General features: G+C 72.1%; 179 protein-coding genes, 4 tRNA genes and 1 riboswitch (2 of these 184 only partly in view). Of the genes, 82 read left to right on the top strand and 101 right to left on the bottom strand.

Annotation, left to right across the window (positions count from 1 at the left end; genetic code table 11):
• The 4 genes from F4562_RS28740 to F4562_RS28725 all read right to left on the bottom strand — a co-directional run.
• Positions 1-1,650, bottom strand: partial view of a ribonucleoside-diphosphate reductase subunit alpha gene (locus F4562_RS28740; protein WP_184541335.1) — the 5' portion only. 669 nt of this gene lie to the left of the window's left edge; only the first 1,650 of its 2,319 coding nucleotides appear in the window; it begins with the start codon at positions 1,648-1,650; its stop codon lies beyond the left edge, outside the window.
• Between the two features lie 115 nt (positions 1,651-1,765).
• A riboswitch (cobalamin riboswitch) is annotated at positions 1,766-1,966 on the bottom strand.
• 4 nt (positions 1,967-1,970) lie between these two features.
• Complete coding sequence (locus tag F4562_RS28735) at positions 1,971-2,993, bottom strand: tripartite tricarboxylate transporter substrate-binding protein (protein WP_184541336.1); 1,023 nt, start codon at positions 2,991-2,993, stop codon at positions 1,971-1,973.
• A gap of 131 nt (positions 2,994-3,124) precedes the next feature.
• Positions 3,125-4,945 (bottom strand): glutamine--fructose-6-phosphate transaminase (isomerizing), encoded by a 1,821-nt coding sequence (gene glmS / locus F4562_RS28730; protein WP_184541337.1) that lies wholly within the window; start codon positions 4,943-4,945, stop codon positions 3,125-3,127.
• Positions 4,946-4,967: 22 nt separating this feature from the next.
• On the bottom strand, positions 4,968-5,243 hold the full coding sequence (locus F4562_RS28725; RefSeq protein ID WP_184541338.1) for a hypothetical protein: 276 nt from the start codon (positions 5,241-5,243) through the stop codon (positions 4,968-4,970).
• 152 nt (positions 5,244-5,395) lie between these two features.
• On the opposite strand from F4562_RS28725, the gene F4562_RS28720 reads away from it, so the two are divergent.
• The 8 genes from F4562_RS28720 to F4562_RS28685 all read left to right on the top strand — a co-directional run bounded on the left by F4562_RS28720 (position 5,396) and on the right by F4562_RS28685 (position 11,831).
• The gene (locus F4562_RS28720) at positions 5,396-7,525 is read left to right on the top strand and encodes a peptidoglycan recognition protein family protein (protein ID WP_184541339.1); all 2,130 of its coding nucleotides are present in this window, start codon (positions 5,396-5,398) and stop codon (positions 7,523-7,525) included.
• Positions 7,526-7,605: 80 nt separating this feature from the next.
• Positions 7,606-7,680: transfer RNA gene (locus F4562_RS28715), tRNA-Gly, on the top strand.
• A 22-nt stretch (positions 7,681-7,702) separates the two neighbouring features.
• Positions 7,703-7,773: transfer RNA gene (locus F4562_RS28710), tRNA-Cys, on the top strand.
• Between the two features lie 72 nt (positions 7,774-7,845).
• A tRNA-Gly gene (locus tag F4562_RS28705) sits at positions 7,846-7,917 on the top strand.
• Positions 7,918-7,930: 13 nt separating this feature from the next.
• Positions 7,931-8,002, top strand: a tRNA-Val gene (locus tag F4562_RS28700).
• 325 nt (positions 8,003-8,327) lie between these two features.
• On the top strand, positions 8,328-9,395 hold the full coding sequence (locus F4562_RS28695; protein WP_184541340.1) for a hypothetical protein: 1,068 nt from the start codon (positions 8,328-8,330) through the stop codon (positions 9,393-9,395).
• Between the two features lie 140 nt (positions 9,396-9,535).
• A complete protein-coding gene (locus F4562_RS28690; RefSeq protein ID WP_184541341.1) occupies positions 9,536-11,425 on the top strand; it encodes an endonuclease/exonuclease/phosphatase family protein in 1,890 nt (629 codons plus the stop codon).
• 10 nt (positions 11,426-11,435) lie between these two features.
• Positions 11,436-11,831, top strand: coding sequence for a thiol-disulfide oxidoreductase DCC family protein (locus F4562_RS28685; protein ID WP_184541342.1), 396 nt, complete (start codon positions 11,436-11,438; stop codon positions 11,829-11,831).
• On the opposite strand, the gene F4562_RS28680 is transcribed toward F4562_RS28685, so the two are convergent.
• The 3 genes from F4562_RS28680 to F4562_RS28670 all read right to left on the bottom strand — a co-directional run bounded on the left by F4562_RS28680 (position 11,813) and on the right by F4562_RS28670 (position 20,832).
• Positions 11,813-12,757 (bottom strand): hypothetical protein, encoded by a 945-nt coding sequence (locus F4562_RS28680; RefSeq protein ID WP_184541343.1) that lies wholly within the window; start codon positions 12,755-12,757, stop codon positions 11,813-11,815. The two genes, F4562_RS28685 and F4562_RS28680, sit on opposite strands and share 19 nt — an antisense overlap.
• A 462-nt stretch (positions 12,758-13,219) precedes the next feature.
• Positions 13,220-18,865 carry a CARDB domain-containing protein gene (locus F4562_RS28675; protein ID WP_184541344.1) on the bottom strand — a complete coding sequence of 1,882 codons (5,646 nt, stop codon included), beginning with the start codon at positions 18,863-18,865 and terminating at the stop codon, positions 13,220-13,222.
• A gap of 530 nt (positions 18,866-19,395) precedes the next feature.
• Positions 19,396-20,832, bottom strand: a complete 1,437-nt coding sequence (locus tag F4562_RS28670; protein WP_184541345.1) for a glutamate-cysteine ligase family protein — start codon at positions 20,830-20,832, stop codon at positions 19,396-19,398.
• Between the two features lie 247 nt (positions 20,833-21,079).
• Here F4562_RS28670 and F4562_RS28665 point away from each other — a divergent pair, with 247 nt between their 5' ends.
• The gene (locus F4562_RS28665) at positions 21,080-21,769 is read left to right on the top strand and encodes an SDR family NAD(P)-dependent oxidoreductase (protein WP_311733979.1); all 690 of its coding nucleotides are present in this window, start codon (positions 21,080-21,082) and stop codon (positions 21,767-21,769) included.
• Positions 21,770-21,986: 217 nt separating this feature from the next.
• Here the strand turns inward: F4562_RS28665 and F4562_RS35385 are convergent, their stop codons facing one another.
• Positions 21,987-23,060 (bottom strand): class I SAM-dependent methyltransferase, encoded by a 1,074-nt coding sequence (locus F4562_RS35385; RefSeq protein ID WP_184541346.1) that lies wholly within the window; start codon positions 23,058-23,060, stop codon positions 21,987-21,989.
• Between the two features lie 238 nt (positions 23,061-23,298).
• On the opposite strand from F4562_RS35385, the gene F4562_RS28655 reads away from it, so the two are divergent.
• From F4562_RS28655 to F4562_RS28640, 4 genes are all read left to right on the top strand, one after another.
• Positions 23,299-25,194 (top strand): S9 family peptidase, encoded by a 1,896-nt coding sequence (locus F4562_RS28655; protein WP_184541347.1) that lies wholly within the window; start codon positions 23,299-23,301, stop codon positions 25,192-25,194.
• A 259-nt stretch (positions 25,195-25,453) separates the two neighbouring features.
• On the top strand, positions 25,454-26,917 hold the full coding sequence (locus F4562_RS28650) for a hypothetical protein (protein WP_184541348.1): 1,464 nt from the start codon (positions 25,454-25,456) through the stop codon (positions 26,915-26,917).
• Between the two features lie 383 nt (positions 26,918-27,300).
• A complete protein-coding gene (locus tag F4562_RS28645) occupies positions 27,301-28,737 on the top strand; it encodes a class I SAM-dependent methyltransferase (protein ID WP_184541349.1) in 1,437 nt (478 codons plus the stop codon).
• Between the two features lie 74 nt (positions 28,738-28,811).
• The gene (locus F4562_RS28640; protein ID WP_184541350.1) at positions 28,812-29,786 is read left to right on the top strand and encodes an aldo/keto reductase; all 975 of its coding nucleotides are present in this window, start codon (positions 28,812-28,814) and stop codon (positions 29,784-29,786) included.
• 214 nt (positions 29,787-30,000) lie between these two features.
• On the opposite strand, the gene F4562_RS28635 is transcribed toward F4562_RS28640, so the two are convergent.
• Genes F4562_RS28635 through F4562_RS28610 form a run of 6 tightly spaced genes read right to left on the bottom strand, consistent with a single transcriptional unit; the run spans position 30,001 to position 34,858 of the window.
• Entirely contained in the window at positions 30,001-30,747 is a 747-nt protein-coding gene (locus F4562_RS28635; RefSeq protein WP_184541351.1) for a copper homeostasis protein CutC, read from the bottom strand.
• On the bottom strand, positions 30,744-31,697 hold the full coding sequence (locus tag F4562_RS28630) for an asparaginase (RefSeq protein ID WP_184541352.1): 954 nt from the start codon (positions 31,695-31,697) through the stop codon (positions 30,744-30,746). Before F4562_RS28630 ends, F4562_RS28635 begins: the two co-directional genes overlap by 4 nt.
• On the bottom strand, positions 31,690-32,529 hold the full coding sequence (locus F4562_RS28625) for an amino acid ABC transporter permease (protein ID WP_184541353.1): 840 nt from the start codon (positions 32,527-32,529) through the stop codon (positions 31,690-31,692). Before F4562_RS28625 ends, F4562_RS28630 begins: the two co-directional genes overlap by 8 nt.
• The gene (locus tag F4562_RS28620; RefSeq protein WP_184541354.1) at positions 32,526-33,170 is read right to left on the bottom strand and encodes an amino acid ABC transporter permease; all 645 of its coding nucleotides are present in this window, start codon (positions 33,168-33,170) and stop codon (positions 32,526-32,528) included. Before F4562_RS28620 ends, F4562_RS28625 begins: the two co-directional genes overlap by 4 nt.
• Positions 33,170-34,108: a glutamate ABC transporter substrate-binding protein gene (locus tag F4562_RS28615; protein ID WP_184541355.1), complete on the bottom strand. Its 939-nt coding sequence runs from the start codon at positions 34,106-34,108 to the stop codon at positions 33,170-33,172. The genes F4562_RS28620 and F4562_RS28615 overlap by 1 nt, the downstream gene beginning before the upstream one ends.
• A gap of 21 nt (positions 34,109-34,129) precedes the next feature.
• Positions 34,130-34,858: an amino acid ABC transporter ATP-binding protein gene (locus tag F4562_RS28610; protein ID WP_184541356.1), complete on the bottom strand. Its 729-nt coding sequence runs from the start codon at positions 34,856-34,858 to the stop codon at positions 34,130-34,132.
• A 104-nt stretch (positions 34,859-34,962) separates the two neighbouring features.
• On the opposite strand from F4562_RS28610, the gene F4562_RS28605 reads away from it, so the two are divergent.
• From F4562_RS28605 to F4562_RS28595, 3 genes are all read left to right on the top strand, one after another.
• A complete protein-coding gene (locus F4562_RS28605; protein WP_221206906.1) occupies positions 34,963-36,105 on the top strand; it encodes an ROK family protein in 1,143 nt (380 codons plus the stop codon).
• Between the two features lie 239 nt (positions 36,106-36,344).
• Positions 36,345-36,938 carry a DUF4142 domain-containing protein gene (locus tag F4562_RS28600; RefSeq protein WP_184541357.1) on the top strand — a complete coding sequence of 198 codons (594 nt, stop codon included), beginning with the start codon at positions 36,345-36,347 and terminating at the stop codon, positions 36,936-36,938.
• A gap of 560 nt (positions 36,939-37,498) precedes the next feature.
• Positions 37,499-37,927, top strand: coding sequence for a hypothetical protein (locus F4562_RS28595; RefSeq protein ID WP_184541358.1), 429 nt, complete (start codon positions 37,499-37,501; stop codon positions 37,925-37,927).
• Between the two features lie 26 nt (positions 37,928-37,953).
• Here the strand turns inward: F4562_RS28595 and F4562_RS28590 are convergent, their stop codons facing one another.
• Positions 37,954-38,775 (bottom strand): alpha/beta fold hydrolase, encoded by an 822-nt coding sequence (locus F4562_RS28590; RefSeq protein WP_184541359.1) that lies wholly within the window; start codon positions 38,773-38,775, stop codon positions 37,954-37,956.
• A gap of 264 nt (positions 38,776-39,039) precedes the next feature.
• Between F4562_RS28590 and F4562_RS28585 the strand changes: the two genes are divergently transcribed.
• From F4562_RS28585 to F4562_RS28575, 3 genes are all read left to right on the top strand, one after another.
• Positions 39,040-40,527 (top strand): AAA family ATPase, encoded by a 1,488-nt coding sequence (locus F4562_RS28585; protein ID WP_184541360.1) that lies wholly within the window; start codon positions 39,040-39,042, stop codon positions 40,525-40,527.
• Positions 40,528-40,582: 55 nt separating this feature from the next.
• The gene (gene polX, locus F4562_RS28580; RefSeq protein ID WP_184541361.1) at positions 40,583-42,265 is read left to right on the top strand and encodes a DNA polymerase/3'-5' exonuclease PolX; all 1,683 of its coding nucleotides are present in this window, start codon (positions 40,583-40,585) and stop codon (positions 42,263-42,265) included.
• A gap of 76 nt (positions 42,266-42,341) precedes the next feature.
• Complete coding sequence (locus tag F4562_RS28575; RefSeq protein ID WP_184541362.1) at positions 42,342-43,505, top strand: sulfite oxidase; 1,164 nt, start codon at positions 42,342-42,344, stop codon at positions 43,503-43,505.
• A gap of 29 nt (positions 43,506-43,534) precedes the next feature.
• On the opposite strand, the gene F4562_RS28570 is transcribed toward F4562_RS28575, so the two are convergent.
• The 8 genes from F4562_RS28570 to F4562_RS28535 all read right to left on the bottom strand — a co-directional run bounded on the left by F4562_RS28570 (position 43,535) and on the right by F4562_RS28535 (position 52,195).
• On the bottom strand, positions 43,535-44,137 hold the full coding sequence (locus F4562_RS28570; protein ID WP_184541363.1) for a TetR/AcrR family transcriptional regulator: 603 nt from the start codon (positions 44,135-44,137) through the stop codon (positions 43,535-43,537).
• A gap of 147 nt (positions 44,138-44,284) precedes the next feature.
• Positions 44,285-45,895 (bottom strand): monocarboxylic acid transporter, encoded by a 1,611-nt coding sequence (locus F4562_RS28565; RefSeq protein WP_184541364.1) that lies wholly within the window; start codon positions 45,893-45,895, stop codon positions 44,285-44,287.
• Positions 45,892-46,221, bottom strand: coding sequence for a DUF485 domain-containing protein (locus F4562_RS28560; protein WP_184541365.1), 330 nt, complete (start codon positions 46,219-46,221; stop codon positions 45,892-45,894). The genes F4562_RS28565 and F4562_RS28560 overlap by 4 nt, the downstream gene beginning before the upstream one ends.
• A gap of 254 nt (positions 46,222-46,475) precedes the next feature.
• Positions 46,476-47,975: a sodium/solute symporter gene (locus F4562_RS28555; protein WP_184541366.1), complete on the bottom strand. Its 1,500-nt coding sequence runs from the start codon at positions 47,973-47,975 to the stop codon at positions 46,476-46,478.
• Between the two features lie 186 nt (positions 47,976-48,161).
• A complete protein-coding gene (locus F4562_RS28550; RefSeq protein ID WP_311733980.1) occupies positions 48,162-48,509 on the bottom strand; it encodes a hypothetical protein in 348 nt (115 codons plus the stop codon).
• A gap of 260 nt (positions 48,510-48,769) precedes the next feature.
• Positions 48,770-49,531, bottom strand: coding sequence for a LytR/AlgR family response regulator transcription factor (locus F4562_RS28545; protein ID WP_184541368.1), 762 nt, complete (start codon positions 49,529-49,531; stop codon positions 48,770-48,772).
• Positions 49,532-49,644: 113 nt separating this feature from the next.
• Complete coding sequence (locus F4562_RS28540; protein ID WP_184541369.1) at positions 49,645-50,841, bottom strand: sensor histidine kinase; 1,197 nt, start codon at positions 50,839-50,841, stop codon at positions 49,645-49,647.
• A 130-nt stretch (positions 50,842-50,971) separates the two neighbouring features.
• The gene (locus tag F4562_RS28535) at positions 50,972-52,195 is read right to left on the bottom strand and encodes a helix-turn-helix domain-containing protein (protein WP_184541370.1); all 1,224 of its coding nucleotides are present in this window, start codon (positions 52,193-52,195) and stop codon (positions 50,972-50,974) included.
• 477 nt (positions 52,196-52,672) lie between these two features.
• On the opposite strand from F4562_RS28535, the gene F4562_RS28530 reads away from it, so the two are divergent.
• Positions 52,673-52,906 (top strand): hypothetical protein, encoded by a 234-nt coding sequence (locus F4562_RS28530; protein ID WP_184541371.1) that lies wholly within the window; start codon positions 52,673-52,675, stop codon positions 52,904-52,906.
• 165 nt (positions 52,907-53,071) lie between these two features.
• Here F4562_RS28530 and F4562_RS28525 read toward each other — a convergent pair whose 3' ends face one another.
• The gene (locus F4562_RS28525) at positions 53,072-53,293 is read right to left on the bottom strand and encodes a hypothetical protein (RefSeq protein ID WP_184541372.1); all 222 of its coding nucleotides are present in this window, start codon (positions 53,291-53,293) and stop codon (positions 53,072-53,074) included.
• 172 nt (positions 53,294-53,465) lie between these two features.
• Between F4562_RS28525 and F4562_RS28520 the strand changes: the two genes are divergently transcribed.
• On the top strand, positions 53,466-53,924 hold the full coding sequence (locus F4562_RS28520; protein ID WP_184541373.1) for a hypothetical protein: 459 nt from the start codon (positions 53,466-53,468) through the stop codon (positions 53,922-53,924).
• Here the strand turns inward: F4562_RS28520 and F4562_RS28515 are convergent.
• From F4562_RS28515 to F4562_RS28495, 5 genes are all read right to left on the bottom strand, one after another.
• Positions 53,911-55,908: a hypothetical protein gene (locus F4562_RS28515; RefSeq protein ID WP_184541374.1), complete on the bottom strand. Its 1,998-nt coding sequence runs from the start codon at positions 55,906-55,908 to the stop codon at positions 53,911-53,913. The two genes, F4562_RS28520 and F4562_RS28515, sit on opposite strands and share 14 nt — an antisense overlap.
• A 130-nt stretch (positions 55,909-56,038) precedes the next feature.
• Entirely contained in the window at positions 56,039-56,467 is a 429-nt protein-coding gene (locus F4562_RS28510) for an HIT family protein (protein WP_184541375.1), read from the bottom strand.
• Between the two features lie 199 nt (positions 56,468-56,666).
• A complete protein-coding gene (locus tag F4562_RS28505) occupies positions 56,667-57,827 on the bottom strand; it encodes an acyl-CoA dehydrogenase family protein (protein WP_184541376.1) in 1,161 nt (386 codons plus the stop codon).
• Between the two features lie 256 nt (positions 57,828-58,083).
• On the bottom strand, positions 58,084-58,602 hold the full coding sequence (locus F4562_RS28500) for a MaoC family dehydratase (protein ID WP_184541377.1): 519 nt from the start codon (positions 58,600-58,602) through the stop codon (positions 58,084-58,086).
• A 53-nt stretch (positions 58,603-58,655) separates the two neighbouring features.
• On the bottom strand, positions 58,656-59,438 hold the full coding sequence (locus tag F4562_RS28495; RefSeq protein WP_221206910.1) for a FadR/GntR family transcriptional regulator: 783 nt from the start codon (positions 59,436-59,438) through the stop codon (positions 58,656-58,658).
• Between the two features lie 143 nt (positions 59,439-59,581).
• Here F4562_RS28495 and F4562_RS28490 point away from each other — a divergent pair, with 143 nt between their 5' ends.
• Positions 59,582-60,292, top strand: coding sequence for a TenA family protein (locus F4562_RS28490; RefSeq protein ID WP_184541378.1), 711 nt, complete (start codon positions 59,582-59,584; stop codon positions 60,290-60,292).
• A gap of 172 nt (positions 60,293-60,464) precedes the next feature.
• On the opposite strand, the gene F4562_RS28485 is transcribed toward F4562_RS28490, so the two are convergent.
• The 6 genes from F4562_RS28485 to F4562_RS28460 all read right to left on the bottom strand — a co-directional run bounded on the left by F4562_RS28485 (position 60,465) and on the right by F4562_RS28460 (position 65,454).
• Positions 60,465-61,493 (bottom strand): ABC transporter substrate-binding protein, encoded by a 1,029-nt coding sequence (locus F4562_RS28485; protein WP_184541379.1) that lies wholly within the window; start codon positions 61,491-61,493, stop codon positions 60,465-60,467.
• 111 nt (positions 61,494-61,604) lie between these two features.
• Positions 61,605-62,072, bottom strand: a complete 468-nt coding sequence (locus F4562_RS28480; protein ID WP_184541380.1) for a VOC family protein — start codon at positions 62,070-62,072, stop codon at positions 61,605-61,607.
• Between the two features lie 9 nt (positions 62,073-62,081).
• Positions 62,082-62,654, bottom strand: a complete 573-nt coding sequence (locus F4562_RS28475) for a hypothetical protein (RefSeq protein ID WP_184541381.1) — start codon at positions 62,652-62,654, stop codon at positions 62,082-62,084.
• 506 nt (positions 62,655-63,160) lie between these two features.
• Positions 63,161-64,063: a YihY/virulence factor BrkB family protein gene (locus F4562_RS28470; protein WP_311733981.1), complete on the bottom strand. Its 903-nt coding sequence runs from the start codon at positions 64,061-64,063 to the stop codon at positions 63,161-63,163.
• Positions 64,064-64,222: 159 nt separating this feature from the next.
• Positions 64,223-65,059, bottom strand: a complete 837-nt coding sequence (locus F4562_RS34340) for a DUF3618 domain-containing protein (protein ID WP_221206911.1) — start codon at positions 65,057-65,059, stop codon at positions 64,223-64,225.
• Positions 65,056-65,454: a phage holin family protein gene (locus F4562_RS28460; protein WP_184541383.1), complete on the bottom strand. Its 399-nt coding sequence runs from the start codon at positions 65,452-65,454 to the stop codon at positions 65,056-65,058. The genes F4562_RS34340 and F4562_RS28460 overlap by 4 nt, the downstream gene beginning before the upstream one ends.
• A 173-nt stretch (positions 65,455-65,627) precedes the next feature.
• Here F4562_RS28460 and F4562_RS28455 point away from each other — a divergent pair, with 173 nt between their 5' ends.
• Positions 65,628-66,824 (top strand): sensor histidine kinase, encoded by a 1,197-nt coding sequence (locus F4562_RS28455; RefSeq protein WP_221206913.1) that lies wholly within the window; start codon positions 65,628-65,630, stop codon positions 66,822-66,824.
• A gap of 8 nt (positions 66,825-66,832) precedes the next feature.
• Complete coding sequence (locus F4562_RS28450) at positions 66,833-67,504, top strand: response regulator (protein ID WP_184541384.1); 672 nt, start codon at positions 66,833-66,835, stop codon at positions 67,502-67,504.
• Positions 67,505-67,629: 125 nt separating this feature from the next.
• Here F4562_RS28450 and F4562_RS28445 read toward each other — a convergent pair whose 3' ends face one another.
• Positions 67,630-69,369, bottom strand: a complete 1,740-nt coding sequence (locus F4562_RS28445; RefSeq protein ID WP_184541385.1) for a cholesterol oxidase substrate-binding domain-containing protein — start codon at positions 69,367-69,369, stop codon at positions 67,630-67,632.
• 372 nt (positions 69,370-69,741) lie between these two features.
• Between F4562_RS28445 and mads6 the strand changes: the two genes are divergently transcribed.
• Positions 69,742-71,286, top strand: coding sequence for a methylation-associated defense system protein kinase MAD6 (gene mads6 / locus F4562_RS28440; RefSeq protein WP_246473589.1), 1,545 nt, complete (start codon positions 69,742-69,744; stop codon positions 71,284-71,286).
• A 162-nt stretch (positions 71,287-71,448) separates the two neighbouring features.
• On the opposite strand, the gene F4562_RS28435 is transcribed toward mads6, so the two are convergent.
• The 3 genes from F4562_RS28435 to F4562_RS28425 all read right to left on the bottom strand — a co-directional run bounded on the left by F4562_RS28435 (position 71,449) and on the right by F4562_RS28425 (position 75,487).
• Entirely contained in the window at positions 71,449-71,601 is a 153-nt protein-coding gene (locus F4562_RS28435) for a hypothetical protein (protein ID WP_184541386.1), read from the bottom strand.
• Positions 71,602-71,658: 57 nt separating this feature from the next.
• Complete coding sequence (locus tag F4562_RS28430; RefSeq protein WP_184541387.1) at positions 71,659-72,597, bottom strand: diacylglycerol/lipid kinase family protein; 939 nt, start codon at positions 72,595-72,597, stop codon at positions 71,659-71,661.
• Between the two features lie 109 nt (positions 72,598-72,706).
• Positions 72,707-75,487 carry an immune inhibitor A domain-containing protein gene (locus F4562_RS28425; RefSeq protein WP_184541388.1) on the bottom strand — a complete coding sequence of 927 codons (2,781 nt, stop codon included), beginning with the start codon at positions 75,485-75,487 and terminating at the stop codon, positions 72,707-72,709.
• Between the two features lie 322 nt (positions 75,488-75,809).
• Here F4562_RS28425 and F4562_RS34335 point away from each other — a divergent pair, with 322 nt between their 5' ends.
• The 4 genes from F4562_RS34335 (at position 75,810) to F4562_RS28405 (ending at position 82,160) form a co-directional block, all read left to right on the top strand.
• The gene (locus tag F4562_RS34335; protein WP_311733982.1) at positions 75,810-77,792 is read left to right on the top strand and encodes a serine/threonine-protein kinase; all 1,983 of its coding nucleotides are present in this window, start codon (positions 75,810-75,812) and stop codon (positions 77,790-77,792) included.
• Between the two features lie 247 nt (positions 77,793-78,039).
• Positions 78,040-79,596, top strand: coding sequence for a hypothetical protein (locus F4562_RS28415; protein ID WP_184541389.1), 1,557 nt, complete (start codon positions 78,040-78,042; stop codon positions 79,594-79,596).
• Positions 79,597-79,704: 108 nt separating this feature from the next.
• Positions 79,705-80,682, top strand: coding sequence for an RNA ligase family protein (locus F4562_RS28410; protein WP_184541390.1), 978 nt, complete (start codon positions 79,705-79,707; stop codon positions 80,680-80,682).
• A gap of 263 nt (positions 80,683-80,945) precedes the next feature.
• Complete coding sequence (locus F4562_RS28405; protein ID WP_184541391.1) at positions 80,946-82,160, top strand: PrsW family intramembrane metalloprotease; 1,215 nt, start codon at positions 80,946-80,948, stop codon at positions 82,158-82,160.
• Here F4562_RS28405 and F4562_RS28400 read toward each other — a convergent pair.
• On the bottom strand, positions 82,113-82,322 hold the full coding sequence (locus tag F4562_RS28400; RefSeq protein WP_184541392.1) for a hypothetical protein: 210 nt from the start codon (positions 82,320-82,322) through the stop codon (positions 82,113-82,115). The two genes, F4562_RS28405 and F4562_RS28400, sit on opposite strands and share 48 nt — an antisense overlap.
• Positions 82,323-82,445: 123 nt before the next feature.
• Here F4562_RS28400 and F4562_RS28395 point away from each other — a divergent pair, with 123 nt between their 5' ends.
• The 6 genes from F4562_RS28395 to F4562_RS28370 all read left to right on the top strand — a co-directional run bounded on the left by F4562_RS28395 (position 82,446) and on the right by F4562_RS28370 (position 90,409).
• Positions 82,446-84,023: an acyl-CoA carboxylase subunit beta gene (locus F4562_RS28395; RefSeq protein WP_184541782.1), complete on the top strand. Its 1,578-nt coding sequence runs from the start codon at positions 82,446-82,448 to the stop codon at positions 84,021-84,023.
• Between the two features lie 18 nt (positions 84,024-84,041).
• Entirely contained in the window at positions 84,042-86,270 is a 2,229-nt protein-coding gene (locus F4562_RS28390) for an acetyl/propionyl/methylcrotonyl-CoA carboxylase subunit alpha (protein ID WP_221206916.1), read from the top strand.
• A complete protein-coding gene (locus tag F4562_RS28385) occupies positions 86,267-87,091 on the top strand; it encodes an enoyl-CoA hydratase-related protein (RefSeq protein WP_184541393.1) in 825 nt (274 codons plus the stop codon). Before F4562_RS28390 ends, F4562_RS28385 begins: the two co-directional genes overlap by 4 nt.
• The gene (locus F4562_RS28380) at positions 87,091-88,833 is read left to right on the top strand and encodes an acyclic terpene utilization AtuA family protein (protein ID WP_221206991.1); all 1,743 of its coding nucleotides are present in this window, start codon (positions 87,091-87,093) and stop codon (positions 88,831-88,833) included. Before F4562_RS28385 ends, F4562_RS28380 begins: the two co-directional genes overlap by 1 nt.
• 102 nt (positions 88,834-88,935) lie before the next feature.
• On the top strand, positions 88,936-89,961 hold the full coding sequence (locus tag F4562_RS28375) for a phosphotransferase family protein (protein WP_184541395.1): 1,026 nt from the start codon (positions 88,936-88,938) through the stop codon (positions 89,959-89,961).
• A 181-nt stretch (positions 89,962-90,142) separates the two neighbouring features.
• Entirely contained in the window at positions 90,143-90,409 is a 267-nt protein-coding gene (locus tag F4562_RS28370; RefSeq protein ID WP_184541396.1) for a hypothetical protein, read from the top strand.
• Between the two features lie 133 nt (positions 90,410-90,542).
• On the opposite strand, the gene F4562_RS28365 is transcribed toward F4562_RS28370, so the two are convergent.
• The 4 genes from F4562_RS28365 to F4562_RS28350 all read right to left on the bottom strand — a co-directional run bounded on the left by F4562_RS28365 (position 90,543) and on the right by F4562_RS28350 (position 97,007).
• A complete protein-coding gene (locus F4562_RS28365) occupies positions 90,543-91,196 on the bottom strand; it encodes a TetR/AcrR family transcriptional regulator (protein WP_184541397.1) in 654 nt (217 codons plus the stop codon).
• A gap of 154 nt (positions 91,197-91,350) precedes the next feature.
• Positions 91,351-93,558: an ArnT family glycosyltransferase gene (locus tag F4562_RS28360; RefSeq protein WP_184541398.1), complete on the bottom strand. Its 2,208-nt coding sequence runs from the start codon at positions 93,556-93,558 to the stop codon at positions 91,351-91,353.
• Positions 93,555-94,751: a bifunctional glycosyltransferase family 2/GtrA family protein gene (locus F4562_RS28355; protein ID WP_184541399.1), complete on the bottom strand. Its 1,197-nt coding sequence runs from the start codon at positions 94,749-94,751 to the stop codon at positions 93,555-93,557. The genes F4562_RS28360 and F4562_RS28355 overlap by 4 nt, the downstream gene beginning before the upstream one ends.
• A 330-nt stretch (positions 94,752-95,081) precedes the next feature.
• A complete protein-coding gene (locus F4562_RS28350) occupies positions 95,082-97,007 on the bottom strand; it encodes an ATP-binding cassette domain-containing protein (protein WP_246474518.1) in 1,926 nt (641 codons plus the stop codon).
• A gap of 622 nt (positions 97,008-97,629) precedes the next feature.
• Here F4562_RS28350 and F4562_RS28345 point away from each other — a divergent pair.
• Both F4562_RS28345 and F4562_RS28340 read left to right on the top strand, forming a co-directional pair.
• Positions 97,630-98,367 (top strand): MerR family transcriptional regulator, encoded by a 738-nt coding sequence (locus F4562_RS28345; RefSeq protein WP_184541401.1) that lies wholly within the window; start codon positions 97,630-97,632, stop codon positions 98,365-98,367.
• Between the two features lie 197 nt (positions 98,368-98,564).
• Positions 98,565-99,068 carry a calcium-binding protein gene (locus F4562_RS28340; RefSeq protein WP_184541402.1) on the top strand — a complete coding sequence of 168 codons (504 nt, stop codon included), beginning with the start codon at positions 98,565-98,567 and terminating at the stop codon, positions 99,066-99,068.
• Positions 99,069-99,274: 206 nt separating this feature from the next.
• Here the strand turns inward: F4562_RS28340 and F4562_RS28335 are convergent, their stop codons facing one another.
• The 4 genes from F4562_RS28335 to F4562_RS28320 all read right to left on the bottom strand — a co-directional run bounded on the left by F4562_RS28335 (position 99,275) and on the right by F4562_RS28320 (position 104,049).
• On the bottom strand, positions 99,275-100,660 hold the full coding sequence (locus F4562_RS28335) for a HAMP domain-containing sensor histidine kinase (RefSeq protein ID WP_184541403.1): 1,386 nt from the start codon (positions 100,658-100,660) through the stop codon (positions 99,275-99,277).
• Positions 100,657-101,364: a response regulator transcription factor gene (locus F4562_RS28330; protein WP_184541404.1), complete on the bottom strand. Its 708-nt coding sequence runs from the start codon at positions 101,362-101,364 to the stop codon at positions 100,657-100,659. The genes F4562_RS28335 and F4562_RS28330 overlap by 4 nt, the downstream gene beginning before the upstream one ends.
• 138 nt (positions 101,365-101,502) lie before the next feature.
• The gene (locus tag F4562_RS28325; RefSeq protein WP_184541405.1) at positions 101,503-103,017 is read right to left on the bottom strand and encodes a phytoene desaturase family protein; all 1,515 of its coding nucleotides are present in this window, start codon (positions 103,015-103,017) and stop codon (positions 101,503-101,505) included.
• Between the two features lie 117 nt (positions 103,018-103,134).
• Positions 103,135-104,049 carry a LysR family transcriptional regulator gene (locus F4562_RS28320; RefSeq protein ID WP_184541406.1) on the bottom strand — a complete coding sequence of 305 codons (915 nt, stop codon included), beginning with the start codon at positions 104,047-104,049 and terminating at the stop codon, positions 103,135-103,137.
• A gap of 247 nt (positions 104,050-104,296) precedes the next feature.
• On the opposite strand from F4562_RS28320, the gene F4562_RS28315 reads away from it, so the two are divergent.
• The 4 genes from F4562_RS28315 (at position 104,297) to F4562_RS28300 (ending at position 109,212) form a co-directional block, all read left to right on the top strand.
• Positions 104,297-105,421, top strand: coding sequence for a YeiH family protein (locus tag F4562_RS28315; RefSeq protein ID WP_184541407.1), 1,125 nt, complete (start codon positions 104,297-104,299; stop codon positions 105,419-105,421).
• Positions 105,422-105,544: 123 nt separating this feature from the next.
• Positions 105,545-106,483, top strand: a complete 939-nt coding sequence (locus F4562_RS28310; RefSeq protein WP_184541408.1) for a pseudouridine-5'-phosphate glycosidase — start codon at positions 105,545-105,547, stop codon at positions 106,481-106,483.
• A gap of 7 nt (positions 106,484-106,490) precedes the next feature.
• A complete protein-coding gene (locus tag F4562_RS28305) occupies positions 106,491-107,441 on the top strand; it encodes a carbohydrate kinase family protein (protein WP_184541409.1) in 951 nt (316 codons plus the stop codon).
• Positions 107,442-107,505: 64 nt separating this feature from the next.
• Positions 107,506-109,212, top strand: a complete 1,707-nt coding sequence (locus tag F4562_RS28300; protein WP_184541410.1) for a hypothetical protein — start codon at positions 107,506-107,508, stop codon at positions 109,210-109,212.
• Between the two features lie 277 nt (positions 109,213-109,489).
• Here the strand turns inward: F4562_RS28300 and F4562_RS28295 are convergent, their stop codons facing one another.
• Entirely contained in the window at positions 109,490-109,912 is a 423-nt protein-coding gene (locus F4562_RS28295) for a DoxX family protein (protein WP_184541411.1), read from the bottom strand.
• A gap of 77 nt (positions 109,913-109,989) precedes the next feature.
• On the opposite strand from F4562_RS28295, the gene F4562_RS28290 reads away from it, so the two are divergent.
• Positions 109,990-110,514 carry a MarR family winged helix-turn-helix transcriptional regulator gene (locus F4562_RS28290; RefSeq protein WP_184541412.1) on the top strand — a complete coding sequence of 175 codons (525 nt, stop codon included), beginning with the start codon at positions 109,990-109,992 and terminating at the stop codon, positions 110,512-110,514.
• Between the two features lie 193 nt (positions 110,515-110,707).
• Here F4562_RS28290 and F4562_RS28285 read toward each other — a convergent pair whose 3' ends face one another.
• The gene (locus F4562_RS28285) at positions 110,708-112,030 is read right to left on the bottom strand and encodes a glycoside hydrolase family 6 protein (RefSeq protein ID WP_184541413.1); all 1,323 of its coding nucleotides are present in this window, start codon (positions 112,028-112,030) and stop codon (positions 110,708-110,710) included.
• A gap of 388 nt (positions 112,031-112,418) precedes the next feature.
• Here F4562_RS28285 and F4562_RS28280 point away from each other — a divergent pair, with 388 nt between their 5' ends.
• Both F4562_RS28280 and F4562_RS28275 read left to right on the top strand, forming a co-directional pair.
• Complete coding sequence (locus F4562_RS28280; protein WP_311733983.1) at positions 112,419-112,826, top strand: YkvA family protein; 408 nt, start codon at positions 112,419-112,421, stop codon at positions 112,824-112,826.
• A gap of 138 nt (positions 112,827-112,964) precedes the next feature.
• On the top strand, positions 112,965-114,101 hold the full coding sequence (locus F4562_RS28275) for a DUF5685 family protein (RefSeq protein WP_184541415.1): 1,137 nt from the start codon (positions 112,965-112,967) through the stop codon (positions 114,099-114,101).
• 275 nt (positions 114,102-114,376) lie between these two features.
• Here F4562_RS28275 and F4562_RS28270 read toward each other — a convergent pair whose 3' ends face one another.
• Genes F4562_RS28270 through F4562_RS28255 form a run of 4 tightly spaced genes read right to left on the bottom strand, consistent with a single transcriptional unit; the run spans position 114,377 to position 120,142 of the window.
• A complete protein-coding gene (locus F4562_RS28270; RefSeq protein WP_184541416.1) occupies positions 114,377-115,564 on the bottom strand; it encodes an acyl-CoA dehydrogenase family protein in 1,188 nt (395 codons plus the stop codon).
• Positions 115,565-115,566: 2 nt separating this feature from the next.
• On the bottom strand, positions 115,567-116,520 hold the full coding sequence (locus F4562_RS28265; protein WP_184541417.1) for a hydroxymethylglutaryl-CoA lyase: 954 nt from the start codon (positions 116,518-116,520) through the stop codon (positions 115,567-115,569).
• A complete protein-coding gene (locus tag F4562_RS28260) occupies positions 116,520-118,565 on the bottom strand; it encodes an acetyl/propionyl/methylcrotonyl-CoA carboxylase subunit alpha (protein WP_184541418.1) in 2,046 nt (681 codons plus the stop codon). Before F4562_RS28260 ends, F4562_RS28265 begins: the two co-directional genes overlap by 1 nt.
• 8 nt (positions 118,566-118,573) lie before the next feature.
• Positions 118,574-120,142: a carboxyl transferase domain-containing protein gene (locus F4562_RS28255; RefSeq protein WP_184541419.1), complete on the bottom strand. Its 1,569-nt coding sequence runs from the start codon at positions 120,140-120,142 to the stop codon at positions 118,574-118,576.
• Positions 120,143-120,240: 98 nt separating this feature from the next.
• Between F4562_RS28255 and F4562_RS28250 the strand changes: the two genes are divergently transcribed.
• Positions 120,241-120,831, top strand: coding sequence for an SACE_7040 family transcriptional regulator (locus F4562_RS28250; protein ID WP_311733985.1), 591 nt, complete (start codon positions 120,241-120,243; stop codon positions 120,829-120,831).
• Between the two features lie 16 nt (positions 120,832-120,847).
• Here F4562_RS28250 and F4562_RS28245 read toward each other — a convergent pair whose 3' ends face one another.
• Positions 120,848-121,696: a universal stress protein gene (locus F4562_RS28245; protein WP_184541421.1), complete on the bottom strand. Its 849-nt coding sequence runs from the start codon at positions 121,694-121,696 to the stop codon at positions 120,848-120,850.
• 1,086 nt (positions 121,697-122,782) lie between these two features.
• Here F4562_RS28245 and F4562_RS28240 point away from each other — a divergent pair.
• Positions 122,783-124,993 carry a thiamine pyrophosphate-dependent enzyme gene (locus F4562_RS28240; RefSeq protein WP_184541422.1) on the top strand — a complete coding sequence of 737 codons (2,211 nt, stop codon included), beginning with the start codon at positions 122,783-122,785 and terminating at the stop codon, positions 124,991-124,993.
• Between the two features lie 75 nt (positions 124,994-125,068).
• On the opposite strand, the gene F4562_RS28235 is transcribed toward F4562_RS28240, so the two are convergent.
• The 3 genes from F4562_RS28235 to F4562_RS28225 form a co-directional block, all read right to left on the bottom strand.
• On the bottom strand, positions 125,069-126,160 hold the full coding sequence (locus F4562_RS28235; protein WP_184541423.1) for a GNAT family N-acetyltransferase: 1,092 nt from the start codon (positions 126,158-126,160) through the stop codon (positions 125,069-125,071).
• 214 nt (positions 126,161-126,374) lie between these two features.
• Positions 126,375-127,517 carry a magnesium and cobalt transport protein CorA gene (locus tag F4562_RS28230; protein WP_184541424.1) on the bottom strand — a complete coding sequence of 381 codons (1,143 nt, stop codon included), beginning with the start codon at positions 127,515-127,517 and terminating at the stop codon, positions 126,375-126,377.
• Positions 127,518-127,530: 13 nt separating this feature from the next.
• Positions 127,531-128,007 carry a nuclear transport factor 2 family protein gene (locus F4562_RS28225; protein WP_311733986.1) on the bottom strand — a complete coding sequence of 159 codons (477 nt, stop codon included), beginning with the start codon at positions 128,005-128,007 and terminating at the stop codon, positions 127,531-127,533.
• Positions 128,008-128,297: 290 nt separating this feature from the next.
• Here F4562_RS28225 and F4562_RS28220 point away from each other — a divergent pair, with 290 nt between their 5' ends.
• On the top strand, positions 128,298-129,011 hold the full coding sequence (locus F4562_RS28220) for a M50 family metallopeptidase (protein WP_184541426.1): 714 nt from the start codon (positions 128,298-128,300) through the stop codon (positions 129,009-129,011).
• A gap of 86 nt (positions 129,012-129,097) precedes the next feature.
• Here the strand turns inward: F4562_RS28220 and F4562_RS28215 are convergent, their stop codons facing one another.
• The gene (locus tag F4562_RS28215) at positions 129,098-129,334 is read right to left on the bottom strand and encodes a hypothetical protein (RefSeq protein ID WP_221206918.1); all 237 of its coding nucleotides are present in this window, start codon (positions 129,332-129,334) and stop codon (positions 129,098-129,100) included.
• 182 nt (positions 129,335-129,516) lie between these two features.
• Here F4562_RS28215 and F4562_RS28210 point away from each other — a divergent pair, with 182 nt between their 5' ends.
• The 7 genes from F4562_RS28210 (at position 129,517) to F4562_RS28180 (ending at position 139,054) form a co-directional block, all read left to right on the top strand.
• Positions 129,517-130,266 (top strand): sensor histidine kinase, encoded by a 750-nt coding sequence (locus F4562_RS28210; RefSeq protein WP_184541428.1) that lies wholly within the window; start codon positions 129,517-129,519, stop codon positions 130,264-130,266.
• Positions 130,267-130,371: 105 nt separating this feature from the next.
• Entirely contained in the window at positions 130,372-133,092 is a 2,721-nt protein-coding gene (lanKC, locus tag F4562_RS28205) for a class III lanthionine synthetase LanKC (RefSeq protein WP_184541429.1), read from the top strand.
• Positions 133,093-133,096: 4 nt separating this feature from the next.
• Positions 133,097-133,225: a SapB/AmfS family lanthipeptide gene (locus F4562_RS28200; RefSeq protein ID WP_184541430.1), complete on the top strand. Its 129-nt coding sequence runs from the start codon at positions 133,097-133,099 to the stop codon at positions 133,223-133,225.
• A gap of 62 nt (positions 133,226-133,287) precedes the next feature.
• Positions 133,288-133,419, top strand: coding sequence for a SapB/AmfS family lanthipeptide (locus tag F4562_RS28195; RefSeq protein ID WP_184541431.1), 132 nt, complete (start codon positions 133,288-133,290; stop codon positions 133,417-133,419).
• A 72-nt stretch (positions 133,420-133,491) separates the two neighbouring features.
• Entirely contained in the window at positions 133,492-135,162 is a 1,671-nt protein-coding gene (locus tag F4562_RS28190) for an ABC transporter ATP-binding protein (protein ID WP_184541432.1), read from the top strand.
• A 191-nt stretch (positions 135,163-135,353) separates the two neighbouring features.
• Positions 135,354-137,057: an ATP-binding cassette domain-containing protein gene (locus tag F4562_RS28185; protein WP_311733987.1), complete on the top strand. Its 1,704-nt coding sequence runs from the start codon at positions 135,354-135,356 to the stop codon at positions 137,055-137,057.
• Positions 137,054-139,054: a prolyl oligopeptidase family serine peptidase gene (locus tag F4562_RS28180; RefSeq protein ID WP_184541433.1), complete on the top strand. Its 2,001-nt coding sequence runs from the start codon at positions 137,054-137,056 to the stop codon at positions 139,052-139,054. The genes F4562_RS28185 and F4562_RS28180 overlap by 4 nt, the downstream gene beginning before the upstream one ends.
• 19 nt (positions 139,055-139,073) lie before the next feature.
• Here the strand turns inward: F4562_RS28180 and F4562_RS28175 are convergent, their stop codons facing one another.
• The 4 genes from F4562_RS28175 to F4562_RS28160 form a co-directional block, all read right to left on the bottom strand.
• Entirely contained in the window at positions 139,074-139,769 is a 696-nt protein-coding gene (locus tag F4562_RS28175) for a response regulator (protein WP_312872178.1), read from the bottom strand.
• 117 nt (positions 139,770-139,886) lie between these two features.
• Complete coding sequence (locus F4562_RS28170; protein WP_184541435.1) at positions 139,887-140,270, bottom strand: hypothetical protein; 384 nt, start codon at positions 140,268-140,270, stop codon at positions 139,887-139,889.
• 107 nt (positions 140,271-140,377) lie between these two features.
• Positions 140,378-141,232, bottom strand: a complete 855-nt coding sequence (locus F4562_RS28165; protein WP_184541436.1) for a DUF5753 domain-containing protein — start codon at positions 141,230-141,232, stop codon at positions 140,378-140,380.
• A gap of 112 nt (positions 141,233-141,344) precedes the next feature.
• Positions 141,345-142,121, bottom strand: a complete 777-nt coding sequence (locus tag F4562_RS28160) for a sporulation protein (protein WP_221206920.1) — start codon at positions 142,119-142,121, stop codon at positions 141,345-141,347.
• A 271-nt stretch (positions 142,122-142,392) separates the two neighbouring features.
• Here F4562_RS28160 and F4562_RS28155 point away from each other — a divergent pair, with 271 nt between their 5' ends.
• The 3 genes from F4562_RS28155 (at position 142,393) to F4562_RS28145 (ending at position 148,160) form a co-directional block, all read left to right on the top strand.
• Positions 142,393-143,610, top strand: coding sequence for a hypothetical protein (locus tag F4562_RS28155; protein WP_184541438.1), 1,218 nt, complete (start codon positions 142,393-142,395; stop codon positions 143,608-143,610).
• Complete coding sequence (locus F4562_RS35380; protein WP_184541439.1) at positions 143,600-144,826, top strand: hypothetical protein; 1,227 nt, start codon at positions 143,600-143,602, stop codon at positions 144,824-144,826. The genes F4562_RS28155 and F4562_RS35380 overlap by 11 nt, the downstream gene beginning before the upstream one ends.
• A 133-nt stretch (positions 144,827-144,959) precedes the next feature.
• Positions 144,960-148,160 (top strand): coiled-coil domain-containing protein, encoded by a 3,201-nt coding sequence (locus F4562_RS28145; protein ID WP_246473588.1) that lies wholly within the window; start codon positions 144,960-144,962, stop codon positions 148,158-148,160.
• Positions 148,161-148,223: 63 nt separating this feature from the next.
• Here the strand turns inward: F4562_RS28145 and F4562_RS28140 are convergent, their stop codons facing one another.
• From F4562_RS28140 to F4562_RS28120, 5 genes are read right to left on the bottom strand one after another with little or no spacing between them, the layout of a single operon-like run.
• Positions 148,224-149,723 carry an Ig domain-containing protein gene (locus F4562_RS28140; RefSeq protein WP_184541440.1) on the bottom strand — a complete coding sequence of 500 codons (1,500 nt, stop codon included), beginning with the start codon at positions 149,721-149,723 and terminating at the stop codon, positions 148,224-148,226.
• Between the two features lie 54 nt (positions 149,724-149,777).
• Complete coding sequence (locus F4562_RS28135; RefSeq protein WP_184541441.1) at positions 149,778-150,692, bottom strand: carbohydrate ABC transporter permease; 915 nt, start codon at positions 150,690-150,692, stop codon at positions 149,778-149,780.
• Positions 150,689-151,588: a carbohydrate ABC transporter permease gene (locus tag F4562_RS28130; RefSeq protein ID WP_184541442.1), complete on the bottom strand. Its 900-nt coding sequence runs from the start codon at positions 151,586-151,588 to the stop codon at positions 150,689-150,691. Before F4562_RS28130 ends, F4562_RS28135 begins: the two co-directional genes overlap by 4 nt.
• Before the next feature lies 1 nt (position 151,589).
• A complete protein-coding gene (locus tag F4562_RS28125; RefSeq protein WP_184541443.1) occupies positions 151,590-152,960 on the bottom strand; it encodes an ABC transporter substrate-binding protein in 1,371 nt (456 codons plus the stop codon).
• Positions 152,961-152,970: 10 nt separating this feature from the next.
• The gene (locus F4562_RS28120; RefSeq protein ID WP_184541444.1) at positions 152,971-154,845 is read right to left on the bottom strand and encodes a glycoside hydrolase family 127 protein; all 1,875 of its coding nucleotides are present in this window, start codon (positions 154,843-154,845) and stop codon (positions 152,971-152,973) included.
• 127 nt (positions 154,846-154,972) lie between these two features.
• Here F4562_RS28120 and F4562_RS28115 point away from each other — a divergent pair, with 127 nt between their 5' ends.
• Positions 154,973-156,001, top strand: coding sequence for a LacI family DNA-binding transcriptional regulator (locus F4562_RS28115; RefSeq protein ID WP_246473587.1), 1,029 nt, complete (start codon positions 154,973-154,975; stop codon positions 155,999-156,001).
• A 125-nt stretch (positions 156,002-156,126) separates the two neighbouring features.
• On the opposite strand, the gene F4562_RS28110 is transcribed toward F4562_RS28115, so the two are convergent.
• The 4 genes from F4562_RS28110 to F4562_RS28095 form a co-directional block, all read right to left on the bottom strand.
• Positions 156,127-160,269, bottom strand: coding sequence for an AAA family ATPase (locus tag F4562_RS28110; protein WP_184541445.1), 4,143 nt, complete (start codon positions 160,267-160,269; stop codon positions 156,127-156,129).
• A complete protein-coding gene (locus tag F4562_RS28105; protein ID WP_184541446.1) occupies positions 160,270-161,397 on the bottom strand; it encodes an exonuclease SbcCD subunit D in 1,128 nt (375 codons plus the stop codon). It abuts the gene before it with no gap.
• 99 nt (positions 161,398-161,496) lie between these two features.
• Positions 161,497-162,435 carry an alpha/beta hydrolase gene (locus tag F4562_RS28100; protein ID WP_184541447.1) on the bottom strand — a complete coding sequence of 313 codons (939 nt, stop codon included), beginning with the start codon at positions 162,433-162,435 and terminating at the stop codon, positions 161,497-161,499.
• Between the two features lie 5 nt (positions 162,436-162,440).
• Positions 162,441-163,322: a crotonase/enoyl-CoA hydratase family protein gene (locus F4562_RS28095; RefSeq protein ID WP_184541448.1), complete on the bottom strand. Its 882-nt coding sequence runs from the start codon at positions 163,320-163,322 to the stop codon at positions 162,441-162,443.
• A 280-nt stretch (positions 163,323-163,602) separates the two neighbouring features.
• Here F4562_RS28095 and F4562_RS28090 point away from each other — a divergent pair, with 280 nt between their 5' ends.
• Together F4562_RS28090 and F4562_RS28085 are read left to right on the top strand one after the other, a co-directional pair.
• The gene (locus F4562_RS28090; RefSeq protein ID WP_311733988.1) at positions 163,603-165,111 is read left to right on the top strand and encodes an LCP family protein; all 1,509 of its coding nucleotides are present in this window, start codon (positions 163,603-163,605) and stop codon (positions 165,109-165,111) included.
• A gap of 906 nt (positions 165,112-166,017) precedes the next feature.
• Positions 166,018-167,496: a WS/DGAT/MGAT family O-acyltransferase gene (locus F4562_RS28085; RefSeq protein WP_184541450.1), complete on the top strand. Its 1,479-nt coding sequence runs from the start codon at positions 166,018-166,020 to the stop codon at positions 167,494-167,496.
• Between the two features lie 253 nt (positions 167,497-167,749).
• On the opposite strand, the gene F4562_RS28080 is transcribed toward F4562_RS28085, so the two are convergent.
• The 7 genes from F4562_RS28080 to F4562_RS28050 all read right to left on the bottom strand — a co-directional run bounded on the left by F4562_RS28080 (position 167,750) and on the right by F4562_RS28050 (position 178,627).
• Positions 167,750-168,763, bottom strand: coding sequence for an enolase C-terminal domain-like protein (locus F4562_RS28080; RefSeq protein WP_184541451.1), 1,014 nt, complete (start codon positions 168,761-168,763; stop codon positions 167,750-167,752).
• A gap of 99 nt (positions 168,764-168,862) precedes the next feature.
• The gene (locus F4562_RS28075; RefSeq protein WP_246473586.1) at positions 168,863-170,245 is read right to left on the bottom strand and encodes an MFS transporter; all 1,383 of its coding nucleotides are present in this window, start codon (positions 170,243-170,245) and stop codon (positions 168,863-168,865) included.
• A 421-nt stretch (positions 170,246-170,666) separates the two neighbouring features.
• On the bottom strand, positions 170,667-171,821 hold the full coding sequence (locus tag F4562_RS28070) for a VWA domain-containing protein (protein ID WP_184541453.1): 1,155 nt from the start codon (positions 171,819-171,821) through the stop codon (positions 170,667-170,669).
• On the bottom strand, positions 171,814-174,543 hold the full coding sequence (locus F4562_RS28065; RefSeq protein WP_184541454.1) for a DUF5682 family protein: 2,730 nt from the start codon (positions 174,541-174,543) through the stop codon (positions 171,814-171,816). The genes F4562_RS28070 and F4562_RS28065 overlap by 8 nt, the downstream gene beginning before the upstream one ends.
• A 240-nt stretch (positions 174,544-174,783) precedes the next feature.
• Positions 174,784-175,851 carry an ATP-binding protein gene (locus F4562_RS28060; RefSeq protein WP_184541455.1) on the bottom strand — a complete coding sequence of 356 codons (1,068 nt, stop codon included), beginning with the start codon at positions 175,849-175,851 and terminating at the stop codon, positions 174,784-174,786.
• Positions 175,848-177,272 carry a DUF5691 domain-containing protein gene (locus F4562_RS28055; RefSeq protein ID WP_184541456.1) on the bottom strand — a complete coding sequence of 475 codons (1,425 nt, stop codon included), beginning with the start codon at positions 177,270-177,272 and terminating at the stop codon, positions 175,848-175,850. Before F4562_RS28055 ends, F4562_RS28060 begins: the two co-directional genes overlap by 4 nt.
• Positions 177,269-178,627: an SWIM zinc finger family protein gene (locus tag F4562_RS28050; protein ID WP_311733989.1), complete on the bottom strand. Its 1,359-nt coding sequence runs from the start codon at positions 178,625-178,627 to the stop codon at positions 177,269-177,271. Before F4562_RS28050 ends, F4562_RS28055 begins: the two co-directional genes overlap by 4 nt.
• Before the next feature lie 132 nt (positions 178,628-178,759).
• Between F4562_RS28050 and F4562_RS28045 the strand changes: the two genes are divergently transcribed.
• Both F4562_RS28045 and F4562_RS28040 read left to right on the top strand, forming a co-directional pair.
• Entirely contained in the window at positions 178,760-179,191 is a 432-nt protein-coding gene (locus F4562_RS28045; RefSeq protein ID WP_184541458.1) for a cupin domain-containing protein, read from the top strand.
• A 190-nt stretch (positions 179,192-179,381) separates the two neighbouring features.
• Positions 179,382-180,920, top strand: coding sequence for an aldehyde dehydrogenase family protein (locus F4562_RS28040; protein ID WP_184541459.1), 1,539 nt, complete (start codon positions 179,382-179,384; stop codon positions 180,918-180,920).
• A 104-nt stretch (positions 180,921-181,024) separates the two neighbouring features.
• Here F4562_RS28040 and F4562_RS28035 read toward each other — a convergent pair whose 3' ends face one another.
• From F4562_RS28035 to F4562_RS27995, 10 genes are all read right to left on the bottom strand, one after another.
• On the bottom strand, positions 181,025-182,161 hold the full coding sequence (locus tag F4562_RS28035) for a cytochrome P450 family protein (RefSeq protein WP_311733990.1): 1,137 nt from the start codon (positions 182,159-182,161) through the stop codon (positions 181,025-181,027).
• Positions 182,143-183,549, bottom strand: a complete 1,407-nt coding sequence (locus tag F4562_RS35375) for a cytochrome P450 (RefSeq protein ID WP_311733991.1) — start codon at positions 183,547-183,549, stop codon at positions 182,143-182,145. Before F4562_RS35375 ends, F4562_RS28035 begins: the two co-directional genes overlap by 19 nt.
• On the bottom strand, positions 183,546-184,157 hold the full coding sequence (locus tag F4562_RS28030) for a GTP-binding protein (protein WP_184541461.1): 612 nt from the start codon (positions 184,155-184,157) through the stop codon (positions 183,546-183,548). Before F4562_RS28030 ends, F4562_RS35375 begins: the two co-directional genes overlap by 4 nt.
• Positions 184,135-184,494, bottom strand: coding sequence for a DUF742 domain-containing protein (locus F4562_RS28025; protein ID WP_184541462.1), 360 nt, complete (start codon positions 184,492-184,494; stop codon positions 184,135-184,137). Before F4562_RS28025 ends, F4562_RS28030 begins: the two co-directional genes overlap by 23 nt.
• On the bottom strand, positions 184,491-184,889 hold the full coding sequence (locus F4562_RS28020; protein WP_184541463.1) for a roadblock/LC7 domain-containing protein: 399 nt from the start codon (positions 184,887-184,889) through the stop codon (positions 184,491-184,493). Before F4562_RS28020 ends, F4562_RS28025 begins: the two co-directional genes overlap by 4 nt.
• The gene (locus tag F4562_RS28015) at positions 184,882-186,147 is read right to left on the bottom strand and encodes an ATP-binding protein (protein WP_184541464.1); all 1,266 of its coding nucleotides are present in this window, start codon (positions 186,145-186,147) and stop codon (positions 184,882-184,884) included. The genes F4562_RS28020 and F4562_RS28015 overlap by 8 nt, the downstream gene beginning before the upstream one ends.
• Before the next feature lie 866 nt (positions 186,148-187,013).
• Positions 187,014-188,414 carry a glycoside hydrolase family 5 protein gene (locus F4562_RS28010; RefSeq protein WP_184541465.1) on the bottom strand — a complete coding sequence of 467 codons (1,401 nt, stop codon included), beginning with the start codon at positions 188,412-188,414 and terminating at the stop codon, positions 187,014-187,016.
• Between the two features lie 57 nt (positions 188,415-188,471).
• On the bottom strand, positions 188,472-189,305 hold the full coding sequence (locus F4562_RS28005; RefSeq protein ID WP_184541466.1) for a carbohydrate ABC transporter permease: 834 nt from the start codon (positions 189,303-189,305) through the stop codon (positions 188,472-188,474).
• The gene (locus F4562_RS28000; protein ID WP_311733992.1) at positions 189,302-190,321 is read right to left on the bottom strand and encodes a carbohydrate ABC transporter permease; all 1,020 of its coding nucleotides are present in this window, start codon (positions 190,319-190,321) and stop codon (positions 189,302-189,304) included. The genes F4562_RS28005 and F4562_RS28000 overlap by 4 nt, the downstream gene beginning before the upstream one ends.
• Positions 190,322-190,380: 59 nt before the next feature.
• A complete protein-coding gene (locus F4562_RS27995) occupies positions 190,381-191,676 on the bottom strand; it encodes an extracellular solute-binding protein (protein ID WP_184541467.1) in 1,296 nt (431 codons plus the stop codon).
• Positions 191,677-191,850: 174 nt separating this feature from the next.
• On the opposite strand from F4562_RS27995, the gene F4562_RS27990 reads away from it, so the two are divergent.
• Positions 191,851-192,864, top strand: coding sequence for a LacI family DNA-binding transcriptional regulator (locus F4562_RS27990; protein WP_184541468.1), 1,014 nt, complete (start codon positions 191,851-191,853; stop codon positions 192,862-192,864).
• A gap of 184 nt (positions 192,865-193,048) precedes the next feature.
• Positions 193,049-193,858, top strand: coding sequence for a class I SAM-dependent methyltransferase (locus F4562_RS27985; RefSeq protein WP_184541469.1), 810 nt, complete (start codon positions 193,049-193,051; stop codon positions 193,856-193,858).
• 151 nt (positions 193,859-194,009) lie between these two features.
• On the opposite strand, the gene F4562_RS27980 is transcribed toward F4562_RS27985, so the two are convergent.
• Positions 194,010-195,836: a M14 family metallopeptidase gene (locus F4562_RS27980; protein ID WP_184541470.1), complete on the bottom strand. Its 1,827-nt coding sequence runs from the start codon at positions 195,834-195,836 to the stop codon at positions 194,010-194,012.
• Between the two features lie 219 nt (positions 195,837-196,055).
• Between F4562_RS27980 and F4562_RS27975 the strand changes: the two genes are divergently transcribed.
• Positions 196,056-196,760 carry a dienelactone hydrolase family protein gene (locus F4562_RS27975; protein WP_184541471.1) on the top strand — a complete coding sequence of 235 codons (705 nt, stop codon included), beginning with the start codon at positions 196,056-196,058 and terminating at the stop codon, positions 196,758-196,760.
• A 141-nt stretch (positions 196,761-196,901) separates the two neighbouring features.
• Here F4562_RS27975 and F4562_RS27970 read toward each other — a convergent pair whose 3' ends face one another.
• Positions 196,902-197,240: an ATP-binding protein gene (locus F4562_RS27970; protein WP_184541472.1), complete on the bottom strand. Its 339-nt coding sequence runs from the start codon at positions 197,238-197,240 to the stop codon at positions 196,902-196,904.
• Between the two features lie 216 nt (positions 197,241-197,456).
• Here F4562_RS27970 and F4562_RS27965 point away from each other — a divergent pair, with 216 nt between their 5' ends.
• The 12 genes from F4562_RS27965 (at position 197,457) to F4562_RS27910 (ending at position 205,486) form a co-directional block, all read left to right on the top strand.
• Positions 197,457-198,323 (top strand): helix-turn-helix domain-containing protein, encoded by an 867-nt coding sequence (locus F4562_RS27965; protein ID WP_184541473.1) that lies wholly within the window; start codon positions 197,457-197,459, stop codon positions 198,321-198,323.
• A 28-nt stretch (positions 198,324-198,351) separates the two neighbouring features.
• The gene (locus F4562_RS27960; protein ID WP_184541474.1) at positions 198,352-198,579 is read left to right on the top strand and encodes a DUF397 domain-containing protein; all 228 of its coding nucleotides are present in this window, start codon (positions 198,352-198,354) and stop codon (positions 198,577-198,579) included.
• Between the two features lie 810 nt (positions 198,580-199,389).
• Positions 199,390-200,112, top strand: a complete 723-nt coding sequence (locus tag F4562_RS27955; RefSeq protein WP_184541475.1) for a hypothetical protein — start codon at positions 199,390-199,392, stop codon at positions 200,110-200,112.
• A 5-nt stretch (positions 200,113-200,117) separates the two neighbouring features.
• Positions 200,118-201,386, top strand: a complete 1,269-nt coding sequence (locus F4562_RS27950; protein ID WP_184541476.1) for an SRPBCC family protein — start codon at positions 200,118-200,120, stop codon at positions 201,384-201,386.
• A gap of 40 nt (positions 201,387-201,426) precedes the next feature.
• A complete protein-coding gene (gene gvpJ / locus F4562_RS27945; protein WP_184541477.1) occupies positions 201,427-201,867 on the top strand; it encodes a gas vesicle protein GvpJ in 441 nt (146 codons plus the stop codon).
• A gap of 1 nt (position 201,868) precedes the next feature.
• On the top strand, positions 201,869-202,690 hold the full coding sequence (locus F4562_RS27940) for a GvpL/GvpF family gas vesicle protein (RefSeq protein ID WP_184541478.1): 822 nt from the start codon (positions 201,869-201,871) through the stop codon (positions 202,688-202,690).
• Positions 202,687-202,908, top strand: a complete 222-nt coding sequence (locus F4562_RS27935; protein WP_184541479.1) for a gas vesicle protein GvpG — start codon at positions 202,687-202,689, stop codon at positions 202,906-202,908. The genes F4562_RS27940 and F4562_RS27935 overlap by 4 nt, the downstream gene beginning before the upstream one ends.
• Before the next feature lie 49 nt (positions 202,909-202,957).
• Entirely contained in the window at positions 202,958-203,416 is a 459-nt protein-coding gene (gvpO, locus tag F4562_RS27930; RefSeq protein ID WP_184541480.1) for a gas vesicle protein GvpO, read from the top strand.
• 10 nt (positions 203,417-203,426) lie between these two features.
• The gene (locus F4562_RS36490) at positions 203,427-203,978 is read left to right on the top strand and encodes a gas vesicle protein (protein ID WP_246473584.1); all 552 of its coding nucleotides are present in this window, start codon (positions 203,427-203,429) and stop codon (positions 203,976-203,978) included.
• Positions 203,971-204,756, top strand: coding sequence for a GvpL/GvpF family gas vesicle protein (locus tag F4562_RS27920; RefSeq protein ID WP_184541482.1), 786 nt, complete (start codon positions 203,971-203,973; stop codon positions 204,754-204,756). Before F4562_RS36490 ends, F4562_RS27920 begins: the two co-directional genes overlap by 8 nt.
• Positions 204,753-205,058, top strand: coding sequence for a gas vesicle protein (locus F4562_RS35370; protein WP_246473583.1), 306 nt, complete (start codon positions 204,753-204,755; stop codon positions 205,056-205,058). The genes F4562_RS27920 and F4562_RS35370 overlap by 4 nt, the downstream gene beginning before the upstream one ends.
• 74 nt (positions 205,059-205,132) lie before the next feature.
• Positions 205,133-205,486, top strand: a complete 354-nt coding sequence (locus F4562_RS27910) for a gas vesicle protein K (RefSeq protein ID WP_184541483.1) — start codon at positions 205,133-205,135, stop codon at positions 205,484-205,486.
• Between the two features lie 109 nt (positions 205,487-205,595).
• On the opposite strand, the gene F4562_RS27905 is transcribed toward F4562_RS27910, so the two are convergent.
• From F4562_RS27905 to F4562_RS27895, 3 genes are all read right to left on the bottom strand, one after another.
• Positions 205,596-208,379: a glycoside hydrolase family 3 N-terminal domain-containing protein gene (locus F4562_RS27905; protein WP_221206926.1), complete on the bottom strand. Its 2,784-nt coding sequence runs from the start codon at positions 208,377-208,379 to the stop codon at positions 205,596-205,598.
• 345 nt (positions 208,380-208,724) lie between these two features.
• Positions 208,725-210,269 carry an MFS transporter gene (locus F4562_RS27900; protein WP_184541484.1) on the bottom strand — a complete coding sequence of 515 codons (1,545 nt, stop codon included), beginning with the start codon at positions 210,267-210,269 and terminating at the stop codon, positions 208,725-208,727.
• 190 nt (positions 210,270-210,459) lie between these two features.
• Entirely contained in the window at positions 210,460-213,855 is a 3,396-nt protein-coding gene (locus F4562_RS27895) for an AfsR/SARP family transcriptional regulator (RefSeq protein ID WP_184541485.1), read from the bottom strand.
• A 344-nt stretch (positions 213,856-214,199) separates the two neighbouring features.
• Here F4562_RS27895 and F4562_RS27890 point away from each other — a divergent pair, with 344 nt between their 5' ends.
• Complete coding sequence (locus F4562_RS27890; RefSeq protein WP_184541486.1) at positions 214,200-214,583, top strand: carboxymuconolactone decarboxylase family protein; 384 nt, start codon at positions 214,200-214,202, stop codon at positions 214,581-214,583.
• Positions 214,584-214,749: 166 nt separating this feature from the next.
• Here F4562_RS27890 and F4562_RS27885 read toward each other — a convergent pair whose 3' ends face one another.
• A complete protein-coding gene (locus F4562_RS27885) occupies positions 214,750-216,009 on the bottom strand; it encodes a nucleotide sugar dehydrogenase (RefSeq protein WP_184541487.1) in 1,260 nt (419 codons plus the stop codon).
• 634 nt (positions 216,010-216,643) lie between these two features.
• Here F4562_RS27885 and F4562_RS27880 point away from each other — a divergent pair.
• Positions 216,644-218,764 carry a DUF4082 domain-containing protein gene (locus F4562_RS27880; RefSeq protein ID WP_184541488.1) on the top strand — a complete coding sequence of 707 codons (2,121 nt, stop codon included), beginning with the start codon at positions 216,644-216,646 and terminating at the stop codon, positions 218,762-218,764.
• A gap of 146 nt (positions 218,765-218,910) precedes the next feature.
• Here F4562_RS27880 and rfbB read toward each other — a convergent pair whose 3' ends face one another.
• From rfbB to F4562_RS27865, 3 genes are all read right to left on the bottom strand, one after another.
• Complete coding sequence (gene rfbB / locus F4562_RS27875; protein WP_184541489.1) at positions 218,911-219,888, bottom strand: dTDP-glucose 4,6-dehydratase; 978 nt, start codon at positions 219,886-219,888, stop codon at positions 218,911-218,913.
• Positions 219,885-220,952 carry a glucose-1-phosphate thymidylyltransferase gene (locus tag F4562_RS35365; RefSeq protein ID WP_184541490.1) on the bottom strand — a complete coding sequence of 356 codons (1,068 nt, stop codon included), beginning with the start codon at positions 220,950-220,952 and terminating at the stop codon, positions 219,885-219,887. Before F4562_RS35365 ends, rfbB begins: the two co-directional genes overlap by 4 nt.
• Before the next feature lie 222 nt (positions 220,953-221,174).
• Positions 221,175-221,738, bottom strand: a complete 564-nt coding sequence (locus F4562_RS27865; RefSeq protein ID WP_184541491.1) for a GtrA family protein — start codon at positions 221,736-221,738, stop codon at positions 221,175-221,177.
• Between F4562_RS27865 and F4562_RS27860 the strand changes: the two genes are divergently transcribed.
• The gene (locus F4562_RS27860; RefSeq protein WP_184541492.1) at positions 221,719-222,747 is read left to right on the top strand and encodes a glycosyltransferase family 2 protein; all 1,029 of its coding nucleotides are present in this window, start codon (positions 221,719-221,721) and stop codon (positions 222,745-222,747) included. The two genes, F4562_RS27865 and F4562_RS27860, sit on opposite strands and share 20 nt — an antisense overlap.
• On the opposite strand, the gene F4562_RS27855 is transcribed toward F4562_RS27860, so the two are convergent.
• The 3 genes from F4562_RS27855 to F4562_RS27845 form a co-directional block, all read right to left on the bottom strand.
• Positions 222,671-223,489: a GNAT family N-acetyltransferase gene (locus F4562_RS27855; protein WP_184541493.1), complete on the bottom strand. Its 819-nt coding sequence runs from the start codon at positions 223,487-223,489 to the stop codon at positions 222,671-222,673. The two genes, F4562_RS27860 and F4562_RS27855, sit on opposite strands and share 77 nt — an antisense overlap.
• A 49-nt stretch (positions 223,490-223,538) precedes the next feature.
• Positions 223,539-224,693 (bottom strand): dTDP-4-amino-4,6-dideoxygalactose transaminase, encoded by a 1,155-nt coding sequence (gene rffA / locus F4562_RS27850; protein ID WP_221206930.1) that lies wholly within the window; start codon positions 224,691-224,693, stop codon positions 223,539-223,541.
• A gap of 174 nt (positions 224,694-224,867) precedes the next feature.
• On the bottom strand, positions 224,868-227,354 hold the full coding sequence (locus F4562_RS27845; protein ID WP_184541494.1) for a hypothetical protein: 2,487 nt from the start codon (positions 227,352-227,354) through the stop codon (positions 224,868-224,870).
• 371 nt (positions 227,355-227,725) lie between these two features.
• On the opposite strand from F4562_RS27845, the gene F4562_RS36485 reads away from it, so the two are divergent.
• Together F4562_RS36485 and F4562_RS27835 are read left to right on the top strand one after the other, a co-directional pair.
• Positions 227,726-230,614 (top strand): DUF4082 domain-containing protein, encoded by a 2,889-nt coding sequence (locus tag F4562_RS36485; protein ID WP_184541495.1) that lies wholly within the window; start codon positions 227,726-227,728, stop codon positions 230,612-230,614.
• Positions 230,615-230,670: 56 nt separating this feature from the next.
• A protein-coding gene (locus tag F4562_RS27835) for a class I SAM-dependent methyltransferase (RefSeq protein WP_184541496.1) crosses the window boundary here: on the top strand, positions 230,671-230,686 show its start. The gene runs 806 nt beyond the window's last position; only the first 16 of its 822 coding nucleotides appear in the window; its start codon is at positions 230,671-230,673; the stop codon falls past the right edge of the window.

Here is a 230,686-nt window from a genome sequence, read left to right as displayed (position 1 = left end):
CCCGGCGGCGGCCCTGGTGTCGTCGTAGGAGGGGTGGCGGCCCCGCTCGACGGCCAGGTCCGCGGAGGTGGCGTACGCGGCGAGCGCGATCTCCTCGGAGATCCGGGTGGACAGCGCCATCGCCTCGAGGGCGTCGAACGGCAGGCGCAGCGCGAACAGCACGTCGGCCAGGCCCATCACGCCGAGCCCGATCGGACGCCAGCGCCGGTTGGCCGCCTCGGCCTCGGAGGTCGGGTAGAAGCCCAGGTCGATGGTGCGATCCAGGAAGCGCACCGCGGTGCGGACGGTGGCGCGCAGCCGCGTCCAGTCGAGGTCGCCGCCGGAGGCGTCCAGGTGGGCGGCGAGGTTGACCGAGCCCAGGTTGCAGACGGCGGTCTCCGCGTCGCTGGTGACCTCCAGGATCTCGGTGCAGAGGTTCGACAGGTGGATGACGTTCCCGGGACGCGCGGTCTGGTTGGAGGTCCGGTTCGCGGCGTCCTTGAAAGTCATCCAGCCGTTGCCGGTCTGGGCGAGGGTGCGCATCATCCGGCCGTACAAGGTGCGGGCCGGGATCCGCCTGACGAACCGTCCCTCGGCCTCGGCGGCGCGGTACGCCTCGTCGAAGGCGGCGCCGTACAGGTCGACCAGGTGCGGGACGTCCTTGGGGTCGAACAGCGACCAGGTGCCGTCGGCCTCGACCCGGCGCATGAACTCGTCCGGGATCCAGTTCGCCAGGTTCAGGTTGTGCGTGCGGCGCGCGTCCTCGCCGGTGTTGTCGCGCAGCTCCAGGAACTCCTCGATGTCGGCGTGCCACGTCTCCAGGTAGACGCAGGCCGCACCCTTGCGGCGGCCGCCCTGGTTGACCGCGGCGACGCTGGCGTCGAGCGTGCGCAGCCACGGCACGATGCCGTTGGAGTGGCCGTTGGTGCCCCGGATCAGCGACCCCCGGGAGCGGACCCGGCTCCAGGAGATGCCGATGCCCCCGGCGTACTTCGACAGGCGGGCGACCTGACCGTAGCGCTCGTAGACGGCCTCCAGCTCGTCGCGCGGGGAGTCGAGCAGGAAGCAGGACGACAGCTGGGGCCGGCGCGCGCCGGAGTTGAACAGGGTGGGCGAGCTGGGCAGGTAGGACAGCGTCGCCATGAGCCGGTAGAGCTCGGCGGCCTCGGAGACCGTCTCCGAGAGGCCGCAGGCGACCCGCAGGAAGAAGTGCTGCGGGCGTTCCAGGACCCTGCGGGTCTCCGGGTGGCGCAGCAGGTAGCGGTCGTAGACCGTGCGCAGCCCGAAGTACTCGAACCGGTCGTCGGCCCCGGTGTCGACCAGCGCGTCCAGCGCCGCGGCGTTGACGGCCACGAACTCCGCCAGCCGGTCGGCGACCAGTCCGGCCGCGTGGGTGGCGGCGACGGAGTCGGAGAAGCTCAAGACGCCGTGCCCGGCGGCCTCGTCGGCGATCAGCCCGGCCAGCAACCCGGCGGCGACCCTGGAGTTCTCCGGGTCGGTGATGACCCGGGCCGCGGCCTCGTCGATGGCCAGTCTGCGGTCGGCCTCCGACGCCCCACCGGTCCCACCGGTCCGCGTGCCCCGGATTCCCGTCCCGGCGTCCCGCCCGGCGGCGTCCTGCCCGCCCGTTCCGGCGGTCTCCCCTGCGGCGTCGACCACGGTGTGCGTCACGTCCTGCCCCTCGCTCGTTCGAATTCCCCGTGCGGCTCCCGGAGGACGGGCACGCGGATACGAGCGATTCCGGGCACGCCGGACCGCCTCGTCCGCGGGCCCTCCCACGAGGCCCTGGACACTTACGTCACCGGCAGGTCTTCGGACTCACGGGCACCGTGCACACGCCTACCGGCCGTCGCTTCCCGGGCATGACGCACCCAGTGCTCAATGACGGCTTTCGTTCCCGTTCACCGCTGCGGGGCAGCCCCGGAATCTCACCGGGTTCCCTCTCTCGTCGCCCCTCCCGGGGCGAACCAGCAACGAGCAGGATCCTACATCTAGTGGCGTCGGACGCAACTACCCCAACAAGTTGTGTCGGAAGACTTCAACAGTCCGAGGTCATGCAGCACCTCGCGGGTGCGCGCCGTCTCGGTGGACAACCACTGGCGGAAGTCGTCGCCGCTGAGATAGACCCGGCTCCAGCCGTTGGCCGCGCACCGGGCCCGCCAGTCGGGGGCCGCGTCGATCCTGTCACACAGGGCGACCGCCGCGTCCAGGTCCGCCTCCGCCATGCGCGCCGGGCCGAGCAGGCCGCACCAGTCGCTGTACTCCAGCCGGACGTCCAGCTCCATGAGCGTCGGCGCGTCGATCCCGTCGACGCGCTCCCCCGAGGAGACCACCAGGGGACGCAGCCGGCCGGCGGCGATCCCGGACCGGAACGACCGGGCCGGCCCCAGGAGCGCGGCCACCCGGCCGAGGTGAAGCGCCTCGGCGGCGTCCGCCGCGGTGAGGTACCCGGCGTAGTCGAGCAGCCGGGCGTCGGCCCCCAGGCACTTGCCGATCATGCCGTAGAGCACGTGGTCCGAGCCGCCCTCCAGCCGGCCGCCGACCGCCAGCCCCGCCGGGTCCCGGCGGACGCCGGCGGCGAAGTCGTCGAAGGAACGCAGCCGGGAGCCGTCCGGGACGACCAGGGCGGCCCAGTCGCCCACGAGGCGGGCGAGCGGGGTGGTGGCGCCGACCAGGGGGGCGGTGCCGGCGATCTCCGCACCCGCCACCAGTGACATCCCGGCGACGAGCACCCTGCCCTCGCCCGTGAAGGGGCCGCCGGGGGAACCCAGCCGGTCCAGGACGGCGGAGCCCGCCCCGGCCGGGTGGTCGACGATCTCGACGGCCCTGGCCAGGCGGCACCGGGTCAGGACCCCGGCCAGGGTGCGCGGCATCGCCTCCCAGCCCTGCCCGCGGACGGCGGGCGCGACGACGGACAGCCGGTCGACCGCCGTGCCGGCCGGACCGCCGGCCGGGCCGCAGCCCGCGGCGGCCACCACCCCGGTGACCAGCGCCAGAAACCCCCTGCGGCGCATGAGCGCCCCTCCCCCCCGGCACCCCGTACATCTCGGGCTACCCGCGTGTCACCTCATGTCACACGCCCGGGGCCGTTATCGCCGAGCCCTTACCGAGGGGGCCGCACCGAGGAGATGCGGAGTGGGTGGATCTACTCCACCGTGACGCTCTTGGCCAGGTTGCGGGGCTTGTCGACGTCCCGGCCCAGCGCCACGGCCGCGTGGTAGGCGAAGAGCTGGAGCGGGATCGTCAGCAGGATCGGGTCCAGCTCGATCTCGTTGCGCGGCACCACGACGCAGTCGTCGGCCAGCTTGGGGTCGGCGGCGCGGTGCCCGACCATGAGCACCCGCCCGCCCCGGGCACGGATCTCGCCCAGCGTGGTGAGGTTCTTGTCGAGCAGCTCGTCGTCGGGGACGATCGCCACCGTGGGCATCCCCGGGCCGATCAGCGCCAGCGGCCCGTGCTTGAGCTCGCTGGCCGGGTACGCCTCGGCGTGGACGTAGGAGATCTCCTTGAGCTTCTGCGCGCCTTCTCGGGCCACCGGGTAGCCCCGGACCCGGCCGACGAACATCATGCTCGGCACCTCGGCGTACTTCTCCGCCAGCTCCTTGATCTGCGGCTCCAGCGCGAGGATCTCCTTGATCTGGTCGGGCAGCCTGCGCAGGCCCTCGCAGATGCGGCGGCCGTCGGCCGGCGAGAGGTCGCGCACCCGGCCCAGGTGCAGCGCGAGCAGGGCGAAGGCCACGGCGGTCGAGGTGAACGCCTTCGTGCTCGCCACCGAGACCTCGGGCCCGGCGTGCAGGTAGACGCCGCCGTCGCACTCGCGGGCGATGGCGCTGCCCACGGTGTTGACGATGCCGAGCACCCGGCCGCCCTTGCGCTTGAGCTCCTGGACCGCGGCGAGGGTGTCGTAGGTCTCCCCCGACTGGCTGATGGCCACGTAGAGGGTGTCGGCCTCCACGACCGGGCCGCGGTAGCGGAACTCGCTGGCCGGCTCCGCGTCGGCCGGGATGCGCGCCAGCTCTTCGATGAGCTGGGCGCCGATCTGCCCCGAGTAGTACGCGGAGCCGCAGCCGATGATCTTCACCCGGCGGAACGAGCGGGTCTCCCGCGCGTCCATGTTGAGCCCGCCGAGGTGGGCGATGTGGAAGCGGTCGTCCAGGCGCCCGCGGAGCGTCCTGGCCAGCGTCTCGGGCTGCTCGGAGATCTCCTTGAGCAGGTAGTGCTCGTAGCCGCCGGTGTCGTAGTGACCGGCCTCCCAGTCGACGGTCAGCGGCTCCTTGGCCGTCTCCCGGGCGTCGCTGGCGAAGGTGTTGAACCCGTCGGCCTTCAGCACCGCGATCTCGCCGTCCTCCAGGTGGACCACCTGACGGGTGTAGCGGACCAGGGCGGCCACGTCGGAGGCGGCGAACATCTCCTTCTCGCCGATGCCCAGCACGATCGGGCTGCCGTTGCGGGCGACGACCACCTCGCCGGGACGCTCGGCGTCGAGCACCGCGACGCCGTAGGTGCCGACGACCCGCTTGAGCGCCACCCGGACCGCCTCCACGAGGGAGTCGGCCTCCTTGACCGTGCGGGCGATCAGGTGGGACAGCACCTCGGTGTCGGTCTCGGACACGAAGACCGCGCCGTCGGCCTCCAGCTTGACGCGCAGCTCGTCGGCGTTCTCGATGATGCCGTTGTGCACGACCGCGATGCGCTCGTCCCCCGAGAGGTGCGGGTGGGCGTTGACGTCGCTCGGCGCGCCGTGGGTGGCCCAGCGGGTGTGGCCGATGCCCAACCCGCCCTTGAACCGCGCGGGCACGACCGCCGCCAGGTCGGCCACCCGGCCCTTGACCTTGCGCAGCTTCAGGCCCTTGTTGGAGACCACCAGCCCGGCCGAGTCGTACCCCCGGTACTCAAGGCGCTGCAACCCCTCCAGCAGGATGGGCGCCGCGTCCTTCGGCCCGACGTAGGCCACGATTCCGCACATCTGACAGCTCCTTCTACCCGTGTTACCCGTAGACGATCCGGCGCAGCTGGCGCAGGGAGAGTTCCGGTGCCGCGACACGGCGGAGCGCGAGCTCCGCGGCCACCCTGGGGAAGATCTCGTCGTTGATCAGGCCCCTCGCCCTCAGCTCCGTGTGACGCCGCCGGACGAAGTCCTCGACCGGCTCGGAGAAGTAGGCCAGCACGTCCGCCACGACCCGCGCCGCCTCTCCCGGGCCGAGCGCGCTCGTGCGGGTCAGATGGGCGATGAGGTCCTCGTGGGGATGCCGTGCCGTGGACACAGAGCAGGACCATACGCAAACCGAAGGGAGATCACCAAGTTTTCTGCCCGTTTTCGGGCAAGAGCGCGCTTCGACCCAGCAATCCGACACCGGATGGCGACAATCAGTAATCTCAACATCACCTTGAGTGGCCGATCGGGGGAAGGACCACTATGCGTCATCTGTCAGGGATCGCAGCCGTCGCCGTGCTCACGGCGCTGGTCCCGGCCGCCCTGGGAGGGGCCGCCTCCGCCGAACGGCCCGACCGGCCGGGGCACGCCGGCCGGTCGGGAAGGCCGGGGAACCCGGCGCCGCCGCAGCCCGGCGGACGCGAGCAGCCCGGGAGACAGGCGGGGCCCGGTGAACCCGCCGTACTCCGGAGACAGGCGGGGCCCGGGAGACAAGCGGACTTCGCCGGGGCTGCACGGGAGTACGGGGTGCCGGAGAGCGTGCTGCTGGCGGTCTCCTACCTGGAGTCCCGGTGGGACGGCAACGCCGGGCTGCCCAGCGTCTCGGCGGGTTACGGACCGATGCACCTCGTCGACGGCCGGGCCGAGCCGGGCCGCCCGCACGGGGCGGGAGAGGACCGGCGCGGAGACGAGACCCGGCCGCACGTGGCGCGCGTCCCGCGCACGGCGGTGACACCGCCGGAGGACACCCTGGGACGCGCCGCCGAGCTGACCGGCATCCCGGCCGAGGTGCTGCGCGAGGACCCGTCCGCCAACATCCGCGGCGGCGCCGCGCTGCTCGCCGACTACCAGCGGCGCACCGGCGGAAGGACCGGCGGCGGCCCGGCACGCTGGTACGACGCCGTGGCACGCTACTCCGGCGTCCACGCCGGCACCACCGCCCCTCCCCCGCCCGCCCCGCACGAACGGCGCGCGGACGCGGCGCGGCACGGCTACGCGGCCGACCTGAGCCTGGCCCGCACGAAGGCCGCGCGGTCCTTCGCCGACGAGGTCTTCGCGACGATCCGGTCCGGGGCCGCGCGGGTGACCGACGACGGCGAGCAGGTCTCGCTCCCGGCGACCCCGGACCTGCCCGTGCCCCGCGACCGCACGGCCCGGCGCCGCGCGGCGGCCGGCCCCGACTGCCCGGCGGACGTCTCCTGCACGTGGATCCCCGCCACGTACAAACGCCTCAAGAAGGGCGGGTACGGCAACCACGACCGGTTCGACGGCGACCGCCCGATCGACTACATCGTCATCCACGACGGGGAGACGACGTACGACGTCATGACCCGCCTGGCCAAGAACCCCTCCTACCTGAGCTGGCACTTCACCCTCCGCTCCAGCGACGGCCACATCGCCCAGCACCTGCGGGCGCGTGACATCGGCTGGCACGCGGGCAACTGGTACGTCAACTCCCGTTCCATCGGCCTGGAGCACGAGGGCTACCTGGCCAAGGGCGGCGCCTGGTTCACCGAGGCGATGTACCGCTCGTCGGCCAGGCTGGTCCGCCACCTCGCGGCCGAGTACGACATCCCCCTGGACCGGTCGCACATCCTCGGCCACGACAACGTGCCGGGGCCCACCCCGGACACCGTGCGCGGCATGCACGACGACCCCGGCCCCTACTGGGACTGGGACCACTACTTCGAGCTGCTCGGCGAGCCGTTCGACGCCCCGGAGGTCAGGCTGGTGAGCGGGCCGGGCCGGACACCGGCGGAGGAGGAGACCGTCCGCTCGGTGCTGATCAGACCGGAGTACGCCACCAACGCCCCCGGCTTCACCGGCTGCAAGGGGGGCTGCCCCCGCCTGGGCGGCGCGTCGGTCTGGCTGCGCACCCGCCCCTCCGCCACCGCCCCGCTGGTGAAGGACGTCGGCAAACACGCCGGCGGCGGCTCCAGTTACAGCGTCTACGACCACGCCGCCCGCGCCTCCACCGGCCAGCGTTACGCGTTCGCCGAGCGCAGGGGCGACTGGACCGCGATCTGGTACCTGGGACAGAAGGCGTGGTTCCTCGACCCGGAGGACGCCCGTACGTCCGTGACCGCCTCCGGCCCTCTGGTGACGCCCAGGCCGGGCCTCTCCTCGGTGAAGGTCTATGGCAGGGCCTACCCGGAGAAGGCCGCCTACCCCGAGGGCGTCCCGGTGCAGGAGCAGGCCCCGTTGCAGTACTCGATGCCCGCCGGGCAGGCCTATAGCGTCGGCATGACCGTCCGCTCCTCCTATCTCCGGGCGGCCGGCTTCGACCCGGCCGGGCACCGGATCGTCCGGGGTGCGACCCGGTACCGGCAGATCCAGTTCGGGCACCGGATCATGTACGTCCGGGCCGCCGACGTCAGGCTGCTTCCCGGCTGAAGATCCTCCGGTTGCGCGCATCCACCCCGGGGAGGCGCTAGAGTTTTCCACGTGTCCCGGAGCAGGTGGCCGGGTGACACGCGGAAGTGGCTCAGTGGTAGAGCATCACCTTGCCAAGGTGAGGGTCGCGGGTTCGAATCCCGTCTTCCGCTCCAGCAGGTCCTCGCGGGCCTGTCTGGTGGAGTGGCCGAGAGGCGAGGCAACGGCCTGCAAAGCCGTCTACACGGGTTCAAATCCCGTCTCCACCTCAGTGCACGACCGTCGGACCTTCCGGGATCCGGTAAGGTAGTGCAGGCGCCGAGGGGAAACCCGAAGCACACGCGGAAGTGGCTCAGTGGTAGAGCATCACCTTGCCAAGGTGAGGGTCGCGGGTTCGAATCCCGTCTTCCGCTCTGGTTCACCCGAGGACGATTAGCTCAGCGGGAGAGCGCTTCCCTGACACGGAAGAGGTCACTGGTTCAATCCCAGTATCGTCCACTCGAGAAATCCCAGGCCGCGGCCTGGGATTTTCCTTTTCCCGCCCGTTCCCTCGCGGCTCCGCCGCGTCCCTGTGCGCCGCACCCTTCCCGGGAGGGTCGAGCCCTCGCCGCCCGCGCCGATTCCCGCCCGGCCGTTCACGCTCTCCCGGACCGCTCCACCGGCGGCGGGAGGGGACCGCAGAGGAGCCGGGCCGCCTCGCAAAACATTACGATCATCTTTTTGCCCTCCGGTTCGGGCGAGCAAAGAGGCACCATAGGAGGACGCATAACCTTAAACCAGGTTAATCGCTATGCTCTTGATCCACGCTGAAGGGGGCGAGCCTGTGCAACGCGTGGTGGTCGACCCGGAGGTGCCCGCGGACGTCGCCGATCTTCTTCGCCGGAACGGGCCGTTGCTGTACCGCTTCCGGACCGGGCGGACCCCACGGGCGACCGACGGCCCGCGGATCCCCAGGCCGCTGCTGGGTGTCTTCGGCGCCACGACGGGGCTCGGCGCGCTCGCCGCCGTCCCCCTCGCCGTACCGGCCCCGGGGGTGGCGGCCTTCCTGTTCGGCAGCATGGTCAGCGTGTACGGCACCATCCTCAGCGTGGTGTACATCGCCAGGAAGCCCTCGCCGATCGACTCCGAGGAGAACGTCCTGTACCGCCACTCGCAGCAGTGGCAGGGGCACTACCTGATCCTGGAGGACTTCGACTACGGCGCCAGGAACCTGCTCGGCCGGGTTCAGCGGGCGATCGACTTCATCGTCCATTCGCGGGTCAACGCGCTGGGCATGCTCGACAGGGTGCGCAACGCGGTGATGCTGCCGGCCGAGGAGTGGGAGATCGCCCGGCTGCTGACCAAGCTCTCGGCGCTGCGGGCCAAGCACCGCAACCTCGCCCGGGGCGGCAGAAGCCCTGAGGTGACCGCCGCGATGGTCCCGTTGGAACGTGCCCTGAGCGCCAGCGAGGCCGCCGTCGTGGCCCGGGTGGAGGCCCTGGAACGCTACGCCGGGCACGTGGCGGAGGCGGAGAAGGCGCTGCGCGCTCAGAGCCAGCTCGACGTGCTCCGGCAGCACCTGCCCGAGTATGAGCAGCTCGTCGCGGAGACGGGTGCGGCGCGATTCTCCGCACCGGAGATCGGTTACCTGAGCGACGACGCCGAGACGCTCAGGCGGGCGCTGCGCGACAGCTTCCACTCGGCGCACGAGGCGTTCCGTCACCTGGACGGCCCTCCCCCGCCGCGCGACGCGCCTCTCGCGCCGGGAGACCACCGGAACGGGTCTCCCCCGCTCGGGGACCACCGGGACGCGCCTCCCGCTCCCGGGGACCACCGGAACGGGTCTTCCGCCGCGGACCGCGGCGACAGGCCCACCACACCGCCCGGAGACTGCCGAGGCGAGCCTTCGTGAGGCGTAGGTGACGTGACGCGGGCGTGACACCACCGGGTCTCCGTCCGCCGTAGTCCCGGTGGCGGACGGCCTCCGGTCCGGAACGCTCTTGTCACCGCCTCCGAAGAAGGCGAGGATGGCCCGCGTTCTCTGGAGGTAACATGCGGGTCCGCCTGGACGTCACCCTGGGCGTCGTCGTGCTGGTCGACGTGTTGCGGGTCTTCCTGCCGTCGATGATCACGCTTTTCGGCCGGGCGGGCAGCACCCCCGCCGAGCTGATGGGCCTGTACGCCCTGTCCTGGTTCGTCCTGGCCTTCCTCGCGGTACCGCTGGCCCGGCGCGTCCGGCCCTCGTCGACGGCCCTCGGCGCCGGGGTGCTGCTGCTCCTGGCCCGGCTGGGGCTGCAACTGACCGACGGTGGCGGCCCGCAGCTGTACGTGGCGAGCGCCGGGCTGCTGGCCGGGCTGGTCTGGCTGGTGGCGACCGCGATGGGCAGCCGGGACGCCCGGCCCGTGACGGCGGGTGTGATCACCGGTCTGGCGGTCGCCACGGTGGTCCACACGGCACTGGACGGCATCGACCTGATGTGGCGCCCGGGACCGTTGCCGTGGCTGCTGCTGGCGGCGGAGCTGGCGCTGTTCGGCTGGGCCCTGAACCGGGCCGCGACCTCCGGGGAGGCAGCCGCGTCCCAGGGGGAGGAACGTTCCGGCGCGCCGCGCGCCTGGCTGGCGATCGGCCCGGCCGTGCTGCTGTGGGGCCTCTACACGGGCAACGCCGCGCACGCCCAGGCGGCGACCGTCTCGGCCCAGCAGGCGGCGGCCGTTGGGGTGGCGATGTTCGCGGTGCTGTCGGCGGCACCTGCCGCGGTGCCGTTCCTGCGGCGTCCGCTGCTGCCCGCGGTCGCCCTGGTGGGGTCCGCGGTGGCCCTCACCCTGGGCAGGGTCACCGTGGACGGGATCCACGGTGTGGCGCCCGTATGGACGATCGCCGCGCAGTTCGTCGGCCAGGTCGCGCTGGCGGCCTGCCTGGCGCACGCCGCGACCGTCCCGGGCCCCGACCGTCCGGTCCGCCGGGGCCTGGCCGCGGCCGGGGGCATGTTGCTGTTCGTCGTACTCGTCTTCGGCTACTACGCGGCCTACGACCTCTACCTGCCCAACCAGTGGGTGCCGGTGACCGCGGCGCTGGTGGTCGCGGCCGTGGGGCTCGCCGGGACGGGCCTGCCGCGCGTCTCCCCCGGCCGCGGGTTCTTCGCCGCCGCCGCGGCGGCCGTCGCCCTGGTGGCGGCCGTGCCGCTGTGGCAGGGCGAGCGGCCCCGCTGGCAGCCGGCGGGTGACGGGCTGCGGATCGCGGCGTACAACATCCGGATGGGGTTCGGCGAGTCCGGCAGGCTCTCGCTGGAGCAGCAGGCCGACACGCTCAGGGCGATGCGGCCGCACGTGGTGGTGCTCGGTGAGGCCGACCGGGGCTGGCTGCTCAACGGCGGCCACGACGGGGTCCGGCTGATCGCCGAGCGGCTGGGCATGCACTACATCTGGGCCCCGGCCGCCGACGAGGTGTGGGGGGACGCGCTGCTCACCAACCTGCCGATCACGTCCATCCGCAACCACGTGCTCGTCCGGGGCGGCCCGACCGGCGCGCAGGCGCTGGAGGTGGGCCTGCGCTGGCGGGGGCGGCCGATCACCGTGATCGGCACCCACCTGCAGCCGCCGCCCGGCTGGCGCGAGCTCGGCCAGGTCGAGCAGCTCGGCCGGATCGTCCGGGACGCGGCCGGAGGCGGTGACCCGGTGATCGTGGCCGGTGACCTCAACCTGGAGCCAGGCGACCGGGCCTGGCAGGTGCTGCTGGGCTCGGGCCTGACCGACCCCGCCGCCCCGGTCAGGCCCTTCACCACCGTCCCGGGCGGTGACCGCCCGGTCGAGCAGATCGACCACGTGCTCGTCACCCCGGGTTTCACCGGTGCGGACCACGCCAACCCCGATGTCCCGCACTCCGACCACCGCCCGATCGCGGTCACCCTGGTGCCGGAGCCTGACCGGCCCCCCGGCGGGTAGTGTCCGCCGTATGACGGGACGACCGGTGCTGCTCTTCGACGGCGACTGCGGTTTCTGCACGGCGAGTGTCCGGTTCGCCGAACGACGGATCGGGGTCCGCGCCCGGGTCGCCCCCTGGCAGTGCGAGGACCTGGCCGCGCTGGGCACCACGCGGGAACGGGCCGAGCGTGAAGTGCTCTGGATCGAGGGCGGCCGGGTGCGCGGCGGGGCCCAGGCGGTGGCCGCGCTGCTGCGCGCCGCCGGTCTTCCGTGGAGCCCGCTGGGGTTCGCGCTGCGCGTCCCGCCGCTGCGATGGGTGGCGCAGGGGGTGTACCGGCTCGTCGCCGTCAACCGGCACCGCCTGCCCGGCGGCACCCCCGCCTGCGCGGCGCGGCCGGGACCCGCTGATCAGAGCGGCACGGCGTAGATCGCCCGGCGGCCGACGAACTCGGTCACGCTCCACAGCGTCCCGCTGTCGCGCACGCAGGTCAGGTCCTCCGGGCCCACCGGGTAGGGGCGCCTGCGCGTCGTGTCGCCCACGACGACGAGGGCGCCGTTCCTGGTCGAGCCCCCGGTCTGGCTGAGGTACCAGGTGCCCCGGTGGGAGAGCGCTCCTTGGACCCGGTCCACCGGGAGCCGGTAGGCGTCCACGGCCCGCGCGGTGCCGCCGCCGGCGTCCAGGCCGCCCCCGGCGGTCAGCGGCCAGCGGGCCACCCGGCCCACGGCGCCGGGCTCGTCGACGTACTCGCCGGAGATCAGAGTGTGGCGCTCGGTGCTGCGGTCGACGGCGACGAAGGAGAAGCGGGCCGAGCCGCCTCCGGCGGTGGTCCAGGCGTCGGTCTGCGGCATCACGTAGCGGTAGCCGAAGGCGTGGTAGGAGCCGCCCTTCCTGCCGATCGCGTCGTCGTCGTCCCCGTTCACCTCGAAGATCTGCCGGGTGTCGAAGACGCGCAGACCGCGGGTGGTGTCGGCGACGTAGAGCAGGTCTCCGTACCAGGCGACGCCTCCGGCGTGGATGTTGACCGGCGCGATGTCCCCGCCGGGGAGGGCCCGCACGAGCAGGACGTGACGGTAGCGCAGCGTCGCCGGGTCGAGGAAGGTCAGGCGCACGCCCCGCTCCGCGCCCGAGGACGGCTTGTGGTACCAGCTCACCACGAACGCGTCCCCGCCGCCTCCCGCGTCGGAGGCGGAGCTCAGCCCCTGGGGGTACCACTCCCTGGTGGTGTTGTCGCCGGTGTTGAAGGAGTACCAGTCGACCGGTCCGGGCTTCATCCCGGCGAACGCTCCGGCTCCCGCCCGCCCCTTCCTGACCGCGACGCGGTTGGCCTCGGCCAGGACGGTGCCGAGCGTCACCCGCGGGAGCTCCTTCTCGAGGATCCGGATGCCGGCTGCGAGGTCACCGCCGTTCCGCGTCAAACCGAATGGTTCAACCGGTACGGCCGTCATCGCGCTCATCGATCCTCCTCGTCGGGTCCCACCGGTTTCGGCGGAGAAGATGCGGAGTTCATGAGTATGCCGCGATTCAAATACGTCTGTTGTGATACCGACCATGTGAGCGTTTTCCTGTAGAGCTCCTCCCTCGGGGTGATGATCCCACGGCACGTGCCGGATCACGGTCGGGTCGCGGAGAGACCCGGCGGGTGTGTCGCCGTGTCGCGGATGAAGGTGTGTCGCCGTGTCGCCGGTAAAGGTGTGTCGCGGGTGAATGGGAGCGGCCCGCCGGGAGCCGATTCGGCTCCCGGCGGGCCGGATGTCCGCGGGTTCCCGCCAGAGGTGACGGAAACCCGCGGAGTCGTCGGTCGCGGCCAGTCGTGGCTAGTCGCGGCCGCTGATTCGGACGGTGCCGGTCACGGCCGGCGCCGGGCCGGTGCGCTGGTTGTCGTAGACCAGCCCACCGTCCTTGCCCCACACCCTCAACCGCAACCGGTCACCGTCGGCCGCCTTGCCCGCGTCGACGGCCGTCACCTCGAAGGTGACCTCGGTGGCGTCGTTGACCCGGCCCCTGCCCCGCAGGGTCGCCGTACCGTCCGCGGCGACGAGCACCGTGTACGCGGTGTGCCGCAGCCGGAACCCCGGCGCGTCGTAGCGCAGCTCACCGACGGGCACGCTGCCCTTCTTACCCCGGTAGGAAGCCGTGACGGCCAGGCTCGCCTCACCCTTCTTCTCACACGCCGCAACCAGCCGGCACGAGTGCGCGGGCGAGACCGTCTTGCCGGTGCCGGTCAGCGCCACCTTGGGCCCGGCAGCGGCCCCCTTGCCCACCGCCGGCGCGGCAGCGGAGGCCGACCCGGTGATGACATAGGGCACGTCCGCATCACCGGTGTCGCCCTTACTGTCGGTCACCCTCACCCAGGCGTACCCCTCGTCCACCGGTTCGTCGAAGGTCCTGGTCATCGTGACGGTCCCGCCGCCGGTCTGCCGGGTGACCTGCGCCACGGCCTCCTCACCGTCGCCCCAGTACGCCTTCACCGTGTGGGTGTCAGCGGGGTCGGTGTCGGTGAACGTCACCGTCAGGGTGAACGGCTCACCCGTCTTGCCCTGCAACGGGGCATCCGGGAGCTTGACCACCGGCACGGCGTTGGCCTCGGCGCCCCGACCGGTCAAAGTCACCACATAGGCGGGTTCGGTGCCGTCGGTGGTGAAGGTCAGCTTCCCTGCGGCCGACCCCACCTCGATCGGGGTGAACCACAACTGCACCGTGCACCCCGTGCCCGGAGCGAGCTTGTCCGGCTCCTTCGGGCAGGTGTTGGTCTGCGTGAACGGGCCCTCGGTCTTGACGGCCGCGATCGGCATGGGGTCGGTGCCGCGGTTGGTCAGCGTCACCTCGATGGGGTACTTGCTGGTCGACCCGACCCGGACCGGCTCGACCCAGTTGACGCCGGTCTTGTCCAGCGCGTGCTTGACCGTGGCGGTGGCCTCAGCCTGGTTGTTGCCGGGCTGAGGGTCGGCCACCTCCAGGCTGTAGGCCCGCGCCTGCGCGGTGAGCCTGGTGTCGGCGGCGGTACCGGCCGGGATGGTGGCGCTCACCTTCACGGTGGCGCTCACGCCCGGCTCCAGCACCTTGACCGTGTTGCGGAACCCGCCCTTGATCGCGGCGCACAACCCCCGCCCGGTCTCACACACCGCACCGGTGACGGTCCCGGGGATGAACACGTCCAGCCGCACGTCGGTGGCGGCGTCATCGCCGGTGTTGGTCACCGTGGCACTCCAGGTGACCTTCGCCCCCGGCGCCGGCTCGGCGGCCGACACCGTGTGCGTGACCTTCAGGTCGGTGCGGGCGGTGGTCGGGGTCAGCAGGAACGCCCGGCTCACCTGGGTGAACCCGCCCGCCTCCACCGGTGCGGGCTCGCGCACGAGGCCCTGCACCAGGATCTGCCCCGATTCGTTGACGTCCAGCACGTTGCCGATGCCCACGCACGGCTGGGTCGTCTGCCGGCCGTCTCGCGGGCACCCCGGCCGCGACAGCACACCCGACAGCGGGTACTTCACCCCGTCGATCCACATCACCGGCGGCTTCTGCACGTTGATCGCGTCATCCGGCTCGGACCCGACGATCACCCCGTGGTCGTTGACCCCGGTCGCCTCACCGGCCCCCAGATCGGTCGCGACGCCGTCGCGCCAGACGTAGGCGCGCTTGGTCCGCGTGTTCTCGTAGCGGCCACAGCGCAGCGTGCCGACCACCAGGCCGGTGTCGTTGAGATCGGAGGCCCGCCCGCCCGTGGTGGCGCACCCCTCGACCGTACCGGGCAGCTTGGTCAGCACACCGTCGGCGTACAGCATCGGGCCGGTGTCACGGACGGTGCCGTCGGGCTCACGGCCCAAGGCGTAGCCGCCCGCGACCGCACCGCTCTCGTTGATCCGCGGCGGACGGATCTGGTTGTTCTCGTCGTGGTAGCTCAGACCGGACCCGGCGTAGTCGGCGGGCAGGGGAACCGCGATCCCCCGGTCCCAGATCACGCCTGCGGACCGGGTATGACCGAGCACCTGACCGGTGTCGTTCACGTCGAAAGCGCCCGCGCCGCCGTCACCCGGTTGCAGGTCGATGACCGAGCCGTCGGCGCGCCACACCAGAGCGCGCCCGGAGGTGCCGCCCGACGACGTGCTGCTCCACCCGGCCACGTCACCGGCCTCGTTGATGCCCAGGGCACCGCTCTCACAGGTGCCCGCACCGGCCGGGCAGGCCGAACCGCTCAGGTCGGTGACGGTGCCGTCCTGCCAGCGCACCGCGTGCCGCCGGCCGTCCTTGTCGGCCACCATGGCCGCGACCTGGCCGCGGTCGTTCAGCGCCGCCGCGTCGACCCGCTGCGGGTCCGCGCCGGGCAGGGTACCGATCTCGGTCACCTTGTAGGTGCCGAACCGGGCCTGCACCGTGTGCTCACCGTCCATGACGACGGTCAACGCACCCGGGCCCCGCTTCTTGCCGTCGACGGTCCACCCGATCGGGACCCGCCCGGCCTCGGGAGTCGCGGTCAGCGTCACCTTCGTCCCGACCCGGTACTTCTCCTGCGCCGGCGACGCCGACACCGACCCGCCCGGCGTGGCCGACAGCTTCAGCTCGAACTCCCGCAGATCCGGCTTCTTGACCTCCACGGTGTCGTTCGCGGTTCGCAGGCCCTTGGCCGTCTCGGCCTTCACCACCACGCTGTAGAAGCCGTCGGGCAGTTCCTCGGTCGTCGCGGCGTACACCCCGTCGCCTTCGGCGCCGTCGTCGGACAGCGTCAGCTCATGCTGGGCGCCGTCCTTGACCGCCAGAGTCAGGGTCGCCTTCACCGTAGCCCCGGTGACCGGCTTGCCGTCGTCGGTGACCGTCGCCGACACCTTCACCCGGCCCTCGTCGCCGGTCTGCTCGACCGTGGCCGCGGCCTTCACCGGGGTGCCGGCGATCCACGCGCTCAGGTTGGCGGTGACCGGTTCCGTGCCGGTGTTGGTGATCTCCAGCTTCCACGCCCCGGCCTGCGGCGTGGCCACGTTCAGCCCCTGGATGACCTCCTTGGCCGCGTCACTGCCCGCCGCGTACTGCGCGGCCGGCTGCCCGGCCGGGTCGCGCAGCAGCAGCCCCACCGTCTCCGGCAGCGCGTCCACCACCCCGAACCGGGTGCCCGCCGGAACCTCCAGCGGCACGACCGCGGTCTTGCCCGCCTCCACCGTCGCCGACGGCGTGGCGAACACCGACACCGCGTCGTCGTCGGCCGGCGTGGCCTCCCCGTCGGCCGCCGCGGCGCCGTTCTCCTTCGCCTTCACTCCGGCGCCCTTCGCCAGGCCGGACGCCTGGCCGTGCGGGAAACCGGCGATCTCCTCCACGACATAGGAATCGAAGGTCGTCTCCTGGTCGAGCAGTTGCAGGTGCTTCAGGGAGGTGGTGTACCTGTTCTCGGACCGGTGCTCCGCGCTCTTCCGCGTGACGACGCCGTCTCCGTCCTCCCAGGGCGGGATGGCGACGTACACCGGCGTCCCTATACCGGCCAGGGTGGAGAGCCGCGCACCCTTCAACTTTGTGTGAACCGGGTCGAACTTTTCTTTCATGAATCCCGTGGTGAGATGGTAGAGAGCCGGCCACCATGACCGTGGGAAGCCCATTTTGGTTCGTCCCACCAAGAGCGCGTCCGCCCACAGCGACCCCAGGTTCGGAGCGCCGATCTGCATCAGATGGCGCACCGGCGGATACCCGCCCACCGACTCCGGCATCATGGTGTCGATCACGAGCCGGCCGATGATCCCGCCCATGGAGAACCCGATGTAGTCGACGTGCCAGGCACCCGTTCTCTCCTGCACCTTGCGGGTGTAATCCCATGCCTGACGGGCGTTGGCCACCAGGTCCAGGGTGGGGGCGGTGTAGTCGATCGGGTGGCCGGTGTTCATCTCACCGGGGACCTGCCCGTCGCCGACCGCGAACACCAGCTCCTTGTACAGGTCGCTCTGGTTGGCGAAGAACTGCTTGAAGCCGTCGAACGCCGCGGCGTCGCTCCTGAAGCCGTGCAGCATGACCACGGGCGTCGGCCGGACGACGACCGGCTGGGTGCGGGTGGCCTGCACCGCGCCGTCGGCGGCGACGACATCGGCGACCACGGCGCGGTCCGACCGCGCCATGCCCTGATGCCAGGCGAACCCCGTGGTGTCCCAGGTCACCCGCTTGGTCACGGTGCTGCCGGGAGGGATTGTCACGTCGAACGTTCCATCCGGCAAGGCCTTGCCGGACACCTTCTCGCGCAGCACGAGCTTCCTGCGCGCGGGATAGACCAGGTCGGGGTTGTTGACCGAGACGGTGACCTCGACCCAGTTGCCGTCGATCGCCCCCTTCTCCGGTATGTCCACCCATGACCCGGAGGGGTAGACCTGCGTCTGAAGGCTGAGCGAGGTGATGATGGGTTTCTTGACGCCCAGGTCGAGCAGGAAGGCGTGGTCCCACGTCGTCTGCTTGCCCCACCGGCCGATCACGGCGATCTGGCCCAGGTCGTTGATACCGGTGGCGTGCCTGAGGGTCACGTCGTAGCCCGCCGCCCGCACCAGGTCGGTCAGGTCGATCCCCTTGCCGTCCACGTACAGCGCGGCTCGCGGCGCGTCGTCGGCGGCCTTCATCATCCCGACGCCGACACCGGCGTTGTTGATCGCGTTCACTGTGCCGCCGCGATCAGCCGGGGTCTTCATCACCGTGGCATCGCCGTCCTCATCCCAGATGAGGGGACGGTGAACGTCGTTCGCGTCCGTCCCGGCGCCGGCCACCTGTCCATGGTCGTTGACATCGGTGGCCAGGGTTTCACCGACGAAGTTCAGGCTGTCCTTCGTGGGGTCGAGACGCTTGCCGGGCTCGGTCCGGAAGGCACGGAACTTCTCGATGTCCCGATCGGGGTCCATGTCGGCCATGCCGACGACCGCACCGGCTTCGTTCAGCGCGTAGGTCTCTATGGCCTGATCGGTGAACGCCTCGAGCCGCAGAACGGAACCGTCGGGATCACGGATCCATTCGAAGCCCGCGATCTGCCCCCGATTGTTGATCCCGCTGCCGTAGAGCAGGCCCAGTCGGGTCGCCTTGCCGTCCTTGTAGATGAAGGTGTCGGCATAGGGCACTCCACCCTGGGAGGCGACGCGGCCGATCACCGTGCCGTCGTCGTTGACGTCCAGGGCGTGGCTTCCCTTACCCGGGTTGCCGAGAGCCGTGTGGATGTCCACAGGGGACCCGGCGGAGAACAGCACGGCATTGTCCATACCGGTGTCCGCGTTCCGGACATAGCCGGCGATCTGGCCTTTGCTGTTGATCCTTCCGAGGTGGCCGTCGGAGGTGTTGAGGGCGCCGAGGTGGGTGAGCTTGAGCCCGTCGGGTTCCTCCGCGATCTTGGAGGACGGGGAGGGTGACGGTGCGGGTGCGGCGGCCGCCGGCGCGGGCAGGGCGAGAGAGCCGAGCGCCGCGACGAGTGCGGGAACCGCTATCCGCCGCGCGGAGGCGCGGCCGAATAACCAGGACAAGGAAGGATCTCCGGAGCAGGGGCCGCGCACCGGGCGCGGCACGGAAACAAGGGGAAGGTGGCATGCCCCCGGGACAAGGGGCGCCGTGGCCGGCCGATCCGGCGTGACGGAACAGACGCACGCCTTCGTGAGGTCCGATGGATCCTCGGCCGGGCGTTCGCGTCCTTCTCAGCGATACGGGGCGCGGCGACGACTCGGGCCCACCGCGGCGCGGCGAGACGTCTCCGCTTCTGCACAGCACCGGTACGGGTGCGCTGTATAAGCGATATCAATCCCTTTGGGTGCTACATAGCTCGTAGCGCTGAATCGACCGGACCGCCATAGGGTGGCCCATCCCCCTTGTGAGCCATTTGATGTCCTTGGAGAAGATCATCCTGGCTTGTCATCACAGACCGTAGCCCTGGTACGGATCACCAGATGCCCGCGTACGACCTGGTGAAGCCGCCGTGCCGTACCGGGGCCGCCGTGCCGTACCAGGGCCGCCGTGCCGATCCATGTCGGAGCGGCGTCGGACCGACGCGGAACCGGCGTCAGAGCGGCCAGGTGTGCACCGGCTCGCCGCTCAGCGCGAGCTCCCGGTACCGCATCACCATGCGTGCCCGCGCCGCCGCGTCACCGCCCATCCCGGCCAGGGCCTCCCGTTGCCAGATCGCGCCGGTGCGGCGGCGCCTGACCCGTTCCCGGATGACGTCCAACGCCCACCGGGCCTCGTCCGCGTCCACCCCCACCCGCCCGAGCCCGGCCTCGGCGACCGGCAGCAGGTCCAGCGCGAGCTGCTCGGCCGGGACCTCCTCCCGCAGGCCCGGCCAGCTCAGCGGGGCGTCCAGGCCGTGCACGGCCGCGCGGTAGAAGTTGCGGTACGCCCCGGCGAAGGGGAACTCCTCCACCGGCTGGACGGCCAGCGCCGCGGTCAGCCCCAGCAGGAACGCGGTGTTGGCCGCCATGTCCACGGCGCTGGGCCCCGCAGGCAGCGCGCGCATCTCCACCCGCAGGTGACCCCCGTGGTCCGGGTCGTAGACCGGCCGGTTCCACTGCCACACGGTGCCCTGGTGCAGCCGGAGCTCGGCCAGTCGCGGGATGTCCCCGGCAGGCGTGACCACGTCGTCGGAGATCATGGGCAGCACCGGCTCGTAGTCGCGGACGCACGTCTCGAACACCTCCGCGACGTCGTGCACCCAGCCGGACCCGAAGGCCACCCGGCGGTCCCTGCGATCCAGCCGGGCCACGTCGCGGTCGTCGGCCGACTCCTCGAACAACGCGATCCGCGTCTCCTCCCAAAGGTGCCTGCCCAGGAAGCCGGGTGAGTTTCCGCTGACCGCGAGGACCGGGCCGATGGCCAGCTGGGCGGCGTTGTAGATGCGGGCGAAGTCCGCGGGGGGCGTGCGCAGGTGCACCTGCCAGGAGGTGTTGGCGCTCTCCAGGATCACCCCCTCGACCTCCAGCTCCAGCAGTTCGACGCCTTCGATGCGCACCCGGAACGGCTCGGCCCGCAGCCGCCGCATGCCCCGGGCCAGTGCCCGGTAGCGGCTCTCCCTGCTGAGCGCCTCGTGGGTGAAGTCGAACTCGCTCAGCGAGGGGAGGATCCCGATCGCCACGGCCTGCCCGCCCCAGGTCGCCGCCGCCGCGTCCACCACCGCGGTGATCTCCTGTAGCTCGCGCACCAGGGCGGTGAAGGGCCGTCCGGCGATCGGCAACGGCGTCAGGTTGGCCTCCAGGTTGAACCTGCCCAGCTCCAGGGTCAGCCGGTCGTCGCCGGCCGCCGCGCGGACCTCCTGGTTACGCGGGAGCGGCCGGCCGTCGGACGTCACGAGGAACATCTCCAGCTCGGCCCCGATGGTCGCGGGGCCGGTGCCGAAACCGGGCCGCGAGAGCACCTCGCGGAGCTGCCGGAGCTGCTCGGTCAGCCGCTCCCCGAAGAGGGCGAACTCCGCCTCGGTGAAGTGCTCCTTGTCGACTCTCTGCCCCATCACACCGTCCGATCAGTCGGGTCTCCTGCCCCCTCCCACTCTCCCGGCAGGACCGTTCTAATCAGCGCGACGCGCGATCGGCGCCACACCTGGCCCCGACGGGCCGGACGGACCCGGCGGGGGTCCGGCACCGGCCCGCCGCCGCCCGTGCCGCGGTCGCCCGTTCACCGGAGTTCACAACTGATCCGCAGGCCGCTTCCAAGAGACCGTGCCCAGACTGTGCGATCTCGACGGAAGGAGAACAGTTGTGAAGATCGCACTGGTGACCGGAGCCGGACGGGGCATCGGCCGGGAGACCGCCCGCCGGCTCACCGAGCACGGGATGACGGTGTTCGCCGGGGTACGTGAGGAGAGCCACGCCCCCGAGGGGACCCGCCCGGTGCTGCTCGACGTCACCGACCCGGCCATGGCCGCGAACGCGGCCAAGCTCATCGGTGAGGAGTTCGGGCGGCTGGACGTGCTGGTGAACAACGCCGCGATCTGCGGCGACGCCGGGGTGACCCCCGCGGAGGCGACGGCCGAGCACATGCGGGCCACCTACGAGGTGAACGTCTTCGGAGTCGTCACCGTCACCCACGCGATGATCCCGCTGCTGCGGGCGTCCGGAACGGGCCGGATCGTCAACATGACGACCCGGCTGGCCTCGGTCGGCCTGACCGTGGCCGGGGACGACTTCAACGCCGGGTGGCCGATGCTGGCCTACAACTCGTCCAAGAGCGCGCTCAACGCCCTCACCGTGCTCTACGCGAACGAGCTGCGCGAGTCGGGGATCACGGTCAACGCCGTCGATCCCGGCCTGTGCGCCACCGACATGACCGGTGGCACCGGGAACCGCACGGCGGCCGAAGGCGCGGCGGCGGTCGTACGGATGGCGACGCTCGGCGCCGACGGCTCGACCGGAACGTTCATCTCGGAGGAGAGGCCCTTGCCCTGGTAGCCGGGTCCGGCGTCCGCGGCCGGACGGCACGGACCCCGGCGGGCGGCGCTCCGGCGGGCGGGATGTCACCGCCGGTGGCCTGACGCGGGACCGCCCAGCCCGGGTCACGGACCGTGAATCCTGACCCGGGACCGCTCAGCCCGGGTCACGGACCGCAAGTCCTCACCCCGGACCGCTCAGCCCGGGTCACGGACCGCAAGTCCTGACCCCGGACCGCTCAGTCCAGGTCGCGGACCCTGAGTCCTCCGCCCCAACGCCCGACGGCCTCGTCGTCGGCGAAGGCCAGGGCACGCAGCATGTTGCCGCCGTCCCCGGTCTCGACGTTGCGGCGGAGGCGCTCTTGCAGCGAGGCGGGCAGCTTGGTGGTGCCCGCCTCGATCGTGTCACCGTAGAACGGGGCGAAGGCCACGGCCGCGAACCCGCTGCGGCGCAGCAGCGCGGGCATCGTCTCGGCCGAGTAGAACATCAGGTGGTTCTTGGTGAAGCCGTTCCAGCCGCTGCCGTACGCCTTCAACTGCAGGGAGGCGGCGTTCACCGTGAGGATGAGCAGCACGCCGCCGGGGGCGAGCAGGTCGCGGAAGCGTTTGAAGTCCTCGAGCGGGCGGGGCAGGTGGGCCAGGACGGACCACAGGGTGATCACGTCGAAGCCGCCCGCGGCGATCTCGGGCACGTCGTCGGGAGCGCCGAAGTGGGCACGGGCCCGGGTGAGGCGCTCGTTGGCCATGTCGACCGAGTCGGCGGAGAGGTCCACCCCGACGGCGTCGAACCCGCGCTGCTCGGCCAGTTCCAGGAAGAGCCCGGCGCCGCATCCGAAGTCGAGCAGCCGCCGGCCCCGCCCGATCTCGAACACGGGGTTGAAGGCGTCCATGGTCAGCCGGTAGCGGCGTTGCCGGTTGGCCGCGTAACGCCCGGTCAGGAAGCCGCTGTAGCTGTTGGCGTACAGCTCGCCCAGGCGTTCGGGCCGGATGTTGGGGTTGCGGTACAGGAAACCGCAGGCGGGGCAGCGCACGACCTGGTAGCTCCAGCCGCGCCTGGTGTCGGTGGGCTGGAACAGCGGCTGCTGGCGGGTCTCCCCGCACAGGTGACAGCTGACGAACTCCTCGATCTCTCCCAGCGGCGTCCGTTCCCGGTACTCCTGCAAGGTCATGACGGGGGCCCGGCGCAGCCGCAGCCGCCACTGGAGCTCGCGGACGAACCGCTCGCCCGGCCGGATGTAGATCCGCTGCCCCCAGGGCACGCGGTCGTAGCGCGAGCCGTACACGACTCGGGAGATGACTCGTCTGGCAGACACCGCGAAACGTCCCTTCACCGGGGTCACGTCGAGAAAGAGAGTTCCCATTAAAAGTGACATGCCATCACTAATGACTCAACCGTCATTTAGTTTTGATGTCATCCGGTATTTGGCTTGATCTCGACAAGTCCCCCCAATGGCGTACGGCATCTCCCGGCCGAGATGACCAACCATGATATAAAGGACAAATACCTTAAAGATCATTAGGGCTGGCGAATTCGGTGATAGCGTCATTGGAATGCGCGCAGAAGACCTCGCCTCGCTCCACGTCCCCGGCACGGTCACGCTCCACGACGGCCTGCTGCTGGTCGACGTGGCCCGGCCCGATCTGGAGACCGACTCCTACCGCGGGAACCTGTGGCGGTTCTCGCCCGACGGCCCGCCCGTCCCCTTCACCTTCGGCGACCACGACACCGCACCCCGCATCTCCCCCGACGGCGCGTGGGTGGCGTTCCTCCGGACGCAGGACGACGACAGGCCGCAGCTGCACGTGATGCCCACCGGCGGCGGCGAGGCCCGGCCCGTCACCGACCTGCCACTGGGGGCGGGCACACCGGTCTGGGCACCCGACTCCCGCCGGATCGCCTTCGTCGCCCGGGTGGCCGAACCCGGCCGCTACGGCACCGACGAGGGCGTGGACGCGGCGGCCGAGGCGCCCCGGCGGATCACCGGTCTCCGGTACCGGCTGGACGGCGTCGGCTTCACCTTCGACCGGCGTCCCGCGCTGTTCGTGGTCAACGCCCTGGCCGAGGCGCCCCAGCCGGTGCGGCTGACCGAGGGGGCCTACGACGTCGACTCCCCCGCCTGGACCCCGGACGGCCGGCACGTGCTGGTCTCCGCCTCCCGCGACCTCGACGGCGAGAGCCTGCACACGGACGTGTACGCGGTGCCCGCCGACGGGGGCTCGCCCGTCCTCGTGGTGCGCAGCGGCGGGACGGCCGAGTACCCGGTCCCGCTGCCCGGCGGCGAGCTGCTCTACCTCGGCACGGAGTTCTCCGGGATCGACGCGGTGGCCCGCAACGCCGGCCTGTTCCGGGCTCCGCTGCGGATCGGCGGCGAGGCCGCCACCGGGGTGCGGCTGACCGAGGAGGAGTCGGTGGGCTGCGAGGCGCTGCCGCCCGTCCCGATCAAGGACGGGGTCCTGGTCGCGGTGCGGGTGCGCGGCGCGATCGAGCTGCGCCTGGTCCCCGCGGGCTCCCCCGGGGCCCCGCTGGAGAAACTCGTCCTGGTACTGGGTGAGCGGGCGAGCGTCAAGGCGTTCGCCGCGCACGGGGAACAGATCGTCGCGGTGGTCTCCACCCCGCGAAGCCCCGGTGAGGTGGTGACCCCCGCCGGGCCGCTCCCCGGCTTCCCCGGGCCACCGGCCGGGCTCGGCTCCCTGGAGGAGATCACCGCTGTCTCGCCCGACGGTTACCCGGTGCACGGCTGGCTGGCCCTGCCCGAAGGCACGGGCCCGCACCCGGTGCTGCTGAACGTGCACGGCGGCCCCTTCCACCACCACGGGTGGGGGTTCCTGGACGAGAACCACGTCTACGCGGGCGCCGGGTACGCGGTGGTGCTGCCGAACCCGCGCGGCTCCGCCGGATACGGCCAGGAGCACGGCCGGTCGGTGGTGGGTGCCCTGGGCACCGTGGACGCCGACGACGTGCTCGCCCTGCTGGACGCCGCGCTGGCCCGCCCCGAATGCGACGCGCGGCGGGTCGGCGTGATGGGCGGCTCCTACGGGGGGTTCATGACGAGCTGGCTGGCCGCCCACCACGGCGACCGGTTCCGGGCCGCCTGGAGTGAACGCGCCGTCAACGCCTGGGACTCCTTCACCGGCTCCTCAGACATCGGCTGGTACTTCACCGAGGCGTACTGCGGCCCCGACGCGGAGACCCAGCGCGCGATGAGCCCCCTCTACCACGCCGGCCGGATCACCCTGCCGTTCGCCGTGGTCCACTCGGAGGAGGACTGGCGCTGCCCGGTCGAGCAGGCGCAGCGCATGTTCGTCGCGCTGCGCCGCAACGGCACCCCCGCCGAGTTCCTGCTCTTCCCCGGTGAGGGGCACGAGCTCACCCGGAGCGGGCGTCCCCGGCACCGGGTGCAGCGCTTCGAGGCCGTGCTGGAGTGGTGGTCCCGTCACCTGTCCTGATCACCGGGTCCGCCCGGCCGGTCAATGCCCGCGTCATGACGGCTTTCCGATCCTTGACGCGGGCTTCCGCATGATCGGTTACCGCCCGGGGTATCGCACATCCGGCTGAGCGGACACGCCGTAGCCGACTCCCCCTGACCGCGGAAGCGGACCGACGGGAATCGGGTGACGACGGCGTCACCCCGCAGCGAGCAGGAGAGACAGCGCGGATGACGACCTCCCTCACGGCCGCCCGGCGGCACGGTTCCGGCGGGCCCCGATGACGGGTACGCTCCAGCGGACGCCGCCCTCCCCCGCGCGGGCGGCGCGGCACCTGATCACCCGGCCGCCCGTCCTGCTCGCACTGGTCTGCCTGGCCTACGGTCTCACCCAGCTGATCATGGTCTCCGTCCACATGGGGATCGGCTGGGACGAGTCGATCTACGCCAGCCAGTTCGCGGCGCACACGCCGCCGGCGGACTTCAGCGCGCCGCGCGCGCAGGGGATGCCGCTGCTGGTCGCACCCGTGGTGGCGTTGACCGACTCGGTGGTCGCCCTGCGGGTCTACCTCACCGTCCTGTCCTCGCTCGCCCTGTTCGGCGCCTTCCTGGTCTGGACCCGCGTGCGTCCCGGCTACGCGGTCCCGCTCGCCGCGGCGCTGTTCGCGGGCTGCTGGCTGTCGCTCTTCTACGGCAACGAGGCCATGCCCAACCTGTACGTCGCGCTCGGTACCGTGGCGGCGACCGGTTTCTTCCTGCTCGGCTCCTCCCGGGGGGCGACGGCCGGCCTGGCCGGGTCACTGGCCGCCGTGTCACTGATCCGCCCCTCCGACGCGCTGGTCGCCGCGGTGCCCATGGCGGTCGCGGCGCTGCTGGCGCGACCGCGGCGGATCTCCTCACTCGCGGCCGTCCTGGCCGGGCTGGGCGTCGGCTGGGGCGAGTGGCTGATCGAGGCGGAGCTGAGGTTCGGCGGGGTCGCCGCCCGGATGCGCGGAGCCGGGGAGGCCAACCTGACGGGCCTGACCGTGTCCGTCCTCGAACACGCCCGTGCCCTCGACGGTCCCTCGCTGTGCCGGTGGAACGTCGACTGCGGGGACGTCTCCCCCGTCGCGCTGACCTGGTGGCTCGCGATCCCGCTGATGACCGCGGTCGGCCTGTGGGCGGCGTGGCGCGAGCGCCGTCCCGGGCCCGTCGTGCTGGTGACGGTGACCGGGCTGGCGATGGCCGCGTCGTATCTGTTCTACGTCGACTACGCCGCTCCCCGTTTCCTCATGCCGACCTACGCGCTGCTGTCCCTTCCGATCGCCGTGGGTGCGATCGCGCTGGCCCGTGCCGGCCGGCCGCCGCTGCGGTACGCCGCCGTCGCGTTCGTGGGCGCCGGGCTCCTGGCGCACTTCGCGCTCCAGGGCACCTACGCCTACCACCTGTCGGCCGGCACGTACGAGCGCCGGGAGGAGGTGCGCCTGGCCACCGAGGAACTGCGCCGGATGGGGGTGCGGGCACCCTGCGTGGTCTACGGCCAGTCGGGCGTCCAGGTCGGCTACATGCTCGGCTGCCGTTCGCAGGGGCTCACCCGGGGCTTCCCCGCCGCGCAGCCGCCGCGGGTGCGCCAGGCCCTGAAGGACGGTGTCCAGCTCGTCATGGTCTACTCGGGTGCGCGGCCGCCCCGGTACGCCACCGAGTGGCGCGTGGTGAAACTGCCCGGCGGCTGGCGGGCGCGGTTCGCCCCGGTCGGGACGAGCTGACCCGGCGGGCCCGCGCCGCGGTGAGGCGAAAGGATCGATCCGCCGGATGGCCCGGTAAACAGATCGGACCCTTCTCAACAAGAGCGCATATATAGCTATTTATCCCATCAAAAGACCGGTCGCAGCAGGGGGCCGTTGCAGCGGATTCCAAGTGGGGCAGGAAGAAACCGCTCGCCATGCAAGCGACTTCCAAGCCCGGCACCCTACCGTGAGCCCGATCTCTCCCGCGCCGGACGACCGACCGTCGCCTTCTTCGCCGCGCCGGCGTCTTCTCGCGGGTCGTGATCTGCACGTCGCACCGAAGCACTATGTCCCGTTGGCTGAACAACGTCCGGGCGCCCGACCTGAGGCTCCCCGGACGCCCCCTTGGGAGGTCTTCGACAATGGACCGCGAGAACGGCATCGAAGCGCGCTGGGTGACATGGCAGGAAGCCGGAGAGGAGATCGTCGATCTACGACGGCGGGCGTTCGTGGACGAACTGGGCTGGAACGAGCGCTGGGTCCGCCATGCCAGGGACCCCGAGGGCCTGCACCTGTGCGCGATGTCCGGCGGGAAGATCGTGGCCGTCATCTCCGCGTACCTCTACGAGCCGGGAGCTCCGGAACTGGCCGACGCGGCGTTCCCGGACGCGACGGGGCTGTCGGTTCAGCTCGGCAAACGGGTGGAGGTCGAGGAGCACCGGGGACGCCTCGTCAGCGCGCGGATCGGCACCTCGATGCTGCGCCAGATCTGCGAGTCGCTGCGTCCGGCCAGGATCTTCCTACTGCTGCTGAGGAACGGGCACCCCCACCTCGCCGACCGGTACGCCCGGCGGGGTTTCGTCCGGCACGCCGACGTCGGCTCCGGTGACGACGCGCTGACCGTGATGAAGGTGGAGGGCGAGCAGGCTCTGGAGGACTTCCACCTCAACAACCGCCACCTGGACAGAAAGGCGGCCACCGCCGACGACCCGATCCACGTCCCCTCCCTCGTCCGCTTCCTCACCGACAACGGCCGCGCCGACCTCCTCGCCGTGGACCGCCTCAACACCGAGAACCTCTACCTGCAATCACTGCCCCCCGGCGACGAACTCCCCCGGCTCACCGCCCAGGGCCGGCTCGTCCTCGCCGAGCAACGACCGCGGCTGGCCGAGACGCCGTTCCCGCCCGCACCCGCCTCCCTGCTCGACATCGGCAGCGGACCCGGCGACTACCTGGCGGCACTCGCCCAGGAGCCCCCGTTCGCCGGATACCGCATCCACGGCGTCGAACCCTCCCCCGAACTCCTCACCACGGCCCGGACCGCCTTCCCCGGCCACACCTTCCACCCGGGCAGCGCCTACACCACCGGCCAGCCCGACTCCTCCCACGACGTCGTCACGGCCAGCTTCGTCTTCATCCACCTGCGCAGCCCCGACCTGGCCCTGCTGGAGATCCGCCGCGTCCTCCGCCCCGGCGGCCTGCTGTACGTGGTCGACGCCGACAACTCGACCTTCCGCGGCCCCGACCCGGTCCGCCGCCTGATGGAGGCCTACGACCACGACTACCCCGGTGACCGTCTGATCATGAAGGACCTCACCGCGCGGGCCGCGGAGTTCGGCTTCCGGCCCGTCCGGCGTTTCGTCACGACGATGCGCAACACGGGTGGCCCCGAACCGATCTTCGGCCCGGACGAGATACGGCTGGGCCGCGAGGAGGCATGGAGCATCCTGTCCTTCCTGCGCGCGCAACGCGGCGGCGCGGACGCCTTCCGGGAGGCGGAGGAACACTACTTCGGCACGGGGTGCGAGATCAGCATGGACGTCGAGACCCGGGTCTACCGGCTCGACCCCGCCGATTAGGACACCGGCCGGTGATCCCGGGCCGGAACCGCCGGTCGTAGGCTGGGTCCGGACCGGGTGATCGGGAGGTTTCCATGGAGTACGTGCGCCTGGGCACGACGGGATTGAAGGTGTCGCGGGTCTGCCTCGGCATGATGAGCTACGGCGACCCCGCCAGGTGGAGCGAGTGGGTCCTCGACGAGGCCGCCGCGGAGCCGATCGTGCGGCGGGCGGCGGACGCCGGGGTGACGTTCTTCGACACCGCGGACGTGTACTCGCAGGGTGCCAGCGAGGAGGTGACCGGCCGGCTCCTCCGCGCCGTCTTCCCCAGCCGGGACGACTACGTGCTGGCCACCAAGGTGTTCTTTCCGATGGGCAAGGGGCCCAACGACGCCGGGCTGTCCCGCAAGCACGTCATGGCCGCGATCGACGACTCGCTGCGCCGCCTGGGCACCGACCACGTGGACCTGTACCAGATCCACCGGTGGGATCCGGACACCCCCATCGAGGAGACCATGGAGGCCCTGCACGACGTGGTCCGCGCGGGCAAGGCCCGTTATCTCGGCGCCTCCAGCATGTTCGCCTGGCAGTTCGCCAAGGCCCAGCACGTGGCCGAGGTCAACGGCTGGACGAGGTTCGTGTCCATGCAAGGTCATTACAACCTCCTCTACAGGGAGGAGGAGCGGGAGATGAACCCGCTCTGCGCTGACCAGGGGGTGGGCCTGATCCCGTGGAGCCCGCTGGCCCGGGGGGTGCTCGCCCGCGCCGGGTCGGCGGAGACCACCACCCGCGCGGGCAGCGACCAGCGCATCGGTGCCCTCTACACGGACGCGGAGAACGACCGCCAGATCCTCGACCGGGTCGCCCACGTGGCCCGGGAGCGCGAGGTGCCGCCCGCCCGGGTGGCGCTGTCGTGGGTGATGCGGCAGCCGGGCGTGACGGCCCCGATCGTGGGCGCCACCAAGGAACGGCACGTGGACGACGCGGTCGCGGCGGTGGAGCTGGAGCTGACCGACAAGGAGCTCGCCTTCCTCGCCGAGCCGTACCGCCCCCGCCGCGTCATGCACTGACGGGCCCGGCCGGCGGGTACGCCGCGGTCCGCAGGCCGGCCGCGGCCCGGGGCCGGAGCCGGCCTGCCGCGTCACCGGGCCAGGCCACCGGGCCGGGGCGGCGGCCCGGTGGGCGGGCGGCACGCAGGGCAGGCGGCCCGGTGGAGCGGCCGGTCTGCGGGGCAGCCGGTCCGGCGGGCGGTCCAGCGGTCGGTCCAGCGGGCGGTCCGGCGGTTCAGGAGCCGGCGGCGGTGATCACCTCGGTGACCAGGGCCGGTGAGGTGACCAGGCGCGCGTACTCGGGCCGACGCAGTTCCCCGCCCATGAACGGGTGCGGGTTGCGGTGCACCGCGGGGCTGGGCGCGTCCACCAGGGCGGCGAAGTGGAGCTCGGAGGCCCCGGTCGCCTCGACCACGCGACGCGCGTTGCGGGGCGTGATGCCGCCGCCCGGCATCACGATCACCCGGTCGCCGGCCCGTTCGATCAGGGAGGCGATCAGCGGCGCGCCTTCGAGCGCGGTGGTGTCCTGGCCGGAGGTGAGCACCCGGTCGACGCCCAGCGCGATGAGGGTGTCCAGCGCGGCGAACGGGTCGGCGGTCATGTCGAAGGCCCGGTGGAAGGTGACCGAGAGTCCCTCCGCGGCGCCGATCAGGCGTTCGGCCACCGCGACGTCCACCTCGCCCGCCGGGGTGAGCGCCCCGATCACCACACCCTGCACGCCCGCGTCCCGGACGGCCGCCACGTCGCGTTCCATGGCGGCGATCTCGTACTCGTCGTAGATGAAGTCGCCGCCCCGGGGGCGGATGATCGCGTGGACCCGGATCGACGAGACTGCGGCGAGGGTCGCCTCGACGGCGCCGAGTGTCGGGGTCAGGCCGCCGTCGAAGAGCGCCGAGCACAGTTCGACGCGGTGCGCGCCGGCCTTCTCCGCCGCCACGGCGCCCGCCGTGCTGTCGATGCAGATCTCGTAGGTAAGGCTCATCTCTCCTCTTCCAGAGCGTGGATCTCGCCGACCGGGACGCCCCCGCCCAGCACCGGGACGCGCGCGAGGTCCGCGGCGGCCGTGACGTCGCCGCCCGCCGCCCGGAGCGCGGCCAGGGCGATCGCGGTCGTCGCCCGGGGGCTGCCGTCGATGACCTTGACGGCCGCGGCGTGCCCGGTGGCGAGGGCGACGACGAGGACCCCCTCGGCCCCGCCCTTGGCCACCGCCCCCGGCAGCGCCCGCATCAGGGTGGTGTTGACGTGGCCGGTCCCGCCGACGTACTCGGGGTGCTCGCGCATCGCGTCGGCGACCGCGCGCGGCGCGGTGCCGGGGGCTGCGACGACCAGGCCGCGCGCGGCCCGCGCCAAGCCGGTCAGCGAGACCCCGAACAGCGGCGCGCCGCACCCGTCGACGGCGACGTGGGCCGTGTCCTCCCCCGACAGTTCCTCGACGACGGCTCTGACCTTCCGCTGCACGGGGTGGTCCGCGTCGAGGTAGGAGCCGGTCTCCCAGCCGGAGGCCACGGCCGCGGCGAGCATCGCGGCGTGCTTGCCCGAGCAGTTCATCCGCTCGCGCGCGGCGGTGCGACCGTCCCGGATCAGCGCGTGCCGGGTGGCCTCGTCCTCCGGCCAGTCGGCGGGGCAGCCCAGGGCGTCCACGTCCAGCCCGGCCTCGGCGAGCATCTCGGTGACCAGCCGCACGTGGAAGTCCTCGCCGGTGTGGCTGCCGGCGGCGATCGCCAGCCTCGGCCCGGGCAGGCGGGCCCCGGACAGCAGGCACGCCAGCGCCTGGAACGGCTTGGCCGACGAGCGCGGCAGCACCGGCGCGTCGGCCTGTCCGCGGGCGACGGCCACGGTGCCGTCGGGGGCGAGCGCGACGGCGCTGCCGAAGTGGAGGCTCTCCACGAACCCGGAGCGCACCACCTCGGCCAGGGGGACGAGTTCAGGCACGGACGGGACTCCTTCTCCGTCGGCGGGCCCGCGGGACGCGGACCTGCGGGGTGCGCGCCTCCAGGACGCGGGCGAGCTTGGACAGCGACGCGTTGACCGCGAGGTAGATCAGCGCGACGACGATGTAGGTCTGGATGAGCAGGCCGTTGTAGGTCGCCAGGACCTTGCCGCTGTAGAGCAGCTCGGCGTAGCTGACCACGAAGCCGAGCGAGGTGTCCTTGAGCAGGCCGACCGACTGGCTGACGATCGAGGGCAGCACGCGCCGGGCCGCCTGCGGCAGGACGATCATGCGCATGGTCTGGCCGTGGGTGAGTCCCACCGCGAGGCCGGCCTCGCCCTGACCGCGTTCGACCGACAGGATGCCGGCGCGGAAGATCTCCGCGAACGCCGCGGCGTTGGAGACCGCCAGCGGCACCACGAGCTTCCAGAACAGCGGCAGGTCCAGCCCGTAGCGGGGCAGCGCGAACAGCACGACGTAGACCAGCAGCAACGCCGGGATGGTCCGCACCACCTCCACGTACGCGGCGGCGGGCAGGCGCACCCAGCGCCGCCGCGACAGCCGGCCGAGGGCCAGTGCCAGCCCGGCCGCCATGGCGAGCGCGGCCGAGACGACCGCGGCCAGCGCGGTGGCCCAGAGCCCGTTGAGCAGGTAGCGCCACATCGGCCAGGTCGCGTACGGTGCCCAGCGGTCGGCGGTGAGCTGGCCGGCGGCGGCGAACTGGCGTACGGCCAGCGCCGCCAGGGCCAGCACCGCGACCGCCCCCACCACGGTCGCGATGCGGATCCTGCGCCGGGCACGCGGGCCCGGCTCGTCGAAGAGCAGGTTGCTCACCGGGCCACCGCCAGTCGTCGTTCGAGCCGCCCGGTCACGAAGCCGGCGCAGGCGGCGATCAGTGCGTAGGCCAGGCCCGCCCCGACGAAGATCGGGATGGGCTGCGCCTCGACGAGGTTCACCCGGTTGGCCGCGGCGGTCAGGTCGACCACGCCGACCGCGGCGGCGAGTGAGGTGTTCATCGTCAGCGCGATGAAGACGTTGCCGATCGGCTGGATCACGGTCCGCAGCGCCTGGGGCAGGACCACGTGGCGCAGGGACTGGCCGAAGGTCAGCCCGAGCGCGCGGGCCGCCTCGCCCTGACCGGCCGAGACCGCGTTGACGCCGGAGCGCAGCGCCTCGGCGATGTAGGCGGCCTCGTACACGGCGATGACGATGACGGCCGTGACCAGCAGGTCGGCCTGGAGGCCGATCTCCGGCAGGCCGAAGACGGCGAGCACCAGCAGCACCAGCAGGGGCAGGTTCTGGAAGGTCTCCACGTAGACCGTGCCGATCCCGCGCAGGACGCCGACCGGGCTGACCCGCATGGCGGTGATCACGAGCCCCAGGACCGCGGCGCCGGCGAAGGACGCCGCGGTCAGCTGGAGGGTCACGATCAGTCCCTGCCAGAGCTCGGGCAGGTGGTCCAGGAGAGCGGACATCAGGAACCCGGGACCGATCCGATCTGCGGCGGGGTGGGAGCCTCGCCCTGCACGACCGTGCCGATCGAGTTCTTCCACGCCTTCTGCCAGACGCCCTGGTCCTGCATCTTCTTCAGCCAGTCGTTGACGAACTTCTTGAACTGCTCGTCACCGTGCTTGAGGCCGATGCCGTACGGGTCCGCGGTGAAGGGCGTGCCGACGACCTGGACCGTGGGGTCCTTCTTGGCGTTGGCCACCAGGAGCGTCTCGTCCTGGACGTACGCGACGCCGCGGTCCTGCTTGAGCGCCTGCATGCACTCAGGGTCGCTGCCGAAGGTGACGATCTTCGCCTGCGGCGCGAGCTTCTTGATCGCCGGGATGGCCGGGGTGTTGGCTCCGGCGATGACGGTCTTGCCGTTGAGGTCCTCCGGCCTGGTGATGCCGGTGGTGCCCTTCTTGACGGCGAGGGTGAGGCCGGAGGAGTAGTAGGGGCCGGCGAAGGAGACCTGCTCGGCCCGTTCCGGCGTGATCGTGTAGGTCTGGAAGACGACGTCCACGGTGCCGTTGCTCAGCAGCGCCTCGCGCGTCTCGGACGCCGAGTTGACGATCTTCACCTTGGGCTCGCCGATGATGTACTTGGCGAGCGCCTTGCCCATGTCCGCGTCGAATCCCTCGACCTCGCCGGTCACCGGGTTCTGCTGCGACAGCAGCGGCGCGTCGAGCGAGCCGCCGACGATCAGCTCACCGCGCTGCTTGATCTTCTCCATCGTGGAGCCGGGCAGGATGTCGGCGGCGGCGGCCACGGGCGCCGAGGCGACCACGTCGTTCGTCTTGGCCTCGCCGGGTACCGCCTGGCCACCGCCGGGCACGGCCGAGTTGCCTGCGTCCGTGCCGCCGCAGGCCGTCAGGCCGAGCATCGACACGGCGGCGACAGCGGCCAGCCGCTTCATGGACACCATCGGGCCCACCATCCTTTTCGATCAGTGCGTGAGTACTTTGGCCAGGAAGTCCCTGGCCCGGTCGGTCCGGGGCGCCTCGAAGAAGGCGGCGGGCTCGGCCGTCTCGACGATCTGGCCGGCGTCCATGAACACCACGCGGTCGGCCGCCCGGCGGGCGAAGCCCATCTCGTGGGTGACGACGACCATCGTCATCCCGTCCGCGGCCAGCCCGGTCATCACGTCGAGGACCTCGCCGACCATCTCCGGGTCGAGCGCGGAGGTGGGCTCGTCGAAGAGCATCACCTTGGGACGCATGGCCAGCGCGCGGGCGATGGCCGCCCGCTGCTGCTGCCCGCCGGACAGCTGGGCGGGCAGCTTGCCCGCCTGCTCGGCGATGCCGACGCGGGCCAGCAGCTCCCGCGCGGTCGCCTCCGCCTCGGCGCGGCTCACGCCGCGGACCTTCACAGGCGCGAGCACGATGTTCTCCAGCACGGTCTTGTGCTGGAACAGGTTGAACGACTGGAAAACCATGCCGACGTCGGCCCGGAGGGCGGCCAGCGCGCGGCCCTCCACCGGGGCCGGTACGCCGTCGATCAGGATCTCCCCCGAACCGGCCGTCTCCAGGCGGTTGAGACACCGGCACAGCGTGGACTTGCCGGAACCGGAGGGGCCGACCACCACGACGACCTCGCCCTGGGCGACCTCAAGATCGATGTCGCGCAGCACATGGTGATCGCCGAACCATTTGTTCAACCCTTTGACCTGGATCATCGTCATCTTCCTTCGAAATCGAAGACAAGGCGGAACGTAATGGATGATTCTTGCGCAAGTCAACACGTTGCCGGAGTAAGTACAGCCGTGGTATTCCTCTGTTCATGTCAGGCAAAGAGCGGCTGCTCGTGCGGGGAGCGCAAGGCGACCTTCTGCGTCTCGTGGCCACCGGCCACGCCGAGTCACGCGCACAGCTGGCCCGCCTCTCCGGCCTGGCGGCGTCGAGCGTCTCCCTGCGCGTCGAGGAGCTCATCGGCACCGGCCTGCTCGTCGAGGAGGGCTCGGGCAGCTCCAGCGGGGGGCGGCGGCCCCGGCGACTGCGGCTCAGCCCGGCCGCCGGGCTGCTCGCGGTGGCCGACCTCGGAGCGCACCACGCCCGTTTCGGCCTGCTCGACCTCAGCGGCACCCCTCTGGTCGTCGAGGAGCGTCCCTGCGACATCGCCCGGGGCCCGGAGGAGACGCTCGACTGGATGGCGGCCTCGTTCGAGGAGTTGCTGCGCACCCACGGCCTGCCCGGCGTCCCGCTGCGCGGCGTCGCCACCGGCATTCCCGGGCCCGTCGACCCGGCCAGCGGCCGGGTGGTGTCACCCTCCCGGATGCCCGGCTGGAACAACTTCCCCGTCGCCGAGCACCTCGGCGCCCACTTCGACCTGCCGGTGCTCGTGGAGAACGACGCCAACCTCATGGCGGTCGGCGAGGCCCGCTCGTGGCCGGAGTGCGCCAACCTCATGGTGCTCAAGGCCGGCAGCGGCATAGGGTGCGGGGTGATCGTCGACGGTCGGCTGCACCGGGGCCGCGGTTCCGCCGGCGACATCAGCCACGTCCGGGTGCGGACCGACTCCTCCACCATGTGCTCGTGCGGTCACCCCGACTGCCTGGAGGCCTACGCCAGCGGCGCCGCCCTGATGGGGGCCCTGTCCGAGCTGGGCATCGCGGTGGACCGCCCCTCGGACGTGGTCGCCCTGGTCGAGGACGGCGTGCCCGAGGCCACCGCCCTGGTCAGGAACGCCGGGCGGCTCATCGGCGAGGTCCTCACCGTCCTGGTCAACTTCCTCAACCCGGACGCGATCGTGATCGGCGGCAGCCTCTCCACGGCCGAACCGCTGATCGCCTCCATCCGCGCGGCCGTCTACGAGCGCTGCCTGCCGCTGGCCACCCGCGACCTGGAGATCGCCGTCACCCGCGGCGGCCCGGACGCCGCCCTGCTGGGCGCCGGTTCCCTGCTGCTGGACGCCGTCCTGAGCTGAGCCCGCGCAGCGCCCCGGCCGGACGGCGGGCACGCGCGCGCGGCATCCCGCCGGCCGAGGGAGGGATCCACGCGATACCCGGCCGGACGACCGGCAATGGCTCCCCTATCGGGGTACATTCACCCTTTTGTCAGGATTTACCGCTTGTGGCGCTACACGGTCACAGATAAGCGCATATGTCAGAGAGATGTCTGTTCTGACCTTGAAATGATCCACGGAGGACTCCGATGGTTCGAAAGATGATCATCCTGTTGGCCGCCGCCGTCACCGTACTGGGCGGCACCGCCGGCACCACCGGCTCGCCACCGGCGCTGAGCAAGCAGGACAGGGCGTTCCTGGTCCAGGCGCACCAGAGCAACCTGGCCGAGATCGCGGCGGGCAGGGCCGCCCAGGAGAAGACGGGCGGCCAGGAGGTCCGGGAGACCGGCGAGGCCGTACGCGAGATGGGCATGAAGCTGGTCGGCGACCACACGAAACTCGACGCGGATGTGCGGCGGGTCGCCGACCAGCTCGGCGTGGAGCTCCCCGACGAGCCCAGCCAGGAGCAGCGCAGGCAGCTCGAAGAGGTGAAGGCCAAGAGCGGTGCGGACTTCGACCGGGCGTGGATCGCCGCACAGGTGGCCGGCCACCGCCAGTCACTCGCCGACGGGCGGAAGGAACTCCAGGAGGGCTCGGCCCCCGAGGTGAAGAAGCTCGCCACGGACGCCGAACCCGTCGTGCAGGAGCACCTCGACATGCTGCTCAAGGTCCAGGCCGGGGAGTCGCCCGGCATGACGGAGAGCCCCTCACCCGACATGACGGAAAGCCCGGAGCCCAGCCCCACCGAGAGCTGAGAACAGCCGCCTCCTCCGCGGTCCCCACGATCGCGGGTGGACGGCGGAGGAGGCGGGCCGGGACGGCGAACCGGGGAACCGGGGAACCGGCGGGGGAACGGGCATGGGCCGGACTCCTCGGAAGGCGGAACACGATCTCCCGCATCCTGCACGCCGCCGCCCACGGCGTGTTTTCCACCGGGCGCGGGGAACCTCCGACTCGGGGAACCTCCGGCGCGGGAGATCTCAGGCGCGAGAGATCGAGACCATCACATCATTAAAAACCAGGAAAAGAATGGCAAAGATTTGCCCTACCCGCCTGCGGGCCGACCGGGCGACGTTCTCTCCGCGCGAGGTGGCGGACGGAGCGGGCAACGCCCGGACCAGCGGGGTTTTCCGCTCCGGTACCGGCTTCGATCGGCCGCCGGTCCCTGCCGATCCGCCGGATTCGAGCATCGGCAGGCACTCAAGAACACGCAAAAATACACTTATGCTGCGGTGTAGTCGAAAACCTGAAGTGGGTGCCGACCCGAAGCAATAGAGAACAGGTGTGAGCACCTGCCACTTCGAAAGGTCGATCAATGAACAACGACGCCGTGTGGGTACGAGGTGTGACAGGCATCCAGATGCACCACACCACAGACCTCCAGGACGCCGGCCGGTTCCTGGGTAACGCGGTGATGGCGCTGCGGGCCGCGCACGTACGGACCGGCGATGACCGCTACTCCGGGCTCGCCGCCCAGCTCAAGACCATCGTGGCCGAGGCACGGACGCTGGAGGCCCAGGCCCGGGCCAGCCTCCACGGATTGCACACCGAGGATCCGGAGCAGTTCGTCCGTTGTCGCGAGGGCGAGGAGCCGTGGCCGGACGAGATCCAGGCGGGGTTCGTGCCGCGGCACACCTGTAAGGACCAGTGCCTTTACCACGACCACGACGTTCTCGACGCCATCATGCAGTGCACCTGCGGGCGGCCCCCGTGCCGGGCGTGCGCCATCGGCGGTGAGCTCTGAGATAGGCCCCGGGCCGGACAGCCCCGTCAGAAGCAGCCGCCGACGGTGTGCGAGGCCCGGATGGCGCGCGCGAGCTCCGCGGGCGCGCTGTAGTTGAGGGTGTGGCCCGCGTCCGGCACCTCTGCCAGGTCGCCCCGTGGAAGCAGCCCGGCGACCTGGCGTGCCCATTCCCTCGGGGCGATGAGGTCGCGGGCCCCGCGCACCACCAGGGTGGGTGTGCGCACATGACGCAGTTTGCGCTCGACCGGGTCGGCGAGGGCGGCGGAAAGGGTGGCGAAGTACCGGCGCGGGCCGCAGACGAGGTAGTCGCGGGCCAGCAACGGTACGAGGCCGGCCCGTTCGAACCGGGTGTTGGCCGCCAGCCGCACCCCCTGCCGGAACGCGGAACGTGCCCGGTCGTCCATCGTGGGCCCGACGAGGACCACCGGGCCGAGCAGGTCGGGTGCGTGCACCGCCATGTCGACGACCACCTGGCAGCCGACGGAGTTGGCCACCAGCGGCACGCCCCCACGCCCGGTGGCGCGCAGCCAACCGGCCAGCGCCAGTGACAGGCCACGGATGTCCAGCGGCTCACCGGGGCCAGGAGTGCGGCCGAACCCGGGCAGGTCGACGGCCACCACCCGGGACGCCGGGGCGAGACACCCGGCCAGCGGCAGGAAGTAGCGGTGGGAGCAGCCCAGCCCGTGGACGCACACCACCTCGGGAGCGGACGCGGGCCCCAGCACGGCGGCGTGCATCCGCGTCCCCGCGACGGCCGTGACCTCCCGCCCGTCCCATCCGCCCGGCCCGCTCCGTCCGCCGGACCCCTCGTTCCCCCTCTCGGCCGCGATCCTGCGGGAAGGGGGCATTGCGTGATTCCCGGCAGCCCGTTCCATCGCACTCCCCTCCCCGGAGGGCACCCGTCGAAACAGGACCGCACGGTACGTTTCCGGCGTCCTCCGGCCGTTCCTCCTCTGCCGCCTCACGGCTCGCCGGAGCTTCGGGAGAACGCTTGGGGAGGACAGGATCGTGACGGCCCCGGGCCGCATCGGCCCTCCTCCGGAAAGGCCACCGGGACGAAAAGACTGAAGTACAGTCCAGTGGACTGCACTTCAGTGATGAGGTGACCACCCATGGCGCACAAGCCGGATCATGTCTTCGGCCGGGATGAGGAGTGGGAGGCGCTCACCTCCTTCGCGACCGGCTCCCAGCCCGAGGTCGCGCTGGGAGTCGTCAGCGGCCGTCGCCGCCAGGGGAAGACCTTCCTGCTCAAGTCTCTGACCGAAGCCCTCGGGGGCTTCTACTTCGAGGCGACCGAGGGCACGGACATCGAGTTGCTCCGCCTGTTCGGCATGGCCCTGGCCCGGCACACCGGTTCCCCCGTGGGCTACCCGTTCGCGGACTGGCGGGACGCCCTCGTCTTCTTCTTCTCACTTCCGGGGGATCGCCCGATGCCGTTGGTCATCGACGAGTTCCCGTACCTCATGAAGGCGAACCCCGCGATTCCGTCCATCCTCAAGCAGGAGATCGATCTACGCGGACGCACTCACCGGGGAAGCAGCAACGCCAGGGTGCTGATCTGCGGCTCCGCGCTGTCGGTGATGGGCAGGGTCCTCTCCGGGCAGGCGCCGTTACGCGGGCGGGCCCGGCTGGAACTCGTGGTCCAGCCGCTGTCGTACCGGGAGTCGGCCGCCTTCTGGGGCATCTCCGACCCCCGGCTGGCCGCGATGCTCCACGCGATCGTCGGTGGCACTCCGGCGTACCGGGACGAGTTCGTGGCGGGCGACCGGCCGGCGTCGGCCGGCGACTTCGACGCGTGGGTGACGCGCACCGTGCTCAACCGGCGGACGTCCCTGTTCCGCGAAGGACGGTATCTGCTGACCGAGGAGTCCGACATCCGCGATCCCGCGCTCTACCACTCGGTGCTCTCCGCGGTCGCGGACGGCAACAACACCTGGGGTGGCATAGCAGGTCACATCGGTTACAGGTCATCGGACATCGCCCACCCCCTCAACGTCCTGGAAGACTGCGGCCTGCTGGTCAAGGAGAAGGACGCCTTCCGGTCGGGGCGGACCCGGTATCGCATCGCCGAACCGCTCATCACCTTCTACCAGGCGATCATGCGGCCCGAGTGGGCGGACCTCAGTCTCGGCCTCGCCGAGGAGGTCTGGCGACGGTCGTCCCAGCGCTTCATCTCCAAGGTCATGGGTCCGCACTTCGAGACGCTCTGCCGTGAGTACGCCCTGCGCCACGGCAGAGCGCACTTCGGAGAGGGCGGCATCGGCGAGGTCTCGGCCGGAACGGTGGCCGATCCCGCCGCCAGATCCCAGATCGACGTGGACATCGCCGTCCTCGGCCCCGCCTACCCCGGCGAACCCCGTGCGATCAGATCCCTCGGCGAGGCCAAGTGGGACAAGGTCATGGACCTCCGCCATCTGACGCGCCTGCGCCGGGCCCGTGACCTGCTGTCGGCCAAGGGCTACGACACCGAGGGAACCGTGCTGGCCTGTTACAGCGGTGCCGGCTTCACCGAAACCCTGCGCGCCGAGGCACGTCACGACCCCTCCGTGCTGCTCGTCGATCTCCCGACGCTGTACGGGGCCGGCAGCCGTGACCGGTGACCGGCCGCCGGGCGGGCGTCCGGGAAACGTCGGTGCGATCTTCTAGGCTTGCCTCATGGCACGAGCTAACGACGACGTCGCGGCAGCGCTGGAGGAGTACGCCGAGCTGTTCGCGATGACGGGCGGCGACGCGTTCCGGGTGCGCAGCTACCAGAAGGCCGCCAAGGCCATCTCGGGGTTCCCGGAGGACATCGCGACCACGGCCGTGCGGAGCGTGCCGGGGGTGGGCGAGGCGATCGCCAAGAAGGTCGAGGAGTATCTCGAGCGGGGCAGCTTCCGGCAGCTGGACGACCTGCGGGAGAAGGTCCCCGAAGGGGTGCGGAGGCTGACCCGGGTTCCCTCCCTGGGCCCGAAGAGGGCCGTGTTCCTCTACCGGGAGCTGGGCGTCGACTCCCCCGAGGCGCTGGTCCGCGCCATCACCGAGGGCCGGCTGAAGGGGGTGCGCGGCTTCGGCGCCAAGACCGAGGAGAACCTGCTCAAGGGTGTCGAGCAACTGGAGCAGAGCAGCGCCAGGGTGCACATCGGCGTGGCGATGGACCTGGCGGAGCGGATCATCGCCTCCCTGCCCGCCGAGCGGATCGCGTACGCCGGGTCACTGCGCCGGATGAAGGAGACCATCGGCGACGTCGACATCCTCGCGGTCGGCCCGGAGTCGCTGATGGACGTCTTCAAGGCGGGGCCGCACGTCGCGGAGGTCATCGCCTCCGGCGACAAGAAGACCTCGATCCGCACCCCCCAGGGGGTTCAGGTCGATCTGAGGTTGGTCCCGGCCGAGTCGTGGGGCGCCGCGATGCAGTACTTCACGGGGTCGAAGGAGCACAACGTGCACCTGCGCGAGATCACCGTGAAGAAGGGGTGGAAGCTCTCGGAGTACGGCCTGTTCGAAGGCGACCGGGTGATCGCCGCCGAGGACGAGGAGGACGTCTACCGGGCGCTCGGCATGCAGTGGATCCCGCCCACCCTGCGCGAGGACGGCGGGGAGATCGCCGCCGCGCTCGCCGGTGAGCTGCCCGCGCTGGTCTCCGTCGAGGATCTCCGGGGAGACCTGCACACCCACACCGACCTGACCGACGGCATCGCGTCGCTGGAGGAGATGGTCGCCGCCGCGCACGCCCTCGGCTACTCCTACTACGCGGTGACCGACCACGCGCCGGACCTGGCGATGCACCGGATGACCCTGGAGCGGGCCCTGGAGCAGCGTGAGCGGCTCCGGCGGCTCCAGGAGCGGTATCCGGACATGCGGCTGCTGCACGGCACCGAGCTGAACATCGCCCCCGACGGCTCGGTCGACTGGCCGGCGGAGGTGCTGGCGGGCTTCGACGTGTGCGTGGCCAGCGTCCACTCGCACTTCACCCAGTCGCGCGAGGAGATGACGCGGCGCTTCGTGGCCGCCTGCGAGAACCCGCACGTGCACGTCATCGGCCATCCGACGACGCGGCAGATCGGCAGGCGTCCCGAGGTGGACGCCGACTGGGACGAGGTCTTCCGCGCCGCCGCCCGCACCGGCACCGCGATGGAGATCGACTCCTTCCCGGGCCGCTCCGACCTGCCCTCCGACCTGGTGCGGCTGGCCCGTCACCACGGCGTGCGGTTCTCCGTCGACAGCGACGCCCACGCGGTTCCCCACCTGGGCAACCAGCGGTTCGGGATCGGCATCGCCCAGCGCGGCCGGCTGACCGGCGACGACGTGATCAACACCTGGCCGCTGGAGCGGCTGCTGGACTTCCTCGGCCGCTGAGAACATCGGAGTCCCGCACCCCCTCTCGAATTACATTGTTTCCTGGTAGGAAATAGATGAGGAAGGGAGGAGTCCGATGTCACCCGAAGGTCTCGCCGATCCCGCTCACCGGGCCGGTTCCCGCCACGCCCGCGAGGAGACACCGGCCGGACGGTCCTCGCCGGGGATCGTCAAGCCGCTGCCGCCGGAGCTGTTCGTCGTGCACGACACCAACGCGGAGATGCGCTGGGAGGCGATGCGCGACGCCGGGTTCCACGTGCCCGCCGAACGGTTCTTCGTCCGCAACCACACCGCCACGCCGATCGTCGACGCGGCCTCCTGGCGGCTGCGACTGCACGGCACGGGGTTGCGCAACCCCCGGAGTTTCAGCTACGAGGACCTGCTGGCACTTCCCGCCGTGACGCTCGACGCGGCGATCGAGTGCGCGGGCAACGGCCGCAGCCTCTTCACCACCCAGCAGGGCCAGCGGGTCTCCGGAACCCCCTGGCTGCTGGGCGGCGTCGGTGTGGCCCGCTGGCGCGGAGTGCCGCTGGCCACGGTGCTCGACCTGGCCGGGATCACCTCGGACGCCGTCGACGTCATGGCCCGCGGCCTCGACCCCGGCTACGTCCACGACGGGGTCGACGTCGGTCCGGTGCGGCGGCCCGTCCCGGTGACCAAGGCGCTGCACGACGTCATCCTCGCCTACGAGATGAACGGCCGCCCGCTCCCGCCCGACCACGGTCACCCGGTGCGGCTGATCGTCCCGTCCTGGATCGGCCTGGCCTCGATCAAGTGGGTCGGTGACATCGAGGTCTCCACCTCACCGCTGTCCTCACCGTGGAACACCGTCCTCTACCGGATGTTCGGCGCGTCCCACCCGCCGCGGGGCGGCGACCCGCTGACCTCTCGGGGGGTCAGGAGCGCCTTCGAGCTGGCGTGGAACGCGACCCTGGTCGCCGGGCGGCCACACGTGCTGCGCGGACGGTCGTGGTCGGGACACGGCCGGATCGTCGCGGTGGAGGTGAGCACGGACGGCGGTGCCACCTGGCGGCACGCCCGCCTCCTCGACCCGGGGCCGGCACCGGCCTGGACCCGCTGGCAGGTCACCTGGAACCCGCCGGAGACCGGCCCGTACGCGCTGCTCGCCCGCGCCACCGACGAGACCGGCGCGGTGCAGCCGCCGCGCACCCCGCACAACGAGCTCGGCTACCTCTTCGACGCGGTCGTCCGCCATCCCGTGACCGTCGTCCACCCATGAGAGGTGTCCCCGACTGAGGACCGGCCGCCTCAGCCGAGGGCGTGGGCGATCAGCTCGGCGACGGCGTCCGGGTCGATGTGGTGCCCGGTGAGCTGGCAGAGGTTCTCCTGGTAGAGCAGCACCGCGGCGAAGGTGACCGCGGCGACCTCCAGCCGGGCGGCGTCGCCGCGCCGGGTGGGCAGCGCCAGCTCCAGCGCGAACCTGGCCCGGCGGATGATCTCACCGTTCAGCCGGCCGAGCCGGTCGCGCACCGATCCGTGCGTGTCGGCCTCGCGGAACAGGATGCGGCGCATCGCCGGGGAGGCGCTGAGCGGCAGGCGCCGGGCCAGCCGGGACAGGGTGCCGGCCGCGTCGCCGGGGACGGCCTCCACCTCGGGTGACTCCTCCACCAAGGTGCGCTCGTCGATCAGGGTGACCAGGACGTCGATCTTCCTGGGGAAGTAGTGGAAGACCAGCCCTTTGGGCACCTCGGCCAGCCGGGCGATCTCCGCGGTGGGGGTGGCCTCGTAGCCGACCCCGGCGAACAGCTTCTCCGCGGCGTCGAGGATACGGGTGCGCGCGTCGGTGTCGGAGGCGTCGCGCGCTCGACCGGGTCGGCCGGAGCGGCCGGAGCGCTGTCGGAGGCTGCCCACAGACAGACGATAGCCAGGGGCGGGCCCGCATTTCCATGCCGACGGGGCGACAGGGCCGTACGGAAACCGCCCCCTGCCCCGGGACGGGAAGGGTGAGGCCCGGCCGCAAGGGGGGACGGCCGGGCCTCGGGAGGGGGACGGGAGTGGTCAGTGATGGACGGCCTTCTCGGCACCGATGCCGGTGAGCGAGCGGACCTCGATCTCGGCGTACTTGCTCTCGTTGTGCTCCTTGCTGAGGCGGGCGCCGAGGTACCCGGCCAGGAAGCCGATCGGGATCGAGACGATGCCGGGGTTGCTCAGCGGGAACCACGCGAAGTTCGCGTTCGGGAACAGCGCGGTGGCACTGCCCGACACGACCGGAGAGAAGATCACCAGGACGAGTGCGGAGACCAGGCCACCGTAGATCGCCGAGACCGCACCCGCGGTGTTGAACCGCCGCCAGAACAGGCTGTAGAGGATCGCCGGCAGGTTGCCGGACGCGGCCACCGCGAAGGCGAGCGCGACCAGGAAGGCCACGTTCTGCCCCTGGGCGAGGATGCCGAGCCCGATGGAGACCGCGCCGATGACGAAGGCCGAGATCCGGGCGACCAGCACCTCCTCCCGGTCGGTGACGTTGCCGTGCTTGAACACGTGTGCGTACAGGTCGTGGGCGAAGGAGGAGCTCGACGCCAGCGTCAGACCGGCGACCACCGCCAGGATCGTGGCGAACGCGACCGCCGCGATGACGGCCAGCAGGATCGTCCCGCCCACGTCGCCGAAGATGGCCCTGCCGACCGCCTCGGCCAGCATCGGGGCGGCCGTGTTGCCCGCCTTGTCCTGCGCGACGATCGCCTTGCCGCCGACCAGGGCCGCCGCGCCGAAACCGAGCACGAGGGTGAGCAGGTAGAAGACACCGATGATGCCGATGCCCCACATGACCGACTTCCTGGCCTCCTTCGCGGTGGGCACCGTGTAGAAGCGGATCAGGATGTGCGGCAGACCCGCGGTGCCGAGCACCAGCGCCAGGCCGAGGCTGATCAGGTCGATCTTCCCGGCGATCCCCTGCGCCTCGGTGCCGTACTTCAGGCCCGGCTCCAGGAACGCCTCGCCCTTCCCGCTCTGCGTGGCGGCGTCACCGAGCAGCCCGGAGAGGTTGAAGCCGTACTTGCCGAGGACCAGCAGCGTGACCAGGGTGGCACCGCTCATCAGCAGCACGGCCTTGACGATCTGCACCCAGGTGGTGCCCTTCATGCCGCCGACCACCACGTAGATGATCATCAGGATGCCGACGCCGACGATCGTCAACGCCTTGCCCGCGTCCGAGGTGACGCCGAGCAGCAGGCCGACCAGCGCGCCGGCGCCGACCATCTGCGCCAGCAGGTAGAAGATCGACACGACGATGGTGGAGACGCCCGCCGCGGTGCGGACCGGCCGGGGGTTCATCCGGAAGGCCAGCACGTCCGCCATGGTGAACTTGCCGGAGTTGCGCATCAGCTCGGCGACCAGCAGCAGCGCCACCAGCCAGGCGACGAGGAACCCGATCGAGTACAGGAAGCCGTCGTAGCCGGACAGGGCGATGATGCCGGCGATGCCCAGGAAGCTGGCGGCCGACATGTAGTCGCCGCCGATCGCCAGACCGTTCTGCACACCGCTGAACGAGCGGCCGCCGGCGTAGTAGTCGGTGGCGTCCTTGGTGTGCCGGCTGGCCCAGAAGGTGATCCCCAGCGTTCCGGCGACGAACAGCAGGAACAGGATGGTGGAGAGGGTCTGGTGGCTCATTCGGTCTTCCCCTCGACCTCGTGACGGATCTCGTCTGCCATCGGGTCGAGCTTCCTCTCGGCGAAGCGGGAATAGGCCCAGGCGATCCAGAAGGTCGACACGAACTGGAGCAGGCCGAACACCAGCGCCACGTTGATGTTGCCGAAGAGCTTCATGCCCATGAAGTCACGTGCCCAGCCGGACAACACGACGTAGAGCAGGTACCACGCGAGAAACGCCGCGGTCATCGGGAACGCCCAGTTCCGGAAGCGCCGCCTCAGCTCCTGGAACCGTTCAGTGGCCTGGATCTCCTCATAAAGCGATGAGTCATGTTGCCTGGTGGTCACCGGACCTCCCGCAGATGTGATCTGGATCACGGACAACGTAGGAGGGGACCATGCCCGGTGAGGAGCCCCGCATCCCGCCTCTTCGCCGAGGCGCCGCCGAGTGGCGTTCAACTGGTGCTGTCATGCGGTGAAAGGTCCGTATCGCGCGACGAGCGGTCCGGCGGGCGGAGAAGCGCGTCAGAAGGCCGGTGCCGAGGCGCCCGCGGCTCAACGCCGGCGGCTTGGCACGGGGGCCTCAGCGGGACACGGGAGGCTCACAGGGACCGGGGACGCCAGTCGCCGCGGTCGAGATCAAGGGTCTCGGGAGCGTGCAGGCGCACCATCGTGCGCGCCACGTTCGGCGGGATGTGCCCCGGGGTGAGCAACGACACAGCCACCATGACGACAAAGGCGATCGGCACCGTCCACGCGGCCGGTTGGGCCAGCAGGGCACCGAGCAGACCGGTGTGCGGCCCGCCGCCGATCGTCGTCAGCACCGCGCCGCAGGCGAGCCCCCCACCGACGAGCAGGCCGGCCAGCGCACCCACCGGGGTCAGCCGCCGCCACCAGATGCCCAGCACCAGCAGCGGGCAGAAGGACGAGGCCGCCACCGCGAACGCCAGGCCCACGACGTCGGCGACCGGCAACGCGCGCGCCGACGTCGCCAGGACCAGCGGCACGATCACGGCCACCACCGACGCCGCCCGGAACGAGCGCACCCCGCCCTTGAGGATGTCCTGCCCGATGACCCCCGCCACCGAGACCGTCAGCCCGGAGGAGGTCGACAGGAACGCCGCGAACGCCCCCGCCGTCACCAGCGCCGTCAGCAGATCACCGGCCACCCCGCCGACCAGCCGGCCGGGCAGCGTCAGCACCACCGTGTCGCTGCCCTTCAGCTCCGGCACGTAGATCCGGCCCAGCACGCCGTAGACGGCGGGCAGCAGGTAGAAGGCGCCCAGCAACGACAGCACCACCAGCGTCGTGCGGCGGGCGGCCCGGCCGTCGGGGTTGGTGTAGAAACGGACCAGCACGTGGGGCAGCCCCATGGTGCCCAGGAAGGTGGCCAGGATCAGCGAGTAGGTCGAGTAGAGGCCGTACTCCCTGCCGCTGGACAGCGGCAGCGCCCACACCGCCGCGTCCCGCGCGCTCATCCCCGGCGCCCCCTCGGCCCGCCAGGCCAGCAGCAGGAACACCAGTGGCACGGCGAGCGCGGTCAGCTTCAGCCAGTACTGGAACGCCTGCACGAACGTGATCGAACGCATGCCGCCCGACATCACGTTCACCGAGACCACCGCCGCCACCAGTAGCCCGCCGGCCCAGGTGGGGGCACCGGTGATGGCCCGCAGCACCAGGCCCGCGCTCTGGAACTGCGGCATCAGATACAGCCAGCCGATCAGCACGACCAGCACCCCGGCCGTCCTGCGCACCGCCATCGACTCCAGCCGGGCCTCGGCGAAGTCGGGCAGGGTGTACGCACCCGAACGGCGCAACGGCGCTGAGACCAGGACGAGCAGCACCAGGTAGCCGCCGGTCCAGCCGACCGGCAGCCAGAGCATGTCGGCACCGTAGGTGAGAATCAGCCCGGCGATCCCCAGGAAGCTCGCCGCCGACAGGTACTCCCCGCCGATGGCCGAGGCGTTCCACAACGGTGAGACCGTGCGGGAGGCGACGTAGAAATCCGAGGTGGTCCGCGACAGGCGGATGCCGAACGCGCCGATCAGCACGGCGGCCAGCACCACCAGCACGACCGCCGTCACCCCGTACGCCGTGCTCACCGGCTCACCGCCCCCGTCCCGGGGTGCGTTCGGGTCGGCGGTTCATCGCTGCCGTCCTGGAGCACGGCCCGGAGTAGGCGGCCTCATCACTCCCGGCGCGCCGTTGGTCGTCTCCGGTCCGCCGGTTCATCGCTCCCGGTCCACGGGTCCGCCGGTTCATCGCTCCCGGTCCACGGGTCCGCCGGTTCATCGCTCCCGGTCCACCAGTTCGGCGAAGTGGCGTTCGTTCCGTTCCGCCTGCCGGACGTACAGCCAGGCACCGGCCACGAACGCCGGGTAGATCAGGCCGGCCAGCACCGCCCACGGCAGCGGAACCCCCAGCAGCCGGACCTCACGAAGCTCCGGCACCAGCAGGAAGAGCAACGGCAGGCCGCCGACCACGCAGCCGAGCACCGTGCAGACGAACAGGGCCAGCCGGAACTGGGTACGGATCAGCGAGCGCATGTACACCTCGCCCAGGTGGGTCTGCTCGTCGATCTCCCTGGTCACCGGGTAGCGGGGGTGGCGCGCGGCCAGGGTACGGGGGCTGGTCACCACCTCACGCCGCGGCCGTTCCGCATCCCGGCGCGGCCGTTCCGCGTCCCGGCGTGCACGTTCCGGATCCCGGCGTGCACGTTCCGGATCCCGGCGCGGCCGTTCCGCGTCCCGCGGCGGCCGGTCCGGCCCTTCCGGAGAGCCGCCCGGCTCTCGCGGCACCCGGCCGGCCTCCCGCGGTGACCGGACGGACGGGCGGGCCAGCCGGTCGGCGATCCAGCGGAACGGCTCGGTGCCGTCGCGGGACTCGAAGTCACGGCTCATTCGGACCGGCCCCGGCGTGCCCGGCGGACCAGGAGGTCGCGCAGCTCCCGGGTGTGGCGGCGGCTGACCGGGATCTCGGTGTCGCCGACGCGGACCACGCACCGGCCCGAGTCGATGTGCAACTCGTCGATGTGCTTGACCGCCACCAGATGGCTGCGGTGCACCCGGACGAAACCGGCCGACGACCAGCGCTCCTCCAGCGTGGCCAGCGAGATGCGCACCAGGTGGCTGCCGGACGCGGTGTGCAGGCGGGCGTAGTCGCCCTGCGCCTCGACATAGCGGACCTCGGTGCTGGCCACGAAGCGGGTGACCCCGCCGAGCTCGACCGGGATGGTGTCCGGCTCGACGCGGGAGACGCTCTCACTCTCCGGCAGGTCCGCCGAGACGCACACCCGCCGGATGGCCTCGGCCAGCCGCTCCGGCCGGACCGGCTTGAGCAGGTAGTCTTCCGCCTTGATCTCGAAGGCGTCGACCGCGTGCTCCTCGTAGGCCGTCACGAAGACCACCCGCGGCGGGTTGGCGAACTGCGACAGCAACCGGCCCAGCACCACCCCGTCCAGGCCGCGCATCCGGATGTCGAGGAAGACCGCGTCGATCGGACGCCCCTCGGCGATCGCCCGGTCGAGGACGCGCAGCGCGGCGGCACCGTCTCTCGCCGTGCAGACCTCGCCGATGCGGGGGTCGTCCCGCAGCAGATAGGCCAGGTCCTCCAGCGCGGGGAGCTCGTCGTCCACCGCAAGGACGCGCAGGCCGGTCACGGTTGCTCCTCCGGGTCGTCCACCTACGAATCTCTAGAGATTTATGAACCAGACATCACGTGTCAACTGTCTCAGATTCGACTGTCTCAGATTCGATGACGGCGCACACCCTGTCACCGCGCGGAGACGTTCGGATGATACTTCGGCAGACGGACGTTCACCTTCGTCCCCGCCCCCTTGGCCGTCTCGACCACCAGACCGTACTCGTCGCCGTAGACCTGACGCAGCCGTTCGTCGACGTTGACCAGGCCCACTCCCCCGGCCCCCGAACGCTCGTCACCGTCACCGGCGAGGATCCGGCGCAGCCGCTCGGGATCCATGCCGACCCCGTCGTCCTCGACGCTGATCCGGCACTCGGACCCGGCGTCCTCGGCGACGATCGAGATGCGGCCGACGCCCGGTTTGCTCTCCAGGCCGTGCTGCACCGCGTTCTCCACCAGCGGTTGCAGGCACAGGAACGGCACCGCGACCGCCAGCACCTCGGGGGCGATGCGCAGCGTGACCTGGAGCTGGTCCCCGAACCGGGCGCGCTCCAGGGTCAGGTAACGGTCGATGGACCGCAGCTCCTCCGCCAGCGTGGTGAACTCGCCGTGCCGCCGGAAGGAGTAACGGGTGAAGTCCGCGAAGTCCAGCAGCAGTTCCCGGGAACGATCAGGATCGGAACGGACGAAACTGGCGATGGTCGTCAGCGAGTTGTAGATGAAGTGCGGGGAGATCTGCGCGCGCAATGCCCGCACCTCCGCCTCCATCAGGCGTGTCCTCGACCGGTCCAGCTCGGCCAGCTCCAGTTGCGAGTCGACCCAATTCGCCACCTCGTGGGCGGCCCTGACCAGGCCGGCCGAGGCGTGCCCGCCATAGGCGGCGAGGGACCCGACCACCCGGCCGTCGGTGGTGAGCGGCACCACCACGGCGTACCTGATCGGGCACTCCGGGAGGTCGCACGAGACGACGTCGGGCCCGAGAACCCGGGTCCGGCCCCCGGCGAGGGTCTTGGCGGCGTGGGCGAACGCCTCCCGGGCGTGGTGGGCGCCCTCCCCGTCGTAGACCAGCAGCCGCTTCTCATCGGTGATCGCCAACGCCGGCGAACCCAGCAGCGCGCGCAGGTATCGGGACGCCTTCTGTGCCCCCGCCTCAGTCAGCCCGGCCCGCAACGGTGGCGCGGCCAGGGAGGCGGTGTGCAGGGTCTCGAACGTGGCCCGCTCCGCCGGGCTGCTGCCCAACTCCCGGCGACCGCGCAGAACCCGCCACAGCACCAGGGCGGGCACCCCTACCAGGGCGGCGACCAGCAGCACCACGACGACGGGCTCCACAATCCGGACCCTATACGCCCGGCTTCTCCCGTGTCCTTTCCGCGAGCCCGCCGGCACGCTCCGTATCCCGGGCACGGACCGTTCCAGGGCTTACGGGGGTTACGGGACGCGGCTTGCCCTTAGTGCACTCTCACAGAACGTGCATACGAGCTCCAAGACGACGGATACGCTCGCGGTAACCGTAACGTTCGAGATCGAGGAGGGTCCGGACGGCCTGCCGGGCCATCGGATGATTACGGATGAGCAGGGGAGCGACTTTCTCCGCACGTTCCAACTCGTTCAGAGCAGCCTCGCGCTTGCCGCACCAGAGCAGGCCGCGGGCGTAGTCAAGATGATGGTGTCCGACTCGGCTCGCTTGCAGATTTTTTGGAAGTCGGACAGTTTCCCCCCGACGTACGGCCTCAGGACCGTCGCCGAGCTCCACCGCGATGGCGACACCGTGAATGTCGATGTTGGGCTGGATGGTGCATAAGTCGTAGTAGTTGGCGTGTTGCCGTTGCCCGAGGCGTGCCACGGCCTCAGCCGCGAGCGCATGACGTGACCATGCTTCGTCGGCGTCGTTCTTCCGGGCAGCGGTGATCGCGGCCCGTAGCTGGAGTCCGCCCCAGAGAGCAAGCGCCTCCGGCCGACCGACGGTGTACTCGTCCTCGACACCCGCACATGCCCTGTCGAGCACGGCGAGCGCATCGTTCCACGAAGTGCTGGACCACAGATTCCGTATGCGCAGGTAGGCGAAAACCGCTTCATGATGCGGATCTCCTGAGCATTTCACCGCCCAGCGAACCCGATCAGTGGCGATCACCGACAGATCGGCGTAGCCCAGGTTGTACGCGACCGTATCCGCCGCCTGATAGATCAGGGAAAGCAGTCTGAACGCTGCGCTCCGATCAGGCTCGGCGCAGAGATAAGTCGCCGCCTGCAGCTCGGAGAGAAGACCGGGAAGCTCCTCAGCGAGCTCCGCATAACGCGCCTGCCGTCGTAACATGCCGGCATGCTCAGTTGCGGCACTCAGCTCGGGCAGTGATCGCACCTCACCATCCCATTCAGGATCCAGGTCATAGCGCTCCAAATGGCGGCGAATTTCAGGGATAGCCGAATGTCCGCGGTCCTCGATCGGCGTCTCACCTCGGTAGGGACGCGCGGTGAGCTCGTTGGGATGCACACGAAGCACACGGGCGAGGATGTTGACCAACGCGATGGAATCCAGCGGAATGCTGTCGTTCTCCACCCCGGACACCCATGACTGCGCCCGGCCGACACGCCGGGCCAGCTCACGCTGAGTAATGCCCGCACGCTTACGAGCCCGACGCACGCGTGTTCCGGGGCTCTCACCCACCGGATCTGAGTAGGCCATGACTTCAAAGTAACGTGCGACAGGACTCATGACCTTGCCGCCGCCAAAGTATCAGTCACACTGATCTCCATACCTCTTCGCGTCTCTAGCATTACTCATTGTGATCATCAATGGATGTGGCGGCGCCGGAGGACCCCTCCGTCGTCCGATCACCGCGACGACGGCCAGGACAGCCATCGAACAGCTCGGCCAGCGGCTTGAGATGCTCGGCGTAGCGGGAGACGTGCATTATCGAGACGGGTTAGCGTTGTTGTCCCTGTGGACCGACCTCGTCGTGTGGTCCGACGGTCAAAACTACTGGTGGCGGGCTGGCTGGGGTAGCGAACGCAGGCGTTCCGTCTACGCTTGGGACTCGGTGACCGAGCCGGACCGGGCCGCTCGCCGGATCGCGTTCCGCTATGTGAGCCTTCGTGAAGCACTCCCCCCGCCTGTGCCAGTCTGCTCGGCGGAATCGACAGGAGATCTGGTAGCGCCGCAGTGACGCGGACGGAGCTGACGGCCCGTTTCGGGCGGCACTGGATGATCTCGTCGGGAGTCGGCGCCGACTGGTACGCGGTCCGGCGCACACCTCTGTCCGCACGCGGGCTGGAGCACGGCCTGTGTGACGTCCGGTGCGGGGCCGACCTCTCCGAACTGGGTCGTCGGCTCGACGCCGAACTGCGGCTGGAAGGACAGATGTGGGGACACGCCCCCTCGCAGCGGGCGTCGTGACCCACCTCGTGGACGGGCGTGGCGGCGCGTCGCTTGGAGGGGCACCGCCGCCACGCCTCTACGCCGGACGCTTCAACTCGCCGGGGAACGCCCTCACGCCGGTCGGTTTCCCTGCCCCGGTGTACGGCGCGGCCTCCGATCACCGGTGTGCGGCGCGGCCTCCGGTCACCAGAGGCTCGGTGACCGGTTCGCCTTCTCCGGGGTGGCCTGGAGCTCCGCCTCCAACTCCTCGACGATCCGCTGCACGAGTGCCCGGAGCCGGTTGCGCCGGCCGGTCAACTCCTCGGCGAACACCCGTGCCGCCGGGCCCACCCAGACGGCCTTCCCGGTGAACGATGCGTGTGCGGGGTCCAGCGCCGCCTCCAGCTGCTCCGCGTGCTCTTGCACCCGCGCCAGGGCACGCCGGAGTTCTTCCCGGCGAGGATTGGACACCATTCCATCAGGCCCGGAACCCATCTATTCCGCCCTCCATTTCGGCGTCCCTCCGGCATGGCTTGCGTGTTCCCATGGACGATATGAGATCGTGCGTTCAGTCGGCCAGTGCTGCAAAGGAGACTTGATGTCCCGTTCCGCCCTTGGCTTCCCCATAAGGATTGTTATGACGCTTCTACTGGCCGGGACGGCTCTAAGCGCCTGCGGGGGCAAGGAGCCTACCGCCGCCGAGGCTGGAGAGACCCTCAAAACGCATGTTCTAAAGCTTCTCGGGGAGGTGCGCGCGAAGAACATAACGGTCACCGACCCGGGAGGGAAGGACGTTCCCTGCGGGGACGGCGGGGCCAAACGGACCTTCGCCGCGACCGGGCAGGGCGAACCTCCGCATTCAGAGGCCATATTCATGAAGGATGAGATGCGAGGAGCCGTTGGTCGTGTAGCAAAATACACCGGCGTTGGCGTGCCGGACCTCTCCAAACCATCCAAGATCGCAAGCGAGGAGAGCAGGACCATCTTAGTCCTCGACGCCTCCTCCACAGGGGACTACATAGTGAGCGGCGAGACCGAATGCCTCAGTCGGTCGTGAGCTTTCCCTTGTAAAAGATCGCCCGCTCGTATCCAAAATTCTTGCGTCCATCAAATTTATCCGCCGTCGAACGACTCAGCTCCCCATTGGAGACATTTTCTCCAGCCCCCATCCCATTACTGATGAACCACTTCTCCAGAGCCTTCATGCCGACGTCCCCCTGCTTGGCGATCTCATTGAAGGGCCGTAGGTTTCCGTTCGCGTCGGTGATGGCCGGGTCGGACGGGGGGACCTTCGGAGTGAAACCCTGCTCGGCGAGGAGTTCGGCTATCACGTACTGACGACCGAGCGTTTCGGCGCCGTCGAGTTCGCGGAGTTCGGCGACCTGTTCCCTCGGATCGGGCTTGTACGTGTCGGCCGTGGACCACCCGATGGAGAGCATCCCCCAGGTGCGGGCGGCGAGGGAGAAAGGAGGAACGAGGCCCATCAGCCCCAGCGTGGTGCCGATCGTCAGGCTTCGGGCATCGTCGGCGTCCTTGACCCGCTCGTCCTCGGGCTTGAGAACACGCGCGGCGGCGGCCAGTTCGAAGCCCCGGACGTTTCCCAGGGCGGCGAACAGGTCATCCAGGACTTTCACGTTCTCGGTGCTCCTGGCGTAACGGGAAGCCTGGGGCAGGAGACGCTCGACGAGCCGGCTCATGCCCGCGTCGAACGGGAGGCGGTTCTCGGCGGTTCCGGCGAAGGTGGTCATGAAGCGGAAGGTGTCCTCGGGGCTGAGGCGGAAGGCGCCGCGCAGGCCGGGGACGGTCATCGGCTCGAAGTATCCCGGCGTGACCCGGAGAGCGCTGTCCTCGGTCATGTCGGTGTCACCGATGTCGGCACCCAGGGTGATCTCCGTGGCGTAGGAACCCGCGATCTCCGCCAGGTGCGGCCGGGTGGCGTCACCCAGTTCGAGGTCGTCTGCCATGGTCATCACCGTGTATGCGAAGAACGCGGCTTCTTCGCGGTGCTTGTCCTGTGGCTCGTCGTAGGCGCCCGATGCGGCGGCCAGCAGCCGTCCGAAGCCGCTCGCCGTGTCGGGTGACCCGTTCGCGCGCTCGTTGAGCGTCGTGAGGAACGCGGCCAGTTCGGGTCGCGCCTTCCATAGTTGCGGGGAGCCCGGCAGCGCTCCGAAAGGGGATCTCACGGAGGCCGGGACCGGGCTGAGATCGGTGGCGGAGCTGATGGCGAGTCTCGCCGCGGCGGGGTTGTTGCCGAGGGCTTTGAGGATTCCGCCCAGGGTGGGGCCGGCCACCCGGCTGTCCGCGGCGAGTGCGGGAGCGGCTATCCCGGCCAGCCAGGCAGCCGGGTAGCGGCCGTGGCTCAGCAGGTCGGCGACGTCGTCCAGCGCGTCGAGCTTCTCCACGGCTTTGACGACCGCGGCGAACCCCGGCACCTTCGTCCCGGCCGCGACAGCGGTGGCGAAGGCCGTTCCGGCGGCCCGGACCGCTTCTTCGTCGTCGGCCAGGCGGCGCAGCCGCCCGGCGAGCTCGCGGGTTCCTCCGGGGCCGAGGGCGGCGAAGAAGGCCGCGGTGAAGTCGGCGTCGTGCCGATGGGTCCTGAGCTCCTCGACGAGCGCGGCCATCCGGTCGGAGGCGTACGGGCCGGCGAGGGAGAACTCGTCGAGGTCGAGGTCCGCGATGCGTTCGCCCAGGTCCTTGCCCTGGCGCCGGGCTTGCGCGGGAGTGAGGGAGGCGCTCTCCCGGTACCCGGTCAGGCCGCCGCCGAGCAGCGCGGCGGGCTCGGCGGAGATGGTCTCCACCCGCCGGCGGAGCCCGGGGAGTTGTTCTTCGGCCCAGCCGCCGATCTCCCTGACCGGGGTGAGCGAGGCGGCGGGGAGGTTCACCGCGGCGAGCTCCCTGCGGATCTTCTCGGTGTGCTCGGCGATGACCTGGCCTGCCCGTTCCAGGTCGGCGATGAAGCCCCGCATCAGCACGGGGTCGATGCCGTTGAAACCGGGTGCGAGCGGCCCGGTTCCCGGTGTCACCGCAGGTGTCTCCCCCACGTCCTCACCTCCACACGACCATCATGACCGTCGTGTCCCGCTCCTGCGCGCGATCGCCATGACTGCCCGCCCCGTACCCGTCACCGAGCGAGTGCGGACGGGAGAGGCAGGCGGGAGAGGCGGACGCGGGTCAGGAGGCCGCGGCGAGGGCCTTGCGGATGCGCAGGGCGTACGACTCGGCTTCGGCCTGGTCGGCGTACGTGGTGCGGGGCCAGAAGAAGCCGCGCAGGCCGTCCTTGCGGTTGCGGGGAACGACGTGGACGTGCAGGTGCGGGACGCTCTGGCTGATCCGGTTGTTCATCGCGACGAACGTGCCCCCCGCCTCAAGGCCGTGCTCGACGGCGGCGGCGACGGTGCGTACCCGCTCGAAGAACGGGCCGACCTGCGGCACCGGGAGGTCCGGCAAGGTCTCGACGTGGGTGGGCGGCACCACCAGGACGTGCCCCTTGAAAACCGGCCGCGTGTCGAGGAACGCCGTGCACACGTCGTCGGAGAGGACGACATGGCCGGGCCGCTCCCCGGTCAGGATGGCGCAGAACGTGCACTGTTCGTCTGGCATCACGCCAGGATAGGAGGCTACGGGCCGTTCGACGGCCTCCCGGAGGCGACGGGCCGCCCGGCGGGCGTCCGGAAGCCACAGGCCGTTCAACAGCCACCCAGAGACGATAGGCCACTCGGCGGGCGTCCGGAAGCCACAGCCGTTCGACGGCCTCCCGAAGGCGGTGGGCCACTCGGCGGGCGTCCGGGGGCCGAACCGGTTACCAGCCGACCTGGGAGTCACCCGATATGAGGGATCGCGCGATGACCAGCCGCTGGACGTCGTTGGTGCCCTCGCCGATGGCCATCAGAGGCGCGTCGCGGTAGAGACGTTCCAGGACGAACTCCTGGGAGTAGCCGTAGCCGCCGTGGATCCGCATGGCCTCCATGGTGGTGCGCAGGGCGACCTCCGAGGCGAAGTACTTGGCCATCGCCGCCTCGGCGTTCACCGCGCCGCTTTCGGAGCGGACGGCCGCCCAATAGGTCAGCAGCCGGGCGGCCTGGATGTCGGTGGCCATGTCGGCGATCTTGAGCTGGACGGCCTGGAAGTCGGCGATGGGCCTGCCGAACGCGTGGCGTTCCCGGGAGTAGCTCAGCGCGGCGTCGTAGGCGCACTGGGAGATGCCGACCGCGCGGGCGGCGATGTTGATCCGGCCGAGTTCCAGGGCCGACAGCGCCTGTTGCATGCCCCGCCCCTCGACCCCGCCGAGCAGCTGTGAGACCGGCACCCGGACGTCCTGGAGGACGATCTCGCAGGTCTCGGTGCCCTTGTAGCCGAGCTTGGGCAGGTCGCGGCCGACGGTGTAGCCCGGGGTGTCGGCCTCGATGAGGATCAGGGACATGCCGCGGTGCGCGGGTTCGGTCACGGCGGTCTTGACCAGGACGGGCATCGGGTCGGCGTGGCGGGCGTTGGTGATCCACGTCTTGGTCCCGTTGAGCACGTAGTGGTCGCCGTCGCGGACCGCCCGGGTCTGGATGCCCTGCAGGTCGGTGCCCGCGCCGGGTTCGGTCAACGCGATGCCGGTGCGGCGGGCACCGGTGGCGAGGTCCGGCAGGTAGGCGTCGCGCTGCTCCCGGGTACCGTACCGGGCGATCATCCACGAGGCCAGGGAGTGTGAGCCGAGCACTCCGGCCACGCCCATCCACCCGCGTGCGATCTCCTCGAAGACCAGGGCGAACGACACCCGGTCCAGCGCCAGCCCGCCGTACTCCTCGGGGATCGTGATCCCGAACAGTCCCAGGTGCTTGAACCGTTCGACGATCTCCGTGGGGTAGCGGCCGGTCCGCTCCCACTCGGAGGCGACCGGCATGATCTCCTTGTCGACGAATTCCCGCAGGGTCTGGCGGAACAGTCTCTGCTCGTCGTTCAGCTCGAAGTCCATGGAGGTCCTTTCGAAGACGGGAAGCCGGCGAGCGGTGCCATCGGGTCACGGGAACCGTCCGGTCCGGCCGGGCCGGGGCCGCCCTGCCTCCCCTTCGGAGCCTTCCCCACCCGGGCGGGGCCCTTCACCGGGTGCGGTGACCCCGGCGGGGTGGGGCCGGGGAAGTTCACCGGGCGGGGAGGGCACAGACGGGGCTGGTCCGCCGGGCCCGGGAGGCCCGCCGGGCCGGGGGAGATCTGCCCGGCCCGGGCGGCCCTCAGGGGGTGAGCGGGCCGTCCTTGGCCCGGGGGAAGTAGCCCTTGTCGTGCGGGGCGTCGCGCCGGTAGACCATGACCGTGCGGCGCCAGGACATGATCTCGTCACCGTCCTGGTTGAGACCGCGGGTCCGGCAGGTGACGATCCCGGCGTAGGGCCGCGACTTCGACTCCCGTTTCTCCAGCACGACCGACTCGGCGTAGACAGTGTCGCCCACGAAGACCGGGTGAGTGAGCCTGATCTCGTCCCAGCCGAGGTTCATCAGGGCATTCTGGCTGACGTCGATCACCGAGAGGCCCAGCACGATCGCCACGGTCAGCCCCGAGTTGACGATGATCTTCCCGACCGGCGCACGCTCGGCGAAGTGGGCGTTGAAGTGGTTCTGGTTGGTGTTCATCGTCAGCAACGTGAACCAGGTGTTGTCGGCCTCGCTGATCGTACGGCCGAGCGGGTGCTGGTAGACGTCACCGACGACGAAGTCCTCGTAGTGGCGGCCGAGGCCGGCTGCGTGAACGGTCACGGTCTCTCCCTCAGCGGTGAGACCTCGACGCTAATAGTCTGATGTTTTTGCGGTCAATGGCTTGCTTGGTCATTTCTCGGCCGGGGTTCGGTGTCGTCCGCGGGACCGGTGTCCGGCCGCGTGGGGCACGCCCGGCTCGCCGGGCCCCGGCCCTGCTGTTCCGGCTGCTCCACGCTGGGGTAGTAGACGGTCCGGAGGTTCTCCAGATGGCCGAGGGCCGCGGATCGCGCGCCTTCGGCGTCCCCCGCCTCGACCCGGTCCAGGATCGCGCGGTGCTCGCGGTCGATGCGGCCGAGGGCGGCGCGGGGTGCCCGGTCACGGACGAAACGGCCCTCCAGCACTTCGAAGAGCGGCCGGGCGACCACCTCCAGCAGCGGGTTGCCCGCCGCGCGGAGCAGCACCACGTGGAAGTCGCGGTTGGGTTCGAAGACCTCCCCGGGCGCCCGGCCTCCGGCGTCGGCGATGCAGTCACGCAACAGGCGCAGGTCCTCGTCGGTGCGGCGCAGGGCGGCGAGTCCCGCCGCGGGCACTTCCAGCAGTTCGCGGATCTCGGTGAGCTGGTCGATGCCCACCCGCATCAGGTCGAAGCTGGTCCGCAGGTAGGCGCTGATGTGGTCGGGATCGGGACGGACGACGAAGCTGCCGCCGGTCACGCCCCGGACGGTCCTGATCAGGTTCTGGCTGGCCAGCAGGCGCAGCGCCTCACGGACCGTGCTGCGGCTGACCCCGTACCTGGCGCACAGGTCGGGTTCCACGGGCAGCCGGTCACCGGGCTGGAACTCTCCTGAGACGATGCGACGGCGCAGGTCCTCGGCGAGTGCCTGGTAGGCGGTCACATCCAGCGATGCTAGGGCAGAACATCCGGTTTTCCACCCTGTCCCGCCGACCCGCACCCGGAAGTGGACCGGACCGGCCGCCGGTCCCGGTCGCGGGTTAGCATCACGATGGCCGACACGCCGAGACCGCGAGGAGAACACCGTTGACGCCGGTCCCCTACGACGAGTGGCGCGCGGACGCCGCCGACCCCGCCTTCAGCGAGTGGCTGCGGACGCAGAGTGAGCCGGAGTGGACCGCGGTGGTGAGCCACCCGTTCGCCGCCTCGATCACCCGTGGCGACGTCCCCGATGCCGACATGCGCCGCTACCTGGTGCAGGACTTCCAGTTCGTCGACGCCTTCACCGCACTGCTGGGAGCCGCCGTGGCCAGCGCGGACAGCTTCGAGGCACGGGTTCCGTTCGGCCGGTTCCTGGGTGAGACCGCCACGACGGAGGAGAAGACCTACTTCCACCGGGCGCTCGCCGCCCTCGGCGCCACCCCCGCCGAGATGACCTCGCCCGAGTCGGAGCCGGTGACGGCCGACTTCCGGGCACTGATGGACGAGGCCAGGACCAGCCTGGACTACCCGTTGATCCTGGCGGTGCTGTGTGTGGCGGAGTGGAGCTACCTGGGCTGGGCGAGCCGCGCCGAGGGTTCGCCGCCGGAGAACTTCGTCCACCGCGAGTGGATCGACCTGCACGAGGGTCCGGCCTTCCGTGCCTGGGTGGGCTTCCTGCGCGGTGAGCTCGACCGGCTGGGGCCCGCGCTGGAGGAGGAGCGGCGGCTGCGGGTGCTCGACTTCTTCCGCCGCGCCGTGCGGTTGGAGCTGCGCTTCTTCGACATGGCCGCGGGTGGCTCCCCCGCACACCCGTGACCACACGTCCCGGACCGCGCAGTCGTGACCACATGTCCCGGACCGCGCACCCGTGACGTCACCTCCCCGACCGCGCACCCGTGACCGCACGCCCGCGGGCGGCGCCCGGCCATGACCGCCGGTCGCGGGTGGCTCCCCCGCCCGCCCGTCGCCACCGGGCGGGCGCCGGGGTTCAGGACGCCTCGCCGGCCTTCTTGAGGTTGGCCACCAGTTCCTCCAGGTAGTCGGCGTAGCCCTGGTAGCTGAAGGGAGCCTCGGCCCGCCACGGGTAGACGTGCCCGGCCCTGACCGCGGGGAGCTTGGCGAAGGTCGGTTTCTTCATCATCTCCTCCAGCTTCAGCGCCTGGGTCCTGGAGTCGTACAGGATCACGTCGGCGTCGTACTTGTCGGCGTTCTCCCAGCTCAGGCTCTGGAAGAAGCCTCCGTCGTCCACCTTGTCGGGCGTGACGACGTCGAGACCGGTCTCGGTCAGGTGCTTGATGTCGGGGTACTCCGGAGGGTTGACCACCCACATGGTGTCGGGACCACCGGACATCATGAGGACCTTCAGGCCGGTCTCGGAGATCTTCTTCAGCTCCCCGTTCGCCGCTTCGAAACGGGTTCTGGCGGAGCTGACCTCGGGGGCGTCGAGGTCGGCCCCCAGGGACCGGGCGAGCTCGGCGTACTTCTCGATCACCTGGGTCGCGCTCTGACCGGTCAGCATGATCCCCGCGGTGGGCGCCACCTGCTCGATGGTGTCCTTGGACTTCTCCGGGACGTACCAGAGCGTGCCCTTGACGTACATGCTGCTGACCAGGAGCTCGGGCTGGAGGGAGATGTACTGCTCCACGTTGAACTCGTCCCAGACGTTGCCGAGCCCCGTGACCTTGGTGATGTCGACGTTGCCCACCTGGGGGTCCCTCTCACCGCTCTTCAGCCTGTGCGGGCCGAAGATCGCGATGGGCCGGACCCCGAAGTCCCACAGCGCCGCGGCCGAGCCGACCTGGGCCACGACCCGGGCGGGCCGCCGCGGCAGGTCGATCTTCTTGCCCCGGTCGTCGGTGAACGTCCAGGGCCCCGCGGGGGCCGCGCTCGACGAGCCCGCGCTCGACCCCGCGCCGGGGGCGGCGGGTGCGGGGGCGGCCTGCCCGCAGGCCGCCAGGGCCAGCAGGGCACCGGCGCCGCCCGCCACGGCGAGGAAACCCCTCCTCGATACGGACACGTTCACTCCTTAGGTAAGGCTGACCTAAATGACAAGCTTTAGATTAGCCTTACCTAAGAAGAAGGGTTCGGGAGGGGGTACCGGAGGGTGCTCCGGTGCTCTCGCAGCGTGTCAGTCGCTCTCGACGGTCGGGAGGGGGCCGGGTCGGTAGACGCGCTCGGTCTCCGCCTCGCCGTCGAGGGCGGCGTGCACCCGCTCGTCGGCGGCGTACAGGCGGATCTGCACGCCGTCGGGATCGCGGAAGCCCATCGCGTACCCGGAGGAGGCCCTGACGATGGGGCTGTGCGGGACGCCGAGCTCGTCGAGACGGGCGGCCCAGGCATCGAGACCCTCACGGGTCGCCTCGAGCCCGAAGGGGTCGGCGTCGGAGAGAGCACGGGCGAGACCGGGGTTCTCCCTCAGCGCGATCTGGAAGCCCGCACCCGGCACGCCGAAGCTCATCCCTCTGATCACACCGTCGTCGTCCTCGAAGCTGATCCGGTGCTCCAGGCCGAGTACGCGCTCATACCAGGAGCGGCTCCGCGCCAGGTCGCTCACCCAGATCTTCACATGGTGGACACCGGTCAGTGCGGCCTTCAACGCGCCTCCTCAGGAGTTCGCCGCGGTGGTGACGGACGTGTTGAAACGGTGGTTGCAGAACTTCTCCCGCGCGGCCTGCCGGCTGTAGCGGCGCGTCGACTGCTCGCGGGTGAGACTCTCGAAGCTGTCGAAGCCGAGCCTGGCGGTGCTGGTCCCGCTACCCCCGGAGGGCGACTTCGCGTCGAAGACCACCTTGCCGCGGTTCGGCATCGTGCTGCCGGCGGCACACCACACACCGTCGGAGTGCTTACGGCAGGTGAGCACCGCCACCCGCGCGCCGGTGGCGTCGAACAGCGTCGCCCGCGACAGGCCGCGGGTCCCCGCGGGGAACCGGCCGCCCACCCAGAAGGTGCCCCAGTAGGGGGCGAAGGAGGGGGTCGACGTCATGGTGTAGTCGAGGGTGTAGGCGATCCGTCCACCGGAGCGCAGCACGCTCTTGGCGGTGACATCGATGTCGATCATCGGCTTGCCGTCGCACTTCTTGACGGAGGCGACGAGGCAGGCGGCCTGGGCGGTCGAGGGCGGGACCAGAGCCGCGGCGATCAGGACGAGACTCGCGACGAACCCCAGTGCGCGGTGCATGAGACCTCCTGTTTGACCTGCCTGCAGAACACCGTCCGTTCCGGCACCCCGACGTTCGGGATCAGGATAGTGCGCACAATGTCACGTAACCGGTCAGATCGGCGTAACAGTGTCGAGAAGAGGCCCGGGCGGACGGAGAGGAGGGGGTCCGCCGTCCACCCGGAAACGGTCAGATTACCCCGCCAGACCTGAGTTTGGCTCGCCTATGCCGGCGGATACTCCGGGAATCACATTAAATTACGGAGAATTCCGCCTATATCCCTGCTCAACCACCATCGGACCGGCACCTCCTCGGAGGCGACATCCGCCCGGCACCCGATCGGCACCCGATCAGGGCAGCCCCACCCGGCGTGGCACCCGATCGGCACGGCCCCACCCGGCGTGGCACCCGATCAGGGCAGCCCACCCGGCATCCAGCCGGCCTGGAACCACCCGGCCTGGAACCACCCGGCGAGCCGGCCCTGGACCGGCCTGGAACCATCCGTGAGCCCGTGTCCACCCGGGGGTCAGCGCTCACCGGGGCCGGGAGGGTGACCGTCGTCCTCGGGTTCGTCCCGGGGTTCGGCGTACGGCTCGGCCTGGGGCGGGTGACCCGCGGCGATCTGGCGCGCGCGGATGAGCTCGGCGTCGAACTCGGCCCCCAGGAGGATGGCCATGTTCGACAGCCAGAGCCAGACGAGGAAGACCACCACGGCGCCGAGGGTTCCGTAGGTCTTGTCGTAGGAGCCGAAGTTGGCCACGTAGACCGCGAAACCCGCGGAGACGAGCACCCAGAGCAGCACGGCGAGCAGGCCACCGGGGCTGATCCAGCGGAACCCGGGCTGGCGGACGTTGGGCGCCGCCCAGTACAGCAGCATCACCAGCCCTGCGGCGACCAGCACCAGGACCGGCCACTTGGCGTAGTTCCAGACCGTGACCGCGCTCTCCCCGAACCCCAGGACCTCGCCCGCGGCCTCGGCGAGCCTCCCGGTGAAGGTGACGGCCACCGCCCCGGCGGCCATCAACACGACGAACACCAGCGTCAGCCCGACCCGCAGCGGGGTCAGCTTCCACAGCGGGCGTCCCTCTCGGATGTCGTAGATGGCGTTGCCCGCGCGGACGAAGGCCGCGATGTACCCCGAGGCCGACCAGAGCGCCACCAGCAGGCCGGCGATCGCCAGGACGCCCCTGGCGCTCCCGCTGCCGCGCAGCCGACCGAGCTGCTCCCGTACCAACTCGGTCACGTCGCCCGGGGCCAGCGTCGCCACCTGCGACAGGATCGTGGAGATCACGTCCTGCCCGACCAGGCCGAGCACGGACACCAGCACGATCAGGCCGGGAAAGATCGACAAGACGGCGTAGTAGGTCAGGGCGGCGGCCCAGTCGGGCAGGCCGTCCTGCTGGAACTCGCTGACCGTCCGTCTCAGCACCCCCCACCACGCCTGCCGGGACAGTTGCGAGGGGGTGTCGGGGACGGCGAACCGCCCCCGTTCCCCGGAGGCGGTTCGCCGTGACGTCTCGGATGAAGCGGACCGCGGCCTCCTCCCGGAGGCGGTTCCGCCGGTGGTGGGCGGCACCTGCCCGCTTCCTTACCTTCCCTGCTTCCTCTTGCCCCGCCGCAGGATGCGCAGCAGGACCAGGAGCAGCGCGACGACCGTCGCGGCGGTCGCGACGGGACGCTTGCCGGCCTCGGTGCCGACCTTCTCCGCGGCGCTTCTGAGCTCGACGGGGGTCTTCTCCTTGACCCGGCCCACCATCTCGGGCGCCGCCTCCCGCATCCGGCCCACCATCTCGGGTGCGGCGCCCCTGACCCGCTCCACCAGGTCGGTGGCGGTCGCGGCGGTGGCCGTCCCCATTCTGCGCAGGTCGTCACCCACCTGGGTGGCGGTCTCCTGGACGCGGCCCTTCACGTCGGTCTTGTGCACCAATGCCTCCACGGTGTCGCCCAGTTCGCGACGGGCCTCCTCGATGTCCCGTCGCACGGATTCCTTCTCGTCCAGGTCACCGGCGCTCGCACCGGTGACGGTCGTGCCGGGTGTGCCGCCCTCGGCGCCCGCGGGCGGGGCACCGGAGGCCGTGACCGAGCCGCCGGTCGAGCCGGCCGCACCGGTCGCGGTGGTCGCGGTGGCAGGACCAGACCCGGCGGCAGAGCCGGTCGCGGTGGCAGAACCGGCCGCACCGGCCCCAGTGGTCGAAGCGGACCCGGCGGCCGAACCAGGCGCGAGCCGGGGCGTGCCGTCACGCTCGGACGGCGGTACGCCGAGGTCGTCGGCCTCGGCCGTCGGCGTGCCGATCGGCTGCTTGGGCGGGATGTTCAACGACTCCCTCTCGTCCGGCGTTATGGGCTCGCCGACCTTCTTGCGATGTGCCCCGGTGGTCCCGGCGGTGGGCGTCGGGTCGGGCCCGCCCGGGTCGGTCTCCGTCATCGGTGCACCCCCTCTCTCACGGCGTCGATGTCGTGCTTGACGCTCTCGATGGTCCGCTCGGGCGTCGGCGGCACGGCCTCGGCGACCTGTCGCCTGCCCATGAGTCCGAGGCCGGCGGCGACGATCAGCAACGCCGCGCCCACGACCGCCGCGGCCGCCCACGCGGGCATGACCCGGGCGAGCAGCAGGATCACCGCGGCGACCAGCGAGGCCGCGCCGAGCAGGGCGACGACACCCGCCCCGCCGAACAGGCCGGCGCCGCGTCCCGCGTGCTTGCCCTTCTCCGTGAGTTCCAGCCTGGCCAGCTGGAGCTCGTCCCTGACGAGGCGCGAGACCTGCTCCGACAACTGCCGGATCAGCTCCGACGTCGACAGTGACTCCTTGGTGGTGGTCATGGCGTGCCTCCTCCCTACTGGGGAAGGCGTCTACCCCCTCTGGCCGTGGCAAACATCCGCCCGGCGACGGCGACCGCCGCGACCCGCGGCCGGGCGGTGTACGACTTCCGCGGTATACGCGGTCATCCGATCGCTTGACGATCGGAGCGGCACCGCTGGCTAGCATGCCGCGCATGCGAGTACGAGTGGCGGCGGCGACCCGGTGGGCCGGCGGGATCGACCCCCGGATCGTCGACATCGTGTTCGCCCTCGTGACCACCGGGCTGATGCTGACCTGGGCGGCCGCCGACCACAGCGGGCCGTGGCGACGTCCGGACGCGGCGGCGGTCGCCCTGACCTGCCTGGCCAACCTGCCGATCGCCCTGCGCACCCGGGCGCCGTTCACGGTGCTCGCCGTGTGCTGCGCCGCGTCGGCCTGCCACCACGCCCTGGGCTACCAGGCCGACCTGAACAACGCGGTCACGCTGCTCGCCCTCTACACCGTCGCCGCCCGGTGCACGACCCGGGTCTCGCTGGCCGGGGCGGTAATCACGGTGCTGACATGGTGGTGGGCCTCGTTCCTGGCGGCGAGCGGCCTGGAGTTGCTGAACGGCCTGCAGAGCGCGGTGTTCGTCGCGGCGGCCTGGGCGTTCGGCACCGGCACCCGCAGGCTGGCCGAACGCAACGAGCAGCTGGCCGAGCTGAGCGAGCGGCTCCGGCTGGAGCAGGAGGAGCGGGCCCGGCAGGCCGTCTCCGCCGAGCGGGTGCGCATAGCCAGGGAGCTGCACGACATCGTCGCCCACCACATGTCGGTGATCTCGGTGCACGCGGGCCTGGCCCGATACGTGTTCGGCAGCGACCCCGGTACCGCGAGGGCGGCGCTGGCCACGGTCGCCGACACCAGCCACGAGGTGCTGGAGGACATGCGGCGGCTGCTGGTGCTGCTCCGCGTGGACCACGACGGCGCGGACACCGGGGGGAACGACGTCTACGACCCGACCCCCGGCCTGGCGCAGCTCGGACGGCTCGTCGAGCGGGTGCGCCTCGCCGGGGTGCCGGTGGAGGTGGACGTGACCGGCGACGTCAGAGGACTCAACGCGGGGATCGAGCTGTGCGCGTACCGGGTGGTCCAGGAGAGCCTGACCAACGTGATCAAGCACACGGTCGCGGCCGGAGCGCGGGTACGGCTGCACTACGGCGCCGACGAGCTGGTCGTGGTGGTCACCGACGACGGTTCCCCGTCTCCCGCCGCGGAGGGCGGCGGTCACGGCTTGCTCGGAATGCGCGAGCGGGTCAGGCTCTACGGAGGTGCGGTGTCCGCCGGCCCGCTGCCCCAGGGCGGCTTCGAGGTCGTGGCCAGGCTTCCGCTGTCGTCGCCGGGCGGTGAGTGAGGAGACGGATGATCAGAGTGCTCGTGGTGGACGACCAGGCGCTGGTCCGGGCCGGATTCGCCGCGTTGATCAGAGCGACGCCCGACCTGGAGGTGGCGGGCGAGGCCTCCGACGGGGAGGAGGCGGTCACGCTGGCGGCGTCGGCCCGCCCCGACGTGATCCTGATGGACGTGCGGATGCCCAGGCTCAACGGCGTCGCCGCGACCAGGCGCATCCTCGCCACGGCCGGACGCACCCCGCCGAAGGTGCTGGTGCTGACCACGTTCGACCTGGACGAGTACGTCTACGACGCACTGCGGAGCGGCGCCTCGGGTTTCCTGCTCAAGGACACGTCGCCGGAGCGACTGATCGCGGCGATCCGGACGATCGCGGCGGGCGACATGCTGTTCGCGCCGACCGTGACCCGGCGCCTGGTCGAGTCCTATACCAGCGGCCGGGACACCGCACTGGCCGCGGACACCGGGCTGGACACGCTCACCGCCCGCGAACTGGAGGTGCTGCGCCTGGTCGGCCGGGCGTTGTCCAACCGGGAGGTCGCCGAGGAGCTGTGCGTGAGCGAGGCGACGGTGAAGACCCACCTCAACCGGGCCATGACCAAGCTGAGCCTGTCCAGTCGTGCCCAGGCCGTCGCCCTGGCCTACGAGACCGGCCTGGTCCGCCCCCGCCGGGTGGGCGGATGACCCGCGGCAGGGGCGGCATCCCGGACCCGCCGGGCAGATGGACGACCCGCGGCGGGGGCGGCATCCCGGACCCGGTGGGCTGGCCCGTGATGCCGTCCCCCGCCGTACACCCGCCGCCGGGACGGTCAGCCGAGAAGGCCGTCGAGGAAGGCGTTGCTGAAGACCCGGTGCGGGTCGAGGGCGTCGAGAGTCGCCACCGCGGCGTCCCAGTCGTCCCCCGCGGGCCGGCCCGCCCGATAGGCACCGGGGACGACGGTGTCGCGGATGTGGGCGTCGGCCCAGGCGGCGCTGCCGGAGTACGCCCAGCCCTTGGACCACTCCGGCCGGACCGCGGCGTAGGAGCCGGTGTAGTTGCCCAGGATCCACTGTTCGGTCTCGCGGTAGAACCGCTGGGAGTACGGGGTGCCCGGCACCGTGAGGATGTCCAGCCAGACGGCGACGTCCCACTCCGGGTGGTCGGGACGCGGACGCAGCGCCGACAGCTGCGGGGAGACCGCCCCCGCCACCTGGACGTCCGCGGGCCGGTCCAGGCCGGTCACCCGGATCTCCAGCGGGCCGTTCATCGGGTACCGGCCCTGGGCGGCGTAGGCGTTCAGGGCGTTCCGGTAGTACGTGTAGAACTCGCTGACCACCCGCTGCACGTTGTTGCGGGCGGTGAGGATCGCGTAGCCGTTGGCCGTGACCCGCAGCGTGGTCGGCCGGACGTAGAGCAGGGTGTTCTTCGACCAGCCCCAGATGTCCCAGCTGCCGGTGACGATGAGCCCCGAGCCGACGATGGCCATCTGGGTGTTCTCGAACGCGGGGGTGAGGCTCGCCTCTCCGGCGACGATGCGGGAGAGCTGGTCGGACGCCTCCTCGGAGAGGAAGTCGGAAAAGGGGTAGTTGTAGGGGGCGTTGACCTGTTTGGACAGCAGCGGCTTGGACGGCGAGACGCTCCAGACCTTCAGCCAGGGCACCGTGGTGAAGGGGAACCAGATCACCTCCACCCGGCCCGTCCGGTTGACGTGGGCGGCGAAGGAGTCCGGCCCGGCCGAGGCGGGCGGGGCGAACATCGTCTCGACACCGATGTGGTAGAAGCTCTGGCAGCGCAGCCGCTTGTCGGCCCCCACCCGCAGCGTCACCTCGGTGACGAAGGTCCGGCCGAGCCCGACCAGCAGCGCGGCGGCGGCCGGGTCGGAGCGCCGGAAGACCTTGACGGCGTACCGGCCTGCGGCGGCGTCCCACACCACCGCCTTGAGCTGGACGACCAGGTTGCTCACCGAGCCGAAGGTGTGCCCGGGGGTCGTCGTCTCCCCGGTCTTCGGCACCGCCGTGCCGTGCCCGTCGATGGCCAGCACCCCGCCGATCGTGAGGTCGCCCGGGGCCGGGGTGGCGGTCAGCCCGTACCCGGCCGCCTCCAGGACGGTCAGCAGCGACTCCATCGTGACGCCCGCCTGCGCGGTGACGGAGGCGGGCGAGCCGGGGTTGACCGTCACGGCCGTGAGGTGCCGCGTGGTGTCGACGAGCAGCACGTTCCCCGGGGCTCCCGCGGGGACCACCAGCGGCGACCAGTTGTGCGACATGCCGCGGGGGCGGATCCTCCAGCCGTTCGCGTGGGCCCAGTCGGCCAGCACGACGATCTGGTCGGCACCGGTCGGCGCGGCGGTCCAGACGCCGTCGACCTCGATCTCCCCCGACCAGTTCTCGAACACCTGCTGGTACAGGGTGACACCGGCCGGGAAGTTCGGCGGCGCGGCCATCGTCGCCCCGCCGGCCGGGGTGAGCCGGGCGGCGGGCGTCCACTGCACCGCGCTGAGCGCCGCGGCTCCGACCGCGCCGCCGAGGAGCGCTCGCCGGGACATGCCTCTGCTCTCGCCGTGTGCCATTGCTGGCCTCCACTTGTTTCGGACGGGAGGGGGTGACAAGGGTGGCGGGGACCCCGGGGATCGTGAGCGCGCGGGAGGACTCGGACGGCGCACCGGACGCATACCGGTGTCCGGCGGACGGACGCCCGGTTTCCGATGACTTCTTATACGTCGCCACACCATGCCGGTCAAGCATTTGCTTGGTTAGCGGGGACGGGGACGGACATCCCGGGGCACCGGACGTCCCGATCACCCGGTATCGCCGGGACTACGTCATGATCTCAAGGAACGGCCCACGGCCGAGGGATGGAAAAGTAGGGATACGCGGGAAGATAAGCGTCTCGCGATACTTCACGGCACAATAGGCACGATCAGGAAGGCGGCGCACGGGAGATGGCACAGATCGTCGGCGGCGGAAGCCCGGTCAACGACGCCGAGCGACGGGTCATCGCCCATCTGCGGGACAATGCCCCGGCCGACTGGCTACTGCTGCACAACATCGAGGTCCCTCGCGGCGACGACGGCTTCGAGGTGGACGTGCTCGTGCTGACCGGTCACTCACTCTGCATCATCGACGTCAAGGGCACGCGCGGCCGGATCGAGGTCGCGGGGACCCGCTGGTTTCCCGAGCGGCGGGAGACGTTCGGCTCCCCGGTGACCAAGCTGCGCGGCAACGGACGCGCGCTGAAGGGCCTGCTCATGCAGCGGCGCCGCGAGCTGGAGCGTGTCTACGTCGACAGCCTCGTCGTGCTGACCGGCCAGGACGCCGAGCTGGTGGACCCGGCCGGGCGAGACTCACGGCACGTCACCGACCTGGCCGGGCTGATCGGCGCGCTGAGCGACGTCTCGCGCGTCAGGCGCGGCTACACCACCGACACCACGCCGTACGGCACCGCGATCATCGAGGCGCTGAACGGCAGCGTGCGGCGTTCCACGGCGCCGCCGAGGTTCGGCAACTGGCAGGTCGAGGAGCAACTCGGTGGCGACACCCGGGTCACCGAGTACCGGGCGATCAACGCGACGGTGCCGGACAGCGAGACGGTCCTGCTGCGCGTCTACCGGGCGGACCCGCTGGCACAGGAGGGGCCGAGGGCGGCCGAGCGGCGGCTGATCACCAACGCCTATCAGGCCCTGACCAGGATCCCGCCGCACCCGTGCGTGGTGCGCGCGCGCGACTTCTTCGCCATCGACGACGAGAGCCGGTTCGTGCTGGTGCTCGACGACGTCCACGGCCAGGCCCTGCACCTGCACCTGACCGCCCCCCGGCAGACCCTCTCCACCGAAGCCAGGCTGGACGTCGTGGAGGACATGCTGCTGGGCCTGGCCCACGTCCACGCCAACAACGTGATCCACCGGGCGCTGAACCCCGCGTGCGTGCTCGTCACGGAGAACGGCCGGGCGATGCTCACCGGGTTCGACTACGCCAAGCCGGGCACCCGCACGCACACCGTGGCCGGTGAGCTGCCCAACGTCCTCGACACCCACTACGCGGCCCCGGAGTTCCTGACGATGTCCGCGGTGATGACGGAGGCGTCCGACGTGTACGCGGCGGGGGTGATCGCCTTCCAGCTGCTGACCGGCCGGCTGCCGTCGGCGGGGGCGGACGCCGATCCCACGGCCGGCGGGGCCCCGGCGGAGGTCATGGACGTGCTGCGCCGCATGCGCGACCCCGCCCCGCACAGGCGGCCCACGGCCGCCCAGGCCCTCACCGACCTGCGCGGGGCCCGCAGGCCGCAGCCGCCGTCCCCCCGCCCCCCGGCGCCTCACCCGGTGGGACTCACCCCGGTGGAGTCTCACCCACCCGTGCCCCACCCGGCGACCGGCGTTCCGCCGGAGCCCGCGTGGGAGGGGACGCCCCGCGCGGACGGCGACGCGCCGGGGCGGGAACCGCTGTTCGACAAGATAAGGATGCGGTTCCGCCGGCTGTCCGGGCGGTGACCGCGATGGCGGCGCACAAAGGTGGGCCGACGCACAAAGGCGAGACGGCGCACAGAGGTGGGCCGGCGTGCGGAGGCAAGACGACGCGCACAAAGGGGAGCCGCACCCGCCGGGGAGGCGGGTGCGGGCGGGCCCAGGAGGACCGTACCCGCCGGAGACGGGCTACCGGTGGGTGTGGCCGGTGCGGAAGCGGCTCAGGAGCTGACGGGCCTTCTGCTGGTGGCGCGGGTCACGGGCCATCGCCTTGGCCTTCTCCATGTTCCTGCGGCCGCTGGGGGTTCTGAGGTAGCTCTTGATGCGGTCGATCAGAGTCATCGTGTCCTCCCTCTCTTGGAAAAGGACGACTACCCACGAATCACCACATCAATCAGCTCAGGAATCGACGAAGTCGGCGGGGACCATCACCCGCAGGCCGTTGGGCACGGTGCGGAGGGTGATGGGGGTCATCAGGCGGACCTCGCCGTCGATGTCGGCGGCCAGCGGAGGGTCGGTCTCCAGGTGCATCTCCCGTCCCATGACGAACGGACCGCCCGCGAGGCTGCGCCAGCGGCCGGTGGTGGCCCGCACCAGCGTCTCCACCAGCAGGCGCAGGCGCTTGCCCGAACCGAGCTGGTAGGCGACCAGGCGGCCGTTGTCGATGCTGATGTCCTTGGCCACCTGCCAGCCGCCGTGGAAGCGGCCGTTGGCGATGTTGAGCTGGTGGGTGAGCAGTTCGTGGCGGCGGCCGTCCACGGTGAGGAAGGCACGGAACGGCCGGTGGCCCGGCAGCACCGTCAGGGCGGTGAGCGGGTAGGCCGCCCGGCCCAGGAGGCGCTTCAGCCAGTGCCTGACCGTGCCCGCCACCTCCACGGAGACCCCGAAGCTGGCCAGGTTGGCGAACTCGCGGTCACCCGCGACGCCCAGGTCGATGTCGGCGACCTTCCCGGTGCGGAAGACCCGGATCGCACCCGCGAGGTCGAGCGGGATGCCGAGGCTGCGGACGAAGTTGTTGGTGGTGCCCAGCGGCAGCACACCGAGGGCGACGTCGCGGTGGGCGACGTGCTTGACGGCGGCGCTGAGCGTGCCGTCGCCGCCGCCGACCACGAGCAGGTCCGGACCGGCCTCCAGCGCCTCCTCCAGGGTGGCGCGCAGCCGTCTGGGGTCGACCACGGGGAAGATCCGGATCGGCTCGAAACCCTCCTGCCTGAGCAGCCGGGCGACCTCCGGGTAGCGGCGCCGGCCACGGCGCGAGCGTGTGTTGACCACCACGCAGACCTTGCCTCCGGCCTGGATGACCCCGGTGTGCTCGGCCTTGCTTCGAAGCTCTCCCACGCTGCCCCTATCGGTCGGGTGCCTGCCCGTGTTCGTCCGGACATCTGCCCGCTCAAATGGTAGGGCCCCGCCGCGGGTGGCGGCGGGGCCCCTCATCCGGTGGGGTGGTTCAGTTCTTGGGCGGGGTGACGTGGACGATCGCGCCGATGTTGCCCGGGAGCGGGGTGAGGAGCTTGAGCTTCACGCCCAGCGCCTTACCCTCGTCACCGGGGTTGCCGGAGCCGAGGACGTTGCCGTTGCCCATGTCGGTGCCGTAGGCCTCGGTGGCCGGGGTGCCGTCGGGGTTGACGACCCGAGTGCTGTACGACTGGTCGCCCTTGGACGGGACGACCACCGAGGCGTCGAAGTCGCGGTAGAACAGGCTGTCACCGCGGAGTTCGAAGCCCGGGTACCAGGTCTTGGCGTCGGTGAACTCCGACACGCCGCGCAGCCTGTCCACCTTGGTGCAGTACTCGCTGAAGGGCTCGCCCGGAGCCTCGAAGCACTCGGTGAACGGGTAGGTCCTGCTGAAGGAGAAGGCCGCGTTCGAGGTCTGCATGCGGCCCTGCATGTTCTTCAGCGTGGTGGGGTCCTTCTCGGCCGCGGTGCCGGTCCGGCGCAGCGGGTCGAAGTGGGAGTCGACCAGCAGCAGGCTTCCCTTGGAACCGATGCTCGGCGCCAGGTCGAGGTTGTTGGCCAGGGAGTTGTTGGTGTAGGTCGAGTCGCGGTACCAGACGAGCATGCCGGGCGCGTTGTACTTGACCTTCTCCGTCTTCCACGCACCCTCGCGCGAGTAGTTGGTGCTGTAGGCGTACTGCAGGCCCTTGTCGAAGCCGTCGAAGTTGCGCCACTCCGCGAGGTAGAACCGGGAGATCTCACGGAAGCCGTCGTTGACGACCCAGCCCTGGCCGTGCGTGTTGGTGTACGTGCCGCCGGCGGTCGTCCAGCCGTTGTTGCCGCTCTCGACGTCGTCGCTCCAGACGGTCTGGTCGCCGTTGGTGAGCGAGAAGTCGTCGGCGTGCCAGCCGCGCGGGGTGAAGGCCGCGTCGGTGTCGTAGACCAGCCGGAGCTTGACGGTCTTGCCCGCGTACGGGGTCAGGTCGACGTAGTCGTGCCGCCAGCCGTCGGTCGTACCGGTGAGGCCGTACTTGCGGTTGCCGAACTTGGCGAGGTTCTTGTTCGGGTCGGTGTAGTCGTCGTCGGTGGAGACCAGGACGCCGCCCTCGGTGTAGACCTTCTGCTGGGTCCAGGTGGCGCCGCCGTCGGTGGAGACCTCGATGAAGCCGAAGTCCCAGTCCTCTTCGATCTCGTAGTTGTTCCAGAGCCGGAACTTCACGTCGGTCCCGGCCGGCACCTGGAGGTCGCGGGTGAGCTTGGAGTCGGCCCACTCCTGGTCGAGGTTGGACCACCACGTCTTGGTGCCGCTGTGCGGCTTGACCATCTCCAGGGGGGTGCTGGTCAGGTTCACCCGCACGCCGTCCTCGGTCAGCTTCGGCGTGCGCGAGGCCTGGCCGATCGTCACCGCGCGAGCGCGGTCACCGGGGTTGAAGACCTTCGGGCTGGCCCAGCCGAGGATCCACTTGTCCCACAGGCCCATGTGGGACGGCATCGACTGGAAGATCGGGCCGCTGTGCGAGCCGCTGGACATCAGGTCCCAGAAGTCGACCGCCGAGGACGCCTGGCCGGTGGTGTCGTAGAGGTCGGGCAGGCCGAGGTCGTGGCCGTACTCGTGGGCGAAGACGCCGACGCCGGAGTCCTCGGGCTGGACGATGTAGTTGGAGATCTTCACGTTCGTGCCGGGCACCTGGTAGCCGCCGGCCACCGCGCTGGAGTGGGCCCAGATCGCGTAGGTGCCCTCGGCGCCGCCGTCGGAGGACTTGTCCTTTCCGGCGTGCACGAGCACCAGGTGGTCGACCACGCCGTCCGGCTCGGCGAAGTTCCCGTCACCGTCGGAGTCGGCGACGTCCTCGATGTCGTAGTCGGCCCAGGGGAAGGACGGGTCGGAGGCGGCCAGGGTGTTCACCGCGTCGATGGCGAGCTGGCCGGGGCCGAGCGGGTTGCTCGGGTGACCGCTCATGTCCTGGACTTCCTTGCCGCAGGCTCGGGCGCCGTAGTACGCCTCGGAGTGCGGGACCTTGATCCACTCGCTGGCCTGCCCGGTGACGGTGTAGGCGCCCTTGGACATCTCCTCGTACATGTTCTTCATGGTGTGCTTGGAGATGTCGATGCCCTTGCGGCCGTCCCGGGGGTCGGTCAGGTCGGGGCGGACGCGCTCGGTGATGCCCTCGGAGCTGTAAAGCATCTTGTTGAAGTGCTCGGGGCTGAAGTCCGGCACCCAGAAGCTGTTGTTGTCCTTGTGCGCGAGGGTCGCCGGATTGGGGATCTTGTTGTGCAGCGGGCCGTTGAGCAGGGTGCCCGGCGGCTCGGTGACGCACTCGGCGGGGTCCTCGCTGTCGACGCTCGCCGGGCGGACGAACCCGGAGAAGTCATCGTTGGCCTTGTCGTTGAACTCCACCAGCAGGGTGAGCAACTTGGCTGTCTTGACGGTCTTCGACTTCTTGAAGAGGAAGTCCGCGGGGTTGAGCCCCGTCTTGATCGCTTCTGCCTCACGGGCGGCCAGCACCCGCGCAGCGGCCGGGTTTCCGCCGGAGAACTTCCGGTCGAGCTTCTTGGACGGGCTGGACTTGCGGGCCTTGGCCGACGGCACGGCCGGGTCGGCGACCTCGGGCTCGTCCCTGGGCGGAGCGTAGTTGATGTAGTAGTCGGCCGCGGTCGGCTGGTACCGCGCGACCGAGGTGTCACCGTCCGCGGACGCAGTCCCCGCCGCGAGCCCCGCGGCGGCCAGGCCGAGCACGGGCACGATCGCGAGGAGGCGCTTTCGGGCGCCCCCACTCCTCACTCTGCTGGACAACGCTTTTCCTCCCCTGCCCCGGATTCACGGGGCGCGGAATCCCGGCGCGCCGGATGAGCGCACCGAGCGGGAGGTTAGAGGAGAAGGTAAAGCCGTAGTAAACGGACCGAATTATGTTGCAAAATTGCAATCATTATGTTTTGTCAAGTTATGGAGATGGTTTCCATTGCGGCATCCGCCCGGCTGCGGAGCGGAGTCGCGTCGTCTCACCGCGGCCACGACGGCCCCTGAGGCTTCCTGCGGGCTCCCGGCGGGCTTCCATGCACACTGGTAGCGTTCTGCACCACATAAACCGTTAGTCGGGTTTCGTCCAGGGGGTATCGTGGCACAGCCGCTCACGGCGGAAGATCCGCGGCGCCTGGGCGTGTTCGAGCTGACCGGACGACTCGGCGAGGGCGGCCAGGGCGTCGTCTACCTCGGCCGGGGGCCGGCGGACGAGCAGGTCGCCGTCAAGCTCCTCCACCACGGGCTGGCCGCCGACCCCGAGGCACGTGCCCGCTTCCTGCGCGAGGTGTCCGTCGCCCAGCGGGTGGCCCGGTTCTGCACCGCGTCGGTGCTCCACGCCGATCTCGCGGGCAGCCGGCCGTACATCGTGAGCGAGTACGTCCCCGGCCCCTCCCTGCGTCAGCTCGTCGGCCGGGAGGGACCGCGGCGCGGCGCCGCGCTGGAGCGCCTGGCCGTCAGCACGGCCACCGCGCTGACGGCGATCCACCGGGCCGGCATCCTGCACCGCGACTTCAAGCCCGCTAACGTGCTGATGGGCCCCGAGGGCCCGGTGGTGATCGACTTCGGCATCGCCAGAGCGCTGGACTCGCCGGGGATGACCGCGACCGGGATGGCGATGGGGACACCCTCCTACCTCGCTCCCGAGCAGCTCGGCCCGGGTGAGGTGACCCCCGCGGTCGACGTCTTCGCCTGGGGCGTCACCATGGTCTTCGCGGCGACCGGCACGCCCGCGTTCGGCGAGGAGTCGATCGCCGTCGTGATCAACCGGATCCTGAACGCGGAGCCGGAGCTGGGCGATCTGGAGGGGCCGCTGCGGGACCTGGTGTCCGCCAGCCTGTCGAAGGACCCGGCCCGACGCCCCACCGCGGATCAGCTCGTCAACCACCTGATGGGCGGCATCCCCGCCGTCCCCGCGCAGCCTCCCGCGTCATCCCGCCCCGCCCCGGGGTCCTCCGGCTCCCCCGCGTCATCCCATCCCGCACCCGGGTCTCCCCACTCCCCCGCGTCCGCCCACCTCGCACCCGGATCCCCCCACTCCCCCGCATCCGCTCCTCCCGCCGCCGCTTCGCGCGACGCCGGGCAGGACGTCCCGCATCCGGGCGGGCCACGTCAGGACCGGCCGGATGACGGCGGGATCCCGCGGGACGGCGTCCGGCGGGACGGCTCGGCGTCTTCCCCGCGAGGACGGCGGGCACTGCCGGTCGGGCTCCTGCTCTCCGGCGTGGCGGGCGTGGCCGCGCTCGCCGTGGCCGCCGGGGCCGTCGTGGTCCTGCGCGGCGACGGGAAGGCGTCGATGGCGCAGGCCGCCGTCACCACGGCGCCCGCCGCCGCCTCCCCGGGCGCCGGGGGGCGGCCGGACCCCGCGCGCGGCCCCGGCACCTCACCGACGGGCGGCGGGACACCCGCCCCCACCGAGTCCCGGGACGAGGAGCGGGCGGGGATCATCACACCCAGCGTGTCCCGCCAGACGGCACGCCCCTCCCCGCCCCGGGCGGGCGGCCCGGACCGGGCCACCGGGCGGCCGAGCGGGGGCCCGGGCGGGAAACCCTCGCAGAGCCCCGGACCGCGGTCCGGGGCCGGGCCGAGCCCGACCGCCACGTCCCCCTCGGCACCCAAACCGACGCCCGTGCCCACGACCGTCCCGAAGCCGACCCCGAAACCCACCCCGAAGCCCACCGTCACCGCCAGGCCCACCGCCGGCCCCACGACCACCGCCAAGCCGACCCCGAAACCCACGAGCGCAACGCAGAAGCTCAACCCGTACACGGCGACCGGCGTGTGCGGCAGCGGTTACAAGGTCGTCAACTCCAGAGCACTGGGTACCGTGGCGACCGTCTACCTGCTGTACAACTCCGGGGCGGGCAAGAACTGCGTCGTCACGATGTCCAAGTACGTGATCCCCGGCAAGATCTCGATGAACGCGATCCTCCAGGTGCAGGGCGGCGCGAGCGGGAGCAACCCCGGCGCGTTCACCTCGTACGCGGGCCCCGTGCGGCTGTCCGCCGCCAGGAAGTGCGTGATCTGGGGCGGGTCACACGGCTCGATCTCGTGGAAGAGCGGCTGGAGTCACTGCGGCTGAGCCGGCGGTCCCTCACCGTACGGGGCGTCTCCGCGGCGGGCCGGACCGGCCGCGGCCCGGACCGGCCACGCCGCCGCAGCGGGCTTCGACGGGCCGGGCCGCCGCAGCGGGCTTGGACGGGCCGGGCCCCCGCGGTGTCCTGCGGGCGGCCGACGGATCCTCAAGTCCTCACAGGACGATTCCAAGCCACTCGCAACTCGACCTTGACAGGCTTGGTCATCGTATGACCCAGCCTCGAGAGGGAAACGTGAGAAATATTCTTTTCAGGACGGCGGTGCTCAGTCCGCTGCTGGCCGCGCTCCTGGCCGGGCCCGCCCCGCTCGCCTCGGCCACCACCGGAGCCGTCACCGCCGCCGGCGGCTCCGCGGCTCAGGTCAGGGTGAGCGTGGGCAACGTCAAGGCCGGACCGGCCCGCTACTCGGGCGCCTGCCCCACCACGGTCGGCTTCTCCGCCAGCCTGGTGGCGCGCGGCTCCGGCACGGTGCGCTACCGCTGGGTCCGCAGTGACGGCACCCGTAGCGCCGTCAAGACCGTCACGGTCAAGGGCACCCGCAAACTCCTCGTCCGCGACCGGCAGACCTTCGACTGGGAGGCCCGCGGCTGGCAGGCCGTGGAGATCATCGGCAGGAAGGGCCTGTCCCGCAAGGCCCACTTCACCGTCGGCTGCGCCGGCAGCGAACCCGTCGTCTACGACGGCAGCCACCCGCTGCCGGCCACCCCACCGGCCCGGCCGCACACCCCGCAGTCCCCCCAGACCCCACAGGGCGGAGGCGGCGGACCGGAAACCCCCACCGAGCCGATCCGCGCCGCCGCCTCGGTCACCGCGCATCCGGCGACCTACAAGGGCCAGTGCCCGGCCACCGGGCAGCCGGTCCGCTTCAACGGGCTCATCCAGGTCTCCCAGCTGCCCGCCCGGGTCGGCTACCAGTGGATCGACAGCGCCGGCGGTGAGGGCCCCATCCAGCAGCTGGACTTCCCGGCCAACGGCCCGCGCAGCCGCCCGGTCGTCGTCACCCACCCGGTCAAGGCCACCTCCACCGGATGGAAGGCCATCCGGATCGTCAGCCCGTCCGGCATCGACTCGCCGCGGGCGACCTACAGCGTCACCTGCGACGACCCCGGCCCCGACCTGGTGGTGACGCCGGCCGCCGCGGTGGACAGGCCCACCTACACCGGCGCCTGCCCCACGACCCTGACCTTCACCGGCACGATCGCCGTCAACCGGGTCCCGGCCGAGGTGAGGTACCAGTGGCTCGACAGCGAGGGCGGCGCCGGCCCGGTCAACACGCTGTCCTTCACCGGCGCCCCGGGGGCCAAGGACGTCGTGCCGCACACGCTGACGGTCCGGGGCGACCGTGAGGTGCCCGTCGTCAAGGGCTCGGGCACCCTCAAGATCATCTCCCCGGTGACGGTCCCGGACACCGCACAGGCCGCCTTCACCGTCACCTGCACGGACCCGACGCCCCCGCCGACCAACACGGAGGTCACCGCCTCCGACATGAAGGTCGTCCCCGCCTCCCACAACGGGCCCTGTACCGGGCAGTACGGTCTGCGGCACGACGTGTCGGCGACGATCACGGTGACCAAGCCGATGACCGTCAAGTACGTGTGGGTCAACCAGCAGGGCCCCTGGCCCGGCCCTGATCCGGTGTCCGTGACGTTCGACAAGGCCGGGAGCAGGACCGTCTCCAACGTCTTCTTCCGCACCACCTCCCTCAAGGGGAGCATGCGCCTGCGGATCGTCGAGCCCGCGGGCGTGGCGGAGACCGAGCGCGCCGAGTTCGACACCGTCTGCACGAACTAGCCCGCCCTCGGGCGGCCCGGAGCCCGGTCCGAGGCACGGCCGGAAACCCGCTCGGGCGGGACCACGACCCTCCTGTGAGACCCGTCGCGAAGAGAGGACGACAGCGAGATGCCGGAGTGGTACCCGAAGATCTCCCAGCGGTGGAGCGACGGTCCCGCGCGCGCGGGGATGTGGGTGGCCGAGGAGAAGGTGCACGGCGCTCACCTCGCGCTGGTGACCGACGGCGTCCGGACGCGGGCGGCCCGCCGCCGGGGCATCCTGGACGAGAGCGAGCTGGACGTCTTCTTCGGGGTGGCCCGCATCTGGCCGCTCCTGGCCACCGCCGCCTCGACGGTCGCCCGGCGGGTGGGGCACAGCCTCGGCGGCGTGCGCGAGGTGGTCCTGTACGGCGAACTGGCCGGCGGCCACTACCCGCACCCGGAGGTAACGGCCGAGGACGGGGCCCAGCCGGTGCAGACCGGGATCTGGTACAGCCCGGGGCTGGTGTGGCTGGCGTTCGACGCGCTCGTCCACACCGCGGCCGGGCAGACCTGGCTGGGCCGTGCCGACCTGGAGGAGCACCTGGCCGGGACCGGGCTGCGCTGCGTCCCGCTGCTGAGACGGGGGCGGCGGGCCGAGGTGCAGGAGACCCCGGTGGAGTTCCCCACCGAGGTGCCCGCGCTGCTCGGCCTGCCGCCCCTGCCCGGCAACCTCGCCGAAGGGTACGTGGTCAAGCCGGCCGGTCGCTGGCCGGTGGAGGAGCACGGTCCGCGTCCGGTGCTGAAGGTCAAGCTCCCCGCCTTCGCGGAGGACTCCCGCTACGACGGTGCCAGGCCCTTCGTGCCTCCCGCCGACGGGGCGGCCGGGGTGCCCGGCTGGCTGCTGGCGGCGGCGGTCGACCGGCTCACCCCGCCGCGGGCGGCCTCGGCCCGCAGCAAGCTCGGCCCCGGTGCCGGTCCCGACGTGCTGGCGGCGGAGGTCCTCGCCGACCTGCTCGCCGACCTCTCCGAGGACCTGGGCGGCCTGGCGGACGACGAGCGCCGCCGCCTGGGCGACGCCCTGGCGCCGGGGGTGCGCCTGCTGGTCTCGGACCCGCCGGCCGTCTGATCCGGCCGGCCGCGTGACCCGGCCGGCCACCCGCTCCGTCGGCCGCGTGACCCCGCCGACCCACCGACCGTCTGATCCCACCGACCGTCTGATCCCGCCGACCGTCCGATCCCGTCGGCCGCGTGATGCCGCCGACCCGCCCCGCGGAGCGTTCTCGCAGCTCAGGGCAGGTGGGAGTGCACGTGTCCTGCAAGTGTCCGTCAACCGGGCCGGGTCACTGTTGCCTCCTCCCCCCAGGACACACGATCCACGAGGAGGCGACGATGAGGGACACGTGGGAGACGGCCGGTCCACCGGCCGTGCGGGACGGCGGCCGGACGGCGGCCCGTCCACAGCGGGGAATGGTCATCACGCTCGCGGTCTCCGGGCTGTGTGCCCTGGCGACCCTGGCGTTCGTCCTGGCGGGCAGCGGCGGCGACGGGTTCGGCCTGTCCGTCGCCCTGGGGGTGGCGCCCCTGCCCGTCCTGCTCGCCGCGGTGCTGGTGCTCGACCGGCTGGAACCGGAACCGCGGCTCCACCTGCTCTTCGCCTTCGTCTGGGGGGCGGGGATCGCGGTGGTCGTCTCCATCGGCCTGGAGACGGCCGGTGAGGCGACGGTCTCCGCGCTCGGCATGGGCCCGCAGGACGCGCGGACGGTGACCATGGTGGCGGTGGCCCCCGCGGTCGAGGAGGCGGCCAAGGGCGCCGCGCTGCTGTGGCTGCTGTGGCGGTGCCGTCACGAGCTGGACGGGCCGACCGACGGCATCGTCTACGCCTCCGTGGTGGCGCTGGGATTCGCCGCCGTGGAGAACGTCCTCTACTACTCCGCGGCGTTCGGCGTGGCCGGGACGGCGGCGACGGTGGCCACCTTCGTGCTGCGGGGAGTGCTCACCCCGCTCCTGCACCCGATCGCCACCTCGATGATCGGGCTCGGCGTCGCGCACGCGGTCACCGGACGCGGCGGGGGCCGCTTCGCGCTCATCCCGCTGGGTTACGCGGGAGCCGTGGTCCTGCACGGCATGTGGAACGGGGCCGCCGCGCTGAACTCCCCGGCCGCACTGGGCGTGGTGTACCTGGTCGGCGCGGTCGTCATCGCCGGCCTGGTCACCGTCGCGGTCCGGGAACGACGGCAACTGGTCACCGGGATCAGCCGCGACCTGCCGGCGTACGTGCCGACCGGGCTCGTCACCCCCGAGGACATCGGCATGCTGAGCTCGCCGCGCGTCCGCAGGCAGGCCCGGCGGTGGGCCGGGCGCCTCGGGGCCGGACGCGCGATGTCGGACTACCAGCGGGCCGCGACCGCGCTGGCCGCGCTCCACCACAGGGCCGGGCGTGACGCCCGGGTGTCACGGCGGTTCGCCGACGACCGCGACGCGCTGCTGGCGGTCATGGCGGCCTCCCGTGCCCATCTGGTGATCCGTTCCGCCGTGCCGCCGCGGACGCGGGGCTGCTCAGCGACCCCCGCTCTGGCCCTTCCTCTCGTCGGACCAGGCGAGTAGGGCCGCACCCAGGCCCGCGCCGACGGCGAGGCCGATCCCCATGCCCATGGCGAGGTTGCCCAGCAGAAGCCCCAGAGCGGGGCCCAGGGCGACTCCGATCGCGATCGCGATGGGCAGGCTGACGGCCGACCCGGGGGCGTGATTCTTCGACTTGTCGTCCATGCACCGTGACTTTCCCGGCGAAGGCGGAACATGCGTACGGATCTGGCGGGTGGACGGGCGATGGGCTACCGTGACTGGCGTGATCATCACGTCCGAGACTCCGCCCCGCGGCTGACCGCCGTCATGCTCGACGTCTCCGGCGCCGAATACCTGTCCCGGCGCGAGGCCATGCTCGCCAAGCTCGCCGAGCTCGACGCCGAGCACGCCAAGGCGGTGGCGGGCGGCGGCGGCAAGTACGTCGAGCGGCACCGCCGGCGGGGCAAGCTGCTCGCCCGGGAGCGGATCGAGCTGCTTCTCGACCCCGACTCGGCGTTCCTGGAGCTGTCGCCGCTGGCCGGCTGGGGCAGCGAGTTCCCCGTGGGGGCGAGCGTCGTCACCGGGATCGGGGTGATCGAGGGCGTCGAGTGCGTGATCGTCGCCAACGACCCGACCGTGCGGGGCGGCGCGTCCAACCCGTGGACCCTGCGCAAGACCCTCAGGGCGGCCGACATCGCCCTGGAGAACCGGTTGCCGCTGGTCAACCTGGTCGAGTCGGGCGGGGCGGACCTGCCGACGCAGAAGGAGATCTTCATCCCGGGCGGGCGGATCTTCCGTGACCTGACCCGCCTGTCCGCGGCCGGGATCCCCACGATCGCCCTCGTCTTCGGCAGCTCCACCGCCGGTGGGGCGTACGTCCCCGGGATGAGCGACCACGTGGTGATGGTCAGGGAACGCGCGAAGGTCTTCCTCGGCGGGCCGCCGCTGGTCAGGATGGCCACCGGCGAGGAGTCGGACGAGGAGTCGCTGGGCGGCGCGGAGATGCACGCCCGCGTCAGCGGCCTGGCCGACCACTTGGCCGCCGACGAGCACGACGCGCTGCGGATCGGGCGGCGGATCGTCCGGAGCCTGAACCACCGCAGGCTCGGCGCCGCGCCGCTTGCCGTGCGCGACCCGCTGCGTGAGGAGGACGAGCTGCTGGGCATCGTGCCGGAGGACCTGCGCATCCCGTTCGACCCGCGCGAGGTGATCGTACGGGTGGTGGACGGCAGCGAGTTCGACGAGTTCAAGCCGCTGTACGGCGGGAGCCTGGTGACCGGGTGGGCCCGGCTGCACGGCTACCCGGTCGGGATCCTCGCCAACGCCCGGGGTGTCCTGTTCAGCGAGGAGGCCCAGAAGGCCGCGCAGTTCATCCAGCTCGCCAACCGGACCCGCACCCCGCTGGTCTTCCTGCAGAACACCACCGGCTACATGGTCGGCAGGGAGTACGAGCAGGGCGGCATCATTAAACACGGCGCCATGATGATCAACGCGGTGTCCAACTCGACCGTCCCGCACATCACGATCGTCATGGGCGCCTCGTACGGGGCGGGCAACTACGGCATGTGCGGGCGGGCCTACGCCCCGCGGTTCCTGTTCTCCTGGCCGAGTGCGAAATCCGCCGTCATGGGGCCCGCCCAGCTCGCCGGGGTGTTGTCCATCGTCGGGCGTGCCGCGGCCGAGGCCCGAGGGCAGGTCTACGACGAGGAGGCCGACGCGGCGATGCGCCAGATGGTCGAGGCGCAGATCGAGGCCGAGTCGCTGCCGTTCTTCCTGTCCGGCCGTCTCTACGACGACGGGGTGATCGACCCCCGTGACACCCGCACGGTCCTCGGCCTGTGCCTGTCGGCCGTCAACAACGCCCCCGTCCCGGAGCCCGCGGGCTTCGGCGTCTTCCGGATGTGAGCCCGTGACCGTCCCCGGATGTGGCCCTTGAGCGTGATCGGCCGGCTCCTCGTCGCCAACCGGGGAGAGATCGCCCGGCGTGTCTTCCGTACCTGCCGCGACCTCGGCGTCGAGACCGTCGCGGTGTTCTCCGACGCCGACGCCCGCGCGCCGCACGCGGCCGAGGCCGACCACGCCGTGCGGCTGCCCGGCGTCACGCCCGCCGAGACGTACCTGTCGGTGGAGCGGATCGTCACGGCGGCCCTCCGGGCTGGGGCGGACGCGGTCCATCCCGGTTACGGGTTCCTCTCGGAGAACGCCGGTTTCGCGCGGGCCGTGCTGGAGGCCGGCCTGACCTGGGTGGGGCCTCCCCCGGAGGCGGTCGCCGCGATGGGCTCCAAGATCGAGGCCAAGGCGCTGATGGCCGCCGCCGGGGTCCCGGTGCTTCCGGATTTCACCGCGGAGCCCGGCTGCCCGGCGGCCGACCTGGAACGCGGGGCCGACGCCGTCCTCGCCGCATTGGGCGGGTCCGCGGCCGGGCCGCGGACCCCTCTTCTGGTGAAGGCCGCGGCCGGCGGCGGCGGGCGCGGGATGCGCGTGGTGCGGCGGGCCGGTGACCTGCTCGCGGCGGTCGAGTCGGCGCGCCGGGAGGCCGCGTCCGCGTTCGGGGACGGCGCGGTGTTCGTCGAACCGCTGCTGGAAGGCGCCCGGCACGTCGAGGTGCAGATTCTCGCCGACATCCACGGGACGGTGTGGGCACTGGGCGAGCGGGAGTGCTCGATCCAGCGGCGGCACCAGAAGGTGATCGAGGAGACGCCCTCGCCGGGGATCTCCGCGGCGGCCGGGGCACGGCTGCGCGAGGCGGCGGTCACGGCGGCCAGGGCCATCGGTTACGTCGGCGCCGGGACGGTCGAGTTCCTCGTCCGGGGTGACACGGTGGCGTTCCTGGAGATGAACACCCGCCTCCAGGTGGAGCACCCGGTGACCGAGTGCGTCCACGGCGTCGATCTCGTCGAGCTCCAGCTCCGGATCGCCGAGGGTGCCCGGTTGCCCGCCTCGCCGCCGGAGCCGTCGGGGCACGCCGTGGAGGCGCGGCTCTACGCCGAGGATCCGGCCCGCGGCTGGCTCCCGCAGAGCGGTGTCCTGCACCGCTTCGAGGTTCCCGGCGTGCGCTCCCGTTTCGAGGCTCCACCGGGCGGGCGGTACGGCCTGCGTCTCGACTCCGGGGTGGAGGACGGCTCGGAGATCGGCGTCCACTACGACCCGATGATCGCCAAGGTGGTCGCGTACGGCCCGACGCGCGGCCAGGCCGTGCGCGTGCTCGCCGCGGCCCTGGCGGGCGCCCGGATCCACGGTCCCGTCACCAACCGGGACCTGCTGGTGGAGGTCCTACGCCATCCGGCGTTCCTGGCGGGTGAGACCCACACCGGGTTCCTCGACGAGCACGCTCCGGCGGGACGGGTCCCCGACGCGGCGGCCCCTGATGAGGCGGCACCCGGTGGGGCGGCGGCCGGTGAGACCGCGCCTGATGAGACGGCACCCGGTGGGGCGGCGGCCGGTGAGACCGCGCCTGATGAGACGGCACCCGGTGAGGCGGCGTCTGCGGTTCGGGGGCACGGCGACCCCGGAAACCGCGGAAGCCATGGCGGGCCCGCCGACCGGGACGGCGCGGGTGACCGGCCGGGGACGCTGGAGCTGTCCGCCCTCGCCGCGGCGCTCGCACAGGCGGCGGCCAACCGGGCGGCGGCGCCCGTGCAGGCCACCCTGCCGAGCGGGTGGCGCAACGTGGTGTCGCAACCGCAGCGCGTCTCCTTCGCGGAGGCCGAGGTCGCCTACCGGATCACCCGGGACGGCCTGCGCGCCGAGGGATTCCCGGACACGACACTGGTCGGGGCGACGCCCTCATCGGTCGTCCTGGAGACCTCGGGGGTGCGGCACCGGTTCGCCGTCGCCCGCTACGCCGGGGCGACGCACGTCGACTCCCCGCTCGGCGCGGTGCGGCTCACCCCGCTGCCCCGGCTGCCCGAACCGGCCGAGCACGTGCCCGCGGGCTCCCTGCTGGCCCCCATGCCCGGTACGGTGCTGCGGGTCGACGTCGAGGCCGGTGCGGACGTCGGCGCGGGGCAGGTGGTCGTGGTGCTCGAAGCCATGAAGATGGAGCACCGGATCACCGCGCCCGTCGCGGGCACGGTGTCCGCGCTGAACGTGACGCCGGGCCGTCAGGTCGAGGCGGGAACCGTACTGGCCGTGATCGAGGAGCGGGGATGAGAGACGACGAGGACCGACCGGTGGAGCGGCTGGTGCGCAAGGAGGTGTCCGGAGGGGTCGCGACGATCACTCTCGACTCCCCCCGCAATCGCAACGCGCTGTCGGTGCGGCTGCTCGGCGACCTGGAGGACCGGCTCACCTGGGCCCTGGCCGAGGAGAGCGTGCGGGTGGTCGTGCTCACCGGCACCGGGCCGGTGTTCTGCGCGGGTGCCGACCTGAAGGAGCAGCGGCTCGCCCCCTCCGGCGCAGGTGAGGCGCCGGTGACCGCGTCGTTTCCGGAGATCATGAGGCTCGTCTGGGAGAGCCCGAAGCCCGTGGTCTGCCGCCTGAACGGCACCGCGCGGGCGGGCGGCCTGGGCCTGGTGGCAGCCTGCGACTTCGCGATCGCCCCCGATTCGGCGTCGTTCGCGTTCACCGAGGTACGGCTCGGCGTGGTGCCCGCGATGATCGCGGTGACCGTGCTGCGGCGACTCGACCCGCGTGCCGCGGCGGAGTACCTGCTCACCGGCGAGACCTTCGACGCCGCCCGTGCCCAGGAGATCGGGCTGCTCACCCGGGCCGTGCCCGAGGCGGAACTGGACGCGACGGTCGCCCACTACACCGGCATGCTGCTGCGCGGCGGCCCGGAGGCGCTCGCGCTCACCAAGCGGCTCGTGCGGACCGTGCCGGCGCTGAGCGTGGAGGAGGGCATGCGGCAGATGGCGGAGCTGTCCGCCCGGCGCTTCACCTCCGCCGAGGGACAGGAGGGCATCGCCGCCTTCATGGACAAGCGGCTCCCGTCGTGGGTTCCCACCGCCGGGGAGCCGGCCGAGGAGGCATGATGCTGCGCGTCGCCAACTGCTCCGGCTTCTACGGCGACCGGTTGTCGGCCGCCCGGGAGATGGTGGAGGGCGGCCCGATCGACGTGCTCACCGGCGACTGGCTCGCCGAGCTGACCATGCTGATCCTGGCGGGCAACCGGCTCAGGGGGCGTCCTGGGTACGCCACGACCTTCCTCACGCAGCTGGAGGAGGTGCTGGGGACGTGCCTGGACCGGGGAATCAAGATCGTCTCCAACGCGGGCGGGCTCGACCCCGCCGGGTGCGCAGGGGCGGTCGCCGAGCTGGCCGGACGCCTCGGGCTGAACGCGCGGGTCGCGCACGTCACCGGGGACGACCTCACCGGCCGCGACCTGGGCGGCGCGGTCAACCTCGACACCGGTGAGCCGCTGCCCGCGGCGCCGCTGACCGCCAACGCGTACCTGGGCGGGCGGCCCATCGCCGACGCCCTGTCCGCCGGCGCCGACGTGGTGGTGACCGGCCGGGTGACCGACGCCGCGCTGGTCACCGGACCGGGGATCTGGCGTTACGGCTGGGGCCCCGGCGACCACGACGCGCTGGCCGGGTCGATGGTCGCCGGGCACGTCATCGAGTGCGGCTGCCAGGCGACCGGCGGCAACTACGCGTTCTTCGCCGAGGTCCCGGACCCGGCCCGCTGCGGCTTCCCCCTGGTGGAGCTGGCGGAGGACGGCTCCAGTGTGGTCACCAAGCATCCCGGGACCGGCGGGCTGGTCTCGGTGGGCACCGTCACCGCACAGCTGCTGTACGAGATCGGCTCACCCCGCTACCTCGGCCCCGACGCGGTCGCGCGTTTCGACACGATCCGCCTGGAGCAGGAGGGGCCGGACCGGGTCCGGATCCGGGGAGTGCGCGGCGAGGCGCCGCCCGACACCCTCAAGGTCGCCGTCAACTACCTGGCCGGTCACCGCAACACCATGACACTGGTGCTGACCGGCCTGGACATCGAGGCCAAGGCGAGGCTGGCCGAGGAGGCCGTCTGGGCACGCGTCCCGAAGGAGTCGTTCGACCGGGTGCACGTGGAGCTCACCCCGCTCGCCGGGACGGCCCTGCTCCGGATCACCGTGATGGACGCCGACCGGAAGAAGGCGGGGCGGGCGTTCTCCTCCGCCGTGGTCGAGACGGCCCTGGCGAGCTATCCCGGCTGCTACGCCCTCACCCCTCCCGGGGACGCCTCGCCGTACGGGGTCTACTGGCCGACGCTCGTGCCGGCGGAGAGCGTACGGGCGCGCGTGTGGCTCGACGGCCGGGAGATCTCCGGCCCGCCCGGCGGCGGTGGATCCGGTGCCGCCCCTGTGGTGTGGGAGGCCGGTGCGGACCCCGCGGCCGGGACCGGTGCCCCGCCGGAACCCGATGAACGAGCCGGAGACGGCGAGCGGACCGGGGACGGCGAGCGGACCGTGCGGGCCGCGCTGGGGACCATCGTCGGCGCCCGTTCCGGCGACAAGGGGGGCGACGCCAACCTGGGGGTCTGGGTCCGCACGGCAGGGCAGTTCGAGTGGCTGGCCGCCTACCTGACGGCCGGACGCCTGGCGGAGTTGCTGCCGTCCACCGCCGGGCTCAGGATCGAGCGTTTCGAGCTGCCCAACCTGCTCGCCCTCAACTTCGTCGTCCACGGCCTGCTGGGCAGGGGCGTGGCCGCCAATCCCCGCCTCGACGCCCAGGCCAAGGCGCTCGGCGAGGAACTGCGTGCCCGGCTCGCCGACATCCCCGCCGAACTGCTGTGAGGCACCGGCCCCGCCGCGAGCGCCGTGGGTGCGCTGTTGACCGTCACCGGCGGCGGCCGTAGATTCACCTTCGCTAGAACATCATTCGGTTAAGGTGGACGCATGACTTCCCTGCACATCGACGTCACCGCGATCGACTTCGACGTACTCGGCGCCTGGATGGACGAGCAGGGCCTGCCGGGCGGGCCGTTCGAACAGGTCGCACCGGTGACCGGCGGCACCCAGAACGTGATGGTGCGCTTCACCCGGGGCGGCGCGGCGTACGTGCTCCGCAGGCCGCCGCTGCACCCGAGGGCCAGGAGCAACGAGGTGCTGCGCCGGGAGGCCCGGGTGCTCACGCTCCTGCGGGACACCCCGGTCCCGGCACCCCGCCTCGTCGCCGCCTGCACGGACGAGAATGTCATGGGTGCGGTCTTCTACCTGATGGAGCCGGTCGACGGGTTCAACGCCGCCGTCGGGCTGCCCGAGCCCCACGCGAGCGACCCCGCGATCCGGCACCGGATGGGCCTGGAGGCGGCCTCGGCCCTGACCGACCTGGGGCGGGTGGACCACCGGCCGCTGGACGGGTTCGGCCGGCCGGAGGGCTTCCTGGAGCGGCAGGTGCCCCGCTGGATGGGAGAACTGGACGGCTACGCGGCGCTGGAGGGCTACCCGGGTCCGGACATCCCCGGCCTGGAGGAGACGGCCGCCTGGCTGGAGCGGAACCGGCCGCGTGACTTCACGCCGGGGATCATGCACGGCGACTACCACCTGGCCAACCTCATGTTCGCCTGCGACGGTCCCAGGGTGGCCGCGATCGTCGACTGGGAGATGTGCACGGTGGGCGACCCGCTGGTGGACCTGGGGTGGCTGCTCGCGACCTGGCCCTCCCCCGACGGCACGAGCGCGCTGTACGGCGGCGTCACCGGGCTGGCCACGACCGCGGAACTCGTCGAGTGCTACGCGGCGCTGTCGGACCGCGACGTCTCGGCCGCCGACTGGTACGCGGTGCTGGCCTGCTTCAAGCTCGGCATCGTCCTGGAGGGCACCCACGCGCGGGCGTGCGCGGGCAGGGCCCCCAAGGAGCTCGGAGACCTGCTGCACGCGACCACACTGAACCTGTTCGCCCGTGCCCGCGCCTTCATGTGAGACCCGCGCGGCCCGGGACCGTGCCGTCGCCGCACACCCCTCGGGGAGAAACCACACGGTCTCGGGGACAAACTACACATCCCACGGGATAAACCACACAGTCCGAGGGACAAAAAGTCACAATCGCTTGATTAGCCTCACAAGATCATGCGATTCTCTGTCGGGACGGAGGTGACGCACGATGCTGGACACGCTGTCCTGCCTGGAGAGGTTCGTCGCCGCGGTGCGGCACCACGCGGACCTGACCGTGCAGCGGCTCTCCTTCGGCGACCCCGCCTACGTGTGCGTCCGCAACCGCTTCAGCAGCACCCTGATGGAGACCGTGACCTGTTCGCAGGACGGCGGCTTCATCACCTCGTGGGGCTACCGGCTCGGATCCGCGGACAACGTCGAGGACGCCGCGGCACGGCTGGCCTTCCTGCTCGCGGCCCTGCCCAGCCGGGGCTGACTCTTCCGCTCGCGGCCCTGCCCAGCCGGGGTTGCCCCTCCCGGCCCCGGCCGATGCCGCCGGGGCACCCGGGGCGCCCCGGACCGCCGCCGGAATCCACCGCGGCGCTCCACCCTTCGGGCCGGGGAACGTGTCAGGAGACCTCGGCCGGGTCGGCGGGGAAGGCGGAGGGATCGAGGCCGACCTCCCGGGCGGCGGCGACCCGGGCGTGGTGGAGCAGCCGCGACCTGGACATGTTGCCGGCGTGCAGGGTGTAGCGGACGACGAGGCCGTCGAGCATGCCGTCGATCCGCTCGGCCGACCCCTGGGGGTCGTCGCAGGCGAACTCGCCCGCGGCCACGCCCTCGGCGATCACCCGGCCGAGGATGTCGATCCAGACCCCCTCCAGCTCCAGCAGGATCGTCCGGACGGACTCCTCGCGCACCCCGACCGCCCAGGCGTCCAGCCAGAGGATCCAGCTCTGGTCGGAGCGGGAGGCGGGGATGTAGAAGCGCAGGACGCGGTCGAGGCGCTGGATCGCGCTGCCCGGCTCGGCGGCGATCTCCCGGAGCCGCTGGACCTCCGCGTCGCTGGTGCTGCGGAGCATCTCGGTGATGAGGTCGTCCTTGGTGGCGAAGTGGTAGTGGACCAGCCCGCCACTCACGTTGGTCGCCCTGGCGATGTCGGCGACACGGGTGCTGGCCAGCCCCCGCTCCAGCACCACCCGCCTGGCGGCCTCGAGCAGCTCCGCTCGCCGCTGGTCGGCCTGGTCGGCGCGGCTGCTACGCGCCCCTCCTCCGCTGTGCACTGCGCAAGACTACAGCAGCGCGGGGCCGTGATCTCAATACTACTGATTGGCTAATCAGTCAATAGTCCGGTTCCGTCCCGGCCGTCTCATCCGGCAGCCCGGCGGACGGGACGGAGCCAGGACAGGGCCGGGCCGGAACCGTCCCGCCGGAAGGTCAGCCGCACCGGTACAGCGGCGACTGACCCGTGGCGCCGCCGTACTCCGCGGCCACCACGGCGGTGCAGTTGGCCCGCACCCACTCGGTCACCCCGGTGTCGCCGCCACCCCCGGGACCGCCCCGGCCGCCGCCGGTCATGACGTACCTGAGCCGACCGGAGGAGACCAGCGAGGCGAGCCGGTCCACGGTCATCGCCGGGTCGCCGCCGGTGAAACCGCCCATGGCGATGACGGGCAGTCCGGTCGACAGGATGACGGACGAGGCGCTCTGCGCGCTGCCCACCGCGACCAGCCAGGTCGCGCTCCCCCGGTTCCTCCTGAGGTATTCGATCATCCGCTGGTCGACGGCCCCGCCGGGACCGCCCCGCATGCCGTCCACCGGCCCGTCCACCGGCCCGTCCGTCGGCCCGTCCGTCGGCATGGACGGCTGCCCGGCACCGCCGGACACACCCTCCGGGGCATCCTGCCCGGCCCCGGCGGGGAGGTCGCCGTCGCCGGGAACCTGGTCCGTTCCGTCCGGCCGGGCACCACCGGGGAAGCGCCCGCGCATGCCCCCGAACCCGGGACCGCTCCCAGCGGGACCCGCGGTGGGGTTGGTGCCGTTGACCGGGGAGCCGAGCGGGGTCAGCGCGTAGGCGGCCGGACCGGCGAGGGCCGCGAGCGTCCCGGCCGTCAGGGCGACCGCGGCGACGCGCGTCCTGAGCCCGTGCCCCAGCCGGGCCAGGACGAGCCCGGCCACGGCCGCCGCCGAGACCCCCGCGACGGCCCACGCCAGCCAGGGCACGAAGTCCTCGGTGCGGCGCAGCACGGTGAACGCCCACGCCCCGGTGACCGCGATCCCCGCCGGGAGCACCCACGACCACACCGGGGAGTCCCGGTACGCCCGCCACAGGAGCGTCCCGCCGAGCCCGGTCAGCGCGGCGACGGCCGGGGCCATCGCGGTGGTGTAGTACGGGTGGAAGGTGCCGCTGGAGAAGCTGAACACCGCGTAGTGGACGGCGAGCCAGCCGCCCCACAGCAGCAGCGCGGCCCGGGTGCCGCGCGCGTCCCGGAGCGGCCGGCGCACGGTCAGCACCAGCCCCGCGACCAGGGCGAGCACGGCGAAGGGCAGCAGCCAGGAGATCTGCCCGGCCATGATGTCGTTGAACAGGCGTCCCGCACCCGGCTCGCCGCCGAACCCTCCCCCGCGACCGCCGCCGGGACCACCGCCGCCGAAGATCCGGCCGAGGCCGTTGTAGCCGACGACGAGGTCCCGGACGGAGTTGTCGGTGCTGCCGCCGACGTAGGGGCGGCTCGACGCGGGCCACAGGTCGACGATCACCATCCACCAGCCGCTGGCGGCCACCAGCACCGCCCCGGCCGCCGACAGTCGCCCGAGGCGGCGCCACGGCGTGCCCGGCGCCATGGCCAGGTGGACGAGGGTGAAGGCGGGCAGCACCAGGTACGCCTGGAGCATCTTGGTGTTGAACGCCAGCCCGACGAGCAGCGCCGTGGTCAGGAGGGCACGCAGCCGCCCGGTGCGGGTCGCCTCCTGGCAGAACCAGGCGGCGAGCACCAGCAGCAGGACGAGGACGGTGTCGGGGTTGTTGTCCCGGTCGATGGCCACGGTGATCGGGGTCAGCGTCATCACCAGGGCGGCGACCGACGCCGCCGCGTGCCCGTACCCGCCGGGCAGTGCACGCCGGACGGCCGAGTGGACCACGGCGACCGCGGCGACCCCGGCGAGGGCCTGGGGCACGAGCATGCTCCACGTGCCGAATCCGAAGATCCTCGCCGACAGTCCCATCACCCAGAGCGCGAACGGCGGCTTGTCCACGGTGATGAACGACCCGGCGTCCAGGGCACCGAAGAAGAACGCCTTCCAGCTCCGCGTGCCCGACAGGATCGCGGCGGAATAGTAGTCGTTGGCGTGACCGTTCTGCCCGAGCCCCCACAGGTGGAGGACGGCGGCCAGCGCCAGCACCCCCCACAGGGCGGGCCTCGCCCACCGGGGGTCGCCGGGGCGGCCGAGGAACACCCGGCGTGCGGCGTCCCCCGCCCCGGCCGTCCGCGACGGGAGTCCCACCGCGCCGGACGTCGCCGTCGGGCCCGCCGGGTCCGGGACGGTCACGGACGCCCCCACCGCGCCGGGGCCCGCTGTGGGCGGGCCCGCCGGGTCCGGGACGGTCGCGGGCGGCTCCGCGTCGTGCGCGGCGCCGATGGTCATCGGCCGGCCTCCTTCGTCCGGCGCGGGTTGAAGACCCAGGTGCGCAGAAGCAGGAAACGGACCAGGGTGGCCAGAGCGTTGGCCACCACGACCGCGACGACCTCGGTCGCGGTGGAGGCGCCGGGCGCCAGGAGGGTGAGCAGGGCCAGGCCGCCGGTGCTGAGCAGCAGGCCGATGAGGAGGGCCAGGCCGCCTTCGAGCTGGTGACGCAGCGCTCCGGCCCGTCCGACGACGCCGAAGGTGAAACGGCGGTTGGCGGCGGTGTTGGCGACGGCGGTGACGAACAGGGCCAGGCCGTTGGCCGCCACGGCGGGCAGCACCGTCCGCAGGGTGACGAACAGGCCCAGGTGCGCCAGCGTGCAGAGCACGCCGATGACGGCGAAGACGGGCAGCTGACGCGCCATGCCCCGGGGCAGCCGAGCCCGCTGCACCCGCGGCGGCACCGGGATCCGCACCGCCCCCGACAGTGTCCTGCGTGCCACCCTCGCCATCCCCCTGAGGTCGTCCTTGGCGGTCTTCACGATGTCCACGCGACTGTCGGGGTCGTCCACCCAGTCGACCGGCACCTCGTGGATGCGCAGGCCGTGCCGCTCGGCCAGGAGCAGCAGCTCGGTGTCGAAGAACCACTCCTCGTCCTCGACCGCGGGCAGCAGCGCCTGCGCGATCTCGGTGCGGGCCGCCTTGAACCCGCACTGGGCGTCGGAGAACCGGGCCCCCATCGCCGACCTGAGCAGCAGGTTGTACGTCCGCGAGATGAACTCCCGCTTCGGCCCGCGGACCACGTTGGCGCCCTTCGACAGCCGGGTGCCGATGGCCAGGTCGCTGTGGCCGGACAGCAACGGGGCCACCAGCGGCAGGAACGCGTCGAGGTCGGTGGAGAGGTCGACGTCCATGTATCCGACCACGTCGGCGTCGCTCTCGGACCACACCCTGCGCAGTGCCCGCCCCCGCCCCTTGGCGTCCAGGTGGACGGCGCGCACGTGCGGCAGCTCACGGCCGAGGGCGGTGGCGATCCGCCAGGTGGCGTCGGTGCTGGCGTTGTCGGCGATGGTGATGCGGAAGCCGTAGGGGAAGGTCCCCGTCAGGTAGGCATGCAGGCGGCGGACGCTCCCGGCGAGCACCCGCTGCTCGTTGTACACGGGGACCACGATCTCGACCAGCCGGGTGCGTGGCGGTGCCGTCAGCCGTCCCACGGCGTCTCCCCGGGACGGCGGTTCGGTTCTCTCATGCCGCCAGGGTCATCAGGTGATCTTGAGTGGGCCTGAGGCGTTCGTTAACGCCGGGTGAGAAACCGGGGCCGGTCCCGCGGCGGCCCGGAGACCACCGGCCGGACCGGCCGCCGGTCGCGGTCACGCACCCGAGCAGGGGACGCGGTGATCCGCGGAAGCCGCCGCGGACGACGGCCGGACCACCCGCGCTCGCGGAGGGTGTGGAGGGCACGACCGGGAAGGGGTCACCCGGTGCCGGGGAGGAGCCGGGCGGCGGCGCGGCTCCCGGTCGCGCGTGACCGGGAGCCGGAGGCCCTACCGGCGGCCGACGTAGCCGCGGAGGTGTTCGGCGGTCAGGGAGGTTCCGGTCTCGACGAGCTCGGCGGGGGTGCCGGTGAAGACGACCCGGCCGCCGTCGTGACCGGCCCCCGGGCCGAGGTCGATGATCCAGTCGGCGTGGGCCATCACGGCCTGGTGGTGCTCGATGACGATGACCGTGTTGCCGTCGTCGACGAGGCGGTCGAGCAGGGCGAGCAGCTGGTCCACGTCGGCGAGGTGCAAGCCGGTGGTCGGCTCGTCCAGGACGTAGGTCGTGCCGTTCCTCGCCATGTGGATGGCGAGCTTGAGCCGCTGCCGCTCGCCGCCGGACAGCGTGGTGAGCGGCTGGCCGAGGCTGAGGTAGCCGAGGCCCACCGCCGCGAGGCGGTCGAGGATCACCCGGGCCTGACCGGTGGTGAACAACTCCCGCGCCTCGGTCACCGGCATGCCGAGGACCTCGCTGATGTTCCTGTCGCGCAGCCGGTACGACAGCACCTCGGGGGTGAACCGCTTGCCCTCGCACTCCTCGCACACCGACGCCACCTCGGCCATCATGGCGAGGTCGGTGTAGATCAGGCCGATGCCCTTGCAGGCGGGGCAGGCGCCTTCGGAGTTGGCGCTGAAAAGGCCGGGCTTCACCCCGTTGGCCTTGGCGAACGCCGCCCGGATCGGGTCGAGCAGCCCCGTGTAGGTGGCCGGGTTGCTGCGGCGGGAGCCGCGGATCGCCGACTGGTCGGCGACGACCACGCCGTCCCGCCCGGCGACGTAGCCGTGGATGAGGGAACTCTTGCCGGACCCGGCGACGCCGGTGACGACGGTGAGCACGCCGAGGGGGATCTCGACGTTCACGTCCCGCAGGTTGTGCAGGTCGGCGTCCTTGATCGCCAACGTCCCGGAGGGCCGGCGCACCTTCTCGCGCAGGCCCACCCGGTGGTCGAGGTAGCGGCCGGTCAGGGTGCCGGACGCGCGCAGCCCCGCCAGGTCGCCGGCGTAGCAGATCCGGCCCCCCTCGGTGCCGGCGCCGGGGCCGAGGTCGACGACGTGGTCGGCGATCTCGATCGTCTCCGGCTTGTGCTCCACGACGAGGACGGTGTTGCCCTTGTCGCGCAGCCGCAGCAGCAGGCCGTTCATCCGCTGGATGTCGTGCGGGTGCAGCCCGGCCGTGGGCTCGTCGAAGACGTACGTGACGTCGGTGAGGCTGGAGGTGAGGTGCCGGACCATCCGCACGCGCTGGGACTCGCCGCCGGACAGCGTGCCGGACTCCCGGTCGAGGCTCAGGTAGCCGAGGCCGATCTCGACCAGCGAGTCCAGCGTCTCCAGGAGGGTCTCCAGCAGCGGCCCGACGCCGGGGTGGCGGATGCCCCGGACGAACTCGGCCAGGTCGTTGATCTGCATGGCGGAACACTGCGTGATGTCACGGCCGTCGATCGTGCAGGAGCGGGCGGCCTCGTTCAGCCGGGAGCCGCCGCAGGCGGGGCAGCCGGTGAGCCTGACCGCCCGGTCGGCGAACGCGCGTGCCTGGGCCTGCATCGCCTCGCGGTCCTTGGCCAGGTAGGTCCGCCGGACCTTGGTGACGAGCCCCTCATAGGTGAGGTTGCTCGTCCCGATCTTGACCTTGGTGGCGGGCTTGTGCAGGAGGTCCTCCCACTGGGCGGGGGTGTAGTCCTTCAGCTTGAGGTCGGGGTCGAAGAAGCCGGAGTGCGCCACCAGCTGCCAGTGCCAGGTGTCCACCGCGAACCCGGGGACCGTGATCGCCCCCTCGTTCAGCGACAGCTCCCTGTCGACCAGCTGGTCGACGTCGATGTCGGAGACCTTGCCGAGCCCTTCGCACTCCGGGCACATGCCCTCGGCCCGGTTGAAGCTGAAGGCGAAGGGCGGGCCGACGTGCGGGGTGCCGATCCGGCTGAACAGGATGCGCAGCATGGTGTGGGCGTCGGTGGCGGTGCCCACGGTGGAGCGCGCGTTGGCACCCATCCGCTCCTGGTCGACGATGATCGCCGCGCTCAGGTTGCGCAGCGAGTCGACGTCCGGGCGGCCGAGACTCGGCATGAAGTTCTGGACGAACGCCGTGTAGGTCTCGTTGATCAGCCGCCGCGACTCCGCGGCGATCGTGTCGAAGACGAGTGAGGACTTGCCGGAGCCGGAGACCCCGGTGAAGACGGTGAGCCGTCGCTTGGGGATGTCCAGGGAGACACCGGTCAGGTTGTTCTCCCTGGCGCCGCGGACCTGGATGAGGTCATGGCTGTCCGCGGCGGTGTGATCCGCCGCGGGAAGGTCGTGGTGGTGCCGGACGCCGTCTGCCTGATGGCTGAAGACCACGGTTCGTTTCCATCCTCAACTGGTTGTTCACACGATGGGGGGAAGGATCGCGGAAGACCACAGCGGACGCCCGTCATGCGTCGTCGCCGTCCCCGATATTCATTCCTTCGAGTATTTCATTGAAGTCAACGTTGACACTTTTCCTTCGGTGGAGCGGTATATGCTGCGGACCCATGCGTAGAACCCTCAAATGCCGAGTGAATCCCGTCGTGGAGGGGGCGAAGCGATGAGCGGGGAACGGGCGAAGCTGCGTCCCGTCGACCTGGCGCGGCTGGCCGGTGTCTCCACGCAGCAGATCCGTAACTACGCCGACGCCGGCATCCTGCCTCCGGCTCCGCGGACGGCCGCCGGTTACCGCAGGTTCGACGCGAGGCACCGCCGGGCCCTGGTCACCTACCGGGCCCTGGCGAGGGGGTACGGGTGGGACACCGCCCGATCGGTCATGCAGGCCGTTCACGCGGGTGACCTCCCCACGGCCCTCGCCCTCGTGGACGCCGCCCACGCCGCACTGCACGAACAGCGGCTCTCCCTCCGGGCGGCGGGTGAGGCGCTCGAGGCGGTCGCGGGACAGACCCCGGAGATCCCCGCGTCACCGCGTTCGGGCATGCGCGTCGGAGAGGTCGCCGCCCACCTCGGAGTGCGCGCCTCCGCCCTGCGCGTCTGGGAGTCCGCCGGTCTTCTGACTCCGAAGCGCGAACCGGGCACCGGGTACCGGCGCTTCGGCCCGGACGACGTCCGGGACGCCCGGATGGTCGACATGCTCCGGCGGAGCCACTACCCCTTCCCGCAGATCCGGCTCGTCCTCGACGACCTGCGCCGGACGGGCGGCAGGGACGCGCTCCGCGCGGCCATCGAGCAGCGCCGGGCGGAGCTGACCCGGCGGGCGACGGCCATGCTCGAAGGCTCCAGCCATCTGCACGACTACCTCGAAGGCGGGGAACCGCCTCCCGGGCCCTCCCGTTGATGAAAAATCACCCGCAATGGCGATATTTTGTATTATTGAATAAGGGATTCCGTCGAGCCTCGTCAATGACGGAAGAATCGCAAGGCATTTTTCCACCTTCCGTGCGCACGTAACGACACAGACGATTCTCCGGACGTCGCATTACCTGGGAGAGGCTCGAAATCCGGAGATCGGAAGGGATCCCCACAATGTCGCTCATGCGCCGTCACATCACCACTCTGGCCCTGGCCTCGGCCGGCCTGGCCACCACCGCCGTCCTCGCGGCGCCCGCCCACGCGGCCGGCGCCACCGTCACGATGGGGTCGTTCGGGAACATGTCCGTCGTGGGCACGCTCGGCGACGACAGCATCGACATCAACGTGTTCGGCGGCAACGTCACCGTGTCGTCCCCCCTGCACTCGGTCACCGCGGGAGCGGGCTGTGCCCAGCTGGGGCCCAGCGTCGCCTCCTGCCCCGGGGTCCAGACCATCCTGGTCAACGTCAGGCCGGGCAACGACACCGTACGCAACAACACCAACCGGTTCGCTGAGATCTTCGGTTCGTCCGGCTCCGATCGCCTTTCCGGCGGTTCCGCCCGCGACGTCCTCGTCGGCGGCAGCGACAACGACTTCCTGTTCGGAAACGGAGGCAACGACACCACCGACGGCGGCCCCGGCTTCGACACCTGCGTCGGCGAGTCCGAGCCCAACTGCGAGGCGTAGCGGGGCGGGAAGCCCGTCCCGACCCCGGAAGATCCGGACCCTGGAAAGGGAGAACGAATCCCGGGGAAAGGGAAAAAGGGAAAAGCGGAATGGGGATCGGTGGCGGGGCACCGGCCCCCATTCCCATGGGTGACGGGTCAGGATTTCCATGGGGCGACGGGTCCCCATTCCCATGGGCACCGGTCCCCATTCCCACGGGCGACGGGTCAGGAGGCAGCAGACCCCGCCACGTCCCCGGCCCGCGGTGAGCCGGGCAGCCGCACCCGGGCCAGGACGCCGCCCCCGTCGGCGTTCTCCAGGGCGACCTCTCCCCCGGCGTCCCGGACGGCCTTGGCCACGATGGCCAGGCCCAGCCCGGAGCCGGGCATGCCGCGGGCCGCCGGAGACCTCCAGAAGCGGTCGAACACGTACGGCAGCTCGTCCGGCGGGATACCGGGGCCGCGGTCCCCGACCGTGAGCTCACCGTCGCACAATCGCACGGTCACCGGGCCGCCCCCGCCGCCGGAGAACTTGATCGCGTTGTCCAGCAGGTTCATCACGGCCCGTTCCAGGGCCGCCTGGTCCCCGTGCACGTACCAGGGTGCCGTCTCCACCTCGACGGGCAGGTCCGGGGCACGGAGCCGGGCCCGGCGCACGGCGGACTCGACCACCTCGTGCAGGCCCACCTCGACGTGCGGCTCGTGCTCGTCCTCCGAGCGGGAGAGCTGAAGCAGGTCCCCCACCAGCGTGGACATCTCCTCGAACTGGGCCTTGAGGTTGCCCAGCAGCCTGTGCTTCGGCTCCGGTTCGAGCGGCCGCCCGGTGTTCTCACTGCGCAGCAGCAGGTCGACGTTGGTGCGCAGGCTGGTGAGCGGGGTGCGCAGCTCGTGCCCGGCGTCGGCGATCAGCCGCCGCTGGCGTTCACGGGACCCGGCCAGTGCGGCGGTCATCGCGTTGAAGGAGGTGCTGAGCCGGGCGATCTCGTCGGTGCCCTCGACCGGGATCCTGGTGCCGAGATCCTCGGTCCGGGCGACGTGCTCCACCGCCTCGGTCAGGCGCCCGACCGGACGCAGCGCGGCGCGGGAGACGAGCTGCCCGGCCGAGGCCGCGCCGATCACCCCCAGTGCGGCCACCCCGGCGAGGACCCAGGCGAGCGTGGTCAGCGTGGAGTGGACGTCGTCCAGCGACCGCGACTCCATGACCACGAGGCCGGGACCGGCGTTGCGGGTCATCACCAGCACCTCCTCGCCGCCCTCGGTCACTCCCTCCCGCAGTTGCCCGGCCCCGGGGCCGGCCCGGGTCAGGGCCAGGTCGCGCGGGGTGACCCTGACCGGCGTGCCGCCCACGGCGCACGTGGTGCCGTCGGCGTAGACAAGCTGAACGGGCACGGGACGGGGCGGCAACGGGCGGTCGGGGACCGCCCCCGAGCAGTACTGCTGGATCCAGTGGACGTTCTGCGCACCCTTGGGGCCGTCCAGCGAGCGCTCCACCTGCCGGTACAGCTCGGCCCGGACGACGAACCAGCACAGCGCCGCGCACACGGCGATGGCCAGCGCCACCGCCGCGGCCACGAGGAGGGTCAGGCGCGAACGCAGGGAGCGGCGACGGCTCACGGGGAGTTCCGCAGCACGTAGCCGACACCCCGGACGGTGTGGATCAGACGGGGGCGCCCGCGCGCCTCGGTCTTGCGCCGCAGGTACATCACGTAGACGTCCAGGGAGTTGGAGGACGGCTCGAAGTCGAAGCCCCACACCTCGCTGAGGATCTGCTCGCGGGTCAGCACCTGCCGGGGATGCGTCATGAGCAGCTCCAGCAGCAGGTACTCGGTGCGGGTCAGGTCCAGCGGGGCACCGTCCCGGGTGACCTCGCGGCCGGCGGTGTCCATGCGCAGGTCACCGAAGACGAGGACCTCCTGCTCCCCGGCCGCGGGCGCCGCCGCGGCGCTGCGCCGCAGCAGTGCCCGGACCCGGGCGAGCAGTTCGTCCAGCTCGAACGGCTTGACCAGGTAGTCGTCGGCCCCGGCGTCCAGGCCGGAGACCCGGTCGCCGACGGCGTCGCGGGCGGTGAGCATGAGCACCGGGACGCGGTTGCCCGCGGCCCGCAGGCGGCGGCAGGCGGTCAGCCCGTCCAGCCGGGGCATCATCACATCCAGCAGGACGACCTCGTAGGGCTCCCGCTCCAGCGTCCGGAGCGCCTCCTGCCCGTCGGAGGCGAGCCCTACCCGGTAGCCCTCGAACTCCAGGCTGCTCTGCAGCGCCTCCCTGAGCGCGGGCTCGTCGTCCACGACCAGCACGCGCGCCGTCTCACCGTCAGCCATGGTCCTCACGGTAGACGCCCATCATGAGAACCCGATGAACGGCATCGCGGTGCTCCCCGGTGGGCTCATCAGGGAGCACCAGGGAGCCCACCGGGGGCCCGGCTGAGCTCAGGTGGGCCCTGGGGAGCCCAGGTGGGGTCAGGCCAGCACCGCCATGGCGGCGTTGTGGCCGGGGATGCCGCTGACCCCGCCGCCGCGCCGGGCGCCCGCGCCGCAGAGCAGGATCCGCTCGAAGGAGGTCTCCACCCCCCAGCGTCCCGGCTCGCCGTACGGCCAGGACAGGTCCCGGTGGAAGATGTGCCCGCCGGGCAGGCCCGCCTCCGTCTCCAGGTCTACCGGGGTCTTGACCTCGAGGCACGGGCTGCCGTCCGGAGCACGCAGCAGGCAGTCCTCGATCGGCTCGGCGAGCACCCGGTTCATCGAGGCGAGCGTGGCGCGCAGTGCGGCCTCGCGTGCCCCGGCCGGGTCGTCGCGGAACAGCCGGGCCGGCATGTGCAGGCCGAACAGTGTCATCGTGTGGGCTCCGGCGTCCCGCAGCTCCGGGCCGAGGATGGAGGGGTCGGTCAGCGAGTGGCAGTAGACCTCGGCCGGGGGCAGCGCCGGGATGCGGCCGGCCGTCGCCTCCGCGTGAGCGCGGGCGAGCTGGTCACGGCCCTCGTTGATGTGGAAGGTGCCGCTGAAGGCCGCCGCCGGGTCCACGTCGGCGTCCCTGAGCCGCGGCAGGCGCGACAGCACCATGTTGACCTTGAGCTGGGCCCCCTCGGGGGCCGGCTCGGCCGTGCCCAGCAGGCGGGCGAGCACGGCGGGCGGCACGTTCGCCAGAATCCGGTCGGCCCGGACCGCGTGCTCTCCGGTCGCGTCGCGGAAGGTGACCTCTCCCGAGGGGTCGACGGCGACGACCTCGGCCCCGGTGAGGATCTGGGCCCCGGCCGCGCGGGCGGCGTCGGCGAGACCGCCGGAGACCGCTCCCATACCGCCGACGGGGACGTTCCAGTCGCCGGTCCCGTCGCCGACGACGTGGTAGAGGAAGCAGCGGTTGGCCAGCAGACCCGGGTCGCGGGGGTCGGCGAAGGTGCCGATGAGGGCGTCGGTGAGCACCACGCCGCGCACCGTGTCGTCGGCGAAGCGTTCGTCCACCACCTCGCCGATCGGCCGCTCGAACAGGTCGCGCCACGCCTCGTCACCCACCAGGTTCCGCATGGCCCCGCGGTCCATGAGGGGTTCCAGCAGCGTCGGCGCGACCCGCTCGGCCACCGCGGCCGTCATCCCGTAGAAGCGCCGCCACGCCTCCAGGTCGCCGGACCCGCCGGTGACCCGGGCGAAGGAGGCGGCGGTCCGCCCGGCGTCGCCGTTGTCGACCAGCAGTCCGGTCTCGCCCACGGGCGTGTACGAGGCGTAGCGGCGGCGGCGCAGCGCGACCTTGAGCCCGAGATCGGCGACGATCTTCGACGGCAGGAGGCTGACGAGATAGGAGTAGCGCGAGAGCCTGGCGTCGACCCCGGGGAACGCCCGCGCGGAGACGGCCAGGCCGCCGACGTGGCCGAGACGTTCGAGGACGAGCACCCGGCGGCCGGCGCGGGCGAGGTAGGCGGCGGCGACGAGGCCGTTGTGGCCGCCGCCGACGATCACGACGTCATGGTGGAAACGTGGCATGGGACATCCCGGTCGAGGTGAGGGGTATGGGCGAGGGGCGGGGGAGACGGTTCCGGTCCCCGTGGTGCCGACGGCCACGGGGTCGCCGCCGGCGGTCACAGGAGCTGTCGCCGACGGTCACGGGCTTTGTTGCCGGCGGTCACGGGTGGCGGAGAGGGTGATGTTCAGCAGGGTGGCCGCGGGGCCGGTGGGTGTGCGACCACGGCGCCACACCGCGCGCAGCCGCCGCTCCAGGTCGATGCCCCGGGTGGGCACCTCGATCAGGCGGCCGGTGACGAGCTCGGTCTCCACCGCGTAGCCGCTGAGCACGGCGGGTGCGGCGCCCTCGCGGGAGGCGCCCTTGACGGCCGTGTTGGAGCCGAGCTCCAGCCTGGGCGCCGCCACGGTGTGGCCGGCCAGCGCGCGGTCCAGGGTCTCGCGGGTCCCGGAGCCGCGCTCGCGGACCACCAGCGGGGTCGCGGCGAGCTCGGCGGCCAGCAACGGGGTGCGGCGGCGCGACCACGGGTGCCCCGGCGCGACCACCACCACCAGACGGTCGGTGGCGACCACCCGCGACGCCAGCCCCGGCGGCACCGAGGGCCCCTCCACGAACCCGAGCTCGATCCCCGCGCCGACCAGTCTCGCGACCTCGGCCGAGTTCTGCACGTCGAGGCCGACCTGCACCTGGGGCTCCCGGTTCTGCAGCTCTCCCAACCAGCGCGGCAGCAGGTATTCAGCGACGGTCATGCTGGCCGCGATGTGCAGGTGGGCCGCCCGGACGTGCCGTACCGCCTCGGCGCCCCGCATCAGCTCCTCCGCCGCCGCCAGCACCTGCGCGGCCCAGGCGGAGATCATCACTCCCTGCGGGGTAAGGGTGGAGCCGCGCGGGGTGCGTTCCAGGAGCGGCAGCCCGAGGCGGCGTTCCAGCAGCGAGATCCGCTTGCTCACCGACGGCTGGGCGATGCCGGCGGCCCTGGCCGCCTGACCGAGGCTGCCCAGGCGGTCCACGTCGACGAGCAACCGCAGGGATTCGAGGTCGGGCAGCTCACTCATAGCCCTAGGCTATGACCTCACACACAGCCGGCGGCTACCCGGCGCGCCGCGGCGCCCGGACACTCGGACCGTGAGTCTCCTTTCGCGCCTGCGGACCTCCGTGTTCTCCGGCCGCCCCCGCGCCGCGGGCTCCGGGGTTCGCGCGCCGAGGTCCCACACGGCGAAGGCTGATACGACGGGGGCCGGCACGGCGGTGGCCAGTCCGACGAGGGCCGGCACGGCGGGAGTCGGCACGACAAGGGCCGGCGTGAGGGGATCCGGCGCGGCGTACACGGTGACGGCCGTGACGGCGTACGCGGTGGCGCTCGCGCCGGGGCTGGGCGTGGCGGCGTGCGCGGTGGCGGTGGCGACGGCGGTGAGCCGGATCTTGCCCGGGGTGAACCCGGCGGTGCTCGCGGTGCTCCTCGGAGCGGTGGCGGCCAATCTCGGCGGGTTGCACCGGTCGCTGTCGCCGGGGTTGAGGTTCGCGTCCCGCCAGGTGCTCCGCCTGGCGGTCGTGCTGCTCGGGCTGCAGATCGCGCTGCCGGACCTGCTGGCGCTCGGCTGGCGTGCCCTGGCGGTGGTCGCGCTGGCGACCGGCGTCACGTTCGCCGTGACGCGCCGGCTCGGGGACCGGCTCGGGGTGAACCCCCGCCGGTCGCTGCTGATCGCGACCGGGGTGTCCGTGTGCGGCGCCGCGGCCGTGGCGGCCATGCATGAGGTCGCCGGCAGCGACGATGACGACGTCGCCGCCGCGGTCGCCGTCGTCGTCCTGTACGGCAGCGTCTCGATCGTCACGCTGCCGCTGCTGGCGGGGATGCTGGACCTGTCACCGCACCGGCTCGGCCTGTGGGCCGGCGCGGCGGTGCACGAGGTCGCGCAGGTCGCGGCGATCGGCGCGGCGGCCGGGGCGGGTGTGCTCACGAGTGCGGTGGCGGTCAAGCTCGTCCGGGTCGCGCTGCTCGCCCCGATGACCGGGCTGGTCTCCGCCGCACTGCGCCGCGCTCCGGAGGCCCGCCGCCCCGGCACGGAACCGAACCGGCCGGAACACCCCACGCCGGAACCCGGCGAGCCCGGACGTCCTAGGACGGAACCGGACCGCCCGGAACGTTCGGCGGAAGGGCGGGCGGGTCGGCGTCCGCCGCTGGTGCCGCTGTTCGTCGTGGGGTTCGCCGCGATGGCGGCGGCGCGGAGCCTGGGCGTCGTACCGGCCGAGGTCACGCGGGCGGTGCCGGATGTGACGGCGGCGCTCCTCGCCGCGGCGCTCTTCGCCCTGGGCACCGGCGTCCGCCTTCGCGAGCTCGCCAGGGGTGGACGCTCGCTGCTCCTGGGCGGGCTGGCAACGGTGATCATCGGTGGGATCTCACTGATCGGAGTCCTCGTCATTGGCTGATGTTTGAGTGGACGTCTACCGCCAACAGCCGTAACGTGCTCATTTTGGAGAAGAGAGTACCGTTTACACCGTTCCCAAAAAGGGCAGTGACTACGGCCTCGGACGAGGAGACAGAACCAGCTCATGGGTATCACCCGACAGCCCGACGACAGCGTGCTCCGACCCTCGGCCGAGGTGGCGGAGGCACTGGAGCAGGGTGCCCCGGTCGTGGCACTGGAGTCCACGATCATCTCGCACGGCCTGCCCCGCCCCCGCAACCTGGAGGTCGCGCTGGAGCTCGAGGAGATCGTCCGGGAGGCCGGCGCCGTGCCGGCGACGATCGCGGTGCTGGACGGTGTGGCGCACATCGGTCTGGACAAGAGCGAGCTGGAGCGGATCGCCGACGACCCCGGCCTGCGCAAGCTCAGCTTCCGCGACCTGCCGGCCGCCACCGCGCTCAAGGCGAGCGGGGCGACGACGGTGTCGGCGACCTCGTTCCTGGCCGCGCGGGCGGGCATCCGGATCTTCGCCACCGGCGGCCTGGGCGGTGTGCACCGCGAGTGGGCCGAGACCCAGGACGAGTCCGCCGACCTGGACATGCTGAGCCGGACGCGGATCACCGTCGTCTGCGCGGGTGTGAAGTCGATCCTCGACGTCCCGGCCACGCTCCAGCGGCTGGAGACCCGCGGCGTGACCGTCGCGGGGTTCCGCACCGACGAGTTCCCCGGCTTCTACCTGCACTCCTCCGGCGAGCGGGTCGACTGGCGGATCGAGACCCCGGCCGAGGCTGCGGGCATCATGCGGGCCCAGGACACGCTCGGCGGCCCGGAGACGGCGCTGATCGTCGCCAACCCGGTGCCGGTGTCCGAGCAGCTCGACCCCGAACTGCACGACCGTGTCCTCGCCGAGGCGCTCGCCGCCGCCGAGCAGGAGGAGGTCACCGGCCAGGCCATCACCCCGTTCCTGCTGGGTTACCTGGTACGCGGCACCGACGGCGCCTCCCTGGAGGCGAACCTGGCCGCCGTACGGGGCAACGCCCGTCTCGCCGGGAAGATCGCGGCCGCCTTCCGCCGCGGAGACTGAGGAAATCTTGACCGGAACGGGCCTGCTGGTCATCGGCGACGTGGTCACCGACGTCGTCGCGCTTCACGACGGGCCGGCCCTGACCGGCCTGGCCGTCGGCACCGACACCGCAGCCGACATCGTGCTGCGGCCGGGCGGCTCGGGGGCCAACACGGCCTCCTGGGCCGCCCGGCTGGGTGCGGACGCCCGCATCCTGACCCGCGTCGGCTTCGACACCGGCGAGTGGCACGCCGCGGAGCTGCGCCGGTTCGGGGTCAGACCGCACCTGAGGATCGACCCGAACCGGCCGACCGCGGTGGTGATCGCCATGGTGGACGGGAGCGGTGAGCGTTCCATGCTCACCAACCGGGGTGCGGGCGGGCACATCGGCATCGACGACTGGGACGAGAGCCTGCTCGACGGGGTGGGCCACCTCCACCTGTCCGGATACACGTTGTTCGCCGAGCCGGGGCTGCAACTGGCCCGGCTGGCGCTGGCCGAGGCGTCCCGGCGCGGTGTGTCGATCAGCGTGGACCCCTCCTCGACGGGGTTCCTGCGCTCGTTCGGGCCCCAGCGGTTCGTCCGGGAGACGCTCGCCGCCCGGCTGATCATCCCCAACCTGGACGAGGCGCTGTTGCTCACCGGTGAGACCACCGCCGAGGGTGCGGCGGAGGAGCTGAGCCTGCGTTACGGGGCGGCGGCGGTGAAGCTGGGCGCCCGCGGTGCCCTCATGGCCAGGAACGGAAAGTTGTCCGCCCGGGTTTCGGGACTCGCCGCCGAGGTGATTGACTCCATCGGAGCGGGGGACGCGTTCGCCGCCGGCCTGCTGACCGCCCTGCTGAACGGGGCCGACGACGGGGCCGCGCTGGACGCCGGACGCCGTGCCGGGGCGGAAGCGGTGTCGGTCGTGGGCGGCAGACCCCGTATTCTTCCGTCTGACATGAGTCCCAATCGGCTTTACCCTCTTAGTACCAATTGATAGCTTGCGGCGTAGGCTGCACCATTAGCCACATGCGTCACTTTGGGGAGGATGCGGTCCGTCGATGGATGCCGAGTCATCGATCTGCCTGAGTGATCTGATCCCGGCCCTGCGCTGGAGCCGTCCGCAGCAGGTCGCCGAAGCCCTGGCCGACTCCCGGCTGCCCGCCGGCTGGTGGTCCTCGGTCACCCTGTCCAGAGCGCTCGGCACCGCCGGGCTCGACTGGATCTGCGACCGCCTGGCCCGGCTCTCGCTCTCCCGCTGGGACCACCTGCCGCTGAGCGACGTTCTCCCCGCGTTGCACGTGCACACGGTCGACCCCACCCTGCCCGGCTGGCCCGAGGCGACGCGCTCGGCCATCAGCGGGCTGGGCGGCTGGTCCCGGCTGCGCCGCCTGACCGCCGCCGACCTGGCCGGCCCCGCGATGGCCTCCAGCCCCCAGGACCTGGTCACGGCCATGTTCCGCGAGGTCCTCGGCCACGTTCCCGGTGTTTCCGATGTCGCCGGTGTCGCCGGTGTCGCCGAGCAGGAGGCCACCGCCGAGGCCGCCGTCCAGGCGCTCCCGCAGGTCCCCGCCCAGGCCCCGCCGCAGGGCCCGGTCCCCGCGCCCGTCCCGCCGCAGGCACCGCAACCGCGGGAGCAGCGGCAGGCGCCGTCCGCCGAAACCGCCCCGGCCGCACCGGCCGCTCCGCCCGAGCCGAAGCCCGTCCGCCTCAGCGACTACCCGCTGGTGGGCCTGGTGGAGAACATGTTCCGCGACTGGGGGCCCCTGGAGCGCGCGGTCGCGGTGGAACGACTGTTCGCCGTCGACCCGATCAGCCTGCGGGCGCTCGCGCACAAGCTCAACGCCGACCGCGACGCGCTCTCCGCCGCGCAGCGGGCCGCCGAGGAGCGCATCCTGCTCTGGCTCCGCTCCCCCGAGTCAGCCCCGCTGACCGGCCACATGTTCGGACTCACCGAGTGGCTCGGCGCCGCGGCGACCGAGGACCAGCTCGTCGGCGCCGATCCCGCGCACCCCATCGAGGTGCCCACGCTCCGCACCCCGCTGTGGCGGGTGCTGGTCACCCTCATGCCCGACCGGCGGCTCCAGGACGGCTGGCTCGTCGTGGGCGATCTGGGCGGCCTGCGGGAGCGGACCCGCCGGCTGCTGGCCGTCAAACCGGCCGACGCCGACGTCTTCGCGCTCCTGGACCACCAGCTCGGCATCCGCACCCACTCCGCCCAGGCCTGGCTGGACGCCCTGGCCGCGAGCGGGACGCAGGAGTCCGCGTCCGCGCAGCCGGCCGCCGAGGCCGCCAGGCAGCTGCCGCGCCGTACACCGGGTGCCAACGGTCACCACCACCGGGGCGGGCAGCCGATCCCGCAGGTGACCGCCTCCGGTATCGACCCCCGCGCCGCGCTGGCCACGCTGTCGGCGCTGTCCGGGGGCAACACCCGGCCGCACCTGATCACCAGCCAGCGCGCGCCGCTCCACCCGCCGACGAGCCCGTCCACCGACCCGAGCCGCTGGCAGCGGATCGAGGTCACCAGCGACCACCTGCGGGGCGGCCCGGTGGCCGTGCCGGAGGGGTACGCCACCCAGCTGGGCATGCGTCCCGGAACGCTGCTGTCGGTCACCGGCCCCGGCGACAACGCGGTGGTGCTCGTCTGGCGGGACCAGCCGGTCTTCGACTCCCTGCAGCCGGTGCTCATGCGGCTGAACGCCCGTCCGGGCGACCAGGTCTACGTCACCGTCGACGGCTACCGGCTGGAGGCCCAGCTCCCCGCCTGAACGACGTCCGGCTCCCCGGCCGAACACCGCGCGCCCGGCCACCGGCCGGGCGCGCCATGATCTACTGAGTGCTTCCGGGATCTCTGAGCGCTTTCGGCCCCGGAGCTCCCGGTCTCACCTTTGCCGGTGCCGGGCCTCCGGCCTCTGACTCCTCCCGGAAGATCCCTGCGGACCGTTTCCCCGGGGAGGTCCCTGGGGCCGTCTCCCTTCGGGAGATCCCTCTGGGCCGCTTCCTCCGTAGTGAAGGTTCCTCCGCAGTGAAGGGGGGCCGCGTCCCTCAGACCGTGACGGCGGCGCGGCGGCGCTGCCAGAGGGAGTCGACGGCGAGGGCTCCGCCGCCGCTGAAGGCGATGGCCAGCGCACCGGCGGCGAGGGCGAGGACGAACTCGTAGCCGCCCTTGTCGGCCGAGAAGCCGTTGGCGCCGTGAACGAAGACGATCGCGCCGAGCATGGTGATCGCGAGCAGCGGGCCGAAGACGGGCAGGGCGGCACCCAGGATGAGGGCGACGCCGCCGACGACCTCAAGGGTGGCGACCACCGGGGCGGCGACGCCCGCCAGCGGGATGCCCACGGATTCGAAGAACGCCGCGGTCTGGGCCAGCCCCATGGTGGTGAACTTCTGCCAGCCGTGGACGAAGAAGATCACGCCGAGCGCGATCCGTGCGATCAGCAGGGCATATGGCCGCACCTGGTCAAGCATGATGACTCCCGTTGTCATTCGAATTTGTACAAACCATAGCGGGTGGTTCAAATTTGAACAAGCCATAGAATGTGGAGGTGAAGGACACGAGATGGCTCAGTGAATCCGAGATGGACGCATGGATGGCCTATGTCGCCGCCACACACCTGCTTGAGCGCCGCGTCGAGGAGCAGCTGAAAGCCACCTCCGGCCTGACCCACGCCCAGTACGAGATCCTGGCGAAGCTGTCCGCCTCCCCTGACAGGCGGATGCGGATGACCGAGCTGGCCCGCGAGATCGTCGTGTCCAAGAGCGGGCTCACCTACCAGATCGGACAGCTGGAGAAGCGAGGACTCGTCGAGCGGACGACCTGCCCTTCGGACGACCGAGGTGTCCTGGCCGTGCTCACCGACCAGGGGGTGCGCTGCCTGAAGCAGACCGCGCCGGGACACGTGGCCGTCGTCCGGGCCTTCCTGATCGACCGGCTCACCCCGGAGGAGATCGAGACCATGCGGCGCGTCATGACCAAGGCGCTCGCCGCGATGGAGTCGGCCCCCGGCCCCGTCTTCCGGTCCGCGGCTTCCGCCTGCTCGCCGCGGGACCCGTCCCTGCCGGAGGGCTGACCGGTCCCGCCTCCCGGTCGCACCGGTTCGCCCGCGCGGACCCCGCCCGATTCCGGTCCCGCGCGGACCCCGCCCGGCTCCGGTCCGGCCGTCCCGGGCCGGGCCGGCCGGAGGAGCGGGACACCGAAGCCGGTACGGCTCGCCCGGGGGCGTGCCGTGCGAGCCGTACCGGTTCTCGGGCCGCACCACCGGGTCAGGCGGTGGTGCAGCCGATCCGGGAGGGCACCCCGTTGGCTCCGGCCCAGGTGCCGGTGAAGCCGAAGGAGGTCGAGGCGCCCGGGGGGAGATCGCCGTTGTGGGAGACGTTCCCGACCGAGACGTCCGCCCCGCTCTGGGTGTGCCGGCCGTTCCAAAGCTGGCCGACGGTCTGCCCGTCGGGGAAGGTCCAGCCGACCGTCCAGCCGGTGATCGGCGTGGTGCCGCTGCTCCTGACGGTCACCTCGGCCTGGAACCCGCCCTGCCACGAGCCGACGACCTTGTACGTCGCCGCGCAGGCCCTGCCGCCGGTCGGGGTGACCGTGGGGGTCGCCGTAGGGGTGACGCTGGGCGTCGGGCTGGGTCGCGGGGCGGCCATCGCCAGGTCGTAGGCCCGCTGCGGCACGAACTGCCCGGCCCCGGCGATGCAGCCGTCGGCCTCGCCCGGTGGTTTGACCCACAGGAAGGCGTCGATCGCGGGGTCGCCGGTGGCGTCGGTGCTCGGCGTGCCGATCGCCCGTCCGGCCGGGTCGCACCACTCGCTCCCCTGTGGGCCGTTGCCGTTGCGGCTGGTGTCGACGACCGCGCGCAGCCGGGAGACGCCCGTCGCGGAGATCACGCTCTTGGCGTACGCCACCTCGGTGGAGGTCCAACGGTAGTTGGAGACGTTGACGGAGATCCCGTCCGCGCTGCCCGCCACGTCGGCGGCCTTCAGGCGGACGGCGGCCTCGGACGCCGACAGCCACCCGGAGTGGCCGATGTCGAAGTAGACCTTCGCCGCGGACGAGGCGGCCCTCAGCTTCCTGCCCGCGTACGCCATGGAGGCGTTGGTCTCCTGCTGCTGGGCGGGGCTCATGCAGTTGGTCATGATCGGAAGCACGTCCGGCTCCAGGATGATCGACGCGGGGCGTCCCTGGAGCCCTGCCGCGACCTCGTCGATCCACTGCCGGTAGGCCGCGTGGCTGGGTGCGCCGCCCGAGCTGGCACCGCTGCAGTCACGATTGGGGATGTTGTAGACGACGAGGATCGGGATCTTGCCCGCGCTCGCCGCCGCTCCGGTGAACGCCGACACCTCACCGCGCACGGTGGAGGTGTTGGTGGTGGTGAACCAACGCCCCTGAGGCACGGCGGCGATCCTGTCGCGGATGACGGGCGCCCGGGAGTCCCCCGGATTGACCGCCACCCATTCGGCGGCGTTGGTCTCCGGGTCGACGTAGAAGGGCGAATCGGCCGCCGCGGCACCCGAGGCGGCGGTGATCGCGGCGCCGGACGCGACCACCAGGGCCGCGCAGAGCGCGGCCAGAACTGACCTTCGTGGCATGGGTGGCTCCTTGCGGGAGGTGTGGGAGCGCTCCCAAAATAGGCACAACGCGTCCCGGGAACGCAACCGTGAGCGCCCCCTCCCCGCCGTCCACCGCTCTCAGCTGGGCGGACCTCATCCCCACCCGATGAAAGTTTCACCCTGTCCGGCATGGATCGACGGTATCCACCCTTTTGTCAGACCTGTGACACCCCGGACCACGGCCAGGACGCCCGGCGTCACGACAGGGCACCAGTAACCGCGGACAGGACACCCGACCCCCACCGACAAGGCCCCCAGCACCACCGACAGAAGGCCCGGCCTCCTCCACCGGCCCCGGCGCGGCCTCGGCGACCTCCGGATGGGACGATCACAGTCGGCAACCGCGCGTGACACCCGAGGACGACTCGTGAACATCTGGCTCACCACCGCTCTCGCCGTCGCCGGCGGACTGGTGGTGCTGTGGCTGGCGGCCCTGGTCACCCTGGCGATCACCCGGCCGCGCGCCGGTCTGCTCACCGAGGCGATCCGGCTCCTGCCCGACCTGCTGCGGCTCATCCCACGCCTGGCCCGCGACCGCACCCTGCCGCGCGGGGTCCGCGTCCGGCTGTGGCTGCTGCTGGGCTACCTGGCCCTGCCGATCGACATGGTCCCTGACTTCATCCCGGTCCTCGGCTACGCGGACGACGCCATCGTGGTCGCCGTGGTCCTGCGTGCGGTCGTCCGGGCCGCCGGGCCCGAGGCGCTGGAACGCCATTGGCCCGGCACCGACGGCGGGCTCGCCGCCGTTCGTCGCCTGGCCGGCGCGAGCCGCTGACGTCGGCCCGCGCGAGCCACCGGCGGTTTCTCCGCGCGCGGCACCGGAGGGGTGCCCGGCCGGAGTCCACGTCCCCTGCAAGCGGGACACAAGCCGGTACTGGCACGCTTTACCCCAGCCGCAGTAAAGAGGGGGCATATGTTTGGAATCGTCCGCCCGTGTCGCCATGGGATGTGCAGCGGGCTGTTCAAGGAGTGGATGGCGCATCTCTGCGGGCTCTGCCTGGCGCTCCGCGATGAGCACGGTCACGCCTCCCGGGTGGTGACCAACTACGACGGCCTGCTCGTCTCGGTGCTCACCGAAGCGCAGGCGGTCGCCTCGGCGCCGCAGCGACGAGCCGGGGCGTGTGCCCTGCGCGGGTTCAAGGGGGCCGACGTCGTCGAGGCCGAGGGAGTGCGACTGGCCGCGTCGGTCTCGCTGATCCTCGCCGCGGGCAAGGTCAGGGACCATGTCGCGGACGGGGACGGCGTCTACGCCCGGAAACTGGTGGCGGCCGCCGCCGAGCGGGTCGCCGCCCGCTGGTCGGCCTCGGGGTCCCGTACGGCCACCGCGCTCGGCTTCGCCCCGGAGCCCCTGACCCGCGCGGTCGAGGCACAGGCGCTGCTGGAGGGCACCCCGGGCCTGGGCCTGCTGGAGCTCACCGGCCCCACCGAGGAGGCGGTCGCCGCCGCCTTCGAGCACACGGCCCTGCTCGCCGGCAAGCCGCACAACCGGGAGACGCTGCGGGAGGCGGGGCGCCACTTCGGCCGGCTGGCCCACCTGCTCGACGCGGTGGAGGACCTGGCCCGCGACCGTGCCGACGGCGCCTACAACCCGCTGCTCGCCTCCGGCACCGACCTCACCGAGGCCCGCCGGTACGCCGACGACGCGCTGCTGGGCCTGGAGCTGGCGGTGGCCGAGCTCGACCTGGAGAAGCGCAGCCTGGTCAAGGCACTGCTCGTCAAGGAGACCGGACGCTCCGTCGCCCGCGTCTTCGCCGCGGGCGGGCCGGACGCGGCGGAGACCGAGGAGGAGGCGCCCGGGGCACCGCCCCGCGACCCACGCCTCAAGCCGGACCCGGGCGGCCTGCTCTCGATGATGTGCGCCGCGATGGCCTGCTGCACCTGCGGCCTGTACCGGCCGCCGTGGGACGAGGACCGCTACAAGCCGTGCTCCGAGCGGTGCGACGGCGGTGGATGCGACGGGTGCGGCTCGTGCTGCGACGGGTGTTCGGGCTGCTGCGAATGCTGTAGTTGCAGCAGCGACTCCTGTAACTGCGACTGCAACTGCGGTTGATCTCCGGCGCGGGCCGCGATCGGGTGTTCCGGCCGGTGGAACGCGCGGGCGCCCGCGACGTGACTCCCACAACCGGCGACAAGCGCTTTCCATGGGGCCGCCGGCAAGGACGGTGATCGTTCCGCCGGCGGCCCGCGCCTCCGTAAGCGGCGGCCCCGCGACCGCCGATCCGGGGTGCGGCCTCACGCCCCGGTCCGCCGCCTCGGGGCCGGAACCACCCCGCGACCCGGGCCGTCCTGCGGCGGGGTGCCGCGGTCACGTCGGGTACGCGTGGTTCAGAGGCCGGACAGGCCCAGCTCGCGGGCGATGAGCATGCGCTGCACCTCGCTGGTGCCCTCGCCGATCTCCAGGATCTTGGCGTCGCGGTAGAAGCGACCGACCGGGTACTCGTTCATGAAGCCGTAGCCGCCGAAGATCTGGGTGGCGTCACGGGCGTTGTCCATGGCGGCGTTGCTGGAGACGAGCTTGGCGATGGCCGCCTCCTTCTTGAAGGGCTCGCCGGCCAGCATCTTCTCGGCCGCGTGGTAGTAGGCCAGGCGGGCGGTGTGGGTGCGGGCCTCCATGTCGGCGACCTTGAACTGGATGGCCTGGTAGTGGCCGATGGGGTGGCCGAACGCCTGCCGCTCGCGGACGTAGCGCAGCGACTCGTCCACGCAGCCCTGGGCCAGGCCGACCGAGAGGGCGGCGATGGCGATGCGGCCCTCGTCGAGGGTCTGCAGGAACTGCGCGTAGCCCCGGCCTCGCTCGCCGAGCAGGTTGGCGGCCGGGACACGACAGTCGTCGAAGGAGAGCTCGCGGGTGTCGGAGCAGTTCCATCCGACCTTGGAGTACTTCTTGGAGACGGTGAAGCCCGGCGTGCCGGCGGGCACCAGGATCGTGGAGATCTCCGGCTTGCCCCCGCGGCCGTGCGGAAGGGCCTCACCGCCCTCACCGCGGTAGCCGGTGATCGCGGCCACGCCGACCACGCCGGTGATGCCGGTGCCGGAGTTGGTGATGAACGCCTTCGTGCCGTTGATCACCCACTCGTCCCCGTCCAGCACGGCCGTGGTCCGCATGCCGCCCGGCACGTCGGAGCCGCCGCCCGGCTCGGTGAGACCGAAGGCGCCCAGCATCTCACCCGAGGCCAGCCGGGGCAGCCACTCGGCGCGCTGCTCCGGCGTGCCGAACCGGTAGATCGGCATCGCGCCGAGGGAGACTGCGGCCTCCAGGGTGATCGACACGCTGGAGTCGACCCTGGCCAGTTCCTCCAGGGTCAGGCAGAGCGCGAAGTAGTCGCCGCCCATGCCGCCGTACTCCTCGGGGATCGGCAGCCCGAACAGCCCCATCTCGCCCATCCGCCGCACGATGTCGTAGGGGAACTGCTCACGCTCGTAGAGGTCCCCGATGACCGGGGCCACCACGTCGCGGGCGAACGCCTCGACGGTCTTGCGGAGCTCTTCGTACTCGTCGGACAGCTTGGGCATGGTCACTCCTTGACGTCTCGGTCGGCCGTGCGGCGTGCCGGGCTCACGCCCAGCGCCTGGACGACCCGGGAAGGGCTGGGACGGCCGAGCTCGGCCGCCAGCCAGGTGCTGGTCTCCACCAGGGATGCGAGGTCCAGGCCGGTCTCGACGCCGAGACCGTGCAGCATCCAGACCAGGTCCTCGGTGGCGAGGTTGCCGGTGGCGCTCTCGGCGTACGGGCAGCCGCCGATGCCTCCGGTGGAGGCGTCCACCACGGTCACGCCGGCGCGCAGCGCGGCGAGGGTGTTGGCCAGTGCCTGGCCGTAGGTGTCGTGGAAGTGCACCGCGAGCCGGGAGGGGTCGCCGAAGGCGCCGATCAGCGCGACGACGTGGCCGGGGGTGCCGACGCCGATCGTGTCGCCGAGCGAGAGCTCGAAACAGCCGAGGTCGAGCAGCCTGCGGCCCACGGAGACGACCTGGCCGACCGGCGTCGGGCCCTCCCACGGGTCGCCGAAGCACATCGACACGTACGCCCGCACCCTCAGGCCGTGTCCCAGCGCCCGCGCGACCACCGGCTCGAACATCTCGAACTGCGACTCCAGCGTGCGGTTCAGGTTCTTGCGCGCGAACGTCTCGGTGGCGCTGGCGAAGACCGCGATCTCCTCGACACCGTGTTCGAGCGCCCGGTCGAGACCGCGCTCGTTGGGCACCAGCACCGGGTAACGCACCCCGGGCATCCGTTCCACCCGGGTGAGCAGTTCCGCGGCGTCGGCGAGCTGGGGCACCCATGCGGGGTGGACGAAGCTGGTGGTCTCGATCACGCGGTGCCCGGCGGCGGCGAGCCGGGCGACGAACTCGGCCTTGACCTCGACGGGGACCACCGCGGCCTCGTTCTGCAGCCCGTCGCGCGGCCCGACCTCGTAGACCGTGACCCGTTCGGGAAGCCCCGCCGCGGTGACCGCGTACGGCTCGCGCATCACGCCTCCTCCCGCCGGACCACGGCCAGCACGGCGTCCATGGCGACCGCCTGGCCGGCGCGGACCGGCAGCTCCGCGAGCACCCCGCCGACCGGCGCGGTCACGGCGTGCTCCATCTTCATCGCCTCGACGACCAGCAGCGGCTGGCCTTCGGACACCCGGTCGCCGACCGCCGCCTTGACCACCAGGACGGTGCCGGGCATCGGGCTGCGGACGACCCCGTCCGCGGAGCCGCCCGCGCCCGCCCGGTCGCCCGGGTCGCCCAGGTGGTGCCGGGTGAGTGCCCAGGCATGGCCGTCGCGGGCGAGCCAGACCGTGTCACCGTCCCTGGCCGCGGCGTAGCGGCGGATGGTCCCGTCGAGGGTGACCAGCAGGTCGTCGCCCTCGGTGGAGAGCCTGGCGCGTACGGTCTCCCGCTCCCCCGCCGTGCCCGCGCCGGGACGATCGGGGCCCGGGGCGTCCTCGGTGGTCTCACCTGCCGCCGGGAGGCGGACCTCGGCGCCGGAGGCGGGCAGGCCGCGCACCCGGAGCTCGGCGACGCCGTCGCGGGTTTCCAGGCGGTAGACGGTCCACGCGGCCTCGCCCAGGCGCCAGCCGTCGGGGACGTCCCACGGGTCGGCGGGGGCCGCGGGGACGTGCTCCCCATGCAGGACCAGGGCTGCGGCGGCCAGGACGTCGGCGGGGGCGGGATCGCGGGTGACGAGCTCGTCGAGGTGGCGTTCGACCAGCCCGGTGTCGAGGTCGCCGGCGACCACGCCGGGGTGGTTGACGAGAGCGCGCAGGAAGGCGACGTTGGTCGGCACGCCGAGCACGGCGGTGCCGGCGAGCGCGCCGTCGAGCCGCCGCAGGGCACTCGCCCGGTCGGGCCCCCAGGCGATGATCTTCGACAGCATCGGGTCGTAGTCGCTGCCGACCGTGCCGCCGGCCATCAGGCCGGAGTCGACGCGGACGCCGGCGGGCTCGCGCAGGGCGAGGACCCGGCCGCCGGTCGGCAGGAAGCCCCGGGAGGGGTCTTCGGCGTAGACGCGGGCCTCCACGGCGTGGCCGTCGAGCCGCACCTCGTCCTGGGTGAGCGGGAGAGGCTCGCCGGCCGCCACCCGCAGCTGCAACTCGACCAGGTCGAGGCCGGTGACCAGCTCGGTGACGGGGTGCTCGACCTGCAGCCGGGTGTTCATCTCCATGAAGTAGTAGTCGGCCGTGGAGCCCTGCACGATGAACTCGACCGTCCCGGCGCCGACGTACCCGACGGACCTGGCGGCCTCGACCGCGGCGGCGCCCATGGCCGCCCGGGTGGCGGCGTCGAGCAGCGGGGAGGGGGCCTCCTCGATGATCTTCTGGTGGCGGCGCTGGAGGCTGCACTCGCGCTCGCCCAGGTGGATGACGTTGCCGTGGGCGTCGGCCAGCACCTGGATCTCGATGTGCCGGGGGTTCTCGACGAACCGCTCCACGAGCAGGGTCGCGTCGCCGAACGCGGCGGCGGCCGTGCGGCGGGCGGACTCCAGCGCGTCCGGCAGCTCCGCGGCCGAGCGCACGAGCACCATGCCCTTGCCGCCGCCGCCCGCCGAGGGCTTGATCAGCGCGGGGAAGCCGATGCGGCGGGCGGCCTCGGCGAGGTCGTCGCCGGGCTCGGCGCCGCCGGGGACGACGGGGACGCCGGCCGCGGCGACGGTGGCCTTGGCGCGGATCTTGTCGCCCATGGCCTCCACAGCCTCCGGCGGCGGGCCGACGAAGACCAGGCCCGCCTCGGCGCAGCGCCGGGCGAAGGCCGGGTTCTCGGCCAGGAAGCCGTAGCCGGGGTGGACGGCCCGGGCCCCGGTGGCCGCCGCGGCGGCGAGGATGCCGTCGACGTCGAGGTAGCCGCCGGGCAGCCGCACCGCGACGTCCGCCTCCCGGGCGTGCCGTGCCCCGGCGTCGGCGTCGCTGTACACGGCGACGGAGCGGATGCCCAGCCTCCTGAGCGTGCGGGTGATCCGCAGGGCGATCTCGCCGCGGTTGGCGATGAGGACGGTGTCGAACGTCTGGTGAGGTACTGCCGAGTGGGTCATGGGTGCGGTCACATCCGGAAGACGCCGTAGCCGACGGGGTCGAGGGGGGCGTTGGCCGAGGCGGACAGGGCCAGGCCCAGGACGGTTCGGGTGTCGAGGGGGTCGATGACCCCGTCGTCCCAGAGGCGGGCGGTGGAGTAGTAGGGGTTGCCCTGCTCCTCGTACTGCGCGCGGATGGCGCCGGGGTCGGCGTCGCCCACCGTGGACAGCACGTTGGCGGCCTGTTCGCCGCCCATCACGGAGATGCGCGCGTTCGGCCACATCCACAGGAACCGGGGCGAGTACGCCCGCCCGGCCATGGCGTAGTTGCCCGCCCCGAACGAGCCGCCGACGACGACGGTGAACTTGGGCACCCGGGCACAGGCGACGGCGGTGACCATCTTCGCGCCGTGCTTGGCGATGCCGCCCGCCTCGTACGCCTTGCCGACCATGAACCCGCTGATGTTCTGCAGGAAGACCAGCGGGGTGTTGCGGCGGTCGCACAGCTCGATGAAGTGCGCTCCCTTGAGCGCGGACTCGGCGAACAGGATGCCGTTGTTGGCGACGATCCCCACGGGGTGACCGTGGATGCGGGCGAACCCGGTGACGAGCGTGGGCCCGTACTCGGCCTTGAACTCACCGAACCTGCTGCCGTCGACGACGCGGGCGATGATCTCGCGGACGTCGTACGGCGTGCGGGTGTCGGCAGGGACGATCCCGTAGAGGTCCCGGGGGTCGTGCGCCGGCTCCTGCGCCGGGACGCGCTCCCACGGGCAGGGGGGACGCGGCGCAAAGGTGGAGACGATGTCGCGGACGATCCGCAGCGCGTGGCGGTCGTCGTCGGCCAGGTGGTCGGTGACGCCGCTGACCCGGGCGTGCAGGTCGCCGCCGCCGAGCTCCTCGGCGCTGACCTCCTCACCGGTCGCGGCCTTCACCAGCGGCGGACCGCCCAGGAAGATCGTTCCCTGGTTCCGGACGATCACCGCCTCGTCGCTCATCGCCGGGACGTACGCGCCTCCGGCGGTGCAGGAGCCGAGGACGGCGGCGATCTGCGGGATGCCCCGCGCCGACATGGTGGCCTGGTTGTAGAAGATCCGGCCGAAGTGGTCGCGGTCGGGGAAGACCTCGTCCTGCCTGGGCAGGAAGGCCCCTCCGGAGTCGACCAGGTAGACGCACGGCAGGTTGTTGTGGAGGGCGACCTCCTGGGCCCGCAGGTGCTTCTTGACGGTGATCGGGTAGTAGGTGCCGCCCTTGACGGTGGCGTCGTTGGCGACGACCACGCACTCCCGGCCGGAGACGCGGCCGACACCGGTGATGATCCCGGCGGCGGGGGCCTCGTCGCCGTACATCCCGTTGGCCGCGAGCTGGGAGAGCTCCAGGAAGCGTGAGCCCGGGTCGAGCAGGGAGTCGACCCGGTCCCGGGGCAGCAGCTTGCCCCGGGAGACGTGGCGTGCGCGCGACCTCTCCGGCCCGCCCAGCGCGGCGGTCGCGACCCGTTCCCGCAGCTCCGCCGCAAGGCCCTCGTTGACCTCGGCGTTGCGCTTGAAACCCTCGCCCGCTGGATCACAGGCGCTTCGCAACACCGGCCAGCCACTCATGCGCTCCCCCTCGCCCGGCTCCGTCGCCGCTGGGTTAACGGTCACTAACTCCACCGCAGATGTTAGTCATCATTAACCTCACCGTCTACCATGCGAGGGTGACAACCGCTCAGCCCCCTACCCGCAGCCGCCGGTCGCGACGCGCGGAGATCCTGGACGCGGCGGCCGGGCTGTTCGCGGCACGCGGCTTCCACGGCGTCTCCATCGAGGACATCGGCGGCGCGGTCGGCACCTCCGGCCCCGCCCTCTACCGGCACTTCACCGGCAAGGAGGCACTGCTCGCGGAGATGCTGCTCGACGTCAGCGAGCGGCTGCACACCTCGGCGACCCTCCGGGTGACCGAGGCACCCGACGCAGAACGGGCACTGGACTCCCTGCTGGAGGGGCATGTCGAGTTCGCGCTCGGCCATCCCGCACTGATCACGGTGCACGACCGCGAACTGGGCAGCGTCCCCGAGCCGGCCCGGCGGCGGATCCGCCGGCTGCAACGGCTCTACGTCGAGGAGTGGGTGACCGTGCTGAGCGAGCTCTACCCGGGCTGCCCGCCGCCCCGGTTGCGGGCCGCGACGCACGCCGTCTTCGGGCTGCTCAACTCCACCCCGCACAGCGCGGGCGAACTGCCGCCCGCGGCGATGGCCGAACTGCTGCGGGGCATGGCACGTGCGGCACTGGCCTCCGTCCAGAGTTAATAATTGCTAACATGACTCATCGCCCGGCCATGGGCGGGACGTGCGACGGGGTGACCACGAGCGTGCACGGCGCCTCCCGCAACAGCGCCTGGCAGACCGGGCCGATGGGCAGGGCGGCCGGGTCGTCGCGTTCCCGGTTCGGGACGATCAGCAGGTCCGAGCGGTCCGCCGCGTGACGCAGCACCTCCGGATGCGGACGCGTCTCGACGACGGTCTCCACGTTCACCTGGGGGTACTTCTCCTCCCACACCCCGAGGTTGGTGTGGAAGCGCACGGCCGCCCGGCGGGTGTCCTCCGTACCCTCGGGGCAGAGGCAGATCACCAGCAGCGCCGCCCTGCGCAGTCTCGCCTCCTCGAAAGCGAGACCGAGGTCGGCCGGGTCCAGGTTCCCGCCGTCCACGCCGATCGTCACGCGGTCCGCGCGCGGGTGGACCGGCTCCCTGACGACGGCGACCGGGCAGTGGGCGTGCGCGACGAGCTGGGCGGTGGTGGCGCCGATCCGCAACTCCTGGAACCCGCCCGCCCCGCGTGGTCCGATGACGACCATCTCCGCGGAACCCGACGCCCCCACCAGGGCACCCGCAGCCGACCCCTCCACCAGCCGTCCCCGCACCGGGCTCCGGGACGCGAAGTCCTGCGCCATGGCCAGGCCGGTGTCGAGGACGTGCCGGCCCACGCGCTCCATGATCTCCGGGGCACCGGGAGTGATGGAGACCAGGTGGTAGGGCCACTGCCAGGCATGACAGACGACCAGCGGGAGGAACCTCAGCCGGGCCTCGTCGGCGCCCCAGCGCAGAGCCCGCCGGCTCTCCGGCGACCCGTCGAATCCGACCACCACCGGCCGTTCGTCGTCCTGTACTCGCATTGCGGCTCCTCTCCCGCGGCGCTCACCTCCATACTTCTCTGATCCACCTGTCGTGCCAGACGGCCTTTCACAAGACTTCCCTCGTTTTACGGCTGGCACCGGCAAAGACGGTGCGGGGGGATCGGCGTCCCGGGTGCCCCGCCGGCGGCTCCGGACGTCCGCCGGTGAATCCGGTTCCCCGATGCCGCAAAGCCCGGTGACGGCGGCGGGCGGTCAAGCCGAGGAAAGGGCCAGGCGGGATCACACTGTGATCGGGACACCGGAAAAGGAAAAGCAGCGCGGCGGGCGACGGTTCGTCCAAGGATCGGGTCCGGACCGGATCCGGCGATCCCGGACTTCACGATCCAGCGGACTTGCCGTTATATATCGGATATATAGATATAAGCCCGGTCGCAGTGAAGAACAACCGGGTGGCGGCCCCCGGACGCGCTCCGGGAGTCACGCGAGCGGAACGTTCCCCGTCTCCGCCGGCAGCGGCCAAGGGCGGGGCAACGGCCAAGGATGCGGCAGCGGCCGGGAGGGGGGCAGCGGCCGCGCGGCCGGCCGCGGTTCGACGCACTCGTACTGCGGGCAGGGCGTGGTGATGCACTGTTTGGGCGACGGCACACAGATCCGCCCGGGGCCGCAGTTCACCGCCGCGCAGGGCGACCAGGGCGGGCACGGCGCACCCGTGACCGCGGGCGGTGACGTGACGGGCACCGCCGCCGGAGCGACCGCCACCAGACCGGCCAGGATCAGTTTTTCGAGCATGTACGTCTCCGTTCGAATGATCGACCGCGGTTCTCCGACGATGCTGACAGCCGCCGCCCCCGCGGACGGCAAAGCCACTCTCCGAAAGGGGGACGGTACGAAAACGGGCGGAGAACAAGGAGAACAAGTGGCGCCACCCGCCGGGTGAGTTCCCCTGGGCTGGACGCGCATGGCGCGGGGAGGAAATACCGGTGCGGCGGGAAGCTGCCCGGTTTTCGGATCTATATGGTGTTACCGGAAGGGCAGGACGTCCTGGACGGCACCGGACCGTTGACTCGGTGACACCAAACCCGTCAAGGTCCGGACGGGATCCATCCGGAGGGACATAATCGAGCTGTGGCGCGCGACACTGTTGAAACCCACTTCACCGAGGCCGTGACCGCCCTGTCTCCCGGGGCGCCGCGCGATCCCTCCCTGCCCGTTCGAGAGGGCACGGGCCTGACGGGGGCCCGCTGCCGGGAGCTGTTCGAGTTCCAGTTGGGCAGCCGGCTTCTCGACGTCACCGCCCGCTGGCTGCGTGAGCAGGGCCAGGGCTTCTACACCATCGGATCGGCCGGGCACGAGGGCAACGCCGCGATCGCCTCCGTGCTGCGCACCACCGACCCCGCGCTGCTGCACTACCGCTCGGGCGCCTTCTACCTGACCCGGTCCGCGATGGCGGGGCGGCTGCCCGAGGAGGGGCTGCGCGACGTGCTGCTCGGCCTGACCGCCGCGGCCGAGGAACCGATCGCGGGCGGGCGGCACAAGGTCTTCGGCCACCCCGACCTGGCGGTGATCCCGCAGACCTCCACCATCGCCAGCCACCTGCCGCGCGCGGTGGGCGTGGCCTTCGCCATCGAGCGCGTCCGCCGGCTCGGCGTGCCGGGCCCGTGGCCGGCCGACGCCGTCGCGGTCTGCAGCCTCGGTGACGCCTCGGTCAACCACGCCAGTGCCCTGACCGGCTTCAACACCGCCGCCTACGGCTCCCACCAGGGGCTGGCGCTGCCGATCCTGTTCGTCTGCGAGGACAACGGGCTCGGCATCAGCGTGCGCACCCCGAACGGCTGGGTGGAGTCCTCCCACCATCCGCTGCTGTGCTACTTCGAGGCCGACGGCTGCGACCTCCCCGACGTGTACGACACCGCCCTGGCCGCCGTGGAGCACGTCCGCACGCACCGCGCCCCGGTCCTGCTGCGCGTCGGCACCGTCCGGCTGATGGGGCACGCGGGCTCCGACGTGGAGTCGTCCTACCGGACCAGGCGTGAGATCAACGCCGACCTGGAGCGCGACCCGCTCGTCGCGACCGCCCGGCTGCTCGTCGAGGCCGGACTGACCACCCCCGACGAGGTGCTGCTCCGCTACGAGACGACCCGCGAGCACCTGTTCAAGATGGCCCTGGAGAGTTCGCGGCGGCCGAGGTTGGTCTCCGCCGTCGACATCATGGAGCCGCTGGCCCCCCGCAGGCCCGAGGCCGTCGCCGTGTCCGCCGCGGTGGTCTCCGGGTCGCGCGCGCGGGTGTTCGCCGAGCGGCTGCCCGAGCAGGAGGGGCCGCTCACCCTCTCCCAAGCCGTCAACCGCACCCTCGCCGACGCGCTGGCCGCCCACCCGGACATGCTGGTCTTCGGGGAGGACGTCGCGCGCAAGGGCGGCGTCTACGGCGTCACCCGGGGCCTGCAGAAGCGCTTCGGGCTGAGCCGGGTGTTCGACACCCACCTCGACGAGCAGGCCGTGCTCGGCCTGGCTCTCGGCGCGGGGGTCTCCGGTCTGCTGCCGGTGCCCGAGATCCAGTACCTGGCCTACCTGCACAACGCGCTCGACCAGATCCGCGGCGAAGGTGCGACGCTCTCGTTCTTCTCCCGGGGCGCCTTCCGCAACCCGATGGTGGTGCGCGTGGCCTCCTACGCCTACCAGAAGGGTTTCGGCGGCCACTTCCACAACGACAACTCCGTCGCCGCGCTGCGCGACATCCCCGGCCTGGTGGTGGCCTCCCCCGCCAGGCCCGACGACGCCGCCTCGATGCTGCGCACATGCCTGGCCGCCGCCCGCGCCGACGGCAGCGTGTGCGTCTTCCTGGAGCCCATCGCCCTGTACAACACCCGCGACATGTTCGAGGATGGCGACAACGGCTGGCTCGCACCGTACGTCCCCCCGGCCCGCTGGGCGGAGACGCACGTCCCGATCGGGCGGGCCCGCAGCTACGGGGACGGCCGCGACCTGACCATCGTGACCTTCGGCAACGGCCTGCGGATGAGCCTGCGCGCCGCGGTCAGGCTCACCGCCGAGGGGCACAGCTGCCGGGTGCTCGACCTGCGCTGGCTGTCCCCCCTGCCGGTGGACGACCTGCTGCGCGCCGCGGAGCTGACCGGCAACGTGCTGATCGCCGACGAGACCCGCCGCACCGGAGGCGTCTCCGAGGGCATCGTCGCCGAACTGCTCGACGCGGGCTTCACCGGCCGGGTCGCCCGGGTGACCTCGGCCGACAGCTTCATCCCGCTGGGCGACGCGGCCAAGCACGTGCTGCTGTCGGAGGCGGAGATCGAGGCGGCGGCCCGCAAGCTGCTCGGCTGACCCGTCCGGGATCGCACCGCCCCGCCGGGTGGCCGGGCGGGTGCCGGGATCAGGAGCGGGATCCGGGCGGCGCGGTCACTCGGCGGGCTTGCCGCTGCGGCGCTGGCCGTACCACTGCAGGGTGCGGTCGGCCAGGCTGTACAGGCGAGGACTGTCGAGGATGCGTTGACGCACGCGGCGGACCGGCTCGGTGCGGGCCCAGTGGGCGGCGGCACGCCCGGTGCGCCTGCGCACGATGCCTTCGCCGACCGGAACGTTCCTGCTGCTCAGCAGTCTCTTGTACTCGTAGCCGGTGGCGACGCTGAGGTCGATCGAATTGATCCCGATCTTGGCTCCCTCGTCGGCCATGTGGAAGTGCTGGATGATGCCGGGCGAGTACTTGCCGTAGGCGGGGTCGTAGGCGGGGAACCAGTTGACCAGGACCGAGTCGGAACGCAGTCCGAAATGCCCCGCGACCGGCTTGCCCCCGGCGTACAGCACGGAGAGCACGCCGCCGAAGTCCTTCGTGTCGATGGCGTGCAGCCGTTCGACGAGCCTGACCACCCACGTCTTACCGAAGCGGTCGGCGCGGCCCATGCGGGCGTACTGCGCGGACTTCCACTCCCGGACCAGCCGGAGCTGGTCCTCGGACTTCTCGGCGAAGACGAAGGACACCTCACCGGCCTCCCGGCCGAGCTTGCGCTCCTTGTACCGCATGGTCTTCATGAACTTCGGCGACCTCTTGGTCAGCCGGTCGATGTAGGCCGGGTAACCGTCGGACAGGTCCATGACGGCGGCGTCGTGGCTGACCGTCGTGAACGGCCCGAACCACGGCTGCTCGACCACCAGGCAGCCGAACTCCCACACGTGCAGCCCGCAGGCCTTCATCAGGGCTTCCAGATCGAAGTCGGCGCCGGGGCGGTGGATCAGCCCCTGGCACAGCGACACCCACGCGCCGACGGCCGTGGCCACGCCGGAACGCTCCTCGTACGGGAAGAACCCGACGATGCCCTCCCCGTCCTGGATGACCGCGACCCGCACACGACCGGAGACCTCCCCCATCCCGATGGTGAACTCGGGGCTCAGGAAAGGGTTCGCCAGGTGCGGCTGTGCCCGCTGCATCTCGCGCCACGCGTCGATCTCCGACGGGCCCAGTTCACTGGGCCGAATCACTGACACGTCCGTCATCCGTCACTCCTCATACGACATCTGATCCGGTGAGGACACCGGCCTGACCCATCAAAAAGTCGGGACATGTCCACCGTATGGTGATCACACTAACGAGACGCCGCCCGACGCGGGCGAGTTCGCAGGCAACATGGGGAAGCCGGCCCGGCCCCGCCCGGCCGCACCGTGAAGGCCCGATGTCCGGCAGCCGGGTTTCGGGCCCGGCGGCCGGGGTTCAGAGCCAGTCGCGGCGTTTGAAGACCAGGTAGAGGGTGAGGCAGACCCCGCCCATCAGCAGGATGGCGAAGGGATAGCCCCATGACCAGTGGATCTCCGGCATGACGTCGAAGTTCATGCCGTAGATGGTGCCGACGAGGGTGGGGGCGAACAGGATGGCGGCCCAGGCCGAGATGCGTTTGACCTCCTCGTTCTGGGCGTTGCTCACCTCGGTGAGCCTGGTCATGTGCTCGTTCTGCGCCTGGGCGACCATGGTCGAGTTGACCACCAGGATGTCGTGGAGCATCTGACGGAAGCCGCTCACCCGCTCCGCGACGGTGATCGCGTGGTCGGCGACGTCACGCAGGTAGCGCCGCAGTTCCTCGTCGACGCCGTACTTCGGCGCTCCCGCGATCAGGCCCTCGATCATCCCCAGGAGCGGCTGGGTGGCCCGCTGGAACTCGATCACCTCACGGGAGAGCTCGTAGATCCGCCGGGAGACGCCCGGCTCGTTGCCGAAGACCTGGACCTCGATCTCGTCGATGTCGTTCTGCAGACCGGCGACGACGGGGGCGTAACCGTCCACGACGGCGTCGACGATGGCGTACAGCACCGCCTGCGGGCCCTGGGCGAGCAGGTCGGGGTCGTGCTCCATCCGACGGCGGACCTGGGACAGGTCGGGGGCCTCGCTGTGCCGTACGGTGATCACGAAGTTCTGGCCGACGAAGACGTGCAGTTCGCCGAAGTCGACCTCCTCGACGTCGTCGAGGTAGCGGGCCGGGCGGAGCACCACGAACAGCGTGTCGCCGTAGCGGTCGGCCTTGGGCCGCTGGTGGGCGACGATGGCGTCCTCGACCGCGAGCTCGTGCAGGTCGAACTCCTCGGCCACGTTGAGGATGACCGCGTCCTCCGGCCGGTAGAAGCCGATCCAGGCCATGCTGTCGGGGGTGTTCTTCAGGCACTCGAACGCCTCGGGCAGCGACCCGGGGGTGGCGGTGCGCCGCCCGCCGACGTAGATGGCGTTGTCGATGACGCGCGAGCGCGGCTCGGGCTTCCCACCGTCCGCGGAGCGGGGGTCCATCGACCGTTCTGGGGAGTCCTGCCCGCTGGCGGAACGTCCGCGTACGAGGCTGCGCAGGCCGCGCACTCGCCGGTCGGTCACCGGTGTCTCCTTGTCAGGCGCTCATGAACTCCTGCAACGACTGCATTGCAGTACCCCGGATCTTCGCCTTGAACATCGGTGTCCAGCCGAACAGGCGCCCGGCCGTCCGGCCGACGGCCATCCGGGACCAGCGCCCGAGGTCGAAGTGGTCGCGGTGCCGGACGATCAGGCCGTCCTCGAAGCGGAAGAAGGAGTCGATCTCGTTGACGACCTTCCGGCCCGTCCGGCTGAAGGTGTAGTGGGCGGTCCAGTGCGCGGTGCCGTCGTGGCGGCGGGCGGCGATGTCGCGGGCGTCGACCTGGAGGTCGGTGCTGCGGCCCATGAGCATGCGCCACATCGCCATCACCGTGGCGCGGCCCGCGAGGTGCTGGAAGACCGGGTCACTGAAGGTGACGTCGGGGTGGTAGCAGCGCTCCATGGCGTCGGCGTCCCGCCGCGCGAAGGCCTCGTAGAACGCCTGGATGATCTCGGCGTTGTGCTGCTCTTTCACGTGCTTTCTCCCGCTCGTCAATGTGCTGGCGATTGAGTGTAACGGGAGGGGAGATTGCACTTATTGTCGGCATTGTCCCAGCCCAGGACCGGCGGCACCCTCAGTGCGGACCTCGGTGTTCCCCCAGTTGTGCGCCGGTGTTCCCCAGCGCGACGGCGAGCCGGCCGGCGCGGCCGGGCGGGCACCCTCGCCTGCCCCCTCCGCCGCTCATCCGGCCGGCCGGACTTTATCGCCAGCACACCGGCGCTCATGGGACGCTTTGCTCCGACGCCGAGAAGGAGAAGTGACCGTTGTCCGAGTTCTGGGTGACTCTGGCCACAGCCCGTCCTGAGCCGTCCCCCTGGGTCGTGCTGTTGTCCGCGCTGGTCGCGCTGGGCGTGGTGTCGTGGTCCACCTCGTGGCAGCTGTCACGGGGCCTGATCACCATCGCCCACGAGGGCGGGCACGCGCTGGTGGCGGTGCTCACCCGGCGCAAGCTGGAGGGCATCCGGCTGCACTCCGACACCTCCGGCGTGACCCTGACCCGCGGCAGGCCCACCGGGCCGGGCATGATCATGACCGCCGCGGCCGGATACGTCGCGCCGTCCCTGCTCGGGCTGGGCGGTGCGTGGCTGACCTCCGCCGGTTACGTGGCGATCCTCATCACGATCGTGGTCGTGCTGCTGTGCTGCATGCTGCTGCTGATCCGCAACCTGTTCGGCGTGGTGAGCCTGCTGGCCACCGGGGGGGCGATCACCGCCTTCACCTGGTACGCCGCACCCGACATGGACGCGGTCCTCGCCCACCTGGCCGTGTGGTTCCTGCTGTTCGGCGGCGTCCGGCCGATCATCGAGCTGCAGCGCAAGCGCCGGTACGGCCAGGCGGGCAACTCCGACGCCGACCAGCTCGCCCGGCTGACCTTCCTGCCCGGCGGCTTCTGGGTGTTCCTGTTCCTGCTGGTGGCGGGCGCCAGCCTGGTGGCCGGGGCCTACCTGCTTTTCCCGGTTCCGCTCGGACTTCTCTGACGGCGGGGGCGGGTGCCGGACCCGTCCCGCCCGCCCGCCGGGAAGAGCTCCCTGCCGGGACGTCCCATCGCCGACGTCCCGTCGCGTCACGGGCGTGTCCGGCTCTCGATGCGGGCCTGCTCGGCCAGCGCCGCGTAGGCATCCTGCTCGCCGGGGTCCAGGCGATGGAACATCGACACCGACCACGGGACGGGGCACGATGGAGCGTGGTGCGGATCCGGGCACAGCAGCTCGATGATGCGTTCCTTGACGTCCTCGGCCTGCTGCCGGGTGGCGTACACGCCCAGCCGGATCTCCCAGACACCCGATTCTTCCGACATCATCCGCCTTTCCTCTCTAAAGCTATGCAAGATCAACTTAGGGCGATATATCACTATATTTACTTACTAAACCCCACCATTCTCCAATACCTCGCACACCATCGCCGGCGACCGGACCCGGTTTGACTACTGATCTTTTCCGAGGGTATTGCTGGGCATCCCGTTCCCCTCACGAAAGGCACTCGATGCCGTACCAGATGAACGTCGTCGGGGCGGTGGCCGCCGGAACCCTCCTGCTCTCGCTGAGCACCACGCTCGTCCTCGCGGTGCGGGTCAGGCGCCTGCGCGCCGAGCGGGAACGGGTGGTGGCCGGGGTGCGCGAGGGGTTCGCCCGCGACATGCACGACATCGTGGGGCACTGGCTCTGGCTGGCCTCCGTCAAGGGCGAGCTGGCCCGCCGGCACGCGGACGGCGACGCGCGGCTGCACGGGGAACTGGAGGAGGTGCTCCAGGCCGTACGGCAGGCGACGCGGGCGGTGCGGAACGTGTCGGCGGCCTACCGGGGGCTGTCGCTGCCCGCGGAGGCCGAGCGGGCCCGGGTGCTGCTGAGGGGCTTCGGAGCCTACTGCTCGGTGCGGATGGAGGTGGCGGACCTGCCCGGCGAGGTGAGCGCCGCGCTGGGCACCGTGGTCCGCGAGGGGATCACGAACGTGCTGCGCCACAGCAGGGCGACGAGGTGCGCGATCGAGCTGGTCGAGTGCGGCGGCGGGCTGCGACTGACCGTGGTCAACGACGGGGCCCCGCGCCGGGATCCGGTCGGCACGGGCAGTGGCAGTGGCCTGGACAACCTCCGCCACCGCGTGGGCGAGTTGGGCGGCACGGTCCAGGTGTCGGACGGCACGGACGGATGGTTCACGCTGATCGCCGAGGTGCCCGTGAACCATTCCGAAGGTTTTTCGCGTCTACTGGGAAAGCGCAGGTGGTCCGCCGTTTAATGGGACGCCTTGTGCGTTTCGCACGGGTGAGTCGTTTAACTTGTAACTAGTGGATCGTCGGGTTATCCGAAATTCTCTCTTCTGGAAGACAGCAGGGAGAATGCCGTGGATGACCAGTACGAGCTGTATTGCCTGGCGGATCCGCTCTTTTACGACACGCTTGACGGCCGCCGGGGGGACCACCCCGACTTCGCGCTCGCGACCCGGGACGTCCCGCAGGGGTGGGAGCACCGGGTGACCGACACCTGGCTCCACTACGCGCCGGTGTCCGGCGGAACGCCCGCCCAGGGGTGGAAGGTCCACGTGTCCGCGTGCGCCGCGGACGCCGAGCGAGCCCTGGAGACGGTGTGGGACTACTGCGTCCCCCGCGGCATCGCGTTCAAGTTCCTGCGCAGCCTCCCCGTGATGACCATGCTGAACTCCAAGGCGGCCCCCCGCGGCTCCAGCGGCAAGCTGGTGACGCTCTACCCGGTGGACGAGGCGCAGCTGGAGCTGACGCTGAAGGAGCTCGACGAGCTTCTCCGCGGCGTCGAAGGACCCTACATCCTCAGCGACCTCCGTTACGGCGACGGGCCGCTGTTCGTCCGGTACGGCGGCTTCGCGGCCCGGCACTGCCCGGGGGAGAACGGCGATCCGGTGCTGGCCGTCGAGGACGGCGACGGGCGACTGGTCCCCGACGTCCGCGGGCCGGCCTTCTCCGTGCCGTCCTGGGTGACCCTGCCCCCCTTCCTCGAACCGCACCTGGCCGCCCGCAACGCGGTCACCACCGAGGGCCTGCCGTACCGGATCGAGAGCGTCATGCAGTTCTCCAACGGCGGCGGCGTCTACCTCGCGCAGGACGTGCGCACCGGGACGCGGGTGGTGCTGAAGGAGGCGCGCCCGCACGCCGGGCTCGACGCCGCCGGCCGGGACGCGGTGGCGCGGCTGGCGCACGAGCGGGACATGCTGGCGCGGCTGGCCGGACTGGACGCGGTGCCCGCGCTGATCGACTACTTCACCCTGGGCGGCCACCACTTCCTGGTCGAGGAGTTCGTCGACGGCGACCCGCTGCAGCGGCAGCTCGTGCGGCGCTACCCGCTGACCCGCGCGGACTGCGACGAGGCGGCCCTGGCCGACTACACCGCGTGGGTGCTCGACGTGCTGCCCAAGGTGCGGCGGGCCGTCGAGTCGCTGCACGGCCGCGGGGTCGTCTTCGGCGACCTGCACCCCAACAACATCCTCCTCACCGAGGGCGGCCGCCCGGTCCTGATCGACTACGAGGTGGCGACCCTCACCACGGACGGCGGCCGGGCGGCCCTGGCCCATCCGGCGTTCGGCGCGCCGGCCGACCGGCGGGGCACCGACGTCGACGCCTACGCCCTGGGCTGCCTGTGCCTGGGGCTGTTCGCCCCGCAGCTCACCATCATGCTGCCGCTCGACCGGGCCAAGGTGACCCGGCTGGCCCGGCTGATCACCGAGACCTTCCCGGTGCCGCCCGAGGTGGTCGGCGAGGCGGTCCGGGTCGTCACGGGCCCGGACCCGGTGCGGCCCGCGCCGCTCCCCAGACCCGGTCGCGACGACTGGCCGCGGCTCAGGGAGGCGATGGTACGGGCCGTCCTGGCGAGCGCCACCCCCGGCCGCGACGACCGGCTCTTCCCCGGTGACGTCGCCCAGTTCGAGCCCGGCGGCGGCCTCTGCTTCGCGTACGGGGCGGCGGGCGTGCTCTACACGTTGGAGCGGTGCGGCGCCGAGCGTCTCCCCGAGGGGGAGGACTGGCTGCGCCGCAGGGCACTGTCCCCCGACGCCGGGACCCGGATCGGGTTCTACGACGGGCTGCACGGCGTGGCCCACGTGCTGGACCTGCTCGGGCACCGCCAGGACGCCGTCGACATCGTCGAGGTGTGCCTGCGCGAGAGGTGGGAGACGCTGGGGCTCGGCCTGTTCGGCGGCCTGGCGGGGATCGGCCTGAACCTGCTCCACCTCGGCGGCACGACCGGTGAACGGTCCTTCACCGAGACCGGGCTGCGGATCGCCGACATCTGCTCCGGCCGGCTGGGCGGCCCGGACGACGTCCCGGAGACCAGCGGCGGCACCCATCCGAGGGCCGGGCTGATGTACGGGTCGTCGGGGCCGGCGCTGCTCTTCCTGCACGCCTACGAGCGGACGGGCGACACGGGGCTGCTCGACCGGGCGGCCGTGGCGCTCCGGCAGGACCTGCGGCGGTGCGTCACCGGCGAGGACGGTTCGCTCCAGGTCACCCAGGGCTGGCGCACGCTGCCCTACCTGGACGAGGGGTCCGCGGGCATCGGGCTCGTCCTGGCCCGCTACCTGCTCCACCGCGACGACGACCGCTTCCGGGAGGCACTCGACGGCTGCCGCCTCGTCACCCGAGGACGCTACTTCGTGCAGTCCGGCCTGTTCACCGGCCGGAGCGGCATGATCGCCGCCCTCGGGTCGGGGCTGGGCACCCCGTCGCACACCCCGGGCACGGAGTCGCACACTGCCCCGGGCACGGACCCGGGCACGGACCCGGGCACAGCCCCGGACGCAGCCCTGGGCACGGACCTGGGCACGGACTCCGCCGAGCAGCTCCGCGGGCTCGACTGGCACGCCCTGCCCTACGGCGGCGGGCTGGCCTTCCCCGGTGACCAGTTGCTCCGGCTCTCCATGGACTTCGCGACCGGCACGGCCGGAGTCCTGTTCGCGATGAGCACCGTGCTGCACGACCGGCCGGTGTTCCTCCCCTTCCTCGAACCGCCCGGCGGCACGGGCTCCCGCGCGACGGCGCGGCCCGTGCACGGATCCGCCGCGCGGTCCCGTACCTGCGACTCCTCGAAGGAGGTGTAACGACATGGTTCTTCTCGACCTGCAGACCCTGGAGACCCCCAGCGGCGGCCACGGCGGCGGTGGCAGCACGCTCACCGTCCTGGGCTGCGCCTCGGCCAAGCCCAGCAACCTGAGCCTGCTGCTCTGCCACTGACGGCCGGCGGCACCTCCTCCCCCATAGCGGTTCCCCAAGAAGTCAAGAAGTGAGGTAACGACATGGTTCTTCTCGACCTGCAGACCCTGGAGACCCCCGGCGGCTACGGCGGCCACGGCGGTGGCAGCACGCTCACCGTCCTGGGCTGCGCCTCGGCCAAGCCCAGCAACCTGAGCCTGCTGCTCTGCCACTAGTCGAGGAGCGGTGCCCGGGACAGCCGGCGACGGCTGTCCCGGGCACACCCCGTTTCCGCTGAAGGAGGGACCGTGCGGGCAGCCGACCGGCTGGTGACCGAGGCCGTACGGCGCGGTGGCGCCTGGCCGGCGGTCCTCGCGGTCGCCTCCGTCCTCGGCGCGGCCGCCGAGCTGGCGCTCCCGTTCGCGCTGGGCCGGGCCGTCGACGAGCTGGTGGCCGGCGGGCCCGGGGCGACGGTCTGGCCGCTCATCTGCGCCACCGTCGTCACCCTGGCCGTGGCCTGTGACGCCCTGGGCGTCTGGGCCTCGGGGGCGAGCGGCGCGCGCTCCTCGGCGTGGCTGCGGGAGCGGGTCGTACGGCACATCCTCGGCGTCGGGCCGGCGATCACCCGCAGGTTCCCCGAGGGGGAGCTGGTCATCAGGACGACCCTGAACACCGAGGAGATCGGCCGTGCCCCCGAGGCGGTCGTCACCGGCGCCGCGCTGCTCATCCCCACCGCCGGCGGTGTGCTCGCGCTGACCCTCATCGATCCCTGGCTGACCGCGACGCTGGTCGCCGGGATCACCGTCATCGCACTCGTGCTGCGAGCCTTCCTGACCGCGAGCACCTCGATCGCCGGCGGCTACCAGGAGGCGCAGGGCGACATCGCCGCCCGCCTGGTCGACGCGCTCGCCGGCGCCCGTACGATCGCCGCGGCCGGCACCGCCGACCGGGAGAGGGCCCGGGTGCTGTCCGCGCTGCCGAGGTTGCGCCGGCACGCCATGGAGATGTGGCGGGCCAACGCGCGGGCCGGCGTGCAGGCGGGTGCCGTGGTGCCGCTGCTGGAGGTGGCTGTGCTCGCGATGGGCGGGCTGCGGCTGACCTCCGGCGACCTGACGGCCGGGGAACTGTACGCCGCCGCCCGGTACGTGGTGCTCGGCGCGGGCCTCGGCTCGGCCCTGGGGCACGTCGGCCGCCTGGCGCGGGCACGCGCCGCCGCCGCGCGGGTCGCGGAGCTGACCGCCGAGCCCTCTCGCGACCACGGCACGCGGTCGCTGCCCCACGGGCCCGGCGACCTGGAGCTGCGCGGGGTCGGCGCGGGGGTGCTGGACGGGATCGACGTGTTCGTCCCGGGCGGCCGGGCGGTGGCCGTGGTCGGCCGCTCCGGCTCCGGCAAGTCGCTGCTCGCCGCGCTGGCCGGCCGCCTGGTCGACCCGGAGCGCGGGACGGTCAGCCTGGACGGCGTCCCGCTGCCCGAGCTGTCCCCCTCGGCCCTGCGCGAGGCCGTCGGATACGCGTTCGAACGCCCGGTGCTGCTCGGGGGCACCGTCGGCGACGCGATCGCCTTCGGGGCCGGCGCGTCCGGGGAGGCGGTGCGGGCCGCCGCGCGGGCGGCACGGGCCGACACGTTCGTGCGGCGCCTCCCGCTGGGGTACGACACGCCGCTGGCCCGGGCGCCCATGTCCGGGGGGGAGCGGCAGCGGCTCGGTCTGGCCCGCGCGTTCGCGCAGGGACGGCGGCTGCTGATCCTCGACGACGCCACCTCCAGCCTCGACACCGCCACCGAATGCCAGGTCGCCGCCGCGCTCACCGGCGAGCTGCGCGACCGGACGCGCCTGATCGTGACCCACCGGGCCGCGACCGCGGCGGCGGCCGACCGGGTGATCTGGCTGGACGCAGGGCGGGTGCGCGCCTTCGGCAGCCACCGGGACCTGTGGTCCGACCCCGGCTACCGCGCCGTCTTCCAGGTGGCCGCCCCGTGAGCCGGGTTCCGGACGACCGCGCGAACCGCTTGAACGGCTTCGCGAACCGCCCGGACGGCTTCGCGGACCGCCCGGATGATCCCGTGAACCGCCCGCCGGGCCGTCACCGGAACGACTCGGCACGTGCCCGCGCGGGGCGTCACCGCAGCGAGCCGGTGCGTGCCCGCGTGGGCGACCGCGTAGGCGACCGCGTGGGCGACCGCGTGGACCGCCCCGTCCGGCGGGCGCTGCGGCGCGACCCGTACCAGCTGGTCAGACTCGGCGCCTGGTCCGCCGCGGAGACCGCGCCCGCGCTGGTCGCCGGCCTCGCCGTGGCGCGGGCCGTCGACGACGGCTTCGCCGCGGGGCGGCCGGTCACCGGGTTCGCCTGGCTGGCCGTGCTCGGCGGTACCTGGCTGCTGGCGGCGGCCGGCGCGCGGCAGGTGGTGATGGCCGTCGCCGCGATCGTGGAACCGTTCCGTGAGGACCTGCTGGCCCGCGTCGTCGACGGCGCGCTGCGCGGCTCGGCCGCGTCCGGGCGGGGGGCGGGCCCGGCGGCGGTGGCCCGGTCCAACCTCCAGGTCGAGCTGGCCCGCGACGCCCTCGCCTCGGTCATCACCGTGGTCAGGTCGTTCGCCTTCACGGTGGTGAGCGTCGCGCTCGGGCTGGTGGCCCTGGTCCCCGAGGTGCTGGCGCTGGTGCTGCCTCCCTTCGCCGCGGGGCTGGGCCTGTTCCTGCTGTCGCTGCGGGCCCTGGCCCGGCGGCAGCGGGACTTCATCCTGGCCGACGAGCGCACCGCCGAGGAGTTGACCGGCATGGCCGGCGGGCTGCGCGACATCGCCGCCTGCCGGGCCGAGGAGCGGGTGGCCGCCGGCGTCGGCCTGCGGGTGGCGGAGCAGGCCCGCGCGGCCCGGTCGCTGGCCCGGGTGACCGCGTTGCGCACCCTGTCACTGGCGGTGGGCGGCCGGTTGCCGGTGCTGCTCGTACTGATCGGGACACCGTGGCTGATCGGCCGCGGCGCCGGTCCCGGCGTGATCCTCGGTGCCCTGGTGTACGTCACGCAGTCGCTGGCTCCCGCGCTGGACGACCTGGTGGAGGGGCTGGGGATCAACGGGGTCCGGCTGAAGGTGGCGCTCGACCGTCTCCTGCGGGACGACGGCCCGCTGCCCGCGGCCCGCCGGCGTGTCCCCGCCCTGGACGGCGGCGCCGAGCTGCGGGGGGTGACGTTCGCCTACGGGCCGCACGCCGAGCCGGTGATCGACCGCCTCGACCTGTCCGTCCCCGAGGGGGACCACATCGCCGTGGTGGGGCCCAGCGGCATCGGCAAGTCCACGCTGGCCGCGCTGCTGAGCGGTGTGCTGCGGCCGGACTCCGGGCTGGTCCTGGTGGGCGGGGTGCCCGCCGACCGGCTCGATCCGGCCGACCGGGTGCTGATCCCCCAGGAGGCGTACGTCTTCCGCGGCACCCTCCTGGCGAACCTGACCTACCTCGCCCGTGCCCCGCGTGAGGCGGTGGACGAGGCGGTGGCGGCGGTCGGGCTGAGCGACCTGGTGGAGCGGCTGGGCGGCTACGACGCCGAGATCGGCTCCGGCCTGCTCTCCCCGGCCGAACGGCAGCTGGTCGCCCTGGCCCGCGCCTACCTGGCCCCGGCCAGGCTGGTGATCCTCGACGAGGCGACGTGCCACCTGGACCCGGCGGCCGAGGCCCGCGCGGAACGGGCGTTCGCCGAGCGCGGCGGCACGCTCCTCGTCGTCGCGCACCGCCTGACCTCGGCGCTGCGCGCCCGGCGGGTCCTGGTCATGGACGGCACCAGTGTCCGGCTCGGCACGCACGAGGAGATGCTCACCGCCTCCCCCCTGTACGCCGACCTCGCCGGTCACTGGAACCCTTCGAGCACACAGGAGCTGGTGCCTTGATCTACCCTCCCGCCGAGCGGCTCCCGATCGTCGACCACCTGCACGGCCATGCGGTGCCGGACCCGTACCGGTGGCTGGAGGACCCGGACAGTCCCGGCACACGGAGCTGGTCGGCCGCCCAGGACGAGCTGTGGCGCGACCACGCCGCCGCGCTGCCCGGCCGTGACGCGTGGCGTGCCCGGGTCGCCGAGCTGACCGGCGCCGGGACGGTCTCCGCGCCGGTCTGGCGGGGCGGACGCCGTTTCTTCCTGCGCCGTACGGCCGCCCAGGAGCACCCGGTGCTCTACACGGTCGGCCCGGACGGGGTGGAGCGGGCACTGGTCGACCCCGCACGGCTCGACGCGGACGGGCTGACCACGCTCGACCGGTGGCAGCCCGCCCCGGACGGACGGCTGCTGGCCTACCAGCTGTCCCGGCACGGGGACGAACGGTCGCAGCTGCGGGTCATGGAGGTCGCCACCGGGCGGGTCGTGGACGGCCCGATCGACCGCTGCCGGTACGCGCCGGTGGCGTGGCTGCCGGACGGGAAGGCGTTCTTCTACGTCCGCGACCGCAGGGTCCGGCTGCACCGGCTCGGCACCCCGGCCGAGGACGACGTCGTGGTCCTGGGCGAGGAGCGCTCCTGGGGGCTGGAGATCAGTCACAACGGGCGCTGGCTGACGGTGTCGGCGGCGGGCGACGGCGGCAACGACCTCTGGCTGGCCGACCTGTCCGCGTCCTCCCCCGAGCGTCCCGACCTGCGGGTGGTGCAGCGGGGTCTCGGCGCGGTGACGGCGGCGGCCGTCGGCCGTGACGGGCGCCTCTACCTGCTGACCACGCTGGGGGCGCCCCGGGGACGGTTGTGCGTGGCCGACCCGGCGCGTCCGACGCCCGGGAACTGGGTCGACCTGGTCGGCGAGGACCCGGAGGCGGTGATCGGCGAGTTCGCCGTCGCCGGCCAGGTGCTCCTGGTGAGCCGGACCCGGCACGCGATCAGCGAGATCGGCGTCCACGACCTGGCCACCGGGCGGCGCCGCGGTGAGGTGCCGCTGCCCGGCCTGGGCACGGCGGGGGGGATGACCACCCGTCCGGAGGGCGGGCACGAGGTCTGGTTCACCTACACCGACAGCGTCACGCCTCCCGGCGTGCACCGCTACGACACGCGCAGCGGGCGGACGTCGCCGTGGGCCGCCGCACCCGGCGCGGTCGAGACGCCGGAGCTGACGGCCCGCCAGGTGGTCTTCCCCTCGGCGGACGGCACGCCGGTGCGGATGGTCGTGCTGGCCCGGCCGGGTTCCGGGCCCCGGCCCGCGATCCTGTACGGCTACGGCGGCTTCGGGCTCTCCCTGACCCCGTCGTACTCCAGCTACGTGCTGCCCTGGGTCGAGGCGGGCGGGGTCTTCGCCCTGGCCCAGCTGCGCGGAGGCGGCGAGGAGGGGGCGGCCTGGCACCGCGACGGCATGCTGGAGCGCAAGCAGAACGTCTTCGACGACTTCGCGGCCGCGGCCGAACGGCTCGTCACCGACGGCTGGACCACCCCCGACCGGCTGGCCGCCTGCGGCGAGTCGAACGGCGGCCTGCTGGTCGGCGCCGCGCTGACCCAGCGTCCCGACCTGTTCGCCGCCGCGGTCTGCTCGGCCCCGCTGCTCGACATGGTCCGCTACGAGCGGTCGGGGCTCGGCCCCGCCTGGCGTCCGGAGTACGGCTCGGCCGACGACCCCGAGCAGCTGGGCTGGCTGCTCGGCTACTCCCCCTACCACCGGGTGACGGCCGGGGTCGACTACCCCGCGACGCTGCTGACCACCTTCGGCGGCGACTCCCGTGTCGACCCCCTGCACGCGCGTAAGATGTGCGCGGCCCTGCAGTGGGCCACCTCGGGTTCGCGTCCCGTCCTGCTGCGCCACGAGAGCGGCGTCGGCCACGGTGGCCGGGCGGCCGGCCGCGCCATCGGCCTGGCCGCCGACATGCTGGCCTTCCTCGCCGCCCACACCGGTCTGCGTCCGCCGGACGACCGGTAGCGGGCGGCGGGCACGGCGGTCAGCCGGAGGAGCGGCGGCGGACCGGCTCGCGTCCGGCGAGGTCGTCGGAGCGGAGCCAGCCGGACTCCCAGGCGACCCTGACCGCCTCCACGCGGGTGCGGGCGCCGACCTTGGTGAGGATCCGCGCCAGATGGTTGCGTACCGTGCCGCCGGAGAGGCTGAGGCGGGTGGCGATCTCACCGACCGGGGCGCCCTCCGCAGCGGCCTCCAGGACCTCCAGTTCCCGCTCGGTGAGCGGGTTGCTCCTGGCGTTCAGGGCGGCCACCGCCAGTTCGGGGTCGACGACCCGCTCACCGGCGGCCACCCGGCGCACGCACTCGGCGAGCTGCTCCGCCGGGCTGTCCTTGACGATGAAGCCGTGCACCCCCGCGTCCAGCGCGGCCCGCAGTGCGGAGGGGGTGGCGAGGCCGGTCAGGATCACCGTCCTGCACGAGGGCAGCCGCCGGCCGATCTCCCGGGCCGCGGTGAGGCCGTCGGTGCCCGGCAGGCCGATGTCGATGAGCGCCACGTCCGGCCGGTGGCGCAGGCACTCGGGAACCACCTCGTCGCCGTGACCGGCCTCGCCGACGACCTCGATGTCCCGTTCCGCGGAGAGCAGTGCGGCCACGGCCCCGCGGACGAGGTGCATGTCTTCGGCGATCAGGACGCTTATCACGAGTCTTCTCCCCTTCGAGTCGTGGCGCGTTCGGCTCACACCGAAGACGTTACTCAAAGGATCCAGACGATTACCCCATGTCCGGTTGAACCCGTGAATATATGACATACAGTAGTTATCTGCACACCATGAGTGACGGAGATGATGTCGGTCGATTCAGATCGGAGAGGCGGCGGCGTGGTGGTCCAGCAGGACGTCCGCCAGCAGGTAGCCGTCCCGGATCAGGTGGGGCAGCGGACGGTCGCGCAGCTCCCCGTAGTGGCGGGCGATCCGGTGCGCCGCCACGGCCGGGGTGACGGCGCTCGTCCACAGCGGCCGGTCCCGGCCCGGGGAGGCCGGGACGACCCACCAGAAGCGGCCTCGGGCGTCGAGGCGGGTCACCAGTCCGTAGTAGACGGAGACCACCACCTCCCCCGAGGGAAGCCGGTGCACGTCGGCCGGGATGTTGTGGGATCGCGCGAGGATGTCCGCCAGCTCCCGGGCCCGGAGTTCGGCGGCGGTCGACGCGAGCTCGTCATGGGTCAGGTGATCAACGGTCACGATGGCGAGGCTAGGCACCGCCGGACGCCCGCTTCAACGATGTTGCGCGATGTTGCGCGCCACAGTCGCGGGACATCGTCGCGGGACGCGGGCGCTCCCGGGCGCCGTCACGCCCGGTCCAGCTCCTCCTTGGCGCGGCGCAGCAGGTCGCGGGCCTGGCTCCCGTACACCGCGGCACCGCTGAGGGCCTGGAACGCCTTCTCGTAGGCGGCGACGTCACTCGGGGCCCGGTGCTGGATCTGACCGGGTACGGTGTCGACCCGCACCCGGTCGTCGTCGTAGATCCAGAAGTTCTCCGGCGGCATGAGCGGCGGCCTGGCCGTCGCCGGGACGACGCCGAACGACACGTTCGCCACGCCGGAGGTCAGCTCGGCCAGCCGGTCGAGCTGTGCCGCCATCCGCCCGGGGTCCACCAGCGGGGTGCGCAGGGCCTGCTCCCCCACGATGAACGCGAACCGCTTGGCGCCGCCTCGCAGCACCCGCTGCTGCCTCAGCCGGGCCTCCACCGCGGCGTCGAGGTCGTCGGGGATGCCGCGGAAGTCGATGACGGTGCGCAGGTGCGCGCGCGCGTAGTCGGCGGTCTGCAGCAGCCCGGGGACCGCCGAGTGCTGCCAGACCCGGAACTGGCGGGTCTTGTCGTACAGCGGCTGGAAGGAGCGCTGGACGTGTCCGAGGCCGGTCTCCTCCAGGCGGCGCCAGTCGGTGTACATGGCGTCGATGTTCTGGGCCGCCGCGATCAGATCGACCACCTGCTCGTCGGCGTCGCACGCCTCGCACCAGATCCGGATGTCGGCCTGGTTCGGCATCTGCACGGCGTTCTCGATCTTGGAGATCTTGGTGTGGTCCAGGCCGGTCCGCGCCGACAGCGCCCGGCCGGTCAGCCCGGCCCGGGCACGCAGTGCCCTGAGCCGGGCGGCGAGGATGCCCTTGGCCTCGTCGATGCGTGCTGTGGAGGTCGCCATCTCCGTCACCTCGTCACCGCGGGGGAATTCGGTGCCTTGACGGTAGTCCTCTTGTTGCGTTCTGTCAGGAAAGTTGCGAATTGTTGCACGCGGTTCGGCGAGGCCCCGGACGTCAGCCCTTGTAGCCGCGAGGACGCCCGGCTATGCTGCCCAGCCACTTGTCGATCTCGGCGGCCCAGTTGCGCTTCACCGCGTCCTGGTGGCTCACCCGGAAGCGCTTGTAGACGTCCCTGCTCGGGCCGCGGTAGTCGGCGCGCTTGTCGGCCTCCAGGACGATGTCCAGGTCGGCGGCGGTGGTGACGAAGGTCAGCTCGATCTCACTGATCCCCCCGGCGTAGTGGCTGGGCGGGTAGAACTCGATCTCCTGGTAGAACGGCAGCTCCTGCTTGGAGTTGCGGATGTACCCCTCCTCCAGGTCCGCGCTCCTGAAGCGGAACCCCATCTCCGAGAAGGCGCGCAGCACGGCCTCCTGGGAGTCGAGCGGCACGATGTCCAGCGGGTCCAGGTCGCCCTTGTCGACCGCCGAGGCGATCGCCAGCTCGGTGCGCACGCCCAGGGCCATCCCGTTCAGGCGCCGGCCCTGGATCTCGGTGACGGGCATCTCCCACGGCGTGGGGAGCTGGAAGGGGATGACCCGATCCTCGTTCTTGCGCAGCCGGAAGGGCCCGGCGACCTCGGAGCGGAGGAACTCCATGGTGCCGATCCGCTCGGACTCGGTCCGCTCGGACTCCACCCGCGCGATCAGGCCCAGCGCCACGTACTCGATGTCGGCGTCGTACTCCCCGGCCTTGACCCTCACCTCACCGGTCAGCGGCGCGCCAGGCTGCACCCGATGGGCGGCGAGGACGGTGTCCACCGAGGGGGCACCGACTCCGAGTGCTCCCAGCATCCGCTTGAATATCACGCGTTCCTCCACTGTCCGTGCCGTATGACCTGAATGACCTGAATGCCGATGGAACGACCGCGGCGCAGCCGTGGTTCCCGCCCGCCCGTCCCGGGTCCGGGGAAGACTGCCGGGAAGAGACCAGCTTTCGGTTCTCGCCGGAAATCACCGTAGCGTGGCGGTAAGCGCCGTGGAGTACGCCGGGTTCCGCCTCGCGCGGGCGGCGCCGCGGCCGAGCGGGCCGGGGTTGCCCCGCGGAAGCCTTACGGTAGGGCCCGTGCCAGAGACGAACCACGAGATCACCCTCGACTCGGCCCTCACCGAGGAGGCGGTGCTCGCCACCTACCGCCGCATGTTCGCCGCGCTCGCCCGCGACAGCGGGGCGGTGGTGGACGACCCCGCGCTGGTCGACATCGCCGAGACCCTGTTCGCGGCGTTCGCCGAGGCCGGTGAGGAGTGGCTGACCCACGAGCAGATGCGCCACGTCTGCCGGGCCTACCCGCTCGACCAGTTCGAGAACCGGCTGCGGGTCCTGCGGGGCCTCGGCGCCGTGCGCGAGGTGTTCCCCAAGCCCAACCAGCTCCGCTACCGCGCGTCGTTCACCAGCGTGGTGGGGCTGATGTTCATCCGCCGGATGATGGACGACGGCGGCCAGTCGGAGATGCACCGGCTGCTCGCGCTCGAGGACCTCAACGTGGCCGACCCGCGCACGACCATGGAGGAGGCGCGCGTCAGCGCGCAGAACCTGTCGCGCGCCTTCCGGCTCTGGGCTCTGGAGCTGATCACGCTGCTCGGCGGCACCATCGAGGAACTGCGCGAGCAGGCACCCAAGCTCTGGGGCACCGAGGAGATCGCCCGCCGGGCACAGAGCCTGCACGGCACGATCCTCACCCGCTGGCCCGACCTCGACCGCGTCTGCACCGAACTGCGCGCGGCGATCTACGCCTACAGCGACGCCTCCCGCCGGGCCGCCGGGCGGCTGGCCGACTCCGCCGGAACCACCAGGAATCTGACCCTGCTGCCCGCGGAGACCTGGCGCACCTTCGCGCAGACCGCCGGCAAGGAACGGCTGGCCGCGGTGCTCGACGACTTCGTCTTCGACGCCCCCGCGCCGTGGCACGACCCGGCGGCGATCGTGCGGGCCGTGGACGAGAGCCCCCGGCCGGCACCGGCCCAGCCCACTCCCCCGCGCTCGGCGCTGCCCGACGCCGGGCCCGCCGACACCTACGACGCCGCCGCGGGCGGCCTCGACCACCTGGCCGCCGTGGCCGGCGCCGCGCTGGGCGGACGCTCCTCCGCGCCGCTGGAGGAACTGCTGGCCGCCGACGGCGAGTGGGTCTCGGCCCGCCGCCTGCTGGCCGACCTCGTCGCCGCCGACCTGCGTCCCGACGCACCGTACCGCCTGCGCTGGTCCGACGGTCTGACCGCCGGCCCCGGCGCGGAGCCCGCCTGGCTCTCGCACGGCCTCCTGGAGAGGACCGGCGGTGACGTCTGAGCTCGCGCACGTCCGTGCCAGGGCCACCGGGCCGCTGCCGCTGGCCGCCGACGAACCGGCACCGCCGGGGATGGCCCGGCTGGGCCGCGGCGACGGCACCGGCCTGGCACTGCCGGTCTGGCCCGACGGGGCGACCCCGGCGCTGCTGGAGGAGTACCAGGTGGCCTCCGTCCCGGTGGAGCGGTCGGGGGAGACCCGGCGGGTCCTGGCCGCCGCGCTCAGATGCTGCTGGACCGACCTGGCCGCCGACCCGTGGCCCGGTGTCCCCGCCCCGGTCGACGACGTGCTCGCGGCCTACCGGGCGCTGATCGGACGCGGCGACGACCTGATGCGCAACTGGGCTATCGGCGCGCTGCGCCGCCTGCACGACTCGTCCTGGCTGGAGGTCTCCGACGGCGTGGTGCGGCTCGGCGCCCGGTGCGCGTCCTGGCCGGCCGCCTCCCACGCCCAGCTCCGCGAACTGGTGCGCCGCCTGCCCGCGGGCGAGGCCGCGGACGGCGGCACGGCGGTGCTGCCGGTGCTGGACGGGGCCGGCGGGGGCCCGGCCGGCGGCGAGGCGGCGGGCGGCGAGGCGGCGGGCGGTGAGGCGACAGCGAGCGTCGTCCTTCCCGAGGAGGTCGACGAGGATCTGCTCGGCCCGTTCGACGAGCGGCGCCGGGCCGAGATCGTGGCGGCGTTCATGGCGGTGGAGCACGCGGCGGAGCCGGTGCACGAGGCCCGGTTCGCCGCGTTGCGCGACCCGGTGCCGCGCCGCGCGCTCGCGGAGATGCTCCGGCGCCGTGGGAGGGTCCTGGTCCAGGACCGCGAGGCGTGGACCTCGGGTTACGCCGACGAGACGACCGCCGGAGCGGACGCCGGGCCCGGCGAGGCCGAGCGGGCGGTGCTGGTGCTGGTGCTGGTGCACTCGGTGGCGATCCCCCGGGCCGACGGCCTGCTGCCCGCCGACAGCTGGCTGTCGCCGTTCCCCGCCCAGGTCGAGGAGCTGCGGCGGCACACCAGGCTGCCGATCGGCGAGCTGGAGGCCGCGCTGCGGACGCTGCGCCACGCGGGCCTGGTGACCCAGGTCAAGGCCGGGGAGGAGGCCGGCGGTTACGTTCCCGGCCCGCAGTTCCACCGGCTGACCCCGCGGGCCAGGCGGCGCCTGCAGGAGGAGCTGATCCTGGCCGCGGGCCCGCACACCCCGCTGGCCGCGGCCGTACGGGCCAACCGGCGGTGAGCGCCCGCCGGGCGGCTCCCCCGGACGACGGACCGGCCCCCGATGGGGCGAGCGGCGCACCGTCCGGCGGGGCGACCGGCGCCGCCGCCCCGTCCGGGAGCGGCGTGGAAGAGACGAGAAAGGAAACACGGGGTTGACCGAGCAGCGGAACCAGGCCGCGAAGGGCCCACGCGGAGGCGGGGCGAAGGCCGCGGAGACCGCGAAGACCCCCGAGGCGGCCGATGGCGCGGACAGCGCGCGGACCTCCGGGGCACCTGGGGGCTCGGGGAGAGCACGAACCCCCAAGACCCCCAAGACCCCCAAGGCCCCCAAGACCTCCGAGGCACCTGGAGACGGCGGGAGCGCGGCGTCGCACGGCACGCAGGCCAGCCTGGTGGCCGTGGAGGTACGCTCCGGCACGCCCGCGGAGAACGTGGTGGGCGACCGCGTGCTGATCGCCGTGCAGCCGGTCAACATCTCCCGCCTGTCGACGCACCCGGTGCCGACCGTACCGGGCACGCTCATCGTGGTCGCGGGCGCCGGGCCGAAGGACTCCAACGGCGCGGGCAAGTCGTCGTTCATCGCGATGATCACCGCACTGCTCGGTGACGAGCAGTGGCGCTTCGCCTCCGGCGCCAAATCGGTGTCGGAGCTGCTGTTCAACGCCGAGCTCGCCGCGGGCGGCGGGGGCCGGACGTGGGCCAGCGCCGACCACGGCTACATCGTCGGTGTCTTCGCGGCCCCCGATTCGGTGGACGACGCGGTGACCGTGTGGCTGCGGGTCAACCAGGAGGCCCCGCACCTGGAGATCCGGTGGACGCCGGGGGTGCGCCTGGCCGCGGCCCCCTCGGAGGCGGAGCGGGTGGCGCGCGCCGACGAGGTGTGGGCGTCGCTGCCGCGCTCGGCGGGCCGCCGCGACGTGGTGGCCCGGGACCTGACCAGGTTCCTGTACGGCGACCGGGTCAGGTGCGTGTCGTTCCTGTCGACCTCGGTACGGAGCAAGGTCGCCACCAACCTGCTCTCCCAGCCGCTCAACGAGATCTCCCCCGAGCGCGTCTTCGAGGCGATCGCCGCGCTGACCGGCCTGGACGCCGAGCTGGACCAGGAGCGGGAGGCCCGCCGCGACGAGCACGCCAAGCGGGTGCGGGCGACGCGGGCGATGGAGCTGCTGCGGGAGTTCGAGGTCGAGTCCCGCGCGCTCCTTTCCACCTTCGACCGGCGCGACCGGGCCCGGGTGCGGCTGGCGGAGGCGACCCGCTGCTGGCGGGGGCGGCTGGCCCGCAGGCTCAGCGACGCCGCGCAGCGCGACGAGGCGCTGGCCGCGGAGCTGGAGCGGGCCGGCGCGGCGGCCGAGCGCGCCGCGGCGGCCGTCGCCGAGACCAGGGCGGAGATCGCCACCCTCAAGGACGACACTCTCGACCGCGGCCTGACCGGGGCCCGCCGCGAGCTCACCGCCCTGCAGGCCCGCGCCGCCAAGCTCGACGCCGACCGGGCGGTGGCCGAGAACTCCGCCGACGAGCTGCGCGGCCGGATCCCCGGCCTGGAGGAGCAGCGCCGGCTGGCCGACGGGCGTGACGTGGCCACGGCGGGTGCCGAGCTGGACGAGGCCAGGGTCCGGCTGAACGAGGCGCTGAAGGCGCTCGGCGTGGCCGACCGGGAGGTCGACGGGGCACGGGCGGCGCTGGACGACGCCGAGGGCGGCCCGGCGGCGGCCCAGCTCGACGCGCTGGCCACGGCGGGGGTCGGGGCGACCGGCCTGCTGGACGCGATCGACGTGGCCGAGCAGGCCCGCGACGACGAGGCCGTGCCCGGCCGGGGCGGGCGGGCGGCGACCGCCCTCGGAACCCGGGGGTGGCCGCACGAGCACGCGGTGATCGTCGACGCCGCCGACCTGGAGGCGGCCTCGCGAGTGCTGGCCGGACTGCCCGGGTCGGTGCTGGTCAGCGCCGCGGGCATCACCGTCGTAGGGTCGTTCGAGGCCGCCGTCACCGGGCGGGAGGCCCGCATCAAGGCCGCGGAGCAGCGGCTGCACCGGGCCCGTGACGCGCAGGAGGACGCCGCGGCGGCGGTACGGGCCGCGGAGGACGCCGTGGCCGAGGCCGGGCGGCGCCTGGAGGGGGCCAGGGCCGCCGTGCAACTCGCCGACGTCGAGCGGCGGCTGGCCGGACGCCGGAGCGCGCTCGCCGAGCTGGCCGCGGCGCTGACGGAGATCGCCCCGCAGGTGGAGGAGGCCGAGCGCCGGGCGAGCACCCTGGACTTCCGGGCCCGCACCAGGAACATGGAGATCGAGCGTCTGGAAGGCCGCCGGGCCCGGCACGAGGCCGACCGCGACCAGGCCACGGCGCAGGCGGCGAAGATCTCCGCCGACCGTGAGGCGCTCGGGCTGGACGCGCTGGCCGGCGAGTGGGGCGGCACCGCCGAGGGGGCCCGGGAGTGGCTGGCCGCCCTGGACGAGCAGGAACGCCCGCTGACGGCCGAGGAGTGGTGGCGGGCCGCCGAGCGCCGCCTGGACGAGGCGCTGCGCGACACCTTCCCGGGTGACGACGGGGAGATGCCCGAGGAACTGCGCTTCCTGATCGGGGAGCGGTCCGCGCCGGGTGCCGGGCGGACCGCCCGTGAGCAGGCGACGTTCCCCGGCGTGTGTTCGGCGCTCGCGTCCTACCTGCGCGGTCAGGAGGAGTACGAGCGGCACCAGCGCCGCCAGATCGAGACCCAGATCACCACCCGGCAGCGTGACCTGACGGCCGCGGCCAAGGGGGCCGAGGAGGCCGCCCAGTCGACCGCCGTGCACCGGGCCGCGCTGACCGCCGCGATCAAGGCGCGGCTGACCCGGGTCGCCGAGGAGTTCGACCGGCTCGACACCTCCTACGGCGGCTACGGGGCGACGCTGGAGTTCCCGGTCCCGGCCGCGCCGGCCGACCCCGAGCAGCGGTGGGCCTGGCGGGTGACGCCGAAGTGGCGGCGGGGCGAGGGCCAGGGGTTCGTGCCGTACAACCGGCGGGCCAACACCGCCCTGATGGACGAGAAGGCGGTGAAACTGGTCTGCGCGGCGGCGATCGCCTCCTCCGGCGGCGGGCACCTGTGCCTGGTCCTCGACGAGCTGGGACGCAACCTCGGCAAGGAGCACCGCAGGGAGGCCGTCGCCCTGTTCCGGCGGATCGGCGAGACGTACGGGATCACGGTGATCGGCGCGCTCCAGGACGACATGGAGCCCTACGCGGTCGACGCCTGCGGGCAGTACGTCAAGCTGCGCCGCTCCTCCGACGCCATGCCGTACAACGAGCCGCCGGTGGTCGTCGGGCACGACCGCCACGCCGACCGGGTCCGTGCCCTCGCCGCCGCGGTGAGCCGCTGAGCCCGCCCGCGCGGGGCGGGCACCCCCGGGACGGGGGTGCCCGCCGGTGGGCGGGTCGCGCCGTCAGCCGACGGTGATGGTGAACTGCTTGGTCAGCGGGGTGCCCCGCTTGTCGTAGTCCCTGAGCTGCACGGTGAAGGAGTGCGACCCGGTCGCCGTGGTGGTGCCTGTGATACGGCCGGTGAACCGGTCGAGGGTGAGTCCTGCGGGGAGGGCACCGCCGGTGACCTGCCAGTCGTAGAACGGTACGCCGCCCCTGGCCCTGAGCTGTTCGGAGTACGCCGCCCCGGGTGTCGCGTTCCTGAGGGAGGCGGTCTCGATCGAGGGGGCGAGGAACGGGGTGAGCGAGCGGTTGAGCTTCCAGCCCGCGTTCTCGGCCACCAGGAGGGCGAGCTTGGTCAGTTCCCACCGCCTGGTCGGGAAGACGTGGTGCCAGCCGCCGCTCTGCCCGCTGAGCCGGTCCCAGTACGGTTCGTCGCCGGGGATGTGACCGCTGGCGTCGATCGGGACGGGGTATCCCTGGTAGTCGATGACCTCCTGGTCGTCCCGGCCCTTGCTCTCCATGTACTTCGCCATCCCCTCCCACCAGCTGTGGTAGGCGACGGCGTGACCGAACTCGTGCATCACGAGCCCCTGGACGTCGACGAACCGGCTGAGGTCGCTCTTGTACCAGTCGTCGTCCGCCGGGGAGGTGAACAGTTTCATCAGCGCCTCGTCGTACTCCAGGATCATGGAGTACGAGCGGTGGTACGGCGTGGGCTGCCCGTTGCGGGTGTGCTTCCTGCCGTTGCCTGCCGGGTACCCGGTGGAGTAGGGCGTCTGGATGCCGCGGAAGAACACGTAGAAGCCGTTGTAGGGCTTGGCGTTGCTGGTGCGTACCTCGTTCTGCCAGTCGTCGCCGGGCAGGTGGCTGACCTCGTCGCCGGTGGGCACGGTGTCGAAGGGCTGGAGGTCGAAGAAGGCGAACCAGTTGCGTACGGCCGTCTCGGCGGCCCTGCGGGTGCCGGGGTCTGCGAAGTAGCGGGTGATGGTGTCGTAGCGGTAGTCGAACTCGATGGGTACGGACGGTTCGAGTTTGGTCTTCTCGTCCTGCTGGACCCGGATCGGCATGCTCTGCCGCTTGGTGGCGCCCTTGGCATCGGTCGTCTGCATGGTCCACGTGTGCTGTTCGTCCTGGCCGGCCCCCTGGGTGGAGTGGATGGCCAGCCGGACGATCTCCCGATCGGCGGGACCGGTGAGGGTGAAGCTCTTGGTGGCGCCGGTCGCGGTCAGCTCGCTGGGCAGGTTGAACATCAGCCGGGAGGTGCCTTCGGCCTTGAGGTCGACCTTCAGCGGGTAGGAGATGCCAGCGATCTTCGGCGCGCGGACGGTCAGCTCGATGTGGGGGTTGGCGAGGTAGCCCTGCCAGTCCACGAGCTGCACCCCGTAGTTGTTGACGTTGCGCTGGAAGATGTCGAACACGTCCAGCGCGGGGGCGGCGCTCGCGGCGGCCACACCGGGTAAGGGCACTCCGAGGGTGAGTGCCAGCCCGGTCAGCGCGACGGCGACGGTCGTCTTTCTCATACGGCTCCTCCATGGGGGGTGGGGGGTGGGAGGCGACGCGGAGCTCGTCGGACCTCAGTTCTTGATGCCGGTGAGGGTGACCCCTTCGATGAAGTAGCGCTGCAGGAAGAAGAACAGCGCGATGATCGGGGCGATGACGGCGGCGGACGCGGCCATCAGGTAGCCCCACTGGGTGATGAAGACGCTCTGGAAGGACGCCAGGCCGAGCGAGAGCGTGTACTTGTTCTCGTCGTTGAGGTACAGCAGCGGCCCGAGGAAGTCGTTCCAGGTGCCGATGAAGGTGAAGATGGTCACCACGACGATCGCGGGCTTGGACAGCGGCATGACGATCGTCCAGTAGACCCGCCAGGGTGAGGCGCCGTCGATGTAGGCGGCCTCGTCCAGCTCGAAGGGGATCGTCAGGAAGAACTGCCGCAGCAGGAAGACGTTGAACACCCCGCCACCCGCTCCGGCGAACCAGCTCGGCACGGTGAGCGGGATGATGCTGTCCAGCGCGCCGAGTCCCTGCCACATGGCGAAGGTCGGGATGAGCGTCACGGCGTAGGGCAGCATCACTCCGCTCAGCAGGACCGCGAACAGGACGTCCCGGCCGCGCCAGCGCAGCCGGGAGAAGCTGAAGGCGGCGACGGAGCAGGTGAGCACGGTGCCGAGCACGCTGATGACGGCGATGACGACCGTGTTGACGAAGTAGAGCCAGAAGGGCTGGGCGGTGAGCGCCTCGGAGAAGTTGGACCACTGGACGGGGTCGGGGATCCACTGCGGCGGCGCGACGAACATCTGGGAGTCCTGCATGAACGCGCTGCGCACCAGCCACACGAAGGGCAGCAGGGTCGGCAGGGCCCCGGCCGTCAGCGCCAGGTAGACCAGCGCCTTGCGGTACCTCCCCGGCCGGCGCGGGCCGGCTGCGGGGGCGGTGTCCCCGGTGTCCCCGGTGCGCGGCCTGTCCGGGGGGGCCGCGAGCGCGGTCATCGGGCACCCGCCATCTCGTAGTAGACCCAGCGGCGGGCGTTGCGGAACATCAGGAACGTCACCACCATGATGATCATGAAGAGCACCCAGGCCAGTGCGCTCGCGTACCCCATCTCGCTCTCGTGGAACGCCTTGCGGAACAGGTAGTAGACGTAGAAGAGCGTGGAGTTGTTCGGGCCGCCCTCGGTCATCACGTACGCCTGGTTGAAGACCTGGGAGGTGCCCACCACGCCGACCACGAGGTTGTAGAAGATCGTCGGCGTCATCATCGGCAGCGTCACGTGCCAGAAGCGCCGCCAGGGGCCGCCGCCGTCGATCGACACCGCCTCGTACAGGTGCCTGGGCACGCCCTGCAACCCGGCCAGGAAGATCACCATGGTGTTGCCGAAGCCCCAGGTGCTCATCACGATCAGTGAGGGGATCGCCGTCGCCTCGTCGTAGACCCACTGCCCGCCGGGCAGCCCGGCCTGGCGCAGCAGGGAGTTGAGCAGCCCGAAGTCGGGGTTGAAGATCCAGATCCACAGGACCACGTTGGCGATCGCCGGCACGAGCGTCGGCAGATAGAAGATCGTCCGCCAGATCGCCAGGCCGCGCACCTTCTGGTTGAGCAGCATGGCCACCGCGAAGGAGACGATCATCGTGAGCGGCACGGCGCCCAGGGTGTAGTACGTGGTGGCGCTCAGCGACGTCCAGAACAGCCCGTCGCCGGCGAGCGCGGTGTAGTTGTCCAGGCCGACGAACGACGGGCTGCCGCCGATCTGCCAGTCGGTCAGGCTGAACACCGCGGAGGCGGCCATCGGCCCGGCAGTGAAGATCACGAACCCGAGGATCGCGGGCACGGCCATGAGGATGCCCCAGCGCCGCTCCAGACGCCGTTGGCCGGAGGTGACGGCCATCTCACAGCCCCTGGGTGTGCTGCCAGCCCTGCAGCATGCCGGTGATCTTCGGGGCGGCCTCCTTGAGCACCTCGGCGGCGGGACGCTTGCCGCTCTCGATCTCCTGCAGCGCGGGGGTGAGCACGTCGCTGGAGATCTGCGACATGTTCCGCAGCCGGTTGCGCACGTCCGGCACGCCGTGGTCGCGGGTGTAGTCGATGACCGCGGTCCGGAACTCGGGCGGATGGGCGGCGTTGCCTGCCCAGGAGTCGATGGCGGCCTGGTCCTCGTAGTACTTGCGCTCCTGCGGCATCCACAGGCCCTGCTTGAACAGGTCGACGTAGCGCGGGTCGATGTGGAAGGCGAACAGTTCGACCGCCTCCTCCACGTGCTTCGTGGTCGTGAAGATCGACGAGGCCCCGGCGACCTGGGTGGTCGTGTACGGCTTGTCGTACTTGGGCAGTACGCCGATGCCGTAGTCGGCCTTGCTCTCGTTCATGTCGAGCAGGGCCCAGTGCCCGTCGACCACCATCGCCACCCGTTTGGTCTTCAGCAGGACGCTCGTGCCGGGCACCTCGTCACCGGTGGCCGCCAGCTGGCCGGGCCCCGGCGCGACCCGGTGCTTGTACACCAGGTCCTGCAGGTTCTGGAACACCTCGATCGCCTCGGGGCTGTCGAGCAGGCACTTCCTGCCCGCCTCGTCGGCGAAGTCGCCGCCGTTGCCGCGCAGGAGCCCGTACCAGGCCGCGGCGTAGGTGAAGCTGATCGAGACGCCGAACTGCCGGATCTGCTTGGCGTCGAAACCGGACTCGTCGGGATGCCTGCCGTTCTGGTCGACGGTCAGCTTGTAGGCGTTCTGGACGAGCTGGTCCCAGGTCCACGCGCTCGCCGCGTCGGCGGGCGGCGCTGTGATCCCCGCCTCCGCGACGGCCGTCTTGCCGTACCAGAGCAGCATGCTCTCGTTGGCGGTGGCCACGCCGTGCAGCTTGTCCGGCCCGTACCAGAGGTAGGCGTCGGGAAGGTAGCCGGCCAGTTGGGGATATCTGCCGAGGTAGGGGTGGAGGTTGACCAGCTTGCCCTGCTCGGCCAGGCGGAACGACATGGACATCGGCACGTATCCGACGTCGGGCGTCCGGTTGCCCGCCACGAGGGCGTTGAGCTTCACGTCGTACTCGTCCGGGGTGAAGAGCGGCCTGACCCGCACGCCGGGCTTCTGCTTCTCGAACGCCTGGAGCATCTTCGCGACGGCCTTCTGCTCGAACGTCGAGCCCCAGTACATGAACTGCAGCTGGGTTCCGCCGGCCGGGCCCGCTCCGCCGCCCGCGCCGCACGCCGCCGCGGCGGCGCCGAGGGCGGCCAGCCCGCCCGCCCTGAGCAGGTCTCGTCTTCTCATGTGCACGTCCTTACGCGAGGGGTGTCCAGACCCGCATGACGCCGCCGTCGCGGTTGTCCCACTGGTGGTAGGGGACGGCCGTGACGGTCACGCCGGTGCCGGTCGGGAGGTCGGTGGGGGCGCCCGAGTACGGCAGGCCGTCCGGGGGCGAGGAGGGCAGGAGCAGGCCGTCCGCCTCGATCAGCACGGTCCTGCCGACGCCGGGCAGGTCGTCGCGTTCCACGACGCGCAGTTCCGTGCCCGGGACGAGCGCCAGGTCCTCCAGGGCGGCCTGCTGGTCCGCCTGCTCGAAGCAGTAGACGAGCGGGCCCCGCTCGACGGCCGCGCATCCCCGCAGCGCGTCGATCCTGCGGTGCGGGTGGACCAGCCGGGGTGACATGTCCAGGTCGAGGGCGAAGGTGTCGCCCGGCCGCCAGACCCGCCGGACGGCGGTGTACCCGTCCGGGCCCGCGGGCGGCGCGGTCCGCGTGCTCCACGCGGGCACGCGCAGCCTGAGCGTCCATTCGGTGTCCGGCGCGCTCTCCACGGTGAACAGGACCCGGCCGTCCCACGGGTAGTCGGTCTCGACGGCCAGGGTGATCTCCCCGGCGCGGATCCGCCCGGGTGCGTACTGGTGGACGGACAGCCCTTCGTCGTCGACGGTGGCGACGTAGTGGCCGAGCGAGGAGACCAGCCGCATGATGTTCGGCGGGCAGCAGGCGCACGCGAACCACTCCCGGCGCCTGCCCAGGTAGGCGTCCTCGATGAGGTCGGCCCGGCGCTGCAGCGGGTTGACGTAGAAGAACCGGGTCCCGTCGGCGGAGGTCGAGGCGGCGAAGGCGTTGTAGAGGGTGCGTTCGATCAGGTCGGCGTACCGGCCGTGCCCGGTGGCCAGCAGCAGCCGCCAGTTCCAGTGGATGCTCGCGATGGCGGCGCAGCTCTCGTTGTACGCGCGGTCCGGTGGCAGCTCGTACCGCTCGCCGAACGCCTCACCGTCGTGCCGCGAGCCGTGGCCGCCGGTGATGGAGGTCTTGGTGGCGACCATGTCCTCCCAGCGGCGCACCGAGCACTCCAGCAGCGACTCGTCGCCCGTCTCCAGGTAGACGTCGACGATGCCCGCCTCCAGGTACAACTGGCGCACGGCGTGCCCGACCGCGGTGTCGGCCTCGCGCACGGGCAGGTGGTCCTGGGCGTAGAGCGGGCCCATGCCGCTGTCGGCGATCAGGCCCTTGCCGCGGTTGTCGATCAGTTTGGCGGCCAGCTCCAGATAGGACCGCTCCCCGGTGAGCCGGTACAGCTCCACCAGGGCCGTCTCGACCTCCGCGTGGCCGTCGATGCCGTCGTCCCCGCCGGTCAGGAACACCTCGACCAGGTGGTCGGCGAAGCGCCGCGCGACGGCCAGGAGCTCCTGGCCGCCGCAATCCGCGCGGGCGGCGGCCACGGCCGCCTGGAACAGGTGCCCGGCGCAGTACATCTCGTGGCTGTACTCCAGCTCGGCGAAGATCTTGTCGGGCTTGACGACCTGGTAGTGGGAGTTCAGATAGCCGTCCGGTCGCTGGGCCCGGGCCAGCAGCCCGGCCGACTCGGCGACGAAGGCGGGGTAGCGCTCGTCGGGGAGTCTGCAGTGCTCCCAGGCGACGGCCTCCAGCTGCTTGTACAGGTCCGAGTCCTGGAAGCGGTAGCCCTGGAACGGCCCGGTCCCCTCCCCCGCGGCCAGCCTGAGGTTGGGCAGCACTCCCGACTGCTCCATCCGCTCCAGGCCGAGCGTGATGCTGGCCTCGCGGTTGATCCTCTGCCAGCGCCCGAGCGGGCCGCCCTCGATCTCGACGTCGTTGACGCCGAGCGGCCGCTGGACACCCGTCGAGGGGACCAGCGGGCCCCGGACGCGGTCGGCGAAGTCAGCCATCGCACTCCTCGCGAGTTGAGAATACGTTTTCTCACGGGGAGAGTAGGATGTGATACATCACCCGTCAAGGGCTGTGTTCTCTCCGTAGTCTCAGGGCGGTAGAGTGCGTCGGGAAGGGGGAAAACGGTTGTCCAACTCGATGCAGGAAGCCGGGCGGACCGTCACGATCCGCGATGTCGCCGCCGCCGCGGGCGTCTCCATCGGCACCGCGTCCAAGGCGCTGAACGGCGTCGGCAGGATGCGCCAGGAGACCCGGGCCAGGGTGATGGCCGCGGCCCGGCAACTGGGTTTCCGCCCCAACCCGCTCGCCCAGGGGCTGCTCGGCGGACGCACCTACACGGTCGGGCTGATCACCTGCGACAGCTTCGGCCGCTTCAGCATCCCGGTGATGCTCGGCGCCGAGGACGCGCTGGGCGACGGCCAGATCTCGGTGCTGATGTGCGACACACGCGACGACCCCATCAGGGAGCGGCACCACGTCGAACGCCTGCTGGACCGCCGGGTCGAAGGCGTCATCGTCACCGGAAGGCGCACCGAGCCACGCCCGAGCATCGGCCGTGACCTGCCCGTTCCCGTCGTCTACGCGATGACCCAGTCCCTCGACCCGTCCGACCTGTCACTCATCCCCGACGACGAGGGCGGCGGCGTCCTGGCCGCCCAGCACCTGCTGGCCACCGGCCGCACGCGCATCGGCCACATCACCGGGCCGCACGGCTTCCAGGCCGCCCGCAAACGGGCCGCCGGGCTGGGCACCGTGCTCTCGGACGCCGGCCTGCGGGTGTCCGGCGAGGTTCTGTACGGCGAGTGGAGCGAGGAGTGGGGCCGTCAGGGCGCCGACATCCTGCTGCGCACCGATCCCGGCGTCGACGCGATCTTCTGCGGCAGCGACCAGATCGCCCGCGGCGTCGCCGAGACGCTGCGCGAGCGCGGGCGCCGCGTCCCCGACGACGTGGCGCTGGTCGGCTTCGACAACTGGGAGCCGATGGCGCTCGGCAGCCGGCCCCCGCTGACCACCGTCGACATGAACCTCAACGAGATCGGCCGGCTCGCGGCCCGCCACCTGCTCGACATCATCGCCGGGCGGCCCGGCGAGGCGGGCGTGCGCACCGTGCCCGCGCGCCTGGTCGTCCGCGCGTCCACCCGGCACGGCACCTGACCCGGCGACGGGGAGACACGGCCGGAAGACGGAGCACGTCGAAGCCCCCACCCCCTACCGGCGAGGCTCCGCCGGGCGGGTGCTCCCGGCGGAGCCTCGCCCGGCCGCCCGGGGCCGGCGCCGGGTCACTGGCGGATGGTGGAGCCGCGGCGTTCCTTCCGGATCTGGAGCCTGGCGGGGACGCGGGTGCGCAGCTCGGCGACGTGGCTGACGATGCCGACCGCGCGGCCGCCGTCGCGCAGGCCGTCGAGGATGTCGAGGACGCCGTCCAGGGTGTCCTCGTCCAGGGTGCCGAAGCCCTCGTCGACGAAGAGCGTGCCCAGCTCCACTCCCCCGGCCTCGGCGGTCACCACGTCGGCGAGGCCGAGGGCGAGTGCCAGCGAGGTGATGAAGCTCTCGCCGCCCGAGAGGGTCGCCGGGTCGCGGCCCAGGCCGGTCCAGCTGTCCAGGACGTGCAGGCCGAGCCCGCCGCCCGACTTGCTGCGGTCTCCGGCCGAGCGGTTGCGGTTGTGCTCCAGCAGGTAGCGTCCGCCCGACATGTGGTCGAGCCGTTCGTTGGCCGAGTCGACCACCTGGCGGAGCCGTTCGCCGAGCACGTAGGACGACAACCGCATGCTCCACCGGTTGTCGGTGGAGTTCCCGCCGGTCAGGGCGGCGAGCCGGTCGGCCAGCCGGTGCCGGTCGGCCGCGGGCGTCCAGCGTTCCAGGCAGGTCTCCAGCTCGGTGCGGAGCGCGGCGAGCCTGGCCAGGCGGGCCTCGGCCTGGTTCCGTTCGGAGAGCAGGGCCGCGTGGGCGGTCTCGGCCGCGTCGCGCGCCTCCCGCAGGGCGGCCAGTTCCGGCTCGGGCTCCGCCACGGCGGCGACCAGCTCGGGGTCGGCGAGCGCCGCGGCGACCGCGGCCTCCTCCTTGTCGAGTGCCAGCAGTCGCGCCGACTTCTCCTCCCGCTCCACGGGGGAACGGAGCGCCGAGCGGGCGTCGTCCAGGTCGAGGAAGCCCGCCTCGGCGACGGCGGCCAGTGCCCGGTCGCGGGCCGCGGCGGCCTCGGTCTCGGTGGCCTGTTCGCCCCGTACGGCCTCGACCGCCTCCCGGAACAGCTCGGCCTCGTCGGTGAGCCGGTCGAGCCTGGCGGCCAGCGTCGGGGCGTCGCCCCGGGCCTCGTCGACACGCGCGGCCAGCCGCCCGGCGTCGGCGGTGAGTCCCTCCACCGTCGTGCGGCGCGCGGCCAGCCCGACGGCGAGCTCACGCGAGCGCTCCTGCAACCGCGTCAGCTCGGCGGTGATCGCGGCGGCCTCGGCGGCCAGCGTCTCCTCGGCGCCCGCGGACTCCCGCAACCCGGCGAGCGCCCGCTCCGCCGTGGCCAGCTCGTCCGCCGCCACCCGCACGGCGAGGCCGGTCCGCTCGCACGCCTCCCGGTGGGCGGCCTCGGCCTCCGCGACCCGGGTCACGGCGGCGAGGGCGGCGGACAGGCGCGCGACCTCCCCGGCGAGGCGGTCGCGGCGGGCCCGGACCGTGGGGTCGGCACCGCGGGCACCGTCCAGCCGGGCGGAGATCCGCTCGTGCTCGGCCCGCCGGGCCGCCTGGCGGGCACGGCACTCGGCCAGGACCCTGGCGACCTCGGTGGCGCGCGTCCGGGCGGCGTCCAGCTCGGCCGCGATCCGGTCGACCTCCGCGGCCAGCCCCTCCTCCGCGGCCGCCTCGGCGGTCAGGGCCGCGAGCTCCCGTTCGGCCGCGGCGAGGATCTCCGCCGCCCGCTCCACGGCCAGGTCCCCGGCGACGGCGACGGCCTCCTCCAGCCGGGAGGTGAGCGCCGTGACGGCGGTACCGGCGGCCTGGCGCCGCTCCACGGCCGCCTCGTAGGCGCCTTGGGCGGCACGCTCGTCATCGGCGGTGGGCGCCCGGTCGGCCGGGGCGGCGGGGGCGGGATGCTCGGGGGAACCGCAGACCGTGCAGGGGTGGCCGGCGACGAGCTTGGCGGCCAGCTCGGCGGCCATGCCGTCGATCCTGGCCTGGCGGACGTCCTGGTGCCGGTCGCGGAGCGTCTGCGCGTGGTCGACGGCCTCCGCGTGGGCCGCGCGCGCGTCCTCCAGCTCGGCGCGGAGGCCGTCGCGGCGCCGGGCCGCGCCGAGCACCGCGGTCGCGGCCTCGACGCCGGCCCGCGCTGCCGGGATCCCGGCGGCGTGTGCCCTGACCCCGGCCAGCCGCGCCGTGGCCTCGGCCGACGCGGCGGGCAGCTCCTCCCGGACCCCGCGCAGGAACGCCTCCTGCCGGGCCGCCTCGGCGATCTCGGCGTCGAGCGCGGCCGCCGAGCCGTCCAGCTCGGCCAGCCGGATCTCGTCGGCGCGCAGCCCTTCCAGCCCGGCGAGTTCCTCGCGCCGTTCGCGCTCCCACCGGTCCAGCGTCGCGCGGATCCCGTCCACCGCACGGTACGGCACCGTTTCGGCCCCGTCACCGCCGTACGGCTGGGTGTCCCCGCCGTCGGACGGCGGTGTTCCGCGGCCGGCGGAAGCGGCTCCGCCGTCGCCGGATGTCAGGGCTTCTCGGCCGGCGGGGAGGGGGTCGTGATCTCCGGAGGTCAGGGCCTCACGGTCGGCGGGCAGGGCCTCACGGTCAGCGGGCAGGGCCTCGCGGTCGGCGGCGGGGAGGACGGAGAGCGCGGCGGCCAGCGCGGCGCGGGCGGCGGCGAGATCCGCGGCGAGACGGTCGCGCTGCTCGGCCGCCCGCAGACGGGTGAGCGCCGCCTCCACCGCCGCCTCGGCGGCGGGGATCCGGGCGGCGTCCAGCCGGGCGGCGGTCAGCCGCCGCTCCACGTCGTGCCGGAGGCCGGGGACGACCTCCAGGCGGGCGTCCGCCGCCGCCTGTGCGGCGGACAGCTCAGTGATCTCCCGGAGGACCCGCTCGCGCTCCCGGACGATCTCCGTCAGGCGCGCCTCCTCGGCGCGCAGTTCGCGCAGACGGGTGATCTCGCTCCGCCGGTCACGCTCCAGGGCCGCCAGCCGCTCTGGGACGACCCCGCCGCGGTCGTCCCCGCGATCGTTCCCGTGGTCGCGGCCGTGCTTCCCGTCCTCCCCGTCATGGGCGGTCAACCGGGTCTCCGCGGCGGTGTCGCCGCCCGCACCCAGCAGCGGCAGGGCCCGGGCGACGGCGTCGGCGGCCAGCCGGCGGGCCTTGGCGGCGGCCTCGGCCCGCTGCTCGGACTCCTGGATCAGCGGCAGCACCCGGTCGGCGGCGGCGGCCTCCGCCAGGACCGCCTTCAGATCCGCACGTTCCTCGGCGGTCTCCTCCAGCGCCCGTCTCCGGGCCAGCGCCTCGGCGTGGCGACGACGCCGGTCGGCCAGCGCGGTGCCGTACTCCAGCTCCTCCCGGGCCCGTGCCACGGCCGTCTCGCCCCGGACGCACTCCCGGCCCAGCCGCTCGGCCGCCGCACCGGCCAGTTCCTGCAACGCGCGGGCCCACTGCGGCGGGTCGTCCTCCGCGGAGAGCGGGGCGGGCGGGGCGACCGGTGCCGTCTCCGGGCCGCAGACGGCGCCGGCCTCGACGAGCAGGGCACCCGCGCCGCCGGCCTGCTGCGGGGGCCCGGCGAGCACGGCGAGGAGGGCGGGGCCCGCGGCCTCCTCGATGCGCTTGGTGACGAAGTCGACCTCCTTGCGGAGCGCCTGCTGCTCCCGGTACGCCTCGGTGCGCCGGTCGGCGAGCCAGGACTCGGCGGCGGCGTAGATCCGCACGGAGAACAGGCGCTCCAGCACCTTGCGGCGGTCTTCGCCGTCGGCGCGCAGGAACCTGGCGAAGTCTCCCTGCGGCAGCATCGCGACCTGGAAGAACTGGTCGGCGTTCATGCCGAGCAGGGTGCCGACCAGTTCACCGGCCTCGTCGACCCGGGTGGTCAGGCCGGTCCACTCTCCCGAGGGGGTGAGCTCCTGCACCAGGGCTTTCTCGTTCTCCCTGGTGGTGCCGGTGCCCCGGAGCTTGGGACGCTGCCAGGCGGGTGATCGGGTGATCTTCAGGCGCCGGCCCCTGATCGTGACGTCCAGGGCCACGCGGGGCCCTCGGCCCGGTGGGGCGTGGTCGCAGCGCAGGCTTTTGGCGCTGTCGCGCTTGCCCGGCACCCGGCCGTAGAGGGCGTAGCAGAGCGCGTCGAGCACGGTGGTCTTGCCCGCGCCGGTGGGTCCGTGGATCAGGAACAGGCCCGCCTCGGTGAGGGCGTCGAAGTCGACCTCCTCCTCACCGGGGAAGGAGCCGAAAGCGCTGATCCACAGCTTGTGCGGTCGCATCTACGCCATCGCCTCCCTGGCACGGCTGTCTTCGACGGCCCGCCGGAGCAGCAGGGTCTCGTCGGGGTCGGCGGCCTCGCCGCGCACCTCACGGACGAAGTCGAGGACCACCTCGATCTCGGGACGCCCGGCGATCCTGGGGCGGACCGCGGTGTCCCCGGCACCGCCCTCGGGCTCGAACGACAGGGCCAGGGTGTGCGGGAAGCGGGACCTGAGCCGCTCCATGGCCCCCCTGGGCCGGATCGGGTCGGTGAGCACCACCTGGAGCCAGTGGTCCTCGTAGCGGGCGTGGCCGGGTGAGGAGAGCAGGTCGTCGATGCGTCCGCGGAGCCGGCCGACCGGCCGTGGCACCGGGGCCTCGACGAACTCGGCGCCCTCGTAGCCCCCGGGGCCGATCTCGACCAGCCAGGAGCCCTTGACCTGGCCCGCCTCGGAGAAGGAGTAGGCGATCGGGGAGCCGGAGTAGCGGACGGTCTCGCTCATCCGCTGGCGGCCGTGCAGGTGTCCCAGCGCCACGTAGTCGACGCCGTCGAACGCGGAGAGCGGCACATGCGCGACGCCGCCCACGCTGATGTCGCGTTCGCTGTCGCTGGCCCGTCCGCCGGTGACGAACGCGTGGGCCAGGACGACCGAGCGGGGGCCGCGCCGCGCGAGGTCGGCGCGGACCAGGGACATGGCGTGCCCGACGGCGGCGGTGTGGGTGCGCTCGGGCAGCTCCCAGGGGCCGCGCACCAGCTCGGGCTCCAGGTAGGGGATGCCGTAGAAGGCGACGTCGCCGACCGTCACGGGCTCGCCCACCCGGGCCGGGTCGGTGCGCAGGTGCACGCCCGCGGCGTCGATCAGGTCCGCGCCGAAGCCGAGACGGCGGGCGGAGTCGTGGTTGCCGCTGATGAGCACGGTGCGCACCCGGGCGTCGACCAGGCGCCGCAACGCCTGGTTGCACAGCTCGACCGCGTCGACGGAGGGCAGCGCGCGGTCGTAGACGTCGCCGGAGACGACGACGACGTCGACCCGCTCGGACCTGACGGTCTCGACGAGGTGGTCGACGAAGGTCGCCTGGGCCGGCAGGAGGCTCTCCCGGTGGAACGAGCGGCCCAGATGCCAGTCCGATGTGTGCAGCACCCGCATGTCCCACGAAGCTAACAGGACTCAGTACCAAATGCGGCCACTCTCGTCACATACGTCGATCGGTGTCCGGCTTCCGCCGCCTTCCGGGAAGGCGGCGGGTCAGAGGTAGGCGTCGATCCAGCGGTCCATCTCGGCGAGGACCCGCTCACGGACCGGTGCGGGCGACAGCACCAGGTCGTGCATGCCGCCGGGTACCCGGACGCACGTCACGTGCGGGCCCACGCTGGTCGACCAGCGGGCGATCTGCCGGGGGTCGAGCACGACGTCCGCACCCCGCGCCTCGGGGGTGAAGTCACGCAGTCGCAGGCCGTCGGCCGCGCAGAGCACCAGCACGGGCACGTCGACCCGGAGCCCCCCGTGCAGCCTGAGCTGGGCCCGGCGGATGGCGGACAGCCAGGCCGCGTGCACCGGGAAGCCTCCGATCGGCTTCCACTCCAGGTCGAAGTCCCACTCCCCGTGGTGGCTGCGGTGCAGGCTCGCGCCGTACGCGGTGGCCACCCCCAGGGGCAGGACGGCGCCGACGGGAAGCCGGGAGAGGGGGCCGCGGAGCGCGTCGGCGGCGCGCCGCAGGTAGGCGGGGACGTTGAGGTCGAAGAAGGGGCTGTTGAGCACCAGCCCCTGGACCAGCCCCCGGCCGCGGACCCGGTCGGCCCAGAGCGCGGCGATCAGGCCGCCGGTCGAGTGGGCGTTCAGGACGACCTCGTCGTGCCCGTCCCGCTCCCGGATGATCCGGACCGCCTCGTCGATCTCCGGGAAGTACTCGGTGACGCTGCGCACGAAGCCCCGGGTCTGGTGCGGTAGCAGCGAGCGGCCGTACTTGCGCAGGTCGAGGCCGTAGAAGTCGGTCCCCCGGGCCACGAAGTGATCGGCCAGGTGGGTCTGGAAGAAGTAGTCGGTGAAGCCGTGCAGGTAGAGCACGGCCCGGCCGGTGGGGTCGGCGGCGCGCCGCCGCACCAGCGACGCGACCACCGTTCCCTCGTAGTCGTCGGCCATCGGCAGGACGGTGAGCTCGTAATCGGGGCCGAGAACGTCTGGCATGCCGATCAGGGTAGTTCGTACGGATTGTCCGGCCAGGAGGGGACCGCGTCCGGCAGATCCCGGGTGACCCTCATGGGGAACGTCGCCGGGCGCTTCTCCAGGAAGGCGGTGACGCCCTCGGCGGCGTCCGGGGCCGCGCCGAGGAGGTGCATGAGGATCGAGTCGGCGCGATGGGCCTCCCAGGGGGACGCGGCCGACAGACCGGACCACATCAGCCGCCGGATCGCGGCGACCGAGACGGCCGAGGTGTTGTCGGCGACCTCCCGGGCGAGCGCGTACGCGGCCGGGAGCAACTCGTCCGGGGCGTGGACCGCGGAGATCAGGCGGCCGCGGAGCGCCTCGTCCGCGGGGAAGACCCGGCCGGTCATCGCCCATTCCATGGCCTGGGAGATGCCGACGATCCGGGGCAGGAACCAGCTGGAGGCGGCTTCGGTCACGATGCCGCGCCGGGCGAAGACGAAGCCGAACCTGGCGGTGCCCGAGGCGATCCTGACGTCCATCGGCAGGGTCATGGTCGCCCCGACGCCGACGGCGGGACCGTTGACCGCCGCGATGACCGGCTTGAGCGAGCGGGCGATGCGCAGCGCGACCGTGCCGCCGCCGTCGCGGGGGGAACCGTCGACGGTGTCCCGCCCGCCGAACATCTCGGCGGACCTGCCGTGGTTGAAGGTGTCCCCGCCGCCGCCGAGGTCGGCACCCGCGCAGAAGGCCCGTCCCGCGCCGGTGACGACCACGGCGCGCACGTCGTCGTCGGCGTCGATCCGGTCGAACGCCTCGATCAGCTCGCCGCGCATGGTGTGGGTGAAGGCGTTGAGCCGGTCCGGGCGGTTGAGGGTGATCGTCGCGATCCCGTCGGCGACGCCGTATTCGATCTCGGTGAAAGCCATGACCGAATCTTATTCCGGTAGAGGTGCGCCGGGGCTCCCCGGATCTCCGCGACCTCCCCGGCCCCGGCTTCCCGCCCCCGCCGGTCGCCCCGCCCCGGCGTCCCGGCCTGGCGTCCTTCCCGTCCGCCAAGCCGACAGGCATGATTTATGGATCTATTCTCTGGAATGCCATGTAAAGCCGGAATAGCTTCTCGGGTTGTTCACGAAATCGTCGCCTGCGGCTGGGTTTGGTGGATCTACCATCTCTGTTCGGCGCACAGGCGCGAGGGAACGGGGAGCAGTGCGGGACAGATCAAAGCCGCCCGGTGTCGGCGCGGTCATCGGGTGGACGGCGCTGTCCGCCATCGCCCCGGGCGCCGCTCACCTGCGTGCCGGATGGCGCAGGAGCGGCCTGGCGCTGCTGTCCGGGTACGCGGTGCTGCTGCTGGGCCTGCTCTGGGTGGTCCTCACCTCCGACTTCGCCGAGCTCGCCGGGCAGCTGGTGGTCTCGTCCTGGCTGACGGTGATCACCGTGGCCTCTCTCGCGCTGGGTGCCGCCTGGTTCGCCGTGGTCGTGCACTCGTTCATGGTGATGAACCCCGGCGCGCTCCCCGCCCGCTGGCAGGCGTTGAGCGGAACCCTCGCGGGGGCGCTCGCGGTGAGCACGCTGGTGCCGTTCGGCATGGTCGGGCAGTACGCGGCGGTCTCGCAGTCGACGCTGGACGGCGTCTTCAACGCCCCGGTCACCCCGCAGCCCGGGGCCACCGGGGCCGGGCAGGCGGAACAGGACCCGTGGGCCGGTCGCGAACGGGTGAACATCCTGCTGCTCGGCGGCGACGCCGACACTCACCGGGTGGGCGTGCGGACCGACAGCATCAACGTGGCCAGCATCGACGTCAAGACGGGCAACACCGTGCTGCTCAGCCTGCCGCGTAACCTGGAGAATGTCCGCTTCGTCCCGGGTTCCCCGATGGCCGAGCGCTTCCCGGACGGGTTCCGGCTGCCGCCCAACCCGGACGGCTCACGCGAGGACCTGCTGTTCGCGGTCTGGGAGTACGCCGACGCGCACCCGGAGATCTTCGGGGGCAGGAAGAACCAGGGCACCAAGACGCTCATCGACACGATCGGTTACACCCTGGGGTTGAAGATCGACTGGTATGCCCTGGTCAACATGTGGGGCTTCGCCCGGCTGATCGACGCGATCGGCGGTGTGACGCTCACCGTGCCGGAGGACGTCATCTTCGGCAAGTACAACGAGGGCGTGGTCAAGGCCGGCACCCGCAAGCTCCGCGGCGCCGACGCGATGTGGTTCGCCCGCTCGCGCACCAACAGCGATGACTTCACCCGGATGGGCCGCCAGCGCTGCGTGCTCGGCGCGCTGCTCTCCCAGGCGGACCCGGCGACCGTGCTGGCCCGGTTCAACCGGATCGCGCTGGCGGCCAAGGAGCTCCTGCGGACCGACATCCCACGGCCGATGCTGGAGCACCTGGTCCCGCTGGCGTTGAAGGTGAAGAACGCGAAGGTGACCAGCGTCCAGTTCGTCCCACCGCTGATCAACACCGGCTACCCCGACTGGAAGAAGATCCGCACGGTCACCGCGAAGGCCATCCGCGCCTCGACGGTCACCCGGCAGCCGCTCACCGCGACCACCGGCCCCACCGCGACCCCGACTGCGGTGGCCGCCGCGGCCCCCACCGCCTCTCCGGCGGCCACCGCGACGCGCACACCCCGCCCGGACCCCGCCGCCACGGCCTCGGCCAAGCCCGCCGACCCTGCCACGCCCAAGGGCATCACCGAGGGCTGCGGCTGACCCGTCCGCGAGCCTTCGTGTGGAGGAACGGTCGCGGCGATCCGGGGGGTGTCCGGTGCGCTCACAGGGACGCGCGCAGGTGAGCGTCGGTATGGGCCTCGCCATCGCGCAGTGGGCCGCGGGCATGTCCACAGCGTGGTGTACGAGGGAGGACGTCCTTCGTTAGCCGGCATCGGTGGCGACAACAGCCCTCATCGACGTTCATCGGCCCTCATCCACCTTGCCCGCTCTCGACCGCTTTTGCTTGCCTTTATCCACTCTTGTCGGCAACTGTCCGCGGCTTCATCTGCTCGCCTCGGCGTTCCCGCATCAAGCAGGTGAGGCCGCGGACGCGTTCACGGGCCACAGCCGACCAGGTCGCGCGAGGCGGACGAGGCCCTCGACCAGGAGGCGGGGCGATCCGGGGGAAGGCTCAGCGACGGCGGGGTAGCCCGTCCCCCGCTGAGCCCTCCCCCGACACGGGCCCGCACCCTTCGCCCGCCGGAGCAACCCCCGGAGCCGTCGGGCACCGGCCGCTCCGCGAAAGCCTCCACGACCGTTCAACAAGCGACCACCGAACAAGAAACGTTCTTACCCATTTCCGGCTCACCGCTTAGCGCAGCAGTCACCCGGCACGAGTTGCGACGGCATGACAACCGCTTCCTCTGAGCGAAATACCGACCGGCGACCCGTCGGCATCCAGCCGGACACGAAAACAATAAGCCATCCGTTCACGAGCGACAAACCTGCATATCAAAGCCGTTATGTTGCCCATCAAATACCGAACTTGACCAGTGATCTCAATCATGGTCAACTCTCATGGTTTCCCTTCAATGCCCCCAGGGACGCTCGCCGGAACCGGCGGTAATGCGAATTGGTGCCAATGGCGGCGTCCCTTCCCACTGCACATGTAGGAGGACCACGCCGATGCGCCAACTGACCGCACTCGACACGCAGTTCCTGCACGTGGAGACGCCGACTGCCGCCACCCACGTGGGCGGCCTGGCGCTCCTCGACCCGACGTGCGCACCCACAGGCACGGTTACCCGCAAGGCACTGATCGACCTGCTGCGACGCCGGTTACATCTGGCTCCCGCGCTGCGCCTGCGACTGGCCGACGTACCGTTCAGCCTGGACAACCCGTACTGGGAAGAGGATTCTGATTTTGACGTCGCCGACCACGTCCATGAGCTCACCTTGTCCGCACCGGGTGACTCCGCCCAGCTTGCCGAACTCGTGGCCTACCTGCACGAACAGCATCTCGACCGCAGCCGGCCACTGTGGGAGATGTATCTGATCCACGGCCTGGCCGGAGGGCGTACAGCCTTCTACACCAAGATCCACCACTGCGCCATCGACGGTGTGTCCGGCGCCCAGGCCCTTGCCGCCCTGCTCGACATCGTCCCCGAACCGGACGTCGTTCAGCCGACCGAGCCGTCCGGCCAGGACCGACAGGCTCCAGCCTTCGACCCCATCACGACACTCGCGCGAGCGGTCACCCGATCCGTCTCCCACCCTGTCCGAGCGCTGGGCTCGCTCACCAAGGCGGCGGCCGACCTCGACGCCATCCCCCTGGCCGCCACGGTGCCGGGAGCGCGCCTGGTGTCCAGGACCACGCGCACCCTTGCCGGGCTGATCTCCGGCGACACCACGCCGTTGCCCGAACTTCCCTCGCTGGCCGCGCCACGCACCCTGCTGGACGGGCCGGTCAGCGGCGAACGATCCTTCTCCTACGGATCGCTGCCCTTCGACGAGATCAGATCGATGGCCAAGAGCTTCGGGGTCAGCGTGAACGACGTGGTCATGACGCTGTGCGCGTCCGCGCTCCGGTCGTGGTTGTGTGAGCGTGACGCGCTCCCCGATCGACCGCTGATCGCCGCGATCCCGGTCGCCGTCCGCAGGCCAGGCGTCACCGACACGATCGGGAACCAGATCTCCGCAATGATCGCTCCCATACCGACGAACATGGCCTGCCCCACCCAGCGCCTGCACACCATGGGCCAGACGATGCGCCTGGTCAAGCGACGCTTCGAACTGTCGCCCGCCACCTGGCTGAGCGACGTCTCCGCCCTGATGCCGGCCCCCGTGGCCGCTCTCGCCCTGCCCCGCGCGCTCCGGCTGGCTCCCCAGGTCAATCCGGTGGTGAACGTAATCATCTCCAACGTGCCGGGGCCCCGGTTCCCGCTGTACCTCTGCGGCGCACGGGTACTGAACTACCACCCGGTTTCGATGATCACCGACGCGACCGGTGGGATAAACATCACCTGTTTCTCCTATGACGGCTCGCTCGACTTCGGCCTCATCGCCTGCCCGGACCGGGTCGACGATGTATGGGGCCTGCTGGATCATCTGCACTTGGCCATGGAAGAACTTCGTGAGCTCGCCAACCTGAACACGGCCGAATAAAGACCACGATCCGACGTGTGATATCGGCGAGGCCGAGGATTTCAGCCCCGGTGCGAAATCCCGGCTCGCGACACCATGGAAACCGAGCCGTTTCCGCAGGCTTCCGGAAAGCCATTTCCGCAGGGTTCCGGAGAATGAGCCGCCACCGTGTACTCGGCCGGAGAGACCATCGCCGGCCTTGTCGGCGCCCCGGCGGCTCCTGTGGCCGTGCCCGGCTCGTCGAGCCGGGCACGGCCACAGGATGAAGATCAGGCTAAGCGGAGTACGACTCCTTGGCCAGGCGGCGGACCCGGTCCTCGTCGATGCGGTGACCGAGCCCCGGCTGGGTGAGCGGGACGGCCACCACACCGCCGGAGACGCCGACGGGCGGGGTGACGATCTGCGCGCTGCGCGGCGGTTCGGCGACGTCGCACGGAAGGCCGCAACCGGGCAGGCTGGCGGCGGCGACGGTGGCCGCCCGGGCGAGCCCGGTGCCCTGGCCGCCGGCGCAGGCGATCTCCCACCCCGCCTGCACCGCCCGGTCGTGCATCCGCCTCGCCTCGCGCAGCGAGCCCAGGGCGGCGGGACGCAGCAGCAGGGCCCGTCCCGCGTTCGCCGCGATCGCCTCGTCGAGGTCGGCGAGCGAGGAGACCTCCAGCAGGACCGGGGCGGCGACCCGCTCCTGAAGGTCCGCGTGGTCGGCCAGGCCCGCCGGGCCGGCGAAGGGTCGCTCGATGGAGGAGATCGAGTAGGCGTCCAGCACCTCGAGGGCGCCGACGTCGGTGTAGGCACCGCGGGCGTCCACCCCGATGCCCAGCACCGGGTAGGCGTGGCGGACGGCACGCAGCGGCTCGACGTCCCAGCCGGGGTGGATGTCGAGGGTGACGTGGGCGTACCCGGCGCAGACGTGCCGGTTGACCCGCGAGACCAGACTGTCGAGGTTGCGCTCGGCGCCGATCCTGACGGTGGCCATGAGCGAGGTGCGGCTGCCGCCCAACGCGTGGGCGAGGGGCACGCCGCGCATCCTGGCCCACAGGTCCCAGCAGGCCATGTCCGCAGCGGGGCCGCCCGGCACGGTGCCCAGTTCGTCGGGGTGCTCCCAGTCGACACCGACCAACGCCCGGGCCAGGCCCTCCTCCAGCGCCACCCAGGTCTTGGGGTCGCCGTCGACGACCTCCCCCCACCCTGTCATGCCCCCGTATTCGGTGAGCCGCACGAGGATACTCTCCGGGCGCCTGCCGTACGGCAGGACCAGCCGGAACACCTCTAGCTCACGGACGCGCGGCATGTACTCTCCCTGACCTCTCCGAGCTCGGAAAACGCGAATCCCGCCCGAGGGCGGGACTCCCGGCTCAACACCGCGGAGACCGGCGTTCTTCCCATCGTGTCACGCGCCGGAGCCCCTGACCCTCCTCGCGACCGGCACACCCGCCACCGCCACCAGCGCGGTCAACGCGAAACAGAGCACGTACGCGGAGGCGGAGGTGCCCAGGGCGGCCAGGACCGCACCGGTGACGGCCACCGTGACGACCGTGTAGACCGACTCGCCGACCCCCAGCGACGCGCTGTTGTCCCCCTCCTCCCCCGGGCGTGACAGCTCCAGGACGAGCACCGACAGGGTCGGGTAGACGATGCCCATACCGAGTCCGAGCACGATCTCACCGAGGAAGGCGGTGGCGACCGGGATGACGGCGAACACGGTCAGGGCCATCAGCACCAGGCCGGCGGCGATCAGCACCGAACCGGCGCGCAGGACCGCGACCCGGTCGAAACTCCTGCGGCCCACCACCCACGAGCCGAACGACCAGCTCAGCGCGCCGCCGGTCAGCGTGAGCCCGGCCATGGTGAGCGACAGGCCGCGTTCCTCGTTGAGCATCAGCGGCAGGAATGCCTCGCCGCCCATGGCCGCGCCCGCCGCGATCCCGCGCATCGCGACCACCGCGGGCAGGCCGCGGGCGGCGCGCAGCGTGCCCGTGGGGAGCAACCGGGGCAACGCCGCGGCCAGCGTGGCGAATCCGGCTGCCAGCAGGACCACCCCGGCCCCGCGGGACACACCGTCGGTCTTCATGAGAGCGCCGCCGTACTGCATGAGCGCGGCGCCGACCGCGACCAGCACCGCCCAGCCGAGCCGCCGCGCGATCGGGGGACGCTCCGCCGGAATCGCCCGCTCCGGCATCGGCGCGGACGAGAGTCCGCGCCACAGCAGCAGGGCCGCGGGGGCGAGGAACAGCAACACGCCGATGAAGATCCAGCGCCAGCCCGCGTACTGCACGACGGCGCCGGTGACCGCGGGACCGATCATGGAGGGCAGCACCCAGGCGGTCGCGAAGACCGAGAAGACCCGGGGGTGGATCTCCGCCGGGTAGACGCGCGAGACCAGGACGTACATCGACACCTGGAAGACACCGCCGCCGAATCCCTGGACGAAGCGGCCCACGAGGAAGACGTCCATGGTCGGCGCGGTCCCGGCCAGGACCAGACCGGCGGCGAAGACCGTCACCCCCGCCCAGAGCGGGGCGACCGGCCCCCGGACGTCTCCCCACCGTCCGCCCAGGACCGTCGCGACCACTCCGGCGGCCATCGCCCCGCTGAACGCGAGCCCGTACAGGGCGTGCCCGTGCAGGTCGTCCGCCACCACCGGCATGGCGGTGGCCACCGCCAGGTACTCGAAGGCGACCAGGGAGATGAGCGCCACCATGCCGACCGTCAGCGCACGGTAGCGCGGAGCGAATATGCCGGCGGGACGGTCGAGGTGCGTCGTCATGACCATGATCGGACAATACGGGCAAGAGCGGTCTCCGGTCATCGGCCCGCCGGTTCGGCCCTTGGTCGTAGGACCCGAGCCCCGGGCGGCCGGACACGGGACGGCCGAGGCAGGGGAAGAGGGCCCGGAAGCACGAGCGGGGCGGAAGCGGGAGCGGGAGCGGGCCCGGAAGCACGAGCAGGGCCGGAAGCAGGAGCAGGGCCGAAAACACGAGCAGGCCCGGAAGCACGAGCAGGGCCGGAAACGGCCGAGCCGCGCTCACCGTCCCGGCCACACTCCGCGCGGCCGAACCGCGCGCTGGAGAGGCCACGGGTGTCCCGGCGGGGACGGGCCCGCCGTGATCGTGGTGCGCGGGTGGAGCACCGCCCCACGGGCGTCCCGGCGGGGACGGGCCCCCGTGGCCCGTGCCGCCCCCGCCGGAACGGGATCAGGTGGCGCTGCGTTCCAGGTGGCGCTCGACCCAGGGGCCGATGTCACGGCGCTCGATCGCGGCGGCCATCAGGTCGGGGAAGGCGTCGGGGGTGCAGGCGAAGGCGGGCACCCCCATCGCGGCCAGCGCCGCGGCGTTGTCGTGGTCGTAGAAAGGCGCACCCTCGTCCGACAGGGCGAGCAGCACGATCACCTGCACGCCGGCCGCGGTCATCTGGGCGACCCTGCGAAGCATCTCCTGCCGGACGCCGCCCTCGTACAGGTCGCTGATCAGGATGAAGATCGAGTCGGTGGGGCGGGTGATGAGGCCCTGGCTGTAGGCGATGGCCCGGTTGATGTCGGTGCCACCGCCCAGCTGGGTGCCGAACAACAGCTCCACCGGGTCGTGGAGCTGGTCGGTGAGGTCGACGACCGCGGTGTCGAAGACGACCAGTGACGTCCGTAGCGAGCTCATCGAAGCGAGGACCGCGCCGAAGACGCTGGAGTAGACCACGGAGGCGGCCATCGAACCGCTCTGGTCGATGCAGAGCACCACCTCGCGTTGTACCGCCCGCTGCCGCCTGCCGTATCCGACCAGCCTGGACGGGATCACCGTGTTGCGTTCGGGCAGGTAGTTCTTCAGGTTGACGCGGATCGTCCGGTCCCAGTCGATGTCGGCGACCCGCTTGGGGCGGTGGGTCCGGGCCGAGCGGTCGAGCGCCCCGGTGACGGCGGCCTTCGTCTTCTGCACGAGCTTGCGCTCCAGCTCGGAGACGACCTTGCGGACCAGCGTCCGCGCCGACTCACGCGCCTTGTCCGGCATCACCCGGTTGAGCGACAGGATCGTGCCGACCATGTGAACGTCCGGCTCGACCGCCTCGAGCATCTCCGGCTCCATCAGCAGCCGGGTCAGGTTGAGCCGCTCGACCGCGTCCTTCTGCATGACCTGCACCACGGTCGAGGGGAAGTAGGAGCGGATGTCGCCCAGCCAGCGCGCCACCCTGGGTGCGGAGGCTCCGAGACCGCCGCTCCGCTCACCCGACCCCTGCCCGCCGTCGTTGTAGAGGGCGGCCAGGGCACCGTCCATCCGCGCGTCGGTCTCGGCCAGCGAGCAGCCGGTGCCGTCGGCGTCGCCGCCCAGCACCAGCCGCCAGCGGCGCAGCCTCTCATCCATCGGCGCTCTCCGCCCCTCCCAGAATCGTCAGTACGGTCCGCACGGCCGCCGCAGCGCGTCCGTCGTCGATGTCCTCCTCCGCCTCCCGCGCCGGTTCGGCCGTTCCGGTGCCGAGGGAGCGGACCCGCGAGCCGATCGCACGCCGCTCGGGGGCGGCGAAGCCGCCGAAGGTCCGGCGGAGCAGGGGCAGCACGTCGACGAACGTCTCCGGAGCCAGCCCGGTGAGCCATTCGTCCACCAGCCCCAGCAGGCGTGGATCATGCACGAGCAGCAGCCCGCCACCGGACAGGAAACCCTCGATCCAGGTGGCCGCCCTGGCCGGTGGGTGCCCCGCCGACATCGCGAGCGACATCCTGCGGCTCACCTCCGCCGGGTCGAGGTCGGCGGCGTCCAGCAGGATCCTGGTCAGCCGTCCCTCGATGAGCCCGTGCAGGTCGGCGCGGAGCGAGACGCCCCGCAACGTCGTCAGCCATCGGCCCTGCGGCGTCTCCCCCGTCGCCGCGGCGGAACCCGCCGGACCACCGGAAGCGGCGGGGTCACCGGAGCCCCCCGGATCACCGGGACCGGCCGGACCACCGGAGCTTCCCGGAGTTCCGGAGCCCCCCGGGCCACCGGAACCCGCCGGACCACCGGAGCCTCCCGGAGTTCCGGAGCCCCCCGGACCATCAGAACCCGCCGGACCACCGGGGCCTCCCGGAGTTCCGGAGCCCGCGGGGGCGTCGTCGAGGAGGCCGACCGCGGCGTGGACGCCGTCGACGTGGCGGAGCAGGTGGCGGGCGGCGTCGTCGTCGAGGCCGGTGACGGCACCGCCCAGGCCGACGCAGATCCGGGTCAACAGGGCGTCGACGATGGCGGCCAGGCCGGCCGCGGGGGTGCCGCGCACGTCACCGTAGCGGTGTGCGCGGACCATCGCGGGGAACGCGGCCATCAGGTGCGTCACGTCGCTGTCGAGCGCGGCCCGTTCCGACAGCGCGTCGAGCACGTGCGGCAGCGCGCCGGGCAGGTCGGCCAGCAGGCACCGCTCGACCAGCCCGGTGAGGTCGGCCAGCGTCACCTCTCCGGAGGTGCCGCCGCCGTGCCCCGGGGAGACCCCCGGCCCCGCGGAACCTCCGGGCCCGCCCTGCCCCGGAGCGGACGGGCCCGGGACGCCTGCACCCGGGGCGGACGCACCGGGGACACCCGCACCCGGGGCGGCCGGACCGGGTGCCCCGGGTCGCACGGCCGTGCCGGACGCCATGCCGCCTGCGGCCAGGTCGCGGACCCGGGCGGTCGCCGCCGCGGGGACGGTCGTGCCCCAGGCGCTCGCCTCGATCAGGTCGATGTCGAACTCGGGCCGCCAGGCCAGCGACCACGACTCGCGGAAGGTGCCCTTGCTCCTGCTCGGCAGCGGGGTCCCCCACTCGACGTCGAGCAGCCGGAGGCGGTGCAGCAGCCTGCTGCGCTCCAGGTCGAGAGGCTTGCGCAGGTCGAGGTCGTACTCCCGGTCGAGGGCCTCGGGCTTGAGCCGCACCCGGCGCTGCTCCTCGCGCAGGTGGCGCTGGAGCGGAACCATCGGGGTGGTGTCGGGCACCTCCCCGAGCCGCTCCCCCACGACCATGCGGCGCTGGATCAGCTCCACCGGCAGGTCGTCGCCCTCGCACAGCACCGCCCTTACCGCCTCGGTGACCTCCGCCAGCCCGGCGAGCGGCCGGCCTCGGAGCACGGCCAGACTCCCGGCGAGCCGCACCGCCTCGATGACGTGTGCGGAGGAGACCGGCAGGCCCTCGTCGCGGAGCGCTCCGGCGGCGGCGGTGAGCCACCGCTCCACCGGCCGGTCGGGGGAGGCGAACAGGTGGTGGTACCAGCCCGGGGAGGCGACACCCGCCCCGTAACCGCTCCAGGCGGCCAGCCGCCCGTACGTCCACGGCACCCAGGTGATCTCGGTCTTCACCTTGGGCAGCCCTCTGAGCAGGGCGTCGTCGGCCTTGACGGCGGGCAGCCCGGCCCCCCAGGACGCCCCGTCGCGGGAGGCGCCGGCCAGTGCGGGGACGTGCCAGGCTCCGCAGACGACGGCGATCCGCTCGTAGCCGTCCTTGACCGCCCTGCGGATCGAACGCCGCATGAACGCCTCGCGCCGCGCCTCGTACTCGTCGGGGACGTGCCCCTCGCGGACCGCGGCCATCGCCTCGGCGATCACCTGGAACGGGGTGTCGCCGCGGTGCTCGACGGCGTCCTCCCACCAGCGTTCCGGGTCGTCGTACCCGGCGGCGAGGGCGAGCGCGCCGATCGGGTCGACCCGTACGGCCTCCGGCGCGGCGTCGCCCGACCCCCCGGCCTCCCCCGGCCCGTCCGTCGCCGGATCGGGCAGGTCGGCGCTGGCCTGCGGGGGTTCCGTCTCGCCGGACGCCACGGGCCGCGCGGACCGCAGGGCCAGGCTGTGCACGACGGGCAGGTCGCAGAAGCGGACCGGGACGTCCGTCTCCACCGCGTGCCGGATCGCCTGCCACTCGGGGGAGAACACCGCGAACGGCCAGAACGCCGCCGTGGACGGATCGCCCGGCACGTGGGCGAGCAGCGCCACCGGTGGCCGGAGGTCCGGGTCTCCGGCCAGCTCGATCAGCTCGTCCGCCTCGGGCGGGCCCTCGATGAGCACGATGTCCGGCTTGAGGCGCGCGAGCTCGTCCCGCAGGGACCGCGCCGATCCCGGGCCGTGGTGCCGGACGCCCAGCACGGTGACGCTCATCCGAGCCTCCCCGCCGCCGGGGCGAGGCCCGGCACCCCGAAATCCGGCACCCCGAAATCCGGCGCCGCGAAGCCCCGCACCGTGAAACCCGATGCCCCGGGGTCCGAGGCCCCCAAGCGCGACGCTCCGGGATCCGAGGCCCCCAAGCGCGGCGCTCCACGGTCCGGCGTCCCGGAGCCCGATGCCCCGGAGCCCGGCACCGTGCCGGTCGCGGGAAGGCCCCGCCCCCGGGCCGCCGTCTCAGCCCGCGTCACGGCAGGCCCGGTAGAAGTCACGCCAGTCCTGACGCTCGCGGATCACGCTCTCCAGATACTCGCGCCAGACGGCGCGGTCGGAGACCGGATCCTGCACGACGGCGCCGAGGATGCCCGCCGCCACGTCGGAGGGGCGGAGCACCCCGTCGCCGAAGTGGGCGGCCAGGGCGATGCCGTTGGTGACGACGGAGATCGCCTCGGCGGTGCTGAGCGTGCCGCTGGGCGACTTGACCTTGGTACGGCCGTCTTCGGTGACACCGGTGCGCAACTCCCGGAAGACCGTCACGACGCGGCGGATCTCCTCCAGGCCGGTCAGGGTCTCGGGCAGCTCCAGGGACCGGCCGAGCTGGCTCACCCGGCGGGAGACGATGTCCACCTCCTCCTCCGCGGTGGCGGGCACCGGCAGCACGACGGTGTTGAACCTGCGGCGCAGCGCGCTCGACAGGTCGTTGACGCCCCGGTCGCGGTCGTTGGCGGTGGCGATGAGGTTGAAACCGCGCGCCGCCTGCACCTCCCGGTTGAGCTCCGGGATCGGCAGTGTCTTCTCCGACAGCACGGTGATCAGCGCGTCCTGCACGTCGGACGGCATGCGGGTCAGCTCCTCCACCCGGGCCAGGCGGCCCTCGGCCATCGCCCGCATCACCGGGCTGGGGGTGAGCGCCTCCATGGACGGGCCCTCGGCCAGCAGCCGCGCGTAGTTCCAGCCGTAACGGACGGCCTCCTCGGCGGTGCCGGCCGTGCCCTGCACCAGCAGGGTGGAGTCGCCGCTGATCGCGGCGGCCAGGTGCTCCGACAACCATGTCTTGGCGGTGCCGGGCACGCCGAGCAGCAGCAGTGCGCGGTCGGTGGCGAGGGTGGCCACGGCCACCTCGACGATGCGGCGCGGCCCGATGTATTTGGGGGTGATCCGGTCGCCGTCGCCGAGGACGTAGGTGGTCACCGCCCAGGGGGACAGCTTCCATCCCGGTGGACGGGCCCGGTCGTCGTCCTTGGCCAGGATCGCCAACTCCTCGGCGTACTGGTCTTCGGCATGGGCCCGCAGAACCGTTGTCACTGAAGCTCCTTCACCATGTTGTTACGGAAACGCAGGAGGGCGGCGATCTCCTGAATGTGCGGTTCGGGGGAGAAACGCTCCGCCATGTCGCATAGGGCGGGGTCGATGCGCTCGCCGGCGACGTTGATCAGGTTGGTGGTGTGCCAGGTCGGCTGCCCGGTGCACTGGTCGAGGATCGTCTCCAGCACGACTCGCGACAGGTCCGCACCCCAGGGCGCCGCGACGCCGCTGAGATGGTCGGCCAGGTGGGGGTGGCGGGCGTTCCGGCCGCTGTTGCGCCGGACGAATTCGACGGCGACGCTCTCCTGCTCCTCGCGGGGCAGCACGGCCAGCAGGTTCGCCTGCGCGTCGACGAGGAACAGCTCGCGCGCCCACTCCGGGTCTTCCTGGACCATGGCGGCCCTGACCCACCCCGCGACGATCTCCTTGCCCCAGTCGGCCATCGGCATGCGGACGATCTCACCGGGTGGGCGGCCGAACAGGCGGGGCCAGACGGCGAGCGGAGTGCGGGCCACGACCTGCTGGAGCCACCAGCTTCTCTCCCCGGCGCCGTACTGGGGCTTGACGCGGATGCCGTCACGCTCCATCGCGGCGTCGCATGAGGCGGGCGGGTCGACGTGGATCTCGCCGTCCGCGACGGTCAGGCAGCGGGCGGCGCGCTCGGCCATCCGCAGGCCCAGCCGTGACTCCGGCAGCCTGCTGAGCAGATAGGCGGCCTCGTTGCGGACCTCACGGCGGCGGTCGTCGAGCGCGGCCTCCAGGAACGGCTCGTCGTCACCGCAGAGCCCGTCGGCGAGGACCTTCAGGAACGCCTCCCGGTCGTCGGGGGTCTCCTTCTCCCAGGTCGCCGCGAGCAGTTCCCGGGCCCCGGCCGGATCCGCCGCCCGCAGCGCCGCCAGGTAGGCGCGGCGGTCGCCGGGGGTGCCGAGCTGCCATGTCTCCCCGCCGTCGCCGAGCCCGGTCACGGTCGCGACGGTGGCCTCCGCCAGGAGGAACTCCCAGGCCGGATTGAGCCGGGCCAGCCAGCGGCCCCGCTCTCCGGCGAGGACGCCGGCCTGCGGGCGGATCGACCGGTCCTTGGCCGCCCGGTCGAGGAGCTCGGGCAGCAGGTGCGGCGTGAGGCGGTAGCCGCGCTCCGCGGCGGCCCGCAGCCACTCGTCGAGCAGCCTCGGATTCTCGCCGCCGAGGATCCGGGCGAGCCGGTCGGCCGCGGCCCGCGGGACGACGGGCTGCTTCTCGGCCGCCGCGGCGGCCGGCGGTTCGCCCGCCGGGACGGGCCGCCGCCCCGCGCGGACCCGCAGCGTCCGCACGGCGGCGCGGGCGAGCACCTCCGTCTCGCTTCCGGCCCGGCCGGCCAGCGGGCGCCGGTCGGTGCCGACGAGCGCGACGGAGACCAGCTCCTCCCATTCGGCGGCGTTCACAGAATGATCACTCTGCCTTCCTCGTCCCAGGTCGTCAGGGGTCGCAGGCCCCGGGGCGTCCATTCGGCGGCGACGGTCAGCGGGTGGCCGCCGGAGGTCGCGACCAGCCGCCACGAGGTCTGCACGGACGGGTGGAACGGCAGCGCGCCGGAGGCACCGGCCAGCAGCCGCAGGTCGCCGCCCGCCGGGACGACCCCCTCGAGGACGACGGGCCAGGAGTCGAGCCACGGGTCGCCCGCCAGCGCCCCGGCCACCTCCTCCAGCGCGCGGTCCACGCTCACCCCGGGCGGCGGGCCCGCGGGGACGGCGTCGTGACGGGCGGCGACCACGGCGCGCAGCGGGGTCGAACCAGGGTAGAACGCGAGGTCGGCGTCGACGGTCGTGCCGGTGACGAGCGAGGCGTCGAGGGCCTGACCGGTCGGGGCGAACGAGAGCACGAGCGCCGCCCGGCCGCTGGAGCGGCCGCGCAGCCAGACCCGGCGGGCGATCAGGCGATCATGCGTCTCGTCGCGCCGCCCCAGGACGTCCCACAGGTCGCGGACGGTCTGCCCGGCGAGGACCTCCTCCTTCGTCACGGAGAAGCCGATCCGGTCGCGCACCCGCTCCAGCAGCCCGGCCGGCGCGCCGCCGCCACCGGCGACCGCACCGGCCGCCGCACCGGCCCCGGCGGCGGCTTCCGCCTCGGACGCCCGTTCCGGCAGGGTGCGGTGGGCCACACAGAGCAGGTAAAGCAGGGAGTACTCACTGAGGAGGCGGCCCGGCCAGTCGTCGCCGTCCAGAGCCGAGCCCAGGCGGGACACCGCACCCGCCACCCCGGGGGCCTGCGCGTCGATCAGGCGCTTGGCCAGGTCGTCCCACTGGTCGTGCCGGCGGGAGCCGGCGATGCCCTGCCTGATCTGGTCGCCGAGCCAGCGCTCCAGGTCGGCCAGGCCCGCGGTCACCCGCTGTTCGCGCTGGGCCGCCCGGCGGGCGTCGGCGGGACCCGCCTCGCCCTTCGGCGCGCGGGTCACCGCCTTGGCGGCCCGGTCGCGCCGCCCGTCGAGCCACTCGCCCACCCAGTCGGCGGGCTCCCCGGCTTCGGGGACGCCGCCCGCCGACCACAGCAGCAGCAGGCCGAGGGCGTGCTTGCACGGGAACTTCCGGCTGGGGCAGGTGCACCGGTAGGCCGGCTCGGAGAGGTCGACGCACGCCCGGTAGGGCTTGGAGCCGCTCCCCTTGCACTCGCCCCACAGCGCGTCGTCGGTCACGCCGGTTCCCGACCACTTGCCGGGGGCGGAGACCCCCTGGGCCGCTTTCTGGGACGAGGCGTCGGGCGCGAGGGCCAGCACCTGGTCACGGTTCCACCGTTCGATCACGGACGGAACGCTAGCCAACCCCGCCGACAAATCCGGACCGGCCGCACGGCTGTCGCTCCCGCCTCTCCGATCACTCCTGTCACGGCCCCGTCGACCTCCCGGACCGCGGACCGGAACCCTACAATCCATACGGTGACGATCCCGCCCCGCCCTCCGCTCGCCGAGGCGCTCGACCTGCTGCCGCACCCCGAAGGCGGCTGGTTCCGCGAGACCTGGAAGACCTCCGTCAGCCTTGCCCCGCCCGGGTATGACGGGGTGCGGGCCACCGCCACCGGCATCTACTTCCTGCTGGAGCCCGGCGAGGAGTCGCGTGCGCATGTGGTCCGTTCCGACGAGGTGTGGCTCTGGCACCGGGGCGGCCCGCTGACGCTGACCCTCGGCGGCCACGAGGGCCAGCCGGTCCGCGCGTTCACCCTCGGCCCGCTGGTGGAGGAGGGCCAGCTCCCCCAGATCCTCGTCCCCGCCGGGACCTGGCAGGCCGCCCGTCCCGCGGGTGAGGAGGGCGTGCTGGTGAGCTGCGTGGTCTCCCCCGGCTTCGACTTCGCCGACTTCCGCATGGTCTGACGTCGCCTCCGCGTGCCCTGACGCCCTTCCGCGTGGCCCGACGCCCTCCGCCTGATCCGACGTCCCGACGCCGCCCGCATGATCCGACGCCGCCTTCGCGACCCGGGTGCGAGTGACACCGCCCCGGGACGTGACGGTCCCGCCCAACGCGGGGAGAATGCGGTCAGAAGCCCACATCAGGAGGTCAACGGTGACCCACGAGATCGTCTCTCTCATCGGCGGCAAGGAAGAGACGTCCAACGGCACGGCGTACGACTCGGTCAACCCCGCCCGGGTGGACGAGGTGGTCGCCCGCGTCCGGCTGGCGGACGCGGGGACGTTCGCCGCGGCGTGCCGTTCGGCCGCCGCCGCGCAGCGCGACTGGGCACGGATCCCGGCGCCCGTCCGGGGGCGGGTGATCGCGTCGATCGGGCGGCTGGTGGAGGCCAACGCCGAGGAGCTGGCCCGCCTGGTCACCAGGGAGATCGGCAAGCCGTACGCCGAGGCACTGGGCGAGGTCCGCGAGATCGTCGACACGTGCGACTTCTTCCTCGGCGAGGGCCGCCGGCTCTACGGGCAGACCGTGCCCTCGGAGATGCCGGACAAGAACCTGTTCACCTTCCGGGTGCCGGTCGGTGTGGCCGCGGTGGTCACGGCGGGCAACTTCCCCGTCGCGGTGCCGTCGTGGTACCTCGTGCCGGCGTTGCTGTGCGGCAACGCCGTGGTCTGGAAACCCGCCGAGTACGCGGCGGCCTCCGCGCACGCCCTCTACCGGCTGTTCACCGCGGCCGGGCTGCCCGACGGCGTGCTCAACCTGGTCCTCGCCGACGGCGACGCGACGTTCGAGGGGCTCGGGACGGCCCTGGCCGAGGGCACCGTGCACAAGGTGGGCTTCACCGGCTCGACCGCGGTGGGGCGGAAGGTCGGCGAACTGTGCGGGCGGCACCTGCAGTCGCCCTGCCTGGAGCTGGGCGGCAAGAACCCGATGGTCGTCATGCCGGACGCCGACCTCGACCTGGCCGTGGAAGGCGCGTTGTTCGCCGGGTTCGGCACCGCCGGGCAGCGCTGCACCTCGCTCGGCACGGTGATCGCGCACGAGAGCGTCCACGACGAGTTCCTCGCCCGCTACACGCGTGCCCTGTCGCAGGCCGTGATCGGCGACCCGGCCGGCGACGTGCTGTGCGGGCCGCTGCTCGACCGGAAGTTCGCCACCCGCTACGAGGAGTACCTCGGCTGGATCCAGCCCCACCACACGGTCGTCTCCGGTCCCGTCGGACGGATCACCCCGGACAACCCGCGCGGCGGCTTCACCGGCGAGGGCGGCCTCTACTACCACCCGGTGGTCGTCGACGGCGTACGCCCCGACGACCGGATCTTCCTGGAGGAGACCTTCGGCCCGATCGTGGGCGTCACCACCTTCGCCACCCTGGACGAGGCCGTCGACCTGGCCAACCGCCCCGGCTACGGGCTGTCCTCCTCCATCTACACCACCGACCCCAAGGCCGCGTTCCGCTTCCGCACCGGCATCGGCGCGGGGATGGTCAGCGTCAACAACTCCACCTCCGGCGCCGAGGCCCACCTCCCCTTCGGCGGCAACGGCAACTCCGGCAACGGCAGCCGCCAGTCGGGCATGTGGGTCCTCGACCAGTTCACCCGCTGGCAGGCCATGAACTGGGACTACTCCGGCAGGCTGCAGAAGGCCCAGATGGACGTCGCCGAGATCGTCCCGGACCTGGGTTTCCGGCTCTGAGGGTTTCCGGCTCTGACCCGGCCGCCCGCGCGGTCCCGCCCGAAGAGCGGTGAGCACGCCCCTCGTCGCCGGGGCGTGCTCGGTGCGTGCGCCGCGCGGCCCGGTCAGCCGGCCGGGACCGGCCGCAGCACGATCGGGATCGTGCGGTGGCCGTTGGCGATGAAGGAGTCCAGCGGCTCCAGCCGGTGCGCGGGGACGGCGAGGTCGAGGCCGGGGAAGCGGGCGAACAGCGACGACAGCGCGACGCCGGCTTCGAGCCGGGCCAGGTGCGCGCCGAGGCAGTAGTGGACGCCGTGGCCGAAGGCCAGATGGTCCCGGCGGGTCTCCCTGGTCACGTCGAAGCGGTCGGCGTCGTCGCCGTGCCGCCGGGGGTCGCGGCCGGCGGCGGCGTAACCGGCGAGGATCGCCTCGCCCTTGCCGATCACGATGTCGTGGCCCGCGAGGGGGATGTCCTCGACGGCGTACCGGAGCGGCAGGCTGGCCACGGGTGCCTGCCAGCGCAACGTCTCCTCGACGACGTCGTCCCAGGAGGCGGCGCCGGCCCGGACGTGTTCGAGCTGGTCGGGGTGGGTGAGCAGGGCGACCAGGGCGTTGTCGATGAGGTTGACGGTGGTCTCGTGCCCGGCGGAGATCATCAGGAACAGGGTGTCGATGAGTTCGGCCTCGCTGAGCCGGGAGTCGCCGTCCTCGTCCCGGGCGGCGATCAGGTCGCTGGTCATGTCGTCGCCCGGGGTCTCGCGCTTGGCGGCGACCAGAGCGGTCAGGAGGGCGTAGGCGTCGCGCTGGGTGGCGAGGATCTCCTCGGCGTCGGCAGAGGTGTGGAAGACGCCGTCGACGATGCGGCGGATGTCGTCACGTGAGCTTTCGGGCAGGCCGAACAGCTCGGCGATCACCCGCATGGGCAGCTGGTAGGCGAAGGTCTCGCGCAGGTCCGCGACCTGGCCCGGCGGGACGGCGGCCAGCGCGTCGAGCAGCTCGTCGGTGATCCGCTGGACGCGCGGACGCAGCACCTCGGTGCGGCGCGGGGTGAACGCGACGGAGATCAGCCTGCGCAGCCGCCGGTGGTCGTCGCCGTAGGCGGTGAACATGTTGGTGACGGCGACCCAGGTGTACAGGGGCCAGTCCTGCGGGATCTCGCCGTTGACGAAGGGCGGCCAGTGCCGGCGCGGGTCCTTGGACACGCGCGGATCGGCGAGCAGCTGCTTGAGCAGGTCGTGGTCGGTCACCGCCCACGCAGCCACGCCGCCGGGAAGCTCCACCGGCGTCGCCGCGCCGGCGGCGCGTAAGCGGGCTGCTTCTCCGTGTATGTCGCGACCGGTCGGGTCGATGGCAAAGGGGCAGGCGGTCGCGTCCATGTGCTCTCTCCAGGGGTCGAGGAAGAAACCGGGGTGAAACGGGCAGGAAGTGCGGTCAGGGCCCGCTGGAAGGGCCCGGGTCGCCACCGCAGCCGGTCGGCGGGAACGGCCAGCGCCACGTCCGGGACGCGGTCGAGGAGCGTCTCGATCGCGACGGTGGCGATCAGGCGGGCGACGGCCTTCGCGGGGCAGGCGTGCGGGCCCGCGCTGAAGGCCAGGTGCGCGCGGTTACCGGCCCTGCTCAGGGTGGTGTCCAGAGCCGGGTCGGTGTTGGCCGCGGCCAGGCTGATGACGACCGGGTCGCCCGCACGCAGTGGCACACCGCGCAGCCAGACGTCGTAGCGGGGATAGTGGACGGCGTAGTTGGCCATGGGCGGGTCCTTCCACAGCACCTCCTCCAGGGCCGCGTCGACGGGCATGGTCCCGCCGGACAGGCTGCCGGCGAAGCGGTCGTCGGACAGCAGGAGCCGCAGGGCGTTGCCGATCAGGTTCTGCACGGGTTCGGTGCCGGCCGCGATCAGCAGCGTGCACTGGTGGATCATCTCCTCGTCGGTCAGCCGCGCCGGGTGCTCCATCAGCCACGAGGTGACGTCCGCCCCCGGCCGGGCCCGCTTGAGGGTGATCAGGTCGACCATGTACCGGGTGAACAGCGCGTCGCCCTCCGCCGCGCCGTCGCCGCCCTCGAACATCTTGGCCAGGGCGGTGACCAGCCGGTCGCTGGCGGCGTCGGCCTGACCGAAGAGCCGGTTGAAGGTGAGCAGCGGCACGATCGCGGCGTACTCGGCCAGCAGGTCGGCGTGCCCGCGGGCGGCGAAGGCGTCGATGAGCCGGTCGGCGCCGTGGGTGACGGAGCGGCGCAGCGCGTGCGGGTCGACGCGGCGCAGGCTGTCGGTGATCGCGTGGCGGAACCTGCCGTGGGCGGGCGGGTCGGAGAACAGCGCGTTGGGCCGGTATCCCATCATCGGGATGACGGCGCTGTCCGGGGGGACCTCCCCGGTCTGCAGGGCTCGCCAGCCGCGCGGGTCCTTGGAGTAGATGTGCGGGTTGCCCAACACCTCCAGGGCGGCATGGTAGCCGGTGACGAGGACGGCGTGCACGCCGGGGGCGAGCTCGACCGGCGCCGCCGGTCCGTAGGCGCGCAGCCGGTCGTAGGTGCGGCCGGGGTCGGCGGCGAACTCGGGCCCGTACAGGGCGGCGCCCGGTTGGTGGCCGGCGTGTGCGGGGCAGCCCGGCGGCGGGCCGGAGCCGGGGGCGGGGTGACGGTCGGAGGTCACGGGTGCTCCTTGGTGGCGCGGGCGAGCAAGTACTGCACGAGGGTGATCAGTGCCGCGCCGGCGGAGGCGCGGTCCCGGGCGTCGCAGACGACCAGGGGGGTCTCCTCCAGCAGGTCCAGGGCACCGCGCAAGGCGCCGGTGTCGAAGGCGGGGGTGCCGTCGAAGCGGTTGACGGCGACGGCGTAGGGCAGGCCGTGCTCTTCGACCATGTCCATGACGGGGAAGGAGGCGTCCAGGCGGCGGGCGTCGGCCAGCACCAGCGCACCCAGGGCCCCGTAGGCCATGTCGTGCCACAGCCGCTGGAAGCGCCGCTGCCCGGGGGCGCCGAACAGGTACAGCACCAGGTGCGGGTTGAGGGTCAGGCGGCCGAAGTCCATCGCGACGGTGGTGGTGTCCTTGCCGGTCACCCCGCCCAGGTCGTCGACGACGGCGCCGGCCTGCGTCATGACCTCCTCGGTGCGCAGCGGGGGGATCTCCGACAGGGCGCCGACCAGGGTGGTCTTGCCGACGGCGAAGTGCCCGACGACGAGGATCTTCACCGCCCGCTCCACCGCGTCACCGAGGTAGACGGCGTCGGTGCGGCCGTCAGACCAGAGCGCGGAGCCCATCGAGCACCTCCTGCAGCAGTTGGACGTCGGGACGTTCGGCGGGGGGCGCCGGCGCGCGGGTGGCGAGGTGCCCGGATTCGGTCAGATCGCCGAGCAGGACCTTGGTGACGCCGACGGGCAGTGCCAGGTGGGCGGCGACCTCCGCCACCGACAGGGCCCCGCCCCGGCACAGCGCCATGAGGCGGCGTTTCTCGGGGCCGAGGTCCGGGCCACCGGGGGGCGGGTCGCCGGCGGCGACCACCAGCGACACCAGGTCGAAGGGGATGCGGGGGTGCGCGCGGCCGCCGGTCACCACGTACGGCCGCACCAGGTCGCTGTCGCGCCGGCTCGGGGTCATGTCCGGCCGGCGCCGTGCCGTGGCGGGCTGGTCATCTCCTTGCCCAGCCGGTCGACGAGCTTGTGCATGCGGTAGGTGACCGTCTCCAGGTCCGCGGCGTCGGTGCAGGACACGGCCAGGTAGGCGCCTTCCCCGGCGGCGATGGTCAGCACGTAACCGCCGGCGAACTCCACCAGCGTCTGCCGCCAGGAGGTGTGCGGGTCGTCGGTGCAGAACTCCGCCGTCGCGCGGCTGAGGGACTGCAGGCCCGACAGCGCGGCGGCGTAGGCGTCGGCCTGGTCGCGGCTGATCCCCGCCGAGTGCGCCTGCAACAGCCCGTCGGCGGTCAGCAGGATCGCGTTCCGGACGTGGGGGACGTTCACCACCTCGTCGAGCATCCAGTCGGTGTTATTCATGACGGTTTCCCCGGTCTTCGGTGGTCGAACGGTCTTCGGTGGTCGAGCGGCCGGCACGTGTCCCCCGCTGGAAGGCGCCCGCGACGGCGGCGGCCTGTTCCGCCGGGCGTTGCCGCGCCACCGGCACCGGCGCCTGCGGGGGCAGCAGGTCGGGACGCGCCTCGCGGCGGCGGCGCTGGGGGAACGGCCCCGGTGACGACGGTGCCGGGGCGGTGCCGGTCGCCGCGGACGCCGCCGGGGCGGGAGCGTCGCCGGTGGTCAGGTGGGTCAGCAGCGCGTTGGGCAGGAACACCACGGCGCGCACCCCTCCGTAGGGAGACTGGGAGTCCACCGAGACGTTGAAGCCGTAGCGCTGGGCGAGGACGCCGATGACGGGGAACCCGAACTGCGGCGGGTCGCCGAGCCGGGTGACGTCCACCGGCTGTGCACCCGACAGCAGCCGGGCCGCCTGCTGCTTCTCCTGCTCGTGCATGCCGACACCCCAGTCGTCGATCACGATGACCGCGCCGTTGTGCGCCTGGTGGATGTTCACCTGGACGTCCGTGCTGGGGTGTGAGTGCCGGGCGGCGTTGTCCAGCAGCTCGGCCACGGCCAGCACGACGGGTTCGACCACGCGGTCGACGACCGCGGTGTCGATCTGCGCGACGGTCTTGATCCTCAGGTAGTCGCTGATGCGTGAGGTGGCGCCGCGCACCACGTCCTCCAGGGTGGCCGCGGCCCGCTGCCTTCCCGGCCACGCCCCGCACAGCACCGCGACGGCCTGGGCACGACGGCCGAACTGCGCGTTGGTGTGATCGATCCTCAGCAGGTCGGCCAGGATGTCCGGGCGGTCGTAGCGGTCCTGCATGTCCGAGATGGCCAGCTGCTGGTCACTGGCCAGGCTCTGGATAGCGCGCATCGCGCTCATCAGCGTGGCCCGTGCCGACTCGTCGGCGCGGGCCAGCGCGGCGTTGACACTGTGGGCGAACAGGTCCGTCACCGCCTGCATGCTGTGGCCGTACGGCGTTCCGGCCAGCCGCTCGTGCAGGAGACCGGGGACGGGCACGGACTGCCGGTGCAGGGACTCCACCAGCGCGGGAAGACGGGCCTCGGCCAGATGCCGGGCCTCCTCATCGCGGACGCGCAGGTCGTTCAGCAGCTCGGCGGTGTGCTCGCGCAAGGCGCCGGTGACGCGCCACTGGCGCAGCGTCATCACCGCGGCGAGCACCAGGCAGCCCGCCAGGCACCACACCAGTGCCTCCAGTATGGGACGTGACATCGGATCCTCATCGTCGGAATGCGAACGGATGCGAACGGAGGGACGCGGGGCCGGGCGGCGCCTCCGCCCGGGGCCGGGCGGCGCCTCCGCCGGTCGGCGGAACGGATCGGCGCCGGGATCAGGGGGCCGTGGAGCGGCTGCCCGCGGACGGATCGCGTGCCGTGTTCCCGCCGGATGGACCGTCACTCACCGAGTGCCCCATAAGCCAAGAAAAGGGCAAACGGGATTGAGTTTCGGAAATTCCTTAACACGGTCACACCAGAACATCGCCCCGGATTTCCGGTCGGGCCGCCGTTCCGGAGCGACCGGGGCGGACGGCGGAGCGGAGCCGCCGGCACACTCGCGAAGGCCGTATTTCGCGACATCTCCATATCGCGTAGGGGTCTGACCGAAAAGCGACCGCCGGCCCGCCTCAGCGGCCCGTCCACCATGGTGCGGCGTTCGTTCTGCAGGTCGTCCCGGTTCGCCGGAGCGAGCCCCCCGGCAGCACGAGGTAATCCATGCAGATATCTCCAATACGCTGTCGGTGGCGACTTCCTTGATCGCGTCTTAACGGTGGCAATTATGGACCAGAGGGAAACAAATGTAAAAGAGTGTCATGGAAATACGTCAGGAGAGCGCACCGTCTCGCCATACGGCGGGTGCGAACATGATTTCGATCCCCGTGACGCGCCGCCGGCCGGTGCCCGGAAGCCGGGAGACGCCGGAGCCGACCGGGTCGGCGTGCCCGGGTCCTCCCGCGAAAAGGCCCGCCCGGCCCCCGCGCGCCGCAGCGAGCGGGGGCCGAGCGGGCCGGACAGCCGGGGCGGATCACCCGGATCGCGGGTCACCGTTGGGCGCCTCGGGTCACCGTTGGCCATCTTGGGTCACCGCGGGGTGCCTCCGGTCACCGTTGGGTCGGCGCGCAGGTTCTCGGCGATCAGGTCCAGCAACGGCTGCCGCCGGGTGCACCGGTCGAGCGCGAAGGAGTCGGCGAGGGCCGTCAGCTCCTCGTCGGAGCAGCCGCGCAGCAACCCGGCGTACTCGGGGAGCAGCGCCTGCGCGATGAGGATGTGCCGGACGAGGTCGTCGACCTGGTAGCGGGCGCCCCACGGGTAGGGGGCCCAGGTGGGGAACTCGGTCTCCATCAGCCGGTGCAGCGGGGCCAGCTCGTCCGCCGCCTCCTCCATCGTGGAGCCCCATCGGTCGGCGCCCAGCCGCTTCTTCTTGGCGATGAAAGCGCCGAACCGGCTCAGGTACGGCTCCCCCGCGCAGACCAGGCCCTGCAACCCGACGTCCTTGTACGTCCACAGCGACCAGCCCGCCCCGTGCGCGTCGAAGATCTCCAGCTGGTCGCGGAGGATCTGGTAGCGCTGGCGGTCGGTCTCCGGGTCGCCGGTGTAGACGGGGCCGAACTCGCCGACCCAGATCGGGGTGCCCGTCTCCCGCTGGAAGACGGTCCGGCGCTCGAAGGTCCGCTCCAGCTGGGCCCGGTCCACCCACTCCCCGCGGGTGAACCCCGGATAGGGGCCGCCGTGCGCGAACCCGGCCAGGGCGTAGTCGTGGCAGACGAAGACCGTGTTCGGGTAGACCTCCCGGAAGACCGAGAAGTCGGTGGAGTAGGTGTTGCCGTCCAGAAACAGCACGTGCCCGGGATCGACGGCGCGGATGGCCTTGACCAGGCGGTCGTAGAAGGGGCCGACGACCTGCCCGCCCGGGTCGCCCGGCTCGTTGACCGGGTTGTAGCCGGCCACCCACGGGTTGTCCCGGTATCTGTCGGCCACGGCCTCCCACAGGTGGACCGCGCGGTCCTGGAAATGCCGGTGCTGCCAGAACGCGGCGATGTGGGTGGGATTGTCGGAGTGCCAGTGCTGGTTCTGCGCGCCGGGGAGGGCGTGCAGGTCGATCACGGTGTAGACGCCGTGCTCGGCGAGCATGCCGATCGCCCGGTCCAGGTGGCGGAAGCCGCGTTCGACGATCTCGAAGGGGCGGTCGTCGGATTCCAGGTGGTGGTAGTTGACCGGGATGCGGACGCAGTTGACGCCGAGGCCGGCCAGGAGCGAGGCGTCGGCCGCGCCGAAGAACGAGGTGAGCAGGCGGTCGAAGAACAGCTCGGCCCGGTCGTCCCCCAGCACCTCCCGGACGGCCGCGCGCATCGCGGACTCGTTGGCGGGGTAGCCGGTGATGAAGTTCTCCATGTTCAGCCAGCCCCCCAGGCCCACTCCGCGCAGCCGCACCGGGGTGCCGGACGAATCGACGAGACGGGATCCGGCGACGCTCAGGGTCATGTGGTCTCTCTTTCTGTACGGCTTTCGTACGGCGGTTTCCGTACGGCGGGGTTCGGGTCAGCCTTTGGTGGCGCCCGCGGTGAGGCCGCTGACCAGGTGGCGTTCGGCGACGGCGTAGAAGGCCAGGGCGGGGAGCGTCGAGATGACGACGTAGGCGAGGATCCTGGCCGTGTCCGCCATGTACTCCCCGTGGAACTGCTGGACGCCGAGCGGCAGGGTCCACAGGTTCGGGTCGTTGAAGACCACCAACGGCAGGAAGAAGTTGTTCCAGCTCGCCACGATCGCGAGGACCGAGACGGTGGCCAGGGCGGGCCGGGCCATCGGCAGCAGGACCCGCCAGAAGAACCCGAACGCGGTGCAGCCGTCGATGGTGGCGGCCTCCTCGACCTCCTTCGGAATGGACCGGAAGAACGTGCGGAGGATGATGACGGTCAGCGGCAGCCCGAACGCGGCCTGGGGCAGGATCACCCCGAGCGGGTTGTCCAGCAGGCCGAACGCGCGCAGCAGGACGAACAGCGGCAGGATCGCCACCGCGAACGGGAACATCAGTCCGACGGTGAACAGCGTGAACAGCGCTTCCCTGCCGCGGAAGGCGAACCGGGCGAAGGCGAAGGCCGCCATCGCCGACAGGCTCACGACCAGCGCGGTGGTCGCGACCGCGATGAACAGGCTGTTGGCGAGCTGGCGCCAGAACGGGCCCGAGGTGACCACGTCGGTGTAGTTCCCGGTGACCCACGGGGAGGGCGGGCCGAGCGGGTCAGCCGACAGCGCCCCGGAGGTCTTGAAGCCGCCGAGCACGCCGTACAGGAAGGGGACGAGGACGAACACGGCGGCCACCCACAGGATCGCGTGCGTCGGGGCCGTCCGGAGTCCGCGGAGCGGGGTGGTCAACGGTGGTCTCCCATCGCGGTGCTGGCCCCCTCCAGGTCACGGCGGAGGACGAACCGCTGGTAGCCGAGGGCGAAGACGAGGCTGATCAGGAACATGACGACGCTGATCGCGCTGGAGTAACCGATCTGGGACCGTTTGAAGCCGTACTCGAACATGCTGACGGCCATGGTCTCGGAGGCGTGCGACGGACCGCCGCCGGTGAGGATCCAGACGAGGTCGAAGAGCTGGATCGTGCCGATGACGGACAGGAACACGCTGATCCGGACGGTGGGGCCGAGCAGCGGCAGGGTGACGTGGCGGAACACGTTCCAGCCGCCGGCGCCGTCGATCCTGGCCGCCTCGCTCAGCTCCCGGGGGATGCCCTGCAGTCCGGCCAAATAAATGATCATGTGGAATCCGAAGTACTTCCAGGTGATCACCAGGAAGAGCGACATCAGCACGGTGTCCGGTTCCGACAGCCAGGTCCACGGCTGGAGTCCCCAGGAGGTCAGCAGCCGGTTCGCCAGGCCCTCCTCGGGGGAGAGGATCAGCGAGAACAGGACCGCGGTGACCGCCTCGGAGAGCATGTACGGCGCGAAGAACAGCAACCGGTAGAAGGCCCGCCCGCGGATCCGCCGGTTCAGCAGCACCGCCAGGGACAGGGAGATCGGCAGCTGCACCGCCAGGGACAGCGCGATCAGGATGCCGCCGTGCCGCAGGTCACCGAGGAAGATCTCGCTCCGGAACAGCCGGGTGAAGTTGTCCAGGCCGACGAAGTCGCCCGGCGGGCCGACCCCGTTCCACCGGTGGAGGCTGGTGTAGCCGGCGACCAGGATCGGCGCCAGCACCAGCAGGCCGAACAGCACCAGCGCGGGGAGCACGAACAGGATCGCGGTGACCCATCCGCGTCTGCGGCGGCGGGCGGCACTCCCCGTCCGGTTCCCGGCCGGCTTCCCGGAGAGCTTCCCGAAGGGCTTGCCGGGGGGAGGCGCCGGACGGGCGCCCGGCCCCGTCACCGCCCTCACCCCGGTGCTCACCCCACCTCCCCCGGTGCTCACCCCACCTCCCCCGGTGCTCACCCCGCCTCCGTCGGCGGTCACTCCGCCTCCGACTTCGCCGTCTCGGTGATGGCCGAGGCGACCTCCTCGGGCGTCTTCTCGCCCGCGATCAGCTCGGCCACGGCGTCGTTGACCTCCTGGCCGACGGCCGGCGGGTACGCCTGGTCGAGGTAGAGCTGGAAGGCGGTCGCGGCGGACAGGGTTTCGGAGACCGCCTTGATGCCGGGGTCGGTGACGGCCGACTCCTCGCCCTTGAGCACGGGGAGCACCCCGCCGGCCTCGACGGCCTTGCGGTGGTTCTCCTCCTTGAGCGCGAACTTCAGGAAGTCCAGGGCCGCGGGCGGCGCGTCGGCGCCCACCGCCAGTCCGCCGCCGCCGCCGAACGCGTCGGTCGCCACCCCCTTGCCGCCCTCCACCGTGGGAAAGGTGAAGAAGCCGAGATCCTCGCCGAGCCCCTTGCCGGCGTCCTTCTGCACGGCCGGCGCCCACTGGCCCATCAGTTCCATGGCCGCTCTGCCGTTGCTCATGGTCGCGGCCTGGCCGTCGGGGGTGGAGTAGTCGGCGCCGAGGAAGCCCTTCTGGAACGGCTGGAGGTCGACGAGTTCCTTGAGCCGCTGCCCGGCGGCGACGAAGCCCGGCCCGGTGAAGTCACCGGTCTCGCCGGCCTGCCGCAGCGCGTCCAGCCCGGCCACCCGCATGGCCAGGTACGCCCAGTAGTAGTGCCCCGGCCACTTGGCCTTGCCCGCCAGGGCGATCGGGGTGATTCCGGCCGCCTTCAGCTTCCGCACCGTGTCGAGGAACTCGGTCCAGGTGGCGGGCGGGGTGGTGACGCCGGCTCTGGCGAACAGCGCCTTGTTGTACCAGAAGCCGACCATGCCGATGTCGGTGGGCAGGGCGTAGAGCTTGCCGTCGAACCGGTAGGGGACGAGGGAGGCGGGGGTGAAGTCGCCGGCGATGTCGGCGGTCTCCGCCGTCAGGTCCTTCACCAGGCCCGCGTCGACGTGCTGCTTCAGGACACCGCCGCCCCAGGTGGAGTAGAGGTCGGGCGCCCGGCCCGACTGGGTGAGCGTGGCGAGCTTCGGTTTGTAGGAGTCGTTCTCGATGCCGACGTTCTTGATGGTCACGTTGGGGTGGGCCGCCTGGTACCGCTTGACGAGGTCCGCCCAGAACGACTTGAGCGGTTCGGCCGTCGCCGAGTGCCAGAACTCGAAGGTGACCTTCTCCGTGCCGCCGCTCGCGCCGGGCTTCGCCCCGGCGTCCTCCCCGTCCGTGCCGCAGGCTCCGAGGAGCAGGGCCGATGCCGTCAGAGCCGCCACGCATCGCCAACGCCGCATGGGGTTCCCCTCTCGGGAGTGATTTGAAAGTTTCGCTTTTCCCCCGAATATTTCGTGACCCGGAGAATAGGTAAATTGTTCGTTACACGTCAAGAGACCGACGGCAGGTGTCTCCTCTCGGCGACGGACCGGGGAGGCGCGGGTCTCCGAAAGTTTTCGGTTAGTATTCGCCGCATGCCAACCAACCGGCGCGTGACCATCGCCTTGATCGCCGAGGAGGCCGGGGTCTCCGCACCAACGGTCTCGAAAGTCATCAACGGGCGGCCGGAGGTCGCCGCCGAGACCAGGCGACGGGTCGAACACCTGCTGCACAAACACGGCTACCGGCGCAGGACCGGCAACGACGACGGCCCCGTCGGGCTGGTGGACCTGGTCTTCGCCGAGGTCGAGAGCCCGTGGGCGATGGAGCTGATCCGCGGCACGGAGGCCGCGGCCCACGAGTTCGGCGCCAGCGTGGTCATCTCGGTCCTGCACAGCCACGCCGGGCCGGGCCGGGACTGGGTGGAACGGATCGCCGCCCGGCGCACCGACGGGGCCATCCTGGTCGGCTCCCGGATCAACGCCCGTCGGCACGGCGAACTGGCCGCCCGGTCGATCCCGTTCGTGGTGGTGGATCCGGAGGGCGAACCGCCGCCCGGAGTCGCCTCGGTCGGGGCCACCAACTGGAACGGGGGCCTGGCCGCCACCCGTCACCTGATCGAACTGGGTCACCGCCGGATCGGCATGATCGGCGGCCCCCCCGACATGCTGTGCAGCCGGGCCCGCGTCGACGGCTACCGGGCCGCTCTGGAGACCGCTGGGATCGCGGTGGACCCCGCGCTCATCGGGTACGGCGACTTCCTGGTCGACTCCGGTCGCGACCGGGGCCACACGCTGCTCTCCCTCGCCGATCCGCCGACCGCGATCTTCGCCGGCAGCGACATGCAGGCGTTCGGCGTCTTCGAGGCGGCCAGGCGCCGCGGCCTGCGGGTGCCGGACGACCTGTCCGTGGTCGGCTTCGACGATCTGCCGCTGGCCCGGTCCGCGTGGCCGCCGCTGACCACCGTGCGCCAGCCGCTCCAGGAGATGGCGGCGCTGGCCGCCCGGATGGTGCTCGACCCCGACCGGAGCGGCGGACGCGAGCCGCGTCGGGTGGAACTGGCCACCGACCTGGTCGTCCGGGAGAGCACCGCCCCGCCGTCTCGCTGAGAGCCGTGCCCGCCTCCGGCCGGGCCGAGTGACCGGCCGCCGGTCCACCCCTGCGGGAACATCCGCGTCACGGACGCCGGACGATGACGCACGCAATCACTGTGTATTACATATTGAGACAATCTCTCTTGAAATATGAGACCAATGCTACGGTCGGCACATCCGATCGAAGGAGTGGTCTTCCATGGCAGCGCACGATGCCGTCTACACGCACGGACACCACGAATCCGTGCTCAGGTCCCACCGGTGGCGCACCGCGGAGAACTCGGCGGGACACCTGCTGCCGTACCTGAGGCCGGGGATGTCGTTGCTGGACGTCGGGTGCGGGCCGGGCACGATCACCGCCGAGCTGGCGGAGCGGGTCGCGCCGGGGACGGTCACCGCGGTCGAGGTGACGGCGGAGGCGCTGGAGCTGGCGCGGGCGGAAGCGGCACGGCGCGGGCGGAGCGACATCGAGTTCGTCGTGGCGGACGCGCACGCGCTGGAGTTCCCGGACGACACCTTCGACGTGGTCCACGCCCACCAGGTGTTGCAGCACGTCGGCGACCCGGTCCAGGCGTTGCGCGAGATGCGGCGGGTCTGCAGGCCGGGCGGGGTGGTCGCGGTGCGCGACAGCGACTACGCGGCGTTCGCCTGGTTCCCGGCCCTGCCCGAGCTGGACGAGTGGATGAGCCTCTACCAGCGTGTCGCCAGGGCCAACGGCGGAGAGCCCGACGCGGGGCGGCGCCTGCTGTCGTGGGCCCGTGCGGCGGGGTTCACCGACGTCACGGCCACCTCCTCCACCTGGTGTTTCGCCACGCCCGACGACCGCGCATGGTGGGGCGGCATGTGGGCCGACCGGATCCTGAAGTCGGACATGGCCCGCCAGGCGATCGCCTCCGGCGCCGCGACCGAGGACGACCTGCGCCGCATCTCGGCGGGCTGGCGGGCCTGGGCCGGGGAAGCGGACGGCTGGATGTCGCTGCTGCACGGCGAGCTGGTCTGCCGGGTCTGAGCGGGGAGCCGGGCCTGAGCGGAGCCGGGCCTGAACGGGACCATGCCTGAACGGAGCCGGGCCTGAGCGGAGCCGGGCCTGAACGGGACCATGCCTGAACGGAGCCGGGCCCGGCGGAGGGGGCGCCCCGCGGCCGGGACGCCCCGTCCGGTCACTGCCGGGTGATGGTGACGTCGTCGATGCCGGCCTCGACCAGCGAGGCGCCGGAGGCGTCGGCGGCCTCGACGAGGACGTGGACGCTCTGCCCGGCGAAGGCGGAGACGTCCACGCCGGCCGCGGCCCAGGCGCCGTTGCGGTTGGCGGCCGAGCCGAGCTGCTGGAACACCTGGGTGGTGGTGGAGCCGACCACCTTGACCCGCAGGTAGTCGGCGCTGGAGGCGTTGGAACCGTGCGCCAGGTACCAGGAGAAGCCCAGCCTGAGCGTCCCGCTCGCCGGCAGGGTGATGGCCGGGGAGCGGACGCTGGTGACGCCGCCGTCGAGGTCGTGGTCGCCCGCCGCCGAGCCCGCCAGGCGGCCGGTGACCAGGTCGTTGCTGCCGCTGACGGTGGTGCCGAGCTGCTTGGCGCCGCTGGAGGAGGTGGCCTCGGGGTCACCGCGCTCCCACTGGCCGGCGGTGGCGGTGTCGGTGCCCGACGGGTTCGTCGTCCAGCCGGTCGCCGTCTCGAAGGTGTCGGAGTAGACCGTCACCGGCGGGTTCCCGGTGCCACAGTACTGCGACTCCTTGCCGATGATCCGGTAGACGCAGTCGGAGTACTCCAGGAAGCGCAGCACGGCCTCCCGGTTGCGGGTCGTCTGCGGGACGATCTGCTCGTCGGGCGGGTAGAAGCCCGGCGAGGCCCCGGTCGGGTACATCTCGAAGGTGAAGCTGAAGATCTTGTAGGCGCCCCACATCCAGTCGTCGATCGTGCCGTCGGTGATGTAGAGGTCGCTGGCCTGCTCGGGGGTGTAGCCGTTGGTGGAGGCCATGTTCTGGCCCAGGGCCGCGTGCGCGTCGCGGTCGTCCTGGCTCAGGCCGGGGGCGGTGTCGGCCGTGGTGTAGCCGTACGGCCACAGGATCAGCTCGCTGTAGGTGTGCCAGTCGATGTGGGACTTGATCTGCTGCACGCCGCCGACCACCCGGCTGCGGACCCAGTTGGCGACCGCCTTGACCTCGGGCGCCGATTCGGCCGCGGCGCCGCGGTAGGTGTCGCTGGAGGGGGTGGGGGAGGAACCGTTGCAGCAGCCCCAGTTGTAACCCCAGTTGCGGTTCATGTCGGTGCCGACGTAGGAGGAGCCGGAGTTGGGCTGCCGGTTCTTGCGCCAGGACCGGTAGGAGCCGGTAGCGATGTCGTACTCGCCGCCGTCCGGGTTGAGGTCGGGCATGATCCAGATCTCGCGGGAGTTCACCAGGCCCGCGATCCGGCTGTCGGTGCCGTAGCCGTCGGTGAGGAGGTTGAGCAGGTAGATCGCCATCTCGACGGTCAGGTGCTCACGGGCGTGCTGGTGGTGGGTGAACAGCACCTCGGGCTCGTTCTCGTCACTGGCGACGTTGTCGCTGATCTTGACCGCGATGAGGTCGCGGCCCTCGTACGAGGTGCCATAGCTGATCTTGCGGGCGATCGCCGGATGGTCGGCGACGATCTGGTTCACCGCGGCGGTCATCTCGGCGTAGTTGTGGTAGCCGGAGTCGGCCGGTGGGAAGTCGGCGAGCTGCTCCGGTTGCGCGGGGGATAACGACCGGGGGATGCGCGTAACGGTATGACCGAGTTTCCTGATGGCGGCGACTTCGGCCTCGGTGGCGGTGACCACGACCGAGTCGGAGTCGACCTGGTCGATCGCCGCGCCGGTCGCCGCGATCGCGTTGCGTTGCTGCGTGGTGCTCGGTCCCTGGACCTTGTACTGGCTGTTGGGGGGCGGTTCGGCCGACGCTCCCGCCCCGGTGATCCCGAGGCATAACAGCGCCAGCGCCGTGAGCACCACGATCAGACGACGTCTCACCTGCGTCCTCCTCAGACGCGTGATTAAGGGGGGTTGTCACGCGTCTGCACCGAGAGTCAGGCAGCACCGTCGATCGGCAAAGGCCCAATTTTCCGGCTATGTCGGTAAAGGCCACCGCCGGGCCGGGTAAAACTCGCGAAACTCGGCGTGTGGCCACAATCGGCCGCCGCGCTGCGGGCATGGGACGGTTGACGGAGCGACCGCGCCGAGGGGGCAGCCATGAACGCGGTCCGGATGAACCTGGAGCGGTTGGAGATTCCGGCGGCGGACGTCGTGCTGGAGGCCGACGTCGCGGTACCGCGGCCGGCGCGGGGGCTGGTGCTGTTCGCGCACGGCAGCGGCAGCAGCCGGCACAGCCCGCGCAACCGCTACGTGGCAGGTGAGCTCCAGCGGGCGGGTCTGGCCACGGTACTGGCCGACCTGCTCACCCCGGCCGAGGAACGGGCCGACGCGCTGACGGGCGAGTTCCGCTTCGACGTCGGACGGCTCGCCGTACGACTGGCGGCGCTGGCCGGCTGGCTGGCGAAGCACGAGCCGACGGCCGGCCTGCGCACCGGGCTGTTCGGCGCCAGCACGGGCGCGGCGGCCGCGCTCATCGCCGCCGCGGCCCGCCCGGCCCTCGTCAGGACGGTCGTCTCCCGCGGCGGACGCCCGGATCTGGCCGGGGAGGCGCTCCGGTCGGTCCGCCAGCCCACACTGCTGATCGTCGGGGAGGACGACACGGTCGTCATCGCGCTCAACCGCGAGGCGGCGGAACGGCTGCCCGGCGAACGGCGCCTGGAGATCGTCCCGGGGGCGTCGCACCTGTTCGAGGAGCCCGGGGCACTGGAGCAGGTGGCCCACCTGGCCCGGGAGTGGTTCCTGCGCCACCTGCCCCCCGCCGCCGGCGAGGAGTGGCCGCGACCGCGGGTGGCACCGGACTGACCCGGCCGCAACCCTGCCGGCCCCCTGCCGGAACACGGCTCCGGTCATGCCGGCCGGCACCTCGCCGAGGCCCGCCGGGACATGACCTCCGCGAGGGCCCCGGGAACCCTGGCCGGAACGCGGCTTCCGGCCAGGGTGCCGTCAGAACGCGACTTCGAACCAGAGGGTCCGGGAGCCCCGGGAGTCGTCCAGCACACCCCATCGGCGGGCGATCAGGTCGACCAGGAACATCCCCCGGCCGCTCTCGGCCTCCGGGTCGATGCGTACGTGCGGCGCGGACGCACCGGACCCCGCGTCGCTGACCTCGACGAAGACGGCGTCCGGCTCCACCGCCACGGTCATGGCCACCCGCCCGCCGCCGCCGGAGCAGGAATGGACCACCGAGTTCGTCACCACCTCGCTCACCAGCAGGATGACGTCGTCGGAGGCGGGGTGCCCCTCACCGAGGAGTTCCCTGACCCGGCGCCGCGCCACAGCCACCGATTCCGGGACCCCTCTGAGGGTCACGGTGGATCGAGGTGAGACGGCTTGCCGTCCGGTCGTCATCGTAGACCCCACTCCCCGACGCCCATATTCCATGCGCGTCGCGCTTCGAGATGGCACACTCACTCACGGTGAACTGTTCTATCAAGGACTGCAATACCTCATGTTGAGATTCCACAGTTTCCTGTCAGTAGGACGGAGGGAGGTAGATGCGTGGCTTCTCGGCGCAGCCCCACGGCCCGTCATCGCCGCCTGGTCGCTGAACTGAACCGTCTGCGAGAGAACAGCGGGTTGTCGCGGGTGGAGGTGGCCGAGCGGATCGGATCCACCGACACCACCGTCTGGAGGTACGAGACGGGACTGACCCGCCCGCGTCCCTCCGACGTTTCAGCCCTCACCGACGTGTACGGCGTGACCGGGGAGGCTCGCGACTCCCTGATCCAGATGGCCGTCGAAGCCCGGCGACGGGGCTGGTGGCACCCGCACCGGCAGGCACTCAAGCCAGGCTTCGACTCCTACATCGGGCTGGAGGCGGAGGCGTCGCTCGTGCGCACGTACGAGCCGCTGGTCGTCCCCGGCCTGATGCAGACCGAACCGTACGCGCGTGCAGTGATCGAGGCGACCTCCATCGTCCAGACCCCCTCCGAAGTCGAGGAGACGGTGTCCGTGCGCATCTCGCGACAGGAGTTGCTGCACAGACCCGGTGACCCGATCCACCTCGTCGCGGTGCTCGACGAGGCCGTGGTCCGGCGTCAGATCGGCGGACGCGACATCATGTCGGAGCAGTTGGAACACCTCGTCCGTCTCGGCGGGCTGCCCAATGTGGAGATACGGATCGTCCCGTTCTCCGCCGGGGCGCACGCGGCGATGGACGGCAAGTTCTGCCTGCTCAGCTTCCCCGACCCCGAAGATCCCGACCTGCTCTACCTTGAACAGGCCGCAAGCGGGCTGGTGCCGGACGATCCCAACCAAGTACACCGATACACCTCCATGTTCGGGAGCCTCTGCGACATGGCTCTCGACACGGAGACCTCGGTGGCCTTCATCGCCCAGATGGCGAGAAGGTTTTCCAGCCGTTAGGAGACAAGCAAGAGTGCGAGGGTCCACGATGGATCTGTCCGGCGCCCGGTGGCGCAAGAGCGGTCGCAGCACCGGAGGCGACTGCGTGGAGGTGGCGGTCGTCCCCGGCGACCCGGCGCTGGCCCGGCACAAGGCCGACGCCGATCAGCTGTATCTCGTCCGCGACTCCAAAGACCCGGACGGGCCCGCGCTGGCGTTCACGCGGAGTGAGTGGGTCGCCTTCGTCGGCGGCGTGAAGGACGGCGAGTTCGACTAAAGAGGACTTCCGGGGGGCCGTTCCGCGGCTCCCCCGGTGACCTCCGGCCGCCGCGCCCCTCAGCGCGGCGGCCGATCTTCTTCACCGTCGTGACCCGGGACGCACATCACGACCTGCGGGTCCGTCACCGCGACCGGCCGCCGGGCCCGTTCCACGGCGCGGTCGCGCCGGGCCTCGGCCCCCGTACGGGCGGCCTGTGCTCCCCCGGTGAACGCGACGACGCCCGCCCCCACGGCCGCCGCCGGCGCCGTGAGCCGAACCCGGCCGCCGGATTGCGGATGTGCGGCGAATACGGAACGAATGCACGGCGGAGATTCCCCGGGCACCATTGCCGGAGCCGGGAAGAGAAGCGATCCGGAATTATTTTTACGATTTTTCATGTGATTCGGCGATAAGTCGGCCGGATGTCAGGGATCATCCGGCCGCCCCCCTCCAGGGGTGATCATCGGCCGCCGGCGGATCCCGGCCCCGTCGGCCCACGCCCGCAATCCGGCGGCAGCCGCATGGTGCGCGAGCCGCCGACACGGCGCCGCTCCGCCCCCCGCCACCGCTCGCGGCCCGGAAGCCAGGCGGAGGACGCATCCCCGACAGACACCCTGCCCACAATGAGGCTTTTTGTACCTTTTTTACCTATAAAAGCGTTGATGGGGCTTTCCTAGGGTACGAGCGAGACATTCGAAGCACGATGCTCCCCACGCATTCACGCAACAGGGGCCGAATCCCACTAAGGCCATCTTTTCTGCGGTGCGCCGGTCGAGGCGGCCCAAGGAGGCGGACGCGCGGCGGGACAGCCGACAAGGAGTGGTGATCGTGAACAACGGAGCGCGGATAGCCCTTGCCGTGGCCGGAGGTTACCTCCTGGGCCGACGGCAGAAGTTGCGGCTGGCGATGGCACTGGCCGCCGCCGGCGCCACCGGCCGGCTGAGCGTGGGCCAGGGCAACCTCATCCAGCAGGCGCTGAAGGTGATCAGCTCCTCCCCGGAGCTGGAGAAGATCACCCAGAGTGTGCGCGGTGATCTGATGGAGGCGGGCAGGGCCGCCGCCAAGACCGCGGTGAGCAGGCAGATCGACTCGCTGAGCACCAGGCTCCACGACCGGGCCGAGACGTTGCGCAACCCGCTGCGGGCCACCGAGTCCGGCGAATCGGAGGAGGACGAGGAGGCCCAGGAGCCCGAGGAGGCCGCCCAGGGCCGCAGGAAGGCAGGCGGCCTGCGCAGCCGGGTGGGCGGCCTGCGCCGCAGGGCACGCCCGGCGGACGAGGAAGAGCCTCCGGGCGAGGAGGACGAGGAAGGCACCGAAGAGGAAGAGGAAGAAGAGGAACCCGTCAGGAAGCCGGCGCCCGCCCGCAGGCGTACCGCCGCCGCGAGCCGCGGCCGTGCGGCGACCACCTCCCGGGCCCGGCGCGAGGAGCCTGAGGACGAAGAGGACTCCGGTGAGGAGGAGGAGCCTGCCACGCCGAAGCGCCGGACGAGCACGCGAACCGCCCCGGCCGCCACCCGGACCAAGGCCGCAGCCGGTCGTACGCGGAGGTGAACCAGATGGCCGACACGTCGAGAACCCAGCCCGTGCGGGAGGGTAACCAGGAGTCGCCCAGGGACAGGCTCACCCAGGAGGTCCAGAACCTGCTGGGAGCGCTCGGAGAGCGGGCCCTGTCGTCCGTGACCGACAGGGTGGAGGGAGCCACCGGCCGGCTGGCCGACTACGCCCAGAACAGCGGATCGGGCCTGCTGAGCGCGCTGACCGGCGGCGGGTCCGGAAAGATGGACGTGGCGAAAGGGCTGGGCAAGATGGCGATCGGCGGCCTGGTCAAGAAGATCACCGGAGGCGGCAAGGGTGGCGGCGGGCGAAGCGGGAAACTCCGCCTGACCAACATCGTCGAGTCGATCGACGTCGGCGCCCCGATACGCGTCGTCTACAACCAGTGGACCCAGTTCGCGGACTTCCCGGGCTTCATGAAGAAGGTCGAGAGGGTCGAGCAGAAGTCGGACGAGAAGCTCGGATGGCGGGCACAGATCTTCTGGTCCCACCGGGAGTGGGAGTCGACCATCGTCGAGCAGGTGCCGGACCAGACGATCATCTGGCGGTCGAAGGGACCCAAGGGGCACGTCGACGGGGCGGTGACCTTCCACGAGCTCGCCCCCAACCTCACCCGTGTCCTGCTCGTCCTGGAGTACTACCCGCAGGGCCTCTTCGAGCGCACCGGGAACCTCTGGCGGGCTCAGGGCAGACGTGCCCGCCTGGAGCTCAAGCACTTCCGGCGGCACGTCATGAGCCGGGCGCTGCTGCACCCCGACGACATCGAGGGCTGGCGGGGCGAGATCCACGAGAGCAAGGTCGTCAAGGACCACGAGACCGCCCTGCGGGAGGAGGAAGAGGCCGAGGAGGGCTACGAGGGAGAGGAGTACGAGGAGGGAGAACCCGAAGAGGAGGAGTACGAGGAGGAGGAACCCGAGGAGCGCGCCAGAACCGAGGAGGAGGAACCCGAGGAAGAAGAGGAGGAGTACGAGGAGGAGGAACCCCCCGAGGAGCGAGAGGAGCGCGCCGAGACCGAGGAGGAGGAACCCGAGGAAGAAGAGGGCGGGGAGCCCGAACCCGAGGAACAGCACGGGGAACGTCCGATGCGCCGCCGCAGGCCCGCCGCCCGGAGAGGAGCGGACGAGGAGCCGGAGGAAGGCGGCGAGGAGGACGAAGGGCCCGAGGAGCCCGAGGAGGAGCGTCCGGCACGCCGCCGCAGGCCCGCCGCGCGCGAGGGCGGCGCCGAGGGGGAACCCCGGCGTCCACGGCGCAGAGCCGCGGCCCGCGCGTGATCCGGCGAGGACGTGAAGCGGTCGCCCGGAGGGGAGAGCAATGACCATTGTGCAGCCGTCGGGGGGCGGCAGGGCCGCCGGAGGCCGGTCCTCGTCGGGCCTGGCCGACGTCATCGACACGATCCTCGACAAGGGACTCGTGATCGACGCCTTCGTCCGGGTCTCGCTGGTCGGCATCGAGATCCTGACGATCGACGTGCGCGTCGTGGTGGCGAGCGTCGACACCTACCTCCGCTTCGCGGAGGCCACCAACCGCCTGGACCTCTACCAGGCCGGCGGGCAGAAGGGCCTGCCGGATCTCGTGGAGGGCGTGATGACGGGCGGCGGCGCGGCGAAGGCCAAAGGCGCGACGAGCGGGTTGCTGGACGCGGCCGGGGAGAAGCTCCGCGGCCTGACCAGCGGGTCCGCCGAGGACGAGTTCGAGGAGGAGGAAGAGGAGTACGAGCCCGAACCCCGCCGGAGGCGGCGGAGAGAGGAATGAGATGTCCGGCTCCACTGGAAAGCTCACGGCGGACGAAGCCGGGCGTACCGGCTCCGTCCCGAGCGGCGGCGCCTACGTCTACGGAATCGTCCCGGAGGACGTCGAGCTGACTCCCGACACGCGCGGGGTGGGCGACCCGCCGGGCCGGGTCGTCCTGGTCCGGCACGGCCGGATCGCCGCGCTGGTGAGCGACGTGCCCACCGACCGCCCCCTCGGCAGGCCCGACGACCTGATGGCCCACCAGCGGCTGCTGGACGAGGCCGCCGCGGAGGTCCCGGTGCTTCCGCTCCGCTTCGGTGCGGTGGTCACGGACACGCAGGCGGTCGTCGACGAGCTGCTCACCCCGTACCACGACGAGTTCCTCGCCGCGCTGAACGAGTTGGAGGGCCGGGCTCAGTACGTCGTCAAGGGCCGCTACGTCGAGCGGACCGTCCTGCGGGAGGCGTTCGAGGACGACCCGGAGATCGCCCAGCTGCGTGAGGAGATCCGCGACCGGTCCGAGGAGGAGACCTGGGACACCCGGATCCGGCTCGGGGAGCTGATCAACGAGGCGATCTCGGCCAGGCGCGAGGCCGACACCGGCACGCTGGCCGAGGCCCTCGCGCCGCTCTGCGTGACCGTCGTCATCCGCGAGCCCACCCACGAGTACGACGCCGCCCACCTGGCCCTGCTGGCGGAGACCCGCAGGGAACCCGAGATCGCGCAGGTCCTGGACACCTTCGCCGAACGGTGGACGGACCGGGTCGAGTTGCGCCTCCTCGGCCCGATGGCGCCGTACGACTTCGTGACGGCGCAGGGACAACAAGGCGGTGAGGAACCGTGAACCCGGTGAGTCTGCTCTTCGGCCTGCCGCTCGCGCCGCTGCGCGGGCTGGTCCGGCTCGCGGAGCTGATCCAGGAACAGGCCGAGATGGAGCTCCGGCACCCCGCGGCGGTACGGCGACGTCTGGAGGAGGTCGCCGAGGCCAGGGCCGCCGGCCTGATCTCCGCCGAGGAGGAGGCCGAGGAGACGGAGCGGATCCTCAGAGAAATGATCACCTGACCGAGCCCTCCGGTGCGGTCGCGCCGGAGGGGACGAGGGGAGCCACCACGTGCCTGTCAGGCGCAGAGTCCGCGACGAACGCGCTGCCGGCGACGCCTACGAGACCGCCGGCGACGACGCCCTCGACCAGGACGAGCTGGACGAGGAGGACGAGGACGAGTTCGACGACGAGCTGGAGGAACCGGAGGAGGACGAGGAGGAGCCGGCGCGGGCACCGCGCGGAGCGGGCCGCCGCTCCCGCAGACTGTCCGCGGCCACCGCCGGCATGGCCGGACTGCGCCACATCGCCGCCCTGACCGGCAAGCACACCGAGGGCGTGACCCTGGTACAACCGGCCGAGGACGGCTGGCTTGCCGAGGTCGAGGTCGTCGAGGACCGCCACGTCCCCTCGACGGGCGACATGCTCGCGCTCTACCAGGTCGAGATGGACCCGGAAGGGGAACTGCTGTCGTACCGCAGGGTGAGACGCTACCGGCGCGGCCGGGGCGACGGCGGCGGGACGGGCTGAGATGGCGGACGTGGCACGGACCGGCGGCGCGTTCCCCCGGGCGTACGGCGCGGGATCGCCCGGCCGGCAGAGTTCCGCCAACCTCGCCGACATCCTGGAGCGGGTGCTCGACCGGGGCGTGGTGATCGTCGGCGACATCCGGGTGAACCTGCTGGACGTCGAGCTTCTCACCATCAAGCTGCGCCTGCTCATCGCCTCGGTGGACACGGCGCGTGAGCTGGGCATCGACTGGTGGGAGCACGACCCGTGGCTCACCGGGAAGGCCCCCGACCTGGTCGAGGAGAACCGCAGGCTCCGCCGCCGGCTCGCCGCGGCCGAGGAGGGACGCCCGGAGCGCCGCTTCCTCGACGAGGCGGAGGACGAGCACCGCTCCCTGGGCGACACCGCGGAGGAACGCCGGCTCCTCGACGAGGCCACAGGGGAACGCCGTTCTCTGGAGAAGGCCGCGGGGGAACGTCGCTCCCCGGAGAAGCCAGCGGACGGTCCCGCGAAACGACCGTCCAGGAAACCGGGGAAACCGGAGAAACCGGGGAAGACCGGGAAGGAGGAGCGCGGTGGCTGAGTCGGGGACGTACCTCTACGCGATCGCCCGGGACGCGGGCCCCGCTCCCCCGGACGACGTGCCGGGGGTGGCCGGCGCACCCGTGCGGACGATCACCCATGACGACCTCGTCGCGTACGTGAGCCCCGTTCCGCTGGACCTGTTCGGCGAGGAGCCGCTGCGGCGCTCGCTGGAGGACCTGGACTGGGTCGGGGAGACGGCCCGCGCGCACCACCGCGTCGTGGAGGCCGTGGCCCGGCGGGCCCCCACCGCCCCGGTCCGGCTGGTGACCATCTACAGCGCCGAGGAGCAGGTCCGCGACCTGCTGCACCGCAGGCACGACGACCTCACCGCCGTGCTCGCCCGGGTCGCGGGGCGTAGGGAGTGGGGGGTGAAGGTCTACGCGGACCCGGCCGGCTCCTCCCCCGCCGCGGAGGAGCCGGCGGACACCGGACGGCCCGGCACCGCCTACCTCAGACGGCGCCAGGCCGGTCTGCGCAGCCGCGACGACGCGTGGCGGGCGGCGGTCGCCTACGCCGAGCACGCCCATGCCGTCCTGGCGTCCGTCGCCGTCGCCGCCCACCGGCACCGGCCGCAGGACCCGCAGCTGTCCGGCCGCGACGACTGGATGGTGCTCAACGGCGCCTACCTCGTCGGCGAGGACCGCGACGAGGAGTTCGCCGCGGCCGTAGACGCCCTGCGCGGGCAGGGGGTCGAGGTGGAGCTCACCGGCCCCTGGGCTCCGTACTCCTTCACCGCGCTGGACCTCGGCCCGGCCGGTGAGGAGGACGGACGATGACCCCCGAAGGAGGGCGGGCGATGCCCACCGACCGGTCGCGCGGGGCGGAACTGGCCGCCCGGGGACGCCTCCCGCCCGAGCGCGTGGCGCTGGTCGACCTGCTCGACCGGCTGCTGGCCGGCGGCGTGGTGGTGACCGGCGACCTGGTGCTGTCCATCGCGGACATCGACCTGGTGCGCATCTCGCTGCGTGCCCTGATCACGTCCATCCGCGCACCGGACGAGCCGGAGCCCGTCCGGTGGCCCGGCACGCCCCGGTCCGTGCCGCCACCCGGTACGCCCGGCGACGGGTGTCCACCGTGAACGGCGAACACGCAGGGCACGGTGCCGCGCGGGTGGGACGGGAGGCTCCCGCGGGCCGCGCGACGGTCCGGCCCGTGCGGTGGCGTGCCGACGCCTCCGGGAACGGGCACGCCAACCGGTGGCGCGCCGGCGGCCGGGCGACCGCGCGGCGCAGCCGGTGGCGGATCGACACCGACCCGGAGACGGTCGAACGCGACCTGAGCCGTCTCGTGCTCACCCTCGTCGAGCTCATCCGCCAGCTGGTGGAACGCCAGTGCATCCGCCGGATGGAGCAGGGCGACCTGTCCGACGAGCAGATCGAAGTGCTGGGCCTGACGCTCATGCGCCTGGAGGAGGCCATGACGGAACTGTGCGAGCGCTTCGGGCTCTCCCCCTCCGACCTCAACCTCGACCTCGGGCCGCTCGGCACCCTGCTCCCCACCGACTGACCCGCCCCCCTCCCCCACCGGGCGTGCCCCCGCCCCGGCCGGACGGGGCAGGCCGGGGCGGGGTTCACGGGATGAAGCGGGGTGAAGCGGGGCGGACGGGGCGGAACCGTCAGCTCAGGTCGGAGCAGCTCCTGGCGTCGGGGTCGGTCGCCGCCTTGGGAACCCAGCGGACGTCGGCGAACGAGGCCGAGAACGCGCCGTCGGTGTACACGAGGAACGGCGTGTTGACCGTCTCCAGGTCGAGCCCGGCCGCGGCGAAGCAGGAGATGGGGATCTTCACGGTCGCCTTCGTGCCCACGGGCAGACCCTGGAAGAGGGAGGTCGCCACCACCTCGCCGAGACAGGGGTAACCGCAGTGGACGCTGATCACGGTCCGGGCCGCCGGAGGCCGGTGGACGACGGTGTCGAAGACCAGAGCCCCGTCGGCGTTGAGGTAGCCGCGCAGGTCGGTACCCTTCGCCGGGTCCTGCATGTAGATCTGGGCCGGGCCGGTGCCGTTCCAGGTCGCCTTGAGGGCGTCCTGCTGCACGTTGACGTCGGCGGGGACCACGCCGATCGCGGAGTGCGCCGCCTCGCCGTCGGCACCGATCTCGGTGCCGCCCCAGTTGTCCGCCGATCCGATGAAGCTCCGGTACGGTGCGACGTCCGCCCGGTTGAAGATCTCCAGGTCCTCGTTCGCCTCACCGCCGCCGCCCTGTCCGCCGCACCCGGACGGGGGTGCGGTCTCGTCCAGCGTGCCGACGGACCCGCTCTGCCGGGAACGCAGGCCGTAGCCGAGGGGGAAGAGCGGGTCGTAGCCCTCGGTGCCCGCGTTGAGCGGTGTCTGACAGGCGGTCTTCGGCCAGGAGTACGGGAGCCTGCCGGTGTAGCCGTGCCGGTCCCGGCCCCGGACGAGCAGGTCCGCGACGCCGCCGCCCTCGGTGCCCGGCAGCCACGCGACCACGAAGGCGTCGGAGCGGTTGAGCTCCTTGTTGACCCAGAGCGGCCGGCCGGTGACGTAGACGGTCACCACCGGGACGCCCTTGCCGCTGACCTTGTCGAGCACCGCCAGGTCACCCGGGTGGAGCCTGGCCGCCTCCAGCGAACGCCTGCCCAGGTCGCCGACCCCCTCCGCGTACGGTGTCTCGCCGATCACGGCGATCACCGCGTCGTAGGCCGCCGGGTCGACGCCGTCGGCGGTCTCGGCGAAGGTGACGTCGGCCTCGCCGAGCGCCTCGCGCAGGCCGCCGAGGATCGTCGTGCCGTTCGGGAAGTCGGCGTTGACGTTGCCGGTGCCCTGCCAGGTCAGGGACCAGCCACCGGTCTGGTTCTGCAGGCTGTCGGCGCTCTTGCCGACCACGAGCACCCTGGAGTCGGCGGGCAGCGGCAGCACCCCGCCGTTGTTCTTGAGCAGCACCTGCGACTCGCGGACGGCCTCCCGGGCGAGTCTCCTCGCCTCCAGGGCGTCGGCCGACCCGGCGAAGGCCCGCCTGGAGGGCCTGGGCCCGTCGAGCACCCCGGCGCGCAGCTTCACGCGCAGGATGCGCGTCACCGCGTCGTCGATCCGCGTCATCGGGATCTCACCGCTGTCGACCTGCGCGACGGTGTTGGCGATGAAGGCCTTCCAGTCGTTGGGCACCATCACCACGTCGATGCCCGCGTTGATCGCCCGCGGACAGCTCGCGTTGGTGCACCCGGGGACCTGGCCGATGCCGTTCCAGTCGGAGACGACGACGCCGTCGAAACCGATCTTCCGTTTGAGGATGCCGGTGAGCGCGCGCTCGCTGCCGTGCAGCTTGCCCTCGGTGATACCGAGCTCCTCGTTCGTCCAGCTGTTGAACGAGACCATCACCGTCTGGGCGCCGGCCGCGAGCGCGCCGTAGTACCCCTGGCCGTGCAGGTTGATCATCTCGGCCTCGGAGGAGGGGTTGACCCCCTGGTCGACGCCCTTGAGCGTGCCGCCGTCACCGATGAAGTGTTTGGCGGTGGCGATGACCCCGCCCTTCCCGATACGGAGCGGGTTGCCGCCCTGCAACCCCCTGACGGCCTCGTAGCCGTAGGCACGGGTGATCCGCGGGTCCTCGGAGAAGCCCTCGTAGGTGCGGCCCCACCGGTCGTCGCGGGGAACGGCGAGCGTCGGGGCGAAGGCCCAGTCCTGACCGGTGGCCCGGATCTGCGCGGCCGTCGCCGCCCCGATGTCGCGGACGAGGCAGGGGTCCTGCGCCGCCCCCAGGCCGATGTTGTGGGGGAAGATCGTCGCACCGTAGACGTTGTTGTTGCCGTGCACGGCGTCGATGCCCCAGATGACGGGGATCTTCGTCCTGGTGGCGACGGATGCCGCCCAGTAGGCGTCGGCCAGATCGAGCCAGGCCCGCTGCGGGGCGTGTTTGTCGCGTCCCGGCCACGAGCCGCCGCCGTTGAGCACCGAGCCGATGAAGTACCGGCCGACCTCCTCCGGGGTGATCGCGGCGATCTCCGGTTGGGTCATCTGCCCGACCTTCTCGGCGAGCGTCATCCCGGCGACGATCTTCGCGATCCGCCTCTCGTCGGCCGGGTTCCGTTTGATCCCGCTGCTGACCTTCGGCCAATCGGCGAGTGTGGGAAGGTTCTTCTCGATGCGCGCGCAGCCGCGGGCGTCCAGCGCGGGTCTGCCGATCACCGGCTGCCGGCCGCCGCGCGCCGTCTCAGCGCCTGCGGTCCCGGCACTCGCGGTCACGGCACCCGCGGCCTCGGCACCCGTGGCCTTGGCGCTCACGGTCTCGGCACTCACGCTTGCGGAGCCGGCGGTCCCGGTGCTCGCGGCCTCGGCGCCCGCGCCGGGCAGCCCGGTGGCACCGCCGGCCAGGACGGCGAGGCCCGCCAGCACCGCGAACCCGCTCCGGCGGGCACCCGAGCGGGCGAAGGGTCTGGTCATGGAGGGTCCGTTCTCAAGACGACACTTCGACGGTCGTGGCGGCCCCCCGAGCCCGCACTGCGCAGATCCTGACCCCGGGACAGGGGATGAGTCAATAGGCGAGCGAGAGCGCTCTCTGAGCCGGGCTCGTCCCCTGCGAGTGATCTAAGTCCTCAGCAGCGCGTTGAACAGGAGATTCATCATCAAGCTCTGCGAGCGAAGGCGGAGTCAGACGCCGAGAGGACACTGTGGTGGAGCGCTCTCCAGAGAACGCCGACGGGACGGCCGGAGCGCGGGCCCCGCCGGCGGCGCCGGGAAAGCCTCCGGCGGCGGGCCCGGCGACGCTCCCGGCGCCGGAGAAGCGGATCACCCGTGGGACCCGGCGCGGAGCTCCTCGGGGATCACACCGGGCACACCCCGCAGGCTGAACAGCGAGACTGCCGCCAGCGCGGCGATCATCCCCGCGGCGGAGAGCGAGGTCACCGCGACCGAGCCGACGAACGCCTCCCGGGCCGCGGCCACGACCCCCGCCCCCAGTTCGGCGGGGAGTGCCGCGGCGGCCCGCATCGCGGTGGGCAGCGACTCCCGGGCGGCGGTGGCCGCCTCCTCCGGCAGCCCCCCGGGCAGCCGGAGAGCACCGCGGTAGGAGCCGGTGAGGATGCTGCCGAGGACGGCGATGCCCAGCGCGCCGCCCAGTTCGAAGAAGGTCTCCGAGATGGCCGCCGCCGCACCCGCCCGCTCCTTGGGCACGCACGCGAGCACGGTGTCGTTGGTGACGGCGAACGTCAGCCCGATGCCCATGCCGCAGACCACCATGGGGACGAGGAGGAACGTGTACGAGGTGTCGAGACCGATCCGGCTGTAGCAGGCGTAGGCCGCCGCCGCCGACGCCAGTCCCAGGGCGACCGTGCGGGCCCGGCCCAGCCGGGAGATCAGCCCGGCCGCCAGCGCACCGCCGACGGCCGCCGACAGGCCACCGGGCAGGCCCGCCAGGCCGGCCTGCAGAGGGGACCAGCCGAGGACGAGCTGGAAGTACCAGGCGAACAGCAGCGACAGCGCGGACATCCCGAAGATGGCGACGAGGTTGGCGCCGACCGACGCGGAGAAGGCCCGCCGCCGGAAGAGCCGGACATCGATCAACGGTTCGGCCAGGCGCGTCTGCCGCCGTGCGAACAGGACCAGCGCGGCCGTCCCGGCACCCGCCGCGACCAGGACGCCGGGTTGTGCCGGTCCGTACGACGCCGCCTCCTTTACAGCGTAGATCAAACTTGTCACGCCGGCCAGCGAGAGCAGAACGCTCGCCGGGTCGAGCCGGCCGGGGGCCGGATTCCGCGATTCGGGCAGCACCACCAGCCCGGTGACCACGATGACCGCCATCACCGGCAGGTTGATCAGGAAGACCGAGCCCCACCAGAAGCGGTCGAGCAACAGGCCCCCGACGACCGGTCCCAGGGCGAAGCCCGCGGCGCCCATCCCGCTCCAGACACCGACCGCCGCGGTCCGCTCACCGGGGTCGGTGAACACGTTACGGATGATCGACAGGGTGGAGGGCATGATCGTGGCGCCTGCCACACCGAGCAGGGCACGGGCGGCGATGAGCAGCTCCGGGGTGGGTGCGTAGGCGGTCAGCGCCGACGCGGCGCCGAAGGCGACGGACCCGATGAGGAGCAGGCGCTTGCGGCCGATCCGGTCGCCGACGTTGCCCATCGTGATGAGCAGGCCGGCCAGCGCGAAGCCGTACGCGTCGCCGATCCAGAGGATCTGGGCGGCCGAGGGCCCCAGGTCGGCGGCCAGCTGGGGAAGCGCCAGGTGCAGCACGGTGACGTCGATCGACAGGAGCGCCGCGGCCAGGCAGGCGATGGCGAGAACCGCCCACCTGCGGCGGTCGGCGGCGGGAGAGTTGTCCGTCATGGGCGCCAGCGTGGCCGCCGGCGCTGACGGCCCGCGCACCGGCCGCTGACCGCGTGTACCCGCCCCGCACGACCCCGCGCACCACCCGCGCGTACCCGCCCCGCACCCACCCCCCGCACCGGCCGTCGGCCGCACGCGTACGGGCCGGCGACCGGCTGCCCATCGCACGGGTACGGGCCGGCGGGCCCCGTCACAGGCCGAGGAGCGCGGCCACCTCGTCGCGTGACAGGCGTGCGCCGGTGAGCCACTCCTCCTCGTACGCGTCGGCGCCGAGCCGGGCACGGGCGGCCTCGGCGACGCGGACGACGTCGGGATGGGTGGCGGGATGGGCGGCGGGCGGGGCGGTCCCGCGGGGGACGGCGGCCCCGCTCAGCGCGACGGCCGCCCCCAGCAGGCGGGCGGCGCCGGCCGTGTCCCCCTCCAGCAGCGCCGCCTCCGCCAGGCCCTCGACGGCCGCACCCGCCACGGACGGGTACCGGGAGAGCGCCGGGACGAGCACCTCGCCGTACCGGGCCCTCGCCGCGGCGACGTCACCGCCCGACGCGGCGATCCGTCCCAGGTCGACGGTGACGCGCAGCCGGGTCTCCTCCGCGGTGTACCACTCCAGCGGGCACACCTCCAGGGCCCTGCGGGCGTGGGCCAGGGCCTCGGCGAGGTCCCCGCGGAGCCGGGCGACCTCGCCGAGGCCCCGGTGGGCCTTGGCCAGGATCTCAGGCGCACCCGCCCGGCGGGCGTGCTCGGCCGTCAGGAGGTACTCGGCCCGCGCCGTCTCGAGGTCGCCGTCGCGGACGGCCCACCGGGCCCGGCGGTGGACGAGTTCGGCGATGTCCTCGACCGACCCGAGCTCCTCGGCCAGCCGCAGCGCCTCACCGGCCAGGGCACGCGAGGCCGCCCGGTCATCGCGCAGGTCGGCGCAGTCGGCGAGCTCCATCAGGGTGAGCGCGCTCCCCCACCGCTCCCCCACCGCGCGGAACAGGCCCAGTGCCTCGCCGAAGGCGCGCTCGGCCGCGACGGCGTCACCTCGGTGCTGCAGGAGGAAGCCGTAGCCGAACCGGAGCAGGGCACGCAGCCACGGGTCGGTGACACCGTCCCACCGCTCCCCGGCCGGCCCCGGCCCGATCTCCTCCGGGCTGACGGAGGCCGGGCCGGTGAACATGGACCACATCATGGCCAGGAGCGGGTACCGGTGCGGCCGGCCGATCGGCGGGACGAGCGGTGCGACCGTCTCCGGCGGGGCGGGCGGCTCCGGCGACCGCCGCTCACCGGAGGAGGCGACGAGCACGCACATCGCGTACTCCTCCTCCAGCCCCTCGACCGGGGCGGGCCCGATCGCGCCGAGGAGGTCGGCGGCCAGGCCCGCCCCCTCCGAGCGGCGTCCCCGCACCCACCAGTACATGGCGAGCCCGGCCACCAGCCGCAGCCCCAGCGCGGCCCGGCCGGTGGCGGCGGCCCAGCGCAGGGCCGCGTGCAGGTCGTCGCCCTCCTCGTCCAGCCGCCGCAGCCACTCCAGTTGCCCCGCGCCTCGCAGCGCGGGATCGGCCTCGGCCACCAGGTCCGCGTAGTACGCGCCGTGCGCCTCCCGGCGCTCCTCGGTCTCGCCGCGCTCGGCCAGCCGTTCCGCGCAGTACGCGCGGATGGTCTCCAGCATCCGGTAGCGACCGCCCACCTGTTCGACGAGCGACTTCTCCGCCAGGGAGCTCAGCAGGTCGACGGCCTCGGCCTCCGGCAGCCCGCACACCCGTGCGGCGGCCCCCGGGGTCGCGCCGCCCGCGAAGACGGTCAGCCGGGCGGCCAGGAGCCGTTCGGCGTCGTCGAGGAGGTCCCAGCTCCAGGCGACCACCGCGCGGAGCGTCTGGTGGCGGGGCAGCGCGGTGCGGCTGCCCCGCGACAGCAGCCGGAACCGGTCGCCCAGCCGGGAGGCGACCTCCGCCAGCGGCAGGGAACGCAGACGCGCGGCGGCCAGCTCCAGGGCGAGCGGCAGGCCGTCCAGCGCCCGGCAGACATCCAGCACCTGCCCGACGTTGGCCTCGTCGACACCGAACCCGGGACGGACGGCGGACGCCCGGTCGGCGAAGAGCCGTACTGCGGGCACGGTCGCCGCCTCCTCCGCGGCCGTGCCCGCCGGCGGCACCGGCAGCGGCCCGACCGGGTGGATCGCCTCGCCGGTGATGCCGAGCGCCTCCCTGCTGGTGGCCAGGATCCGCAGCCGGGGGCAGGCGGCCAGCAACCGGTCGGCGAGGTGGGCGACCTCCGCCACCAGATGCTCGCAGTTGTCCAGGACGAGCAGCATCGGGCGGCCGTGCAGCGCCGCGGTGAGCCGGGCCAGGGGGCTCGGCACCGGGCGGCCGGGTTCCGGGGGCGGGAGCAACCCCGCGTCGCGGACGCCCAGCGCGCCGAGGACGGTCTGCGCCGCCTCCGCGCCGTCGGCGACGGGGGCCAGCTCGGCGAAGCACACGTCGGCCCGGTCCCCGGCGGCGACCTCCCCGGCCAGCCGGGTCTTGCCCGCGCCGCCGGGGCCGACGAGGGTGACCAGCCTCGCCCGGCCGAGCAGCGCGCGCAGCCGGGACATCTCGTCCTCGCGGCCGACGAAGCTGGTCAGCTGGGCACGCAGCCCCAGCCGGGCGGGCCCGGCGCACTCGGCGGGCCCGGACAGCCCGGTGTCCGGGACGGGGGCGGTGAGCGGGCCGGCCGAACCGGGGTTCTCGCCGGAACCGGCACCCGAGGCCGGGACGGGGCCCTCGCCGGAACCGGCACCCGGAGCGGCGGCGGCGAAACCGGTCGGATCCGGGCCCGGGGCCGGAGGGGGCAGCAGCGTGCCCGGTACCGGACCGGTACGCGTCACCCCCAGGGCCGGGTCGGCTCTGAGCATGGCCAGGTGGACGGCCGTCAGCTCGGCCGACGGGTCGACGCCGAGCTCCTCGCCGAGGACCCGCCTGGCCCGGCGGTAGACCTCCAGCGCCTCGGCTTGGCGCCCCGCGCCGTACAGGGCCCGCATGAGCTGCGCGTGCAGCCGCTCCCTGAGCGGGTGGGCGGCAGCCAGCTCCCGGAGCTCCGCCACCAGCTCCCGGTGCCGGCCCAGCTCCAGGCCGGCCTGGACGCGGTCCTCCACGCAGTCGAGCCGGAGCTCTTCCAGCCGGGCCGAGGCCGCCGGGGCGAACGGCGCGTCGCCGACGTCGGCCAGCGCCGGACCGCGCCAGAGACCGAGCGCCTCCTCCAGCAGCGCGGCGGCTCGGCCGTGCTCACCGGCCGCGAGTGCCCGGCGTCCCCCGGCGGCGAGCCGCTCGAAACGATGCGCGTCGACCGCGCCGGGGTCGGCCGCGAGCCGGTAACCCGCCGGATGGTACTCGACCACGTCCCGGACGCCCAGCACCCGGCGCAGCCGGGAGACCCGTGACTGCAGGGCGTTGGCCACGCCCGCGGGGGCGTCCGCCCCGTACAGGCCGGTGACCAGCCGCTCGGCGGTCACGACCTTCCCCGCGTCGAGGAGGAGGAGCACCAGCAGAGCGCGCATCCCCGGCCCGCCCGGGGGGATCTCGCCGCCGTCGCCGCGCCGGATCCGGGTGGGGCCGAGGATGTCGAACCGCATGGGTCGATTATCGGGGCTCGTCCGCGGCCCGGAAGGTCACCGGCCGGAGCGCGCCCCGGTCCGCCTGTCGTGATCGCATGGGTGGGACGCACGGCGGCCGGGTGCCGGACGGCGGGTCCGGCGGCCCTTCCGCACCCGCTCCGGCACCGTCGCGGGCACGGCCCGGACGGCATGACCTGTGGCCGCCACCCCGGTGACAACGCACGATTCTCTACACGACATATTTCTACATGTCAGAATCCAAGAAGATCTCTTCGGCACTGGAACCGGCGAGGACCGGCGGGACGGAGACCCACCGGCCGGACCCGCCGCTGACCGGACGGCCCACGGACTCGGAGTGCCCCATGAGCGACCACCCGGACGACACCGCGCGCGACCGCCGGACCCGCGGTTTGGAGATCATGAGACAGGTGTACGGCAGGGACCAGGCCAAGGACGGCCCCGGTGACTTCTTCGGCCTGACCGTCGAGCACCTGTTCGCCGAGGTCTGGTCCAGGGACGCGCTCTCCATGCGCGACCGGCGCATGCTCCTGCTGGGTCTCCTCGTCGGCCAGGGCATGGACGACGCGGTGGAGCTCCAGCTGGACGCCGCACTGCGGACCGGTGACCTCACCCCCGACGAGCTGCGCGAGGTGGTCGTCTTCCTCACCTACTACGCCGGGTGGCCGCGGGGTTCCAGGCTCAACGGCCAGGTCGAGGAGCTCATCGCCCGCGTCATGGACGCCTAGCGCGCGACGGCGCGGCCCGCGGCGGCCGGACGGCGGGCCGCGGACGGCCCGGGACGGCGGGCCGCGGGGAGCCCGCCCACCGGGGCGTGCCGGGCCGGGCACGCCGGGCGGCGTGCCCGGCGGGAGCCCGCCCGGGCCGGACGCGCCGGGCGGTCGCGTCCCGGTGTCAGAGCCGCTCGACGTTGGGCCCGCGGCAGCGGTTGCGGGTGTCGAAGACGAAGGCGCTCTCCCGCTGCACGAGCCCGTAGTCGAAGCGGTCGTGGTCGGTGAGGATCACCACCGCGTCCGCCGCGGCGAGCTCCCGGGCCGTCGGCTCGACCATCTCGATGCCGGTGGGCAGCATCAGCCCGTCCACGTGCGGGTCGGCGGCGCACACGTCGGCGCCCAGCTTGCGCAGCGCCTTGACCACCTCGATCGCGGGCGACTCGCGGCAGTCGCCGGCGTTCTTCTTGTACGCCAGGCCCAGGGCGAGCACCCGGCTCCCGTTGACCGGTTTGCGGCGCCGGTTCAGCGCGAGGGACAGCCGGTGCACGACATGGTCCGGCATGTGGTCGTTGATGTCGTTGGCCAGTTCCACGAACTGGAAGTTGTGCCCCAGGCTCCGCTTGACCCGCCACGACAGGTACGACGGGTCGATGGGCAGGCAGTGCCCGCCGACGCCGGGCCCCGGGGTGAACCGCATGTAGCCGAACGGTTTGCTGGAGGCGGCGTCGATGGCCTCCCAGACGTCGATCCCGAGCTGCTGCGCGAAGATCGACAGCTCGTTCACCAGGGCGATGTTGACGTGCCTGAAGGTGTTCTCCAGGAGCTTGCACAGCTCGGCCACCTGGAGCGAGGAGACCGGGACGACCTCCTGCACGATCCGGCCGTAGAACTCCCGGACCCGGTCCAGGGACGCCTCGTCGATCCCGGAGACGACCTTCGGGGTGTTCTCCAGGCGCCAACGCGTGTTGCCCGGGTCGATGCGCTCGGGGCTGTAACCCAGGTGGAAGCCCTCGCACACCCGTAGCCCCGAGCCGTCCTCCAGCAGGGGCAGCAGATACTCCTCCGTGGTGCCGGGGTAGGTGGTGGACTCCAGGATCACCGTGGCGCCCTGGCGCAGCAGCGGGGCGACGGAGCGGCCCGCGGAGCCGATGTGGCTGAGGTCGGGCACGCCCTCGCGCAGGGGCGTCGGCACGGTTATCACGCAGACGTCGAAGGCGTCGGCGTCGGCGTAGTCGGTGCTCGCCAGGTAGCGGCCCGAGCGGTGGGCGACGGCCAGCATCTCGTCGCCGACGTCCTCGACGTAGGACTCCCCGGCGTTGAGCCGCTTGATCCGCCATCGGTCGACGTCGATCCCCACGACGTCGAAGCCGGCCGTGACCGCCCGCATCGCGAGGGGCAGGCCGACGTACCCCTGGCCCACCACGACCAGTTTCTCTCCCATATCAGGACCTCCGTCGCTTCGAGAGGAGAATACGAGCCGACTGTAAAAGCCCCGGGTTGGCGCATCGCCGTTCCGGCCGTTGTCCGGGCGTGTCGCGCGTCTCTCGGCCGGAAAGGCAGCGAAACGAAATCGAAGCCGGCACAGATAACTCCCCTCCACCCCCACACACCCTCAAATCCTTGTAAATCCACACATATACCTTTTATCAGTAAATAGCCCACAGAAGTAGCGGCGCGGAGACATGGACAGGCAAGCGGCCCCGGATGCCGAGCCGGACGAGAGCCCGACAAGCAGCACGGACACCGATTTAATGCCGAAAAGTAAGTAATATTTGGAAGTACCGGCTAGTAAATTCTCTCCCACTCGCACATCAAGAGACCTCTTTCTTGATCGCGCATACGCTCCCGCACACCGGCCTTCACGGCACAGTCGTCAGCGGGCGACGTGACGCCCGAAACGGCGTGACGACATCCCGGCGAATTCCCTCGCCGCCCATTTTCACCGGTCCCTTGTGATTTGTACGACAAGTCATACGAAGACCGCAGAAACGTCAATGATCATCTATGACGGGAGACAGGCGACGGACCCTGCCGGGCGCCTGCGAACGCACAAGAAAAGTAAGGAGTTGTGTCGCATGCACAGACCCGTTCGCGACGCGCTCGACAGAGCGGCCGGGACGGCCGCACCCACGACCGACGCCGGACGTTCCCGGAGCCTTCCGCTCTCCCGGCGTCTTCCCTCCCGCCCGCGACGCGCCGGCCGCGCCTGGCTGCGGGTGTCCATGACCGCCGTCCTGATGGCGGGTGCGCTCGCGGGCACCGCGGGCACGACGGGCACGGCGTACGCGGTCGATCCGGTGGACCTCGGCGACGCCGCGTCGTTCGCGGTGCTGGCCGGGACCTCGGTGACGAACGTGAACTCCACCACGGTCACCGGGAACCTCGGGGTGAGCCCGGGGGCCTCGGTCTCCGGCTTCCCGCCCGGCATCGTCTCGGGAGGCGGCATCCACGCGGGCAACGCCACCGCCGCGGCGGCCAAGGCCGACGCGGTCGCCGCCTACGACGACGCCGCCGGACGCACGCCCACCGGCAACATCGCCGCCCAGCTGGGCGGTACGACCAGGGGGCCGGGCGTCTACACCTCGGTCAACGGCACCTTCTCCATCAACGGCACCCTCCGCCTCGACGCTCAGGGCGACCCGGACGCCGTCTTCATCTTCCAGGCCTCCAGCCTGAACGTGGCGAACGTCGGCAACATCAGCCTCCTGCGCGGCGCCCAGGCCGACAACCTCTTCTGGCAGATCGACGGATCCGCCACCCTGGGCACGTACGCCACCTTCCGCGGCAACCTCCTCGCCGACGACTCCGTCTCGGTGGGCTTCGGCGCCACCGCCGCGGGCCGCCTGATGGCCCTCGACGGCACGCTCTCCATCCAGGGCACCAACAGCATCCCGGCCACCCGCCTCCACCTGCCGGACGACCCGCCGACCACTACGACCCTGACCTCCTCGACCAACCCCGCCTGGAGGGGTGACCCGGTCACCCTGACGGCCACGGTGCAGCCGGTCACCGGCTCACTCGTGCCCGCCGGCGAGGTGGTCTTCAAGGACGGCTCCACCGTCCTGGGCTCGGCCCTGCACAACGCCTCGGGCCCGGCCCGGATCACGATCGACGACCTGGGGCCGGGTCCGCACCAGCTCACCGCCGTCTACCTCGGGGGTGACACCTTCGACCACGAGGCCGTGATCCACTTCGCGCCGAGCACGTCGCCCCCCGTCGAGCAGAACATGTCCGACAGCCTGTGGGACAAGGCGGCGACACCCGCCGTCGCGTCGCAGCCCGACGCCCAGGCGATCACCGTCGGCGTCAAGTTCCGGGCGACGACGAGCGGCACCGTCACCGCAGTCCGCTTCTACAAGGGGACACAGAACACCGGCACCCACACCGGCAGCCTGTGGACGAGCACCGGCCAGCTCCTGGCCAACGCCGTCTTCACCGACGAGACCGCCTCCGGCTGGCAGCAGGTGAACTTCTCGACGCCGGTGGCGATCGCCGCCGGCACCACCTACGTGGCCTCGTACCACACCACGTCCGGCTACTACTCCACGACCAGGCCCTACTTCACCGCGCAGCGGACCAACGGTCCGCTCGTCGCCCCCACCTCCGCCGCCTCGGGCGGCAACGGCGTGTACACCTACGGGGCGACGAACTCCTTCCCGTCCACCTCCTACCAGACGACGAACTACTGGGTCGACGTGGTGTTCACCCCGACGAACAGCCTCTGGGACGAGGTCGCGGTGCCGGCCATCGTGTCGTACCCCGACGACCAGCCGATCACCGTCGGCGTCAAGTTCAGGACGACGGTGAACGGGAAGGTGAGCGGCATCCGGTTCTACAAGGGGCCGCAGAACACCGGCCAGCACGTCGCGACCCTGTGGGCCAGCAACGGCCAGCTCCTGGCCGAAGCCGACTTCACCAACGAGACCGCTTCGGGCTGGCAGCAGGTGAACTTCCCGGCACCGGTCAACGTCACCGCCAACACCACCTACGTGGCCTCGTACCACACCACGTCCGGCTACTACTCGGTGACCCGGCCCTACTTCACGTCCCAGTACGCCAACGGCTCCCTGGTCGCCCTCGCCGACGGCGTCCAGGGTGTCAACGGCGTCTACCGGTACAACGCGAACAACATCTTCCCGTCGCTCGGCTTCCAGGCGACGAACTACTGGGTGGACCCGATCTTCCACGAGAACTGACGCGGCCCGCCACGAGGAGGGCCGCCCCGGCCCGGTGACCCGCGCCTCGCACGGGTCACCGGGCCGGGTGCCCGCACCGCCGGTCACGGGGCCGGGGTGTTCCCGCCGTCCGTCGCGGACGGCGGGAACACCCCGGGATCCGGGGATCAGGACGCCCGCTCCCGGAGCGGGCGCCACCATTCCGGGTTGTCCCGGTACCACCGCACCACCCCGGCCAACCCCTCCTCGAAGCCGACCCGCGGCTCGTAGCCGAGGCCGCGCACCTTCGACCAGTCGACGGAGTAGCGGCGGTCGTGCCCGAGCCGGTCGGCCACCGGTTCGACCTCCTCCCACCCCCGACCGAGGGCGGTCAGCAGCCGCCCGGTCAGCTCGCGGTTGGTCAGCTCCACGCCGCCGCCGATGTTGTACACCTCACCCGGTGAGCCCTTCTCCAGCACCGTCTGGACGCCCCGGCAGTGGTCGTCCACGTGCAGCCAGTCGCGCACGTTGAGCCCGTCACCGTAGAGCGGCACCTTCCGCCCGTCGAGGAGGTTGGTGACGAAGAGCGGGATGAGCTTCTCGGGGTACTGGTAGGGGCCGTAGTTGTTGGAGCAGCGGGTCACCCGCACGTCGAGCCCGTGGGTCCGGTGGTAGGCGCGGCAGAGCAGGTCGCCCCCGGCCTTGGCCGCCGAGTAGGGCGAGTTCGGCAGCAGCGGCTCGTCCTCGTCCCACGCCCCCTCCTCGATGGAGCCGTACACCTCGTCGGTGGAGACCTGGACGACCGTGCCGGTCCCGCCCTCCAGCGCGGCCTGCAGGATCCGCTGGGTGCCCAGCACGTTCGTCGTCACGAAGTCGCCCGCGCCGGTGATGGACCGGTCGACGTGGCTCTCGGCCGCGAAGTTCACCACCGCGTCGTGCCCGGGGACGACGTCGGCGAGCAGCCGCGCGTCGGTGACGTCGCCGTGGACGAACGTGTAGCCGGGATGCCCGTCCACCGGGGCGAGGTTGGCGAGGTTGCCCGCGTAGGTGAGCTTGTCCAGGACCGTCAGCCGGACGTCCTCGTACCCGGGCAGGGAGCCGAGCAGCAGGGACCGGACGTAGTGGGACCCGATGAAACCGGCGCCGCCGGTGACGAGGATTCTCACGCGCGCACCTGGATCCTGCTGTGGTCGCCCACCATGAGCTGGTGGGTGTTGGCCACGCCGTTCGCCCGGCTGACCTCGACGTTGCGTCCGATGAGGGAGTGCGCGACCCGGGAGACGCCCTGGACCGAGGAGCCGTCCAGCACGATGGAGTACTCGATCTCGGCGTTCTCGATCAGGCATCCGGAGCCGATCGAGGTGAAGGGGCCGACGTAGGAGGAGAGGATCTTGGTGTTCGCGCCGATCACGATCGGCCCGCGCAGGACGGAGTTCTCCACCACCGCGCCCGGCTCGACGACGACCCGCCCGCTGATCTCACTCAGGCCGTCCACCGTCCCCCTGATGTCGGGTTCGACCCGTTCCAGGACGATCCGGTTGCACTCCAGCATGTCCTGGAGGCGGCCGGTGTCCTTCCAGTAGCCGCTGACGAGGTGCGAGTGGACGCGGGAGCCGTTGCCGATGAGCCAGGCGATGGCGTCGGTGATCTCCAGTTCGCCGCGGGCGGACGGCGTGACGGCTCGGACCGCCTCGTGGACGGCCGGGGAGAAGATGTAGACCCCGACGATCGCCAGGTCGCTGCGCGGGTGTTCCGGCTTCTCCTGGAGCCCGACGATCTCACCCCCCGGGCCGAGCTCGGCCACCCCGTAGAACTGCGGTTCGGCGACCCTGGTGAGCAGGATCTGCGCGTCGTAGTCGGCCCGCTCGAAGGCCTCGACCAGGTCGGTGATACCGCCCACCAGGAAGTTGTCGCCCAGGTACATCACGAACGGCTCGTCGGCGAGGAAGTCGCGGGCGATCAGCACGCAGTGGGCGAGGCCGAGCGGCGCCTGCTGGCGGATGTAGGTGACGTCGAGGCCGAACCGCGAGCCGTCGCCGACGGCCGCGCGCACCTCGTCGGCGGTGTCGCCGACGACCATGCCGACGCTGGTGATCCCCGCGTCGCGGATCGCCTCCAGCCCGTAGAAGAGCACGGGTTTGTTGGCGACGGGAACCAGCTGTTTGGCCGAGGTATGGGTCAGCGGACGGAGTCTCGTCCCCTTCCCCCCGGTCAGAACGAGTGCCTTCACGCTTTTCGGATCCTTCCGCGAGGAACATCCGGCCATGCCGGCCGGCCCGACCGCCCGATTTTATGCGGGGCCCCTTCCGGGGGCCTTCCGCCGCTCGGACGGCTTGGCGAAGAGCGTGCGGCGCGTTTCCCTTATCGGGGGTTCTCCCGGTGGCGCCGGAGTGTTCCCCGGCCGGTTTCCGGCGGCTTCCGCGACCGTCCCGCCGTGTTCTCCCTCCCCTTTTCAGCGCTTGCCGCGGTCGCGGAACGTCCAGGTCCGGTGGATCGCGTAGGTCAGCGGGGGGCTCGCGATTATTATCAGGCCCTGCGCCACCATGACCGGAATTCCCACCAATTCCACCAGAAGCGGGAGGCCGGCCAGCGAGGCCCCCAGGAAACTCAGGCAGACCAGGTAGAAGCGCAGGTAGCCGCGGATCCAGGACTCTCCGGAGGAGCGGAAGACCACCAGCCTGTACCACGGGTAGACGATCACCACGGTCATGAAATTGCAGACCACGACCAGGAAAAGATAAGGGATGGAATCACCGGCCACCGCAAGTCCGAGACCAAGGAGACAGTAATAGACGACGGCCGTCGCGGCACCGGACATCAGGTATGTGATGCGGTGTCCGCCAAGAACCGAGATCACGGCACGACGCCTGGAATATGAATCGGCGCCGCGCTTGACTCGGCTTTCCACTTCAACCATGTTACGGTCACTCCGAATCGTGATCACTGGGGTGGCGGCGAATGGTGACATTCGGCCGTGGAAACGATCGGGGGGATTTATGTCGGTGTCGGTGGTCATTCCGTGTTACCGCTCCGCGCGGACCCTTCCTGAGCTGGTGACCAGGCTGGTGCCCGTGCTGCGCGAGGCGTCCGCCCGCCACGAGGTGATCCTCGTGGTCGACGGCAGCCCCGATGACACCTGGGAGACGGCCGCCGACCTCGCCCGGCGGTTCGACGCCGTCCGGGCGGTCCGCCTGTCCCGCAACTACGGTCAGCACAACGCGCTGGCCGCCGGGATCAGGGAGGCGCGCTCGGAGGTGGTCGTCACGATGGACGACGACCTTCAGCACCCGCCGGAGCAGATCCCCCTGCTGCTGGCCGCCCTGGAGGGCGACCGCCTGGACCTGGTCTACGGGGTCCCGCACGAGGAGGAGCACGGGTTCCTGCGCAGCCTCGCGTCCCGCTCGGTGAAGGCGGGCCTGGCCGGTGCGCTGGGCGTCCGCGGTGCCCGCGCGATCAGCGCCTTCCGGGCGTTCCGGACGCGGCTGCGCGACGGGTTCGAGGAGCTGACGGGGCCGCACGTGTCGATCGACGTGGCCCTGTCGTGGGCCACGTCGCGGGTGGGCTCGGTCAGGGTGCACATGGACGAGCGGGGCAGCGGGCGGTCGAACTACACCCCGCGCCTGCTGGTCCGGCACACGGTGAACATGCTCGTCGGCTACAGCACGGCCCCGCTGCGCGCGGCCAGCTACCTCGGGTTCGCGGCCGGTGTCGTCGGCCTGGTGCTGGGCGCCGTGGTGCTGTGGCGCTTCGCCGCGGGCGACACCACGGTGGCCGGGTTCACCACCGTCGCCTCGATGGTCGCGCTGTTCTCCTCGGCCCAGTTGATGTCCATCGGCATCCTCGGCGAGTACGTCGGCCGCGTCCACGGCAACAACATGGGCCGGCCGGCCTACGTGGTGTGCGAACGCGCCGGGTCGCCGGACGACGCCGTCCCCAGGGACCACGGCGCTAGCGTTCCCCGGCGAGCGGGAGCGGGTCACGGCCGTGCGCGCGCGGGAGCGGGCTCCGCACCAGATGAACGGTGAGCAGCGTCTGCACCGGCTCGAACCCGTACCTCGCCCATGCCCGTTGAACCCGCGTGTTGTGCCCCTGGGTGGAGATGACGACCTCCGTCGCTCCACGCGCGAGCGCGCGTTCCTCCACCGCCCGCAGCAGGTGGGCGTACAGGCCGCGTCCCTGCAGCCCGGGGACCACCCCGGCGAGCAGGATCTCGGTGCGCGGCCCCTCGTCCTCCAGGGTGGCCAGACCGGCCAGGCGTGGCCGCCCCTCCCCCGCCTCCCGGTGCTCCAGCGTCAGGCAGCCGCCCCCGGCGGCGGCGCGCGACGCCCACTCCTGGTAGCCCGCCAGCGCCGCCGCCGGATCGAGAAGCGGGTTGGCCAGGTAGTGGTTGCCGTACGCGGCGAAGACGGCGGCGACCAGCTCGCGCACCTCGGCGGGGGCGGGCGGCCCGCTCACCGACAGCTCGGGCACGGGCTCGGGCGCCCGTCCCGCCCCGGCGGGCAGCCGCCAGTACACCAGGGAGTCGGCGAACACGGCGGTCCCGCCGAGCCCGGTCAGCCCGGCGAACCAGCCGACGTGCTCGGCCGGGTAGCGGAGCACGACGACGTCCGCGGCCGACTCCAGCACCGCCGCCCCGACCTCGGCGAACGACGCCCCCGACCCGGCCGGGACGGTGACGCGCTCCACCGTCAGGCCGAACCTGGCCGACTCCAGCGGTGACGCCACGGCGCGGACGTCCCGCGCCTCGGTCACGTCCTGCCACGACATCAGCTCACCTCGCAGACCGGCGGGACCCCGGTCACCCTGTCACGGCGCATCAGCGCACCTCGTAGGCCAGCACGGCCTCGATCACCCGCGCCACGCCGGCCTCGTCCAGACCGGCGAAGAGCGGCAGCCGGACGAGACGGTCGGCGACCTCCTCGGTGACCGGGCAGCCGCCCGGCGCGACCCGCCCCAGCCGCACGCCGGCGGGTGCGGAGTGCAGGGGCTGGTAGTGGAACGCCGCCTGCACGCCCCGGGCGGCGAGGTGGTGGATGAACGCCTGGCGGTTGTCCAGGTCGGGCAGGAGCAGGTAGTACAGGTGGGCCGGGTGTTCGCAGCCGTCGGGGACCGCCGGCCGGCGCACCCCGTTCCGCGCGGCCCAGCCGGCCAGTCCCTCGTGGTAGGCCCGCCACACCGAACGGCGCCGCGACTGGATCGTCTCGAAGTCCTCCAGCTGGGACGTCAGCTGCGCGGCGAGCACGTCGGACGGCAGGTAGCTGGAGCCGATGTCGACCCACCGGTACTTGTCCACCTGCCCCCGGAAGAACCGGCCGCGGTCGGTGCCCTTCTCCCGGATGATCTCGGCGCGGGCGGCCAGGTCGGCGTCGTTCAGCAGCAGCGCGCCGCCCTCCCCACACTGCACGTTCTTCGTCCCGTGGAAGCTCTGCGCGGCCATCCGGCCGAACGACCCGAGCGGCCTCCCCCGGTAGGAGCCGCCCAGGCCGTGCGCGTTGTCCTCGACGAGCGCGAGGCCGTGCCGGTCGCAGATCTCGGTGATCGTCTCCATCTCGCAGGCCACGCCCGCGTAGTGGACGACCACGACGGCCCGGGTGCGGTCGGTGACGGCGGCCTCCAGCAGCCGCTCGTCCAGGTTGAGGGTGTCGGGTCGGCAGTCGGCGAAGACGGGGACCGCGCCGCGCAGCGCGTAGGCGTTGGCCGTCGACATGAAGGTGAACGACGGCACGATGACCTCGTCCCCGGGCCGCAGGTCGAGCAGGATCGCCGACATCTCCAGCGCGTGGGTGCAGGAGGTGGTCAGCAGCACCCTGCGGGCTCCGGTGATGCCGCCGAGCAGCTCGGCGGCCCGCGCGGTGAACGGGCCGTCCCCGCAGGTGGATCCCTGGCGCAGGGCCTGGGCGAGGTAGTCCAGCTCGTTGCCGGAGACGTACGTCCGGTTGAAGGGAATGGTCGTCAGATCGGTGACAGTCACCGCCGCAGTGAAACAGCGCGCGGGGCGGCGGGCGGGCGCGGCGCCGCCGCCTCTTGGCGAACCATTGCGCAAACCTTACGTCCCTTACGTCACGCCCGCTCCCACGCAACACGGCCGGCCGGCCCGCCCCGCGGTCGCACCGGACCCGCGGTCGCACCGGTACCGCGGAGCACGTCACGCCGGATCGGGGAGAAGCCGGTAGACGGCGTAGTCGCCGGCGCGGAACCGGAACTCCGCGAGGCCGGCGAGGCGTGGGCTCACCTCGCCGCGGTGCTCGTCGGCGAGGAGCCAGCGCACGCCGTGGCGCTCGTACAGGGTGCGCAGCACGCCGGGCTCGGGCGTGCGGAACGCCGCGTCGTTGAGCCGGAGCAGTCCGGCGTCCCAGAACGGCAGGCGTTCGGTGAGCAGACCCGGCCGCCACCTGCTCATGTTCGCCGCGGTGTACGTCCAGCCCTCGACCAGTACGCGCCGCTCGGACAGCGCGGTCACCCAGAGGTGGCGGCTGTCGCACGGGTCCTCCCGGCCCCAGCGGCAGTGCGCGTTGGTCGCGACCAGGTCGTCCGGGTCCGAGTGAGCGCGCAGCCAGCGTCCGGCGGCCAGGATCCCGTCGGGGATCACCGGTGCCGGCGCCGCCCCGGCGGGAACGGAGGCGGGGACGGAGGCGGGGACGGAGGCGGGGACAGGGACCCGCGCACCGGTCCCCGCCGGGGCCCCCGGCAGGGCGGGAGGAGCACCTGCGGGGGTGCGGCCGGGGACGACGGGAGGCGCGGCGGGGGCGACGGCGATGGGGCGGGCGCCGGTGACGGCGTCCGCGGCGGACAGGACGCGCGCGTGCCAGTACGCGGGCAGGCCGACGACCGAGGCGGCGACGACCAGCAGGGCCGCGGCGCGGACGGGTCGCAGCCGGACGGCCAGGACCGCGCCCGCCACGGCGGCGACGGCCAGCAGCGCGAGGTAGGGCCGGTAGAGCAGCCCGCCGTCCTGCCCGGGGGCCAGCGGGATCCGCACCCCGCACAGGACGGGGATCACGTAGGCGGCGGCCAGCCCGGCGACGGCCGCACCCGCCACGGCCCGCGGCGGCGTGCCGGCCCTCCGCAGCAGGGCGAGGATCCCGCAGGCCGCCGCGGTCGCCAGGTAGGGGTAGGCCCCCCACAGGAAGAACAACTGGCTGCGTCCCGGGTGCCCGAGCAGCAGGACCGCGCCGAGACCCGCCCCGCCCATGCCGAGCAGCAGCACCGTCGCCGGCCGGATGAGCAGCTTCGGCCGGGCGAGCAGCCCGAGGATTCCCGACCAGGCGACCAGCCAGCACAGCAGGCAGACGGAGGTGAGTCCCAGCAGCATGCCCACCGGGGGTTCGGTCCCACCGGCCGCGCCGGTCAGCTCCCGCCACAGGATCCGCACGAAGGACAGCGGGTCGGCGAGCAACCCCTGCTGCGCGCGGCCGAACAGCACGAACTGCGCGAACAGCAGGCACGCCGCGGTCATTCCGAGTGCGACGAGCGTGGCGCCGGACGGCCGACGCCGGCGGACCAGCTCGACAGCGGCCACCGCCGCGAGCCCGGCACCCAGCAGCGGCAGGTAGGTCGCCTTGGCGCCGGTGACCGCCAGGAGCAGGACGGCCAGCAGGAGCAGGTTCCCCGGGCGCCACCGCCGCCGGCCGAAGAGGTCGGCGACGAGCAGGACGACCGGGGCGAACAACAGGGCACCCAACGTCTGGGTGGGGCTGGTCCACGCGGTGTCCGGCACGCCGCCCCAGGTGAACACCCCGTTGGTGCCGAGGTACAGGCTCGGTGCCCCGGCCAGGACGGTCCCGACGACTGTGATCGCCGCGCCGGCCCACGAACCGGTGAGGCGGCGTCCCGTCATGCCGGTCAGCACGACGAGTGCGGCCAGCATGGGCAGCATGCCCAACCGGAACAGCAGCACCAGCGGCTCCACCCCGGTCGTCCAGCTCGCCGCCGCCAGGTGCGCGTAGACGAACCAGTGGTACAGCAGGGGCTCCCCGGCGACCGCGGGAACGGTGGGCGGCACATGGTGGCGCAGCTCGCCCACCAGCGCCAGGTGGAACGGCATGTCGGGTGCCGCCGTGCCGAGCGCCGGCCAGGTGAGGGCGTGGGTGCCGAAGAAGCGGACGGCGCTCCAGGCCACCAGGAACACCACGACGAGTGAGGCGCCCCATGACCACCACGCCGGTGTGGCGACCACCGGGCCGCCCCGCCAGTGCCGGCGCAGCCGGGGGACGGCCAGGAAGAGAGCGCAGGTGCCGACCGGCCACGCCGCGACGAGCGCCGGCGCCCCGAGAGCGCGCGCGGCGAGGTAGCAGAAGATCTCCACCGCGTAGCCCAGTGTCACGCCGAGCGCGATCTCCTCGGCGCGGGTGCGCGTCCCCGAGTACAGGGCACGGATCAGCAGCACGCCGGGCAGGGCGAGGCCGGCGACGACGTACCCGCCGAAGACGGCCGTCTCGGCGGCGGAGACGCCGTACCGGTGCAGCACGGCGGCGGTGCAGACCACCGCGAGGGCGGCCGGCAGCCACCTCCACAGCGCCGTTCGCCACCCTCCTCCGGGTTCGCCGCGGGGTGCGGGACCGTCCTGTGGTGCGGCGGTCGCGGGGGCGAGGCGGCCCGGCTCGGACCACCGGGCGGGCGAGGCTGTGTCCATGCGCGCAAGCCTGGTGAAACGGCCGCCCGGCGCCTCCCGGGACGCCGGAGCGCGGCCGTTTCTTGGCGCCGCGTTGTGCCGCCCGGGAGGGACGGGCCCGTTTCCGCACGGTCCCGTGGGCCGAGCATGATCGCCGGCGGGTGCGCCGCCCGAGCGGAATCGGCGTTACGCCCGCCCTGTAGGGAAATCGCCCCTCTTCGTGTGTGACGGGGGCCGGGTGACAAGCGTCGTTATATTTCGCTTGCTCCCGTGATCTTCATCATCGGCCGGGAGTTCGCCGGGATCGCGTCGGGGGTCGCACTATGGCAAAAGACGAAAGAAAAGCCTGCTCAGGATGGAGGCGGGCGTTCCGCCGCACCCCGCTCGCGGGGGTGGCCGTCCTAGCCGCGGCGGGCCTGCTCGGTCCCGGTCAGCTGCCGCGGGACCTCACCGGGGGCATCACCGCGGGCACGGCCGAGGCGGCGGCCGGACGGGCCGCGCTGGCCTGCCCGGCGGAGTCCGTCATCTGCCAGGAGAACAGCCTGCCCGGTAACCCGCCCAGCGAGTGGGACATCCCCGGCGCGGGCAGCCCCGACATCCTGGGCTACACGGCACAGATGAGTGTGAACGTGGGCCAGACCGTCGACTTCAAGGTGAACACGCCGGCGTCCGACTACCGGGTGGACATCTACCGCATCGGCTACTACGGCGGCATGGGCGCCCGCAAGATCACAACGGTCGAGCCGTCCGTCCCACTGCCCCAGGAACAGGCCGCCTGCCGGCGGGAGGCCGAGACCGGGCTGGTCGACTGCGGCACCTGGGCGGTGTCGGCCTCCTGGGCGGTGCCGGCCGACGCCGTCTCCGGCGTCTACAGCGCGAAGCTGGTCCGCGAGGACGGCGTCGCGGGAGCCAGCCAGATCCTCTTCGTCGTCCGGGACGACGCCCGCAACGCCGACCTGCTCTTCCAGACCTCCGACGCCACCTGGCAGGCGTACAACACCTACGGCGGCAACAGCCTCTACTCCGGCAGTCCCGCCGGACGCGCCTTCAAGGTCAGCTACAACCGGCCCGTCCTCACCCGCGCGGGCACCATCGGCGGCTCGCGGGAGAGCTACTTCTTCAACTCCGAGTACCCCATGGTCCGGTGGCTGGAGGCCAACGGCTACGACGTCTCCTACACCTCCAACATCGACACCGCGAGCCGGCCGGCGCAGCTGCTCGGGCACCGGGCGTTCCTGTCCGTCGGCCACGACGAGTACTGGTCGCGGGAGATGCGGGAGAACGCCGAGGCCGCCCGCGACTCCGGGGTCAACATGGCCTTCTTCTCGGCGAACGAGGTCTTCTGGAAGACCCGCTGGGAGAACAGCATCGATGACCAGAACACCCCGTTCCGGACGCTCGTCTGCTACAAGGAGACGCTGGCGAACGCCAAGATCGACCCGAGCCCGCAGTGGACCGGCACCTGGCGCGACCCGCGTTTCGTCCCTCCCCCGGAGGGCGGCAGGCCGGAGAACGCGCTGACCGGCACCCTGTTCCGGATCAACGGAACGGTCGCCGACGCCATGGTCGTCTCCTCCGAGTTCGCCCCCATGCGGCTGTGGCGCTACACGTCGGTGGCGAACCTCCAGCCGGGCGAGACGGCGGTCTTCCCCTCCGGGATCCTCGGCTACGAGTGGGACGAGGCGCCCGACACCGAGTTCTCGCCACCGGGCCTGGTGCGCTACTCCAGGACGGTGATCGGCAGGATGACACGGTACCTGCTGAACTTCGGCAACGCCTACGGCCCCGGGGTCGCCACGCACAACCTGTCGCTGTACAAGCACTCCAGCGGCGCGATCGTCTTCGGCACGGGCACCACGCAGTGGTCGTGGGCGCTCGACCCCGTCCACGACCGGGCCGGCATGCCCACCGACATCCGGGCCCAGCAGGCGACGGTCAACATCTTCGCCGACATGGGGGCACAGCCGGCCACCCTGCAGCCGGGCCTGATCCCGGCGAGCGCGTCGCCCGACACCTCCCGCCCGGCCTCGGTGATCGACACCCCGTCGCCGAACGCGTCCGTGCCGAGCGGGACGACCATCTCGGTCGAGGGCACCGCGAACGACACCGGCGGCGGCGTGGTCGCCGCCGTCGAGGTCTCCTTCGACGGCGGCAACCGCTGGTTCCAGGCCAAGGGCCGCACCAGGTGGCAGTACAGCTGGACGACCGGCGCCGCGGGACAGGTGACGATCATGTCCCGGGCGGTCGACGACAGCGGGAACGTCCAGGGCACCCCGAACGAGCGGATCGTCACCGTCGTCGCCGCCTGCCCCTGCACCCTGTGGCCGGCCTCCACCACCCCGGCCCTCGCCTCCGGCGGTGACCCCGCTGCGGTCGAGGTGGGGGTGAAGTTCCAGGCCACCCGGCCGGGCCACATCAGCGGGATCAGGTTCTACAAGGGCGTGCAGAACACCGGGACGCACGTCGGCAACCTGTGGACCGCCTCGGGTCAGCTGCTGGCGACGGCGACGTTCACCAATGAGACGGCGAGCGGCTGGCAGCAGGTGAACTTCGCCACGCCCGTCCCGGTGAGCTCCGACACCACCTACGTCGCCTCCTACCACGCGCCGAACGGCAACTACTCGATCACGAGGCCCTACTTCACCAGGAGCCACGGAAGCGGGGTGCTCACCGCACCCTCCAGCGGCTCCTCCGGGGGCAACGGCGTGTACCGCTACGGCGCCGCGAGCGGCTTCCCCACCGCCAGCTTCAAGTCCACCAACTACTGGGTCGACGTGGTCTTCACCCCGTCGAGCACCCTCTGGGACGACACGGACGAACCCGCGATCGAGGACACCGGCGACACCCGGGCGACCGTGGTCGGCCTGAAATTCCAGGCGATCGCCGACGGCGTCGTCACCGGGGTCCGCTTCTACAAGGCCCCGCTGAACACCGGCCCGCACGTCGGCAGTCTGTGGACCGCCGGAGGCCAGCTGCTGCGGAGCGCGACCGCCGTCGGCGAGACCGCCTCCGGCTGGCAGCAGGTGAACTTCGACACCCCGGTGCCGGTCACCGCCGGCACCACCTACGTCGCCTCGTACCACATGAAGTCGGGGAGGTACTCGGCGACGAGGCCGTACTTCACCGCACGGTACGTCCGCGACCCGCTGCTGGCGCTGGCGGACGGCGAGCAGGGCGGCAACGGCGTGTACCGCTACAGCTCGTCCAACGCCTTCCCCACCAACACCTACCAGTCCACCAACTACTGGGTCGACGTGTTGTTTAACCGCAACCCGAGCTGATCGAGCGACTCCGGCCGGCCGTCACCGCGACGGCCGGCCGGGCGAAAGGAGCAGACATGAGAGGAACGGGCA

It is taken from the genome of Streptosporangium becharense (genome assembly GCF_014204985.1).
GTDB classification, from domain to species: domain Bacteria; phylum Actinomycetota; class Actinomycetes; order Streptosporangiales; family Streptosporangiaceae; genus Streptosporangium; species Streptosporangium becharense.
Note: the sequence above shows the minus strand (reverse complement) of the source record. Positions and strands in the feature narration are given on the sequence as shown.

What these genes read in the sequence shown, in the direction of transcription:
- F4562_RS28110 (WP_184541445.1), bottom strand. Translation starts at nt 160,269, where the DNA reads ATGCGACCGCACAAGCTGTGGATCAGCGCTTTCGGCTCCTTCCCCGGT.
- F4562_RS27865 (WP_184541491.1), bottom strand. Translation starts at nt 221,738, where the DNA reads ATGACCACCGACACCGACATAAATCCCCCCGATCGTTTCCACGGCCGA.
- F4562_RS28405 (WP_184541391.1), top strand. Translation starts at nt 80,946, where the DNA reads ATGAGGGACACGTGGGAGACGGCCGGTCCACCGGCCGTGCGGGACGGC.
- F4562_RS28245 (WP_184541421.1), bottom strand. Translation starts at nt 121,696, where the DNA reads ATGCGAGTACAGGACGACGAACGGCCGGTGGTGGTCGGATTCGACGGG.
- F4562_RS28685 (WP_184541342.1), top strand. Translation starts at nt 11,436, where the DNA reads ATGACGGGACGACCGGTGCTGCTCTTCGACGGCGACTGCGGTTTCTGC.
- F4562_RS28020 (WP_184541463.1), bottom strand. Translation starts at nt 184,889, where the DNA reads ATGAATAACACCGACTGGATGCTCGACGAGGTGGTGAACGTCCCCCAC.
- F4562_RS28100 (WP_184541447.1), bottom strand. Translation starts at nt 162,435, where the DNA reads ATGCCAGACGTTCTCGGCCCCGATTACGAGCTCACCGTCCTGCCGATG.
- F4562_RS28620 (WP_184541354.1), bottom strand. Translation starts at nt 33,170, where the DNA reads ATGTCCGCTCTCCTGGACCACCTGCCCGAGCTCTGGCAGGGACTGATC.
- F4562_RS28160 (WP_221206920.1), bottom strand. Translation starts at nt 142,121, where the DNA reads ATGCTGGGAGCACTCGGAGTCGGTGCCCCCTCGGTGGACACCGTCCTC.
- F4562_RS27960 (WP_184541474.1), top strand. Translation starts at nt 198,352, where the DNA reads ATGGATCTGTCCGGCGCCCGGTGGCGCAAGAGCGGTCGCAGCACCGGA.
- F4562_RS28520 (WP_184541373.1), top strand. Translation starts at nt 53,466, where the DNA reads ATGTCCCGTTCCGCCCTTGGCTTCCCCATAAGGATTGTTATGACGCTT.
- F4562_RS28095 (WP_184541448.1), bottom strand. Translation starts at nt 163,322, where the DNA reads ATGGCTTTCACCGAGATCGAATACGGCGTCGCCGACGGGATCGCGACG.
- F4562_RS28275 (WP_184541415.1), top strand. Translation starts at nt 112,965, where the DNA reads ATGTTTGGAATCGTCCGCCCGTGTCGCCATGGGATGTGCAGCGGGCTG.
- F4562_RS28345 (WP_184541401.1), top strand. Translation starts at nt 97,630, where the DNA reads ATGAGCGGGGAACGGGCGAAGCTGCGTCCCGTCGACCTGGCGCGGCTG.
- F4562_RS27950 (WP_184541476.1), top strand. Translation starts at nt 200,118, where the DNA reads ATGGCCGACACGTCGAGAACCCAGCCCGTGCGGGAGGGTAACCAGGAG.
- F4562_RS28360 (WP_184541398.1), bottom strand. Translation starts at nt 93,558, where the DNA reads ATGACCATCGGCGCCGCGCACGACGCGGAGCCGCCCGCGACCGTCCCG.
- F4562_RS28640 (WP_184541350.1), top strand. Translation starts at nt 28,812, where the DNA reads ATGGAGTACGTGCGCCTGGGCACGACGGGATTGAAGGTGTCGCGGGTC.
- F4562_RS27890 (WP_184541486.1), top strand. Translation starts at nt 214,200, where the DNA reads ATGAGCGACCACCCGGACGACACCGCGCGCGACCGCCGGACCCGCGGT.
- F4562_RS28645 (WP_184541349.1), top strand. Translation starts at nt 27,301, where the DNA reads ATGGACCGCGAGAACGGCATCGAAGCGCGCTGGGTGACATGGCAGGAA.
- F4562_RS28460 (WP_184541383.1), bottom strand. Translation starts at nt 65,454, where the DNA reads ATGACCACCACCAAGGAGTCACTGTCGACGTCGGAGCTGATCCGGCAG.
- F4562_RS28445 (WP_184541385.1), bottom strand. Translation starts at nt 69,369, where the DNA reads ATGGCACACGGCGAGAGCAGAGGCATGTCCCGGCGAGCGCTCCTCGGC.
- F4562_RS28600 (WP_184541357.1), top strand. Translation starts at nt 36,345, where the DNA reads ATGATCATCCTGTTGGCCGCCGCCGTCACCGTACTGGGCGGCACCGCC.
- F4562_RS28575 (WP_184541362.1), top strand. Translation starts at nt 42,342, where the DNA reads ATGTCACCCGAAGGTCTCGCCGATCCCGCTCACCGGGCCGGTTCCCGC.
- F4562_RS35370 (WP_246473583.1), top strand. Translation starts at nt 204,753, where the DNA reads ATGACCCCCGAAGGAGGGCGGGCGATGCCCACCGACCGGTCGCGCGGG.
- F4562_RS27990 (WP_184541468.1), top strand. Translation starts at nt 191,851, where the DNA reads ATGCCAACCAACCGGCGCGTGACCATCGCCTTGATCGCCGAGGAGGCC.
- F4562_RS28375 (WP_184541395.1), top strand. Translation starts at nt 88,936, where the DNA reads ATGACTTCCCTGCACATCGACGTCACCGCGATCGACTTCGACGTACTC.
- F4562_RS28325 (WP_184541405.1), bottom strand. Translation starts at nt 103,017, where the DNA reads ATGCCACGTTTCCACCATGACGTCGTGATCGTCGGCGGCGGCCACAAC.
- F4562_RS28320 (WP_184541406.1), bottom strand. Translation starts at nt 104,049, where the DNA reads ATGAGTGAGCTGCCCGACCTCGAATCCCTGCGGTTGCTCGTCGACGTG.
- F4562_RS28350 (WP_246474518.1), bottom strand. Translation starts at nt 97,007, where the DNA reads ATGCTGCGCATCCTGTTCAGCCGGATCGGCACCCCGCACGTCGGCCCG.
- F4562_RS28235 (WP_184541423.1), bottom strand. Translation starts at nt 126,160, where the DNA reads ATGACGGACGTGTCAGTGATTCGGCCCAGTGAACTGGGCCCGTCGGAG.
- F4562_RS28370 (WP_184541396.1), top strand. Translation starts at nt 90,143, where the DNA reads ATGCTGGACACGCTGTCCTGCCTGGAGAGGTTCGTCGCCGCGGTGCGG.
- F4562_RS28615 (WP_184541355.1), bottom strand. Translation starts at nt 34,108, where the DNA reads ATGGTGTCCATGAAGCGGCTGGCCGCTGTCGCCGCCGTGTCGATGCTC.
- F4562_RS28025 (WP_184541462.1), bottom strand. Translation starts at nt 184,494, where the DNA reads ATGACCCCGAGCCGGCGCGACAGCGACCTGGTGCGGCCGTACGTGGTG.
- F4562_RS27975 (WP_184541471.1), top strand. Translation starts at nt 196,056, where the DNA reads ATGAACGCGGTCCGGATGAACCTGGAGCGGTTGGAGATTCCGGCGGCG.
- F4562_RS28670 (WP_184541345.1), bottom strand. Translation starts at nt 20,832, where the DNA reads ATGGGGCAGAGAGTCGACAAGGAGCACTTCACCGAGGCGGAGTTCGCC.
- F4562_RS28385 (WP_184541393.1), top strand. Translation starts at nt 86,267, where the DNA reads ATGAGAGACGACGAGGACCGACCGGTGGAGCGGCTGGTGCGCAAGGAG.
- F4562_RS27985 (WP_184541469.1), top strand. Translation starts at nt 193,049, where the DNA reads ATGGCAGCGCACGATGCCGTCTACACGCACGGACACCACGAATCCGTG.
- F4562_RS28380 (WP_221206991.1), top strand. Translation starts at nt 87,091, where the DNA reads ATGCTGCGCGTCGCCAACTGCTCCGGCTTCTACGGCGACCGGTTGTCG.
- F4562_RS28655 (WP_184541347.1), top strand. Translation starts at nt 23,299, where the DNA reads ATGCGCGCAGAAGACCTCGCCTCGCTCCACGTCCCCGGCACGGTCACG.
- F4562_RS28590 (WP_184541359.1), bottom strand. Translation starts at nt 38,775, where the DNA reads ATGCCCCCTTCCCGCAGGATCGCGGCCGAGAGGGGGAACGAGGGGTCC.
- F4562_RS28085 (WP_184541450.1), top strand. Translation starts at nt 166,018, where the DNA reads ATGCGCCAACTGACCGCACTCGACACGCAGTTCCTGCACGTGGAGACG.
- F4562_RS28310 (WP_184541408.1), top strand. Translation starts at nt 105,545, where the DNA reads ATGGGTATCACCCGACAGCCCGACGACAGCGTGCTCCGACCCTCGGCC.
- F4562_RS28565 (WP_184541364.1), bottom strand. Translation starts at nt 45,895, where the DNA reads ATGAGCCACCAGACCCTCTCCACCATCCTGTTCCTGCTGTTCGTCGCC.
- F4562_RS28140 (WP_184541440.1), bottom strand. Translation starts at nt 149,723, where the DNA reads ATGAGAAAGACGACCGTCGCCGTCGCGCTGACCGGGCTGGCACTCACC.
- F4562_RS28300 (WP_184541410.1), top strand. Translation starts at nt 107,506, where the DNA reads ATGGATGCCGAGTCATCGATCTGCCTGAGTGATCTGATCCCGGCCCTG.
- F4562_RS28200 (WP_184541430.1), top strand. Translation starts at nt 133,097, where the DNA reads ATGGTTCTTCTCGACCTGCAGACCCTGGAGACCCCCAGCGGCGGCCAC.
- F4562_RS28410 (WP_184541390.1), top strand. Translation starts at nt 79,705, where the DNA reads ATGCCGGAGTGGTACCCGAAGATCTCCCAGCGGTGGAGCGACGGTCCC.
- F4562_RS28585 (WP_184541360.1), top strand. Translation starts at nt 39,040, where the DNA reads ATGGCGCACAAGCCGGATCATGTCTTCGGCCGGGATGAGGAGTGGGAG.
- F4562_RS28395 (WP_184541782.1), top strand. Translation starts at nt 82,446, where the DNA reads ATGCTCGACGTCTCCGGCGCCGAATACCTGTCCCGGCGCGAGGCCATG.
- F4562_RS28255 (WP_184541419.1), bottom strand. Translation starts at nt 120,142, where the DNA reads ATGAGTGGCTGGCCGGTGTTGCGAAGCGCCTGTGATCCAGCGGGCGAG.
- F4562_RS28125 (WP_184541443.1), bottom strand. Translation starts at nt 152,960, where the DNA reads ATGAGAAGACGAGACCTGCTCAGGGCGGGCGGGCTGGCCGCCCTCGGC.
- F4562_RS28065 (WP_184541454.1), bottom strand. Translation starts at nt 174,543, where the DNA reads ATGAGCGTCACCGTGCTGGGCGTCCGGCACCACGGCCCGGGATCGGCG.
- F4562_RS27895 (WP_184541485.1), bottom strand. Translation starts at nt 213,855, where the DNA reads ATGCGGTTCGACATCCTCGGCCCCACCCGGATCCGGCGCGGCGACGGC.
- F4562_RS28210 (WP_184541428.1), top strand. Translation starts at nt 129,517, where the DNA reads ATGCCGTACCAGATGAACGTCGTCGGGGCGGTGGCCGCCGGAACCCTC.
- F4562_RS28215 (WP_221206918.1), bottom strand. Translation starts at nt 129,334, where the DNA reads ATGATGTCGGAAGAATCGGGTGTCTGGGAGATCCGGCTGGGCGTGTAC.
- F4562_RS28535 (WP_184541370.1), bottom strand. Translation starts at nt 52,195, where the DNA reads ATGGCCTACTCAGATCCGGTGGGTGAGAGCCCCGGAACACGCGTGCGT.
- F4562_RS28265 (WP_184541417.1), bottom strand. Translation starts at nt 116,520, where the DNA reads ATGCGCGAGCCGTACGCGGTCACCGCGGCGGGGCTTCCCGAACGGGTC.
- F4562_RS28260 (WP_184541418.1), bottom strand. Translation starts at nt 118,565, where the DNA reads ATGACCCACTCGGCAGTACCTCACCAGACGTTCGACACCGTCCTCATC.
- F4562_RS27995 (WP_184541467.1), bottom strand. Translation starts at nt 191,676, where the DNA reads ATGCGGCGTTGGCGATGCGTGGCGGCTCTGACGGCATCGGCCCTGCTC.
- F4562_RS28390 (WP_221206916.1), top strand. Translation starts at nt 84,042, where the DNA reads ATGTGGCCCTTGAGCGTGATCGGCCGGCTCCTCGTCGCCAACCGGGGA.
- F4562_RS34340 (WP_221206911.1), bottom strand. Translation starts at nt 65,059, where the DNA reads ATGACGGAGACCGACCCGGGCGGGCCCGACCCGACGCCCACCGCCGGG.
- F4562_RS28450 (WP_184541384.1), top strand. Translation starts at nt 66,833, where the DNA reads ATGATCAGAGTGCTCGTGGTGGACGACCAGGCGCTGGTCCGGGCCGGA.
- polX (WP_184541361.1), top strand. Translation starts at nt 40,583, where the DNA reads ATGGCACGAGCTAACGACGACGTCGCGGCAGCGCTGGAGGAGTACGCC.
- F4562_RS27845 (WP_184541494.1), bottom strand. Translation starts at nt 227,354, where the DNA reads ATGGACACAGCCTCGCCCGCCCGGTGGTCCGAGCCGGGCCGCCTCGCC.
- F4562_RS28030 (WP_184541461.1), bottom strand. Translation starts at nt 184,157, where the DNA reads ATGGGCTCCGCGCTCTGGTCTGACGGCCGCACCGACGCCGTCTACCTC.
- F4562_RS28070 (WP_184541453.1), bottom strand. Translation starts at nt 171,821, where the DNA reads ATGGATGAGAGGCTGCGCCGCTGGCGGCTGGTGCTGGGCGGCGACGCC.
- F4562_RS27900 (WP_184541484.1), bottom strand. Translation starts at nt 210,269, where the DNA reads ATGACGGACAACTCTCCCGCCGCCGACCGCCGCAGGTGGGCGGTTCTC.
- F4562_RS28120 (WP_184541444.1), bottom strand. Translation starts at nt 154,845, where the DNA reads ATGGCTGACTTCGCCGACCGCGTCCGGGGCCCGCTGGTCCCCTCGACG.
- F4562_RS28295 (WP_184541411.1), bottom strand. Translation starts at nt 109,912, where the DNA reads ATGCTTGACCAGGTGCGGCCATATGCCCTGCTGATCGCACGGATCGCG.
- F4562_RS28435 (WP_184541386.1), bottom strand. Translation starts at nt 71,601, where the DNA reads ATGACTCTGATCGACCGCATCAAGAGCTACCTCAGAACCCCCAGCGGC.
- gvpJ (WP_184541477.1), top strand. Translation starts at nt 201,427, where the DNA reads ATGACCATTGTGCAGCCGTCGGGGGGCGGCAGGGCCGCCGGAGGCCGG.
- F4562_RS28595 (WP_184541358.1), top strand. Translation starts at nt 37,499, where the DNA reads ATGAACAACGACGCCGTGTGGGTACGAGGTGTGACAGGCATCCAGATG.
- F4562_RS28285 (WP_184541413.1), bottom strand. Translation starts at nt 112,030, where the DNA reads ATGCCACGAAGGTCAGTTCTGGCCGCGCTCTGCGCGGCCCTGGTGGTC.
- F4562_RS28105 (WP_184541446.1), bottom strand. Translation starts at nt 161,397, where the DNA reads ATGCGGGTGCTGCACACATCGGACTGGCATCTGGGCCGCTCGTTCCAC.
- F4562_RS28075 (WP_246473586.1), bottom strand. Translation starts at nt 170,245, where the DNA reads ATGGTCATGACGACGCACCTCGACCGTCCCGCCGGCATATTCGCTCCG.
- F4562_RS28330 (WP_184541404.1), bottom strand. Translation starts at nt 101,364, where the DNA reads ATGGCTGACGGTGAGACGGCGCGCGTGCTGGTCGTGGACGACGAGCCC.
- F4562_RS28165 (WP_184541436.1), bottom strand. Translation starts at nt 141,232, where the DNA reads ATGGCGACCTCCACAGCACGCATCGACGAGGCCAAGGGCATCCTCGCC.
- F4562_RS28510 (WP_184541375.1), bottom strand. Translation starts at nt 56,467, where the DNA reads ATGCCAGACGAACAGTGCACGTTCTGCGCCATCCTGACCGGGGAGCGG.
- F4562_RS28635 (WP_184541351.1), bottom strand. Translation starts at nt 30,747, where the DNA reads ATGAGCCTTACCTACGAGATCTGCATCGACAGCACGGCGGGCGCCGTG.
- F4562_RS28130 (WP_184541442.1), bottom strand. Translation starts at nt 151,588, where the DNA reads ATGGCCGTCACCTCCGGCCAACGGCGTCTGGAGCGGCGCTGGGGCATC.
- F4562_RS28400 (WP_184541392.1), bottom strand. Translation starts at nt 82,322, where the DNA reads ATGGACGACAAGTCGAAGAATCACGCCCCCGGGTCGGCCGTCAGCCTG.
- F4562_RS28455 (WP_221206913.1), top strand. Translation starts at nt 65,628, where the DNA reads ATGCGAGTACGAGTGGCGGCGGCGACCCGGTGGGCCGGCGGGATCGAC.
- F4562_RS28015 (WP_184541464.1), bottom strand. Translation starts at nt 186,147, where the DNA reads ATGTCACGTCCCATACTGGAGGCACTGGTGTGGTGCCTGGCGGGCTGC.
- F4562_RS28340 (WP_184541402.1), top strand. Translation starts at nt 98,565, where the DNA reads ATGCGCCGTCACATCACCACTCTGGCCCTGGCCTCGGCCGGCCTGGCC.
- F4562_RS28475 (WP_184541381.1), bottom strand. Translation starts at nt 62,654, where the DNA reads ATGCACCGCGCACTGGGGTTCGTCGCGAGTCTCGTCCTGATCGCCGCG.
- F4562_RS28650 (WP_184541348.1), top strand. Translation starts at nt 25,454, where the DNA reads ATGACGGGTACGCTCCAGCGGACGCCGCCCTCCCCCGCGCGGGCGGCG.
- F4562_RS27855 (WP_184541493.1), bottom strand. Translation starts at nt 223,489, where the DNA reads ATGTCGTGGCAGGACGTGACCGAGGCGCGGGACGTCCGCGCCGTGGCG.
- F4562_RS28505 (WP_184541376.1), bottom strand. Translation starts at nt 57,827, where the DNA reads ATGGACTTCGAGCTGAACGACGAGCAGAGACTGTTCCGCCAGACCCTG.
- F4562_RS28195 (WP_184541431.1), top strand. Translation starts at nt 133,288, where the DNA reads ATGGTTCTTCTCGACCTGCAGACCCTGGAGACCCCCGGCGGCTACGGC.
- F4562_RS27885 (WP_184541487.1), bottom strand. Translation starts at nt 216,009, where the DNA reads ATGGGAGAGAAACTGGTCGTGGTGGGCCAGGGGTACGTCGGCCTGCCC.
- F4562_RS28720 (WP_184541339.1), top strand. Translation starts at nt 5,396, where the DNA reads ATGCGTCATCTGTCAGGGATCGCAGCCGTCGCCGTGCTCACGGCGCTG.
- F4562_RS28270 (WP_184541416.1), bottom strand. Translation starts at nt 115,564, where the DNA reads ATGCCCAAGCTGTCCGACGAGTACGAAGAGCTCCGCAAGACCGTCGAG.
- F4562_RS28010 (WP_184541465.1), bottom strand. Translation starts at nt 188,414, where the DNA reads ATGACCCTGAGCGTCGCCGGATCCCGTCTCGTCGATTCGTCCGGCACC.
- glmS (WP_184541337.1), bottom strand. Translation starts at nt 4,945, where the DNA reads ATGTGCGGAATCGTGGCCTACGTCGGGCCGAAGGACGCGGCGCCCATC.
- F4562_RS27880 (WP_184541488.1), top strand. Translation starts at nt 216,644, where the DNA reads ATGCACAGACCCGTTCGCGACGCGCTCGACAGAGCGGCCGGGACGGCC.
- F4562_RS28080 (WP_184541451.1), bottom strand. Translation starts at nt 168,763, where the DNA reads ATGCCGCGCGTCCGTGAGCTAGAGGTGTTCCGGCTGGTCCTGCCGTAC.
- mads6 (WP_246473589.1), top strand. Translation starts at nt 69,742, where the DNA reads ATGGCACAGATCGTCGGCGGCGGAAGCCCGGTCAACGACGCCGAGCGA.
- F4562_RS27905 (WP_221206926.1), bottom strand. Translation starts at nt 208,379, where the DNA reads ATGACCAGACCCTTCGCCCGCTCGGGTGCCCGCCGGAGCGGGTTCGCG.
- F4562_RS28735 (WP_184541336.1), bottom strand. Translation starts at nt 2,993, where the DNA reads ATGCGCCGCAGGGGGTTTCTGGCGCTGGTCACCGGGGTGGTGGCCGCC.
- F4562_RS28605 (WP_221206906.1), top strand. Translation starts at nt 34,963, where the DNA reads ATGTCAGGCAAAGAGCGGCTGCTCGTGCGGGGAGCGCAAGGCGACCTT.
- F4562_RS27860 (WP_184541492.1), top strand. Translation starts at nt 221,719, where the DNA reads ATGTCGGTGTCGGTGGTCATTCCGTGTTACCGCTCCGCGCGGACCCTT.
- F4562_RS28135 (WP_184541441.1), bottom strand. Translation starts at nt 150,692, where the DNA reads ATGACCGCGCTCGCGGCCCCCCCGGACAGGCCGCGCACCGGGGACACC.
- F4562_RS27940 (WP_184541478.1), top strand. Translation starts at nt 201,869, where the DNA reads ATGTCCGGCTCCACTGGAAAGCTCACGGCGGACGAAGCCGGGCGTACC.
- F4562_RS28690 (WP_184541341.1), top strand. Translation starts at nt 9,536, where the DNA reads ATGCGGGTCCGCCTGGACGTCACCCTGGGCGTCGTCGTGCTGGTCGAC.
- F4562_RS28610 (WP_184541356.1), bottom strand. Translation starts at nt 34,858, where the DNA reads ATGATCCAGGTCAAAGGGTTGAACAAATGGTTCGGCGATCACCATGTG.